General features: G+C 70.3%; 207 protein-coding genes, 2 tRNA genes and 1 other RNA gene (2 of these 210 cut by a window edge). 77 read left to right on the top strand and 133 right to left on the bottom strand.

Going from position 1 to position 228175, the window contains the following annotated elements; translation table 11 throughout:
- From ABIC47_RS08605 to ffs, 20 genes are all read right to left on the bottom strand, one after another.
- A protein-coding gene (locus ABIC47_RS08605) for a DUF4012 domain-containing protein (RefSeq protein WP_354479414.1) crosses the window boundary here: on the bottom strand, window positions 1–1416 show its 5' portion. 462 nt of this gene lie to the left of the window's left edge; 1416 of the gene's 1878 nt are visible here — the first part of the coding sequence; its start codon is at window positions 1414–1416; the stop codon falls past the left edge of the window.
- Between the two features lie 67 nt (window positions 1417–1483).
- On the bottom strand, window positions 1484–2791 hold the full coding sequence (locus tag ABIC47_RS08600; protein ID WP_354479411.1) for a UDP-glucose dehydrogenase family protein: 1308 nt from the start codon (window positions 2789–2791) through the stop codon (window positions 1484–1486).
- 46 nt (window positions 2792–2837) lie between these two features.
- Window positions 2838–3512 carry a thymidine kinase gene (locus ABIC47_RS08595; protein ID WP_018189930.1) on the bottom strand — a complete coding sequence of 225 codons (675 nt, stop codon included), beginning with the start codon at window positions 3510–3512 and terminating at the stop codon, window positions 2838–2840.
- A 44-nt stretch (window positions 3513–3556) separates the two neighbouring features.
- Complete coding sequence (locus tag ABIC47_RS08590) at window positions 3557–4261, bottom strand: response regulator transcription factor (RefSeq protein ID WP_354479408.1); 705 nt, start codon at window positions 4259–4261, stop codon at window positions 3557–3559.
- Window positions 4258–5502, bottom strand: coding sequence for a hypothetical protein (locus ABIC47_RS08585; protein WP_354479405.1), 1245 nt, complete (start codon window positions 5500–5502; stop codon window positions 4258–4260). The genes ABIC47_RS08590 and ABIC47_RS08585 overlap by 4 nt, the downstream gene beginning before the upstream one ends.
- On the bottom strand, window positions 5499–6773 hold the full coding sequence (locus ABIC47_RS08580; RefSeq protein WP_089881239.1) for a sensor histidine kinase: 1275 nt from the start codon (window positions 6771–6773) through the stop codon (window positions 5499–5501). Before ABIC47_RS08580 ends, ABIC47_RS08585 begins: the two co-directional genes overlap by 4 nt.
- A 125-nt stretch (window positions 6774–6898) precedes the next feature.
- A complete protein-coding gene (locus ABIC47_RS08575) occupies window positions 6899–8068 on the bottom strand; it encodes an Rv2578c family radical SAM protein (RefSeq protein WP_354479401.1) in 1170 nt (389 codons plus the stop codon).
- A 27-nt stretch (window positions 8069–8095) separates the two neighbouring features.
- Window positions 8096–9709 (bottom strand): ABC-F family ATP-binding cassette domain-containing protein, encoded by a 1614-nt coding sequence (locus ABIC47_RS08570; RefSeq protein ID WP_354479398.1) that lies wholly within the window; start codon window positions 9707–9709, stop codon window positions 8096–8098.
- Between the two features lie 242 nt (window positions 9710–9951).
- Window positions 9952–11427 (bottom strand): malate:quinone oxidoreductase, encoded by a 1476-nt coding sequence (locus ABIC47_RS08565; RefSeq protein WP_089881229.1) that lies wholly within the window; start codon window positions 11425–11427, stop codon window positions 9952–9954.
- 121 nt (window positions 11428–11548) lie between these two features.
- Window positions 11549–12634 (bottom strand): aspartate-semialdehyde dehydrogenase, encoded by a 1086-nt coding sequence (locus tag ABIC47_RS08560; RefSeq protein ID WP_018189923.1) that lies wholly within the window; start codon window positions 12632–12634, stop codon window positions 11549–11551.
- Between the two features lie 70 nt (window positions 12635–12704).
- The gene (locus ABIC47_RS08555; RefSeq protein ID WP_018189922.1) at window positions 12705–13991 is read right to left on the bottom strand and encodes an aspartate kinase; all 1287 of its coding nucleotides are present in this window, start codon (window positions 13989–13991) and stop codon (window positions 12705–12707) included.
- Between the two features lie 108 nt (window positions 13992–14099).
- Window positions 14100–14696, bottom strand: coding sequence for a recombination mediator RecR (gene recR, locus ABIC47_RS08550; RefSeq protein WP_018189921.1), 597 nt, complete (start codon window positions 14694–14696; stop codon window positions 14100–14102).
- Window positions 14697–14699: 3 nt separating this feature from the next.
- Window positions 14700–17228 (bottom strand): DNA polymerase III subunit gamma and tau, encoded by a 2529-nt coding sequence (locus ABIC47_RS08545; RefSeq protein WP_354479394.1) that lies wholly within the window; start codon window positions 17226–17228, stop codon window positions 14700–14702.
- A 48-nt stretch (window positions 17229–17276) separates the two neighbouring features.
- On the bottom strand, window positions 17277–18515 hold the full coding sequence (locus tag ABIC47_RS08540; RefSeq protein ID WP_354479391.1) for an acyl-CoA thioesterase/BAAT N-terminal domain-containing protein: 1239 nt from the start codon (window positions 18513–18515) through the stop codon (window positions 17277–17279).
- Window positions 18512–19813 (bottom strand): acyl-CoA thioesterase/bile acid-CoA:amino acid N-acyltransferase family protein, encoded by a 1302-nt coding sequence (locus ABIC47_RS08535; protein WP_354479389.1) that lies wholly within the window; start codon window positions 19811–19813, stop codon window positions 18512–18514. Before ABIC47_RS08535 ends, ABIC47_RS08540 begins: the two co-directional genes overlap by 4 nt.
- A 13-nt stretch (window positions 19814–19826) precedes the next feature.
- Window positions 19827–21188 (bottom strand): acyl-CoA thioesterase/bile acid-CoA:amino acid N-acyltransferase family protein, encoded by a 1362-nt coding sequence (locus tag ABIC47_RS08530; RefSeq protein WP_354479387.1) that lies wholly within the window; start codon window positions 21186–21188, stop codon window positions 19827–19829.
- Window positions 21189–21204: 16 nt separating this feature from the next.
- Window positions 21205–22407, bottom strand: coding sequence for an acetate/propionate family kinase (locus tag ABIC47_RS08525; RefSeq protein ID WP_354479384.1), 1203 nt, complete (start codon window positions 22405–22407; stop codon window positions 21205–21207).
- Window positions 22404–24539 carry a phosphate acetyltransferase gene (pta, locus tag ABIC47_RS08520; RefSeq protein WP_354479381.1) on the bottom strand — a complete coding sequence of 712 codons (2136 nt, stop codon included), beginning with the start codon at window positions 24537–24539 and terminating at the stop codon, window positions 22404–22406. The genes ABIC47_RS08525 and pta overlap by 4 nt, the downstream gene beginning before the upstream one ends.
- Before the next feature lies 1 nt (window position 24540).
- On the bottom strand, window positions 24541–25872 hold the full coding sequence (locus ABIC47_RS08515; protein WP_354479378.1) for a DUF1254 domain-containing protein: 1332 nt from the start codon (window positions 25870–25872) through the stop codon (window positions 24541–24543).
- A 114-nt stretch (window positions 25873–25986) separates the two neighbouring features.
- Window positions 25987–26083, bottom strand: an RNA gene (gene ffs, locus ABIC47_RS08510) — signal recognition particle sRNA small type.
- A 103-nt stretch (window positions 26084–26186) separates the two neighbouring features.
- Here ffs and ABIC47_RS08505 point away from each other — a divergent pair.
- Window positions 26187–26274: transfer RNA gene (locus ABIC47_RS08505), tRNA-Ser, on the top strand.
- Window positions 26275–26397: 123 nt separating this feature from the next.
- A complete protein-coding gene (locus ABIC47_RS08500) occupies window positions 26398–27201 on the top strand; it encodes a hypothetical protein (protein ID WP_354479375.1) in 804 nt (267 codons plus the stop codon).
- 21 nt (window positions 27202–27222) lie between these two features.
- On the opposite strand, the gene ABIC47_RS08495 is transcribed toward ABIC47_RS08500, so the two are convergent.
- Window positions 27223–27789, bottom strand: coding sequence for a TetR/AcrR family transcriptional regulator (locus ABIC47_RS08495; RefSeq protein ID WP_354479372.1), 567 nt, complete (start codon window positions 27787–27789; stop codon window positions 27223–27225).
- A 110-nt stretch (window positions 27790–27899) separates the two neighbouring features.
- On the opposite strand from ABIC47_RS08495, the gene ABIC47_RS08490 reads away from it, so the two are divergent.
- Complete coding sequence (locus ABIC47_RS08490; protein WP_354479369.1) at window positions 27900–29153, top strand: amidohydrolase family protein; 1254 nt, start codon at window positions 27900–27902, stop codon at window positions 29151–29153.
- Window positions 29154–29164: 11 nt separating this feature from the next.
- Here ABIC47_RS08490 and ABIC47_RS08485 read toward each other — a convergent pair whose 3' ends face one another.
- Window positions 29165–30538: a DUF445 domain-containing protein gene (locus ABIC47_RS08485; protein WP_502910226.1), complete on the bottom strand. Its 1374-nt coding sequence runs from the start codon at window positions 30536–30538 to the stop codon at window positions 29165–29167.
- Between ABIC47_RS08485 and ABIC47_RS08480 the strand changes: the two genes are divergently transcribed.
- Window positions 30537–31244: a hemerythrin domain-containing protein gene (locus ABIC47_RS08480; protein WP_354479363.1), complete on the top strand. Its 708-nt coding sequence runs from the start codon at window positions 30537–30539 to the stop codon at window positions 31242–31244. The genes ABIC47_RS08485 and ABIC47_RS08480 overlap by 2 nt on opposite strands.
- 25 nt (window positions 31245–31269) lie before the next feature.
- Here the strand turns inward: ABIC47_RS08480 and ABIC47_RS08475 are convergent, their stop codons facing one another.
- The 7 genes from ABIC47_RS08475 to ABIC47_RS08445 form a co-directional block, all read right to left on the bottom strand.
- Complete coding sequence (locus ABIC47_RS08475; RefSeq protein ID WP_354479360.1) at window positions 31270–35037, bottom strand: D-Ala-D-Ala carboxypeptidase family metallohydrolase; 3768 nt, start codon at window positions 35035–35037, stop codon at window positions 31270–31272.
- A gap of 13 nt (window positions 35038–35050) precedes the next feature.
- Window positions 35051–36196, bottom strand: coding sequence for a hypothetical protein (locus ABIC47_RS08470; protein WP_020075528.1), 1146 nt, complete (start codon window positions 36194–36196; stop codon window positions 35051–35053).
- Window positions 36193–36690, bottom strand: coding sequence for a hypothetical protein (locus ABIC47_RS08465; protein WP_354479357.1), 498 nt, complete (start codon window positions 36688–36690; stop codon window positions 36193–36195). The genes ABIC47_RS08470 and ABIC47_RS08465 overlap by 4 nt, the downstream gene beginning before the upstream one ends.
- Before the next feature lie 50 nt (window positions 36691–36740).
- Window positions 36741–37997, bottom strand: coding sequence for a hypothetical protein (locus ABIC47_RS08460; protein ID WP_089881182.1), 1257 nt, complete (start codon window positions 37995–37997; stop codon window positions 36741–36743).
- A complete protein-coding gene (locus tag ABIC47_RS08455) occupies window positions 37994–40450 on the bottom strand; it encodes a hypothetical protein (RefSeq protein ID WP_354479353.1) in 2457 nt (818 codons plus the stop codon). Before ABIC47_RS08455 ends, ABIC47_RS08460 begins: the two co-directional genes overlap by 4 nt.
- Window positions 40451–40678: 228 nt before the next feature.
- Window positions 40679–41362: an AfsR/SARP family transcriptional regulator gene (locus ABIC47_RS08450; protein WP_354479350.1), complete on the bottom strand. Its 684-nt coding sequence runs from the start codon at window positions 41360–41362 to the stop codon at window positions 40679–40681.
- A gap of 145 nt (window positions 41363–41507) precedes the next feature.
- A complete protein-coding gene (locus ABIC47_RS08445) occupies window positions 41508–42449 on the bottom strand; it encodes an NAD-dependent epimerase/dehydratase family protein (RefSeq protein ID WP_354479347.1) in 942 nt (313 codons plus the stop codon).
- 66 nt (window positions 42450–42515) lie between these two features.
- Between ABIC47_RS08445 and ABIC47_RS08440 the strand changes: the two genes are divergently transcribed.
- The 5 genes from ABIC47_RS08440 to ABIC47_RS08420 all read left to right on the top strand — a co-directional run bounded on the left by ABIC47_RS08440 (window position 42516) and on the right by ABIC47_RS08420 (window position 45743).
- Window positions 42516–42860: a metalloregulator ArsR/SmtB family transcription factor gene (locus ABIC47_RS08440; protein WP_354479344.1), complete on the top strand. Its 345-nt coding sequence runs from the start codon at window positions 42516–42518 to the stop codon at window positions 42858–42860.
- Between the two features lie 59 nt (window positions 42861–42919).
- Window positions 42920–43369: an iron chaperone gene (locus ABIC47_RS08435; RefSeq protein WP_354479341.1), complete on the top strand. Its 450-nt coding sequence runs from the start codon at window positions 42920–42922 to the stop codon at window positions 43367–43369.
- Between the two features lie 91 nt (window positions 43370–43460).
- Window positions 43461–44027 carry a hypothetical protein gene (locus ABIC47_RS08430; RefSeq protein ID WP_231371091.1) on the top strand — a complete coding sequence of 189 codons (567 nt, stop codon included), beginning with the start codon at window positions 43461–43463 and terminating at the stop codon, window positions 44025–44027.
- A 67-nt stretch (window positions 44028–44094) separates the two neighbouring features.
- Window positions 44095–44922 (top strand): helix-turn-helix domain-containing protein, encoded by an 828-nt coding sequence (locus ABIC47_RS08425; RefSeq protein WP_354479337.1) that lies wholly within the window; start codon window positions 44095–44097, stop codon window positions 44920–44922.
- On the top strand, window positions 44919–45743 hold the full coding sequence (locus tag ABIC47_RS08420) for an aminoglycoside phosphotransferase family protein (RefSeq protein WP_354479334.1): 825 nt from the start codon (window positions 44919–44921) through the stop codon (window positions 45741–45743). The genes ABIC47_RS08425 and ABIC47_RS08420 overlap by 4 nt, the downstream gene beginning before the upstream one ends.
- 28 nt (window positions 45744–45771) lie before the next feature.
- On the opposite strand, the gene ABIC47_RS08415 is transcribed toward ABIC47_RS08420, so the two are convergent.
- The 13 genes from ABIC47_RS08415 to ABIC47_RS08355 all read right to left on the bottom strand — a co-directional run bounded on the left by ABIC47_RS08415 (window position 45772) and on the right by ABIC47_RS08355 (window position 62453).
- Entirely contained in the window at window positions 45772–47673 is a 1902-nt protein-coding gene (locus ABIC47_RS08415; RefSeq protein WP_354479331.1) for a helicase HerA-like domain-containing protein, read from the bottom strand.
- 5 nt (window positions 47674–47678) lie between these two features.
- Complete coding sequence (locus ABIC47_RS08410) at window positions 47679–48404, bottom strand: phosphatase PAP2 family protein (RefSeq protein WP_354479328.1); 726 nt, start codon at window positions 48402–48404, stop codon at window positions 47679–47681.
- 122 nt (window positions 48405–48526) lie between these two features.
- Window positions 48527–49756 carry a multidrug effflux MFS transporter gene (locus ABIC47_RS08405; RefSeq protein WP_018189894.1) on the bottom strand — a complete coding sequence of 410 codons (1230 nt, stop codon included), beginning with the start codon at window positions 49754–49756 and terminating at the stop codon, window positions 48527–48529.
- Window positions 49757–50070: 314 nt separating this feature from the next.
- Window positions 50071–51249 carry an ROK family transcriptional regulator gene (locus tag ABIC47_RS08400; protein ID WP_354479324.1) on the bottom strand — a complete coding sequence of 393 codons (1179 nt, stop codon included), beginning with the start codon at window positions 51247–51249 and terminating at the stop codon, window positions 50071–50073.
- Between the two features lie 94 nt (window positions 51250–51343).
- Window positions 51344–53590 carry an alpha-xylosidase gene (yicI, locus tag ABIC47_RS08395; RefSeq protein WP_354479322.1) on the bottom strand — a complete coding sequence of 749 codons (2247 nt, stop codon included), beginning with the start codon at window positions 53588–53590 and terminating at the stop codon, window positions 51344–51346.
- A 16-nt stretch (window positions 53591–53606) separates the two neighbouring features.
- A complete protein-coding gene (locus ABIC47_RS08390) occupies window positions 53607–54503 on the bottom strand; it encodes a carbohydrate ABC transporter permease (RefSeq protein ID WP_018189891.1) in 897 nt (298 codons plus the stop codon).
- Window positions 54503–55468: a carbohydrate ABC transporter permease gene (locus ABIC47_RS08385; RefSeq protein ID WP_089881142.1), complete on the bottom strand. Its 966-nt coding sequence runs from the start codon at window positions 55466–55468 to the stop codon at window positions 54503–54505. Before ABIC47_RS08385 ends, ABIC47_RS08390 begins: the two co-directional genes overlap by 1 nt.
- A gap of 111 nt (window positions 55469–55579) precedes the next feature.
- Window positions 55580–56890: an ABC transporter substrate-binding protein gene (locus ABIC47_RS08380; RefSeq protein ID WP_018189889.1), complete on the bottom strand. Its 1311-nt coding sequence runs from the start codon at window positions 56888–56890 to the stop codon at window positions 55580–55582.
- A 214-nt stretch (window positions 56891–57104) separates the two neighbouring features.
- A complete protein-coding gene (locus ABIC47_RS08375) occupies window positions 57105–58307 on the bottom strand; it encodes an ROK family transcriptional regulator (protein ID WP_354479317.1) in 1203 nt (400 codons plus the stop codon).
- Window positions 58308–58359: 52 nt separating this feature from the next.
- Window positions 58360–59457 (bottom strand): Gfo/Idh/MocA family protein, encoded by a 1098-nt coding sequence (locus ABIC47_RS08370; RefSeq protein WP_354479314.1) that lies wholly within the window; start codon window positions 59455–59457, stop codon window positions 58360–58362.
- Window positions 59442–60134: a ThuA domain-containing protein gene (locus ABIC47_RS08365; RefSeq protein ID WP_026307058.1), complete on the bottom strand. Its 693-nt coding sequence runs from the start codon at window positions 60132–60134 to the stop codon at window positions 59442–59444. Before ABIC47_RS08365 ends, ABIC47_RS08370 begins: the two co-directional genes overlap by 16 nt.
- A gap of 89 nt (window positions 60135–60223) precedes the next feature.
- On the bottom strand, window positions 60224–61411 hold the full coding sequence (locus ABIC47_RS08360; RefSeq protein ID WP_354479310.1) for a Gfo/Idh/MocA family protein: 1188 nt from the start codon (window positions 61409–61411) through the stop codon (window positions 60224–60226).
- Between the two features lie 88 nt (window positions 61412–61499).
- Entirely contained in the window at window positions 61500–62453 is a 954-nt protein-coding gene (locus ABIC47_RS08355) for a LacI family DNA-binding transcriptional regulator (RefSeq protein WP_020075548.1), read from the bottom strand.
- Window positions 62454–62626: 173 nt separating this feature from the next.
- On the opposite strand from ABIC47_RS08355, the gene ABIC47_RS08350 reads away from it, so the two are divergent.
- The gene (locus tag ABIC47_RS08350) at window positions 62627–63598 is read left to right on the top strand and encodes an acetylxylan esterase (protein ID WP_354479307.1); all 972 of its coding nucleotides are present in this window, start codon (window positions 62627–62629) and stop codon (window positions 63596–63598) included.
- A 123-nt stretch (window positions 63599–63721) separates the two neighbouring features.
- On the opposite strand, the gene ABIC47_RS08345 is transcribed toward ABIC47_RS08350, so the two are convergent.
- Complete coding sequence (locus tag ABIC47_RS08345; protein WP_018189882.1) at window positions 63722–64720, bottom strand: LacI family DNA-binding transcriptional regulator; 999 nt, start codon at window positions 64718–64720, stop codon at window positions 63722–63724.
- A 110-nt stretch (window positions 64721–64830) separates the two neighbouring features.
- Here ABIC47_RS08345 and ABIC47_RS08340 point away from each other — a divergent pair, with 110 nt between their 5' ends.
- From ABIC47_RS08340 to xylB, 6 genes are all read left to right on the top strand, one after another.
- Window positions 64831–66117: an ABC transporter substrate-binding protein gene (locus ABIC47_RS08340; RefSeq protein ID WP_020075550.1), complete on the top strand. Its 1287-nt coding sequence runs from the start codon at window positions 64831–64833 to the stop codon at window positions 66115–66117.
- A gap of 11 nt (window positions 66118–66128) precedes the next feature.
- Complete coding sequence (locus ABIC47_RS08335) at window positions 66129–67166, top strand: carbohydrate ABC transporter permease (RefSeq protein WP_018189880.1); 1038 nt, start codon at window positions 66129–66131, stop codon at window positions 67164–67166.
- Complete coding sequence (locus ABIC47_RS08330; RefSeq protein WP_018189879.1) at window positions 67163–68059, top strand: carbohydrate ABC transporter permease; 897 nt, start codon at window positions 67163–67165, stop codon at window positions 68057–68059. Before ABIC47_RS08335 ends, ABIC47_RS08330 begins: the two co-directional genes overlap by 4 nt.
- Before the next feature lie 30 nt (window positions 68060–68089).
- Window positions 68090–70414, top strand: coding sequence for a beta-xylosidase/alpha-l-arabinosidase (locus ABIC47_RS08325; protein WP_354479301.1), 2325 nt, complete (start codon window positions 68090–68092; stop codon window positions 70412–70414).
- A gap of 98 nt (window positions 70415–70512) precedes the next feature.
- Window positions 70513–71703 carry a xylose isomerase gene (gene xylA, locus ABIC47_RS08320; RefSeq protein WP_018189877.1) on the top strand — a complete coding sequence of 397 codons (1191 nt, stop codon included), beginning with the start codon at window positions 70513–70515 and terminating at the stop codon, window positions 71701–71703.
- A 124-nt stretch (window positions 71704–71827) separates the two neighbouring features.
- Window positions 71828–73267 carry a xylulokinase gene (gene xylB / locus ABIC47_RS08315; RefSeq protein ID WP_354479297.1) on the top strand — a complete coding sequence of 480 codons (1440 nt, stop codon included), beginning with the start codon at window positions 71828–71830 and terminating at the stop codon, window positions 73265–73267.
- Between the two features lie 80 nt (window positions 73268–73347).
- Here xylB and ABIC47_RS08310 read toward each other — a convergent pair whose 3' ends face one another.
- Window positions 73348–73857, bottom strand: a complete 510-nt coding sequence (locus ABIC47_RS08310; protein WP_354479295.1) for a gluconokinase — start codon at window positions 73855–73857, stop codon at window positions 73348–73350.
- Window positions 73854–75284 (bottom strand): GntP family permease, encoded by a 1431-nt coding sequence (locus tag ABIC47_RS08305; protein ID WP_354479292.1) that lies wholly within the window; start codon window positions 75282–75284, stop codon window positions 73854–73856. The genes ABIC47_RS08310 and ABIC47_RS08305 overlap by 4 nt, the downstream gene beginning before the upstream one ends.
- A gap of 144 nt (window positions 75285–75428) precedes the next feature.
- On the opposite strand from ABIC47_RS08305, the gene ABIC47_RS08300 reads away from it, so the two are divergent.
- On the top strand, window positions 75429–76112 hold the full coding sequence (locus tag ABIC47_RS08300) for a FadR/GntR family transcriptional regulator (RefSeq protein WP_020075555.1): 684 nt from the start codon (window positions 75429–75431) through the stop codon (window positions 76110–76112).
- 137 nt (window positions 76113–76249) lie between these two features.
- Here the strand turns inward: ABIC47_RS08300 and ABIC47_RS08295 are convergent, their stop codons facing one another.
- The 5 genes from ABIC47_RS08295 to ABIC47_RS08275 all read right to left on the bottom strand — a co-directional run bounded on the left by ABIC47_RS08295 (window position 76250) and on the right by ABIC47_RS08275 (window position 82123).
- Entirely contained in the window at window positions 76250–77353 is a 1104-nt protein-coding gene (locus ABIC47_RS08295) for a glycerate kinase (protein WP_354479288.1), read from the bottom strand.
- Window positions 77354–77405: 52 nt separating this feature from the next.
- Window positions 77406–78278, bottom strand: a complete 873-nt coding sequence (locus ABIC47_RS08290; protein WP_354479285.1) for a sugar phosphate isomerase/epimerase family protein — start codon at window positions 78276–78278, stop codon at window positions 77406–77408.
- Complete coding sequence (locus ABIC47_RS08285; protein WP_354479282.1) at window positions 78275–79459, bottom strand: dihydrodipicolinate synthase family protein; 1185 nt, start codon at window positions 79457–79459, stop codon at window positions 78275–78277. The genes ABIC47_RS08290 and ABIC47_RS08285 overlap by 4 nt, the downstream gene beginning before the upstream one ends.
- Window positions 79456–80670, bottom strand: coding sequence for a Gfo/Idh/MocA family protein (locus tag ABIC47_RS08280; protein WP_354479279.1), 1215 nt, complete (start codon window positions 80668–80670; stop codon window positions 79456–79458). Before ABIC47_RS08280 ends, ABIC47_RS08285 begins: the two co-directional genes overlap by 4 nt.
- A 163-nt stretch (window positions 80671–80833) precedes the next feature.
- Complete coding sequence (locus tag ABIC47_RS08275; protein WP_018189868.1) at window positions 80834–82123, bottom strand: MFS transporter; 1290 nt, start codon at window positions 82121–82123, stop codon at window positions 80834–80836.
- A 109-nt stretch (window positions 82124–82232) separates the two neighbouring features.
- On the opposite strand from ABIC47_RS08275, the gene ABIC47_RS08270 reads away from it, so the two are divergent.
- From ABIC47_RS08270 to ABIC47_RS08245, 6 genes are all read left to right on the top strand, one after another.
- Window positions 82233–82895 (top strand): ThuA domain-containing protein, encoded by a 663-nt coding sequence (locus ABIC47_RS08270; protein ID WP_354479276.1) that lies wholly within the window; start codon window positions 82233–82235, stop codon window positions 82893–82895.
- Between the two features lie 118 nt (window positions 82896–83013).
- On the top strand, window positions 83014–84024 hold the full coding sequence (locus ABIC47_RS08265) for a hydroxyacid dehydrogenase (protein WP_354479273.1): 1011 nt from the start codon (window positions 83014–83016) through the stop codon (window positions 84022–84024).
- Window positions 84025–84070: 46 nt separating this feature from the next.
- Window positions 84071–85492: an aldehyde dehydrogenase family protein gene (locus ABIC47_RS08260; protein WP_354479270.1), complete on the top strand. Its 1422-nt coding sequence runs from the start codon at window positions 84071–84073 to the stop codon at window positions 85490–85492.
- Window positions 85493–85547: 55 nt separating this feature from the next.
- The gene (locus ABIC47_RS08255) at window positions 85548–86864 is read left to right on the top strand and encodes an extracellular solute-binding protein (protein ID WP_354479267.1); all 1317 of its coding nucleotides are present in this window, start codon (window positions 85548–85550) and stop codon (window positions 86862–86864) included.
- A gap of 96 nt (window positions 86865–86960) precedes the next feature.
- Complete coding sequence (locus ABIC47_RS08250; protein ID WP_018189863.1) at window positions 86961–87875, top strand: carbohydrate ABC transporter permease; 915 nt, start codon at window positions 86961–86963, stop codon at window positions 87873–87875.
- Window positions 87872–88792, top strand: a complete 921-nt coding sequence (locus tag ABIC47_RS08245; RefSeq protein WP_018189862.1) for a carbohydrate ABC transporter permease — start codon at window positions 87872–87874, stop codon at window positions 88790–88792. The genes ABIC47_RS08250 and ABIC47_RS08245 overlap by 4 nt, the downstream gene beginning before the upstream one ends.
- Window positions 88793–88804: 12 nt before the next feature.
- Here ABIC47_RS08245 and ABIC47_RS08240 read toward each other — a convergent pair whose 3' ends face one another.
- The 3 genes from ABIC47_RS08240 to ABIC47_RS08230 all read right to left on the bottom strand — a co-directional run bounded on the left by ABIC47_RS08240 (window position 88805) and on the right by ABIC47_RS08230 (window position 91467).
- Complete coding sequence (locus ABIC47_RS08240) at window positions 88805–89836, bottom strand: LacI family DNA-binding transcriptional regulator (protein ID WP_354479264.1); 1032 nt, start codon at window positions 89834–89836, stop codon at window positions 88805–88807.
- Between the two features lie 31 nt (window positions 89837–89867).
- Window positions 89868–90896, bottom strand: coding sequence for a LacI family DNA-binding transcriptional regulator (locus ABIC47_RS08235; protein WP_354479261.1), 1029 nt, complete (start codon window positions 90894–90896; stop codon window positions 89868–89870).
- Between the two features lie 70 nt (window positions 90897–90966).
- Window positions 90967–91467: a winged helix-turn-helix transcriptional regulator gene (locus ABIC47_RS08230; protein ID WP_354479258.1), complete on the bottom strand. Its 501-nt coding sequence runs from the start codon at window positions 91465–91467 to the stop codon at window positions 90967–90969.
- 96 nt (window positions 91468–91563) lie between these two features.
- Between ABIC47_RS08230 and ABIC47_RS08225 the strand changes: the two genes are divergently transcribed.
- Together ABIC47_RS08225 and ABIC47_RS08220 are read left to right on the top strand one after the other, a co-directional pair.
- Window positions 91564–92952, top strand: coding sequence for an MFS transporter (locus ABIC47_RS08225; RefSeq protein WP_354479256.1), 1389 nt, complete (start codon window positions 91564–91566; stop codon window positions 92950–92952).
- Window positions 92949–93860 carry a 2-dehydropantoate 2-reductase gene (locus ABIC47_RS08220; protein WP_354479253.1) on the top strand — a complete coding sequence of 304 codons (912 nt, stop codon included), beginning with the start codon at window positions 92949–92951 and terminating at the stop codon, window positions 93858–93860. Before ABIC47_RS08225 ends, ABIC47_RS08220 begins: the two co-directional genes overlap by 4 nt.
- A gap of 40 nt (window positions 93861–93900) precedes the next feature.
- Here the strand turns inward: ABIC47_RS08220 and ABIC47_RS08215 are convergent, their stop codons facing one another.
- From ABIC47_RS08215 to ABIC47_RS08175, 9 genes are all read right to left on the bottom strand, one after another.
- Entirely contained in the window at window positions 93901–94425 is a 525-nt protein-coding gene (locus ABIC47_RS08215) for a hypothetical protein (protein ID WP_354480122.1), read from the bottom strand.
- Between the two features lie 2 nt (window positions 94426–94427).
- Complete coding sequence (gene aldh / locus ABIC47_RS08210; protein ID WP_354479250.1) at window positions 94428–95804, bottom strand: aldehyde dehydrogenase AldH; 1377 nt, start codon at window positions 95802–95804, stop codon at window positions 94428–94430.
- A 43-nt stretch (window positions 95805–95847) separates the two neighbouring features.
- On the bottom strand, window positions 95848–96744 hold the full coding sequence (locus ABIC47_RS08205; RefSeq protein ID WP_354479247.1) for a BadF/BadG/BcrA/BcrD ATPase family protein: 897 nt from the start codon (window positions 96742–96744) through the stop codon (window positions 95848–95850).
- A gap of 73 nt (window positions 96745–96817) precedes the next feature.
- Window positions 96818–97837, bottom strand: coding sequence for an SIS domain-containing protein (locus ABIC47_RS08200; protein WP_354479244.1), 1020 nt, complete (start codon window positions 97835–97837; stop codon window positions 96818–96820).
- Complete coding sequence (locus ABIC47_RS08195; RefSeq protein WP_354479242.1) at window positions 97834–98994, bottom strand: Gfo/Idh/MocA family protein; 1161 nt, start codon at window positions 98992–98994, stop codon at window positions 97834–97836. The genes ABIC47_RS08200 and ABIC47_RS08195 overlap by 4 nt, the downstream gene beginning before the upstream one ends.
- The gene (locus ABIC47_RS08190; RefSeq protein WP_354479240.1) at window positions 98991–99707 is read right to left on the bottom strand and encodes a sugar phosphate isomerase/epimerase family protein; all 717 of its coding nucleotides are present in this window, start codon (window positions 99705–99707) and stop codon (window positions 98991–98993) included. The genes ABIC47_RS08195 and ABIC47_RS08190 overlap by 4 nt, the downstream gene beginning before the upstream one ends.
- A complete protein-coding gene (locus tag ABIC47_RS08185; RefSeq protein ID WP_354479237.1) occupies window positions 99704–101728 on the bottom strand; it encodes a primary-amine oxidase in 2025 nt (674 codons plus the stop codon). Before ABIC47_RS08185 ends, ABIC47_RS08190 begins: the two co-directional genes overlap by 4 nt.
- A 1-nt stretch (window position 101729) precedes the next feature.
- Window positions 101730–102503 carry a GntR family transcriptional regulator gene (locus ABIC47_RS08180; RefSeq protein ID WP_018189849.1) on the bottom strand — a complete coding sequence of 258 codons (774 nt, stop codon included), beginning with the start codon at window positions 102501–102503 and terminating at the stop codon, window positions 101730–101732.
- The gene (locus tag ABIC47_RS08175) at window positions 102500–103540 is read right to left on the bottom strand and encodes a Gfo/Idh/MocA family protein (protein WP_354479233.1); all 1041 of its coding nucleotides are present in this window, start codon (window positions 103538–103540) and stop codon (window positions 102500–102502) included. Before ABIC47_RS08175 ends, ABIC47_RS08180 begins: the two co-directional genes overlap by 4 nt.
- Before the next feature lie 166 nt (window positions 103541–103706).
- Between ABIC47_RS08175 and ABIC47_RS08170 the strand changes: the two genes are divergently transcribed.
- From ABIC47_RS08170 to ABIC47_RS08150, 5 genes are all read left to right on the top strand, one after another.
- Entirely contained in the window at window positions 103707–105383 is a 1677-nt protein-coding gene (locus ABIC47_RS08170) for an ABC transporter substrate-binding protein (protein WP_354479230.1), read from the top strand.
- A 61-nt stretch (window positions 105384–105444) separates the two neighbouring features.
- On the top strand, window positions 105445–106428 hold the full coding sequence (locus tag ABIC47_RS08165; RefSeq protein WP_018189846.1) for an ABC transporter permease: 984 nt from the start codon (window positions 105445–105447) through the stop codon (window positions 106426–106428).
- Window positions 106429–106436: 8 nt separating this feature from the next.
- The gene (locus tag ABIC47_RS08160; RefSeq protein WP_354479226.1) at window positions 106437–107429 is read left to right on the top strand and encodes an ABC transporter permease; all 993 of its coding nucleotides are present in this window, start codon (window positions 106437–106439) and stop codon (window positions 107427–107429) included.
- Window positions 107426–108289, top strand: coding sequence for an ABC transporter ATP-binding protein (locus ABIC47_RS08155; protein WP_018189844.1), 864 nt, complete (start codon window positions 107426–107428; stop codon window positions 108287–108289). Before ABIC47_RS08160 ends, ABIC47_RS08155 begins: the two co-directional genes overlap by 4 nt.
- Window positions 108286–109218, top strand: a complete 933-nt coding sequence (locus ABIC47_RS08150) for an ABC transporter ATP-binding protein (protein ID WP_354479223.1) — start codon at window positions 108286–108288, stop codon at window positions 109216–109218. Before ABIC47_RS08155 ends, ABIC47_RS08150 begins: the two co-directional genes overlap by 4 nt.
- 263 nt (window positions 109219–109481) lie before the next feature.
- On the opposite strand, the gene ABIC47_RS08145 is transcribed toward ABIC47_RS08150, so the two are convergent.
- The 10 genes from ABIC47_RS08145 to ABIC47_RS08100 all read right to left on the bottom strand — a co-directional run bounded on the left by ABIC47_RS08145 (window position 109482) and on the right by ABIC47_RS08100 (window position 120483).
- Window positions 109482–110255 (bottom strand): GntR family transcriptional regulator, encoded by a 774-nt coding sequence (locus ABIC47_RS08145; protein ID WP_018189842.1) that lies wholly within the window; start codon window positions 110253–110255, stop codon window positions 109482–109484.
- 48 nt (window positions 110256–110303) lie between these two features.
- Window positions 110304–111281, bottom strand: coding sequence for an NAD-dependent epimerase/dehydratase family protein (locus ABIC47_RS08140; protein WP_354479219.1), 978 nt, complete (start codon window positions 111279–111281; stop codon window positions 110304–110306).
- Window positions 111278–112069 carry a sugar phosphate isomerase/epimerase family protein gene (locus tag ABIC47_RS08135; protein WP_354479216.1) on the bottom strand — a complete coding sequence of 264 codons (792 nt, stop codon included), beginning with the start codon at window positions 112067–112069 and terminating at the stop codon, window positions 111278–111280. The genes ABIC47_RS08140 and ABIC47_RS08135 overlap by 4 nt, the downstream gene beginning before the upstream one ends.
- Entirely contained in the window at window positions 112066–112734 is a 669-nt protein-coding gene (locus ABIC47_RS08130; protein WP_354479213.1) for a ThuA domain-containing protein, read from the bottom strand. The genes ABIC47_RS08135 and ABIC47_RS08130 overlap by 4 nt, the downstream gene beginning before the upstream one ends.
- Before the next feature lie 70 nt (window positions 112735–112804).
- Window positions 112805–114463 (bottom strand): ABC transporter substrate-binding protein, encoded by a 1659-nt coding sequence (locus ABIC47_RS08125; RefSeq protein ID WP_231371095.1) that lies wholly within the window; start codon window positions 114461–114463, stop codon window positions 112805–112807.
- Window positions 114460–115647, bottom strand: coding sequence for an ABC transporter ATP-binding protein (locus tag ABIC47_RS08120; protein ID WP_354479210.1), 1188 nt, complete (start codon window positions 115645–115647; stop codon window positions 114460–114462). Before ABIC47_RS08120 ends, ABIC47_RS08125 begins: the two co-directional genes overlap by 4 nt.
- Window positions 115644–117725 (bottom strand): dipeptide/oligopeptide/nickel ABC transporter permease/ATP-binding protein, encoded by a 2082-nt coding sequence (locus ABIC47_RS08115; RefSeq protein WP_089881034.1) that lies wholly within the window; start codon window positions 117723–117725, stop codon window positions 115644–115646. The genes ABIC47_RS08120 and ABIC47_RS08115 overlap by 4 nt, the downstream gene beginning before the upstream one ends.
- Before the next feature lie 6 nt (window positions 117726–117731).
- Window positions 117732–118706 (bottom strand): ABC transporter permease, encoded by a 975-nt coding sequence (locus ABIC47_RS08110; RefSeq protein WP_018189835.1) that lies wholly within the window; start codon window positions 118704–118706, stop codon window positions 117732–117734.
- Window positions 118703–119398 carry a ThuA domain-containing protein gene (locus ABIC47_RS08105; protein ID WP_354479205.1) on the bottom strand — a complete coding sequence of 232 codons (696 nt, stop codon included), beginning with the start codon at window positions 119396–119398 and terminating at the stop codon, window positions 118703–118705. The genes ABIC47_RS08110 and ABIC47_RS08105 overlap by 4 nt, the downstream gene beginning before the upstream one ends.
- Before the next feature lie 5 nt (window positions 119399–119403).
- Entirely contained in the window at window positions 119404–120483 is a 1080-nt protein-coding gene (locus tag ABIC47_RS08100; RefSeq protein ID WP_354479203.1) for a Gfo/Idh/MocA family protein, read from the bottom strand.
- 220 nt (window positions 120484–120703) lie between these two features.
- Between ABIC47_RS08100 and ABIC47_RS08095 the strand changes: the two genes are divergently transcribed.
- Both ABIC47_RS08095 and ABIC47_RS08090 read left to right on the top strand, forming a co-directional pair.
- Window positions 120704–121654 carry a zinc-binding dehydrogenase gene (locus ABIC47_RS08095; protein ID WP_354479200.1) on the top strand — a complete coding sequence of 317 codons (951 nt, stop codon included), beginning with the start codon at window positions 120704–120706 and terminating at the stop codon, window positions 121652–121654.
- 108 nt (window positions 121655–121762) lie between these two features.
- Window positions 121763–123154, top strand: coding sequence for an APC family permease (locus ABIC47_RS08090; RefSeq protein WP_354479197.1), 1392 nt, complete (start codon window positions 121763–121765; stop codon window positions 123152–123154).
- 24 nt (window positions 123155–123178) lie between these two features.
- On the opposite strand, the gene ABIC47_RS08085 is transcribed toward ABIC47_RS08090, so the two are convergent.
- The 4 genes from ABIC47_RS08085 to ABIC47_RS08070 all read right to left on the bottom strand — a co-directional run bounded on the left by ABIC47_RS08085 (window position 123179) and on the right by ABIC47_RS08070 (window position 128910).
- Window positions 123179–124933 carry a cellulase N-terminal Ig-like domain-containing protein gene (locus ABIC47_RS08085; protein WP_354479194.1) on the bottom strand — a complete coding sequence of 585 codons (1755 nt, stop codon included), beginning with the start codon at window positions 124931–124933 and terminating at the stop codon, window positions 123179–123181.
- A gap of 73 nt (window positions 124934–125006) precedes the next feature.
- A complete protein-coding gene (locus ABIC47_RS08080; protein WP_354479191.1) occupies window positions 125007–126398 on the bottom strand; it encodes an MFS transporter in 1392 nt (463 codons plus the stop codon).
- 71 nt (window positions 126399–126469) lie between these two features.
- Window positions 126470–127489 carry a LacI family DNA-binding transcriptional regulator gene (locus tag ABIC47_RS08075; protein WP_354479188.1) on the bottom strand — a complete coding sequence of 340 codons (1020 nt, stop codon included), beginning with the start codon at window positions 127487–127489 and terminating at the stop codon, window positions 126470–126472.
- Between the two features lie 53 nt (window positions 127490–127542).
- Window positions 127543–128910 (bottom strand): APC family permease, encoded by a 1368-nt coding sequence (locus ABIC47_RS08070; protein ID WP_354479185.1) that lies wholly within the window; start codon window positions 128908–128910, stop codon window positions 127543–127545.
- A 105-nt stretch (window positions 128911–129015) separates the two neighbouring features.
- Between ABIC47_RS08070 and ABIC47_RS08065 the strand changes: the two genes are divergently transcribed.
- The 3 genes from ABIC47_RS08065 (at window position 129016) to ABIC47_RS08055 (ending at window position 131146) form a co-directional block, all read left to right on the top strand.
- Complete coding sequence (locus ABIC47_RS08065) at window positions 129016–130602, top strand: Na+/H+ antiporter (RefSeq protein WP_354479182.1); 1587 nt, start codon at window positions 129016–129018, stop codon at window positions 130600–130602.
- A 95-nt stretch (window positions 130603–130697) separates the two neighbouring features.
- The gene (locus ABIC47_RS08060; protein ID WP_018189823.1) at window positions 130698–130859 is read left to right on the top strand and encodes a hypothetical protein; all 162 of its coding nucleotides are present in this window, start codon (window positions 130698–130700) and stop codon (window positions 130857–130859) included.
- An 80-nt stretch (window positions 130860–130939) separates the two neighbouring features.
- On the top strand, window positions 130940–131146 hold the full coding sequence (locus ABIC47_RS08055; RefSeq protein ID WP_018189822.1) for a hypothetical protein: 207 nt from the start codon (window positions 130940–130942) through the stop codon (window positions 131144–131146).
- A gap of 34 nt (window positions 131147–131180) precedes the next feature.
- Here the strand turns inward: ABIC47_RS08055 and ABIC47_RS08050 are convergent, their stop codons facing one another.
- Together ABIC47_RS08050 and ABIC47_RS08045 are read right to left on the bottom strand one after the other, a co-directional pair.
- The gene (locus tag ABIC47_RS08050) at window positions 131181–131450 is read right to left on the bottom strand and encodes a hypothetical protein (RefSeq protein WP_018189821.1); all 270 of its coding nucleotides are present in this window, start codon (window positions 131448–131450) and stop codon (window positions 131181–131183) included.
- Between the two features lie 97 nt (window positions 131451–131547).
- Complete coding sequence (locus ABIC47_RS08045; RefSeq protein WP_354479178.1) at window positions 131548–132660, bottom strand: glutamate--cysteine ligase; 1113 nt, start codon at window positions 132658–132660, stop codon at window positions 131548–131550.
- A gap of 241 nt (window positions 132661–132901) precedes the next feature.
- Between ABIC47_RS08045 and ABIC47_RS08040 the strand changes: the two genes are divergently transcribed.
- Complete coding sequence (locus tag ABIC47_RS08040; RefSeq protein WP_354479175.1) at window positions 132902–133183, top strand: hypothetical protein; 282 nt, start codon at window positions 132902–132904, stop codon at window positions 133181–133183.
- A gap of 23 nt (window positions 133184–133206) precedes the next feature.
- Entirely contained in the window at window positions 133207–134037 is an 831-nt protein-coding gene (locus ABIC47_RS08035; RefSeq protein ID WP_354479172.1) for a hypothetical protein, read from the top strand.
- Here ABIC47_RS08035 and ABIC47_RS08030 read toward each other — a convergent pair.
- From ABIC47_RS08030 to ABIC47_RS08020, 3 genes are all read right to left on the bottom strand, one after another.
- Complete coding sequence (locus ABIC47_RS08030; protein WP_089880995.1) at window positions 134024–134443, bottom strand: VOC family protein; 420 nt, start codon at window positions 134441–134443, stop codon at window positions 134024–134026. The genes ABIC47_RS08035 and ABIC47_RS08030 overlap by 14 nt on opposite strands.
- A gap of 68 nt (window positions 134444–134511) precedes the next feature.
- On the bottom strand, window positions 134512–135657 hold the full coding sequence (locus tag ABIC47_RS08025; protein ID WP_354479169.1) for a cystathionine gamma-synthase: 1146 nt from the start codon (window positions 135655–135657) through the stop codon (window positions 134512–134514).
- A 35-nt stretch (window positions 135658–135692) separates the two neighbouring features.
- Complete coding sequence (locus tag ABIC47_RS08020) at window positions 135693–137057, bottom strand: cystathionine beta-synthase (RefSeq protein WP_354479167.1); 1365 nt, start codon at window positions 137055–137057, stop codon at window positions 135693–135695.
- Between the two features lie 65 nt (window positions 137058–137122).
- Here ABIC47_RS08020 and ABIC47_RS08015 point away from each other — a divergent pair, with 65 nt between their 5' ends.
- Complete coding sequence (locus ABIC47_RS08015; protein WP_020075602.1) at window positions 137123–137794, top strand: metal-dependent transcriptional regulator; 672 nt, start codon at window positions 137123–137125, stop codon at window positions 137792–137794.
- 16 nt (window positions 137795–137810) lie between these two features.
- On the opposite strand, the gene ABIC47_RS08010 is transcribed toward ABIC47_RS08015, so the two are convergent.
- The 3 genes from ABIC47_RS08010 to ABIC47_RS08000 all read right to left on the bottom strand — a co-directional run bounded on the left by ABIC47_RS08010 (window position 137811) and on the right by ABIC47_RS08000 (window position 141464).
- Window positions 137811–139055 (bottom strand): Nramp family divalent metal transporter, encoded by a 1245-nt coding sequence (locus tag ABIC47_RS08010; RefSeq protein ID WP_354479164.1) that lies wholly within the window; start codon window positions 139053–139055, stop codon window positions 137811–137813.
- Window positions 139056–139195: 140 nt separating this feature from the next.
- Window positions 139196–139546 (bottom strand): nuclear transport factor 2 family protein, encoded by a 351-nt coding sequence (locus ABIC47_RS08005; RefSeq protein WP_354479161.1) that lies wholly within the window; start codon window positions 139544–139546, stop codon window positions 139196–139198.
- A 31-nt stretch (window positions 139547–139577) separates the two neighbouring features.
- Window positions 139578–141464: an ABC transporter ATP-binding protein gene (locus tag ABIC47_RS08000; protein ID WP_354479158.1), complete on the bottom strand. Its 1887-nt coding sequence runs from the start codon at window positions 141462–141464 to the stop codon at window positions 139578–139580.
- Window positions 141465–141618: 154 nt separating this feature from the next.
- Here ABIC47_RS08000 and ABIC47_RS07995 point away from each other — a divergent pair, with 154 nt between their 5' ends.
- From ABIC47_RS07995 to ABIC47_RS07975, 5 genes are all read left to right on the top strand, one after another.
- Entirely contained in the window at window positions 141619–142902 is a 1284-nt protein-coding gene (locus ABIC47_RS07995; protein ID WP_018189810.1) for an ABC transporter substrate-binding protein, read from the top strand.
- 83 nt (window positions 142903–142985) lie between these two features.
- On the top strand, window positions 142986–144029 hold the full coding sequence (locus ABIC47_RS07990; protein ID WP_020075606.1) for a carbohydrate ABC transporter permease: 1044 nt from the start codon (window positions 142986–142988) through the stop codon (window positions 144027–144029).
- Window positions 144026–144940, top strand: a complete 915-nt coding sequence (locus ABIC47_RS07985) for a carbohydrate ABC transporter permease (RefSeq protein WP_018189808.1) — start codon at window positions 144026–144028, stop codon at window positions 144938–144940. Before ABIC47_RS07990 ends, ABIC47_RS07985 begins: the two co-directional genes overlap by 4 nt.
- A 4-nt stretch (window positions 144941–144944) precedes the next feature.
- The gene (locus ABIC47_RS07980) at window positions 144945–145184 is read left to right on the top strand and encodes a hypothetical protein (RefSeq protein ID WP_018189807.1); all 240 of its coding nucleotides are present in this window, start codon (window positions 144945–144947) and stop codon (window positions 145182–145184) included.
- Between the two features lie 14 nt (window positions 145185–145198).
- Complete coding sequence (locus ABIC47_RS07975) at window positions 145199–146206, top strand: LacI family DNA-binding transcriptional regulator (protein WP_354479154.1); 1008 nt, start codon at window positions 145199–145201, stop codon at window positions 146204–146206.
- A gap of 195 nt (window positions 146207–146401) precedes the next feature.
- Here ABIC47_RS07975 and ABIC47_RS07970 read toward each other — a convergent pair whose 3' ends face one another.
- The 4 genes from ABIC47_RS07970 to ABIC47_RS07955 all read right to left on the bottom strand — a co-directional run bounded on the left by ABIC47_RS07970 (window position 146402) and on the right by ABIC47_RS07955 (window position 149650).
- On the bottom strand, window positions 146402–147640 hold the full coding sequence (locus ABIC47_RS07970) for an MFS transporter (RefSeq protein ID WP_354479151.1): 1239 nt from the start codon (window positions 147638–147640) through the stop codon (window positions 146402–146404).
- 65 nt (window positions 147641–147705) lie between these two features.
- Window positions 147706–148170 carry a MarR family winged helix-turn-helix transcriptional regulator gene (locus tag ABIC47_RS07965; RefSeq protein ID WP_018189804.1) on the bottom strand — a complete coding sequence of 155 codons (465 nt, stop codon included), beginning with the start codon at window positions 148168–148170 and terminating at the stop codon, window positions 147706–147708.
- A gap of 32 nt (window positions 148171–148202) precedes the next feature.
- Window positions 148203–148859 carry a class I SAM-dependent DNA methyltransferase gene (locus ABIC47_RS07960; protein ID WP_354479148.1) on the bottom strand — a complete coding sequence of 219 codons (657 nt, stop codon included), beginning with the start codon at window positions 148857–148859 and terminating at the stop codon, window positions 148203–148205.
- Window positions 148856–149650: an SDR family oxidoreductase gene (locus tag ABIC47_RS07955; protein ID WP_354479145.1), complete on the bottom strand. Its 795-nt coding sequence runs from the start codon at window positions 149648–149650 to the stop codon at window positions 148856–148858. The genes ABIC47_RS07960 and ABIC47_RS07955 overlap by 4 nt, the downstream gene beginning before the upstream one ends.
- Before the next feature lie 79 nt (window positions 149651–149729).
- On the opposite strand from ABIC47_RS07955, the gene ABIC47_RS07950 reads away from it, so the two are divergent.
- The gene (locus tag ABIC47_RS07950) at window positions 149730–150605 is read left to right on the top strand and encodes a sigma-70 family RNA polymerase sigma factor (RefSeq protein WP_354479142.1); all 876 of its coding nucleotides are present in this window, start codon (window positions 149730–149732) and stop codon (window positions 150603–150605) included.
- Between the two features lie 436 nt (window positions 150606–151041).
- Here the strand turns inward: ABIC47_RS07950 and rplL are convergent, their stop codons facing one another.
- The 8 genes from rplL to ABIC47_RS07910 all read right to left on the bottom strand — a co-directional run bounded on the left by rplL (window position 151042) and on the right by ABIC47_RS07910 (window position 158785).
- Window positions 151042–151431 carry a 50S ribosomal protein L7/L12 gene (rplL, locus tag ABIC47_RS07945; protein ID WP_018189800.1) on the bottom strand — a complete coding sequence of 130 codons (390 nt, stop codon included), beginning with the start codon at window positions 151429–151431 and terminating at the stop codon, window positions 151042–151044.
- 53 nt (window positions 151432–151484) lie between these two features.
- Window positions 151485–152000, bottom strand: a complete 516-nt coding sequence (gene rplJ / locus ABIC47_RS07940; RefSeq protein WP_354479139.1) for a 50S ribosomal protein L10 — start codon at window positions 151998–152000, stop codon at window positions 151485–151487.
- A 258-nt stretch (window positions 152001–152258) separates the two neighbouring features.
- The gene (locus ABIC47_RS07935) at window positions 152259–153827 is read right to left on the bottom strand and encodes a sensor histidine kinase (protein WP_354479136.1); all 1569 of its coding nucleotides are present in this window, start codon (window positions 153825–153827) and stop codon (window positions 152259–152261) included.
- Window positions 153824–154594 carry a response regulator transcription factor gene (locus ABIC47_RS07930; RefSeq protein ID WP_269209383.1) on the bottom strand — a complete coding sequence of 257 codons (771 nt, stop codon included), beginning with the start codon at window positions 154592–154594 and terminating at the stop codon, window positions 153824–153826. The genes ABIC47_RS07935 and ABIC47_RS07930 overlap by 4 nt, the downstream gene beginning before the upstream one ends.
- A gap of 60 nt (window positions 154595–154654) precedes the next feature.
- Window positions 154655–155896, bottom strand: a complete 1242-nt coding sequence (locus ABIC47_RS07925; protein ID WP_354479133.1) for a CynX/NimT family MFS transporter — start codon at window positions 155894–155896, stop codon at window positions 154655–154657.
- Window positions 155896–156618, bottom strand: a complete 723-nt coding sequence (locus ABIC47_RS07920; RefSeq protein WP_354479130.1) for a FadR/GntR family transcriptional regulator — start codon at window positions 156616–156618, stop codon at window positions 155896–155898. The genes ABIC47_RS07925 and ABIC47_RS07920 overlap by 1 nt, the downstream gene beginning before the upstream one ends.
- A 56-nt stretch (window positions 156619–156674) precedes the next feature.
- Window positions 156675–157571, bottom strand: a complete 897-nt coding sequence (locus ABIC47_RS07915; protein WP_354479127.1) for an RNA polymerase sigma-70 factor — start codon at window positions 157569–157571, stop codon at window positions 156675–156677.
- Window positions 157568–158785, bottom strand: coding sequence for an NAD(P)/FAD-dependent oxidoreductase (locus ABIC47_RS07910; RefSeq protein ID WP_354479124.1), 1218 nt, complete (start codon window positions 158783–158785; stop codon window positions 157568–157570). The genes ABIC47_RS07915 and ABIC47_RS07910 overlap by 4 nt, the downstream gene beginning before the upstream one ends.
- 172 nt (window positions 158786–158957) lie before the next feature.
- Here ABIC47_RS07910 and ABIC47_RS07905 point away from each other — a divergent pair, with 172 nt between their 5' ends.
- Complete coding sequence (locus tag ABIC47_RS07905) at window positions 158958–160484, top strand: ABC transporter permease (protein WP_018189793.1); 1527 nt, start codon at window positions 158958–158960, stop codon at window positions 160482–160484.
- A 31-nt stretch (window positions 160485–160515) separates the two neighbouring features.
- Window positions 160516–161187: an ABC transporter ATP-binding protein gene (locus ABIC47_RS07900; protein ID WP_354479121.1), complete on the top strand. Its 672-nt coding sequence runs from the start codon at window positions 160516–160518 to the stop codon at window positions 161185–161187.
- A 6-nt stretch (window positions 161188–161193) separates the two neighbouring features.
- Here ABIC47_RS07900 and ABIC47_RS07895 read toward each other — a convergent pair whose 3' ends face one another.
- The 8 genes from ABIC47_RS07895 to ABIC47_RS07860 are packed head-to-tail and all read right to left on the bottom strand — an operon-like array spanning window position 161194 to window position 169713.
- A complete protein-coding gene (locus ABIC47_RS07895) occupies window positions 161194–162078 on the bottom strand; it encodes an alpha/beta hydrolase (protein ID WP_354479118.1) in 885 nt (294 codons plus the stop codon).
- Window positions 162079–162129: 51 nt separating this feature from the next.
- Entirely contained in the window at window positions 162130–162795 is a 666-nt protein-coding gene (locus ABIC47_RS07890; protein WP_354479115.1) for a TetR/AcrR family transcriptional regulator, read from the bottom strand.
- Window positions 162796–162847: 52 nt separating this feature from the next.
- Complete coding sequence (locus ABIC47_RS07885; protein ID WP_354479112.1) at window positions 162848–163813, bottom strand: sugar kinase; 966 nt, start codon at window positions 163811–163813, stop codon at window positions 162848–162850.
- A complete protein-coding gene (locus tag ABIC47_RS07880; protein ID WP_354479110.1) occupies window positions 163810–164463 on the bottom strand; it encodes a bifunctional 4-hydroxy-2-oxoglutarate aldolase/2-dehydro-3-deoxy-phosphogluconate aldolase in 654 nt (217 codons plus the stop codon). The genes ABIC47_RS07885 and ABIC47_RS07880 overlap by 4 nt, the downstream gene beginning before the upstream one ends.
- Window positions 164453–165682, bottom strand: a complete 1230-nt coding sequence (manD, locus tag ABIC47_RS07875; RefSeq protein ID WP_018189787.1) for a D-mannonate dehydratase ManD — start codon at window positions 165680–165682, stop codon at window positions 164453–164455. The genes ABIC47_RS07880 and manD overlap by 11 nt, the downstream gene beginning before the upstream one ends.
- A 16-nt stretch (window positions 165683–165698) precedes the next feature.
- Window positions 165699–167099 (bottom strand): MFS transporter, encoded by a 1401-nt coding sequence (locus ABIC47_RS07870; RefSeq protein WP_018189786.1) that lies wholly within the window; start codon window positions 167097–167099, stop codon window positions 165699–165701.
- 41 nt (window positions 167100–167140) lie between these two features.
- The gene (locus ABIC47_RS07865) at window positions 167141–168190 is read right to left on the bottom strand and encodes an L-idonate 5-dehydrogenase (protein WP_354479106.1); all 1050 of its coding nucleotides are present in this window, start codon (window positions 168188–168190) and stop codon (window positions 167141–167143) included.
- Window positions 168187–169713 (bottom strand): mannitol dehydrogenase family protein, encoded by a 1527-nt coding sequence (locus ABIC47_RS07860; protein ID WP_354479103.1) that lies wholly within the window; start codon window positions 169711–169713, stop codon window positions 168187–168189. The genes ABIC47_RS07865 and ABIC47_RS07860 overlap by 4 nt, the downstream gene beginning before the upstream one ends.
- Window positions 169714–169896: 183 nt before the next feature.
- On the opposite strand from ABIC47_RS07860, the gene ABIC47_RS07855 reads away from it, so the two are divergent.
- Genes ABIC47_RS07855 through ABIC47_RS07840 form a run of 4 tightly spaced genes read left to right on the top strand, consistent with a single transcriptional unit; the run spans window position 169897 to window position 172613 of the window.
- Window positions 169897–170835, top strand: coding sequence for a LacI family DNA-binding transcriptional regulator (locus tag ABIC47_RS07855; protein ID WP_354479100.1), 939 nt, complete (start codon window positions 169897–169899; stop codon window positions 170833–170835).
- Window positions 170836–170872: 37 nt separating this feature from the next.
- Window positions 170873–171742 (top strand): MBL fold metallo-hydrolase, encoded by an 870-nt coding sequence (locus ABIC47_RS07850; protein WP_354479097.1) that lies wholly within the window; start codon window positions 170873–170875, stop codon window positions 171740–171742.
- Window positions 171739–172239: a MarR family winged helix-turn-helix transcriptional regulator gene (locus tag ABIC47_RS07845; protein ID WP_354479094.1), complete on the top strand. Its 501-nt coding sequence runs from the start codon at window positions 171739–171741 to the stop codon at window positions 172237–172239. The genes ABIC47_RS07850 and ABIC47_RS07845 overlap by 4 nt, the downstream gene beginning before the upstream one ends.
- Window positions 172236–172613 carry a carboxymuconolactone decarboxylase family protein gene (locus ABIC47_RS07840; protein ID WP_020075627.1) on the top strand — a complete coding sequence of 126 codons (378 nt, stop codon included), beginning with the start codon at window positions 172236–172238 and terminating at the stop codon, window positions 172611–172613. Before ABIC47_RS07845 ends, ABIC47_RS07840 begins: the two co-directional genes overlap by 4 nt.
- Here the strand turns inward: ABIC47_RS07840 and ABIC47_RS07835 are convergent.
- Window positions 172610–173209 carry a pentapeptide repeat-containing protein gene (locus ABIC47_RS07835; protein ID WP_354479090.1) on the bottom strand — a complete coding sequence of 200 codons (600 nt, stop codon included), beginning with the start codon at window positions 173207–173209 and terminating at the stop codon, window positions 172610–172612. The two genes, ABIC47_RS07840 and ABIC47_RS07835, sit on opposite strands and share 4 nt — an antisense overlap.
- A 117-nt stretch (window positions 173210–173326) precedes the next feature.
- Here ABIC47_RS07835 and ABIC47_RS07830 point away from each other — a divergent pair, with 117 nt between their 5' ends.
- From ABIC47_RS07830 to ABIC47_RS07815, 4 genes are all read left to right on the top strand, one after another.
- Window positions 173327–174223: a UbiA family prenyltransferase gene (locus tag ABIC47_RS07830; protein WP_354479087.1), complete on the top strand. Its 897-nt coding sequence runs from the start codon at window positions 173327–173329 to the stop codon at window positions 174221–174223.
- A gap of 9 nt (window positions 174224–174232) precedes the next feature.
- Window positions 174233–175264, top strand: coding sequence for a sensor histidine kinase (locus ABIC47_RS07825; protein ID WP_354479085.1), 1032 nt, complete (start codon window positions 174233–174235; stop codon window positions 175262–175264).
- Complete coding sequence (locus ABIC47_RS07820; RefSeq protein WP_354479082.1) at window positions 175261–175869, top strand: response regulator; 609 nt, start codon at window positions 175261–175263, stop codon at window positions 175867–175869. The genes ABIC47_RS07825 and ABIC47_RS07820 overlap by 4 nt, the downstream gene beginning before the upstream one ends.
- Before the next feature lie 267 nt (window positions 175870–176136).
- On the top strand, window positions 176137–176763 hold the full coding sequence (locus tag ABIC47_RS07815) for a DedA family protein (protein WP_018189775.1): 627 nt from the start codon (window positions 176137–176139) through the stop codon (window positions 176761–176763).
- Between the two features lie 48 nt (window positions 176764–176811).
- Here ABIC47_RS07815 and ABIC47_RS07810 read toward each other — a convergent pair whose 3' ends face one another.
- The 6 genes from ABIC47_RS07810 to ABIC47_RS07785 all read right to left on the bottom strand — a co-directional run bounded on the left by ABIC47_RS07810 (window position 176812) and on the right by ABIC47_RS07785 (window position 185466).
- Entirely contained in the window at window positions 176812–179823 is a 3012-nt protein-coding gene (locus tag ABIC47_RS07810; protein ID WP_354479079.1) for an alpha-mannosidase, read from the bottom strand.
- Window positions 179824–179868: 45 nt separating this feature from the next.
- Window positions 179869–180705 (bottom strand): carbohydrate ABC transporter permease, encoded by an 837-nt coding sequence (locus ABIC47_RS07805; protein WP_354479076.1) that lies wholly within the window; start codon window positions 180703–180705, stop codon window positions 179869–179871.
- Entirely contained in the window at window positions 180705–181667 is a 963-nt protein-coding gene (locus ABIC47_RS07800) for a carbohydrate ABC transporter permease (protein WP_354479073.1), read from the bottom strand. The genes ABIC47_RS07805 and ABIC47_RS07800 overlap by 1 nt, the downstream gene beginning before the upstream one ends.
- Window positions 181667–183019 carry an extracellular solute-binding protein gene (locus ABIC47_RS07795; RefSeq protein ID WP_354479070.1) on the bottom strand — a complete coding sequence of 451 codons (1353 nt, stop codon included), beginning with the start codon at window positions 183017–183019 and terminating at the stop codon, window positions 181667–181669. The genes ABIC47_RS07800 and ABIC47_RS07795 overlap by 1 nt, the downstream gene beginning before the upstream one ends.
- Window positions 183020–183153: 134 nt before the next feature.
- The gene (locus ABIC47_RS07790) at window positions 183154–184401 is read right to left on the bottom strand and encodes an ROK family transcriptional regulator (RefSeq protein WP_354479067.1); all 1248 of its coding nucleotides are present in this window, start codon (window positions 184399–184401) and stop codon (window positions 183154–183156) included.
- An 81-nt stretch (window positions 184402–184482) separates the two neighbouring features.
- Entirely contained in the window at window positions 184483–185466 is a 984-nt protein-coding gene (locus ABIC47_RS07785) for a helix-turn-helix transcriptional regulator (protein ID WP_354479064.1), read from the bottom strand.
- A gap of 100 nt (window positions 185467–185566) precedes the next feature.
- On the opposite strand from ABIC47_RS07785, the gene ABIC47_RS07780 reads away from it, so the two are divergent.
- Entirely contained in the window at window positions 185567–186019 is a 453-nt protein-coding gene (locus tag ABIC47_RS07780) for a VOC family protein (RefSeq protein WP_354479061.1), read from the top strand.
- 3 nt (window positions 186020–186022) lie between these two features.
- On the opposite strand, the gene ABIC47_RS07775 is transcribed toward ABIC47_RS07780, so the two are convergent.
- Window positions 186023–186457 (bottom strand): MarR family winged helix-turn-helix transcriptional regulator, encoded by a 435-nt coding sequence (locus ABIC47_RS07775; RefSeq protein WP_354479058.1) that lies wholly within the window; start codon window positions 186455–186457, stop codon window positions 186023–186025.
- A 71-nt stretch (window positions 186458–186528) separates the two neighbouring features.
- On the opposite strand from ABIC47_RS07775, the gene ABIC47_RS07770 reads away from it, so the two are divergent.
- Window positions 186529–187464, top strand: a complete 936-nt coding sequence (locus tag ABIC47_RS07770; protein ID WP_354479055.1) for a zinc-binding alcohol dehydrogenase family protein — start codon at window positions 186529–186531, stop codon at window positions 187462–187464.
- Window positions 187465–187473: 9 nt separating this feature from the next.
- On the opposite strand, the gene ABIC47_RS07765 is transcribed toward ABIC47_RS07770, so the two are convergent.
- Genes ABIC47_RS07765 through ABIC47_RS07750 form a run of 4 tightly spaced genes read right to left on the bottom strand, consistent with a single transcriptional unit; the run spans window position 187474 to window position 191521 of the window.
- Window positions 187474–188529, bottom strand: a complete 1056-nt coding sequence (locus tag ABIC47_RS07765) for a sugar phosphate isomerase/epimerase family protein (protein ID WP_354479052.1) — start codon at window positions 188527–188529, stop codon at window positions 187474–187476.
- Window positions 188522–189691 carry a Gfo/Idh/MocA family protein gene (locus ABIC47_RS07760; RefSeq protein ID WP_354479050.1) on the bottom strand — a complete coding sequence of 390 codons (1170 nt, stop codon included), beginning with the start codon at window positions 189689–189691 and terminating at the stop codon, window positions 188522–188524. The genes ABIC47_RS07765 and ABIC47_RS07760 overlap by 8 nt, the downstream gene beginning before the upstream one ends.
- Window positions 189692–189704: 13 nt before the next feature.
- A complete protein-coding gene (locus ABIC47_RS07755) occupies window positions 189705–190802 on the bottom strand; it encodes a Gfo/Idh/MocA family protein (protein ID WP_354479047.1) in 1098 nt (365 codons plus the stop codon).
- A complete protein-coding gene (locus ABIC47_RS07750; protein ID WP_354480119.1) occupies window positions 190799–191521 on the bottom strand; it encodes a sugar phosphate isomerase/epimerase family protein in 723 nt (240 codons plus the stop codon). The genes ABIC47_RS07755 and ABIC47_RS07750 overlap by 4 nt, the downstream gene beginning before the upstream one ends.
- A gap of 167 nt (window positions 191522–191688) precedes the next feature.
- Here ABIC47_RS07750 and ABIC47_RS07745 point away from each other — a divergent pair, with 167 nt between their 5' ends.
- The 5 genes from ABIC47_RS07745 (at window position 191689) to ABIC47_RS07725 (ending at window position 196744) form a co-directional block, all read left to right on the top strand.
- Window positions 191689–192879 carry an ROK family transcriptional regulator gene (locus ABIC47_RS07745; protein WP_354479044.1) on the top strand — a complete coding sequence of 397 codons (1191 nt, stop codon included), beginning with the start codon at window positions 191689–191691 and terminating at the stop codon, window positions 192877–192879.
- Window positions 192880–192961: 82 nt separating this feature from the next.
- Window positions 192962–194104 (top strand): Gfo/Idh/MocA family protein, encoded by a 1143-nt coding sequence (locus tag ABIC47_RS07740; protein ID WP_354479041.1) that lies wholly within the window; start codon window positions 192962–192964, stop codon window positions 194102–194104.
- On the top strand, window positions 194101–194835 hold the full coding sequence (locus ABIC47_RS07735) for a ThuA domain-containing protein (protein WP_354479038.1): 735 nt from the start codon (window positions 194101–194103) through the stop codon (window positions 194833–194835). The genes ABIC47_RS07740 and ABIC47_RS07735 overlap by 4 nt, the downstream gene beginning before the upstream one ends.
- A gap of 41 nt (window positions 194836–194876) precedes the next feature.
- On the top strand, window positions 194877–195920 hold the full coding sequence (locus ABIC47_RS07730; RefSeq protein WP_354479037.1) for a Gfo/Idh/MocA family protein: 1044 nt from the start codon (window positions 194877–194879) through the stop codon (window positions 195918–195920).
- The gene (locus ABIC47_RS07725) at window positions 195917–196744 is read left to right on the top strand and encodes a YqaJ viral recombinase family protein (RefSeq protein WP_354479034.1); all 828 of its coding nucleotides are present in this window, start codon (window positions 195917–195919) and stop codon (window positions 196742–196744) included. Before ABIC47_RS07730 ends, ABIC47_RS07725 begins: the two co-directional genes overlap by 4 nt.
- On the opposite strand, the gene ABIC47_RS07720 is transcribed toward ABIC47_RS07725, so the two are convergent.
- Window positions 196630–197394 carry a DUF998 domain-containing protein gene (locus ABIC47_RS07720; protein ID WP_081630377.1) on the bottom strand — a complete coding sequence of 255 codons (765 nt, stop codon included), beginning with the start codon at window positions 197392–197394 and terminating at the stop codon, window positions 196630–196632. The genes ABIC47_RS07725 and ABIC47_RS07720 overlap by 115 nt on opposite strands.
- Before the next feature lie 220 nt (window positions 197395–197614).
- On the opposite strand from ABIC47_RS07720, the gene ABIC47_RS07715 reads away from it, so the two are divergent.
- Window positions 197615–198583 (top strand): NADP-dependent oxidoreductase, encoded by a 969-nt coding sequence (locus ABIC47_RS07715; protein WP_018189755.1) that lies wholly within the window; start codon window positions 197615–197617, stop codon window positions 198581–198583.
- Between the two features lies 1 nt (window position 198584).
- On the opposite strand, the gene ABIC47_RS07710 is transcribed toward ABIC47_RS07715, so the two are convergent.
- From ABIC47_RS07710 to ABIC47_RS07670, 9 genes are all read right to left on the bottom strand, one after another.
- A complete protein-coding gene (locus ABIC47_RS07710; RefSeq protein WP_354479030.1) occupies window positions 198585–199130 on the bottom strand; it encodes a GNAT family N-acetyltransferase in 546 nt (181 codons plus the stop codon).
- Between the two features lie 106 nt (window positions 199131–199236).
- A complete protein-coding gene (locus tag ABIC47_RS07705) occupies window positions 199237–201231 on the bottom strand; it encodes a S53 family peptidase (RefSeq protein WP_354479027.1) in 1995 nt (664 codons plus the stop codon).
- A 239-nt stretch (window positions 201232–201470) separates the two neighbouring features.
- Window positions 201471–202160 (bottom strand): 50S ribosomal protein L1, encoded by a 690-nt coding sequence (rplA, locus tag ABIC47_RS07700; RefSeq protein WP_354479024.1) that lies wholly within the window; start codon window positions 202158–202160, stop codon window positions 201471–201473.
- Window positions 202161–202233: 73 nt separating this feature from the next.
- On the bottom strand, window positions 202234–202665 hold the full coding sequence (rplK, locus tag ABIC47_RS07695) for a 50S ribosomal protein L11 (protein WP_018189751.1): 432 nt from the start codon (window positions 202663–202665) through the stop codon (window positions 202234–202236).
- A gap of 119 nt (window positions 202666–202784) precedes the next feature.
- Entirely contained in the window at window positions 202785–203708 is a 924-nt protein-coding gene (gene nusG / locus ABIC47_RS07690) for a transcription termination/antitermination protein NusG (RefSeq protein ID WP_020075653.1), read from the bottom strand.
- A 53-nt stretch (window positions 203709–203761) separates the two neighbouring features.
- Entirely contained in the window at window positions 203762–204034 is a 273-nt protein-coding gene (secE, locus tag ABIC47_RS07685; protein WP_018189749.1) for a preprotein translocase subunit SecE, read from the bottom strand.
- 42 nt (window positions 204035–204076) lie between these two features.
- A tRNA-Trp gene (locus ABIC47_RS07680) sits at window positions 204077–204149 on the bottom strand.
- Between the two features lie 200 nt (window positions 204150–204349).
- On the bottom strand, window positions 204350–205024 hold the full coding sequence (locus ABIC47_RS07675) for a LuxR C-terminal-related transcriptional regulator (RefSeq protein ID WP_018189748.1): 675 nt from the start codon (window positions 205022–205024) through the stop codon (window positions 204350–204352).
- The gene (locus ABIC47_RS07670; protein ID WP_354479018.1) at window positions 205021–206229 is read right to left on the bottom strand and encodes a sensor histidine kinase; all 1209 of its coding nucleotides are present in this window, start codon (window positions 206227–206229) and stop codon (window positions 205021–205023) included. The genes ABIC47_RS07675 and ABIC47_RS07670 overlap by 4 nt, the downstream gene beginning before the upstream one ends.
- 114 nt (window positions 206230–206343) lie before the next feature.
- Between ABIC47_RS07670 and ABIC47_RS07665 the strand changes: the two genes are divergently transcribed.
- From ABIC47_RS07665 to ABIC47_RS07655, 3 genes are all read left to right on the top strand, one after another.
- Window positions 206344–207630, top strand: coding sequence for a PspC domain-containing protein (locus ABIC47_RS07665; protein WP_354479015.1), 1287 nt, complete (start codon window positions 206344–206346; stop codon window positions 207628–207630).
- Between the two features lie 47 nt (window positions 207631–207677).
- The gene (locus ABIC47_RS07660) at window positions 207678–208055 is read left to right on the top strand and encodes a hypothetical protein (RefSeq protein WP_354479012.1); all 378 of its coding nucleotides are present in this window, start codon (window positions 207678–207680) and stop codon (window positions 208053–208055) included.
- Window positions 208056–208147: 92 nt separating this feature from the next.
- On the top strand, window positions 208148–210238 hold the full coding sequence (locus ABIC47_RS07655) for a RecQ family ATP-dependent DNA helicase (protein ID WP_354479009.1): 2091 nt from the start codon (window positions 208148–208150) through the stop codon (window positions 210236–210238).
- Between the two features lie 83 nt (window positions 210239–210321).
- On the opposite strand, the gene ABIC47_RS07650 is transcribed toward ABIC47_RS07655, so the two are convergent.
- The 5 genes from ABIC47_RS07650 to ABIC47_RS07630 all read right to left on the bottom strand — a co-directional run bounded on the left by ABIC47_RS07650 (window position 210322) and on the right by ABIC47_RS07630 (window position 214572).
- Window positions 210322–211155, bottom strand: a complete 834-nt coding sequence (locus ABIC47_RS07650) for a hypothetical protein (RefSeq protein ID WP_354479007.1) — start codon at window positions 211153–211155, stop codon at window positions 210322–210324.
- A 182-nt stretch (window positions 211156–211337) separates the two neighbouring features.
- Window positions 211338–212477 (bottom strand): UDP-N-acetylmuramate dehydrogenase, encoded by a 1140-nt coding sequence (locus tag ABIC47_RS07645; RefSeq protein WP_354479004.1) that lies wholly within the window; start codon window positions 212475–212477, stop codon window positions 211338–211340.
- Complete coding sequence (locus tag ABIC47_RS07640; RefSeq protein ID WP_354479001.1) at window positions 212474–212899, bottom strand: MaoC family dehydratase; 426 nt, start codon at window positions 212897–212899, stop codon at window positions 212474–212476. Before ABIC47_RS07640 ends, ABIC47_RS07645 begins: the two co-directional genes overlap by 4 nt.
- Window positions 212899–213345, bottom strand: coding sequence for a MaoC family dehydratase N-terminal domain-containing protein (locus tag ABIC47_RS07635; RefSeq protein ID WP_354478998.1), 447 nt, complete (start codon window positions 213343–213345; stop codon window positions 212899–212901). Before ABIC47_RS07635 ends, ABIC47_RS07640 begins: the two co-directional genes overlap by 1 nt.
- 852 nt (window positions 213346–214197) lie before the next feature.
- A complete protein-coding gene (locus ABIC47_RS07630; RefSeq protein WP_354478995.1) occupies window positions 214198–214572 on the bottom strand; it encodes a hypothetical protein in 375 nt (124 codons plus the stop codon).
- Window positions 214573–216092: 1520 nt separating this feature from the next.
- On the opposite strand from ABIC47_RS07630, the gene ABIC47_RS07625 reads away from it, so the two are divergent.
- From ABIC47_RS07625 to ABIC47_RS07575, 11 genes are all read left to right on the top strand, one after another.
- Window positions 216093–216518, top strand: a complete 426-nt coding sequence (locus tag ABIC47_RS07625) for a hypothetical protein (protein ID WP_354478992.1) — start codon at window positions 216093–216095, stop codon at window positions 216516–216518.
- Window positions 216519–216676: 158 nt separating this feature from the next.
- Entirely contained in the window at window positions 216677–217507 is an 831-nt protein-coding gene (locus tag ABIC47_RS07620) for an ABC transporter ATP-binding protein (RefSeq protein WP_020075664.1), read from the top strand.
- 11 nt (window positions 217508–217518) lie between these two features.
- A complete protein-coding gene (locus tag ABIC47_RS07615; RefSeq protein WP_354478989.1) occupies window positions 217519–218379 on the top strand; it encodes an ABC transporter permease in 861 nt (286 codons plus the stop codon).
- A 113-nt stretch (window positions 218380–218492) separates the two neighbouring features.
- A complete protein-coding gene (locus ABIC47_RS07610) occupies window positions 218493–219605 on the top strand; it encodes an ABC transporter substrate-binding protein (protein WP_354478986.1) in 1113 nt (370 codons plus the stop codon).
- Window positions 219606–219636: 31 nt separating this feature from the next.
- Entirely contained in the window at window positions 219637–220701 is a 1065-nt protein-coding gene (locus ABIC47_RS07605; RefSeq protein WP_018189734.1) for an LLM class flavin-dependent oxidoreductase, read from the top strand.
- Window positions 220698–221357, top strand: coding sequence for a cysteine hydrolase family protein (locus tag ABIC47_RS07600; protein ID WP_354478982.1), 660 nt, complete (start codon window positions 220698–220700; stop codon window positions 221355–221357). The genes ABIC47_RS07605 and ABIC47_RS07600 overlap by 4 nt, the downstream gene beginning before the upstream one ends.
- Window positions 221358–221362: 5 nt before the next feature.
- A complete protein-coding gene (locus ABIC47_RS07595) occupies window positions 221363–222688 on the top strand; it encodes an NtaA/DmoA family FMN-dependent monooxygenase (protein WP_231374417.1) in 1326 nt (441 codons plus the stop codon).
- 13 nt (window positions 222689–222701) lie between these two features.
- A complete protein-coding gene (locus ABIC47_RS07590; protein WP_354478979.1) occupies window positions 222702–224474 on the top strand; it encodes an MDR family MFS transporter in 1773 nt (590 codons plus the stop codon).
- Entirely contained in the window at window positions 224474–224977 is a 504-nt protein-coding gene (locus tag ABIC47_RS07585) for an NADPH-dependent FMN reductase (RefSeq protein ID WP_354478976.1), read from the top strand. Before ABIC47_RS07590 ends, ABIC47_RS07585 begins: the two co-directional genes overlap by 1 nt.
- Window positions 224974–225474, top strand: a complete 501-nt coding sequence (locus tag ABIC47_RS07580; RefSeq protein WP_231374334.1) for a flavin reductase family protein — start codon at window positions 224974–224976, stop codon at window positions 225472–225474. The genes ABIC47_RS07585 and ABIC47_RS07580 overlap by 4 nt, the downstream gene beginning before the upstream one ends.
- A 69-nt stretch (window positions 225475–225543) precedes the next feature.
- Window positions 225544–226140 carry a dihydrofolate reductase family protein gene (locus ABIC47_RS07575; protein ID WP_354478973.1) on the top strand — a complete coding sequence of 199 codons (597 nt, stop codon included), beginning with the start codon at window positions 225544–225546 and terminating at the stop codon, window positions 226138–226140.
- 18 nt (window positions 226141–226158) lie between these two features.
- Here ABIC47_RS07575 and ABIC47_RS07570 read toward each other — a convergent pair whose 3' ends face one another.
- Window positions 226159–226977, bottom strand: coding sequence for a hypothetical protein (locus ABIC47_RS07570; protein WP_354478970.1), 819 nt, complete (start codon window positions 226975–226977; stop codon window positions 226159–226161).
- Window positions 226978–227026: 49 nt separating this feature from the next.
- Entirely contained in the window at window positions 227027–227923 is an 897-nt protein-coding gene (locus ABIC47_RS07565) for a LysR family transcriptional regulator (protein ID WP_354478967.1), read from the bottom strand.
- Between the two features lie 100 nt (window positions 227924–228023).
- Between ABIC47_RS07565 and ABIC47_RS07560 the strand changes: the two genes are divergently transcribed.
- Window positions 228024–228175, top strand: the beginning of a protein-coding gene (locus ABIC47_RS07560) for an NAD-dependent epimerase/dehydratase family protein (RefSeq protein WP_354478964.1). Its footprint extends 766 nt past the window's final position; only the first 152 of its 918 coding nucleotides appear in the window; the start codon lies at window positions 228024–228026; its stop codon lies beyond the right edge, outside the window.

Below are 228175 nucleotides of genomic sequence, written 5' to 3'. Positions count from 1 at the left end.
GCGGAGGTAGTAGTCCATCTTGGCGCCGGTCGCGTCGTTGAAGTACACGCCGATGCCCGCGGTCGACAGATCTGACGCGGGAAGGCCTCCGGCGAGCGTCGTGCCCGCGAGCACCTTCTGGTCCTCGGCGTGCGTGGTCCAGATCAGCACACGGCGCGACTCACCGGCGTCCGCCAGCGCGGTCAGCAGCTTCTTCGCATCCACGTTCCCGGACGACATCCGGTCGAACACGGCACTCGCGGCGGACGCGAAGAACGCGTCCTGCTGCGCCGGATCCTCGTAGCGCTGATAGACGTCGCTCAAAAGCATCTTCACGGCGTTGGCGGAGGTGAGCCGATCGCCGGTCGGCAGCGTCACCGGGCCCGTCGCCTTGAGGAGGCCGCTGAGGACGACCGGGTCGACGGCGATCACGCCGTCGACGGTGCCACCGTAGGTCGTCGTCCACATCCGCGAGGCGGTCGCCGCCGCGAGCGGGAAGTCCGGAGTGAGATTGGCATCCTGAAGGTAGCGGCCGACGAGCGGTCCGTAGAGGCCCTCCGTATTGAGCGGCACGTCGGCGACCGGGGTCTTCCACGGACCGATGGAGGTGCCGGCCTCCTGGCGCTGCAGCGTGACAGCGCCGTTGTCGGCATGGACGAGGGCGACCGCGCCGATCAGACCGCCCGTCGCGCGGAGCTCGGCCGGGTTCTGGGCGGCCAGGAGGTAGTCGCGCGGACCGTCGGCGCCCAGCATCGAAGGAAGCAGGCGGACGGCGTTGCCGAGCGCATCCATCTCCGGAGCCGCCTTGTCGAGCACATCGTGCAGCCGATCGACTCCCGACGCGACCGGACTCACGAGAGCGCCGGTCTCGATGGTCGCGACGCTCGCGCGAGCGTCGGTGAAGGCCGCCCGGGCCTTCGCGACCGCGGGCTGCGCCGCCGTGATGGGTGCGAGGTCGATCCGGCCATCCGTGATGGCCAGAGCGCGGAGGTCCACGCCGGTGCCGGCGGCGACCAGCGGCCGCACCACCCGCGAGGCCACATCGTCGGACGCGGCCGCAGCAGTGCGGACCGCGGCGAGGTTCGGCCCCAGCCACGGGACGGCTTCGACGGTGACCCAGACCGGATCCGAGGTGAGCGCCGCGGCCTCGTGCGTCTTCCGGCTGAGCGAGTCGGCGGCGCGACCCGCGGCAGCGAGGTCCCCCGTCGCGATCGCGGTCTTCACCTGCTCGGCTGCCGGGATGGCGTCAGTGAGCGCGCGCTGGGCCAGGAAGCCGCGGACGCCGATCCACACGATGGTGAAAAGCAGGATGGCGCCCAGCCCGACGAGGATGCCGACGAGGACGGGATGCCGCAGCCTGCGACGTCTTCGCGGCGCGACCGACGGCCCAACCGCGGGACGCGGCGGCGCGTCCGGCTCCGTGAGACCTGTCGCCATGCGACAAATCTAACAAATCCTCACTTTTTTGGCGGCCCCCAAATGGGGCGAGTTCTGGGGAGGCTGCTCAGCGACCCAAACCGCGATACGTCCACCCTGCTCCGCGCCACGCCGCCGGGTCGAGCGCATTGCGTCCATCGATCACCGTGCGATGCGCCACGAGCTCGCCGACCGCTTCCGGATCCAGGCTCGTGAACTCCGGCCACTCCGTGATCAGGACGACGACGTCCGCATCCCGGACCGCATCCTCCGCCGTCTCGGCGAAGCGCAGCTGGGGCGCACGACGTCGCGCGTTCTCGACGGCCTGAGGGTCGGTCGCGGTGACGATCGCCCCCGCGTCGGCGAGTCGCATGGCGATATCCAGCGCCGGGGAGTCGCGGATGTCGTCCGAGTGCGGCTTGAAGGCGAGTCCCAGCACACCGACACGCACGCCGGCCAGTCCACCGGCCTCCTCGCGCACCAGTTCGACGACACGCGTCCGACGGCGCAGGTTGATCTGATCGACCTCGTCGAGGAACCGCACAGCGTCGCCCTTGCCGAGCTCGCGGGCCCTGGCACTGAATGCGCGGATGTCCTTCGGGAGGCAGCCGCCGCCGAATCCCACGCCGGCGTTGAGGAAGCGGCGCCCGATGCGCGCGTCGTGCCCGATCGCGTCCGCCAGCTTGGTCACATCCGCGCCGGTCACTTCGGCGATCTCGGCCATCGCGTTGATGAACGAGATCTTCGTGGCGAGGAAGGCGTTCGCCGAGACCTTGACGAGCTCGGAGGTCGCGTAGTCGGTCACGATGACCGGTGTGCCCGCGGCGACCGCGGACGCGTAGACCTCGTCGAGCAGGCGTGCGGCGCGCTCCCCCGGCTCGCCCTCGGGAACGCCGTACACGAGGCGGTCGGGGCTCACGGTGTCGCTCACCGCGAATCCCTCGCGGAGGAACTCGGGGTTCCAGGCGAGTGTGACCTGCGGCTGCGCCTGCGCGACCAGCTCCGCCAGACGCGCGGCGGTCCCGACCGGGACGGTGCTCTTGCCGACGATGAGATCGCCGGGCTTCACGTGCTCCAGAAGGGAAGCGAATGCGGCGTCGACGAAGCGCATATCCGCCGCATCCCCGTCGGCCACCTGCGGCGTGCCGACGGCGACGAAATGGATGTCGGCCTCGGACACGGCGGAGAAATCCGTGGTGAAGCGCAGGCGCCCGGACGGCGCGGCCGACTCGAGCACCTCCGGCAGCCCTGGTTCGAAGAACGGCGGACGACCGGCGGAGAGGAGGGCGATCTTCGCCTCGTCGACGTCGATACCGACGACGTCGTGGCCCAGGTGGGCCATCGAGGCGGCGTGGACCGCTCCGAGGTAGCCGCAGCCGATCACGGAGATTCTCATGGTGTGCAGTTCCTTCGGGTGAGGTCGCCTTCGGGCGCGGTGCGGATCAGGTGAAGTCGGGGTCGGGCTCGTCGACGTAGGCGGGAGCCGCCTCGACCGGCCAATGCCGCCGGCCGTTGTTGAGCACCCCTCGACTTTCCTGAAGGTAGCAGTTACCGCAGAGTGACTCGTACGACACCGATGCCCCGTCGATCGCGACCTGGTCGCCGTCGAAGACGAACACCCCGTCGATCTTGCGGGCGTTGAAGATCGCCTTGCGCCCGCAGCGGCAGATCGTCTTCAGCTCTTCCAGACTGTGCGCGACCTCGAGCAGCCGGCGGCTCCCCGGGAACGCCACGGTCTGGAAGTCGGTGCGGATGCCGTACGCGAGCACCGGGACGTTGTCGAGCAGCGCGATGCGCAGGAGGTCGTCGACCTGCGCCTCGGTCAGGAACTGCGCCTCATCCACCAGGAGCGCGCTGACGTCGGTGTCGAAGCGCTTGATGGTGCGTTCGCGGTGCCGCTGGAAGGCGCCGTACGCGTCGGTCTCGGGCGCGATGAGGAAGTCGACCTCCCGGGTGACGCCCAGGCGGGAGAGGATGCCCAGGTCGCCCTTCGTGTCGATCGATGGCTTCGTGAGCAGGACGCGGTGGCCGCGCTCCTCGTAGTTATACGCGGCCTGAAGCATGGCCGTGCTCTTGCCGCTGTTCATCGCTCCGTAGCGGAAATACAGTTTTGCCACGCACCGATCCTATGCGGCACGGATGACGGAAGCCCGATGGCGCGTCAGGTGAGGTATCCGTCCTCCGCCGCCCGACGGATCAGGTCCGCGCGGGAGCTCGTCGGACGTCCGGCCTTGCCGTACTTCTCGCGCACCCGCCGCAGGTAGGTCTTGGCCGTCTCGTACTGCACGTTCATGGCGCGCGCCACCTCGGAGGTCGTCCGCCCGTCGGCATAGAGGACGAGGGCCTGACGCTCGCCGTCGCTCAGCCGCGGCCGCGCGGACTCGGGGATGAGGGGCTTCGGGCGCCAGGCCGTCGGTGCGGCGGTCCAGCCGACACCGCGTCCGGACGCCGACAGCGCTGCGGCGACCAGCTCGGTCATCGGCTGCGACTTGGTGACGTAGGCGACGGCTCCGGCGGCGAGTGCCGCATCCCGGTCCTCCGGCGTGTCGACGGCGCTGAGGACGACGACCTTCGCGCCCGCAGCGCGGCAGGTGCGGACCCGGGCGCCGATGGATACCGACTCCTTCAGTTGCAGGTCCATGATGACGAGGTCGGTCGGGAAGGCGTCGCTGTGCACCAGCTCCAGCCAGCTTCCGGCGCGGACGACGAGGTCGAACTCGGGGGCGTTCTTCTCGATCCACGACGCCAGGCTGTCGAGCAGGATCTCGTGGTCGTCCAGGATCGCCAGACGGATCGGCGGCTCCGTGGATCGTCCGGCGGCCGAGGTCGCCGGCGCTCCGGGGTCGTCCGGACGCATGGTTCTCATCGTCTTCTGCCTTCGCTGTCGGGGAATCCGCCGTGGGGGTAGGCGAATCGGATGGTGACGTCGCCACCGCGCAGCCGCATCGTGGCGCGCATCGCGACGGAGTTGAGGGAGCTGACGAACGGCAGCAGCTCGCGGCGCAGCTCGGCGCGGGGCTCTGCGATCTTCGCATGCAGTGCGAACGACGGCTGTTCGGGGTCGTTTGCTTCGAGGAGGACGGAGCGAGGGTCGAGGCCGGGACGAGCGGCCACGGTGGCGATGAGGGCTCCGACGATGGCGCGCTGGTCGGCGGTCAGCACACGCTCGAGGAGGTCCGGGTCGTCGACCCGCGGGCCGGTCTCCTCGTCGACGGGCGCGATGGGCGCCTCCACCAGTCGAGGGGCGAGGGCGAGCTCGAGGGTGTCCTCCAGCCAGGTGCGCGAGATGGCGCGCACCGACATCCCTCGGAGGCGTTCGGCGATGGCGCGGGCGCGCAGGGTGTCCTCTTCGGTCACGGCGCCGCGATGCGCGACGGCCGTGAGGAATGGCACTGCCTCCGCGTTCAGCGCGGTCATGCGCTCCTGCGCGATCATGCGCTCGGCCGCCTGGCGGAGCTCGGACTCCAACCGGAGCTGACCCTCCCGGGCGACCTCCCGCCAGCGCAACGTCTCCCCCGTCAACGTCCAGGCGTACCCGGCACCTCCGGCGGCCAAGGCGAGGATCGGCGTCGCCGCCACCGTGGCGTACACCAGGGGGTCATTCGCGATGACGAGCGAGTGCTGGACCGCGGCCAATCCGCCGAGGACGATCGCGGCGACGAGCGCCGAGCCGGCGACCTCTCCGATCGGGCGATAGAGCGGCATCGCGACGAGCAGGAGGGCGACGGCGATCTGTCCCCAGTCGTCTTGGATGCGTTCGTTGCGGCCCCACACGGCCGAGTCGAACAGCGCTGCGGCGGTGACGGCGAACGCGACGACCGAGAAATGGGACCAGCGCCCGAACGGGGCGAACCCGGGATGGGTGCGGATGGCGGCGATCACGACGGCGAGGAGGAGGACGCCGATGGCGACGATCGCGAGGGAGGTGTTCCGCAGCTGGCCGGCGTGGATGATCGTCGAGTACACCGCGTACGCCAGCGCGACGGCCCCGAGCAGGGGCACGAGCGGCCACGCCGACTGGGCTCCGAGCGGGTCGAGCCGCTGAGGCGTCCGCTCGAGCGTCACCGATCGGGCCCCGACGATCGTGCGGGGGTTCAGTGCGGTCATCCGGCGCGCCCCTCGGAGACGGCTGCTTCCGGCCCGATCGGAACGGTCAGGATGACGGTCGTGCCCACATCGGCGCTCGAGTAGATGTCGACGGTGCCGCCCACCCGGGCGATCCGGTCGCCGACGGACTGGCGGAGCCCCAGGCGATCGGCTGCGGGGGCCGATGCCGGGAAGCCGCTGCCGCCATCCACCACCATGACGGAGAGGGACCCGCCGCCCGCAGACAGGGCCACTTCGGCGCTCGGGCTGCCGGAATGCCGGACGACGTTCACGAGGCATTGCCGGACCGCCAGCCCCAGGGCACGACGGGCCTCGTCACCGAGGGTGGTGTACGCCGTGCGGTCTCCCGAGATGTCGACCGTGAGCCCCTCGTCGCGAGCCGCCTCGATGGCGCGGTGGAGTTCGCTGTCGTACCAGGGATCCGCATCGGGAAGCCCGACCCCGGCGACCCGGGCGACCCCGGCCACCTCGGCCCCGCCGCCTTCCGCTGCCGGCACGCCAGCGGCGAGACCGCGGAGGTCGGCGTCGATACGACGCGCGAGACGCTCGTCCAGAGGCCCGGGCTGCGCACCGGCGACGGCCACCAGCTCGCTGAGAACCGTGTCGTGAAGGTCGGCGGTGGATGCGGCCAGCAGCTCCCGGCGGAGGTCGACAAGCCGGGCATCGCGCACGGCGCGATGCAGAGCCGCTTGCGCGCGCGAACGCGTTCCGCGGGTCAGCCCGTCGAACGTCAGCACGCCGACCAGCAGAAGGTACGCCCCGAGCGAGATGGCGTCGGGAATGTAGGCGCGCTCGGTCGTCGCAGCACCGAAGATCACGGCCGCCTCCGCGAGGGCGAAGCCGAGAGTCGCCCAGAGGATCCCGGCGAGCGCCCCCGTGCCCGTGCCGCCGACCAGCGTCATCGCGACCACCGGCAGAGCGACCACGAAGAGGTTGGTGTCGCGGTACGCCGGCGTGCTGGTGAACAGGGCGACGACGTAGAAGTACGTGCACACGGTGCCGACGAGCAGGTAGGCGATCGTCAGCCCAGCGGTGCGGCCGCGTGCCAGGGCCAGCAGCAGGGCGACCATCGGCACCAGCACGAGCAGCGTCACCCAGGAGGTCACGTTGCCGTCGGTCAGACTGGCGCTGCCGACGTTCACGACGGCGGCGGCGAGGCAGATCAGGCCGGCCCAGCGGGCAGCCGTGGCGAGGGCGCGCGAGTTTGCGGGTCGTGCCAGATGGCTGGGCAGACCGAGCGACACGTCGTCGTCCCTTCCGGATCCGAGCACTCATCGGTCCCTCCCGGATTATGGCATTCGACGCGGACTCTGTGTACCCCGGCCGCTCGTACCCCGGTCGCCCGAACATTGCTGCCCCGGATGTCTCTGTGGAGTTGCCTGCGAGAGGACCACTCTCAGAACAGGGTCGGTTGCACCCCCAATCCGGTCAGGGACGCGCTCACGATCGACGCCGCGTCCGGCGCCTCTCCGTGCGACGCAGCGGATCCCGCCGACCCCGCCGCGGACCCTCCCGCACGCACAGCGGACCCCACCAGCTGCCGCTCCCCCTCGTCGTCGCGCAGCATCCCGAGCGCACTGGAGCGGACCCCGCCGGTCACCGGATCTTCGCGGCCACGCTCCAGACCGCGCGCTCGGATCAGGGGCTTGATGCGCCCGGCCAGCCACCGGCGGTACTCCTGCGGCGCGTAGGTGCCGCGCCCGTACATGCGGCGATACTGCGGCAACAGCTCGGGATGCTCCTGCCCAAGCCAGAGGTAGAACCACTCCTTGACGCCCGGCTTCAGGTGCAGCGCCGAATAGAGCACGGAGGTGGCACCCGCCTCCTTCGCCTGCCGCAGCGCCTCGTCGAGATGGGCGCGGGTGTCTGTCAGGTACGGGATGATCGGCATCAGGAACACGGAGCAGTCGAGGCCGTGCTCGCGCACCGCGGTGACCGTGGCGAGGCGGGCCTTGGTCGTCGGAGTGCCGGGCTCGATCGACTGCTGCAGCTCGTCGTCGTAGACCGCGATCGACATGGCGAGATCGACGGGCACCCGCTTGCTCGCCTCGACCAGACGGTCGAGATCGCGCCGCAGCAGGGACCCCTTCGTGAGGATGCTGAACGGCGTGCCCGAGTCGGCGAGCGCGTCGATGATCCCGGGCATCAGTCCGTATCGCCCCTCCGCGCGCTGGTACGGATCGGTGTTGGTGCCGAGAGCCACCGGATGATGACCCCAGCTGGGCTTGGCGAGCTCTTTGCGCAGCACATCGGCCACGTTCACCTTGACGATGATCTCGTTGTCGAAGTCTTTGCCCGAGTCGAGGTCGAGGTAGGTGTGCGTCGGCCGGGCGAAGCAGTACACGCAGGCGTGCGAGCACCCGCGGTACGGATTGATCGTCCACCCGAACGGCATCGGCCCTCCACCACCCGGGATGCGGTTGAGCGCCGACTTCGCCAGCACCTCGTGGAACGTGATGCCGGCGAAGTCGGGAGTGCGCACCGAGCGCACCAGGTTGTTCAGCCGCGCAAGCCCGGGCAGGGCGGACGGCTCATCGACCGACAACTCCTGACCACTCCATCGCATGTCCCTATTCGAACATATGTTCGAATCTTAAGCAAGATGCACCGTCTCTCCTCTCCAGCCCGAGCGGAGCCAGCGGTCGTGGCTCGCCACCACGACCGCGCCCGGATAGGCGCCCAGTGCATCCTCCAACTCCGACGCGAGCGTCAGCGAGAGGTGGTTGGTCGGCTCGTCGAGCAGGAACACGTGCGGCGGACGGGCGAGGATCAGAGCCAGCGCGAGCCGGCGCTGCTGACCGACGGACAGCGTGCCCACCGCCCGATCGGCGTCGCGCGGGGCGATGAGCCCGAGCGAGGTGAGCGGCACCGCTTCCGACCGCCGCTCCCCAACCGCCGACTCGTAGATCCGGCGCGGTGAGAGCGCAGGATCGGCGAACCGCACATCCTGCTCCAGCAATCCGACGCGGAGACCGCGCCGTCGCTGCACGGCACCGCTCGCCGGCTCGAGGCGGCCGGCGAGCACCGACAGCAAGGTCGACTTGCCCGCTCCGTTCGCCCCCGTCACCAGGATGCGGCTCGCGGGCGCGACGACGAACTCCGCGACCCGGAGACGGCCCGGGATGTGCACCCCGCGCGCCTGGACGAGCAGCCCCGAACCGTCGCCGAGCACCTGGAACCCCGACGGGATCCCCGCGAAGGCCAAACGAGCGGGCGGCTTCCGCACCTGGCCGGCGCGCAGCTCCTGCAGCCGCCCGTCCGCGTTGCGGACACGTCGGCTGATCTGGCGATCGAGAGCGTTGCCCTTGAACGCCTTGGCGAACTTGTCGTTGTCGCGCACTTTCCCCGACCAGGCGATGGACCGGGCAGTAACGTCAACGGCATGCTCGAGCTCCTTGAGCTCGTGCTGCTCATCGGCGTACTGCTTCTCCCATCGCGCGCGTTCCGCCTCCTTCTCGGCCAGATACGCGCTGTACCCTCCGCCGAAGACCATGGTGCCCGAGCGCGCGGGGTCGAGGTCGAGCAGGCTGGTGGCCACCGCATCGAGGAACGCGCGGTCGTGGCTGGCGAATACGACGGGCCCCGCCCATCCCCGCAGCTGTCGCTCCAGGAAGGCCGCCGCCTCGTCGTCCAGGTGGTTCGTCGGCTCGTCGAGCAGCAGGGCCTCCGGGCGGGCGAGGAGCAGCGCGGCGAGAGCGAACCGGCTGCGTTGACCACCGGAGACCTCGCTCAGCCTCCGCGACAGCGGGATGTCACCGACGCCGAGTCCGTCGAGCAACTCGTCCCGGCGCGCCTCGACGCTCCAGATCTCGGCGCGTTCGGCCGCCGCGAGGGCAGCGTCGTAACGCGCATCGGAGACCGGGTCGCCGGAGCCGAGCGCGGAGGCCGCTTCCTCGAGTTCGCGCTCGATCGCACGGACATCGGTGAGCGCATCCTCGATCAGCGCTGCGAGCGTCTCGCCCGGCTCGAACCGCACCTCCTGCCAGAGGAAGCCGGTCCGTTCCGGCCGGGTCAGCGCGCCTGCGTCCGGTGTCTCGGCACCGGCCAGGACGCGCAGCAGAGTGGACTTGCCCGCACCGTTCTCGCCGATGAGGCCGAGCCGGGCGCCGGGGCCGACCGTGAGCGAGACGTCGGTGAGCACGCGACGCTCGCCGTAGGTGACAGAGACGCCGTCGGCGCGCAGCGGGGTGAGAGTGATCGTTGGCATGGGGAACCGCCTTTCCGGGCGCTCCACGAGGAGCGGTTTCCCGCCGGGCGATCTCCGTCGTGAGTGGCGCCGGAGCGCCCAGGTGCCTGACCGGGCAGCGCAGCGACCGAAGGGTCCTCACTCACATCGACGGCGCCTCAGGCGCGGGACGTCAGGAGGTTCTCACTTCATAGCGTGGACGACCATACCAGGCCGTCCACGCGGCTGTCCAGAGGACGTGTCCAGAGGACGTGTCCAGAGGACTACTGCTGCAGCTGCAGGGTCTCCGCCGTGGTGTCGAGCACGCGCTTGGCCTCGTCCGGTCGATCGTTCAGCGTCGTTCCGACCGTCGGGATCAGTTCCTTCAGCGTCGGCAGCCAGTCGCCGAAACGGTCGGGGAAGCAGTGCTTCAGCAGATCCACCATGATCGGGACGGCGGTGGATGCGCCCGGCGAGGCTCCGAGGAGACCGGCGATCGAGCCGTCCTCCGCCGCGACCACCTCGGTGCCGAACTGGAGGACGCCGCCCTTCTTGGCATCCTTCTTCATCACCTGCACGCGCTGGCCTGCGGTGATCAGCTCCCAGTCGTCCATCTTGGCGGTCGGCATGAACTCCTGCAGCGCCTTCAGCTTCTTCGCGCGGTTGGCGAGGAGCTCGCCGACGAGGTACTTGATGAGGTCGAAGTTGTCGCGGGCGACCGCCAGCATGGGGCCGATGTTGCCGGGGCGGACGGAGCCGGGCAGGTCGAACCAGGAGCCCGTCTTCAGGAACTTCGGGCTGAAACCGGCGTACGGGCCGAACAGCAGCGAGGCCTGGCCGTCGACGACGCGGGTGTCGAGGTGCGGCACCGACATCGGCGGGGCCCCGACGGCGGCCTTGCCGTAGACCTTCGCCTGGTGCTGAGCGACCAGCTTCGGGTTGGTGGTCCGCAGGAACTGACCCGAGATCGGGAAGCCGCCGAAGCCCTTGATCTCCGGGATGCCGGACTTCTGGAGCAGGTGCAGCGCGCCGCCGCCCGCGCCGACGAAGACGAACCGTGCGGTCGCGACGTGCGGGGTGTTGCCGACCTCGTGCTTGACGGAAAGCCGCCAGAGGCCGTCCTTGGTGCGCTTGATGCTGCGGACGGTGTGATTGAGCGCGAGCTCCGCGCCGTTCTCGATCAGGTTGTCGATGAGCGCACGCGTCAGAGCACCGAAGTCGACATCGGTGCCGGACGTCTGACGGGTCGCGGCGATGCGCTGCTTCGCGTTGCGCTTCTTGGTGAGCAGCGGCGTCCACTCTCCGATGACGGCAGGGTCTTCGGAGTACTCCATACCGGCGAACAGCGGCTGGTCCTTCAGCGCCTCGTAGCGCTTCCGGAGGTAGCGCACGTTGTCCCGGCCGCGCACGAAGGTCATGTGAGGCGTTGAGTTGATGAACGTGTGCGGCTCGGGCAGGTCGCCCGCGGCCACGAGGCTCGCCCAGAACTGCCGGCTGAGCTGGAACTGCTCGTTGATGCTGATCGCCTTGGCGGGGTCGACGGTGCCGTCGGAGGCCTCGGGCATGTAGTTGAGCTCGCACAGGGCGGCATGGCCGGTGCCGGCGTTGTTCCACGGGTTCGACGACTCCTGGGCCACTTCGCCCAGGCGCTCGTAGATGCGGATGCTCCAGTCGGGCTGGACACGCTGGATCATGGCCCCGAGCGTCGCACTCATGATGCCGCCGCCGATCAGGACGACGTCGATGGGAGAATTGCTCACCCGTCAATCCTATGATGCAGCGGCCATCCGACCGCCCGCAGGCGCGGACACGGCCGACGGCGAGGAAGTTGTCTCGATATCGAGACAACTCCGCTCGCCGCGACCGAACGGCCCGAGTGGATCAGGCGGTGACGGGATTCGTCAGGCGCTCGGCCACCAGCTCGGCGATCTGCACCGCGTTGAGTGCCGCGCCCTTCCGCAGGTTGTCGTTGCTGATGAACAGCGCGATACCGCGGCCCTCCGGTGCACCCTCGTCCGCCCGGATGCGGCCGACGAAGCTGGGGTCGCTTCCGGCGGCCTGCAGCGGGGTCGGGACGTCGGTCAGCTGCACGCCAGGGGCGTCGGCCAGCAGTTCGGCGACGCGCTCGGGGCTGATCGGCTTCTCGAACTCGGCGTTGATGGAGAGCGAGTGACCGGTGAACACGGGGACGCGGACGCAGGTGCCGCTCACGAGGAGACCCGGCAGGTCGAGGATCTTGCGCGACTCGTTGCGCAGCTTCTTCTCCTCGTCGGTCTCGTTGAACCCGTCGTCGACGATGGAGCCGGCCAGCGGGATGACGTCGAAAGCGATCGGACGGACGTACTTGACCGGCGCGGGCAGGGTCACCGCCGAGCCGTCGTGCACCAGGTCGAGCAGGTGCTCGTCCGCGATCGCGGCGCGCGCCTGCTCGGCGAGCTCTTCGGCGCCGGCGAGACCGGAGCCGGAGACCGCCTGGTAGGTGCTGACCACGAGGCGCGACAGGCCCGCCTCGTCGTGCAGCGGCTTCAGGACGGGCATGGCCGCCATGGTCGTGCAGTTCGGGTTCGCGATGATGCCCTTGCGCGCATCGGCGATGGCGTCGGGGTTGACCTCCGACACCACGAGCGGGACGTCCGGGTCCATGCGCCAGCCGCTCGAGTTGTCGATCACGATGGCGCCGGCCTCGGCGAACCGGGGGGCGTGCGCCTTCGACCCGGTGGCACCCGCCGAGAACAGCGCGATGTCGATGCCCGAGACGTCGGCGGTCGCCACATCCTCGACCGTGATCTCCTGGCCCTTGAACGGCAGGGTCGTTCCGGCCGAGCGGGAGGAGGCGAAGAAGCGGATGCTCTTCACCGGGAACGCGCGCTCCTCCAGCAGGCGGCGCATCACGCCGCCCACCTGGCCGGTCGCGCCGACGACGGCCAGACGGACGCCGTTGCTGTCGAAATCGGTGAACTCGGTCATGTCAGCCCCTTGGGTCGTTTCGTGTGGTCAACCGCGCCGGTCGCGCGGCCATTCCCGTTCGGCGAGCGAACTACCGGCCGGTGCCGGCGTAGACGACGGCCTTCTCGTCCCCGTCGAGCCCGAAGGCCGTGTGGACGACACGGGCGGCCTCGGCGACCGTGTCGGCGCGGGTGACGACCGAGATGCGGATCTCGCTGGTGGAGATCATCTCGATGTTGATGCCGGCGTCGTAGAGCGCTTCGAAGAGCTTCGCCGAGACGCCGGAGTTGGTGCGCATCCCGGCGCCGACCAGGGCCAGCTTGCCGATCTGGTCGTCGTACTGCAGTGACTGGTAGCCGACCTCGTCGCGCTCGGCGGTGAGGGCGGTCAGCACGCGCTGCCCCTCCGACTTGGGGAGGGTGAAGGAGATGTCGGTGAGGCTCGTCGCCGCAGCGGACACGTTCTGGACGATCATGTCGACGTTCGCGTTCGCCTTCGCGACGATCTTGAAGATCTGCGCGGCCTTGCCGGGCACGTCGGGCACGCCGACGACGGTGATCTTGGCCTCGCTCAGGTCGGTGGCCACGCCGGAGATGATGGGCTCTTCCACGGTTCCATCCTTCTTGGCGGCCTCCGCGGCCGCTGCTTCGTTGAGGACATACGTGCCCTCCTTGTTGGAGAACGACGAGCGCACGTGCAGGGTCACGTTGTGTCGCCGGGCGTACTCGACGGCGCGGATGTGCAGCACCTTCGCGCCGGCGGCCGCCAACTCCAGCATCTCCTCGCTGGTGATGCGGTCGATCTTGCGGGCGAGCGGCACCTGCCGGGGGTCGGAGGTGAAGACGCCGTCGACGTCGGTGTAGATCTCGCAGACTTCCGCGCCGAGGGCGGCGGCGAGGGCGACGGCCGTCGTGTCCGACCCGCCGCGGCCGAGCGTGGTGATGTCGCGCGACTCGCGGCTGAACCCCTGGAATCCGGCGACGATCGCTATGGCGCCCTCGGTCAGCGCATCCTGGATGCGGCCGGGCGTGACGTCGACGATGCGCGCGGAGCCGTGCTGCGCGTCGGTGATCATGCCGGCCTGGCTGCCCGTGAAGGAGCGCGCGTCGTATCCCATGCTCTTGATCGCCATCGCGAGCAGCGCCATGGAGATGCGCTCGCCCGCGGTGAGCAGCATGTCGAGCTCGCGAGGCGCGGGGATCGGGGTGACCTCGTGCGCCAGGTCGATGAGTTCGTCCGTCGTGTCGCCCATCGCGGAGACGGCGACGACGACCTCGTTGCCGGCCTTGCGCGTCTCGACGATGCGCTTCGCGACGCGCTTGATGCTCTCAGCTGTCGCGACGGACGAACCGCCGAACTTCTGGACGATGAGGGCCACAGACTCTCCTGAACTCACGGGCTTCCCATCCTACCGATCGGGATATGACCGTTCCTTCATGTGACGACACCTGTTGACACGGGTTCGTCGAATATGCGGTGCGCGAGGTCAGGAGACCTGGCGGCGGCCCTCGAACGCGCGACCGAGCGTGACCTCGTCGGCGTACTCGAGGTCGCCGCCGACCGGCAGGCCGGAGGCGAGCCGCGTCACGCGGATCTCGAGCGTGGTGAGCAGGCGGCTGAGGTAGGTGGCGGTGGCCTCGCCCTCGAGGTTCGGATCGGTGGCGATGATCACCTCCTGGACCGTGCCGTCGGCGAGTCGCTGCATCAGCTGGCGGATGCGCAGGTCGTCGGGCCCGACGCCGTCGATGGGGCTGATCGCTCCGCCGAGCACGTGGTACAGCCCGCGGAACTCGCGGGTGCGCTCGATCGCGACGACGTCCTTCGCCTCCTCCACCACGCAGATGAGGTTCGGTGTGCGCCTCGGGTCACGACAGATGGAGCAGGTGACCTCCTCCGACACGTTTCCGCAGATCTCGCAGAAGCGCACCTTGTCGCGCACCTCGAGCAGCACCTCCGCGAGGCGGGTGACGTCGAACGTCTCCGTTTGAAGGATGTGGAACGCGATGCGCTGAGCGGACTTCGGGCCGATGCCCGGCAGCCGCCCGAGCTCGTCGATCAGCTCCTGGACGATGCCTTCGTACACCGGCTACCTCATCCCCGGGGTCGGAGGTGCAGGCTGCTCCTCGATGAAGGTGGCTCCGAGGATCTCGCGCACCACAGCCTCGCCGTAGCGCTGCGGCTGCTGGAAGGTCGGCGTTCGGGAGCCTGCGGCCGGGGCGGAGGACGGGCGCGCGGCGCGCGCGGCATCGGCGGACGACGCGCTCTCGGCACTGCGCGTGGGCTGCGCCGACGGGGCTGCGGACGGAGCGGCGGCAGCCGTCGCGGACGGAGCGGCGGCCCAGTCGCCCACGGGCTCCTCCGGGACGGGCGGCTCGAACGGCGGCTCGATCTCGGGCGGAGGGACGTCGTCGTACGGCGGCTCCTCCGGCGCTGGGGCGCCCTGCGGGGCGGCGGCAGGCGCAGGTGTCTGAGGTGCTGCGGCCGGCGCGGCCGGACGCTCCATGGTCGCCACCGCGGACGTCACCGTTGCGGCCGCCTCGGCCGTCTCGCGCGACGAGGGGATGGTGACGGTCGCCCACTCAGTGACCACGGCCGCCGGGGCGGCGGCGTCCGAGGACGTGGTGCGAGTCGACGCCGCGTCGGTTGCCGTCGACCGCGGGGAGGCGGTGTCGCGCTGAACCGGAGTGCTCGGAGCGGATGCCGTGCGGGCAGGCGGCGTCGCCTCGCGAGCGTCGCCGGGCTCGGCGCCCGGCCAGGTCTCGGCCGCGGGCGCGGCGGGCGCACCGGCGGAGGGACGGGGCGACCCGCCCGACCCGGGAGCCGAGTCGGCCTTCGCGATGAACTTCACGCGGATGCCGAGGACGTCGACGATCGCCTGACGGAGGTACTCGCTGACGCCCGGAGCACCGCCCGCGTCGGGCTGCCGGAAGCTCTGGACGTCGTTGTCGCTCGGGAACGACAGCGACAGGACGTCGCCGTTCAGCGAGCGCACCTGCGCGGTGAACACGACCATCCAGGCGCTGCGCTTGGCCCGCTGCACGGCGTCGAGGATCTGCGGCCAGGCGTCCTTGACCTGCTGCGTGGTGACGGGGCCGACGGCGGCCGCCGCGGGAGCCGGAGACGCAGCGGGCGCGGAGGGCTGTTCCATGGGAGCCGACGCGGCGGCGGGCTTCTCCGCCGGCGGCGTGACCGTCGCGGCTTCTGCGGCGGGCTCTGCCTCAGCACCGGCATCTGCCGGGGCAGCATCCGGAGCCGGATCGGGAGTCGCAGTGGATGCGGAGACGGGCGCGGGAGCGGACTCCGGCGCGGGAGCAGCGGGGGCAGCAGCTGCGGCACGAACCGGCTCGCGTGGCGGAGCCGAGCTCGCCGTGGCCGGCGCACCGCGCTCGGCGGCCGAACGCTCCGTCCGACCGGACTCGGCACGACCGGGCTCGGAGCCGATGGCGTCGCTCACACCGACGCGGCGCTCGAGCCGCTCCACGCGGGCGAGCGCGCCGCGCTCGCTCTCGTCGCTCGACGGCACGAGCACGCGGGCGATCATGAGTTCGAGGTGGAGCCGCGGCGATGTCGCGCCGGTCATCTCGGTGAGCGCGGCGTTCACGATGTCGGCGGCACGGCTGAGCTCGGCCGCACCGAACTTCATGGCCTGGACGCCCATCCGGTCGAGCTCGTCCTGCGGGACGCCGCGGAGCACGGCCGCAGCCCCCTCGACACTCGTCGCGGCGACCACGATCAGGTCGCGCAGACGCTCCAGCAGGTCTTCGACGAACCGCCGGGGGTCCTGCCCCGTCTGGATCACGCGATCGACCGCGGCGAAGGCGCCCGCCGCATCCCGAGCCGAGATCGCGTCGATGACGTCGTCGAGCAGCGCGGCGTGCGTGTAGCCGAGGAGGGCGACCGCCCGCTCGTAGTCGATGGCGCTGCCCTCGGACCCGGCCATCAACTGGTCGAGCAGGGACAGCGTGTCGCGCGGCGAACCGCCGCCCGCGCGCACCACCAGCGGAAGGACGCCCGGTGCGACCGTCATGCCCTCGCTGTCGCACAGGCTCTGCACGTACTCCAGCATCTGCGCGGGAGGGACGAGGCGGAACGGGTAGTGGTGGGTGCGGGAGCGGATGGTCCCGATGACCTTCTCGGGCTCCGTCGTCGCGAAGATGAACTTCACGTGCTCCGGCGGCTCCTCCACGATCTTCAGCAGGGCGTTGAAGCCCTGGGGGGTGACCATGTGCGCCTCGTCGAGGATGAAGATCTTGTAGCGGTCGCGGGCCGGGGCGAAGATCGCACGCTCGCGGATGTCGCGCGCGTCGTCGACGCCGTTGTGGCTGGCCGCGTCGATCTCGACCACGTCGAGGGAGCCGCCGCCGTCGCGGCTCAGCTCGATGCAGCTGGCGCACTTCCCGCACGGGGTGTCGGTGGGCCCCTCTGCACAGTTCAGGCAGCGGGCCAGGATGCGGGCCGACGTGGTCTTGCCGCAGCCGCGGGGACCCGAGAACAGATAGGCGTGATTCACCCGGTTGGTGCGCAGCGCCGTCATCAGCGGCTCCGTCACCTGAGACTGGCCGATCATCTCGGCGAAGGTGTCGGGCCGGTAGCGGCGATACAGGGCGGTTACCACTCACACATGCTACTCACCGCCGCCGACATTCGGCTGGGTCGGCGACGATCACGGCCCCCGGACGTTGAGGGCACGGCCGATCGCCGACCACAGGGCGACCCGGGCGTCCTCCGTCGGCTGCGCCTGCGGCGCGGGAGGCAGGTCGAGCGGTGTGTAGGGCGGGAGGTAGAAGGTGTGCGTCGCCTTCGGCGCCCGGACGTACGCGTCTCCCCCGCGCGCCGGCCGCACCTCGGCCGCGACGTCGAGCCACCGGCAGCCGTTCCCGAGCTGCTCGTCCTCCCCCGCGCATCCCAGCACCACCGGACCGGGGATGCGGTCAAGGTCGAGCACGGCGGCCCGCGTCACCACGTGGGTGCCGCTGAGGCAGGGCACCCACGAGCCTCCGACGGTGATCGCCGGGCCGGGAACGGGCGATGGGCAGACCAGCCCGGTGGTTCCGGCGGGCGCGATGGCGCCGTAGACCAGCTCGGGATGCGCGACCGCGGTCCACAGGGCGAGCTGCGCGCCCCGCGAGGTCCCGAAGACGAAGACGCGCCGCGCATCCACCCCCGGCTGCGCGCGCAGCCAGTTCAGCGCCGCGACGACGCGCTCGGCGGGGAGCACGCGGACCGGCCCGAGCTGGCCCGCCGACCCGTAAGTCGACAGGGCGAGCGCCGGATACCCCATCGCGGAGAGGGTGGCCGCCGAGAGCACGCCGGTCTGCACATCGGGCTCGGTCCCGTCGAAGACGAGCACCGCCGGGCGCGGCGCCGCGGCGGCCGACGCGGGCTGGAAGTAGTCCCCCGCGATCCCGTCGTCGAACACCGCCCGTGACGGCGCCACCGAGGTCAGCCCGACCCGGTGCACGCGGCGGGCGGCGACCCGGCGACCGTCGATGACGGCCTCCAGGTCGACGGTCATGGTCGAGCCGCCCCACACCTGCGGGGAGTTCGCCTCGCGGCCCGAGTCGCTCTGCAGCGTCCAGAACAGGCCCATCCCGTCCGCTCCGGCGAACGGGGCCTCGGCGGGCACGTCGTGGTCCAGGTCGACCACGCCGGACGACGGGACGCTGTAGACGGCCTGCGAGCTCCACCGCTCACCCACCGCCGCGCCGGACCGCGCCGTCGCGCGCACCGTCACCCGTCCACCCGGCGGTAGCGAGACGACCCGGACATGGATGGGCTTCCACACCCCGCTCGGCTCCTCGCTGACCTCGACGCGCGGTCCCCCGGCGCCCGGAACGGCGACGCAGGCGGCGAGGGATGCGACCAGCAGCGCGAGGACCACGCCCGCCACCATCCGCCTCATGGCCGCATCGCCCCCGCCAGCTTCGCGATGACGACCTGCCAGAACTGCGCCCGCGCCCCTTCGGTCGCCTGCGCGGTCGCCGGAGCCAGGTCGCTCAGCCCGATCGGCAGCAGCGGCGGTGTGGTGATGTCGTGGCCGGCGCCGTCCAGGTAGAGGAAGGCGTCTCCCGGCTCGTCGCCCCGCACCTGCTCCCCCGCCCGCGTCCAGTCGCACGCGGTGGGCAGCAGCCGGTCGTCGGTGCCGCAGGCGAGCACGAGCGGCCCGCTGATGCGCTGCAGCGGCAGGATGTCCGTGCCCGCGATCGTGCGCTCCGGGTTGGCGCACGGCAGTGCCCGCCCGTGCTGGATGAGCAGCGGGCTGCCCGCGGACGACGTGCACTGCAGCGCCGTCGCGCCGCTGGCGGCGAACGCTCCGTGGACGCGATCCGGGTCGTTCGCGGCGAACCAGAGGGCCAGCGACGAGGCACGACCGGTGCCGTAGACGAAGATGCGTCCCTCATCCACGACGGGAAGAGAGGAGAACCAGGTCAGCACGGCGTCGAACGTCTCGACCGAGAGCGCGGCGGATCCGGGGATGCGCCCGGCCGGGACGAACGCCGGCAGCACGACGACGGGGAAGCCGGCCGATGCGATCCGCCGCGAGACGAACGCGCCGGACGCTCCGCCGTCGTCGCCGTCGATGACGATCACGCCGGGACGCAGGTCGACCGGCGTCGGCACCGAGTCGACCAGCGTCCCGACGGTGGCCGTCGGCGCGAGCCCGGACGCCGCGGGGTCGCCGGTGTCGATGAGATCGCTGCCCAGCACATCCCGGCTGATGGTCCCCGCCGAGAGCGGCGCGCGGTGGAGCTCGCCGGAGGCCACCTGGTGTCCCGCCTGCTCGGCCGAGAACCGGATGTCGAGCGGGCTGTACACCCACTGCGCCTCCAGCTGCTGCTGGCTGAGCGACGGTCCGGTCAGGCTCCACAACAGACCGGAACTGTCCGGCCGCGGGTAGGGCGCGGCCGTCGGCTCCTGCGACCACAGCCGGATGCTGCCGGTGGGCGGAACGGCGTAAACCGCCCGCGACGACCACGAGCCGGCGCTGGAGTGCGCGCGTGCGGTGAGCACGACGGGCTCGCCCGGCTCGAGGCCGACGACCTGGATGCCGACGGGCTCGGTGATCCCGTCACCGAACCGGCTGAACACGAACCGCGCGCCCCCTCCCGAACCCGTCGCGCAGGCCGAGAGGAGGAGTGCCGCCACCGCTCCGACGACCGCGACCCGCAGCAGCCGTCGCAGCGCCCACCGCCCGGTCACGCCCACCGCCTGGTCATCCGAGCACCGCCCGGAGCAGGTCGCGGCCGACCGCGTTCCAGAACGCGATACGGGCCTTCTCGGTCGGCTGGCCGCCGGTCGCCGGGAGGGCGATCGGCAGGCCGGGCGGCACGCTGACGGGATGCGTCGCGCCGTCGGCGTAGATCGTCCGGTCGCCGGGGCGCGGCTCCCGGGTGGCCGCCAGGGCGCGCTGCCAGGCGCACGACGACGGCAAGGTCGCGTCCTGCGTGCCGCAGGCCAGCACGACCGGGCCGTCGACGCCGTCGATGGACGGCACCGCGGAGGGGACGACGGTTTCCGCGTCGGTGAGGCAGGGAAGGCCGGACGAGTCCTCGAAGACCGGGGCCACCCTCGCCGCGGGCAGGCACAGCAGCGCCGGCGCGCCCCCGGCGACGAACAGCCCGTGGATGCGCGACGGGAACCGTGTCGCCGCCCAGACGGCCAACTGCTCGGCCGCCCCGGTGCCGTAGACGAAGACGCGGTCCTGCTCGATGTCGGGACGCTCCGACAGCCAGTCGAACACGGCCTGCACGGTCGTGTCCGCGACGATGCCGGTCGAACGCACGCCGTCCGCCGCCGCGGCGACCGGGATGCGCAGGACCGAGGCGCCGAACTGCGCGATCACCGGGGCGACGTAGTCGCCGGACGCCCCCGGCCGCGCGTCGTCGAACATCAGCACCACCGGCGTCTGCGGGTGCTCCAGGCTCGCCGCGCTGTAGAAGGTGGCGAGTGCGACGTCCTCGTGCGTCTGCCGCGGCAGGCGCGGGTCGATGGCCGGCCGGAGGTCGCGCGTGTAGATGGTGCGCACCGCGAGGGACGATGCCAGCCCGTCGAGTTCGAACGATCGGGAGGCGACGACGCGGCCGGAGTCGGAGGCGGCGACGGTGACGCGGATGGTGTCGCGCATCCACTGCCGGGCAGCCGCCTCACCCGACAGCTGCGGCCCGCGCAACGTCCAGAACAGCCCGGCCGAGTCGGGCTCGGTGAACGGGGCGAGCTGCGGCCGGGCGGACGCGAGGTCGAGCGTCCCCGAAGCCGGGACCGTGTAGGTCGCCGCCGACGTCCAGGTGCCGTGCGCCGTGGCGAGCCGCGCGGTCAGCCGCAAGCGCGCCCCGGGCTCGGCGCCCACCAGCTCCAATGGGAAGGGCCAGAGCACGGCGCTGTAGCGGACGAGCGGTGAGGTCACGAACCGGGCGCCGGCCGCCACGTCCCCGGTCGCACACCCGGCGAGCGCGGTGACCGCGAGGAGTGCGGAGGCGACGGCCGCCACGATCCGCGGCAGCAGGCCGGGGCGGCGCGCGGCGGACACGCGTCGCGGCATCCCGTGCCGTTCGCCGTCGCCGCGCCGTCGCCGCATGGCCTCTCTGCTCCCGTCAGCCCCCGGTCGCTGCCCGAACCGCCTCGAGCGACTGCCGGGATATTTCCAGCTCCTCGTTCGTCGGCACCACCAGCACCGTCACGGCGGAGTCGTCGGTCGAGATGACCCGCGCGTCGCGCGACGTGCTCGCGTTGCGCTCCGGGTCGAGCCGGATGCCGAGCACCTCCAGCCCGGAGAGCACCTCCGCGCGGAGCACTGCGTCGTTCTCGCCCACTCCGGCCGTGAAGGTCAGCACGTCGAGGCGCCCGAGCAGCGCCGTGTACGCACCGATGTAGTGCTTCAGCCGGTGAACCGTCACATCCAGAGCGAGGCGCGCAGCGTCATCCCCGCGACCCGCCGCCTGACGGACATCGCGCATGTCGCCCCGGCCGGAGAGGCCGAGCAGCCCGCTCCGGCGGTTCAGCAACTCGTCCAGGGCGTCCGTCGACAGCTGCGCGCGCCGCGCCAAGTGGATGAGCACCGCCGGGTCGAGGTCGCCCGACCGCGTCCCCATGACCAGGCCCTCCAGCGGCGTCATGCCCATCGACGTCTCCACCGAGCGTCCGCCGTCGATCGCGCACGCCGACGCGCCGTTGCCCAGGTGCAGGACGATCTGGCGCAGCTCGCCGAGCGGGCGGTCGACGAACTCCGCGGCCGTCTCGGAGACGTACTTGTGCGACGTGCCGTGGAAGCCGTACCGCCGCACACGATGGCGCTCGGCCAGGTCGGCGTCGATGGCGTACGTGTACGCCTCCGGCGCCAGTGTCTGGTGGAACGCGGTGTCGAACACCGCGACGTGCGGCACGTCCGGGAACGCCTTCTTGGCGGCACGGATGCCCTCGAGGTTCGCGGGGTTGTGCAGCGGCGCGAGGTCGGACAGGTCCTCGATGTTGATCTCGACGAGCGGCGTGACGATCGTCGGCTCGAAGAAGCGCTTGCCGCCGTGGACCACGCGATGGCCGACCGCATCCAGCGGGTTCTCGTCGAGGCTGGGGCCTTCCGCCGCGAACGCGTCGAGCATCGCGCGGAACCCGGCCGTGTGGTCCGGGATCTCGAGCGTGCGCTCCGTCGTGCCGTTCGGCCCGCGGTGCGTGGTGTGCCCGCTCGACTCGCCGATCCGCTCCACCAGCCCGGAGGCCAGCGACTCCTCGGTCTCGCTGTCGATCAGCTGGTACTTGAACGACGACGAACCGCTGTTGACGACCAGGACGGCGCTCATGACAGCGCCGCCTGGATCGCCGTGATCGCCACGGTGTTGACGATGTCGTCGACGGTCGCGCCGCGGGACAGGTCGTTGATCGGCTTCCGCAGGCCCTGCAGCACGGGGCCGATCGCGACGGCGCCCGCGCTCCGCTGCACCGCCTTGTAGGTGTTGTTGCCCGTGTTGAGGTCCGGGAAGATGAACACGGTCGCCCGCCCGGCCACCTCCGATCCGGGCATCTTGGCGGCACCGACCGCCGCATCCGCCGCCGCGTCGTATTGGATGGGGCCGGCCACCGCGAGCTGCGGCGCGCGCTCCCGCACCAGCTCCGTCGCCGTCCGCACCTTCTCCACGTCCGCCCCGGCGCCCGAGTCGCCGGTCGAGTAGGACAGCATGGCGACGCGTGGCTCGATCCCGAACTGTTCGGCGGTCCGAGCGGACGAGATCGCGATGTCGGCGAGCTGCTCGGAGGTCGGGTCCGGGATGACGGCGCAGTCCCCGTAGACGAGCACGCGGTCGGCGAGGGCCATCAGGAAGACACTGGACACGACCGAGACGCCCGGGGTCGTCTTGATGATCTCGAAAGCCGGCCGGATGGTGTGCGCCGTCGTGTGCGCGGCACCGGACACCATCCCGTCGGCGAGCCCCAGGTGCACCATCATCGTGCCGAAGTAGGACGTGTCGGTGATGGTGTCGGACGCCTGCTCGATCGTGATGCCCTTGTGCGCGCGCAACCGGGCGTACTCGGTCGCGAACCGCAGCCGCATCACATCGTCGAACGGGCTGAGCACTTCCGCGCCTGAGAGGTCGAGACCCAGCTCGATCGCCCGCGAACGCACCTCGAACGGCTCGCCGAGGATGGTCAGCTGCGCGACACCGCGCGCCAGCAGGGTATGGGCGGCGCGCAGGATGCGGTCGTCCTCCCCCTCGGGCAGGACGATGTGCTTCTTCGCCGCCCGCGCGCGCTCGATCAGGTCGTACTCGAACATGAGCGGGGTGACGACGTCGTGCCGGGAGACGTTGAGACGCGCGAGGAGCGCGCCCGCATCCACGTGCCGTTCGAACAGGGCGAGCGCGGTGTCGTACTTGCGCTGCGAGTCGGCGGCGAGCCGGCCGCGCGCGTGCGTGATCCGCACCACCGTGTCGTACGTGTCGAGCCCGGTCCGCACGATCGGCAGCGGCGACCGCAGGCCGGCGAGCAGCCGTTGGATGGGCTCCGGCAGGTCGAACCCGCCATTGAGGACGATGCCCGCGATCGACGGGAAGGTGCCGGACGCGTTCGCCATCAGCACGGCCAGCAGCACCTCGGTGCGGTCGCCCGGCACGACGACGACCGCGCCGTCGACCAGGCGCGGGAGGACGTTGTTCATCGACATCCCGGCGACGACCACGCCCAGCGCTTCGCGGGTGAGCAGCGCCTCCTCGCCGGCGATCAGGGTCGCACCGGTCTCCTCCATGATGGAGCGGATGCTCGGCGCCACCAGGAACGGGTCTTCCGGGATGGCCCACACCGGCGGGCGGTCCGCACTGCCGGCCGCGACCGCCGCCGCACCGACGACCGACCCGACCGCGGCGACGATCTCATCCAGCATCCCGTCGTCCGCCCGGTTCGCGATGACCGCGAGCAGTCCGGCGTGCTCCGTCCGCAGCTCGGCGACGGCGATCTCCGCCAGCTGGCGGAGCTCCTCCGGCGAGCGCGGGTCGGCCTGCCCGAGACGCTCCCCGAAACCCTGGCCGATGCGGCCCCCGAGCACCAGCAGCACCGGTGCGCCCAGGTTCGCGGCGATCCGGGCGTTGTACCCGAGCTCGGTCGGGCTGCCGACGTCCGTGTAGTCGGAGCCGAGGATCACCACGGTGTCGCACTGCGCCTCCACCGCGCGGAAGCGCTGGACGATCTCGGCGAGGGCCGCATCCGCGTCGGCATGGACGTCGTCGTAGGTCACGCCGAGCGCATCCTCGTACGAGATGTCGGCCGTGATCCGCTGGAGCAGAAGCTCGAGCACGTAGTCGCGTTCGTCGGTCGACCGCGCGATCGGTCGGAACACACCCACCCGCTCGACCGAGTGACGCAGGGACTCGAGCACGCCGAGGGCCACGGTGGACTTGCCGGTGTGCCCCTCGGCGGAGGTGATGTAGATGGAGCGCGCCACGTCAGCCGATCCGCTCGATCGCCGGGATGCCGTAACGGCCGTCCAGCACCTCGTCACCCGGCAGGTACAGGCGGAGGATCGGGCGGAAACGTCCGGTCGGTGCGGGCAGCCAGTTGGCGGCCGCCTTCTCGTCGGTCGGTCGGGTGGCGCTCATCGTGATGGTCAGTCCTCCGTCGTCGTCGTACACGAGCCCGCGGGTCCTGTCGCCGACCGAGTAGCGGTCGATCGGGTTGGCGACGAGGTAGTAGTGCGGGAGGTCGTACATGGTCAGCGACCAGAAGGCGCCCACCGGCGGCGTGGGGTTCAGCCGCAGGCGGTAGACGTGCTCGCCGCTGAGCGGCTCGCCGTCGGCGTCCTCGTAGGTCATGATGTAGGCCGCTTCGTAGGCGTGGTTTCCCCACAGCCCGCCGAGCGCCGCCGCAGCGCGGTGCGCGTACCGGGTGCGCGGGTCGTGCAGCTTCCACTCGGGTGCGTCGATGGCCCCCAGCTCGAAGAAGTCGAGGTTGTAGTCGAAGACGTGGAGGTTGACCGCCCAGTGGTCGGTCAGCGTCCCGGAAGTGCGCAGTGCCGACTCCAGTGCGTCCTTGCCGAGGGCGTACCCGGCGGCGAGCGCCTGGCGCACCCCCTCCGGCTGTTCGGCGATCGTGTACGGGCTCACCAGCCCGAGCGGCGCGTACGACTCGAGCGCGGGCCGATCGCGCAGCGCCGGCGGGAAGGCCTGCGACCATACCCGCAGCTTCTCGAAGAAGTCGAGCGCCTCGCCCTGGCCGCCGTCCACCGCGGGGACGCCCTGCGGCGGGACGAGGGTCTGGTGCAGCGGCGTCAACGTCAGTGCGTCCTGCAGCGCGTGGACGGCAGGGAGGTCATCGGCGCCGTCGACCGCCCACCGTCCGACGATCGTCGCAACGCGTGTGGGGAAGCGGATGGCCGGGAGTCCGGAGGTGTCGGGCGCGGCCTCGTCGTCGGGCGGCAGCAGCAGGAAATCGCCACCCTCTCCCCCGGTGGCCCGGGTGCCGATGTAGGCGAAGTTGTTGGTCCAGGCGTCCACGAACTGCAGGACGAAATAGCGGTCACCGGCTGCGGGGACGCTGAACCTCACCGGCCCGACCCCCAAATCGACCTGGGCGATCGAGTACACGGTGTCGTTGTTGATCGACACGAATGTGTCGTCGGGTCCGGCCAGCTCGCGCGCGTGCCCGAACGAGTTGTAGGGAGTTGGGGGAACCGACCCAATGCCCTCCTCCGTGAACCGGACGACCTGCTCCAGGTCGAACACGAGCGGGAAGCCCACCACGTACGCCTCGGTCGACAGCTCGGTCAGCTGATCGGTCACTGCGGCACCCGTCCCTCCATCGCTCCACGGAAGACACGGACCATTCTACAGGGCGTAGAAGGTCCGGCACTGGTGGCCACAATATACGCGGCGGCGGTGACACGCGGCTGGACATGAAAAGACTCCCCACGCACCCGCCAGAGCCCGGTTACCCTTGCTGCGTTTCCGCCCTGGGGGAGTTGGCCTGGATGGCGCCACGTGGGGAGCCATCAACGATTGTAGCGGCTACGGATGGGAGCCGTGTGCGCGAGGCCCTCCGGCATTCGGGTAAGATACTGGGAGCCGCCGGCCGCGACAGCGAAAGGCGACGACCAGGAGAATTCGCCTAGTGGCCTATGGCGCACGCTTGGAAAGCGTGTTGGGTGCAAGCCCTCGGGGGTTCGAATCCCCCATTCTCCGCCAAATGGGATGCGCGCACCGGGTGCGCGCGCAACTCCATCCGGGGTTCGAATTTCCCGTTCTCCGCCAATTGGGATGCCGCGCAGCGTCCATCCGGGTTCGGGAATTCTCGGGCATGATCGAGGCATGAACGGCGAACTGGCAGCTCTTGTTGCGATGTGTCTGTATGGCAACGACTGGCTGTCCAGGAGCGCCGAGCCCGCACCCGCGTTGGATGCATCGAATTCGGCCTTCCGATTTGTGAGCTCGTGGCGGTCGCAGTGCTCGGAGCGCGGCCTGTTCCGCCACCGTTCATGGGAGGGCGACGGCGTCGCCGCTTGGCTCCAGCACGTCAAGGAAGGCGGAAGCCAGCGACTCACACTGCTCATTGGAGACGGCGCCGCGTCCAGTGGGCTTCCAGGCCACATAGAGGCATCGTTCGCGAACGGCGGTCGCTGGGCGATATGCACCGACGGCCCTCGGCCGCGGATCTGGTTCTGCGCATGGTCTGTTCGAGACCGGGCAGACCCGAACAATCGAATCTGGGCCGTCGAGATGACCAGCCGGGGCCTGCCCGCAGCGATGGAACCGGTCGTTGATCTGGGCTCCGCGCGCACTGACCTCCGGACTGCACTGCAGGCCATCGAGCGTTTTGCACAATCGACAGATCTCCGCTCCTGGGCGGGATGGTTTGCTCAGGCACTCGGGCTCCTCGACACGAGCGAACCAGTGATCCCGTACAACCCCGACCTCGCCCCGTCGACTGCTCCCACAGAGAACCGGCAGCTTCTGGCCGCCGCAGTTCAAGCGTGGGTCTTCGGAGGCATGGGGTCCTGGAATGACCTGGTCTTCCAAGACGAGGCCCAGCAAAGCGCATATCTCGACGTGACGCGAAGGCTCTACGCCGCGGTCCTCACCGCCATCGCGACCGCGGCCAACACCGCAGCCTGAACCACGTCACCCAGGACGGCTCTATCTCCAGCCGCGGCGCAGTTTCGTGAAGATGAGACGTAGCGCGCCTTCGGGCGATGGCTCGCGCGCGGCGATGTCGGGGCTCTCGAGGATGAAGCGCGCGAGGGAGCGGAGGCTTGCGCCGTCGGGCTCATGCCACTCCGCGGCGAGCTCAGAGACCAGTGCATCTTCGCAGTCGGTCCATTTCTGCCGGACGTAGGCGCGGAGCTGCGGCGTCGAGAAGATCAGATCGAGGAGCTCCCGGGAACGCGAGTCACCGTCGTCGAACGGGACTCGGCTTTCCATGAACGCCTCGATAGCACTCAGCGGGTCCGTTCCGGCGGGGCGATCGCGTATGGCCTGTACCAGTGCGGCCGCGCGGTCCTCCTCCTGCTCGAAGACCAGGCCGACCTTGCCCGCCGGGTAATACGTGAAAAGCGTCGTCAACGCGACATTCGCCTCATCGGCGATCTCAGCGACGGTCACATCATCGAATCCGCGTTCCACGAACAACCGGACGGCGGCGCGGTGAAGGGCGCGACGGGTCTGCGCCCTCTTGCGCTCGCGAAGTCCTGTACCGGCTGCCACGAGACGAGCGTACTGCATCGAGGCAGCAGCTTCAATTATGGTATTACTAGTTTTTTGTAGTCACTACAGAAAATGACGTTCCGCATCGGACGAACACCAAAGGAGAAGCGATGAACACGACAGCGATCGTCGGCGCACGGATTTTCGACGGCGAGGAGGTGATCCCCGCTGCGTCGGTTGTGATCGAAGGAACCAGGATCCGGTCGATCGGCGACGACATCCCCGACGGGGCGCACGTCGTGGACGGCCGCGGCGGGACGGTGATCCCCGGCCTGATCGACTCACACGTCCACACGTCCCTGGAGGGGCTCGAGCTGGCCCTCGCCTTCGGGGTGACGACCGAACTGGAGATGCAGGGGATGTTCACCCGGGACAGACGGAGCCAGGTCACCGATGACGATCGGGTCGCAGATGTACGTTCTGCGGGCTTCGGGATCACCCCGCCTGGCGGACATCCCAGTGAGCTGATGGGCGGCGAGGGGCACGACGACGGCGACGAGGCTCCGTGGGACGCGGATGATGCCGACGCGGACCAGTGGGCCGACATCGTCATGCCGTTCGCCATGACACCCGAGGAGGCCGTGGCGTTCATCCCACGGCTCCAGGCCACCGGATCCGACTACATCAAGTTCATGATCGACGACGGGACTGTCGAAGGCGCCCCCGGCCTCCCCCTGCTCGATGACGCGACGATCGCGGCCGGCGTTGAAGAAGCCCACCGCCGCGGCCTCCTGACCGTCGCCCACACACTCACCGTGGACGCGACCGCCTCGGCGATCACGGGTGGCATCGACGGACTCGTCCACCTCTTCATGGACCGCCCCCACACGTCGCAGATCATCGACACCATCGCAGCATCCGGGGCATTCGTCGTACCCTGCGTCGTCCTGAACGCTTCCATGATGGGGATTTCCGCGGCCGAGTTCGCCGAGGATCCGCGCGTCCGCTCCAAGCTCGACGACGCCTGGATCTCCACCCTGCAGAGCAGCTACAACCGGTACCCGCAGGGCGACCTCGACGACGTTCTCGCGTCCGTTCGCGCGCTCCACGCAGCCGGCGTCGACATCCTCGTCGGCACGGACGTTTCGTTCCCGCTGCCCACACTCGGTGGAATGGCCCATGGCGCCAGCGTCCACCACGAACTCCAGCTCCTCGTCCGCGCAGGCCTCACGCCCGCGGAAGCGCTCCGCGCCGCCACAGCGCTCCCCGCGCGACGGTTCGGCCTCGACGACCGTGGACGGATCCGGGAGTCGCTGCGAGCCGACCTCGTGCTCGTGGACGGCGATCCGACGACGCGGATCGCCGACACCCTCAACATCCGCCAGGTCTGGCGGCGCGGAAGCGCTCTCTTCGCCGACGAGTAACCACGAGGACGCTAGAGCAGCGCCGAGATACCCGTCGCCACACTGTAGATCGCGAGGCCCGCGAGCGCGCCCACGACCGTGCCGTTGATGCGGATGAACTGCAGGTCGCGGCCGACCTGGGTCTCGATCTTGTCGGTGGTCTCGGCCGCATCCCAGGATTGCACCGTCTCGGTGATGACGTGCGAGATGTCGCTGCGGTAGTTCGTCACCAGGTGCAGGGCGGCATCGGTCAGCCGGGTGTTGAGGGATGCCCGCATGTCGTCGTCGGCCAGGACGCGGCGGGCGACGTCGGCGACGAAGGCCTCCGCGCGGCGGCGCAGGTCGCTGTCCTCCTCCGAGAGCGCATCCAGCGCGGCCGTGCGTGCGGCTGACCAGGTGGATGCGGCGAGCTCGCGGATCCGTGGGTCGTCGAACGCGCGGCTCTTCGCCGCCTCCAGGCGTTCGATCGTCGCCTCGTCGTGCTGCAGCCGGTCGGTCAGCTGGGCGAGGTAGTCGTCGAGCGAGCGACGGAGGCGGTGGTCCGGGTCGTCCCGCATCTCGCGGACGAACCGGCGCGCCTCCGCATGGAGACGCTCGTCGATCACACGATCCACGAACGACGGCAGCCACGACGGGAGACGCCGCGACACCACAGGTCCGAACGCTTCCGGATTCGCCGCGAGCCACTCATCCAGCCGGTCCAGCAGCAGGTCGACCGCCTCATGGTGGCCGCCCGAACTGAGCACACGCTCCCCGAGCCGTCCGAGCGGCGGACCCCACTCGGGCGCGACGACGTGCGTGCGCATGACACCCTCGATGGCTTCCCGCATCCGATCGTCGTCGAGCAGCGCGGCCAGCCCGGTCATGCCACGGAAGGACTCCGCCACCACGCGGCGCGAGTTCTGCGGCTCGGAGAGCCAGTCGGCGACCGCCCCGGCGAGGTCGATGCCCCGAAGCTTGCCGGCGACGACCTCGTCGGAGAGGAAGTTGGTCTCGACGAAGTCGCCGAGGGTCGCCCCGATCTCGTCCTTACGGGTCGGGATGATCGCCGTGTGCGGGATGCGGAGCCCGAGCGGATGCCGGAAAAGAGCGGTCACGGCGAACCAGTCCGCGAGCGCGCCCACCATCGCCCCCTCGGCGGCGGCGCGCACGAACCCGAGCCACGGGTAGCGGTCCTGCAGTGCGAAGGCGACGGCGAACACCACGGCGGCCACGGCGAGCAGGCTCGTCGCGAGGGCCTTCATCCGCCGCAGGGCGAGTCGGCGTTCGGCGTCGGTCGGGAGGGTTGCGGTCACGTTGTGGATGCTACTCACGCCCGGCGAGAGCGCACGGTGAGCGTCGGATGCCGCTCGTCGCGGGAAATTGGGGAGCGCGCATCCCGCCGCGGGGTCGTAGAGTTCCGCCATGTCGGCGACCTCCCTGCCCTCCTCCGGCGAACCACCCCTCACCGGCCCGAAGACCTGCGACGCGAGCGGGATGATCGAGATCCATCGGCTGTTCCGCCACTCCTTCGCCGAGGCCCCCGGCCTGGTCGAGGGTGTGGCCGACGGAGACACCGCGCACGCGGACGTCGTCGCCTCGCAGCTCGACCTCGTGTCCGTCTCGCTCCACGGCCATCACGAGGGAGAGGACGCCCGGCTGTGGCCGGTGATCGACGAGAGACGTCCCTCCTGCGCCCTGCATGTCGAGCGGATGAAAGAGCAGCACGCCGCGATGCTCGTCCACCTTCAGGAGCTGGATCGCGCGGTCCCCGCATGGAGGGCGGCGCCCAGCGCGACGACGGCCGCTCCGGTGCAGGCGGCGCTGACGGGCATCAACGCCGCCCTGGCGGAGCACCTCCCCGACGAGGAGGCGAACATCGTTCCGGTGATGGAGTACACGCTCACCAAGCCAGAAGTCGAGTGGTTCGCGAAGCACGGACGCGCCAGCACGCCCAAGGGTCAGACCTGGAACATGCTGGGTGCGATCCTCGCTGCGCAGCCGGACGGCGGCAAGGAATGGCTCGGGAAGAACCTCCCCGCACCGGTCGCCCTGGCCTGGCGGTGGGTCGGCTCGCGCAAGTACGCGCGGTACCGCGCCGCTCTCGAGGGGCGGGCGACGCCCGCGGCCTGACCGCCACCGCTCCGCGTCCGGCGTCTCAGCCGTCGTACGCCTCCTGGAACACCGAGATCAGGTGCTGCAGCTTGATCGCATTGATGCGGGACTGCCGGAACTGGCCCTCCTTCGGCGTTCGGTGGAAAGCCCACACCGGCAGCGTGGGGATAGTGCCGTCCGGATCGGCACTCGTGGACATGTCCCGGCGGCGGAACTTCCGGAACGACTCGGCGACCATGTTCCATCGCATGTAGGTGAGACCGTCGACGTCGAGCGGGGTCGGCGTGGCGGCGGCGATCTCCGGCGCCGCCACGACGTCGGCCTTGTTCTGCCGCCAGAACGCGTCCACCAGCATGAGCGACAGGACGAAGAACCGGGTGGTGGGGACCACGGTGAATCGGTCCGTGGTCCCCGGAACGCGGCTCACCGTCAGCTGGGAATCGATCTCCGCCGACACATCCCGTGGCAGCCTCCCCGCCGAGACGTGCTGTGCGACGGCGGCGCGCAGGATCGCGTCGTGCTGCGTACCGGTGCCCGGCCGGTCGTCGATCTCGTTGTCGCGGTTCGGCTGCTTGGGCTTGAGCAGGATGTAGTGGTCGATTCCCATGTTGACGAAGTAGCAGCGCGAGCGCCAGATCGATCGGGCATCCGCCGGGCTCGTCGCGACGACCTCGCCGGCGACCTGCGGCTGCCCGAGGCCCTCCTTCACCCAGAGGGCCATCAGCGTCCACGGCTCGACCGACTGCAGGGGGTTCTCCGCCCACGCCCGATACGCCTGCTCGAACCGGTCGTCGGTGGAGTTCGCGGCGTACGGATTGCGCTCCGCGTCCACACCGGTCTCGGCGGCGATCCTCCGCCGGGACGCCGAGGTCCGGCTGGTCGGTCTGCCGGCGTCACGACGGGCCTGCGCGGCGTGGGTGCGGGCAAACGCGATGCCGCGCTGCAGCACGGCGGCCCGCGCCGCGGGGTCGGTCGCCGCGATGAACGCAGGCTTGATGATCCGGAACCGGTCGTCGACGACCGGCGTCGGAGCGGGCTTCGGCTGCGGGTTCGGATTGGGCTGCGGCTTCTTCTTGCCCTTCTTCGCGACGTGGTGGGCGAGGACGACCTGCTTCGCCGCCAGGCCCGCTGCCCCCGGGAGGTACGTCCACAGCTTCCAGGTGCCGCGGACGTCCACATGGAGGTAGTTGCCGCCGATGCCGAGCGCGAGGTCGTCGTCGACGGCGTCGATCGCCGCCTGCGCCAGCTGGGTGCCCGTCAGTCCGATCACGCGGATGTCCGCGGCCTGGCCCGAGGCGTGCCGGGTGTTCTTCGGATGGCCGCCGCGCGCCTCCGCGACGGCCAGCGCCTGGGCCCACCGCCGGTAGCCGGAGTCGACGTACACCGGGCGCCCCAGGCGCGCGCGGATGGCCTGGAGCACGCGGACCAGTTCGGGCGAGATGCGCGAGTACGGCGACGCCGTTCCTCCGCTCGACGCCAGCTCGCGGACGACGAAGTTGGTCGCCAACTTCTGCCGGTGGGTCGACGGCGGCGTCGCCACCAGCGGGACGCCCGTGTTGTTCGGGTCGGCGTATCCCGGAGCCGCGGCGATGGATGCGGGGGCGGGCGCGAGCACCAGACCGGACGGATAGACGACGCCGGTCGTGACGAACCCCTCCTCCAGCCCCTCGAAGCCCTCCGACTCGCCGTCCTCGTCCTCCGACTCCTCCGCCACCATCGCCGCGGGCGTGAAGGCCTCGGAGCCGGACTGCCCGGTCTCCGACCACTCGTCGTGGCCGCGCTCGGAGTCGAACGACTCCGCCTCCCCGGCCTCGCTCTCGTCGAAGGCCTCGCCCTCGTCGAAGGCCTCGGCCTCATCCAAGCTCTCGCCCTCGTCGAAGGCCTCACCCTCGTCGAAGGCCTCACCCTCGTCGAAGGCCTCACCCTCGTCGAAGGCCTCACCCTCGTCGAAGGCCTCACCCTCGTCGAACCCCTCCGCCTCCTCGAAACCTTCAGACTCCGATTCCGCCTCGTCGTACCCTTCCCCCTCGGTGTCCAGATACTCTGCCTCGCCCTCGTCGAGCCCCTCCAGGGCGAACGACTCCGCGTAGTACTCGGGTTCGAAGAACTCGCCCTCGTCCAGGTTCTCGCCCGGATACGGGCTCTCGTACGCATCCCACGCCAGCGACTCCTGCTCGTCGAACGCCTCCTGCTGGACCCCGGGCACCGGGCTGGTCCCCGACAGGTCGGCGCCCGCGTCCCCGAGCAGTGTGCTCCCGTACCTCTTCGGGATCGTCCCGTGCTGCTCCGTGGTGCGCTCCACCCGGAACCGCGGTCGCAGCGGCGCAGCGGCGGGAACGGACAGCACGGCGGCGAGCTGCCGGGCGAGTTCCTCGCTCGACGGCTGCGTCGACTTCTTGCCGTCGGCGCGGTACAGCACACGCAGCGCCGGGGCTGGTGTGGAGGGCGACGCTATGTGCCTGGCGACGCGTCTCTCCATCCACGTGCCGAGCGCCGTCGCCCGCTGGTAGAGGGCATCGAACACGAAGACCTCGTCGGGATCGGTGTGGTTCAGGATCGCGAGGAGCGCCTTCCCGCCGCCGGAGTGCGCGGTGAGGATGAGACGGCCCCGCGGCGCTCCCACGCCCGTCCGTGCGGTGAACGCGGCGAACGCCGACGCGATCAAGGCGTCCAGCCGCCCGGCGGGGGTCAGCGCGGGGAAATCGTAGCCGCGCCCGGAGTCCCCGCCGAAGTAGTCGCCGCGCGGCAGGATCGTCAGCGTCGGGCGGGCGCGGCTCCCGAGCCCGAGACCGCTCACCGGCAGCTTCTCGGTGTCGAGGCGCATGGCGGCTCCGCTCGCCGAGAAGCCGTGCAAATGGACGACGACGTCGATCGCCGTCGGCGCGCTCATCGCGTTCCAGCCGAGGATCAGATCGGGATGCGTGCCGCGGTGCGACGCGAGCAGCGGCGATCTGCGGATCACCAGGCCGCCGGCTCCCGTTGCGCCAGGGACGATGGGGACGGGGTTGATCGGGACGGGCACGGGAGGGACGGGCACCGGTACCGGCTGCGGGAGCTTCCCCGCCTTCTTCGCCGCGCGATACGCGTCGATCTCGGCGATCGCACGCCGGTTCGCCTCCCCTTTCAGGTAGGTCCAGCGACTCCACCTCGGCCGCACGTCGACGTGGGCGTAATCGCCGCCGATCCCGACCCCGATCGTCGGTCCCCAGACGTCGATCGCGAGTTTCGCGATCTGCATCCCGCTGTAACCGGAGATCCGGATGTCTGCGGCCTGACCCGAGCAGTGGCGGCTCAGGGTCGGCGGCTTGCCGTAGCCCTTGTACACGACGCCGTTCCGCTTCCACGATCGGTAGCCGGAGGTGATCCGCACCGCCCTGCCTGCGCGGTCGCGGATGCGCTGCAGCAGGTCGACGAGCGCCGGAGCGATGCGGGCGGGATCGGCGTACACGCCGCCGCTGCGCACCAACTCGCCGACGGTGAAGTTGCGCGACACCTTCTGCGATCGCACAGCGGGGCCGGTCGAGAGCAGCGGGATCCCGGTGTCGTTCGGGTCCCAGTGCTCCTGCCCGGGGCCGGTCGCGCCGGTCGTCTCCGAGAGCACCAGCCCGGAGGGGAACGTCTCGCTCTCCGCGGAGGGACCCTCGAGCGTGAAGCCCTCGTATCCCTCGAACGCTTCGTATCCTTCGTACTCCTCGGACTCGTCCGCCGTGAATCCGCTCTCGTTCACGGTGAACCGCTCGCCGGGCGTCACCTCGAACGGCGATTCGAACCCGCCGGGCACCGGCTGCTCGTCGAAGGTCTGCGTCGGCATGATCGCCCCCGTCTCAGCGTGCCAGGGCCGCGGGCCGGCGCTGCTGGGTGTCCACCGGCGCTTTGCGGGCCTTCAGGTCGCGGCCGGCGGCCGAAGACCACTCGGTGATGACCCGGCGCGTGTAGGAGCCGAGCGGCTGCACCGGCGACGGACCGGGCGCGACCGTGTCGTAGAGCACCCACGCGAACTCCGGTCCGGTGACGATGTCGGCTTCGATGGTCCTCATGAGGATGGACAGGTCCTGCGCCATCGTGATGAGCGATGTCGACTTCGAGTGCGCCGCCAGGCCGACCCGTTCGCCGACCAGCCGCAGCCGGTCGCCCGCGCTCGTGGCCTGGGACTTGAGGTCGGTGATGACGGAGGTGTTCGAGTCCAGTGTGAGGTTCAGCCAGCCGACCACCGTGGCGGCCGCCAGCTCCTCGCGCGCGAGCACGGCGTTCTGCCGCCGCGATCGGAGGATGTACTTCAGCTCCTGGGCGATGGCGTAGATGCGGTCGTTGTCGGCGGAGTTGACGCCGGCGACGTTCCGCAGGTTCACCATCGCCTGCCAGACCTCGTACAGCAGCTCCTCGAACAGCCGAACGAACGTCGAGTTGGATGCGGTGGAGCGGGCGTAGGTCGCCGGGCGGTTGTCGTCCATCCCGAACGACAGGTCCATCCCGAACATCCGCCAGTACGCGTTCCGGCGCACCGCCTCGGGGTCCGTGCGCACAGAACTGGTGCTCAGCCAGAGCGGCAGCGGATTCCATGCGCCGAGGAGCAGCGCCTCCGTGGTGTCCAGCCAACGCTGGGTCGCGATGGACGGCACGCCGAGGCTCTCGCCCGTGCGGTACTCCTTCACGACGCGGGCGAAGATCTGCACCATGCGGGTGTTCTCGAGCACGTACGAGGACAGGAAGTGGTCCCAGGCCGGCCCCGCGACCGGGACGTAGCCCGCGAACTGACCGGTGGCGAAGAGGGCGCTGCGGGCAGGTCCGGCGCGGTAGCCATTCGGCGCCCAGACGTCGGCGCTGTCCCACACCTCCTCCAGGTACAGCACGAGGTCGAGCGGGTCGGCCTTCAGCACGGCGGCGGCCGCGTCTGCGGCGTTCCCGATCGGGAGGACGGGCCCGGGCGCCGACGGCGGCGAGAGCAGACGGTTGGTGAGCTGCGGGATCATGACGGCATTCCCTCCTGGGTGTAGCCGGCCGAGCCGGCGGCGCCGGTGTCCGGCCGGTCGCGCGGGTCGTTGAGGAAGCCGACGTCGTACTCGCCCAGCGGCACCTGGTACGAGTCGGCCTGGATGCGCTGCTGCGTCGCCTGCAGCGACGCCAAGCGGTACTGGGTCGGCAGAGGGAGCGGGGTCTCCCCGCTCGGCGGCCGGAACTCGGTCAGCGGCTCGAGCTGCCCGATCACCTGCTCGAAGCCGTTCTCGAGCACCGTGCTGATCGCATCCAGGCCGCTGACCAGGAACAGGTCGCGCTGGCGGTCCTCGTACTCGCGGCGGAGCTGGGACTGCTCGCTGCGCAGCTGCTCGTACTCCTGGCGGAGCGCCTCGCGCTCCTCGGCCAGCCGCGCCGTCTCGACGGCGATCAGCGCCTCCATCGCCTCGAGCCGCTGCGTCGTGTTCTGGCGCCCCGAGGAGCCTCCTCCCGGGGGAGCTGACTGGGCCATTTCGTCTCCGATCTCTCTGTCTGAAGTGCCGGCGGCCTCGCCGTCGGCGGTCACGCCGCGAGCGGCGTCGCGGTCATCCATTCGCGGGCCCGCGCGATCCACGCGGACGCTTTGTCGGGCTGTTCCGCCTCGCGCAGCCCGGCGAGGGCGACGATGCGGATGCCTTCGGTGCGCCGCCAATGCGGCGAGGTCCACAGGGCGGCCCCGGCGGTCCGTTCCAGTTCGGCCAGTGCGGCGGGCGAGACGCGCGCCGGGTCGACCGCAGCCCCGATCGGGCTGCCGCCGAGTCCGGGGACGGGAGCGGTGAGGCACGCGACCGCGATGCCCGGCATCCGGCTGCGCGAGCGTTCGAGGAGCGCGCGCACCGTCGGGTCGGCCCGGCGCAGCGGGAACCCCGTCACGACGGCGGCCTCGAGGTCGTCCCACGGCCCGGCTCCGAACGCCGCACGGCACATCGCGCAGCCCAGCAGGGTGCGCAGCCAGCCGACGGGATGCGGATCGCCGATCGGCCAGCGGAGGAGCGTGCGCGCATCCCCCACCACATCGAACAGGGCCGTGACCGACGCGTAGCCGGTGTGCGCGAACGCGAAGACGTCGGCCGCGATCTCCGAGGCCCACGGCAGCCACATCGCGCGCAACTCCGCATCCCCGGCGAGCGATCGCCCCAACGACTCCTGGAGGGACGGCACCCAGCCGGTCACGGCGGCGACCTGATGGCCGGCCTCGTGGAAGAGCGATGTCGGCCGGTAGAGGTTGTGCCGCACGATCTTGATCGCGGCGACCGGGTTGATGCTGCCCGGCGCCCACAGCCGGATGTCGGCGCGCAGGATGGAGGCCCCCATCCCCTTGTCGACATAGGTGAGCACCGGGATGGGTGCGAGCCCTGCGCGGGTGAGCACGGGCGCGATGCTGGCTCCGGCCAGGGCGTCGAGTGCCTGAAGCGCTGCGCGGAGCTGCGGGCTGGTGCGCGACGAGACGGCGTCGCCGAAGAAGTCAAGGGTGGTCTCCACCTGGGTGTACCGGCGGCGGAGCTTCTGCACGGCTGCCATCGCCTCGGGGAGGGCGAGCGCATCCCGCCGTGCGGCGCGGGTCAGCGCGATCGTCGCCCGGCCGATGTCGATCAGTTCCTCGACGATGACCTTCAGGTGCCTCCGCAGGGGCAGCCCGACGAACGTCTCGACGGATCGCCACGCGGCCTCGGAGGCGAACTCCTCCGCGTCGAGGAACGTCGTCGCGGCCGCGACCCAGTGCGCGCTCTGCCGTTCCAGGTCGGCGGCGACCGCTCGCGTCGCGGCGTCGGCGATCATGGCCGGCGCCGCCCGGGGTGCGCGGCGACGGCGATCGCGGGAGCGCCGCGGAAGGCCCTCCCCGACGCGAGAGCGGCGAGCGACGCGGCGCTCAACGCGCCGGAGGCCGCCTGCCGCACCAGGTCGAGGCCGGGTGCGGACCGGATGGTGGCGGTCACGGTCACGCCGTTCCGCGGGTCGGCCGATGCGCGGGCGAACTCGGCGCTGCCCTCGCGCGACCACGTCGCGAAGGCGGGCAGCAGCCAGCGCCGCAGGGCGACGGTGAGTCCGGCCACTGCCCCCGGAGGGATGCGGTCCAGCACCCGGGGTAGCCGCGAGACGGCCTCGGACTGCTCCAGCTCGGCGCGGATCCGCAGCCGGCCGGTGCGCTGCGCGAAGCGGCGCGCGAGGCCGTCGTAGGCCTTCGTCAGCGCCGGCAGCAGCACGGCCTCGGACCGTCCCTCCCGGATGGCGGCGGCGATCGTCTGGGTCTCCGCCTCGGAGAAGAACAGTCCCACCCGGATCACGGAGGCTCGCGTGTCGACCACGACCCAGCCCTGCGACGGCTCCCCGCCGCTCCGCCTGCCCGGGCCGCCGACGGTCGGCAGCAGGGTCTGGTCGAGCGGCTCCAGCCAGTAGAACCGTTGCCCTGCGGCGACGCGGGCGCGGCTGCGCAGGAACTCCGCGGGCACGGCGACGCTCATCCCCGGGTCTTTCAGCAGCAGCCCTGCGGCCCTCGGCGTCAGCGGGTGCAGCTGCGAGCTCGAGAGGCGGACACCGCTGCGCGTCCGCTCGATGGCCGCGATCCGCCGCAACGACGTGCCGATGGTCGCCTGGAAGAGGTGGATGCGCACCCGCGCCGGCAGAGTCAGACCGGCCGCGCGCAGGCTCGACCCGAGGCTGACACCGCCGAAGGTGTCGATCGCGTCGGCGATCCCCGCCGTGACCTCGACGTCGATCGAGCGGCTGTACCGCCGGTAGGGCCGGGGCGAACGCGCCTTGCGCGTGACGAACCGGCCGCCGAGCTGCGCTCCGCGCTGCACTCCCGAGCGTAGGAGCGACGGCGGGAAGGTCGCGGCGACCGAGCGGTCGAACGCCCGGGCCGTCGCCGCCCGCATGAGCGACTCGTCCTCCAGCTCGTACTCGGACGTCTCCGCCAGCTGCCGCACGGTGTCCTCGATCGTGCCTGCGAGCATCGCGGGGACGGCCTCCGACTCCAGTTCGGGTTCGAGCTGCTCGAGCGAGATGAGCCGCAGCCCGGTGTCGACGATGGCGTTGGAGAGCGGACCGGACAGCTGCGGGCCGACCCATTTGCCGATCAGCTTCCCCAGGAACTTCGCGAGGAAGCCGACGACACGGGGACGACCGACCAGGTTGATGCCGATCCGGAGCGCTCCGAGGAGCGCCGGGATGAACTGCTCGACCGCTGGCGCGACCTCATCGGCGCTGCGGGCCTCCGCGAGCGCATCGATGAGGCGTCCACGCGCTTCCGCGAGGAGTTCGAGCTCCGAGCTGCCCTGAGCGGCCTCGCTCTCGCCTTCGGCTTCCGCCTCCCCTTCTCCGGCGAAGCCCACCTCGCCCGTCTCTCCGGAAACGAGCGCTTCGGCGAGTGCCGCATCGAACGACTCGGTCAGCGCCTCGGTATCGCGCGACACGGCCGGGGAGATCGCGAAGGCCTCGCCCTCGCGCTCCGCCTCGAAGGCCTCGGTCTCTGCGGAGGTCTCGGCGAAGCCCTCGGATTCGCCGAAGAGCTTGGACGACAGCAGCCGGGCCGGTGCGCGCAGCGGCGCGGGCAGGCGTCCGATCGCGAAGCTCAGCACCCGCTTGAGGAGCGGCCGCACCAGCTTGGTGAGACCTTTCAGACCCGCGGTCAGCAGCCCTCCCGCGGCGGCGCCGACCTTCTTGGCGGCGTTGGCGACGAACCTGACGGCACTGCGGGCCTTCCGGATCAGACCGCCGATGAACTGCTCGCCCGCGGGCGAGACCTCGCTCAGCTCCGGCTGCACCCGATCCATCAGCTCGTCGAGCTGCTCATCGCTGAGCGACTCGACGTCCTGCCCGACGAGCGCCTCGCTCAGCCGCTCCAGGTACTGCTCCGCTGCGTACTGCGTCGGCGCCAGGTGCGCTGCGGCGAGCCGCTCGCGCTCCCCCGCCGTCGCTGGCGACTCATCCGAGAAACGCTGCCCGACGGCGTCCTCCGTCTCGGCGAGCAGCTCGGAGACGGCCTCGTCGAACGCCTCGTCGCGCACGGCCTCGAACGCGCTCTCGAGCAGCGCCTCCTGCTCCCCCGCCGGCGACCCCGCCTCTGAGAACGGCGTCAGCCCTTCCGCCCACGGCGAGAACGACGCCAGGCTCTCCGACGTCGCTCCCTCGGACGTCGGGGACTCGGTCTGCTCCGCTTCGCCCCCGGGAGCCGCCTCGGCGAACGGCTGGCTCTCCAGCGTGAACTGCTCCTCGTTCGTGATGATGGTCATCGCGCGAACTCCCTCCGGCGGCATCCGAACCCCGTGGTCCCACTGCACCAGACGACCCGTCCTCCGCCGTGGCCGCGAGCGACCGACTTCCGTGCGCCGGCCGTCGCGTCGGAGGGATGCGGGCGTCGGCGGCCGCTGCCTGCCGCGTCCGCGGTGCGTCCGGCCGGCGTGCCTCCGGCGTCGTCGGAGCGTCGCGCAAGCAGCCGCCTGCACGCAGCCGGGTCGGGCTCAGAGCGAGCGGACCGCCACGGCGGAGTTGACCGCACGCGCGAGCCGCGGATCGGGCGCGACGCCCAGCTCCTCCTCGAGGGTGCGGGCGAACGCCCGGAACCGCACGGCAGCCGCGTGACGGTTGCCCTCCTGCAGATGCGCCAGGATCAGCGCGTAGGCGGCGGACTCCCGCAGCGGATCGGCCGCGAGCGCCGCCGTGCCCGCCTGCGTGGCGAGTGCGTGCATCCGCTGCTGGGTCATGGTCACGCACGCCGCCTCGAGGGCCTGAACGCGCAGCAGGTGGAAGGCCTCCTGCGCGGGGATCGCCCACTCCTCATGCCACCCAGGAAGCAGGTCGCGCGACAGCAGGTCGATCTCGTCCATCGTCAGCGGGGCGCCCTCGATCGCGGCGCACGCCACCTCGTGCAGCCGGGTCAGGTCGACTTCGGCATCCAGACGCAGCTCGTCGCCGTCGGCGACCACCCATCCTCCCGGCGACTGCCAGATCGCGCGCCGGAGATTCGCCCGCGCCTGGGTCTCGGGGATGTCCGCCCACAACCGGCCGGCGACGACACCCCGGGAGGCCTCCGGGCCGGCGACCGCGAGGAAGGCGAGCAGGCGGCGCGACGGCAGCGACAGCCGGACGGAGGGCAACACTCCCAGTCCCCCGACCACAGCGAGTCTCCGCGTCGGCTCAGGCATGACGGCTTCCTGCAGACGCGTCGTGCCCCGGGCACGGCACGTGATCTCCCCGCGACGCGAGCCATTCCCCCGCCGCTCGCCTCAAGGGTGGACCCGGCCCTCCACCCGCGTCAATACACAATCCGGCCGGGCGCCGGCGGGTCGGTCAGCGACGGGAGGCGGCGGCCGGCCGGACGCGCCGGGCCGCTGCCTGCCCGCGCCCGACGCGACGCACGATCCGCAGGTCGTCGAGCGAGAAGCGACCCTCGGGCATCGCGGCGCGGATGCTGTCGTCGCTGAACGGACGCGACGGCCGCAGGTCGGCCGGCAGCTCGGGAGCATGCGGCGCGGACTCGGCGACGCCCTCCGCGAGCATCCGGGCCTGCGCCTTCGCCACCAGCGGGACCACCATCGTCCACTCGGTCAGCTGCGCCAGCGCGCGGATCGTCCAGACCGGCGCCGGGAAGAAGATCGGACGGCGGCCGGCCACCCGCGCGATGCGGCGCACCGCCTCACCCAGGGTGAACTCCTCTGCACCCATCACGGCGACAGTCGGCTCCGCGACCCGGCCCTCCAGCGCCGCCACCAGCACGTCGACGGCGTCATCGACCGGGACCGGGCGCACGGTCCGCTCGCGGAACCCGACCGTCGCGAAGGCCGGAAGAGTCCGCACCGCGCGGGTGACATGATCCACCATGTGATCGCCGGGGCCGTAGACCATGCTGAGCTTCAGGATGGTGTGGTCGATGCCCGAGGCCCGGATCAGCTCCTCCGCCGCCCATTTCGACTCGTGGTAGCCGGAACCGCAGTCGGGCCGTGCCCGCAGGAAGCTGACCATCACGATGCGGCGCACACGCGCTCGCCGCGCCGCCTCGATCACGGCCCGGGTGCCGTCGATGTGGATGCGCTGGAACGTCTGGTCGCCGATCTCACGGTTGATCCCGGCGCAGTGCGCGACCGTGTCGCAGCCCGCGAAGGCCGCCGCGAGCGCATCCACGTCGTCGATCTGGACCCCGGTGCGGCGCGAGACCACGATGGCCTCATCGCCGAGACGCTCGGCGAGATGGCGGCCGATGAAGCCGGTCCCTCCGGTGATGGCTGTGCGCATCCTTCACTCCTTCGCTTATTAGCAATGTAGCTAAACTGTATATAGCAATGGTGCTATAGTGCAAACATGACAGACTCAGCGAGCGACATCTTCGCCGCGCTGGCCCACCCGACCCGGCGGCAGATCCTGCAGGACCTGAAAGACGGGGAGCTCGCGGCCGGCGAGATCGCCGCCCGCTTCAACGCGACCGGGCCGACCATCTCCCGGCACCTCAGCGTGCTCCGCCAGGCGGGCCTCGTCACCGAACGACGGGACGCGAACCGCATCCTCTACTCGCTGGCCGGCGAACGGCTGGCGCTCTCGGTCGGCGACTTCCTGTCGACCGTCTGCCCCGAGCAGATCGTGCTGCGCGAGGTCCGCAAGCGGGGCACGGGGCGGGCCGATGGGCGGAAGGCCGCGGCGAGCGCGTAGCGGCCAGGTGAGCAGTTTCGGAGAAGCGCACAGCACCCCGCCCGATCTACGGTCGGACTATGACCAAGACAACCGAGACCTCATCCACGGCTCCCGCCTTCACCGACGAGGAGCGCGCCGCCATGAAGGAGCGGTCGAAAGAGGTGAAGACCGCGCGCAAGGGCAAGACCACGCGCGAGGACGACACCCGCGACCTGCGCGCCAAGATCGCCGAGCTCCCGGAGCACGACCGATCGCTCGCCGAGCGCATCCACGCGATCGTCACCGAGACGGTGCCGGACGTCTGGCCGAAGCTCTGGTACGGGCAGCCGGCCTACGCCATCGGGGGCAAGACGTTCTGCTTCTTCCAGCCGGCGTCGAAGTTCAAGACGCGCTACTCCACGCTCGGCTTCAACGACCCGGCGAAGCTGGACGACGGGCCCATGTGGGCGACGGCGTTCGCCATTCTGGACCTCGGACCGGAGGAGGAACAGCGCATCCGCGAGCTTGTGCGCACCGCCGCCGGCTGATCCGGGCGGCGACGGGAGCCGTCCGTCCCACGAATGGGTGTCCCCCAAAATGCCGCTACCGAGCCCTTGCAGTTTGGGCGAGGCTCGTCTGGTGAGTGAACCAGCCGAGGTGGGGACGGATGTGGCAGCGACCCGTGAGACCGTCCTCCGCCCGCACCGGCACCTGTTCACCCGGGGCATCGTCGCGGTGCTGGCGCTCACCACACCGGTGTTCGCCGTCCTCTACTGGCTGACCATCCCGTCCGGGGCCTGGGTCTTCGTGCTCATCGCGCACCTCGTCGTGATCGCGGCGACGGTCGTCGGGGTCGCGTCGTTCCTCAACACGACCATCACCTACGGTCCGGACGGCGTGCGCGAGCGCGGATTCTTCGGGCGGACCGTACGCGTCGGCCACGGCGAGGCGGGCGCGGTGATCCTGGTGCAGGTCTACGAGCGCAGCACCCTCGACGTCCTCCCCCAGCTCTTCGTGGCGTCCCCCGAGGGGCGGCTGCTCATCCGCATGCGCGGTCAGTTCTGGTCCGCGGACGACATGGAGCGCATCGCGGAGGAGCTGGATGTGCCCGTCACCCGGCCCGAGGAGCCCATGACGCACGGGCAGTTGCGCCGCGCGTGGCCACGCCTGCTCTACTGGTTCGAGCGCATCCCGGTCGGTCGCTGAGCCGCCGACGGCTCCCCGCCGGAGTCGACGCCCGCCCCGCACCCAGCGGGCGTGGCAGGATGACAGCGTGACGCCGCGCACCGAGGTCGAGCCGCGCAGCAAGGGTCTGCTCACGCCCAGCCGGATCGCCCCGGCCGCCCCGGTATCCATCGCGCGGCACGCGGCCGAGGGCCGGGCGGCCGCGTTCGTGCGGCACTACTGGCTCCCCCGCTGGCAGCTCCCGGACGGGACGAGCATTCGACAGGACGTGCTCGAGTACCCGACGGCGAACCTCGTTGTGGAGGAGTGGTCCGCCGCGCTGTACCGGGCGCACCGCGGGATGAGCTCCCGCACCTTGGAGGGCTCGGGATGGGCGCTCGGCGTGCTCCTTCATCCCGGTGTCTCGCGGGGATGGGCCGGCACCTCCCTGCGCGGCCTGCCGCCTTCCGTCCCGCTCGACCGGCTGCCGATCGGGCAGGGCGCGGCGGGGATGGTCGCCGCCGTCCGAGAGCGCATGGCCGACGGCGACGATGCGAGCGCGATCGCCGCGTTCGAGGCGTGGCTGGGCGGCATCCCCGAACCGGATGACGACGCCCGCCTGGTCGACCGCATCGTCGCGGCCGTGGAGCAGGACCGCACCCTCCTGCGGGTGGAGCAGCTCGCCGACCGCTTCGGGCTCGGCGTCCGGCACCTGCAGCGCCTGGTCGCCGGGCACATCGGTTTCGGACCCAAGTGGCTCATCCAGCGGTACCGGTTGCAGGAGGCGGCCGCCGCCCTGCGATCGAGCACCCCTCCCCCGCTCGCGGACCTCGCCGCGGAGCTGGGCTACGCCGACCAGGCGCACTTCAGCCGGGAGTTCAAGTCGGTCATCGGCTCGACGCCCGGCGCCTACACCGCAGCCGAGGGGCAGGAGTGACCGACCTCGACGCCGTGCTGGCGCCCTGGCGCGAGCGCTGGCGACTCCACCCCGACGGGGAGGCCTTCACCACACCGTCCAGTGTTCTGCAGCTCGTCCGGCGCCGTGGGGAGCCCCTCTTCCTCAAAGTCGCGACCGCTGAGGAGGAACGGGCGGGCGGAACCGTGATCGCCTGGTGGAGCGGCGAGGGCGCCGCGGCCGTCGTCGAGGCCGACGCGGATGCTGTGCTCCTCGAGCGTGCGACCGGGGCCCGCGACCTCGGGCAGCTCTCGCGCTCGGGCGCCGCGGGCGACGACGAGGCGACGCGCATCCTCTGCCGGGCCGGCCGTCGGCTGCATGCGGCGGGGACCGGGCCGCGCCCGGACGGCCTCTTCGACCTCCGTCGTTGGTTTCGCGATCTCCTGCAGAGAGGGGATGCGGCCGGCGACGATCTGTTCGTCGTCGCCGCGCGGGTCGCCGAGGGGCTGTTGCGGCATCCCGACGGGGACGTCGTGCTGCACGGCGACCTGCACCACGGCAACGTGCTCGACTTCGGGCCGCGCGGGTGGCTGGCCATCGATCCGAAGCCGCTGCACGGCGACCCCGGTTTCGACGTGGCCAACATCCTCTGCAACCCCGACGCCGCGACGGCACTCGCGCCGGGTCGCTTGGAGCGCGCGGTCGCGGTGATCGCCGCGGAGACCGGCCTGAGCGAGGACAGGGTGCTGCGCTGGGCGCTGGCCTGGGGTGCCTTATCCACGGTCTGGGCGGAGCAGGACGGCACCGCGAGCACTTCGGCGGCCGGCGTGGCGCAGCGGGCGCGGACGCTCCTCCGGCTCTGACCCGGGCGCAGCGATCCGGCCGCGCGCCTCAGCGGCGACGGCGGGTGCCGAAGATGCCCTCCACCACGCTGCCCAGGATGTCGCGGGTCGCCTTCGAACCGAGCACCTGCTCCAGCACGGTCTTCGACGAGCCGGATGAGGTGCGCCGCGTCGTCGTGCGCGGCGAAGTCTGGCGCAGGATGCGGTCGTACTCCTTCTGCGCTGCGCGCTCGGCGGTCTCCCTGGCCTTGGCGTCGGCCTTCGCCTGTGCCTCGGCCGCCTTCTGCGCCTCCGCAGCGGCCTTCGCGGCGGCGGCGTCGGCCTCCTCCTTCGCCGCGGCGGCCGCGGCGGCGTCCAGCTTCCGGCCGAGCATCTCGCGGGCGGAGTCGCGGTCGAGCGGGGTGCCGTATCTCGCCTGCAGCGGGGAGGCGGCGATCGTCGCATCCACCTGCTGCTCCGGTGCCGGCGACATGGAGCCCTGTGGTGCGCGGAGGCGGGTCCAGGCGACCGGCGTCGGCGCGCCTTTCTCGTTCATGACCGTGATGACGGCTTCACCGGTGCCGAGCGACTGCAGCACCTGGGCGAGGTCGTAGCCGGAGGTCGGATACGTCGACACCGTGGCCTTCAGCGCCTTGGCGTCGTCCGGTGTGAACGCCCGCAGCTGGTGCTGGACGCGCGAGCCCAGCTGCGTGAGCACCTCCGAGGGCACATCCTTCGGCGTCTGGGTGACGAAGAAGATGCCGACGCCCTTCGAGCGGATGAGGCGGACCGTCTGCGTGATCGCCGCCAGGAAATCCTTCGACGCATCCCGGAACAGCAGGTGCGCCTCGTCGAAGAAGAAGACCAGCTTCGGCTTGTCGAGGTCGCCGACCTCGGGCAGGTCGTTGAACAGGTCGGCGAGCAGCCACATCAGGAAGGTGGAGAAGACGGCCGGCTTGTCCTGGACGCCGGGCACCTCCAGCAGGCTCACGACGCCCGTACCGTCGGGAGCCGTGCGGAGGAACTCGGCCGTGTCGATCTCCGGCTCGCCGAAGAAGGCGTCGGCGCCCTGGTCGGCGAACGCGATCAGTTCGCGCAGGATGACGCCGACGGTCGAACCGGACAGACCGCCCAGCCCCGACAGCTCCTCCTTGCCGTCGTCGCTCGCAAGGTACGTCAGCACGGCACGCAGATCGGCGAGATCGAGAAGCGGCAGCCCCGCCTGCTCCGCGTAGTGGAAGACCAGCCCGAGGCTCGACTCCTGCGTCGCGTTGAGGCCGAGCACCTTCGACAGCAGCAGCGGTCCGAACCCGGCGACCGTCGCCCGGACCGGCACCCCGCGGCCGACGCCGCCGAGCGAGAAGAATTCGGTCGTCGCCGCGTGCGGCGCCCAGTCCTGGCCGATGCCGCCGGTGCGTTCGAGCAGTTTGTCGTTCGCCTCGCCTGGTGCCGCGATGCCGGAGAGGTCGCCCTTGATGTCGGCCGCGAACACCGGCACGCCCGCCGCCGAGAGCTGCTCGGCGAGCACCTGGAGCGTCTTGGTCTTGCCGGTGCCGGTCGCTCCGGCGACGAGGCCGTGACGGTTGGTCATGGCGATCGGGATGCGGATCGGCACGTCCGGCAGCGGATCGCCGTTGACGAGGGCGCCGAACTCCAGCACATCGCCTTCGAACGCGTAGCCGGCCCGGATGGTCTCGATTTCTGCGGCGTCCAGCGGGCCGGAGGTCAGGGGCGGCGGGGTGGTCGGCGGGGTGCCGGCTTCGGGAGCCGCGGGCGTTGCCGCTGCAGCGGTCGCCGCGGCCGCCGCGGTCGAAGCGGCCTCCCGCAGGGATGCGGCCTGGGCCTCCGCCGCGGCCGACGCCTCCTGCGCCCTCCGGACGGCCTCGGCCGCCTCCGCCTGCAGCCGCTCAGCCTCCTCGGCCGCCGCCAGTGCTTCCGCCTGCGCCTTCGCCAGCGCGTCCGCGTCGCTCATGCGGCTCACTCTACTGGCGCGTGACGGCGTACGAGCCAGAATGGATGCGGCTCCGCCGCCTCTCTCGCGAGGCGGTGTGCGAGCGGCGCCCACACGATCACGGCGACCCCGGCGCCGAGCAGCAGCCCGCCGATCGTGTCGCTGATCCAGTGCGCGCCGAGGTACGTGCGACTGACCGCCATGAGAACTGCCCACACCACGCCGAGGATCCACACCCACACCCTCGGGAACAGGATGCCGAGCACGACCACCATCGTTGCCGCGTTCGCCGTATGCCCGGACGGGAATGAACCGGTGTCGGCGTTCACGAGGATCTCCGTCGGGCGGGCTCGTCCGACCGTGTGCTTGATCAGCTGCACGCAGACGACCGACAGCACGCTGGCGATCGCGAAGAAGGTGGCGCCCCAGGGCCTCCGGAACGCGAGCAGCAGCAGGAAGATCAGGACAGGGATCACGACCGAACCGAGGATGCTGCCCCCGACGTAGTTGAAGAAGAGCGCCGGTCCGAGCCAGAGCGGGGAGCGATGCTCGACGATCTCACCCATCCACTCGGCGTCGATCGCGAACGGCTCCCGCGGACGGAGCGCGATGATGAGGCCGAGGCCGACGACGAGAACGACGGCCACCGACGCCGCCACGACCGGCCACCTCCGCGTGACCCGCGCCGCCTTGACGACGTCGTGGCCTTCAGCATCCTCGGGCAGCGGCGGAGCGGGATGCGGTTCTGTCATGCGCCCAAACGTACCCGCGCCCACAGTCCGCCCCACCGTCGAGTACGCGAAAACTGCACACGAATCGCCGCGCGCGCGTGCAGTTTTCGCGTACTCGACGGTGGGCGGTAGGGGCTTGGCGGCTAGTGCGCGAGTTGCGGGACGGTGCGCGGCCGCACGACGATCCACAGCGAGGCGATCGAGACGAGCGCGCAGATGGCCATGACAGCGCCCATCGGGGCGGCACTGCCGACGCCGAGGATGCCGACGACCGGCGACACGATGCCGGCGATGCCGAAGTTGAGCGCACCGAGCAGGCTCGCCGCGGTCCCCGCCTCGTGACCGTGGCCGTTGAGCGCGAGCACCTGGACGCACGGGAACCCGAAACCGCACGCCGCGATGAAGAACCACAGCGGGATGACCGTTCCCCACAGTCCGACGTGCGACTGGTCGAGCACCACGATGGTCACCGATGCCAGGAACATGACGATGGTGGAGCACGCCAGGATCCACTGCGGACCGACGTACTTGGTGAGGCGTGCGGCCGACTGCACGCCGATGATGATTCCGATCGAGTTGATCGCGAACAGCAGGCCGTACTCCTGCGCGTTGAACCGGTAGATCTCCTGGAAGATGAACGAGCTCGACGAGAGGTACGAGAACAGGCCGGTGAAGTTGGCGGCTCCGACGATGGCGATGCCGACGAACACCCGGTCGCTGAGGACGGCCTTGTACCGCTGGCCGACCGTCGAGTGCCCGGCGTCGTGACGGCGCGCCTTGGGCAGCGTCTCCACGATCCACAGGGCGACGCAGATGACGACGAACAGGCCGTAGCAGGCGAGCACGACGAAGATTCCGCGCCACGGCATCACGAGCAGCAGCCAGGAGCCGAGCACGGGCGCGAGCACCGGGGCGAGGCCGTTGACGAGGGCGAGTCGGCTCAGCATCCGCACCAGCGGACGTCCGCCGAAGAGGTCGCGGACCATGGCCATCGCGACGACACCACCGGCCGCGGCGCCGATGCCCTGCAGGGCACGCGCGACGCCGAGCAGCTCGACGTTCGGGGCGATCGCGGCCGCCAGACACGCGATGATGTGCACCCCGGTCGCGACCATGAGCGGTGTGCGCCGGCCGATCTTGTCCGACCACGGGCCCACCAGCAGCTGACCGACGCCGAAGCCGATGGTCGTGGCGGTGAGGGTCAGCTGGATGGCCGCGGTCGAGACGTTGAAGTCGTTCTGCAGCGTCGGCAACGCGGGCAGGTACGTGTCGATCGTGAACGGGCCCAGTGCGGTGAGCGCGCCGAGGATCAGGATGTAGGCGAGGCGCTGGCGGCCGGAGAGCGAGTCTCCGGGATGCACGACGGTGGTCACGAAAGGGTCCTTGGCAGGTCGAGGTGGATGAGGCCGCGCCCGCCGTCGGACGCAATGACAACAGCACCGCGCGGAAGCGGTGCTGTCGGGATTGTGGTTCGAATCGATTCGATTGATCGACTACAAGGAATCCTATACCGTACAGCCCCCGAATGTGAACGTGCACATCGGGTTCTCTTCGCCTTAGAGCGCCGCCGGGACATGGATTTGCGCCAAATCTCGGTTATCGCGGCGTCAGAACGTGGATTTGCGCCAAATCTCGAGCACCACGGAGGCGCACAGAGGCGACGCGACGGGATGCGGGCGGAATGCGGTCAGGATGCGGGCGCGGCCAGGAGCGGGCGGAAGGCTAGCTCCGCCGCACCGATCATGAGGATGTCCGAGCCCAGCCCCGCACGGACGATCGAGAGCCGCTCGGCGCTGGCGGCGAGCGCCTGCTCCCCCACGAGCCGTGGCAGCCGCTCGGGATCCAGCGCGTGGAGTGCACCGAGGAAGCCGCCCAGCACGATCAGCTGCGGGTCGAAGACGTTGGTGGCGTTGCGCAGCGCCGTCGCGAGGAAGCCGACCTGGCGGTCGACCTCCGCCGTCACGGCCGGATCGCCCGCCGCTATCGCCGCGGAGAGCGCCCGGTCGAGCTCCTCGGGGTCGGCCGCGTCCATCCCGAGCACGCGCAGCAGCGCACTCTGGCTCACCTCGGTCTCGAGGCAGCCGACGGCGCCGCAGTGGCAGCGGACGCCCGCCGAGTTGACCAGGGTGTGCCCGAGCTCGCCCGCATAGCCGCTGATACCGGTGAGGGGCGCGCCGCTGACGATCACTCCGGCGCCGATGCCCGACGCGCCGCCGTTGAGGTACACCAGGTCGCTCGCACCGCGTCCGGCGCCGAAGAGCCGCTCGGCGTCGGCGCCGAGGCTCGCGTCGTTGGCGGCGAGCACGGGGTACCCGGTGGCCGCGGCGAGTTCGGCGGCGAACGGCTCCTCGGCCCATTCGAGGTGGGGAGCGAGCCGCACGACGCCGTCCTCCTCCCGAACGAGCCCGGGGACGGCCACGCCGATCCCGACCACGCGCGAGGCCTTCGCGAGGTCCGCGCGCAGTCCGTCGACGACCGCTGCGGCGATGGCCACGGCCTCCGCGGCCGACGGGATGTGCCCGGTCGGGTACCGCACGCGCCGGTGCACGGTCGCGTCCAGACCGACGACGCCGACGGTCACCGCGTCGATCTCGGGGTTGATGGCCAGCGCGACGACGCGGCCGTCCGGCGCGACGACGGGAGACGGCCGCCCGACCCGGTTGCTGAGTTCGGGCTCGCGCTCCTGCACGAGGCCCAGCTCCGCTAGCTCGGCGACCAGGGCGCCGACGGTCGAGCGGTTGAGGCCGGTCGCCTGCGTGAGCGCCGAGCGGGCCAGCGGACCCTCGCGGTGGACGAGCCCGAGCACGGTCGCGAGATTGTGCCGCCGCACCGTGTCGAGGTTCGTCCCCGTCGCCCTGCCGTTCATACTCCGCGTAACTGTACCGTCGGGCGCGGCCTCCGGTGGCGTGGGCGCCAGGCGCGCGCCCACGCCACCGGTCCGCCGGGCTGGATGCGCCGGCTCAGCCGAGGGTCGCCGTCCCCGACTCCGAGGCCGCGGTGCGGCCGGTGACCGCATCCCGCAGCGTGAAAGGATGCCCGCTCGGCCCGGTCGCCGTCAGCACCTCACCGCGGCGGGTCACCTTGTACTCGGCGACCTCGCCATCGGGCGTCGTGACGGTCACCCTGCGCACTCCGTCCGGCCCGGGGTAGACGGCGAGCGTGAGGTCGGTGCGGTAGTCGTAGTCCGGGCGGTCGTCGCGGGCGCCGAGCGGCAGGACTGCCCCTTCACGCACGAACAGCGGGATGCTGTCGAAGCCGTGGGTCTCGCGCAGCCAGCGTCCGCCCTCCACCGTCCGGCCCGAGAAGTACTCGGTCCAGGTGCCGTCGGGCAGGTAGAACTCGACCTCGGACGGCGAGAACACGGGCGCGACCAGGAGGTCGGCTCCGAGCATGTACTGGCGGTCGAGGTAGTCGACGGCCGGGTCGCCCGGGAACTCGAGCTGCATCGGCCGCATGACCGGCGTCCCTGCGGCGTGCGCCTCCTGGCCCGCCGCGAACAGATACGGCATCAACCGCAGCTTCAGCTTCGTGAACAGGCGCGTGACCTCGACGGCTTCCTCGTCGAACGCCCAGGGCACCCGGTACGAGTCGCTGCCGTGCAGGCGCGAGTGGCTCGACAGCAGCCCGAACGCGGTCCAGCGCTTGAAGACGCCCGGGTCGGGGGTGCCCTCGAAGCCGCCGATGTCGTGGCTCCAGAAGCCGAAGCCGCTGAACGCCAGCGAGAGGCCGCCGCGCAGGGTCTCGGCCATGGACTCGTAGCTGGAGGTGTTGTCCCCGCCCCAGTGGACGGGCAGCTGCTGGCCCCCTGCGGTCGCCGACCGCGCGAACAGCACGGCCTCGCCGACGCCCTTCGCCTCCTGCAGCACCTCGAACACGGCCTCGTTGTAGAGCTGCGTGTAGAGGTTGTGCATGCGCTCCGGCGACGAGCCGTCGAAGTAGTCCACCTCGAGTGGGATGCGCTCCCCGAAGTCGGTCTTGAAGCAGTCGACGCCCTGGGCGACCAGGCCCCGCAGCTTGTCCTGGTACCAGCGGGTCGCATCCGGGTTCGTGAAGTCGACGAGGCCCATCCCGGCCTGCCACAGGTCCCACTGCCAGACGTCGCCGTTCGGACGCTTCACCAGGAAGCCCGCCTCGGCGGCCTCCGCGAACAGCGGCGAGCGCTGCCCGATGTAGGGATTGAGCCACACGCAGACCCGGAGATCTTTGTCGTGCAGGCGCGCGAGCATCCCCTCCGGGTCCGGGAACGTGCGCGGGTCCCACTCGAAGTCGCACCAGTTGAACTCGCGCATCCAGAAGCAGTCGAAGTGGAACACCGACAGCGGCAGGTCGCGCTCGGCCATGCCGTCGATGAAGGAGGTGACGGTCGCCTCGTCGTAGTCGGTCGTGAAGCTGGTCGACAGCCAGAGGCCGTACGACCAGGCAGGAACCGATGCCGGCCGACCCGTCAGTGCGGTGTACCGCTCCAGGATCTCCTTCGGAGTCGGGCCGTACACGAGGTAGTACTCCAGGCTCTCGCCGGGCACCGAGAACTGGACGCGCTCCACCGACTCCGACCCGATCTCGTACGAGACGTGGCCGGGGTGATTGACGAGCACGCCGTAGCCGCGGTTGGTCAGATAGAAGGGGATGTTCTTGTACGCCTGCTCGCTGGAGGTGCCGCCGTCGGCGTTCCAGATGTCGACCACCTGGCCGTTCTTCACCAGCGGTCCGAAGCGCTCCCCCAGGCCGTAGACCAGCTCGCCGACGCCGAGCGCCAGCTGCTCGTGGACGAACGTCCCCTCTCCGGCCACGGTCATGTAGCCGAGGGACTTGTGTCCGCTCGAGGTGAGCACGCGGTCGCCCGCCGAGAAGGTCAGCGACCACGGCGCCCCGCGCTTCACCGTCGCCGTCAGGCCGCCGGTGGTGAGCACGCCCGCCTCGTCGTCGACGGACACGTGCGCGTGCCCCTCCTCGACGTTGAGGTCGAAGCCGCGCTCCGGCTGCGTGCCCTGCCAGTGGTCGACGCGGACGCCGACCACGCCGGGCAGCGGCGAAGTGAGCGTGACGGTCAGCGTCGGGCGGTTGAGGGTGTCCCCCCGGCGCTCGATGACCTTGGCGGGCGCGGTGATCGTGATGCTGCCGTCGCCGGCGACCACGTCGTACGCCTCCTGGGCGTAGACGGGCGTGACGCCGTCGCGCAGCATCCAGAAACCATCGGTGAACTTCATGCGGTGACTGCTCCGGTTACTTGACCGCGCCGGCGGTGATGCCGCGGGTCAGGGTGCGCTGGAAGATGAGGAAGAAGACGAGCGTGGGGATGAGGCCGAGCAGTGCCGAGGCGGACGTGGTCGTCACATCCATCAGTCGGTCGCCCTGCAGGGCGCTGATCGCGACAGGGACCGTCTGGTTGTCGTTCGACACCAGGAAGGTCAGCGGGATCAGGAACTCGTTCCACGTCCAGATGAAGAAGAAGATGAGCAGGACGCTCAGCGTCGGGCGCGAGATCGGGACGACGACGCGCCACAGGATGCGCCAGCGGCCGGCGCCGTCGAGCGATGCGGCCTCCAGCACCTCCTTCGGGAAGGTGCCGTACACGCTCGACAGCAGATACGTGCCGAACGCGCTCTGGATCACCGTGAAGATGATGATGACCGCCCACGGATTGTCGTACAGGCCGACCTGCTTGAACATGAAGTACAGCGGGTAGAGCAGGGCCTCCTGCGGCAGCATGTTGGCCAGCAGGAACAGCACGATGATCCAGGTGCGCGCCTTCACCCGGCCGATGCCGAGCGCGTACGCGTTGAGGACCGACAGCACGACCGACAGCAGGGCGACCATTCCGGAGATGAAGATGGAGTTCCACAGCTTCTCGGGGAAGTTGACGCGGTTCCAGAAGTTGACGATGCCGTCCGTGTAGAACGACGTCGGCAGCTGCAGCGGACCACCCGAGTTGTAGTCGGCCGGGCTCTTGAACGAGTTGATGAGGATCAGCAGGAACGGGAAGGCGATGCCGATCCCGATGAGGATCGCGACGACGAGGATGACCCAGTCGGTCACGGTCTTGCGCGGCTTCTGCCGCTTCAGCCGGCGGGGCTGCGCCGTCGCCGCATCCGTGCGGGGGCGCTCGATGGTGGTCGACATCAGATCTGGTTCTCCCTGCGCTCCGCGCGGTTCTGGGCGATCATGAAGAGGACGGAGACGGCGATGATGACCACCGTCAGCGCGGTCGCGATGGTGGCGCCGTATCCGACCTGCTGGCTCTGGAAGAACTCGCTGTAGGAGTAGTAGCTGGGCACCATGGTCGCCGTGCCGGGCCCACCGCGGGTCAGTGTGTAGACCGGGCCGAAGACCTTGAGGGCCGCGATGGTGCAGGTCAGGGTGACGACGAAGATCTCGGGCCGGATGATGGACACGGTGATCGAGCGGAACCGCTGGAACCAGTTGGCTCCATCGAGCTCGGCCGCCTCGTACAGCTCGGGGTCGACCCGCTGGAGCGCCGCCATGAAGATGACGACCGGGTAGCCGATCTGCACCCAGACCATCACGGCCATGATCGATGCGAGTGCCGTGTCCGGGCTGCCCAGCCAGTTGTGGGCGAACTGCCCCAGACCGACGGCCTGCAGCATGGTGTTGAGCGCGCCGTTGTCGGGCCGCAGGATCCAGCCGATCACGATCGCCGCGATGACGACGGGCAGGATCTGCGGGAGGTAGTAGGTGGCCCGCAGGAAGCTGGCGAGCTTGCCGCCGAACTTCTTGCCGACCAGGTCGAACAGCATGGCCGCGAGGATGAGGCCGACGAGGGTCGGGATGACGACCATCGCGATGATCATCGCGATGGAGTTGCCGAACGATGTCCAGAACTTGTCGTCGCCCATCAGCCGGACCCAGTTGTTCAGCCCGATGAACTTCGGCGGGCGGATGCCGCGGTAGCTCGTGAAGCTGAGGTAGATGTTCCACACCAGCGGGACGAGGACGATCACCGTCAGCAGGACGAATCCCGGCAGCAGGTACAGCCAGAACCGGCCGTGCCCTCGGCCGGGCACCAGCGCTTCGCTCTGCGCCTTCCGCTTGCGCCCTTCCGGCGCGCGCACGCTCACGTCGACCATGCGTTCTCTCCTTTGCGTTCCCTCCCCCACCGTCGAGTCCGCGAACTTTGCACGCTGGAACGCCGTGGCGCGTGCAATTTGTGCGGACTCGACGGTGGGGGCTTGGGAGTTTTACTGGTTGACGATCTGGTCGACGCCGTCCTGGTACTCGGAGCCGAGCTCCTTGTTGACCGCGGACGGGTCCTTCGTGCCGTTGATGAGCTCCTGCAGACCGGCGTTCAGCTGGTCGTAGAAGGTCGGCGTGGGCCAGTCGGGGTAGTACGCGATGCCGTCCTCACCGGTGAGGGTGTTGAAGTTCGCGATGAGCTCCTTCGACTTCTCGTCGGTGATGTCGGCCGTGTCGGCCGCGACGGGGACGCCGCCGTTGTTGCCGATGAGCGCCTGGATCTTCGGGGTCATCGTGATGTCGATGAACTTCTCGGCGAGACCCTTGTTCTTCGCCTTCTCGGGGATCACCCACATGTTGCCCGCGGATCCGGGCGAGAGCTTGGTGCCCGGGAAGAGGAACGTGCCCCACTGGTAGTCCTTGATCTCTGTCTGGAAGCGGCCGTACCACCAGCTGCCCGAGAAGAAGATCGGGTACTTGCCCGAGATGAACGCGGTCCCGGCGTCCTCGGCCTTCAGGCCGGAGGCGTCCTTGGAGATGTAGCCCTTCTGCACCCAGTCGTCGACCGTCTTGGTGGCGGAGAGGAGCTCACTGCCCTGCCAGTTCACCTTGCCCTTGTAGAGCTGGTAGTCGTCGACGAACGAACGGTCGGCCTTGGTCAGCGCGAGCTGGTACCAGAGCTGGCCGAGCGGGTACTCGGCCGCCGACTCCGCGAGCGGGGTGACCCCGTTGTCCTTGAACTTCTGCAGCGCGGCGACGAACTCGTCCTGCGTCTTCGGCACCTCGATGCCGTACTTCGCGAACATGTCCTTGTTGTAGTAGACCTCGACGTACTCGCCGTAGTTCGGGATGCCGTACCACGAGCCGGAACCCATGATGCCCTTGTCGTCGTATCGCGACGTGGTCTGCAGGCTCGGCGCGAGCTTCTTGTCCCAGCCGTACTTCTTGACGGCGTCGTCGAGGTTGGTGAGCAGGCCCTGGCTGGCGAGGAGGCCGGCGGTCGCGTTGCCCTTGTTGTACTCGAGGATGTCGGGGGCCTGGTCCGAGTTCAGGACCTGGGACGCGGTGGAGCGGATCTGCTCGAAGGCCTTCGCCTCGAACTTGACCTTGGCGCCGGTCTCCGACTCGAACTCCTTGATGGCCTCGTTCCAGGCCTTGCCCATCGCCGAGTCTTCGCTCTCGAAGTGCCACAGGGTGAGGGTCTTGCCCTTCCCGTCGGTGCTGTCGGACGACGAACCGGACGTGCCGGAGCATCCGGCGAGCAGCAGGGCACCGGCGGCCAGAACGGCGCCGATTGCGAGGTGCCTCTTGCGCATCTGTTACCTCCTTGTAGTGGAGTGGACGCGCGTCTGCAGGCCTCGCAGCCACTCCGATGCATTTTGTTGGTGAACACAACATAAGCGACGAAGGTGGCGAAAGCAAGTCCGCATTTGGATGCTAGCCCGCACAATTGCTGGGTAGAACAGTTAGTTTTCGGCAACAACATACGGGCCGCTGCAGGCGCATTCTCGCCCGGCGGCGCCCGCAGGCTCAGGCGGCGGCGAGCGCTCGAGCGGGGTCCGCGATCAGGTCGGCCAGCACCAGCTCGGCCGCGCCGATGAGCAGCTGATCGGTTCCGAGCTCCGCCTCGACCACGGTGACGCCCTCCCTCGCCGAGTGCACGACATCGTCGAGCAGGTCGGGTGCGCCGTGCGCGCGGGCCCCCCGGTACAGGGCGGCGAGGAAGCCGCCGAGCACGAGCAGCGAGGGGTTGAACACGTTGACGGCATTACGCGCCGCGATCGACAGCAGCGCGTAATCGCGCTCGATGACGGCGAGCGCTACTGGATCCTCCGTGGCGACCAGCCGGTCGGCGAGGGATGCGGCCTCCGCCGACGCGAGGCCCACCGATGCCAGCAGCTCCGCCTGGGTGACCTCGGCCTCCAGGCACCCGCGCGATCCGCAGGAGCAGTGCCGGCCGTCCGATCGGACGAACGTGTGCCCGAACTCCCCCGCGTACCCGGCGGCACCCGTCAGCAGGCGGCCCCCGCCGATCGCGCCGCCGCCGATCCCTGACGCTCCGCCGATCATGTACACGAGGTCGTCGACGCCGCGCCCGGCGCCGAACGCGCTCTCGGCCCGCAGGCCGAGGACGGCAGCGTTGGCCGCCCAGACCCGGTACCCGGTCGCGGCGGAGAGCATCCCGGCCAGCGGTTCGTCCACCCAGCCGAAGTGCGTCGCCTCCCGGACCATGCCGTCCGACAGCCGCACCTGGCCGGGCACTGCGACGCCGATCCCGGCGATGCGGATGCCGGACTCCCCCGCCAGCATCCCGGCGATGCCGGCGGAGGCCAGCGTGACGGTCTCCGCGGCCGACCGGGCCGACGCGGTCTCGATGCGGACCCGCTTGAGCACACGGCCGCCGAGACCGACGAGGCCGACGATCACCGCATCCACTTCGGGGTTCACCGCGACGGCGGCGACACTGCCCGAGACGCGGACGACGGGGCTCGGACGACCGGCGCGACCGCCTCCTGGCGTTTCGTCCACCTCGACCAGGTCGAGGGCCGCGAGTTCCGCCACCAGGTCGCCGACCGTCGAGCGGTTCAGCCCGGTCAGGCGGGTCAGGTCGCTGCGCGACAGAGCTCCGTCGCGGTGCACGAAACCGAGCACGGTCGCCAGGTTGCTGCGGCGCAGCGCGTCCGTGGCGCCGCCCGACGACGGGCGCACGGTGCTCAGCTCGGATGCGGACATGGAATGACCATAACGCGCGGCGTGCAGCCGCTCGGTCACCGGGTTCGGTCGCTCACCAGCTCTCGGGACGCGCGCCCAGCGGCACAGGGGCCGGACGCTCGACGGTCGACGCGAGCTCCACCACCGTGTGGGTCGCCCCGGCCCGGATCACCGACTCCATGATCTCGAGCACATGGAAGGCGAGCTCGCCGGAGGCCCGGTGCGGGCGGTCCGTCTCGATCGCCCGCGCCATGTCGGCGAGGCCGTAGCCGCGACCGGCGTCCGCGTAGCCGGCGGCGACCGGCACCGCACGGAACTCGCGGTCGTCGGCCGTTGCCAGCTCCACCGGGTCGGAGAACATGTTGGGGTCGGGCACGGCGATCGTCCCCGCGGTCCCGTAGACCTCGAACTTCGGAGCGCGCGTCGCCCACACCTCGAACGAGACGGTCACGGTCGAGATGACGCCGGACGCATGCTCGAGGAGAGCGGTGACGTGGGTGTCCACATCCACCGGGATGGTCGAGCCGGCGAGCGGGCCGGTCGCGACTGTGCGCTCGCGCGTCGACCGGCCGGTCGCCCCCGACACCCGCACGACCGGACCGAAGAAGCTGACCAGGCTGGTCAGGTAATACGGCCCCATGTCGAACAGTGGGCCGCCGCCCGGCTGGTAGTAGAACGCCGGGGCCGGGTGCCACAGCTCGTGGCCCGGTGCGCTCCAGGCGACGGCGGCGGCGACCGGGTCGCCGATCCGGCCGTCGTCGAGCAGCGCGAGGGCGGTCTGGATGCCGGTGCCCAGCACGGTGTCCGGAGCGCTGCCGATCCGCAGGCCCTGCGCCGCAGCCCGCTCGAGGACCGGTGCCGCCTCCGCGGTCGAGAGAGCCAGCGGCTTCTCGCCGTAGACGTGCTTGCCCGCGGCGAGCGCGCGGAGGGCGATCTCGGCGTGCGCCTGCGGGATCGTGAGGTTGAGCACCGCATCCACCTCGGGATGCGCGAGCAGCTCGTCGACCGAGAGCCCTAGCACGCCCTGCTCGGCGGCGACCGCGGAGGCGCGCTCCACATCCAGGTCGGCGACGGCGGTCAGACGCAGGTTCGGCAGCTGCGGGAAGTGCTCGAAGTACTGCCGGCTGATGTTGCCGACGCCGATGACGCCGACGTTCAACGGGACGCCCACAGCATCCCCCTCTCGATGATGGTGCGGACGGGCTGGCTCTCGACGATCTCCAGCCGGTGGCCGGGTGCCGAGACGAAGATGCGTCCCTTCCCCCACTGCCGGGTCCAGATGGCCGGAGCGGTGACGGGGCGGTTCCACGCATCCCACGGGCGGACGCTCTGGGTGGTGGTGGCGAGGACGTCGTTGTACTCGTCGCTGAGCACCCAGTACTGCTCGGTGACCAGGTCGAAGTCGTCGATCCCCTGCGTGATGGGATGCGTCCGGCCGTAGTCGGTGATGTGCACGGTGTACGGGATGTAGTTGTCCGACTGCTCGCCGACGCGCTCGGCCGGATCCTTGCCCGCGTGATGGGCGAACTGTCCGCCGATCATGTGTAGGTAGTCGGCGTTGTTGCGGTACGAGTCGGCGATCCCGCCGTGCCAGCCGGCCATCCCCGTCCCGTTGAGCACGGCCCGCTGGAGGCCGCGGAACTCAGGCTCCTCGATCGTGTTCATGGTGTTGACCTGCACGACGAGGTCGACGGTGTCCATGAAGGCGTCGTCCGCGTAGACGGCCGTGCCCTCCTCGACCCGGGTGTCGAAGCCGTTCTCGCGCAGGAAGGGGAGGAACAGCTCCGTGGTCTCGACGGGCATGTGCCCATCCCATCCTCCACGGACGATCAGTGCCTGCTTGCTCATGCTTCCTTCCGGTGGTCGCCGCCGGCTCCTGAGTTTCTCTGCTTTTCGCACGCCATTCGGCCGAAAAACTCAGGAGCTGCGGGCGTGGTTCAGGGGATCGGGGTCCAGGCGCTGCCGTCGGCGGCGCTGCGCTCGACGGCGTCGAGGACGCGCTGGATGTGGAGGCCGTCGGCGAACGACGGCTCGGGGTCGGTTCCGGACGCGATGGCGGTCACCAGGTCGACGACCTCGTGGCTGAACGCGTGCTCGTAGCCGATGGCGTGACCGGTCGGCCACCAGTTGGCCATGTAGGGATGCTCGGGCTCGGTGACGATGATCCGCGTGAAGCCCTGCTCCCCGGCCGGGGCCGTCGCGTCGTAGAACTGCAGCTCGTTCATCTCCTCGAGGTCGAACGCGATGGCACCGCGCGATCCGCTGAGTTCGATGCGGAGCGCGTTCTTGCGGCCGGTCGCGTACCGGGTGGCCTCGAAGGCGCCGATCGCGCCGTCCGCCTCCCCGCCTTCGAGCCGGGCGGTGAACCAGGCGGCGTCATCGACGGTGACCTTCCCGCGTTCTGTGGATGCGGTGCCGGACAGGCCGACGCCCTCGCCGAGCAGCGGGCGCTCCTCGACGAAGGTGGTCAGCGTCCCGGAGACAGCAGCGAGCTGGGAGCCGGTGAGGTGTTCGATGAGGTCGACGGCGTGCGCCCCGATGTCGCCGAGCGAGCCGGAGCCGGCGAGCGCCTTGTCGAGGCGCCAGGTCATCGGGCCGTCCTCGTCGCGGAGCCAGTCCTGCAGGTAGAGCGCGCGCACCTGGCGGATGGCGCCGAGGCGCCCCTCCTGAACCAGCGAGCGGGCGTAGCCGATGGCGGGGACCCGGCGGTAGCTGAAGCCGACCATCGAGCGGATGCCGCGGGCGGCGGCGCGCTCGGCGGCGGCGGTCATCGCCTCCGCCTCCGCGACGGTGTTGGCGAGCGGCTTCTCGCAGAGCACGTGCTTGCCGGCGTCGAGGGCGGCGATCGCGATCTCCGCGTGGCTGTCGCCGGGTGTGCAGATGTCGACGACGTCGATCTCGGGGTCGTCGATCACGGCGCGCCAGTCGGTCTCGGCGCGCTGCCAGCCGAACCGGCGGCGTGCATCCTCGACGCGGGCGGCGTCGCGGCCGACGATCACGGACATGACCGGCTCGGCGGGGAGGTCGAAGAAGCGCGGGGCGGTGCGCCAGCCCTGCGAGTGCGCTGCGCCCATGAACCCGTACCCGATCATGGCGACCCGGAGCTGCGGCTTGTCGTCGGTCATCGTCGGCCCTTCGTCTGGCGGTACCCGTGCGACGGTAGTTCGCGGGCGGCGGGGGAGCAAGTTTCCTGCGGGGGTTGGAAAACTTTCGTCAAGCGGCGGGCGCTGCCGTCGACCCGCGCTCGACCAGAGCGGTCGCAAGCTCGAGCCGGGTGTTCTCCACCGCGCCGGCCCGGAGCCGCAGCGCGAGGCGCGTCGCCTCCTCCGCCATCTCCTGCAGCGGCTGCCGGATGGTCGTCAGCGGCGGTCGCGCCCACGCCGCGGACGGCGCGTCATCGAAGCCGACCACCGACACATCCCGGGGCACATCGAGGCCGAGCGCGAAGGCGGCGTCGTACACGCCGAGCGCCTGCATGTCGTTGCCGCAGACGATGGCGGTCGGGCGGTCCGGCGACGCGAGCAGCCTGCGCCCTTCCCGCTCGCCCTCCGCGCGCGAAAACCCTCCCCCGCCGATCTCCGACGGCACCGGGAGGCCCGCCTCCTGCAGGGCCGACTGGTATCCGGCGACCCGAGCGCGGGAGCACATCAGATCGGCCGGGCCGGCGATCGCCGCGATGCGCCGATGGCCGAGCGCCAGCAGGTGACGGGTGGCGGCGACGCCTCCCGCCCAGTTGGTGGCCCCGATGGCGGGCACGTCCGGCGGAGGGTCGCCGGCGGGATCGACGACGACGAACGGGATGTTGCGGGTGCGCAGCTGGCGGCGGTGGTCGGCCGTCAGGTTCGAGAACTGCAGCACGATCGCGATCGGCTTGCGGCGGAGCACCCCGGTGATCAGCTCGTCTCCGACCGCGTGGTAGTCGCCGATGGTCGAGAGGGTCATCGCCAGCCCGTTCTCGCGGGTGACGCGCTCCACGCCGCGGATGACCTCGACGGACCACTCGCTCGCCAGGTTCTCGATGACGAGTTCGACGGTCTCGCCGCGTTCCGCATCCACACCGCGGCGGGCGTACCCGGAGTCGTGCAGCAGCTCCTCGACGCGTCGGCGGGTGTCGGCGGACACGCCTGGGCGGCCGTTGAGCACCTTCGACACCGTCGACAGCGACACGGACGCCTCGCGCGCGATGGCCTCCAGGGTGGGGCGCGTTGGTGCGGGCATGGAGCCACTGTCGCACACACCGTCGCACGCCGGGCCGGTCCCACGCTCGGCGCCCGGCTGTGCCACAATGACGCCCAGCCTCTGCCGCCCGCGTTGCGAAAACCGTTCAGAAAGCGAGACCGATGCCGCTCACCGACCTGACCCACTCCGAACTGCTCGCCTTCCGTCCGGAGGTCCAGGAGTCCGCCGACTTCGACGCCTTCTGGGAGCGCACGATCGCCGAGGCGCGCGCCGCCGGTGGCGTGCCGGAGCTGACTCCCGCGGACTCGCCGGTGACGCAGCTGCGCATCGACGACCTGGTCTTCCCCGGGTTCGGAGGGGAGCCGGTGCGCGCCTGGGTGTCACGGCCGCTCCACGATGACGGGCCGCTCCCTGCGGTCGTGCAGTACCAGGGGTACGGCGGCGGCCGCGGGCTGCCGGGCGAGAACGTGGCGTGGGCACTGGCCGGCTACGTGCACGTCTTCGTCGACACCCGCGGGCAGGGCAGTGGATGGGGCAGCGGCGGAGACACGCCCGACCCGCACGGCTCGGGTCCGGCCACTCCGGGCGTGATGACCCGGGGCATCCACTCGCCGGAGACGTACTACTACCGCCGCGTCTTCACGGACGCCGTGCGCGCCGTCGACGCCACGCGGTCGCTGCCGTTCGTCGATCCCGACCGCATCGCTGTGACCGGCGGCAGTCAGGGCGGTGGGATCGCCCTCGCGGCCGGCGCACTCGCGGGCGACGTCACGGCCGTGATGCCGGATGTCGCGTTCCTCTGCGCGTTCCGCCGCGGCGCGGAGGTGGCGGCCGGCGGACCCTTCCTGGAGCTCGCGACCTACCTGTCGGTGCATCGCGACGAGGTCGCTGACGTGTTCCGGACCCTGTCGTACTTCGACGGGGTCAACTTCGCCCGCCGCATCCACGCGCCCTCGCTGTTCTCGGTGGCGCTGATGGACACGGTCGTGCCGCCGTCGACGACCTTCGCGGCGTACAACCATCTCGCGGCGTCCGACCGCGCGATCGAGGTGTACCCGTTCAACGACCACGAGGGCGGCGGCGGCGCCCACTGGCGCACGCAGGCGGCCTGGCTGGCCCCGCGCTTCCGCTGACCGCGGCCCGCACCCCTTGTCCCCTCCCCATCGGAAGATTTGCGCCAAATCGCGGTTCTCGCGCTCCGATAACCACGATTTGCGCCAAATCGCGGCCGGACCGGTGCCGGCAGGGACGGAAGGTCAGGCGGGCGGGGCGGTGGTCGCGCGGCGCACCAAGCGGGTGGGGAGGCGGACGTGGATGCGCTCCGGCGTCTCGCCGTTCATCAGCCGGATCAGGAGGTCGGCGGCCGTCGCGCCCAGGCCCTGCATCGGCTGCCGCACGGTGGTCAGGGGCGGGCTGAACTGCGACGCCTCGGGGATGTCGTCGAAGCCGACCACCGAGAGGTCGCGCGGCACGTCGAGGCCGAGCTCGGCCGCGACCTCGATGACCGCGATCGCGGAGATGTCGTTCGCCGCGAACACCGCCGTCGGGCGGTCCGCCCGCCGCAGGAGCGGCAGCGCCACCTCGCGCACGGTGTCGTGCTCGTAGCGGCCGACGGCCACCAGCGACGGATCGAACGGGATGCCGGCCTCGCCCAGCGCGCGGCGGTATCCCGCGTCGCGGAGGCTCGACGAGCGGAGGTCCGGACGACCGGCGACGAAGGCGATACGGCGGTGGCCCAGCCCGATCAGGAAGGCGGTCGCGTTGCGTGCGCCGCCGAAACTGTCCGACTCGACGGTGGGCAGGTCGGCCCGTCCTGCGTGCGGGTCGATGGCCACCATCGGGACGTCGGCGTTGGCGTTCACGACGGTCGGAGTGACCATGATCACGCCGTCGATGAGCGTGCCGCTGAGCCGGCTCAGCGAGCGCCGCTCCCATCCCTCGCTCGACGGCTGGCGTGAGCCGCTGTAGGCGAGCAGGTCGTAGCGCGAGTCGTGGAGCGCCGTCCCGACGCCTTTCAGGATCTCGGCGGAGAACGGTTCGAAGTCGGCGACGAGCACGCCGATGACGCCGGTACGTCGCGAGCGCATGCTGCTCGCCACGAGGCTCGACTCGTAGCCGAGCTCCTGCACCACCTGCAGCACGCGCTCCACCGTCGAGGTCGCGACACCGTACCGGCCGTTCACGGCCTTGGACACGGTGGCGACCGAGACGCCGGCAGCAGCAGCCACATCGCTGATCGTCGGACGCCGTCCCATGGCGACCGAGCATAGCGTAGAAAAGGTTTTCGAAAACGTTTGACACAATCCCCGTCGCTTGCGACACTTCCGACGTCCCCACCTCAACGAAGAGAACAGGTTGGAATCACATGAAAGGCACCAAGCTCCTCACCGGGGCCGCCGTCGTGATGGCCGGCGCACTCGCACTCACCGGGTGCAGTGGCGGCTCCGACAGCTCCGGCGACGGCAAGGTCAACATGACCCTCTGGCAGAACTCCACCACCGGCCCCGGCCAGGAGTTCTGGAAGAACGCCGTCGCAGCATTCGAGAAGGCGAACCCGAAGGTCACCATCAAGGTCCAGTCCATCCAGAACGAGGACCTCGACGGCAAACTGCAGACCGCTCTCAACAGCGGCGACGCACCCGACATCTTCCTGCAGCGAGGCGGCGGGAAGATGGCGGCGATGGTCAACGCGGGTCAGCTGATGGACATCACCGACAAGGTGTCGTCCGAGACCAAGAAGAACATCTCCGAAGGCTCGTTCAAGGCGGAGACCTACCAGGACAAGGTGTGGGCCATGCCCATCGCCGTGCTCCCGGGCGGTCTCTTCTACAGCCAGGATCTGTTCAAGGCGGCAGGCATCACCGAAGCGCCCAAGACGATCGACGACCTCAACGCCGACGTCACCAAGCTGAAGGCCACCGGGGTCTCCCCGATCGCCCTCGGCGCGAAGGACGCCTGGCCGGCCGCGCACTGGTTCTACTGGTTCGCTCTGCGCGAGTGCGCAGGATCGACCATGGAGAAGTCGGCCGACTCGAAGTCGTTCAACGACCCGTGCTGGCTGAAGGCCGCTGAGGACCTGAACGACTTCGCCAAGACCCAGCCGTTCAACGAGGGCTTCCTCACGACGACCGCACAGCAGGGCGCCGGAAGCTCGGCGGGCCTCGTCGCCAACCACAAGGCGGCGATGGAGCTCATGGGCGCGTGGGACCCGGGCGTGATCGCGTCCCTGACCCCCGACCAGAAGCCCCTCCCCGACCTCGGCTTCTACCCATTCCCGGAGGTTCCGGGCGGTAAGGGCGAGCCCGGCTCCATCATGGGCGGCGTCGACGGCTACTCGTGCTCGGTCAAGGCTCCGAAGGAGTGCGCCGACTTCCTCAACTTCGTCGCATCGACGGAGCAGCAGGAGGCCTACTACAAGGCCTTCAACGCCCCGCCGGTCAACTCGGAGGCGCAGAAGGTCGTCACCGAGCCCTACCTGAAGGATGTGCTGGCCGCCTACAACGCAGCCCCGTACGTCTCACAGTGGCTCGACACCGTTCTCGGACAGAACGTCGGCAACGCGCTCAACGTGGCGGTCGTCGACATGCTGGCCGGCAAGAGCGACCCGAAGCAGCTCATCCAGGCGGCCAATGACGCCGCCAAGAAGGGCTGAGGACTCTCCTCGTGACACACATCCGCGAGAACACGTCCCCCGGCCTCGTGCCGAACGCGGGTCTCGCGCAGCACGGCGGGGGCGGCGCAGTCGCGTCGCCCCCGTCGCAGCCGCGCCGCCGCAAGCGCACCGGTTGGGCCATGCGCCTGGAGATCGCTCTGCTGGCCGGACCCGCAGCCATCGTCTTCCTGGCCTTCGTGATCTTCCCGGTCGCGATCGCCGCCTACTACGGCTTCTTCCGCTGGCAGGGATACGGGCCGGCCACCGACTTCATCGGCCTGCAGAACTACATCACCATCCTCCAGGACTCCGCCTTCCAGCAGGCTCTGCTGCACAACGGGATCATCGTGATCGGCTCCCTGGTGCTCCAGGGGCCGGCGGCCATCCTGCTGGCGCTCCTGCTCAACCGCAAGATGCGCGGGCAGTCCCTGATCCGCGTCCTGATCTTCGTGCCGTACGTGATCGCCGAGGTCGTCGTCGGCACCGGGTGGAGCCTGATGCTCTCCACGAAGGGCGCCCTCAACGGGCTCCTGGAGAACCTCGGGCTCGGGTTCCTCACGCAGGACTGGCTGTCCAACCCGAGCCTGGCGATCTGGACGCTGCTGGCCATCCTGACCTGGAAGTACGTCGGCTTCGCCGTCATCCTCTTCCTCGCAGGCCTCCAGGGCATCCCGGAGGAGCTGTACGAAGCGGCCGCCCTCGACGGCGCGTCGTACTGGCAGATCCAGCGACGGATCTCCCTGCCGCTCCTCGGCCCGACGCTGCGCATCTGGGCGTTCCTCTCCATCATCGGAGCGCTCCAGCTGTTCGACCTCGTCTACATCATCTGGGGCCAGTACGTCGCCTCCACCGCCGGCACCTCGACCATGGCGACCTACATGGTCGCCAACGGCCGCAACGCCGGCAACTTCGGCTACGGAAACGCCGTCGCCGTCGTCATCTTCCTGATCTCCCTGATCGTCGCCCTGTTCTACCAGCGGTTCGTGCTGCGGCGCGACACCGAGGGCGCGCTCACGGGTGACAGGCGCACCGGAAGGAAGAAGCGATGAGCGCCTTCACCGTCATCCCCGACGCGCCGGACGCGCCGGGCGTCCTGGATGCGCCCGACCGCAAGAAGGCCAAGGGGCTGCCCTGGGGCTCCCCCACCGTCTACTTCGTCGCCCTCGTCGTCATCGCGCTGATGCTGGCGCCGATCGCGTACATCGTGATCGGCGGGTTCCGCACCAACTCCCAGATCACGGTCGACCCGGCCGGCTTCCCCAACCCGTGGAACGCCGCCAACTACATCGGCGTGCTCACGGGCGGGGTGTTCTGGCAGGAGGTGCTCAACTCGACCATCGTCGCCGTCGTGACGACGGTCGGCGTGATCATCCTCGGACTGATGGCCAGCTACGTGCTCGCCCGCTACCAGTTCCGCGGCCGCGGCGCCCTCTACGCGCTGTTCGCCGCCGGGCTGATGTTCCCGATCACCGTGGCGATCACCCCGCTGTACATCGTGGTCCGCAACCTGGGCCTGATGAACTCGCTCGGAGGCGTGATCCTCCCCCAGATCGCCTTCGCCCTGCCGACGACGATCATCATCCTGGTGCCGTTCCTCCGCGCCATCCCCGACGAGATCCAGGAGGCGGCCTTCATCGACGGCTGCAGCCGCCTGGGCTTCTTCTGGCGGATGGTGCTGCGGCTGTCGCTTCCGGGCGTCATCACCGTCGGCATCCTGGCCTTCATCGCGAGCTGGAACAGCTACCTGCTGCCCCTCTTCCTCCTCAACAACGAGGCGACGTTCACGCTGCCGCTCGGGGTGCAGGCGTTCTCGTCGCAGTACTCCGTCGACACCGCCAAGGTGCTCGCGTTCACGTCGCTGTCCATGATCCCGGCGCTGATCTTCTTCAGCCTGTTCGAGCGCCGCATCGTCGGCGGCCTGACCGGCGCCGTCAAGGGCTGACGCCCGCACGTCAAGAAGTGTGAGATCGACATGACCGAATCCCTCCCGCGCTCCACTGCGCCCTCCGAGCGCGTGAGCGCCCTCCTCGCCTCCATGACGCTGGAGGAGAAGCTCGCCCAGCTGGTCGGCTTCTGGGTCGACAAGGGCGACGAGCTCGTGGCGCCGATGGCCGGCGAGATGGGCAACCCGGGCGCGTACGCGGACGCCACCGTGCACGGCCTCGGGCAGCTCACCCGCGTCTACGGCACGCGACCGGTCGAGCCGGTCGAACGCGCGGCCTGGCTGTGGGCGGAGCAGCGCCGGCTGAAGGAGGAGACCCGGCTGGGCATCCCCGCGCTGGTGCACGAGGAGTGCCTGACCGGGCTCGCGGCCTGGAAGGCGGCCACGTTCCCGACGCCACTGGCGTGGGGCGCGTCCTTCGACCCGGAGCTGGTGGAGGAGATGGCCGGCCTGATCGGCATGTCGATGCGCGAGCTGGGCATCCACCAGGGGCTCGCTCCTGTGTTGGATGTCATCCGCGACCCGCGCTGGGGACGCGTCGACGAGTGCATCGCGGAAGACCCGTACGTCGTCGGCACGCTCGGCACCGCTTACGTGCGCGGGCTGCAGGGCGCCGGCGTCCACGCGACGCTGAAGCACTTCGTCGGCTACTCCGCGTCGCAGGCGGGCCGCAACCACGCGCCGGTGCACGCCGGACCCCGCGAGGTGCGCGACACCCTGCTGCCTCCGTTCGAGATGGCGCTGCGGGACGGCGGCGTCCGGTCGGTCATGAACTCGTACGCCGAGATCGACGGCATCCCCGTCGCGGCGAGCGCCGAGTACCTCACGGGCGTGCTGCGCGACGAGTGGGGCTTCGACGGGACGGTGGTCTCCGACTACTTCTCCGTCGCCTTCCTCCACACCATGCACGGCGTCGCCTCCGACCTGGGCGAGGCCGCGGCGCTCGCGCTCGCGGCCGGCATCGACGTCGAGCTGCCGACGGGCGACGCGTTCCTCGAGCCGCTGGCCTCCCGCATCCGATCGGGCGAGGTCGACGAGGCGCTGGTCGACCGCGCCGTCCTCCGCGTGCTCGCGCAGAAGGAGGAGCTCGGCCTGCTGGACGAGACCTTCGACGCGCCTCCCGCATCCATCGATCTCGATACTCCCGCCCACCGGGATGTCGCCCTGCGGCTGGCCGAGGAGTCGCTCGTGCTGCTGACCAACGACGGCACGCTGCCGCTCGCGTCGGCACCGGCGAGCATCGCGGTGCTCGGCCCGAACTCCGACGCCCCGGAAGCCCTGATGGGCTGCTACTCGTTCGCGAACCATGTACTCGCGCACCACCCGGAGGTGCCGCTCGGCTTCGAGCTGCCCTCCGTGCTGGAGGCGGTGCGCGCCGAGTTCCCGTCCGCCTCGGTCGCCTATGAGCGCGGCTGCGACGTGGAGGGCGACGACCGCTCCGGCATCCCCGCAGCGGTGGCCGCGGCGAGCGCAGCGGACGTCGCCGTGGTCGTCGTCGGCGATCGCGCCGGCCTGTTCGGCCGCGGGACCGTCGGCGAGGGCAACGATGTGGAGAGCCTCGAGCTGCCCGGCATCCAGCGCGAGCTGGTGGAGCGTGTCGTCGCGACCGGCACGCCGGTCGTGCTCGTCGTGCTCTCCGGCCGCCCGTACGCGATCGCCTGGGCGGTCGAGGGCGTCACCGCCCCAGCGGCGGTGCTGCAGGCGTTCTTCCCGGGCGAGGAGGGCGGCCGTGCGCTGGCCGCGGTGCTCTCGGGGCGGATCTCGCCCTCCGGGCACCTCCCCGTCTCGCTCCCCCGCTCGGCCGGCGCGCAGCCGTACTCGTACCTGCACCCGGTGCTCGGCGGCCCCAACGAGATCACGAGCGCGGACAGCACCCCGGTGCTGCCATTCGGTCACGGGCTCTCGTACACGACGTTCGAGCACAGCGATCTGGTGGTCGACGGAGAGGTGGCCGCTGGGGGGACGTTCGCCGCGAGCGTCCGCATCCGCAACACGGGTGAGCGCGCCGGAACCGATCTGGTGCAGCTGTATGCACGGGATGTGCAGGCGAGCGTCACCCGTCCGGTCGCGCAGCTGCTCGGCTACCGCCGGGTGGAGCTGCAGCCGGGCGAGGAGGCCGTCGTGCGGTTCGCCGTGCCGACGACCCGCCTCGCCTTCTCGGACCGGTCGCTGGCCCGCATCGTCGAGCCCGGCGCGGTGGACCTGTGGGTCGGGCCGTCGTGCGACCTGCGCGAGACAACGGCCGCGCTGACCATCACCGGTCCCGTTCACGAGGTCACCCCGGCGGACGCCCGCCTGGTGACGGCGGACGTCGAGACGGCTACCGTGGGTGCCGTCTTCACGGACGCCCGCTGACCGGCGCCGCGAGTTCACTCCCCGGACTCGCGCTCGCCCCGCCAGTGCTGTATAAGTTTATTGAAACAACAAATCACCGACGACGCTGAAGGAACATCATGAGCCTCACCCCCACCCGCGCCGACAAGTTCTCGTTCGGACTGTGGACCATCGGCTACAACGGCACCGACCCGTTCGGCGGCCCCACCCGCCCGCAGCTCGACGTGGTGGAGGCGGTGCACAAGCTCGACGAGCTCGGCGCCTACGGCCTCACCTTCCACGACGACGACCTGTTCGCGTTCGGCTCCACCGACGCCGAGCGCCAGAAGCAGATCGACCGCCTCAAGCAGGCCCTCGCCGACACCGGCATCATCGTGCCGATGGTGACCACCAACCTGTTCAGCGCTCCGGTCTTCAAGGACGGCGGATTCACCTCCAACGACCGTGCCGTCCGCCGCTTCGCCCTCCGCAAGGTTCTCCGCAACATCGACCTCGCCGCCGAGCTCGGCGCCAAGACGTTCGTGATGTGGGGCGGCCGCGAGGGCGCCGAGTACGACGCCGCGAAGGACATCCGCGCCGCGCTCGAGCGCTACCGCGAGGCCGTCAACCTCCTCGGCGACTACGTCACCGACAAGGGCTACGACATCCGCTTCGCCATCGAGCCGAAGCCGAACGAGCCGCGCGGCGACATCCTGCTTCCGACCGTGGGCCACGCGCTCGCGTTCATCAACTCGCTGGAGCGCCCGGAGCTCGTCGGCCTCAACCCCGAGGTCGGCCACGAGCAGATGGCGGGCCTCAACTTCGCCGCCGGCATCGCCCAGGCGCTGTACCACGGCAAGCTGTACCACATCGACCTCAACGGCCAGCGCGGCATCAAGTACGACCAGGACCTCGTCTTCGGTCACGGCGACCTGCAGAACGCCTTCGCCCTCGTCGACCTGCTCGAGAACGGCGGCCCCGACGGCGGCCCGGCCTACGAGGGTCCGCGCCACTTCGACTACAAGCCGTCCCGCACCGAGGACATCACCGGCGTCTGGGACTCGGCCGCAGCGAACATGCGCACCTACCTCCTGCTCAAGGAGCGGGCGCAGGCGTTCCGCGCCGACCCGGAGGTGCAGGAGCAGCTGGAGGCGTCCCGCGTCATCGAGCTGTCCCGCCCGACCCTCGGCGAGGGCGAGTCGTACGACGACCTGCTCGCCGACCGCAGCGCCTACGAGGACTTCGACCCGAGCGCGTACTTCGGCGCGAAGGGCTTCGGGTTCGTCCGCCTGCAGCAGCTCGCCCTCGAGCACCTGCTCGGCGCGCGCTGATCCGCATCCACCCCATCCCGCTCCCACCCTCCGTCGAGTCCGCACTTTTTGCACGTTCTCGCTCCGAAAACGTGCAAAGTTCGCGGACTCGACGGCGGGTGGGATCGCCCGTGAAAGGACACCCGTGACTCTCGTCGCCGGCGTCGACTCCTCGACGCAGAGCTGCAAGGTGGTCGTGCGCGACCTCGAGACCGGCGCGCTGGTGCGGTCCGGCCGCGCCGCGCATCCCGACGGCACCGAGGTGGACCCCGCGGCCTGGTGGAGCGCGCTGCGGGAGGCCATCGCGTCCTCAGGCGGGCTCGATGACGTCGACGCGATCTCCGTCGCCGGGCAGCAGCACGGGATGGTGGTGCTGGATGCGCAGGGCCGGGTCATCCGCGACGCCCTGCTCTGGAACGACACCCGCTCGGCGCAGGCCGCCCGCGACCTGATCGACGAGGTCGGGGCCGAGGAGTACGCGAACCGCGTCGGCGTGGTTCCCGTCGCCTCCTTCACCGCGACCAAGCTGCGCTGGCTGCGGGATGCCGAACCCGAGAACGCCGCGCGGGTCGCCGCGGTCGCGCTCCCCCACGACTGGCTGACCTGGCGCCTCCGCGGCTACGGGCCGGAGGGCGAGAGCGAGCTCGGACCGGACCTCGAGGCGCTGACCACCGACCGCTCCGACGCCAGCGGCACCGCCTACTGGGGCGCGGCCTCCGGCGCATACGATCTCGACCTGTTCGAGCGGGCGCTCGGCCGGCCGGGCCGTGAGGCGGGCTCGTCGGCCGGTGCGGGGAGCGACGCGGTCGTCCTCCCGCGCGTGCTCGGCCCGTCGGAGTCGGCCGGCCGGACGCCGTCCGGTGTGCTCGTCGGACCGGGCGCGGGCGATAACGCCGGTGCGGCCCTCGGACTCGGCGCCGCGGAAGGCGACGTCGTCGTCTCGATCGGCACCTCCGGAACGGTCTTCGCCGTGACCGATGCGCCGATCGCGGACGCGTCGGGCACCGTCGCGGGCTTCGCAGACGCCTCCGGCCTCTCCCTGCCGCTCATCGCGACTCTCAACGCCGCTCGCGTGCTCGGCTCCGTCGCCGGCCTGCTGTCGGTCGACCACGACGGCCTGTCCGCCCTGGCGCTCTCGGCTGAACCCGGATCCGGCGGCGTGGTGCTCGTCCCGTACTTCGAGGGCGAGCGCACCCCCAACCTGCCCGACGCGAAGGCCAGCATCCACGGACTCACCCTCGCCTCGACGACCCCGGCGAACCTCGCGCGTGCCGCCATCGAGGGGATGCTGTGCGGGCTGGCCGACGGCCTCGACGCCGTGCGGGCGGCCGGCGTGCGCGAGCGCCGCATCCTGCTCATCGGCGGAGCGGCGCAGAACCCGGCCGTGGCGCAGGTCGCCGCGCAGGTGTTCGACGCGCCGGTCGAGGTGCCGGCGCCCGGCGAGTACGTCGCGGACGGCGGCGCGGTGCAGGCCGCATGGGCGCTGACCGGCACCCGTCCGTCCTGGACCGTCGAGACGTCCGCCGCGCTCCCCGTCGACACGCGCTCCGTCATCCGCACCCAGTACGCCGCCGCCCGCGCCTGACCCTCCACCGTCGAGTACGCACAAATTGCACGCTCGCGCGGCGATTCGCGTGCAAAGTTTGCGTACTCGACGGTGGGGGCTCAGGTGGTGAGGGCGGAGGCGGCGAGAGCGGCTCGGGCTGCGAGAGCGGACGGCGGCTCGGCGATGTCGAGGGTGAGGTGGCGTTCGTCGCCCGCGGGCGGCTCGAGCGTCGCCAGCTGACTCTGCAGCATGCCCGACTTCATGAAGTGATGCTCGCGCGACGCCAGGCGCGCCTCGAGGAGCTCCGGCGAACCGCTCAGGTGCAGGAACAGCACGTCGTCCCGGCGGAGCACATCGCGGTACCTCCGCGCGAGCGCGGAGCAGGCGACGACGACCGGACGTCCGACGTCGAGCCGCTCCCGCATCCACTCGGCGATGGCGGCGAGCCAGGGCGCGCGGTCGTCATCGGTGAGCGGGACCCCCGCGCTCATCCGCTCGACGTTCGTCGCAGGATGCAGTCCGTCGCCCTCCAGCCGCTCCCAGCCCAGACGCTCGGCGAGGAGCGCCGCGACGGTCGACTTGCCGCATCCGGCGACGCCCATGACGACGACCGCGCGCACCGGCGTCACCCGAGGCCGCCGACGAACAGGCTCAGGACCAGGACACCCGCCAGCCCGACGATCGAGACCAGGCACTCCAGCACGGTCCAGCTCTTCAGCGTCTGCGGGATGCTCAGGCCCAGGTACTCCTTCACCAGCCAGAAGCCGGCGTCGTTGACGTGGGACAGGAACACCGATCCCGCGCCGATCGCCAGCACCATCAGCGACACCATCGGGGTCGACAGGTGCTCGGTGAGCGGGAGCAGGATGCCCGCGGCTGTCACGGTCGCGACCGTCGCCGAGCCCGTGGCGATGCGGATCAGCGCCGCGACAGTCCAGGCGAGGAGGAGCACGAGGATCCCGCTCGCACCGGTCGCCCAGTCCGCGATCACCTGACCGATGCCGGTGTCGACGAGGACCTGCTTGAACCCGCCGCCGGCGCCGACGATGAGGAGGATGCCCGCGATCGGGGGCAGGGAGGCGCCGAGGCTGGTCTGCATGGCCTTGCGGTCCATCCCGCCGCCGACGCCGAGCAGCAGCAGTCCGGCGAGCACGGCGACCGTCAGGGCGATGACCGGCGTGCCAAGGAAGTCGAGCACGACCTTCCACACGGGGGCCGCGTCGGGGGCGGCGATGTCGGCGACGGCCTTGCCGAGCATGAGGACGACGGGCAGCAGGATGCTGATCAGCGCGGCCCCGAACGACGGCCGGCGGCGTGCGGGGCCGTCGCCCTCCTCCGGGACGAACAGGTCGGGGACGCCCACAGGAACCCAGCGCGCGGCCAGCCGGCTGAACAGCGGGCCCGCGACGGCGATCGTCGGAATGGCGACGAGCACACCGAAGGCCAGCGTGAGGCCGAGGTTGGCGCCGAGCGCGCTGATCGCGACCAGGGGTCCGGGGTGCGGCGGCACCAGCCCGTGCATGGCGGAGAGGCCCGCGATGGTCGGCAGGGCGATGCGCATCAGCGGGAGGCCCGACCGGCGGGTCACCAGGATGATCACCGGCATCAGGAGCACGAGGCCGACCTCGAAGAACATCGGCAGGCCGATGATCGCGCCGACGGCGCCCATCGTCCACGGCAGCAGGCGCGCGCTGGTGCGCGAGACGAGGGTGTCGACGATACGGTCGGCGCCGCCGGAATCGGCGAGCAGCTTGCCGTACATCGCACCGAGGCCGATGAGCACGCCGACGCTGCCCATCGTGTTTCCGAAGCCGGTGATGAAGCTGGCGATCGCCGCATCCGCCGCCAGTCCCGCGGCGAGGCCCGCGACGAGCGAGCCGAGCAGGAGCGAGAGGAACGGGTGCAGCTTGAGCCAGGTGATCAGCACGACGATGACCGCGATGCCGGCCAGGGCGGCGAAGATGAGCTGGCCTTCGGGGCCGCTGGGAGTTGGAGCGGGGGCGGGGGCCGCAGTGCGGGCGGCAGCCGCCAGGTGAGCGAGCAGGGTGGGGGTCATGAACGTCCTTGGTCGTGAATCCGGATAGGGCACGAACACTCTAGGAATAAACCTGATTTGTGTCTAATCGAGGTAGATAATGACGGGTTTATGGGCAATGCGTGTCGCTTTGACCCGATCACTTCCGTACGCAGATAATGAAGCGTGACTCAGGCAACGCAGGCCTCCCAGCACGAGCAGGCGATCGCCTCCCTCGGCGCCCGCATCGTCGCGGGCGACATCCCGGTCGGAGCGGTGCTCACGCCCGAAGGGCTCGGGATCTCGCGGACGGTCCTGCGGGAATGCATCCGCGTGCTCGAGTCGCTGGGGCTCGTGCAGGCCAGGCGCCGTCGAGGGACGGTCGTGCTGCCGGAGTCGTCGTGGCAGGCGCTCGATCCGCGCATCCTCAGCTGGCGTCTCGCCGGTCCCGACCGGCTGACCGCGCTCGCGGAGCTCGGCGAGCTGCGGATGGCGATCGAACCGGTCGCCGCGCGGCTGGCGAGCGCCCGGGCGACGCCGGCTCAGTGCGGCGAGCTCACCGCCGCGATCGTCGGGATGTCGGCGACCCAGCGGTCGGCGGACCGCGAGGAGTATCTGGCGCACGATCGCGACTTCCACCGCGTGCTGCTGGAGGCATCCGGCAACCCGGTGTTCTCGGCGCTCAGCGACGCCGTCGCGGAGGCGCTGAACGGGCGGACCGTGCACGCGCTGATGCCCGATACGGCGAATCCGGAGGCAATCCGGCTGCACGAGGAGGTCGCCGCGGCGGTCCGTCGGGGCGACGCCGCAGCCGCCGAGGCCGCGATGCGCGCGATCGTGGAAGAGGCGAGCGCGGCCCTCACCCGCTGACGCGCCCTATCCCTCCGCTCCGCCGCCTCCCGCCCACCGTCGAGTACGCACAAATTGCACGCCCACACGGCGATTCGTGTGCAAAGTTTGCGGACTCGACGGTGGGCGGAAGGGCGAGAGGGGGGAGGGGGCGAGGGTCAGGGGCGGAAGCGGCGGGCCAGGGCGGCGCCGGCGGCTCGCGCCCAGCGCACGGGGTCGGCGATCGCGGCGGCGGACGAGCCGGCGAGGTCGGCCAGGGCGACGGCGTCGGCGAAGCCGGCGGTGGGCGCCTGGATGCTGCCGGCGGCCAGCAGGACGCGCGCGCCCGCGTCGCGCGCCAGCCCGGCGACGTACGTCGGCACCTTGCCCGACGCCGACTGACTGTCGAAGCGCCCCTCCCCCGTGATGACCGCATCCGCCGCCGCGATCGTCGACGGCAGCCCCAGCGCCTCACCGACCGCGGCCGCGCCCGGCGCCATCCGCGCGCCCCAGACCAGGAGGCCGAAGCCGGTTCCACCCGCGGCTCCGGCGCCGGGCTCGTCCGGGTCGGTCGCAGCGCCGGCCGCCCGCAGCGTCCCGGCGAGGCGGCGCAGTCCCGCCTCCAGCACCGGCACATCCTGCTCGTCGGCGCCCTTCTGCGGCCCGAACACGGCGGCGGCGCCGAGCCGCCCGAGCAGGGGACTCGTGACATCGCTGAGGATGCGCGCGCCACCGACCGGGAGCGCCGCGAGGCCCGAGAGGTCGGCTCGCGCGAGCGACGCCAGGCCCCGGTTGCCGCGCGGGATGTCGCGCCCGGCCGCATCCACGAACCGCGCGCCGAGCGCCGCGAGCGCTCCCGCCCCTCCGTCCGTCGACGCGCTGCCCCCGATCGCCAGGAGCAATGAGCGGGCCCCCGCGTGCAGGGCATCCGCGATCGCCTGCCCGAACCCCATCGTGTGCGCGGCGAACGGCGCCAGCCGCGGCACCCTCCCCAGCCCACTCGTCTCGGCGAGCTCGACGACCGCCGTGCCGCCCGGAAGCATCAGCCACGAGGCGTCGACCTCCGTGTCGTCGGGGCCGACGACACGCACGGGATGCCGGACGGCGCCGGGCACCGCCGCCTCGAACGCGTCCAGGGTCCCCTCGCCGCCGTCCGCCATGGGCGCGAGCACGACGCGGTCACCCGGGCGCTCGGAGGCCCAGCCCTCCGCGAGAGCAGCTGCGACCTCGGCGGCGGACGCCGAGCCCTTGAAGGAGTCCGGCGCGACGACGATGACGCTCATGCCCCCACCTTCGCATGGATGCGGTGGCCGCGCCCCGACACCGGCTCGCGGATCACGCCCGCTCGGCCGACCGCAGTCCGACCGCGCGATCGAACGCGTCCACGGTGCGCGCGACGACAGCTGCGGGGTCCGCCGCCCAGATCGCCTCGTTGAAGATCTCGACCTCGACATCGCCGGTGTAGCCCGCCTCGGCGACCGCCGCGCTGATGGGCGCGAAGTCGATGTGGCCGTCGCCCATCATCCCGCGCGCCAGGAGCACGTCGGCGGGGAGCGGCGTCACCCAGTCGCACACCTGGTAGCTGGCGATGCGACCGTCACGACCGGCGCGGGCGATCTGGGCGAACAGGTCGGGGTCCCACCACAGGTGGAAGGTGTCGACGACGACACCGACGGACTCGGCCGGGAAGGGTTCCGCGATGTCGAGCGCCTGCCCGAGCGTCGACACCACTGCGCGGTCGGCCGCGTACATCGGGTGCAGCGCCTCGATGGCGAGGGTGACTCCGGCGGCGCGGGCCTCCGGTTCCAGCTCCGCGATCGCGTCCGCGACCCGGGCACGGGAGCCGGCGAGGTCGCGCGACCCGTCGGGCAGCCCGCCGGCGACCAGGACCAGGACGGCCGCCGAGCCGGGGGCGCCGGCCGCGGCGAGCGCCGCCGTCTCCTCGATGGCGCGCCGGTTCTCGTCCAGGGCCGCGCGCCGCTTGGCGCCCTCCGGCGCGGTGAAGAAGCCGCCACGGCACAGGCTCGAAACGCGCAGACCGGAGTCGGCGAGCATCCGCGCCGCCGCATCCAGCCCGACCTCGGCCACGGGTTCGCGCCAGAGGCCGATCGCCTCGACTCCGGCCGAGCCGACGACGCGCAGCGCCTCGGCGAGGTTCGCGTACTTGATGGTCGCCTGGTTGATCGACAGGCGCGGATCGGCCGTCATGCGTCGACCCCGTTCAGCCGGAGCAGCGACGTCCAGCGCTCGGCGGCGAGGTCCGGTCGCTCCAGCGCACCGCACTCCCCCGCGAGCCGGACGATCTCCGACAGGTGGGCCAGGCTGCGCGCGGAGTGCAGTCCACCGACCATGGAGAACGACTGCTGGTGCCCGTTCAGCCAGGAGAGGAAGGCGACGCCGGTCTTGTAGTAGAAGGTCGGCGCCGCGAAAACCTGACGCGAGAGCTGCTGCGTCGGCTCGAGGACGCTCCGGTACTGTGCGGAGTCGCCGCGGTCGAGCGCCTGGATCGCCGCGGATGCCGCCGGCGCGAGCGCCGCGAACGCGCCGAGGAGGGCGTCCGAGTGGCCGGAATCGTCGTCCTCGATCAGTTCGACATAGTTGAAGTCGTCGCCGGTGAACATGCGCACGCCCTCGGGCAGGCGCGCCCGCAGCGAGCGCTCCGCCGCAGCATCCAGCAGGCTCATCTTGATCCCGGAGACCCGGCCGTCGGCGGCCTCGATGATCCGAAGCACCGTCTCGCCGGCCGTCGCGACATCGGCGGAGCCGAAGTACCCGTCGAGCGCGGGGTCGAACGCCGGGCCGAGCCAGTGCAGCACGACCGGGGTGGAGGCCGCGGCGAGCACCTCGCCGTAGACGCGCTCGTAGTCGGCCGGCGACTCCGCCGCGCGGGCCAGGTGCCGGCTGGCCATGAGGACGACCCCCGCACCGGCGTCCTCGGTGAAGTGCAGCTGTGTCTTGTACGCGTCGATGACGGCATCCAGCGGGATGACCGGCTCGTCGACGTGGTCCGTGTTGACGCCGGCGACGACCGAGCCGCCCACCTCCCGGGCGTCGGCGGCGCTCCGCGAGATCAGCTCACGCGTCGCTGCCGCGTCCAGACCCATGTTGCGCTGGGCCGTGTCCATCGCGTCGGCGACACCGAGCCCCCAGGAGTACACGTGCCGGCGGAACGCGAGCGTCGACTCCCAGTCGATGTCGGCGGGGGCGCCTGGCACGTTCTCCGCCCAGGGCTTCGGGATGACGTGGGCCGCCGCGAAGGCGACCCGCGACCGCAGCGGGGCGGCCGGGCGCGTGAACGCCGGAGCGGAGCCGAGATCGGCGGACGAGGTGGCGCCGTCGGCACCGATCAGGGTGACGGCGGTCGCGGTGGAAAGCGCGGCGGTCGTCATCGTGCCGCCGCCTCCAGGTCCGCCGCCTCCAGATCAGCGGCGCCCGCGGTCGGCGCCGGCGTGGTGTCGAGCGTCACCTCGGGCAGCTCGATCCGCCGCCCCTCCCGCGACGAGCGCAGCCCGAGCTCGGCCAGCTGGACGCCTCGGGCACCCGCGAGGAAGTCGAACCGGTTGGGGCCGTCCTCGAGCACGTGCCGCAGGAACTCCTCCCACTGCGTCTTGAACCCGTTCTCGAACACCTCGTTGGCCGGCGACTCGATCCAGTCGGCCGCGTAGTCGTGCGCGTCGGCGAGGTCCGGGTTCCACACCGGCTTCGGCGTCGCGTTGCGTGGCTGGATCTTGCAGCCGAACAGACCGACGACCGCGCTCCCGAGCGTGCCGTCGACCTGGAACTCGACCAGCTCGTCACGGTTGACGCGGGTGGTCCAGCTGGAGTTGAGCTGCGCGGTGATGCCGCCCGCCAGCTGGAAGATCGCGTAGGCCGCGTCGTCTGCGGTGGCCGCGTACGCCTCCCCCCGCTCGTCGACGCGCTGCGGGATCTCGGTGACCGCCTGCGCGTACACCGACTCCACACGGCCGAAGAGGTTGTCGAGCACGTAGCTCCAGTGCGGGAACATGTCGACGACGATGCCGCCGCCGTCCTCCGCGCGGTAGTTCCAGCTCGGCCGCTGCGCCGCCTGCCAGTCGCCCTCGAACACCCAGTACCCGAACTCGCCGCGGACCGACAGGATGCGGCCGAAGAAGCCGGAGTCGATCAGCCGCTTGAGCTTGCGCATGCCGGGCAGGTAGAGCTTGTCGTGGACGACGCCGTTCTTGATGCCCGCGTCGTCGGCGAGGCGCGCGAGCTCCAGCGCCTCCTCGAAGCTCTCGGCCGTCGGCTTCTCGGTGTAGATCGCCTTGCCCGCGGCGATGGCCTTGCGGATGGCGGCCGAGCGCGCCTTCGTGACGAGGAAGTCGGCGTAGATCTGCCAGCGGTCGTCGGCGAGGGCCGCGTCGAGGTCGGTCGTGTAGTCGGCGATGTCGTGGCGCTTCGCGAGCTCGGCCAGCTTCTCCTCGTTGCGTCCGACCAGCAGGGGCACCACCTGCACGCGGCGGCCGTCGGACAGCTCGACGCCGCCCTGGTCGCGGATGGCGAGGATCGAGCGGACCAGGTGCTGGCGGTACCCCATGCGCCCGGAGACGCCGTTCATGATGATGCCGATCGACGACACGTGTACTCCTTCGTATGTGCTGCACTCTGTTGGAAAGCGCTTACCGAGCCTAACGCCCGCCGCCCCGCCCGGTCAAGCCGCCCGCCCCCGCGCCGATTTGGCGCAAATCGCGGTTATCAGTGAGCGATTCCCGCGATTTGCGCCAAATCGCGAAGGGGCGGGGTCAGGCGGCTCGACGCGCCGCGGGCATCGAGGCGGACACCGGGTCGTCCCGCGTGAAGTCGATGGCGTGCGCCTGCTTGCCGAAGGCGGTCAGCAGGATGACGGCGATCGCCGCGATGCCGACCGTCGACGCCATCGCCCAGCCGTAGCCGAGCTGCGGAGCGAGCGCCTGCTGGATGGGCAGGTTGAACGCCGCGATCACGTTGCCCAGCTGGTAGGTCACGCCCGGGTAGAACCCGCGGATCGCGTTCGGCGACATCTCGTTCAGGTGCGCCGGGATGGCACCCCAGGCCCCCTGCGTCGTGAACTGGATGAGCGCGGAGCCGAGGCACAGCAGCCCTGCCGTCTGCGAGAACGCGAAGATCGGGATGATCGGGATGGTCAGAGCCGCCCCGAGGATGATCGTCGCCTTCCGGCCCCAGCGGTCCGACAGAGAGCCGAGCACGACGCAGCCGACGATCGCGCCGATGTTGTAGACGACGGCGATCCAGCCGGCCGTCGCCGCATCCAGTCCGGCTCCCCCGTTCTCGGTCGACTTCAGGAACGTCGGGTAGATGTCCTGCGTGCCGTGGCTCATCCAGTTGAACGCAGCCATCAGCAGCACCAGGTACACGAACCGGCGCAGCACCTTGCCGTCGAAGAACACGCGGCGGATGGACGTGTCGGCCTTCCGCATCTTCTCGCGGGTGTTCTCCCACACCTCCGACTCCTTGACGCGGGAGCGGATGATGAGCGTGATCAGCGCGGGCAGGATGCTCAGCGCGAACATCCACCGCCAGTTCAGTCCGAGGACCGAGTGCACCAGCAGGAAGGCGAGCGACGCCAGCAGGTAGCCGGCGGAGTAGCCGGCCTGCAGGATGCCGGAGTAGAAGCCGCGACGGGTGCGCGGCACCTTCTCCATCGTGAGCGCGGCGCCGAGGCCCCACTCCCCGCCCATCCCGATGCCGTAGAGCAGCCGCAGGATGAAGAGCACGGTGAAGTTGGGAGCGAAGGCGCAGAGGAATCCCACCACCGAGTAGAAGCACACGTCGACCATGAGCGGGATGCGCCGGCCGATCCGGTCGGCCCATAGACCGAACAGGTACGCACCGACGGGGCGCATGATCAGCGTGATGGTCGTGAGGTACGCCATCTGTTCGAGCGGGACGTGGAACTCGGCCCCGATCTCGGCGTAGACGAGCACGATGATGAAGTAATCGAAGGCGTCCATCATCCAGCCGAGGAGCGACGCGATGAACGCGTTGCGCTGGTCGGGGTTCAGGCGAGTGGAGGCGATAGCAGTGTCGGACACAGGTTCCCTTCCGATCGACGGTGATCGGCACGCGCGCGAGAAAGCGCTTACCATCGCGTTACGATAGACCCCGTTTCGCGGGTGTCAACCCGAACCGACGGAGGTTGTGATGCGAGCACTGATCCTGAGCGGCGCCGGACGGTACGCCGATCCCTGGCACCCGTTCGCCGAGACGTCGGAGAGACTCGCGGGCATCCTTCGCGACGAGGGGCTCGAGGTCGAGATCTCCGAAGAGGTGGATGCGCGCATGGCCGCGCTGACCACCGACGCGCCCGACCTGCTGGTGCTCAACATCGGCGACCCGGCGCTCACCGGCACCCCGGACCCGGAGGCCGAACGCCGCGGCCGGGACGGCCTGCTCGCGTATCTCGCCTCCGGGCGGCCGCTGTTCGCATCGCACGTGACGTCGACCTCGCTGCGCGGCATCCCCGAGTGGGAGAGCATCCTCGGCGGCGTCTGGGTGCGCGGCACGACGTTCCACCCCGACTACGGGCCGGCCCGCATCCATGTTCACGCCGATCGCAGCCCCATCGTGGCGGGGCTCGACGACTTCTCGGTGACGGACGAGCGGTACACCGACCTGCGCGTGCAGCCGGACGTGCTGGCGCTCGCCTCGCACGAGCACGACGGCGCCGAGCAGCCGCTGATGTGGGAGCGCGAGTACGGCCCGGCGACGATCTTCTACGATGCGCTCGGCCATGACGCCGCTTCCTACGACGCCGAGACCCACCGCGAGATCCTCCGCCGGGCGGTGCGTCGCCTCGTCTCCTGAGCCGCTTCCGGGCTCTCCGAAATTCGTGCTTGACGTGGCGACCCGGGATGCGCATTATTGGGAATGCGCATTCTGGGAATGCGCAATCCGGACCACCGCCCCACCCGAGGAGTCGACGATGACCGCAGCGAGCACGCCCGTCGCCGCCTTCGCCATGCGACCGGATCTGCCGGCTCTGCTGTTCTCGTCCGACGACCTCGCCGCCCTCCGGTCGATCGTCGTGCTGGACGCCACCGTCACCATCACCGACTTCGCCACCGCGCTCGCCGGGCTGCTCGACAGCGTGGAGATCCTCGTCACCGGATGGGGCGCCCCGCACATCGGGCCGGCGGAGCTCGACCGCATGCCCCGGCTGCGGGCCATCGTCCACGCCGCCGGCACGGTCAAGGGCCACATCGACGACGCCGCGTGGGATCGCGGAGTGCTCGTCACCAGCGCGGCCAACGCCAACGCCTATCCCGTCGCCGAGTACACGCTCGCCATGATCCTGCTGGCCGGGAAGGGCGTGCCGGACTACATCCGCGGATACGCGACCGACCCGGCCCTCTACGAGCGCGAGGCCGACCCGGCGATCGGCAACTTCCGCCGGACGGTCGGCATCATCGGCGCCTCCCGCGTCGGCCGCCGGGTGATCGAGCTGCTCGAGCCGTTCGACATCGACGTGCTGCTGTACGACCCGCAAGTGCGCCAGGGCGACCCCGTCCTCGAGCGAGCACGCGCTGTGCCCCTCGACGACCTCTTCGCCGGATCGAGCATCGTCAGCGTGCACGCGCCGCTGCTGCCCGAGACGGTCGGGATGGTCGGGGCCGCGCAGCTCGCCCTGCTGCCCGACGGCGCCACCCTGATCAACACCGCCCGCGCCCCGATCGTCGACCAGGAGGCGCTCACCGCCGCGGTCCGCGACCGCGGCCTGCGCGCCGTCCTCGACGTGACCGAGCCCGAACCCCTCCCCGCGGAGCACCCGCTGCGGTCTCTGCCGGGAGTGGTGCTCACACCCCACGTCGCGGGTGCGCTCGGCACCGAGGTCCGTCGCCTGGGAGAGTGCGCCCGCCACGAGATCGAACGATTCGTCGCCGGGGAGCCGGCCGAACATCCCGTCACGAAGGAAGCTCTGATCGCCGTTGCCTGAGACTGTCACCGTACCCACCACCCCTTCGATCCAGGAGGCATCCCCCATGCGCGAGCTCCGCGACTACGACGTCCAGGTGTTCATCGACGGCCGGTTCGAGCGACCGGAGGCCGGCGACGGCATCCCCGTGCTCGACAAAGCGGCCGGCGTGCCGTTCGGCAGCTACGGCAACGCCTCCCCCGCACAGGTCGACCGCGCGGTGGCCGCGGCCCGCCACGCGCAGCCCGCCTGGGCGCAGGTGGATGCCAACACGCGTTCCGCGATCATCCGCCGGTTCGCCGCGGAGCTCGAGAACCGGCGCGACGAGCTCCTGACCCTGCTCATCCGCGAGACCGGCGGAACGCTCGAGAAGGCGGAGGAGGAGCTCGGGCAGGCGATCACGCAGCTCGAGAACTCCGCGACCCAGCTCACCGAGAACGCGGGGAGCATCCTCCCTCCGTACAAGTCGGGAAAGCTCTCGCTCTCGCGCGCCGTCCCCCTCGGCGTCATCGGCCTGATCGTCCCCTGGAACTACCCGATGAGCCTCGCCATGCGTGCGCTCGCCCCCGGGCTCGCCTACGGGAACGCCGTCGTGCTCAAGCCCGCCGAGCTGACTCCGATCGCCGGAGGCCAGATCCTCGCGGAGGCCGCGCTCGCGGCCGGCGTCCCGGCCGGCGTGTTCGCGGTCGTCCCGGGCGACGGGCCGACCACGGGCCGCACGCTCAGCGAGCACCCGGACCTCGACCTCATCCACTTCACCGGATCGTTCGAGGTCGGCCACCAGATCGCCAACTTCGCGGCGCGATCCTTCCGGCCCGTCGCCACCGAGCTCGGCGGCGACAACGCCTTCGTCGTGCTCGACGACGCCGACATCGACCAGGCCGCCAGCTGCGCCGTGTGGTCGTCGCTCTGGTACCAGGGTCAGACCTGCATCACCGCCGGGCGCCACATCGTCCACCGGGATGTCGCGGCGGCATACACCGACGCCGTCGTCGAGCGCGTGCGCGCCCTCCGCGTGGGCGACCCGCTGCGCGACGACGTCGACCTCGGGCCGATCATCAGCGAGACCCAGCTGCGCCGCTTCGCCGATGGCCTTGTCCGGCCGTCCATCGCGGCCGGCGCCACCGTGGCCGTCGGCGGCGATCACGACGGCCTCTTCTACCAGCCCACCGTCCTCACCGGCGTCACCCCCGACATGCCGGTGTTCACGGAGGAGATCTTCGGCCCGGTGATGCCGATCACCGTCGTCGACAGTGAGGCGGAGGCACTCGCCCTCGTCAACAGGCACCGCACGCTCATGAACTCCGTCTTCACCGGCGACCCGATGCGCGGACTCGCGTTCGCAGAACAGGTGAAGAGCAACGAGGTCCATGTCAACGACGGGTACGCCCGCCACGGCGGCGAGGGACAGCTCGCCGGCTTCACCCATCGGCAGTGGATCGGCATCCAGACCACCCCCGTGCGCTACCCCGCATGGGCCGAGGGCTGAACCCACCCGACGCACCACGAGAACGCACCACGAATCATCGAAGGAGATGCACACAGTGAGGAAGTCAACGCTGAGGACCATCGGCGCGGTGGTCGGCGTGGCCGCCGCTGCGGCCACGGTCCTGACCGGCTGCTCGAGCTCCGGCGGAGGGACCTCGTCGTCCTCCGGCGGCAAGGTCACCCTGTCCTACGTCAACTGGGACGGCGGCATGCAGGCCGTCGTCGACGAGTGGAACAAGGCCAACCCGGACATCCAGGTCAAGCTGACCAAGCCGTCCGGCACCGGGTACACCCTGTACAACAAGCTGATCACCAACAACAAGGCCGGCACGAACCCCGACGTCACCGAGGTCGAGTACCAGGCGCTCCCGGCCCTGATCGCCAACAAGGTCGTCGTCCCGATCGACAAGTACGTCGGGGACCTCTCCGGCGACTTCTCGAAGTCGACGCTGGCGCAGGTGCAGTTCGAGGGCAAGACGTACGGCGTCCCGCAGAACGTCTGCCCGATGGTGTTCTTCTACCGCAAGGACATCTGGGACTCGCTCGGCCTGACGGCACCGAAGACCTGGGACGAGTACGCCGCCGACGCGGCGAAGATCCACGCGGCCGATCCGTCCAAGTTCATCGGCAACTTCACCGCCGCCGACCCCGGCTGGTTCGCCGGACTCGCCCAGCAGGCGGGCGCCAACTGGTGGAAGGCCTCCGGTGACGAGTGGACGGTCGCCATCAACGACGCCGCCTCCAAGAAGGTCGCCGACTACTGGAGCGGGCTCGTCAACCAGGGCGTCGTCAGCCCGGAGCCGAACTGGTCCGCCCAGTGGAACACCGACATGAACAACGGCACCCTCGTGGGCTGGGTCAGCGCGCAGTGGGCGCCCAACCAGCTGCCGTCGATCGCCAAGGACACCGCGGGCAAGTGGGTCGCGGCTCCCCTCCCCGCCTGGACGGCCGGAGACGACACCGTCGGCATCTGGGGCGGCGAGACCGAGGCCGTGACGGCCAACTCGAAGCACCCGGCCGAGGCCGCGAAGTTCGTGAAGTGGATGAACTCCTCCAAGGAGGGCGTCGCCTCGCTGATCAAGAACGTGCAGGTCTTCCCCGCGAGCCTGTCGAACCAGACGGCTCCGGAGCTTCAGACGCCGCCGCCGTTCATGTCGAACCAGCCGGACTACTACACCCTCATGGGCACGCTGGCGAAGGGCGTCCGCACCTTCGACATCTGGGGACCGAACGCGAACGTCACGTTCGACTCCTACTCGAACGCCTTCGGCGACGCACTGCAGAACAAGACGCCGCTCGCCGCGGCTCTCGACAAGATGCAGTCGAGCACAGTGTCCGACATGAAGAAGATCGGGTTCAAGGTCACGGGCTGACCTTGCTTCCCCCGGCGGGGACGGCGACCCCCACGTCGTCCCCGCCGAAACCCCACCGCATCCACCGCCCGCACCCACCGAACTGGAGACCCGCCCATGGCCGTCATCGGAGCCGGCACCGCACGGAGACCGCGCCGCAGGCGCACGCTTCTGCCCGTGTTCCTCGTCGCGCCCGCCGTCATCCTGCTGCTGTTGTTCACCGTCGCACCCGGCGTGTACGCGGTGATCCTCAGCTTCCTGCAGCTGAAGGTGGGCGGCGGACTCCTCGGCGGCGGCGATCCGACCGAGGTCTTCGCGGGCTTCGCCAACTACGTGACGACCCTCACCGACCCGGAGTTCTGGGCCAGCCTCGGACGGATGCTGCTGATCGCCCTGATCGGCGTGCCGCTCACCATCGTGCTGGCCACCCTCTTCGCTCTCTGCCTCGATGCCAAGCGCGCCCGGCTGGTCGGCGTCACCCGACTGGCGATCTTCCTCCCCTACGCGGTTCCCGGCGTCGTCGCGTCGCTGCTCTGGGGCTTCATGTACCTCCCGGCGACCAGCCCCATCGGCGGCCGCTTCATCGACTACTTCGGCAGCACCGGGATCTTCTTCTCGGTCGCGAACGTCGCGGTATGGGGCGTCGTCGGCTTCAACATGGTGATCATCTACACCGCCGTGCGCAGCCTCCCCAAGGAGCTGTTCGAGGCGGCGGAGCTCGACGGCGCCAGCGAGCTGCAGGTCGCCCTGCGCATCAAGCTGCCGCTGATCGCCCCGGCCATCACCATGGTCGCCCTGTTCTCCGTCATCGGCGCCCTGCAGCTGTTCAACGAGCCGACGACCCTGAAGCCGCTGGCGAACGCCATCTCGTCCACCTGGGTGCCGCTGATGCGCGTGTACACGGACGCGTTCGTCAACAACAGCATCTACGAGGGCGCTGCCACCTCGTTCATCCTCATCCTCATGACCGTCGCCGCAACGGTGATCGTCAACGTGATCGGCCGGCGCTTCGCCCGGAGGGAGACCCGATGACCACCGCGACCGTACGCACCCCCGACGGACCGCCGACGACGGCGGCGCGGCGATCCGACCCGCGACCGCCGCTGCGGACGCGCTCCGGTCTGCGGATCGTCCCCACCCTCATCCTCATCGTCGGCGCGCTGTACTGCGTCCTGCCGGTGCTGTGGATCCTCATCGCCTCCACGAAGACCAACGACGAGCTGTTCTCGACCCCGTCGTTCGTGCCGTCCTTCACCGGCGGCTTCTGGACCAACATGCAGGCGCTGTTCACCTACAACAACGGCATCTTCGGCCGCTGGGCGCTCAACTCGGTGATCTACGCGATCGGCGGCGGCGTGCTGTCCACCGTCATCGCGGGGGCGGCCGGGTACGCCCTCGGCAAGTACACGTTCACCGGGTCGAAGTGGATCTTCCGGCTCATCGTCGCGGCCGTGCTGCTCCCCCAGATCATGCTCGCCATCCCGCAGTTCCTGCTGCTGGCGAAGTTCGGGATGACGAACACCTACGCGTCCGTCATCCTCCCCCAGCTGGTGTCGCCGTTCGCGATCTACCTGTGCAAGATCTACGCCGAGGCGTCGGTTCCCGACGAGATCATGGAGGCCGCCAGGATCGACGGCGGCAGCGAGTGGCGCATCTTCTGGTCGGTCGGATCGCGGCTGATGATGCCGGCACTGGTGACGGTCTTCCTGCTGCAGTTCATCGGGATCTGGAACAACTTCCTCCTGCCCTTCGTGATGATCAACAACGACCAGCTCTACCCGCTGACTCTTGGGCTGTACGGCCTCATGATCATCACCGGCGGCCAGGCGGCGCAGTACTCGATCGTGATCGCGGGCGTGCTCGTGTCGATCGTGCCGCTGGCCATCCTGTTCCTGTCGCTGCAGCGCTACTGGAAGATCGATCTCATCTCGGGCGGCGTCAAGCTCTGAGGCCCGTCCTCGTCAGCGCCGAGGAGTGGATGCGCGCACGCGCACCTCGGCGGAGACCGGCGTACGCTCTCCGCCGGGTTCGCCCTGCTCGTCCGACTCGTCCGCGAGCGCGAGCTCGAGCGCACGGGCTCCGATCTCGGCCAGCGGAAGCGACACCGAGGTGAGGGCGGGAGTGACGTCGGCGACGAGCGGGATGTCGTCGAATCCCGCCACCGCCACCTCCTCGCCGGGTGCGATGCCTGCTTCGCGCAGAGCCGCCATCACCCCGATCGCCATGACATCGCTCACCGCGAAGACGCATTCGGGGCGCGCACCCGAGCGAAGCAGTTCGGCCATGGCATCCCGTCCTCCCGCGCGCGAGAACTCGGCGTGGGCGATGGAGGCCGACGGCACGACCGACCGGAAACCGTCGACGCGGTCGCGCACCGTGACGAGTTCCTCGGGGCCGGCGATGATGGCGAAGTCGCTGTAGCCGAGCGCCAGCAGCTCGCGGGCGAGCGCCGCCGCCCCGCCGTGGTTGTCGACGGCGACCGTGCGATGCTCCGGCGCTCCCCCGCCGACCACGGCCACGTTCGCACGGGCGCCCGCGAGCGGGTCGTCCGGCGCTGCGGCGGCGCTCTGGGCGTCCGGCCGCACGACGCGGCTTCCGGCGAGGACGACCGCGCGCGGGCGCTGCCCGCGGAGAGCCGCCAGTGCGGCCTGCTCGCGCGCGACCGACGCCTGGCCCGCGTAGGGTCCCGTCGCGGTGATCGTGACGATGAGGCCGCGCTCGTCCGCCACGCGCACGACACCGGAGGCGATGGAAGCGAAGTAGGGGTCGGCGATGTCGCCCACCACGAGCGCGACCACGTTGCTGGTGCCCCGGGCGACCGCCTGCGCCTGGACGTTGGGGCTGTAGCCGAGCTCGCGGGCCGAAGCGAGCACCCGCTCCTGCAGCGCCGCGTTGACCTTGCGCGTGCTGCCGTTCAGCGCGCGGGACGCGGTCGCCAGCGAGACGCCGGCATGCGCGGCGACGTCGGACAGGGTGGGGGCGTTCTCGCTCACAGCCCCAACCTACCGGCCGTCACCTGCGAGCCTACCGCCGCACCGGCGGGGTCGATGCCCGGATCACGGGGTGCGCCGGGACCGTGCGGCCCCCCGCATCCCCGTCGAGGGCACGGCGGACCGTCTCGTCGGCGACCTGGTCGAGCGGCACGTGGACGGTGGTGAGGGCGGGCACGACGTCACGGAGCGTGGTGATGTCGTCGAACCCGGCGACCGCGACGTCCTGGGGGATGCGCCGCCCGCGGTCGCGGAGCCCGCCGATCGCCCCGAGCGCCATGTCGTCGGTGATCGCGAAGACGAGCTGGATGTTCGCGAGCTCGTCGTCGGGCAGCGAGCGGATGTGCTCGCGGGCTCCCTCCCACGAGAACTCGGGATACGCGACGGCCGCCTCCCCTCCGAACCCTTCGACGAATCCGTCGACGCGCTGCTGCATGGAGAGAAGCGGGGTGGCGCTTCCGAGCACGAGCGCGCGCCGGTAGCCGAGCGTCGTGAGCTCCGCGGCGAGCTCGCGTGCGCCCTCGCGGTTGTCGAAGGTGACGGTCTCGAAGGGAAGGTCGGTCCGGCTGATCAGCACGACCCGGCCGCCGGTTTCCTCGAAGCGGCGCAACTCGGCCACCAGCTCGTCCCCGTTGGGCGGATCGACGTACCCGGTGCCCGCCAGCACGATCGCCTGCGGCTGCTGTCCGCGCAGTTCGCGCACCAGCTCCAGCTCGCGGTCCACCCGGCGGTCGGTCACGGCGATCGAGACGCGCATCCCGTACTCCGCCGCCTGCTTCATGAGCTCGGAGGCCATGGCCGAGAAGTACGGGTCCGAGATCCCGCTGATCACCAGGGCGATGGTCCGGGAGGTGCCGCGCGCGATCACCTGTGCGGCCAGGTTGGGCGTGTAACCCAGCTCGCGGGCGGCATCGAGCACCCGGCGCCGGTAGCTGTCTGCGACGGTCCGCGCGCTTCCGTTGAGCACCCGGGACGCGGTCGGCTGTGAGACGCCGGCCCGCCGCGCGACGTCGGTCAGAGTGACGGGACGTCGGGGCGCCGCCTCGCTCTTCGCCTCACCCACACGGCAACAGTACCGGCTCCGCCACCGCCTGGGAATGCGCATACCGGGCGCGGCGGGATGTCTGCTCGGCTCAGTTGGCCGGTATCGCGGCGCCGACGAGCTCGACCTGGGCGCCATCCCATTCGCCGGGTCGCGTCCACCGCACATTGTCCGGCGTCAGCCGCCGGCCGCACGAGACGCAGACATCGGCCGCCTCGGCGCGCGCTCCGCACGCGACGCAGTTGATACCGAGGCGACCGGGTCGGGGTTCCGGCCCGTGCTCGTCGGCCCACAGGGCGAATGCGTGCAGGATGGGCAAGGTTGCGGCGCCGGACTCCGTCAGCCGGTACTCCGCCCGCGGGCGCGCCCCGTCGCCCGCGGTGGACCGCTCGAGCAGACCGCTCTCGACCATCGTGCGCAGCCGGGCGCTCAGCGCCTTGTCGGTGATGCCGGTCCGGGAGGCGAACTCCTCGAAGCGGCTGGCACCGGCGAACGCCTCGCGCAGGATGAGCAGCACCCAGGGGTCGCCGACGACATCGATGCCCCGGGCGATGGTGCACGGGCGGGTCGACCAATCGGATCTCAGCGGCATGTCGTCCTCCTGCAGCTAGCTTAGCGCTAGCACTCCTGAATGCTCGATCAGGATCCGAGCTTGCGCTCCAGCGTCAGCCTGTGGCCTACTTGATCCGTGGCCGACTTGCTTGAAGCTAGTAAAAACGAGACGCGAGGTTCCCGACTGGGACTGACGTTCTTCGTGGTCGCCACCGGGAGTGTGCTCGCCTCCCTCGACCTCTTCATCGTCAACATCGCGTTCGGCTCGATCAGCGCCAGCTTTCCCGGCGTGCAGCCTCAGCAGCTCGCCTGGGTGCTCAACGCCTATGGCATCGCCTTCGCAGCGCTCCTGATCCCGTTCGGCCGACTGGCCGACGTCGTGGGCAGGAAGCGGACCTTCGTGACCGGTCTGGTCGTGTTCGTCGTCGCCAGCGCGGTCTGCTCGATCGCGCCCGGGATCGGGGTGCTGATCGCGGCACGCGCCGTGCAGGGAGCGGCCGCTGCCGCGATCATCCCGACCAGCCTCGGACTCCTCCTCACCACGGCACCGCGAGAGCGGCACACCCGGCTCGTCAGCGTCTGGGCGGCCACCGGCTCCATCGCCGCCGCCCTGGGGCCGACGGTCGGCGGCCTGCTCGTGCAGGTCGACTGGCGCTTCATCTTCCTCATCAACGTCGTTCTCGCGCTACCGGCACTGATCGTCCTCCCCCGCGTGCCCTCCGTGCCCGGCTCGGGCGGTCGGCGACCCGATCTCCTCGGTTCGCTCGCTCTCGCCGCCGCGGCCGCGCTGGTGGTCTGGACCGTCTCGTACAGCTCCGACCCCGACGTGAGCCTCTGGCAACTCGGCGTCGGCGCGCTGCTCGCCGCGCTCTTCGCGGTGCTGTTCGTGTGGAGGAGCCGGCGGGCGGCGGTCCCCGCCGTGAATCTGCAGGTGTTCGGCGATCACGGCTTCCGCGCCGCCTCGGCCGGCATGTTCTTCTTCTACGCGGGCTTCGGCATCATGCTCGTCGGCGCGCCGCTGGTGCTCACCGGCCCGCTCGGGCTGTCTCCGGCCGTCGCCGGCATCGCCTTCGGTGCCGGACCCGCCGCCGCCGTGGTCTCCACCATCGTCGCGGGGCGCCTCCCGTCCACCCCGCGCACCCTCGGCCTCCTCGGCGGTGCACTGTTCGCGCTGGGCGGGCTGTGGTGGACCATCCTGCTCACCGCCGGCGGCTCGTTCTGGTGGGGTTACCTCCCCGGCATCGTGCTGACGGGTCTCGGAGCCGGTCTCGCGCAGACGGCGTTCATCGCCGGCGGGACGGCGGGCCTCCCCCAGCACGAATACTCGGCCGGCGCGGGCGTGCTCAACACCGCGCGCCAGATCGGCTCGGCCATCGGAGTCGCGGTCTTCGTGGCGCTCACGCTCGGAGCGACGAGCTCCCTCACCGGGTACACCGGCGCCTGGGCGGTACTGACCGCGGGCGGCGTTCTGGCCGTCCTGGCAGCGTGGGCGATCCGCGATCGGTCGGCGGAGGGCGGTCGATGAGATACCTGATCGTGGGGGCAGGGGCCGTCGGCGGCTATCTCGCTGCGCTGCTCCAGGAGTCCGACCACAGGGTGACGCTGCTGGTCCGGCCGGAGCGGGCACGCATCCTCGCGCGGGACGGGCTGGTGCTGGCCGAACCGGACGGCTCGACCTCCGCCTTCCCGATGGAGACCGTCACGGCGGACACCGTGCGCCCCGAGTACGACGTCGTGCTCCTGTCGGTGAAGGCGTACGCCCTGCCAGGGGCCATCGCCGACCTGCGCGGCGCGATCGGACCGGGCACGGTCGTCATCCCGTCCCTCAACGGCATCGCCCACATCGAGGCGCTCGACGCCGCGTTCCCCGGGCAGGTCCTCGGCGGCGTCTGCCTCACGGCGACCGAGCTGCGGGACGACGGCGCGATCCGGATCCTCCGGCCCGGGGCCACCCTCGGCTTCGGCGAGCTCGACGGGCGGGACACCGAGCGCGTGCGCCGGATCGCGGACGACCTGAGCGATTCGCCCATCGAGAGCTCCGCGTCGACCACCATCGTCGCGGACATGTGGGAGAAGTGGCTGCTGCTCGCGTCCGGCGGTGCGACCAACACCCTCCTGGGGGCGGATGTGGGCCGCATCGTCGCGGCGGACGGCGGCGCACGGACGGCGGAAGCCGTGGTCGACGAGGTCGTCGACGTGATGACGCGCGCCGGTCATGCGCCGCGGACGGATGCCGTCCAGCGTGCGCGCGGCGTCCTCACCGAGGCGGGGTCGCACTTCACGACCTCGATGTACCGCGATCATCGCGCGGGCCGTCCGGTCGAGGTGGAAGCGGTGCTGGGCGACCTCGTGCGCCGCGCCGACCGCCTCGACACCCCGGCGCCCCTGCTCGCGGCCGCCGCGGCCGCGCTCCGCATCGTCCCCGAGTCGTGACGAACGCGTCGGGACTCACACGTACCGGCCGACGCGTCGCTCACATGGCGAGCATCGCGACGAGCATCCCGCCGCACACAGCGGCCGATACGACGGTATGCAGGCGGCGCACCCGGCGAGCCAGCACCAGGCGGCCGATCAGCCAGCCAGCCACCGCGATGGCGACGAGCGCCGGGCCGACCGGGCCGCCGACGGACGGGTCCAGGTGTCGGTGCGGGGACGCGACAGCCGAGCCCACGACACCAGCCGGAACGGGAGCAGCCGAGAAGGCCATCCCCACCATGACGAGGAGCATGGCCCAGAGGTCGACCACATGCTCGCGCGCGAACGGGGATCGGCGGGCGATCCGCCCGTAGCCGCAGGCGAGCAGGGCGAGTGCGACAGCGCCCGCGCAGAGCGCCGCCGCGTTCCCGGCGGCGCAGGCGAGCGCCATCACCCCGACCGCGGGCAGCTCGTGCACGAGGGTGCCCGCCGTCCGGTGCGCGCGCCGGCGACGGCGCACCGCGGCGCCGGCGGTGGATGCGGTCGCGACCGCCCCCGCCGCCGGCGCCACAGCCGCCCCCATGGTCACGCGCGCCAGACGGTCTTCACGTTGGTGAACTCGCGGATGCCGAACGCCGACAGCTCGCGCCCGTACCCGGAGTCCTTGATGCCGCCGAAGGGCAGCTGCGGGAAGGATGCGGTGAGCCCGTTGACGAAGACGCCGCCGGCCTCGATGCGGTCCTGGAAGAAGGCGGCCTCGTCATCATCCTGCGTCCACACGCTGGAGCTCAGGCCGAAGTCCGAGTCGTTCGAGCGCTCGACGGCCTCCTCGGCCGACTCGACCCGGTACAGGCACGCGACCGGCCCGAAGCACTCCTCGCGGAAGATGCGCATCTCGGGGGTGACATCGCGCAGCACCGTCGCCGGGTAGAACCAGCCGGGGCCGTCCGGTAGCTCGCCTCCGGCCAAGAGGGTCGCACCCTTGGCGACGGCGTCTTCGACCAGCTGGTGGGTGTCGCGACGCACCTGCTCGGTGGCCAGCAGGCCGAACGACGTTCCCTCGTCGAACGGGTCGCCGACGACCTGCGCGCGCATCCCCGCGACGAAGGCCTCCTCGAACGCGTCGTAGACGTCCGCGTGGACGTAGTACCGCTTGGCGGCGATGCAGCTCTGACCCGAGTTCTGCACGCGCGCGTTCACCCCGGCTGCGGCCGCCGCTGCGATGTCGGCCGACGGCATCACGACGAAAACGTCCGTGCCGCCGAGCTCCAGCACCGACTTCTTGATGTTGCGTCCCGCCGCCTCCGCCACAGACGATCCCGCCCCGACCGAACCGGTGAGCGTGACCGCGCGGATGCGGCGGTCGTCGATCAGAGGCGCCACCGCGCCGCCCTCCACGAGGACGGTCTGGAACGCTCCGGCCGGGAACCCGGCCCGCTCGAACAGCGAACCGAGGTAGAGCGCGCTCTGCGGAACGCTGGAGGCGTGCTTCAGGATGCCGGTGTTGCCGGCCATGAGCGCGGGGGCCGCGAACCGGATCACCTGCCAGAACGGGTAGTTCCACGGCATGACCGCCAGCACCGTCCCGATCGGCTGGTAGCGGACGCTCACCGCCGAGGCGCCGACGTCGCCCGCCGCGACCGGACGCTCTTCGGCGAGGTACTCCGCGGCGTGGTCCGCGTACCAGCGCATGCCGCGCGCCGACTTCGACACCTCGTACTTCGCCGTCCCGATGGTCTTGCCCATCTCGGTCGTGACGAGCGCGGCGACCTCGTCGAGCTCGGCGTCGAGGAGGTCGGCGGCGGCGCGCATCCACGCGCCCCGCTGCTCGAACGTCGTGTCCGCGAGCCCGCGGTAGGCGGCCTCGGCCGCGGCGAGGATCTCCTCCAGCTGCTCGGCCGTGTGCGGCTCGAACGTCTTGAGCGTCTCGCCGGTGGTGGGGTTGATGGTGGCGATGGCCATGGTTACTCCTTTGTTGTGACGGCCGATGGGATGCGCGCGCGGCTCACACCGCGATGCGCCTGGCCAGCTCGACGGCGCCGGCGACCGGTGCGTCCGTGAGCGGCACGACGGTGAGTCCGGGATGCGCGGCCGCGACCGCCCCGGAGAAGGCCGCAAGCAGCCGCGGCTGGTGGGCGAACACACTGCCGCCCACCACGATGTGCGACCCGGCGGCGCCCCGGGCGATCAGGCGGCCGATCAGCGCAGCGAGCTCGGAGGCGGCCCGGTCGATGACGGAGACGGCGAGGGCGGAGCCGCCGTCCGCCGCCGCGAAGACGGCGACGGCGCGCGGGCCCCAGTTCTCCGGTGTCGGGTCGTCGTTGACGGCGCGGGCGAGTGCCGGCGCGGACGACACCCCGAACGCGCGCTCCAGAGCGGCGAGGAGGCCGTCGTCCGGTGCGCCGTCGTCGTCGGCGCGGAGAGCGGCGATGGTGGCGTCACGGACGATGGCGGGTGCACCGCCCTCGTCGCCGATGACCCATCCCCAGCCGCCGGCGAACAGGGTACGGCCGGACGCATCCGCGCCCACGGCGATGGATCCGGTCCCGGCGATCACGCCGATGCCCTCCCGCAGGCCCGCGGCCGGGACGAGCAGTTCGGCGTCGTTGACGACGGCCGCGCGGTAGCCCAGCTCGCCGAGGGCGGCGCGGAGCTCACGGGCGTGCTCGACGGTGTCGAGGCCCTGGGCGCCGACGCCGAGAGCGGAGACGGTCGCGCCCTCGGGCAGCACGTGCCGGATGCGGGCGTGCAGCCACCGAGCGGCGCCGCCTGCCGGGGATGCGCTCCATTCATCCGCCGGCAGGGCGACGTCGGCGACGCGTGAGCCGTCGAGGGTCTCAGCACGCACGCCGAGCTTGGTGCCACCGGCATCCAAGCCCACGATCAAAGGGGAGGCGGTCATCCGACGCACCCCGCTTGGAGGCAGCGCCCACCCGGGGCATCCAAGCCCACGATCAAAGGAAGCGCGGACGCGGTCACGCGGCGCCCCCCGCATCCACCGACACCTTGGTGTCCGCGTTGTGGAACACGAACTCCTCGATGTCCACCCCGCGCACCTCGGCCACGGCGCCGACCAGGATCTGCATCACCAGCGCCTCGAGCACCGCGCGCTGGGCGGCGGGGAGTTTGGGCAGGCGCACCGGGTGCAGAGTGCTCGTGGCAGCGACGGACTCGGCCGAGATGAGCACGACGTGGTGGCCGGCATCCGCCAGCGTCGTCGCCAGATCGAGTTCCCGGCTGTCGCCGAAGACCACATGCACCCCGTCGCCCGCCGACTCCATCGAGCCGTGCAGGTACTGCCGCGTGCTCATCCCGGTCGCCGGGATGCGGGCCACCTCACGGAACAGCAGCGCACCCGCCTCGGCCGATCCGACCGCCGGTCCCGCGCCGACGAAATCGCTCGACGAGACCGTCGCGAACAGTTCGGCGAGCGCCGAGACCGGAGCAGTCAGCCGATCCTCCACCTCGGCGAACGTCTCGGCCAGCCGCGCCCATCCGGCATCGGGCGTCCCGCCGTCCCAGACGTCGGCGAGCAGCCCGAGCGCCGCGACGGTCGCCGTGTACCCCAGGGTCGAGGCGTAGCTGTCGGCCAGGTTGCCGAGCGACAACGTCGAGGCGATGCGCCCGATCGGAGACGGCTCGCTGTTCACGACCGCGAAGCGCAGCTCCTCCGGCACCGACTCGAGCACCGCCAAGGTCTCGGCGCTGCGGCCGCTCTGCGAGATCCCGACGATGGGATGCACGCTCGGCGGGAACGGCACGGGGTAGTCCCCGGCGCCGAGGCGCAACGAGTGGATGCCGCGCGAGCGCAGCTCCCAGACCGGCGCGCACGCCGCGGCGAGGCTCGCGCCGATCCCGACGAAGATCGGGCCGGGTCCCGCGAGCTGGCCGAGCGCCGAGCGTGCTTCGACCTGATCGGCGATCAGCGGGATCGCCCGGCCGAGCTCCTCCGCCTGCGTCGCCCGCGCGGACGCGTACGTGATGTACCCCTTCATCGGAGTCCCCCTGACTGTGCTGGGCTGGTTGCTCGCGAGCCGGTTGCTGCCGAGCTGGATGGTGTGGTCGCTGCGCTCGGGTCCCAGTCGGACGGGAGCGGCTCGACGGGCGGCGCCGTACTGTCGATGGCGACGGGCACGCCGGAGCGCGCCGACTCCTCGACCGCGAGCATGACCTCGAGCGTGTGGAACGCGAGCGGGCCGGACGCACGCGGGGGCCGGCCGTCGCGCAGGGCGCGGGCAAACTCCAGCACTCCGACACCGCGTTCGCGGTGGGCTCCCGGCGGGGGGACCTCGCTCCAGGCGTGGTCGCGGTCGTCGCCGGCGAGCACCCGCGTCGGTCCGTCGAAGCCGCTGACCGGCACCTCGAGCACGCCCTCCGATCCGGTGATCTCGAACGCCTGCCGCCGCCGTGGCGAGTCGAAGCTGTACACGGAGGTGCCGACCACACCGGAGGCGAACCGCGTCAGCACGCTGAGATGTGTGTCGACCTCGACGGGGAACCGCAGACCCGCGTCCGGTCCCGACCCGACGACGCGGTCGGCGCGCGGACGCTGGCCCATCGCCTCCACTTGGACGATCGGGCCGAGCAGCTGGATCATCGTGCTGACGTAGTACGGGCCGATGTCGAACAGCGGACCGGCGCCCCGGGCGAACAGGAACTGCGGCCGCGGGTGCCAGGCATCCGGTCCAGGGCCCTGCATGAGGGTGAGCAGCGTCCTGGGCTCTCCGACCGCACCGTCGAGCAGCAGCCGCTGCGCGTTCTGAATGCCCTCGCCGAGGATCGTGTCTGGCGCGTTGGCCACGACGACGCCGGCCTCCTCCGCTGCGTCGAGCACCGCGCGGGCCGACGCCAGGTCGAGCGTGAGGGGCTTCTCGCCCCAGACGTGCTTGCCCGCAGCGATGGCGGCGAGCGCGACGTCGGCGTGGGCGGCCGGAATGGTCAGGTTGACGACGATCTCGATGTCGTCGCGTGCCAGGAGGTCGGCGACGGTGGGTGCGGCCTCCACGCCGTACCGGTCGGCCTGCGCCGCGGCGCGCTCGACGTCGAGGTCGGCGATCGCGACCACCCGCACATCCGGGTACGTCGCGAGCGAGCGCAGGTACTCGTCCGAGATGTTTCCTGCGCCGACGATCCCGACGACGGTGGCGGTCATGCGTCCACCGCCCGCGGGAGGCGCTCGGCGAAGAACGCGGCGTTGCGCTCGACGAGCGGGAACACATCCCCCTCGTGCACGACCACCTCGACCACCGGAAGCTCCAGCGATCGGGCGGCGGCGATGGCCGCCGTGACGTCGAACGGGTTGGTGCCGTCCTCCTTGACGTGCAGGAAGCGCACCCGGTCGCCGAGTCTCGGGATGAGGCCGAGCACGTCCTCGCCGCCGACCGCCGCCCAGTAGGTGTCGAGCTCCAGCACGACAGCGGGGTCGAGCGCATCGACCAGCACGTCGTAGGCCGTCCGGCCGTCGACCGACTGCGAGAACTCGAAGTCGTGGTTGTGGTACCCGATCCGGATGCCGCGGTCGGCCGCCACCGGAACCACCGCGTTGATCGCGTCGGCGAGGGCCAGCACGCCGTCGCGATCGGCGATGCTCACCGGCGGCACGAAGGGGACAATGACGGTCTCGATGCCGAGGCTCTCCGCCGCATCGAGCACGGCGTCGCGGTCGAGCTCCGTGATCTTGGCGTGCGCGGTCGACGCGATGAGACCCGTGGCGGCGAGCGCGGCGCGCAGGCCCGCGGTGTCGCTCAGGATGTCGTACGGCTCCACATGGGTGAATCCGTAACCCGCCAGGCGTTCGAGAGTGCCCTCGAGCCGGTCCGGGCCGATGTCCTCGCGGACGCTGTACAGCTGGATTCCGAGACTCACGCGCCGTGCCCTCCGTGATCGTGCGTGTGCGCATCCGCGTGGCCGTCGCCGTGCCCGTGATGACCGGGCGCGCAGTGGTCGCCGACCGACTCCGGGATGTCGAGGGTCGGGTTGGCACCGAAGAACCCGTGCGGCTTGAGCACGAACCCCGCCGAGTCGACCGGCATCACCGGCCAATCCTCGATGCGCGGGAAGTGCGTCAGCCCGAAGGTGTGCCAGAGCACGATGTCGGCGTTGTCGACGTCGCGGTCCGCCGCCGTCCACTTCGGGAGGCCGGCGCCGCCCGGGTGCATATTGACGAAGTCGCCCGCCGGGTACAGCTCGGCGGGTTCGTAGGGCGTGACCCACAGGTGCTTGGCCGAGTAGGTGGCGCGCTGGTGAATGTCGGAGAGCTCGTCGGCCAGCAGGGCGGGTTTCCCCTCCGGGTAGAGCACGTACCCGACGGCGCCGCCGAGCCGGTTCCTCCTGCCCGGGTTCGAGACGAGCCAGACCCGGTTCTTCGCGTTGTCCGCCATCCGCTGCGCCTCCTTCTCCGTGCGCAGCCGGGTGACCGTCTGGGTGATGCCGGTGCCGGTCGGGTTCTCCGGCCCGCGCGGGACGAGCACCGCCTCCAGCTCGTCGACCGCGTTCTCCACGCCGTCGACCATCATGTCGAGGCGCGCCGAGAAGAGGTGCTGGTGATACGGCGCCCCGAGGCCGGGAGCGAGCTCCGACGCGTAGGCGTAGCCCGGGCCCGGGTACGCGGAGGTGAACACGACGCCGGTGGCCTTCACCTCCAGCTCGATGTTGCCGTCGAGCGAGAAGTACCAGTAGAAGCCGTAGTCGTAGTTGCCCACGGTCACGAAGAAGCTGACCACCAGCCGGCGGTTGCGGCGGGAGTCGCTCGAGCCGTTCCAGTTGTCGAAGTGCTTCCAGAGGATCCCGGCGTCCTCCTCGTGGATGCAGATCGCCTGGGGGATGACGCGCACGTTCCCGGCGTTGTCGGCGAGGGTCGCATCCAGATACGTGATGTCTCCGACGCAGTCGCAGCCGAGCTCCAGCGAGTTCGCGAAGCCGCCCAGCAGGTACTCGCCGCAGTCGAAGAAGTTCTGGAACCAGCGCTGCGGGCTGGGGTCGCCGTAGGGCACCATCATCTCGGCGATGGATGCGCGGTAGAGCACCGGGCGCTGCACCCCGTCGTCCGCGATGGACACGTTGTGGAAGACCAGCCCCTCGCGCTGGTCGAACGACACCTGCAGCTTCCAGCCCAGCCACGACAGGACGCCGTTCTCGTCGATGGTGAAGCTCGGACCGTCCGGCTGGCTGATCTCGATCGGCTTGAGGCCTGCGCGCTCGGGCTTCCCCACCCACTCCGGGAGGTGGAAGTTGCCGTCCTCCTGCGGCACGGGCAGCTCGACGTAGTCGATCACGTCGAGCACCTCGCGGGTCACGACGTCCACCATCACCGTCACGCCGTCGACGGGATGCGCCCAGCCGAGGTCGTCCGGCGTCTTCTGCACGAAGGTGAAGCAGCGCTGGATGCGTCGACCGGCCTCGTCGGTCGCCGGAGCGCCGGCCGAGAGCGGGTTCACGCGCAGTGTCGAAATGTCGGTGAGGCCGCGCTTCGCCATGGCCGCGAGCCAGCGCTCGTCCTGGTGGACGATCTCCTCGACGAGCCCGAACTCGGCCAGCACCACCGGAACCTGGCCGTCTGCCGGGTCGAGCTCCACCACCGACACCAGGCGGTCCTCCGCCGGGCAGACGACGACGTCGTGGGACGCCCCCGTGGCGAAGTCCACCAGCATCGCGCGGAACCGGCGGGCCTCCGGCCGGGACCCCGGGGCGAGCAGAGTGCGCTTGTCCTGCTCGAGCAGGCCGAAATAGGACACATGTCCGTCGGGCCCGAGCAGCCCCTCCCGCTCGAGGATCGCCCGCGAGGCGGCGACCTCCTCCGGCCGGAGGCTCGCCAGGGCGGCCGCGATGGCGGCGTCGGCCTCCGGGTCCGCGTACGGTGCGGTAGGCGCTTGGGCGGTTTCGGTCACGTCAGGACTCCGTTCGGTTGTGGCGGGAGAAGTAGGTGCGCAGGCGATAGCGGTCGCCGGCGTACTGGACGGTCGAGGCGAGCACCGCCCGCTCCGACCGGTTGCGCACCACCTGGTGCATCACGAGGGTCGGTGTTCCCGGCTGGACGCCGAGCTGGCCGGCGACGTCGGCGCTCGCCTCGCGCGCCTCGATGGTCGTCTCCGCGTTGGCGAGCTCGTTGCCGGTCTCGGTGAGCGCCTCGTACAGCGAGGAGGTCTCGAAGTCGTAGCTCTCGGCGTCCGGAAGCAGGGCGGCCGGGATGAGCGCCCAGTCGAGGGCGATCGGAACGCCGCCGAGCATCCGCACGCGGCCCAGCCGGAAGATCGGGAGGCCCGGGGCGATGCCGAGCAATTCGGCGTCGTCGATGGTGGAGGGGGCGACGCTCGCCTGCAGCACGCGCGAGCTCGCCGCCAGCCCCATCCGCTCGGCCGTCTCGCTGAACGACTCGAGGCTGTTCGGCCACTCGTTGCGCTGATCGCTCTCGCCGGACACGTACCAGCCCCGGCCGTGCGACGGCGCGAGCGCGCCGTCCTCGACGAGGGCCTGCAGTGCTTTGCGGAGAGTGACGCGGCTGATCCCGAGCGTCAGGCAGAGCTCCCGCTCGGGTGGAAGGCGCGCGCCAGCGGGCAGTGAGCCGGAGGCGATCCGCTCGCGCAGGGAGTCGGCCGCCTGCATCCAGAGCGGGTCCGGGTAGTCGGTCCGGACGACGCCCGTCGTGGTCGGTGTCGTCGTCATCGCTCGAGGCTCACCGTCTCCCAGACGCCCGAGCGCATCGAGGCGTAGCAGGCGTCGAGGATGCAGTTGACGACGAAGCCGTCGTCGAACGTCTCGTCCGGCTCCCGCCCCTCGGCGAAGCGCTCGACGAAATGCCGCATCTCCTGGCTGAACCCGTAGGCGCGCGCCTCCTCCGGGACCGGGTAGACCCATCCCGTCTCGGCGTCCGCCTTCTCGACCAGGTAACCGGCGGGATTCTCGATAAAGCCCCAGACCGGAGTGTGCGACGTGTCGGTGACGAGGCGCCCGGCGGTGCCGACGAGCTCGTGGCGCAGCTGCATCCCGCCCTTCTCGATCCACGACGACTCGATCTGCGCCAGCTGACCGCCCGCGAACTTCAGGAGGGCGATGGCGGTGTCCTCTCCGGTGGTCTTGTCCGCGTGGGCCATCGTCGCGCCCCACGCGAAGACCTCGGTGACCGGGTTTTCCTTCCCGAAGAAGTGGCGTGCGGACTCGACGGTGTGGCAGCCCATGTCGAGCAGGGCTCCACCGCCGGCCGTCTCGGCGTCCCAGAAGTGCGGGGCGTGCGGGCCGGAGTGCGCCTCCCGCGCCCGCATGGTGAGCGGGTCGCCGATGGCGCCGGCGACGACCATCTGGTGGGCCTTCGCGATGTTCGGCGAGAAGACCGAGCTCTCCGCATAGCCGTGCCAGACACCGGCGTCGCGCACGATGCGGAGGATCTCCGCCGCCTCTGCTCCGGTGCGGGCGAGCGGCTTGGTGCACACGATGCCCTTGCCCGCGGCCGCGGCGATGCGGACCGCCTCGACGTGCACCTCGTTGGGGAGGGCGATGACGACGAGGTCGATCTCCGGGTCGGCGCACAGGGCAGCCATGTCGTCGTACTGACGCGGGATGGGGCCCCACTTCTCGGCGAAGGCCTGAGCGCGGGCGAGGTCGCGCGAGTAGGTGGCGACGAGCTCGGCCCCGCGGACGTCTTGGAGGGCGTCCGCGTACGTGTCGGCGATGAAGCCGGAACCGAGGAGTCCTACTCGAATCACATTTCCTCCTGCTGGAACGGGTGTGATCGCCATAGTAGCCATGTGGTACGCCATTGGTCTATACCGAAACCCGTAATAGACCAGAAACAAAATACCTCTTGCTACCTCTATGGACCGCTATGTATGCTCGCGGTCAATCCATCACCCCGAACCCGAGGAGAATGCAGTGCGACCACGCAAGTCGATGAAGATGCGAGTGGCTGCGGCTCTCGCGACGGTGGCGGCGGCCACGCTGATCATCACGGGATGCGCCGGCAGCGGCGCGTCCAGCAGCTCCCGCTACCTGAACGTGTACTCCGGCAACCCCGGCAACCTGACCGACAACTTCAACCCGTTCGTCGCCGACGTCGCCTACGGCGCGAACGGCGCCGTGCTCGGCGCGGTCTACGAGCCGCTCTTCTACTTCAACTCCGCCAAGAACGAGAAGCCGCAGCCGTGGCTCGGCACCGAGTACACCGTCTCGCCGGACGGCCTCACCTACACCGTGACCCTGCGCGACGGCGTGAAGTGGCAGGACGGCAAGCCGTTCACCGCGGCCGACGTCGCCTACACGTACAACCTGCTCGAGAAGAAGCCGGAGCTGAACCTCTACGGCCTCAAGATCGCCGAGGCGAAGGCCGTCGACGACACCCACGTCACCATCACGCTCAGCCAGCCGGACTACCCCAACGAGTACCGCCTGCTCGGCCTCACCTTCATCGTGCCGGAGCACATCTGGTCGTCCATCTCCGACCCGGCGAAGACCACCAACCAGAAGCCGATCGGCACCGGAGCCTTCGACTTCGGGCAGTTCACCCCGCAGTCGGTGACCCTCACGGCCAACAAGGACTACTACCAGAAGGGACAGCCGGCGATCCCCGGCATCCGGCTGGTCACGTCCACCGGCAACGCCGCGGCGCTCAACTCGCTCAACGCGGGCCAGATCGACTGGGCCGGCATCGCGCTGCAGGATGTGCAGAAGTCGTTCGTCGACAAGGACAAGAAGTACAACAAGTACACGTCCATCCCGGCCGACATCAAGGTGCTGATGCCGAACCTCAGCAAGGCGCCCTTCGACGACCTCGCCTTCCGTCAGGCGCTCAGCCTCTCGATCGACCGCGACGCGATCATCAAGCAGGCCTTCGGCGGGACCGACACCCCGGCCAACCCGACGAGCCTCCTGCAGCCCCGGGACGAGGCCTACATCCCGGCCGACTACAAGGGCAAGACGCTCGACCAGGATGTGGACAAGGCCAAGAAGATCCTCACAGACGCCGGCTACTCGTACGACGGCTCCGGCAACCTGATCGGCAAGGACGGCCAGCCGGTGAAATTCAAGATCACCACTGTCACGGGCTACACCGACACGATCACCGCCAACCAGCTGCTGGTGCAGGACTTCCAGAAGATCGGCGTGCAGGCGACCCCGGAGGAGCTGTCGCTCGGCGCCTACTCCACCGCTCGACAGAACGGCTCGTTCGACCTCCTGGACGACCGCATCCCGACCGGCCCGAACCCCTTCCAGCAGTTCAGCGACAGCCTGGACTCGGCCAAGACGGCACCGGTCGGCAAGCCGGCCAACGCCAACTTCGTGCGCTTCCAGGACCCGAAGGTCGACCAGCTGATCGCGCAGGCGGGCGGCACCAACGACCCGGCGCAGCTGACCAGCGCCTACCAGGCACTCGGCACCTACTTCGCCGAGAACCAGCCGTACATCATCCTCAGCCAGAACGGCGCGGTGACCACCTACCGCGACCAGTACTTCACCGGAATGCCAACGCCCGACAACCTGTGGGCGACCCCGTCCAACTGGCTGTCCGGCAACATCGGCTACATCGCCAAGTCGCTGAAGCCCGTCAAGTGACCCCTCGGCGCGGGACGGCGGTCACCCGTCGTCCCGCGCCCCGACCCGGCGGGACCACCTCATGCGCTACTACCTCAACAAGCTCGGCTTCTACCTGATCGCAGGCTGGATCGCGATCACCCTCAATTTCCTGCTCCCCCGGCTGGTCAAAGGCAGCCCGGTTGACGTCATCCTCGCCAAGACGCAGGGTGTCGCCCCGATGCCCCCGGAGGCCCGGCATGCCCTCGAACTGCAGTTCGGTGTCTCGCACGAGCCGCTCATCGTCCAGTACGGGCAGTACCTGCACAACATCTTCACCGGCCAGTTCGGCCTCTCGGTCAGCTACTATCCGACCCCGGCGATCGACGTCGTCATGCAGGCGCTCCCGTGGACGCTCGCGCTCGTCGGCCTCGCGACCGTCATCAGCTACGTGATCGGCGTCGTCTTCGGCTCGTGGCTCGGCTGGCGTCGCGGGAGCTGGACCGACGCGATCCTCCCCGCCTCCACCTTCTTCTCGGCGATCCCCTACTTCTGGCTCGCCCTCGTGCTCGTCTACGTGTTCGGCTCGATCCTGCACTGGTTCCCGGTCAGCGGCGGCTACGACCTCAACATCGTGCCCGGGTTCACACCGGAATTCATCGGCTCCGTCATCGTCTACGGCGCCCTCCCGGCGATCACGATCATCCTCGCGTCCGTCTCGGGCCAGCTGCTGGGCACCCGCAACATGATGGTGTCGACGATGGCGGAGGACTACGTGGTCACCGCGCGGGCGAAAGGGCTGCGACCGGGACGGGTCTTCGGCTCGTACGCCATGCGGAACGCCCTGCTCCCCAGCGTCGCCGGGTTCGCGATGTCCCTCGGCTTCATCGTCAACGGATCGGTGGTCACCGAGAGCGTGTTCGGGTACCCGGGCGTCGGCTTCACCCTGCTGACCGCCGTGCAGAACAACGACTACCCGCTGATGCAGGCGCTGTTCCTCATCATCACCCTGGCGGTCCTCGGCGCGAACCTGGTCGTCGACCTCGTCTACGGCTTCATCGATCCGCGCACGCGGCTGGCGAACTAGGAGTCCTCATGAGCTTCACGCAGCAAGAACTCGCCGACCCGGAGCTGTCCGGGTCCGAGCCCGACGCCGACGACGCCGCGGCCGTCCGCACCGGGTTCCTCCGGGCCACCGGCCGATCGCGCCGCACCGACCGGCGCCGCACCTCCCGCGGGTGGAAGTTCTGGGTCGGGATCGCGATCTGCGTCTTCTTCGCACTGGTCGCCCTGACCGCTCCCCTCCTCGTCCCGAACCCGAACCAGTCCAGCCCCGTCGGACTCCAGCCGCCGAGCGCGGAGCACTGGTTCGGCACGACGAACATCGGGCAGGACGTCTTCGCGCAGGTCTACGCAGGAACCACGGGCTCCGTCGTGATCGGCGTGGTCGCCGGCGCGATCACCGTGGTGCTCTCGATGCTATTCGGCATCGGCGGCGCCTTCCTCGGCGGGTACTGGGACAACCTCTCGTCCCTCATCAGCAACGTGTTCCTCGTCATCCCGGGCCTCCCGCTGCTCATCATCGTGACCGACTACGTCGAGTCGCGCGACATCGTGGTGATCGCCGTCGTCATCGCCCTGGTGTCGTGGGCGGGTGCGGCCCGCGTCCTCCGCGCGCAGACCCTCTCGGTGCGCTCCCGGGACTACGTGGATGCTGCGCGCGTCGCCAGCGAGTCGAACTGGCGCATCATGCTGCGCGAGATCCTCCCCAACCTCATGCCGATCATCGCCAGTCAGTTCGTCTTCGGCGCCCTCGGCGCGATCCTCGCGGAGGCCGGGCTGTCCTTCCTCGGGCTCGGCGCGCCCGGCGGCAAGAGCTGGGGCAGCATCCTGTTCTTCGCCCAGAACGCCCAGGCGATCACCCTCGGCGCGTGGTGGTGGTTCGTCCCACCGGGGCTCTGCATCGCCATCCTCGGGGCCGCCCTCGGCCTGATCAACTTCTCGATCGATGAGCGCATCAACCCGCGGCTGCGGACGGCGGCCATCGCCAAGCGCTCCCGTACCGCCCCGAAGGGAGCAGCCGCATGAGCGAACCGCTGCTGCGCATCAGCGACCTGACCGTCGATTACGCCACCGACCGCCCGGTGCGGGCCGTCGACGGCGTGTCGCTCGAGATCCATCCGGGCGAGATCGTCGGGCTGGCAGGCGAGTCGGGATGCGGGAAGTCGACCCTGGCGTACACCGTGACCCGGCTCCTGCAGCCTCCCGCCCAGATCAGCGGCGGCTCCATCGAGTGGCGCCGCGAAGACGGAGGGACGACCGACATCCTCGGTCTCGACGGCCGCGAGCTGCGCGCCTTCCGCTGGCAGGAGATCTCGATGGTATTCCAGGGCGCCATGAACGCCCTCAACCCCGTCCACCGGATCGGGGCGCAGATCGAGGACGTCTTCGTCGACCACCGCGCGGGACTCAGCCGCGCGGAGCGCCGGGAGCGCGCCGCCGAACTGCTCCGCACTGTCGGCATCCCGGTCGACCGGCTGAAGAGCTACCCGCACGAGCTGAGCGGCGGGATGCGGCAGCGCGTCATGATCGCCATGGCCCTCGCCCTGCGGCCCCGCCTGATCATCATGGACGAGCCGACGACCGCGCTCGACGTGGTCGTGCAGCGCAACATCCTGGAGGAGATCGACCGGCTGCGCAGCGAGTTCGGCTTCGCCGTGCTGTTCATCACCCACGACCTCGGTCTGCTGCTCGAGATCAGCGACCGGGTCGGCGTCATGCTGTCGGGGCGTCTGGTGGAGGAGAACACCCCGCAGGCGCTGCTCGACGGCGCCGGCCACGAATACACCCGGCACCTGCTGCGGTCGTTCCCCAGCCTCCGCGGCGACGTCCCGCTCACGGGCACACGCTATGTCGACATCGAACGAGGAGAGGAGGCGCTGGCATGACGACGCTCGAAGCGCTCCACCTGGCCAAGGACTACCAGATCCGCGGGAGCGGCCTGCGCCCGCACATCCTGAAGGCCGTCGACGACGTCTCGCTGATCGTGCGTCCGGGCGAATCCGTCGCCCTGGTCGGCGAGTCGGGCAGCGGCAAGTCGACGATCGCCAAGATGCTCATCCGGCTGGTCGATCCGACGGCGGGCGACATCACGCTCGACGGGGAGCGCATCGGCTCCGGACGCCGCGCCACCAAGCGCTACCGCAAACGCGTCCAGATGGTGTTCCAGGACCCGTTCTCCTCCCTCAACCCGTCGCTCCCGATCCGCCACCAGCTGGTGCGGCCGCTGCGCATCCACGGCATCGTGCACAGCCGCGCGGAGGAGGAGAGGGAGCTGCACCGGCTGCTCGACTCGGTGAACCTGGGGCCGGCGGCCGAGATCCTGGCGAAGTATCCGCACGAGCTTTCGGGCGGGCAGCGTCAGCGCATCGCCATCGCGCGGGCGCTCGCCCCGCAGCCGGAGGTGCTGATCGCCGACGAGCCGGTGTCGATGCTGGATGTGTCCATCCGGCTCGAGATCCTGCAGCTCCTCGACGACCTGAAGAAGCAGCGGAACCTCGCCGTGCTCTACATCACGCACGACCTCGCGACCGCGCGGCACTTCTCGACGCAGATCGTGGTCATGCGCCACGGCCGGGTGGTCGAGCGCGGTCCGTCGAGCGAGGTCATCCTCAACCCCATCCACCCGTACACGCAGCTGCTGGTGCGGGCGGCGCCGGACCCGCACTCCGAGGCCTTCGACCTCGACCCCGAGCGCTTCCGCCTCTCCCCCGACGTGCTGGTGACGCCCGACGATCCGGGCCCCGCGCAGCCGGGTCACTGGGCGCGTGCGTGGGCGGACGACGCCGCCGTCGCGGAGCTGCTCGCCACCGCCTGACCCCGGCGCCCCGCCTGATGCGGGAAACGGAGGTGCTCGGAACCCTTCCGGCCCCGAACCGCCTCCGTTTCCCGCATGCCGCGGCGCGCCGCCCTGGGAACTCCTCCGTTTTCGTCGCCGTTCGAAAGGGAGGAGATCCCAGCGACCGGCGCGGCGATTCGCCACGAACGGAGGCGCGCGCGGCCGCACGGTCCGGGATGTCCTCCGTTTGCGCAGCGGGCGGACGGTGACGCCGTAACGGGCGGAGAGGGCGGAGGATGCGGCTAGCGCGTGCGGGCGAAGTGGGTGCGCAGGCGGTAGCGCTCGCCCGCATACGTGATCGTCGACACGAACAGCGGACGCTCGGACTGGTCGACGGCGACCTGGCGCATGACCAGCACCGGCTTCCCGAGCTCCAGCCCCAGGTGCTCGGCGACCGTTCCGGTGGCCTCGCGCGCCTCGATCGTCGCGTCGGCGCGGAACGGCTCGACGCCGGCGTCCGCCAGGGCCTCGTAGAAGGATGCCGTGGCGAAGTCGACCGATTCGAGCGACGGGGCGATGGTCGCCGGCAGCCGCGTGACGTCGACGGCGATCGGCACCTCGTCGAGCAGGCGGACCCGCTCCAGGTGGAACAGCGGAGTGCCCGGCGCCACGCCCAGCTCCTCCGCCTCGTCCAGCGTCGCCGCCTTCGTCTCCGCGCGCAGCACGGTGGACGACGCGGCCAGTCCCATCCGGTTCGCGGTCTCGGTGAACGACTCGAGGTTGTTCGGGAAGTCCTTGCCCGGCGCCGGCGCCTGGGCGACGTACCAGCCACGGCCGTGCGACGCGCTGAGCACGCCGTCCTCGACCAGCTGACTGAGCGCCTTGCGCAGCGTCACACGCGAGATCGACAGCTGCTGGCACAGCTCGCGCTCCGGTGGCAGACGTGAGCCCGGCTTCAGCACGCCGGTGGCGATCTCGTGGGTGATCAGGTTGATCACCTGGATCCACAGGGGCTCGGGGTAGTCAGGCCGGATGGCGGCGACCGCGTCTCGACCGAGAGTCTCCGGCTGCGTCAACGTCGATACCCTCTCCCTGCCGATAGCACGCCTCATTCATACCACTCGTTACCGCGCCGCGAGACGATCGAATGCCGCGGCGAGTTCCGCGCTGACTCCGCGCGCATCCGCGTGCTCGTCGTGGTGACGCACCACCCGACGCGCCCCCTCGGCGAACGACACCTGCGGCGCGAAGCCGGGCACCAGCCGCTGCAGCTTCGTCGTGTCGAACAGCATCGTGTGCCGGAAGTCGTGCTCCAGCACCTCGTCCCAGCCGGGGATCTCCTCGCCGATGGTCTGGCTCGAGCGGTGCACCAGCAGCGGCGAGCGAACCCCGGCGGCGCGGGCCAGCTCCAGGTGGATCTGATCCCAGGTGAGGATGTCGCCGCTGACGACGTTCACGCCCTCGCCGATCGCGTGGCCCTCGCCGAGCAGCGGCACGAACGCGCGGGCGAAGTCGCTCGAGTGCATCAGCGTCCAGAGCGATGTGCCGTCACCGTGGACGACGACCGGTTCGCCCGCGCGCATCCGCTCGATCGCCGTCCAGCCGGCGAGCACCGGGACCGTCGTCTCGTCGTACGTGTGGAACGGGCGGACGATCGTGAGCGGGAATCCCTGCTCGCGGTACGCCTCTTCGAGCAGCAGCTCGCAGGCGATCTTGTCGCGGGCGTACCCGAAGACGGGCTGCCGGCGCGGGGTGGATTCGGTGATCGGCAGCAGCGGAACCGGGCGCGCGAACACGGAGCACGTCGAGATGAAGACGTACTGGCCGGTGCGTTCGCCGAAGTAGTCGACGTGGCCGTCCAGGTCCTTCGGCGTGAACGCGACCCAGTTCACGACGGCGTCCCACCGTTCGTCGCCGAGCAGGGCCGCCAGCGCTGCAGGGTCGCGCACATCGCCGGTCAGGAGGCGGACACCCTCCGGTACCGGACGCCGGGGCGCCGACCGCGTCACGATGGTGAGGTCGATCCCCCGCTCAGCGGCCTCGCGCGCGGCGGCCGAGCCGATCATCCCGTTGCCGCCGAGGAAGAGCACTCGCGCGCTCATGCGTCCACCCTCCCGCGGGACACGCCCAGGCCGACCAGGTGACGGTACGACTGCTCCAGCGCGTCGAAGGTGTCGACGCTGAGCCGCTCCAGCTCGACGATGTGCCAGCGCAGACCGGAGGGAGCCGTCAGGATGCGCTCCCAGTCCATCGCGCCCTCGCCGATCGGCACCATGACGTCGTCCTCATAGCTGACCGCGGGCCCGTCCTTGATGTGGATCAGGCGCGCGCGGTCGCCCAGCCGGGTCAGCACCTCGGCGGGATCGGCGCCGCCCATGCGCGCCCAGTAGGCGTCGAGTTCGACCACGACCCGCGGGTCGAGGAGGTCGAGCAGCAGGTCGTACGCCTGGCGGCCGTCGAAGTTCTGCGAGAACTCGGCGAAGTGATTGTGGTACCCGATCGCGAGGCCCCGGGCGGCCGCGTTCTCCGCGGCCTCGTTCACCCGCTGGACGCCGGCGCGGATGCTCGCCGGAGAGTCGAACTCCTCGCGCTCCATCGACCATACCAGGGTCGGCGCGCCGAGAGCCTGGGCCGCATCCAGCAGCCGCTCCGCGGGCTCGCCCGCCGGGAACGGGGTGTGGGCGCTCGTGATGGCGAGGCCCGAGGACGCGGCGGCGATGCGCACCCGCTCCGCTCCGTACGCCTCGACCAGCCCGTACGTCTCGACGCCGAGATAGCCGATGGCGGCGACGCGGTCGAAGGTGCCCTCCAGGTCGGCGAGCGCCTGCTCCAGGATCGTGTACCCCATCACGGCGAGCGGTCGTGCGCCGCCGCCGTCCTCCGCGCTCACAGCGCGCCCGCCGTCCACTGCAGGGCGCGCCGGACGAGCTCGCGCACGGGCGGTTCGCCCCACGAGCGCAGGTCGTGTCCGAGTGCCAGGTAGACCACACGACCGTCGCCGACCTGGCGCGCGTACATCACGGGGATCTCCGCGCCGTCCGCCCTGTGCCGCCGCGCGAGCACCTGCACGTCGTCGTCCGCGAGTTCGAACTCGTAATACTCGTCGAACAGCTCGAAGTCGTCGATGCCCTCGGTGATGGGGTGGTCACCCACGATCTCGATCGTGTGCCTCCCCTCGTGATGACCCGGCCCGTGCGAGAGGTACCGGTTTCCGACCAGCTCGAACATGGGCCGGTCCGCCGGGTCGAGCCCGTCGCCCTGCCAGCCCAGGATGTTGGCGCCGTGGATGCCGACGAGCCCCTTCCCTCCGCGGACGGCCGCGGCGAGCGCCTCCTGCTGCGCCGTCGGGAACAGCCCACCGGAGGTGTACAGCAGGTAGGTGTCGGCGTCGGCCGTCTCCGGGCGGGCGTCGACGAAGCGGTTCATGCCCATCCCGCGCCGGGTCACCAGGCCCGCCTCGATGCCGAGCTGCTGGTACACCAGGGAGGCGGTGAGCAGGTCGTGGTGGATGTCGTCGCCGTTCACGACGACCAGTGCGTTCTTGTTGCGCGTCATCTCTCTCGTTCTCTCGCGAGACCGCGGGCGGACCGGCTGACCGGCCCGCCCGCGGACGGTGCACGTCCGGTCAGGAGACCGGCTTCAGCTTCAGCGCCACCACCGGGTTGGGGTACGGCGCGAAGTAGGGGTTGTCCTCGCTCGGCCAGCCGGTGACCTTCGCGCTGCTCCAGTCGCCGTAGTTGCCCCAGTAGAACATCACGATCATCGGGAGCTGGTCGATCCAGATGCCCTCGAGCTGCTCCAGGATCTTCGCCCGCTCCTCGTCCGTGGTCGCGAGCGGGTACTTGTTGAACAGCTCCTTCGCGACCGGGTCGTTGAACCGCTCGATGTTCTCGAACGTCGGCGTCGCCTGCCCCAGCGGGTAGTACTTGTTCGGGTTCATCATCGAGTCGTAGATGTTGAACGCGCGGGGTGCGGGGCCCACCGGGTATCCGATCGTCGACTGGAAGGTGCCGTCGGCGGTGATCTTGTTGATGTCGTTCACCGAGGTGGTGTCGATGTCGAGCTTGATGCCGAGGTCCTTCAGCTGCGATACGAGCACCTGGGCGCGGGCCGCGATGTCGGTGTACGACGCGGGGAAGCTGACCGAGAACTCGACCTTCTTGCCGTCCTTCTCGTAGTAGCCGTCCGATCCCTTCGTGTAACCGGCATCGGTCAGCTGCTTCTCGGCGGCCGGCTTGTCCTGCTTGAAGTCGAGGTTCTTGTACTTGGATGCGACCTCGCTCTCGAAGGCCGGCATCGGGAGCCCGGTCTGGCTCGTCGCGGGCGGCGAGTCCGTCGCTGCGCCGATCTGCGCCCGGTCGACGCCGAGGCTGATCGCGCGTCGCACGGCGATGTCGCTCAGCGGCCACTTCTCCAGGTTCGGGATGAGGCCGTCCGATCCGACGACCGGTGCCCAGTAGTGGTTGTCCTTGCTCTTGGAGAGGTAGGTCTTCTCGGCGTCGGCGATGTAGGTGCCCGACCAGTCGGCCTGGCCCTGCACGAGCGCGTTCGTCTGGCCCTGGTTGTCCTTGTAGGGGATGAACCGGATGCCGCCGATCTTGGCGGGCGTCTGCCAGTAGTCCTTGTTCGTCTTGAGCACGAAGCTCTGCGGCGAGAAGGTGTCGAGGATGAACGGCCCGGTGCCGACCGGGTTCTTGTCGACATACTTGGTGGGGTCGCCCACCTTCGACCAGATGTGCTTGGAGACGATCGCGGCCGAGACCAGCGAGGTGAACTTCGTCTCCGACGGTGCCGCGAAGGTCATCACGACGGTGTCGGGGTCCTTGGCCGTGATGGTGTCGAAGTCGACGCCGCCCACGTTGAGGGCCGGGTACTTCTTCAGCAGGTCGTAGGTGAACACGACGTCATCGGCCGAGAACTTCTGGCCGTCCGTCCACTTGACGCCCGACTGGAGGTGGAGGGTGAGCGTCTTGTTCTCGTCGCTCCACTCCCACGACTTCGCCAGCCACGGGATGTCGTGCCCGATGTCGACGTTGTTGATCTGCACGAGCGGCTCGTAGATGAAGCCGCCGGCGCCCTGGTTCGTGTAGGTGGCCCCCTGCGCGGTGTTGGGCAGGTACGGGTTGAAGGACTGCGTGAGGCTGTCGGACTGACTCGCCACGTTGAGGATCAGTCCGTCGCCCGAGCCCGAACCGTTCGACGAGCAGGCGGCGAGCGGCACGACGAGCGAGGCGGCCAAAGCCGCGCCGATGGCGGCGCGACGTATGGACCTTCTGCGATTCATTGCTGGTCTCCCTTGGTATCGGTTGTTTCTGGAGCGTCTGTGCTCGTTGGAGCGTCTGTGGGGGCCTGCGGCCCGGTGTGGATGCGGCGGCCGGCCGGTCGCACGGCACCGAGCCCGTAGGCGACGGCGTTCTCGGAGCGCCGTTCGGTCGCCTCGGCGTCGTCCGCGTACAGCCAGCACTTCGCCCACTGGCCCTCCTCGAGGGCGAAGGCGGGCGGCGCGTCCGTGCGGCACCGCTCCATCGCGAACGGGCAGCGCGGGTGGAACCGGCACCCGGTGGGCGGGTCGATCAGGCTCGGCGGCTGGCCGATGTCGCGTGGCCGTGCCTCGTCGGGACGCGACGGATCCGGTGCCGAGGCGATGAGCAGCTGCGTGTACGGATGCGCCGCCTTCTGGGTGACCGTCTCGCTCGGGCCGGCCTCGACGAGCTGTCCCGCGTACATGACGCTGGTGTCCTCGGCGAAGTAGCGGGCGGACGCGATGTCGTGGGTGACGTACAGCAGCGCGACGCCGCGCTCCTCCACCAGCCGGCGCAGCAGGTTGAGCACGCCGAGGCGGATGGACACGTCGAGGCTCGACACCGGCTCGTCGGCGAGGAAGACATCGGGGTCGGCGGCGAGCGCCCGCGCGATCGAGATGCGCTGCAGCTGACCGCCCGACAGCTCGTGCGGGTACTTCTCCGTGAACTGGCGCGCCGGCCGCAGGCTCACCTGCGCCAGCAGGTCGTCGATGATGCGCCGCTGGGCGGCGCCGTCGGCCTTCGGGTGATGGATGCGCACGGCGCGCGTCAGGGTGCGCGCGATCGTCGCGACCGGGTTGAACGACCCGAACGGGTCCTGCAGGATCAGCTGCACCTTGCTGACGTGCGCCCGGAACGACGCCCCGCCCTTCACCCGGACCGGCTTGCCGCGGTACAGGATCTCTCCCGACGACACCGGGTGCAGCTGCGCCAGCAGCCGGGCGAAGGTCGACTTGCCCGATCCGGACTCGCCGACGAGCGCCATGATCCGTCCGGCGTAGAGGGCGAGCGACACGTCGTCGGCGGCGTGGACGACGCGGCGCGGACCGCGACGGAACGGCGAGCTGTGCACCGTGAAGTGCTTGGTGACGTGGCGCGCCTCCAGCAGGGGCGCATCCTCACCGGAGGGTGCGACCTCCTGCGGCGCGGTCTCGATGGTGGTCATCGGGCATCCTCCATTCGGGCGTGCGGAAGTTCGGCGACGGCGTCCGGCGTCCGGTTCGGCGCAGAACCGTCGCCCTCGTAGAGCAGGCAGGCGGCTTCCGCCTGTCGCCACTCGGCCGGTCCTGCCAGCGGGATGAGTGGGGGAACGACCTCGACGCACCGGTCGAATGCGAGCGGGCAGCGGGGCGCGAAGGCGCATCCCGTCGGCAGCTTGCGGAGGTCCGGCGGCGACCCGGGGATGCCGGCGAGCTCGCGCTTCGGGCCGGACAGGGTCGGGAACGACGCCAGCAGCCCCTGACTGTAGGGGTGCCGCGGGTTCCGGTAGAACTCGTCCGCGTCCGCGAGCTCCACCACGCGTCCGGCGTACATGACCGCGATGGTGTCCGAGAGCTCGATGAGCAGCGAGAGGTCGTGGGTGATGAACACCACGGCGAAGCCCAGCCGGTCCTTCAGCTCGATGATCTTCTCGATGATCTGGCGCTGGATGACGACGTCGAGCGCCGTGGTCGGCTCGTCCATCACGATGATCTCGGGGTCGAGGGCGAGCCCCACCGCGATCATGGCGCGCTGCCGCATCCCACCGGAGAGCTCGTGCGGGTAGGCGTTCACCCGGTCGGTCTGGATGCCGACGAGCCCGAGCAGTTCGACCACGCGTGCGGCGCGATCCGCGGCCGACAGGTCGGGGCGGTGCGCGCGGAGCACGTCGTCGAGCTGCGCACCGACCGTCAGCACGGGGTTGAGCGCGTGCATGGCCGACTGGAACACGATGGACAGCTCGTCCCACCGGAAGTCGCGCAGCTCGCTCTCGCTCATCCGCAGGATGTCGATGGTCGAGCCGTCGGAGTTCGTGTAGAGGATCCCGCCGCCGGTGATCTGCGCGGGCGGCTTGTGCAGCCGCGTGATGGCGTAGGCCAGCGTCGACTTGCCCGATCCGGACTCCCCCGCGATGCCGAGGACCTCGCCGCGGCGGAGCGTCAGCGACACGTCGTTGACGGCCGGCGTCACCGAGTTCTCGCCGACGTAGTCGACGTGCAGGTTCTCGATCTTCAGGATGACGTCGCTGGTCACCGGGTCGTACGGCTGGTGCGGCGGACGCTGGCCGCGCACCCGCGCCGGCCCGCGCACGATCTTCGCCCGCTGCGCACGCACCTGCGCCCGCTGCGCCTTCCTGGTGCCGATGCCCGCCTGGCGCAGCCGCGGGTTGATGAACTCGTCGATCCCGAAGTTCACCAGCGACAGCCCGGTGCCGAGCAGCGCGATCGCGAGCCCGGCGGGGACGAACCACCACCAGGAGCCGGTCAGCATCGCGCTCGAGACCTGCGCCCAGTAGAGGATGGTGCCCCACGACCACTCGGTCACGTTCGTCAGCCCGAGGAACGCGAGACTCGCCTGCGTGAGGATCGCGCCGGTGACCGTTCCGAGGAAGCTCGCGGCGATGACGGCGATCTGGTTCGGGAAGATGTCGCGGAAGATGATGCTGGACGTGCGCTCGCCGGTCGCCCTGGCCGCTTCGACGAAGTCGCGTTTGCGCAACGACAGGGTCTGCGCCCGCAGCACGCGAGCGCCCCACGCCCATCCCGTGATCGAGATCACCAGGATGATGCCGAGCGATCCCGACTTCGGCAGGTAGGAGGCGAGGATGACCGTGAGCGGCAGGGCGGGGATGACCAGGAACACGTTGGCGAGCAGCGACAGGAGTTCGTCCGAGAGCCCTCCGAGATAGCCGGCGGCCAGACCGACCAGCACCGAGAGCACGGTCGCGACGATCGCCGCACCGACGCCGACGAGCAGCGAGATCTGCGTGCCGTACAGCATCTGCGACAGCACGTCCTGGCCGGTCTGCGTCGTGCCCAGCCAGTGCTCCGGGCTCGGCGGCTGCAGGGTCGCCTTGCTGACCGCCGACGGGTCGTACGGCGCCACCCAGGGGCCGATGATCCCGAAGATGCAGAAGACGGCGGTGATGACGATGCCGGTGAGGGTCCAGGGACGGCGGAAGGCGCGCATCCACGCGAAGCGGGATGTCGGGGTGTCCGTCTCGGCGTTCTCCGCTTCGACGGCGGTGGCGGCGGCGATGGCCATGTCAGCTCAGCTCTCTCGTGTGCGGGGGTCGAGGAAGACGTACATGAGGTCGGCGAGGAGGTTCGCGACCAGGACGGTGATCGTGATCACCAGGAAGATGCCCTGCATGAGCGGGTAGTCCTGGGCCTGCGCCGCCTTGAACAGCACCGTGCCGATCCCGGGGTAGTTGAAGACGACCTCGGTCACGATCGAGCCGCCCACCACGAAGCCGAGCGACATCGCGAAGCTCGAGAACGACGGGAGGATGGCGTTGCGCGCCGCATAGCTGAACATCACGCGCCGCTTCGGGAGGCCCTTCGCCTCCGCCAGCCGGACGTAGTCCTCGCTGAGGGTGGTGACCATCATGTTGCGCATCCCGATCAGCCAGCCGCCGATCGAGGCGACGACGATGGTGAGCGCCGGGAGGACCGCGTAGTACGTGGCGCTGCCGATGAAGCCCAGGTTCCAGCCGATCGTCTCGGTCACCGAATAGCCGCCGGAGAGCGGGAACCAGTGCAGGACGATCGAGAAGATCAGCACGACGCAGATCGCGAACCAGAAGTACGGGATGCTCGACAGCAGCGTCGTGAACGGGATGAGGCCGTCCAGCCACGAGCCCCGCTTCCAGCCCACGATCATTCCGAGGCCGGTTCCGATGAGGAAGCCGAGCACCGTGCACACCGTGATGAGCACGAGCGTCCAGCCGATGCTGCTCGCCAGCACGTCCGACACCGGGGTCGGATAGTACGCGTACGACGTGCCGAAATTGCCCGTGAACAGGTTCTTCCAGTAGTCGAGGTACTGCTGCCACAGGCTCGCGTCGCTCTGGCCGAACAGCACACGGAGCGCTTGGATGGCGTCCGGCGACAGCTTGCCGTGGAACTTGGCGATCAGCGCGTCGGCCGGGCTGCCCGGCATGATGCGCGGGAGCAGGAAGTTGAGGCTGATCGCCGCCCAGGCGGTGATCAGATAGAAGACGGCTCGTCTCAGGAGCACTCTCATGGGCGGTCGGTGTCCTCCGCGTCGATCGGGCGGGTGGTGGGTGCGGCCTCTGCGGCCGTCCGTGCGGGCTGGGCGAGCCAGCGCGCCGCGTTCGTGACGAGCCGGCGGACCTCCGTCGACCCCCAGGCCCGCAGGTCGTGGCCGAACTGCAGGTAGCAGACGCGTCCGCGTCCGTAGGCGTGCGCGGTCACCAGCGGCTCGCGTCCGTACGGGGCATCGCGCCAGGCCAGCACATCCACCCCCGGCTCGACGGCGAGGCGGTAGTGCTCGTGCTCCAGCTCGAACGGTTCGACGCCCTCCGTCACCGGATGCGGCGCCAGGCCGACGGCGAACCGGGACTCGTGGGGGCGCGGACCGTGGTCGAGGTACCGCGCGCCGATCACCGGCACGAGCGCGTCGTCCTCGAGGTACGCCGTGGAGTGGACGGCGAGCAGTCCTGCGCCGCCGGCCACCGCGCGCTCGAGGCCCCGGCGGGCGTCGTCGTCGAGCTCGCCGGCGGCGCGATAGAGGGCGATGACGTCGTCCGGCGCGTGCGGGCCGGATGCGGAAGCCGGTTCGCGCAGCGACCCCGCGCCGATGCGTACGCGGGTGGCGAGACCTTCGTCGGCCAGCATCGCCTGGAGCTCGACGCCCGCGCCGAAGAGGTCCTCGTAGACGTCGTCGCCCACGAGCATGACCGTCGCCGTTCCCATCCGCGTCACCACGTCGACCGCAGTTCGCCCACCGGCGACCACAGTCCCTCGTCGAGCCCGCTGAGCAGGGCATTGTCGTTCACCTGGAGCGGCAGCCCGACGCGGCCCCGCGACCGGCTGCTCTCGTAGGTCGCGAACACGATGGCCGCGCCGGCGAGAGCGTGGCGCGCGGCCAGAACAGGCTCCTCGCCGGTCTGCAGGCCGTCGACCAGATCGGCGACGGCCTCGCGGGTGCAGGCGAAGATGGCCGGATCGATCCCGTGGTCCCAGGTCGACGGATCGCTCGCGTACGGGGACGCGAAGCGCATGCCGTCGACCCCGAACCGCTGGACGATGCACTCCTGGCCGTTCACGACGATCCTGCCGCGGCTGCCCTGCAGGATCAGCCCGAGGTTGTTCTCGCGGTTCAGGATGGGCGTGGCCGGCTCACGACCGGTCGCGATGGTCGCGCGGACGCCGTCGGACCAGGCGACCTGCGTCAGCGACGACGTCTCCACGAACGCGCCGTAGACGTAGCGGTTGGTGCTGACATCGATCTGCCCGAGCACCCACTCGGCCGGCTCGTCGTGCCGGTAGAACAGCGCGAGGTCGACGATGTGGCTGCCCCAGTCGAAGAGGTTCGGGCAGTAGCCCTCGATGCTGACCAGCTCGCCGATGGCGCTGTCGTCGAGCTGGGCCCGGGCGAAGCGGTGCACCGGCTCGAACCGGCGCTGCAGATTGACGGTCAGCTGGACGCCTGCATCGGCCGCACGCTCGGTCATCGCGACGGCATCGCCATAGCTGAGCGCGAAGGGCTTCTCGCAGTGGATGGCGCGGACACCCGCGTCGATCGCCGCGTCGACCACGGCGCGGCGGAAGGCGGGAGGCGTGCACACGCTCACGATGTCTGGTCGCTCCTCGCGCAGCATCGCCGAGACGTCGGAGTAGCTCCGCGGAATTCCGAGTTCGGTCGCGAGCCGGTCGGCCGCGGCGCTGTCGACATCGGCGACCCCGACGAGTCGCACCCGCTCGTCGGCCTGGTAGGCGGCGGCGTGGACCCGGCCCTGCCCACCGGCGGCGACGACGACCGCAGAGTACGTCTGCATGTGCTTCTCCATTGAACTTCTCGGGTGCCGAATCGGCTGCGGGGTGGACCCGACTGTATCCCAGATCGATACCACCCAATGCCAGACTAAGACAGAATGTGAGCGGTAACAAGAGATGGTTTCTTCGTTTACGCGGTCGAAACAATGTGTGACCGGTTTTCATCGACCCGAGCGCGCATCCACATAAGACCACAACGGACCACCGCGCTACACTGCTCGCATGCTGATCAGCCGTGTCGTCGCCGCCCGCACCTCCCGCATCGAGGAGGTCCCCACCCCGGAGCCGCACCCCGGCCAGGTGCTCGTCGAGATCGTCGCCAGCGGCGTGTGCACCTCGGACCTCTCCCCGTGGCTGCGGGGACCGGGAGACGGCGGCGAGCCCATCGAGCTGGGGCACGAGATCTCCGGCCGCGTCGTCGCCGTGGGATCCTCCGCGTCGCGCTGGAAGGAGGGCGAGTTCGTGACCGGCCTCGGCGGCCCCGGCTTCGCGACCCACGCCCTCCTGGAGGAGGACCTGCTCCTTCCCGTCCCCGCCGGGATCGAGCCGGCTCACGCCATCGGAGAGCCGATCGCGACACTCGAGGAGGCGATCTCCCGCACCCCGCTCAGCCCCGGCGCCCGCGTGGCGATCGTCGGACTGGGATTCATGGGTCTCGGGCTGCTGCAGCTCGCGCTCGCCCGGGCACCGCGCACCGTCATCGCCGTCGACCCCAACCCGGAGGCGCGGGAGCGCGCACTCGCCCTCGGCGCCGCGGTCGCCCTGCACCCGGACGAGGTCGCCGCCTTCGTGGATGCCGCCGAGGGTGCCGGGACCGCCGACCCCCGCGCCGACGTCGTGCTGGAGGCGACCGGAGTGACGCCGGGACTCGCCACCGCATCCCTGCTGGTCCGGCCCTTCGGCACCCTGTGCGTCGTCGGATACCACCACGCGGGCACCGCCCCCTTCGACATGGAGCTCTGGTACAAGGGCGCGACGGTGGTCAACGGCTTCTGCCCGGACCATCCGCGCGTCATGCGGGCGATGCGGGACGCCCTGGCGCAGGTCGCTTCGCGCGGGTTCACCTTCGCGCCGCTGATCACGCATCGCTTCGCGCTCGACGGGGTGGATGCGGCCTACGAGCTGATGGCTCAGCGCGCCTCCGGATTCGTCAAGGCCGTCATCGAGCCGTGAGCCGGCGCGGCGCCCGCCGCCGCTTCCGAAAATTTCTCTTTACCAATCGCGCACCAAAGCTATACATTCCCGGGTAACCGCTTTCCGGCTTCGACGAAGGGCACACCCGTGACCACCACCTCCCGACCCTCGAGCACCGCCGCTCCCGCCGGTCCGCGACTGAAGCGCAGCCTGGGCACGCCGTCCCTCCTGCTCTTCGGCCTGGCCTACATGCTGCCGCTCGCCGTCTTCACCACCTACGGTCTCGTCACCGAGACCACCGGCGGCCACCTCGCCGGCGCCTACTTCGTCACGACGATCGCGATGCTGTTCACCGCCGGCAGCTACGCCAGCATGGTGCGGGCCTACCCCGTCGCCGGCTCCGCGTACACATACACGCAGCGCACCTTCGGCCGCCACCTCGGCTTCCTGACCGGGTGGACGCTGCTCCTCGACTACCTCGCCCTCCCCCTGCTCAACTACCTCGTCATCGGCATCTACCTCAATGCGGCCTTCCCCGCGGTTCCGGCGTGGGTGTGGGTGGTCGGATCGGTGGTCGTCGTCACCCTGCTGAACGTGATCGGCATCACCCTGGTGTCGAGCGCCAACCTGGCGCTCGTCGGAGTCCAGATCGTCTTCATCGTCGTCTTCGTGGCCACCGGGATCGCGTACCTCTCGGGCGGGGCGACCGTCCCGAACCTGCTCGACCCGTTCTTCTCCGGCAACACGACGCTGGGCGGGATCGCCGCAGGCGCCGCCATCCTGGCGCTCGCGTTCCTCGGCTTCGACGCCGTCTCGACCCTCAGCGAGGAGGCGAAGGACGCCAGGAAGAGCATCCCGCGCGCGATCATCCTGTGCACCCTGGTCGGCGGCCTGCTCTTCATCGCCACCGCCTATGTCGCCGGGCTGGTCTTCCCCGACTTCACGAACTTCACCGACACCGACTCCGCTCCGCTCGACGTGATGACGCGGATCGGCGGCGGCGCACTTTTCACGTTCTTCACCGCCGCCTACATCGCGGGCAGCTTCGCCTCTGCGATGACATCTCAGGCCAGTGTCGCGCGCATCCTGTTCGCCATGGGCCGCGACGGCCAGCTGCCCCGCCGCGTGTTCGCCGCCATCCACCCGCGTTTCAAGACGCCGTGGCTGTCGGTGCTCATCGTCGGCGTTGTCGGTCTCATCGGCGCACTGCTCCTGCCGCTGGACGTCGCCGCATCGGTGATCTCCTTCGGCGCGCTCGTCGCCTTCAGTTTCGTGAACCTCGCCGTGATCAAGCACTACCTGATCGACCAGCACGAGCGGGGAACGCGTGCCGTGCTGGCGCACCTGGTGGCGCCGCTGATCGGTTTCGCCCTCACCGTCTGGCTCTGGACCAGCCTCTCCCTCACGACATTCATCGCCGGCGGGATCTGGGTGCTGATCGGCGTCGTCCTACTCGCGATCCTCACCTCCGGCTTCCGGCGCAAGCCGCCCGCGATGGACTTCTCGGAGGAGGACCCTGCACCTCTCCCGGAGGCCTGAGGGCCACGTCTTCCGGTCGGCTGCTCAGCCCGCGCAGACGGCGAGGAGGAACCAGCCGGAGTGCGGGATCCACTGCTCGGCCCACCGCCACTCCTCCCCGTCCGGCGCGTCGACCGGGAGGAAGGCGACGCCTTCCTCGTCCGTCCAGCCGGAGGTGATGCCGTTGACGATGCCTCCCAGGGTGTTCTGATACACCGCGGAGTACTCCACTCCGTTCCTCCCGCGGCCCTGGAGCATGCACGAGTCGAACGGGTTGAGGCCGCCGACCCAGGCGATCACGTCGGCGTTCAGCCGGCGGAGGCGGGCCCGGAGCCGCTCGTCGATCTGCGGCAGACGCGCCGCCACGGCCGCGGCATAGGCGAAGGACGCGAGCCCGGCGTTCTCGCCCTGCCACCAGTACCCGGTCTCGTTCTCGTGCGGGAAGAAGAACGCGTCGCGCGGTTCCGCTCCGATGGGCTGGACGCGCTGCCGCGGGTAGCCGAACGGGTTGGGCGCGGCATCCGTGCGCTGCAGCACTCCCGTGAGGATGGCGAGCGCAGTGCGCTCCGCGGCGTCGGCGGCATCCGCGTCCGCGTCCGTGTTCGTGTCCGTGCCCGCTGCCGAGCCCTGCCTCAGCACCTCGGCCCAGCGCAGCAGTGCCACAACGGGCAGGCCGGCCTCGGCCGCATGGAAGTAGGGCCGCCCCTCCACGTCGCCCACCAGCCATGCCCCGGTCTCGCCGTCGCGAAGTCGCTGTGCGATGGACTCCGCGCGGCGCGCCCCCGCCGCAGCGAATGCCTGTCGTTCCACCCCGGTACCGCCGGTGGCTGCCAGCAGTTCCGCGGCGGCGAGCAGCGCGCAATAGTCGTCGATGATCGACTCCTCGCCGTCGAAGAGATAGTCGCGGTTGTGCTGCTCCAGATGCTCGAAGCCGCGCACCGCCGCGGCGAAGTACTCCTCGCGACGGAAATCGCCCTCGTCGTCGGCGCACGAGGCGAGAGCAAGCGCGGCGATCGCGAGGCCCCCTCCCTGGCGGTACGCCGCCTGCCACCGCTGGGTGCGGACGCTGTCCTGGAGCGGCGCCGTGATCACGCGCTCCTCCAGCCGCTTCGTCAGCGCGTCGAAGATGGCCGTGTAGAAGAAGCCGCTCGGATCCCGGAAGCGCACCAGGAAGTCGGCGCCGAACAGGCCTTCGTCACGGAGCCGCGGATACTGACTCGTCCGGAAGCCCGGATGCGCCGTGCGCAGCTCCCGGCCCGCGGTCAGCAGTGCCCAGGCACAGAGCGGGATCTGCTGCGGACTCATCATCCGGGTGTAGGTGAGATGGCTGAGGAACTTGCTGTGGTCGCCGGATGCGTCGAGCCAGCCACCGCGTGCATCCACCGTGCGGCCGGAGTCGTCGTCGTAGAAGCGCGCTGCGGCATCCTTGCGATCGATCTCCCCGCTCGACCGCTGCGCGCGGAACATCGCCGTGATGTCGGACACGACGAGGCTCGGGATGCGGTCCTCCGCGATGACGAACGGCGCCGACGCGACGCCGCCCTCGCCGGTGTCGGCGACGAGCCGATAGCGACCGGGCGTCGTGATCGACGAGAAGTCCGCGCGGGCGTAGGGCCGTGCCGACCACCGGGAGACGCGCTGCGGTGAGTCGACGGCGACGGACACGATGCCGCTGTCGTCGAGTCGCTCGATCCGAAGGCGCGGAGCGACATCGAACCCGACGAGGACGGCGGCCTTCGGCGCTTCCGTGTCGTAGCCGAGATGGCTCACGAGGATCGCGGGTTCGTCGACCGTCTGCATGCTGCCTCCATGTGCATACCAAGGAGTACCACACGATACCAGGGCGATCCCCCAGCGCTGGTATGCGGGCGCGTCAGCGACGCACGAGTCGCGAGCCGACGACCCACGCGAGGCCGCAGAGCACCGCTGTCACTGCGAACGCCCCGACGAACGGAACGCCGCCGGCGAGGCCGCGAAGGGCTGCGAAGACGACCGCCGTCGCGGCCAGCGCGACCGCGGAGCCGGTGGAGTCGGCGATCGTCAGGGCGGAACTGTTGAAACCCTGGTCGGCGGTCGTCGAGTAGTGCAGCGTGAGGACGCCGAGGCGCGGGTACACGAAACCCATGCCGGCGCCGGCGAACGCCCAGCCGACGACCACGACCCACGGATCGAGGTGCCAGGCCGCCGTGGCGATGAGCGACGCGAGGGCGATGGTCAGCCCGGTGGCGCCGAGGCGTGCGGCCAGACGGTTGCCGATGCCGGGGAAGCGGCCCTGCGCCCACGAGGCCGCCGACCAGCTGAGGCCGGCCGCGGTGAGAGCGAGGCCGGCGATGGCGGCGGAGAGCCCGTACTCGGTCACCATCATGAGCGGTACGTAGACCTCGGAAGCGAAGAAGGTTGCGGCGACGATGGCACGCATCAGGATGACGCTCGGCAGACCGCGACGCGCGACCAGCGTCCCCCGCGGCACCAGCGGACGGATCGCGACAGCCGCGACCGCCACGGCGAGCACCGGCACGATCCACTGGATCGGGCCGGACGCCTCGGCGCCGAGAGTGAGGGCGAGCACCGCCACGGCGAGCAGCAGGGACCACAGGATGCGCCCGACCGGGAAGGACCCCGGCTCATCGGGAGCCCGGCGCACGCCGCGCATCACCGGAACCACCATCAGCATGGCGAGGGCGGTCAGCGCGACGACGCCCAGGAACACCCAGCGCCAGCCGACGGTCTCGCTCAGCACGCCCGCGATGAACGGACCGATCAGCGACGGGATGACCCACGCCGCGGCGAAGCCGGCGAAGATCCGGGGATGCAGTCGCGGCGGATACACCCGGGCCACGATGACGTACAGCACGACGGTGAGCGCTCCGCCGCCGAGACCGTGCACGAGGCGCCCGGTGACGAACACCCCCATCGTCGGGGCCAGTCCCGCGGTGAGGAGACCGGCCGCGAAGAGGACGACGGAGGCGATCAACGCCGACCGGGGATTGCCGCGGTCGGTCCACGCGCCGGCGGTCACCATCCCGACGACGCCGACCGCGAGGGGACCGGCGAAGGCGAACGCATAGAGCGAGGCGCCGTCGAGCTCGCGGCTGACGGTGGGCATGATCGTGGTCACGGCGAGGGCCTCGAAGGCCGCGAGCGTGATCAGGAGGCACATCCCGATGCTCGTCCAGCGGAACGGTGCGCTCAGCACGCCGCCGGCCGGCGCGACATCGGGGGTGGCGGGGGCCGCGGTCTCCGAATCCAGGTCGCGCGAGCTCATGGGCTCCAGCCTAGGCCGAGCCGCCGACGCCGGTCGGGGCCGGTCCCGGGCGCCCGGGTCGGCCGGTGGCGTCAGCTGACGGAGACCGGAGGAGCGGTGGAGGCGCGGACCACGAGGTCGGGCCGCAGCGTCACCGGCGTCGGCTCCGTCCCGCCCTCGATCTCGGTCACCAGGCTCTCGACACTTCGCCGGCCGAGCTGGGTGAAGTCCTGCAGCACGGTCGTGAGCGGCGGCCAGTAGTGAGCGGCTTCGGCGATGTCGTCGAAGCCGACGACACTCACGTCTTCGGGGATCCGCCGCCCGAGTTCGTGCGCCGCGTGATAGACGCCGAGCGCCATCTGGTCGTTGGAGGTGAACACGGCCGTCACCTCCGGATCGCCGAGCACCTGGCGGCCGAGTCGGTAGCCGGATTCCGCGGTCCAGTCGCCTTCCGGCGACGGCATCGGAGTGAGGCCGGCGGCGGCGAGCTCCGACCGGTAGCCGTGGACGCGGGCCTGCGCCTCGAACCATTCGAGCGGCCCCGACAGGTGGACGATCCGCCGGTGGCCGAGGTCGATCAGATGCCGGGTCGCGGCCCGGGCGCCGGCCACCTGGTCGACGGTGAGCTCGCGCTGGACCGACGCCGGGCCGCCCAGCAGGGTGACATACGGGACGTCGAGGCGTGCCGTCTCGAGCTGCTGCAGCACGACCTCCTGCGGCGCGATGACGATGAGCCCTTCGACCGATTGCGCGAGCAGGTGGTCGAGGCCGGCGGCGATCGACTCCGGCTCGAGGTCGGCGAGTTGGGCGACGGCGATGAAGTAGCCGGCCGCGCGGCCCGCATCCTGGATGGCGTTGATGCTCGACACCGGCCCGTAGAGGGCCGCGGCGGACGTCGAGAGGATGCCGATGGTGCGCGATCGGGCGGTGACCAGCGCCCGGGCGGCGCGATTGGGCCGGTAGTGCAGCTGGTCCATGGCGACCAGCACTCGCTGCCGCGTCGACTCCCGGATGCTCGGATGACCGTTGATCACGCGCGAGACCGTCTGGTGCGAGACGCCGGCGAGGGCGGCGACATCCCGCATGCTGGAGGCCCGCTGATGCTCGGTCACCGCGCCCCCTCCCGTGCGTCGCGACGCGCGCGGCGGCGCCGCGGCTGCCCCTATTATGCGGGATCGGCTCCAGCAGGCCGCCCGGAACGCCGACGGCGCGAGCGCGAGAGGGCGCCGACCCCCAGCGCGACGACGGCCGCGACCGCGGGGAAGACCAGATGCCATCCGGCGAGCACGAGCAGCCCGGCCGCGAGCACGCACGAGATCAGCGCCATCCACCAGCCGAGCGAGCGCGCCGGGAGCAGCCGCAGCGCCGACGCCACTCCCAGGCCGTAGACCGCGGCCGCGATGCTGGTGTGGACGAGGATGAACGGCTGGAGGTCGCCGCTCGCCAGCACGACGACCGAGTACAGAGCCATGACGACCGCCGACAGCAGCAGCCCGCGCCGGGCGACCGCGCCGTTCTCGACGCCCCGGCCGAACCAGGCGGGGAGATCGCCGTCGCGTCCCATGGCCGCGCCGAGCTTGCTGAAGGCCGCCAGGTAGGCGTTGAAGACGCCGGTCACCACGATGGCGGCGATCACGGCGACCACCACGCCTCCTCCGTCACCGGTCGCCACCCGGACGAGGTCGAGCAGCGGGACATCGCTCGTCGCCGCCTTCTCGCCGAGCACCACGACCGTGACAGCCTGGATGGCGAGGTACGCGACCGAGACGATGACCAGCGCGAGCGCGGTCGCCCGGGGGATGTCGCGCCGGGGGTTCCGGAACTCGCCGCCGATCCCGGCGACGGCCTCCCACCCGGCGAAGGCCCAGATGTAGAGACTCATCGCCAGGCCGACGCCCGCCCAGCCGTGCGGGAGCAGCGGCACGAGGTTCTCTGGGCGCGCGTGCGGCGCCGCCGCCGCCAGCACGAAGATCAGCACCGCGACGAGCGCGCCCGACAGGACGAGTTGCACCGAAGCGGCGAACCGCACGCCGAAGGCCGTCACGATGACCGGGATCACCATCAGCCCGATGGCGATCAGGGTCGTGCTGAGCGCGTCGCCGCCGATCACCGCGACCACGTACCGGGCGGTCATCAGCGCCGCGATCGGCGCGCCGATGGGTGTGCCGAAGAAGAACCAGTACCCGATCACGCGGGCGGCGTCCGGACCGAACGCACGCCGCGCGAACGTGGCGACGCCACCGGCGTCGGGGTGCCGTCGCGCGAGAGCGGCGAAGGTGCTCGCCAGCGGCACCGAGATCAGGGCGAGCGCCGCGACGGCCAGGATCGCGCCGGGACCGGCGGCGGCCGCGGCGAGCGCCGGGAGCACGAGGATGCCCGTGCCGAGCACCGCCGCGATGTACAGCGCGGTGCCGCCGGCCACTCCCAGCCGCCCGTGCGGGGTCGCGGACACCCGCGGATCGCTGAGGTCTGGCTCCGGGGCGCCGCTGCGCGTCGTGCTGCGGTTCGTCGTCGAGGGCCCGCGTTCCGTCATCTGCTCATGATGGCGCGGACCTCCGACATGCGGGCTGCACATCCACCCGCCGAGGGTTACGGCGCACCCGACACCGCGGGAGGATGTGCGGCAGAAGGAGGTCCAGTGCTCGGACTCGAACTGGTCGTCGTCATCGGCGTCACCACCCTGCTCACCAAGGTGATCGCGCGGAAGACGGGGATCGCCCAGCCGCTCCTCCTCGTCGGCATCGGCGTGCTGATCGGGTTCATCCCCCTGTTCCGCGACATCGAACTGGCGCCGGAAGTGGTGCTGTTCCTGTTCCTCCCGGCGATCCTCTACTGGGAGAGCCTGACCACCTCGCTGCGGGAGATCCGCTCCAACCTGCGCGGCATCATCCTGATGAGCACGGGCCTCGTCGTCGTCACCGCGGCTGCTGTCGCCGTGCTGGCGCACGCCATGGGCCTGCCGTGGGGTGCGGCGTGGACGCTCGGCGCCGCGATCGCGCCCACCGACGCGACGGCGATGACCTCGTTCACGCGCTCGCTCCCCCGCCGCAACGTCACGATCCTGCGCGCGGAAAGCCTGGTGAACGACGGGACGGCCCTCGTGCTCTGGTCCCTCGCGGTCGGGTTCACTGTCGGCGACACCGATGTCAGCGTCGGCGCCGTCACGCTGACCCTCCTCATCGCGTACGTCGGCGCAGCCGTCATCGGCGCCCTGGTCGCCTGGATCGCCATCCTCGCCCGCCGCCGGCTCCGGGATGCGATCACCCAGAACATCGCCATGCTGCTGACCCCGTTCGTGGCATACCTGCTGGCCGAGCTGGTGCATGCCTCCGGTGTGCTCGCCGTGGTGGTCGCCGGGCTGATCATCAGCCAGGCCGGTCCCCGCATCGGCGTGGCCGAGGGGCGGAGGCAGTCGGACGCCTTCTGGACCTTCACGACCTTCCTGCTCAACGCCAGCCTGTTCGTCCTCGTCGGCATCGAGCTACCGCGCTCGACCATGGAACTGGCGGCGGTCGACGTCGGGATGGGTCTGGTCGCGATCGCCGCCGTGACCGCCGTCATCGTCGCCGTCCGCTTCGCCTACCTCTTCGGCACGGTGTACCTGATCCGGCTCCTCGATCGGCGCCCGCAGCAGAAGAAGCGCCGGATGAGCGACCGCGCCCGCGTCGTGAGCGGGCTCTCCGGCTTCCGCGGCGCGGTCTCCCTCGCCGCCGCTCTCGCCGTGCCGACGACCTTGGAGAACGGCTCCCCGTTCCCCGGCCGCGACTTCATCGTGTTCGTCACCACCGGCGTGATCGTCGTGACACTGGTCGGGCAGGGGCTCGTCCTCCCGGCCGTCGTCCGCTGGGCGCGCCTTCCCTCCGACGAGTCGGTCGGGCACGAGCTGCGGCTCGCCGAGACGAGCGCGACCCGCGCTGCCCTCGACGAGCTGCCGCAGCTCGCCCAGCGGCTCGGCGTCGACCCCGAGATCAGCGAGCGCATCCAGGGCGAGTTCGAGGAGCACCTCGAACTGCTGGAGGTGGAGGACGAGTCGCGCGACGGCGAGGCGGCGGCGGAGCGGAGCCGGCAGGACACCGAGCTCCGGCTGGCGCTGCTGCACTGCAAACGCGAAGAGGTGGTGCGGCTGCGGGACGAGGGCGAGATCGACGACATCGTGCTGCGCGACATCCAGCGGCGGCTCGACGTTGAGGAGGTCCGGCTCACCGGCCGCGAACCCGGCGAGTGAGCAGCGTCCCTGCCCGGCGGCCCTACCCGGGAGCCCGAGAGCCGTCTACCATCGCGCTCAGAGCATCCACGCGACAGCGATCCGGGAGGGACGCCATGAGCGACGCCAAGGAGAACTGGCCGGAGACGCCGTCGGGCGAACCGGTCGACACCGACGCCATCGCCGAAGGCGGCGGGGAAGGACCGTACGACGCCGACGGTTTCGTCGAGCCGGAGCACGACGAGTTCGATCCGCTCGAGGACGACAGCGGCAACTGATCGCCCGCACCTCTTGTCCCCCGGTCGTGTACCCCGCTAGGGTCGTGGTCAGACAGGCCGCCCGAGGGGAGGGGTGCAGCGTGACGACATTCGAATCACCGATCGGGAACGTTCCGAAGCCCGGTCAAGATGTGCATCTGGTGCGGTGGGTGCGCTCGGCGGACGGGTGGTCCAGCGAGACCCTGCTCTGCACATACCTGGGATGCACATCCGACTCCTGGATCGTCGACTCGCGCGGTGAGCAGGTCTCCCTCGCGCGCGACGAGTGGTCGCAGTTCGCGTTCTGACGCAGCGAACCGGAGCGCACTGCGCGGGACGGCGCTAGAGCCCCGCCTGCCCCGCGAGCACCTCGACGGCCACCCGCCAGTCGCGGGCGGGGATGCCCTCGCCGTCCTCCTCTTCGCCGGGAAGCCGCGCGACGAACGCCGGCCACAGCTCGCCGGTGTCGTGGACCTCCTCGATCAGGCCGAGGTACTCGCCGCCGTAGTAGACCTCCCATGCCGCGGTCGCGGTGGGGCTGTACATGAGCGTCAGCGGCAGCGAGCCGTAGGTGTAGACGGCGTGCTGGTGAGCGAGCTCCTTCTCCGTCATGACCGCAGAATAGGCGCGATCCCCCGCGGGCGGAAGGCCGCGTGACAGCGCGTGAACACGCGCGCCATCACAGAGAGCGCCACCGGGCTCGGACGGGTCAGGCGACGACCAGGTCGTCGTCCTCCGACTGCTCGTGCGTGGCCGAGACGGCGAGCGCGACCACATCGCGCATCCGCCCTCGACGCTCGAACGCCGCGCGCTGACGACCAGCCCCTCCACCGGTGGCGAGGATGCGCGCGAGTCCGCGCCGCACGAGCACCAGATCCCCGTTCGCCTCGAGGGCGGCCGCCGTGTGCGACAGCAGCGCGTCGATGGCCTCGACCGCCGGCACCTCGCGCCAGGTGACGGGATGCGGCAGCGAGCCGCGGACGCCGGTCAGCGCCGCCTGCCACTCGGCGAGGCGCAGTGCCGCCGAGGGCACGGGCGCCGGAGGAACGCCCGCCTGCCAGTCCGCCGCCGCCGTGTCGACGAGGGCGCGGACGAGTGCCGCGATGACCGCGGCGTCGCGGGCGTCGAGGCAGACGTCGGCGACCCGGACCTCGACCGTCGGCTGCTTGTGCGAGACGCGCGCGTCGAGGTACAGCATCCCCGTGTCGAGGATGACGCCGGTGTCGACCAGGAAGCGCTCGAACCGGTCGTACGCCTCCACCGAGCCGAACACATCGGTCGGTCCAGCGCTCTGCCACTGGTGCCATGCCGCGAAGCGGTAACTGGCGTGCCCGGTGTCCGCTCCGCCGAAGAACGGCGAATTCGCGCTCAGGGCGAGCAGGGTCGGAAGCCAGGTGCGGATGCGGTCCAGCACCGCGACGCCCTCCTCGCGCGACTCGATGCCCACATGCACGTGGAAGCCGCAGACGAGGGTGCCCCGAGCCGTGAGCCCGTAGCGCTCGATCATCTTCGCGTAGCGGGGGTCGTCGGTCACGTGCGGGCGGAGCCGCATCGGCGACATTCCGACGGCGATGGCCCGGGCGCCGTGACGTTGAGCGAGTCCGTCGGCGAGTTCGCGGCCGCCGATGATATCGAGCAGCAGCTCGCTGGTCTGCAGCTGCGGACGCGTCTGCGTCTCGATCATCTCCTGCTGGAACTCCGCGCTCACCGACGGCCCGTCGACGACCGGCGGAGCGTCCGCAAGGACGGACGGAGCCACCGGCGTGGCCATCCCGCGCGCGTCTACCAGGAGGAGTTCCTCCTCCACCCCGAAAGTCCTCACGAGACCACTATCGGCGAGGGCGGGCAGCCGGACAATACCCGATCAGCCGTGAATGTGCCGTGCGTCGGTTTGTGTCGGCGGCCGGGCCATCGATCGCGGCTGCCGCACATCCGTTGCGGTGTATTTGCTCTATTCGGCGAATCGTGGCGTGCATGGATTGCGGGAATGCCGACCTTGCCCTATAACTGACCCTGCGGCGCAAGGCATCGTCGGCGCAGTGATGCGAGATCGAGGAGCCTCCATGTGGGACACGGCGACACGGATCCCCTTCGATCCGGCCCTGCTGACCGAGCGCAGCGACGCCGCCGCACGGATGCGACTGATGGCCCTCCTGCTCGAACGTCCGGGCATCAGCATGGACGAGCTGCACGGGATGCGCCTGCCGGGCCTGTTCGCCGACCTGCGGTCCTTCCACCGGGCCGGCCTCATCCGCACGTCGACGACGCCCCCGCGGTTCTTCGAACGGGAGACCCGCGTGTACCCGGTGTGCGACGGGACCGGCGACGGGACCGCCCCCGCCTGAGGCCGCCCCTCTAGACTCCGGGCATGCCCCGGACCCCTGACGTGACCGCTTCTGCGGATTCCGAACCGGCCGCCTCCTGGCAGCGCGCGCTCGACCGCGATGCGGATGCGCTGGAGCGCCATCTGGCGGAGGGCAGCCGCCTACCCGGACCGCGTGCCAACCTCGAGCTCGCCCACCGCGTCGCGGACCTGGCGCAGGCGACGCCGCCCGAGCGCCGGGCGGACGCCCTCCGCGTGCTCCGCCGGTGGCTGAGCGACGACCCCGGCGCCGCCCCCGACCTTCCCGAGGCGCATCACGAATACCTCGCCGCGGTGGCCGCTCTCTCGGCCGGCGCGATCCTCGCCACCGGTCCGGATCCGGATGCGCTGGCGCTCCTCGACGCCGCGACCGCCGATCCCCGCTGGCGCGTGCGCGAACTCGCCGCCACGGGACTGCAACGGGTGCTCGCCGCCGACTGGGATCGCGGCATCGCGCACGCGCACGCCTGGCTGCCGGCCGGCCCGCTTCCCGTGCGAGCGGCCGTCGCCGCGGTCGCCGAGCCGTCCCTCCTGCGGGATCCCCGCCACGCCGCGGAAGCCGCCTCCATCATCGAGCGTGCGGTCGACGCGCTGCTCGCCGTCCCGCCCTCCGGGCGCCGCGATCCAGACGTTCGGGTGCTCCGGAAGGCCCTCGGCTATGCGGTCAGCGTGGTCGCGGCGGCCGACCCCGATGCCGGGGTGGCCCTCCTGGAACGCCTCGCCACCTCCACGGACGGCGACGCCCGCTGGATCGCCCGCGAGAACCTCACGAAAGCGCGGCTGGCGCCCCTGTCCGATCGGCTGGCGGTCGCACGCGAGGCCCTCAGCCGACCGTGAGCGTGCCGTCCTCCGCCAGCGTCCATCCCGGGTTGTACGCGACCTCCCAGACGTGGCCGTCCGGATCGGCGAAGTACCCCGAGTACCCGCCCCAGAACACACGCTCGGCGGGTTTCAGGATGCGGGCACCGGCAGCCTCGGCCTGCGCGAAGACGCGGTCCACGTCCTCCTCCGACCGCTGGTTGCACGCGAGCGTGATGCCGCTGAACGACCCGTCGACCGGATGCCGGGCGTCCTCGGCCAGCTCCTCCCGCCCGAACAGCGCGAACGCCATGCCGGGCAGCTGGTAGAAGACGACGCCCTCCGGCGCGTCGGCCGGCCTCCAGCCGAGTCCGTCCTCGTAGAAGGCGCGGCTCCTCGCCAGGTCGGCCACTCCGAGCGTCACGAGACTGATGCGTTGATCCATGCGCCCGAGGCTAGCCCCGGCCACCGACTCCCTGGTGAACGATCGAACGCCGCGTGCGACCGGCCCCGCTAGCGACCGAGCGCCTGCTCCACATCCGCGAGCAGGTCGTCCACATCCTCGATGCCCACAGACAGGCGCACGATGTTGTCCGGCACCTCGAGTGCGGTCCCGCGCACCGACGCGTGCGTCATCTCGGTCGGGTAGCCGATCAGCGACTCCACACCGCCGAGCGACTCCGCGAGCTGGAACACCTGCGTCGACTCCGCGAACCGCCGGGCGGCCGCCGCACCGCCGGAGAGCGCGACGGACAGCATGCCGCCGAATCCGCTCATCTGGCGCGCCGCGAGCTCATGGCCGGGATGCGTCGGCAAGCCCGGGTAGTAGACGGTCTCGATGCCCGCGTGGCCGACCAGCGCCTCCGCGATCGCCTGCGCGTTCGCACTGTGCTGGCGGACGCGCACCTGCAGCGTCTTGATGCCGCGCGTGGTGAGCCACGCATCCATCGGCGACGACACGGCACCTGCGGCGAACTGGATGAACTGCGCCTTCTCGGCGAGCTCCTCGTCGGCGAAGATCAGCGCGCCGCCGATGACGTCCGAGTGTCCGCCCAGGTACTTCGTGGTCGAGTGGACGACGACATCGGCGCCGAACGACAGCGGCTGCTGCAGCGCAGGCGACGCGAACGTGTTATCGACGACGACGATCGCGCCGACGGCGTGGCCGAGCTCCACCAGCGCCGCGATGTCGCTGATCTTCATCAGCGGGTTGCTCGGCGTCTCGATCCACAGCATGCGGGTGCCGTCCGTCCCGAGCGCGGTGCGCACGGCGTCCAGGTCGGCGAGGTCGACGGTCGTGTTGCGGATCCCCCACTCGCTGTGGATGCGGTCGATCAGCCGGTGGGTGCCGCCGTACGCGTCGTTGCCGAGCACGATGTGGTCGCCCGGGCGGAGCGCCGCGCGCAGCAGGGCGTCCTCCGCCGCCAGTCCCGACGCGAACGACAGGGCGCGTACGCCGCCCTCCAGCGAGGCGAGCAGCGTCTCGAGGGACGTGCGCGTCGGGTTGCCGGCGCGACCGTACTCGTAGCCGTTGCGCAGCCCGCCGATGCCGTCCTGCACGAACGTCGAGGTCTGGTAGATGGGCGGGATGATCGCGCCGGTCGTCGGGTCGAACTCCTGACCCTCGTGGATGGCGCGCGTGGCGAAGCCGTGTGTCATTGTCTCTGTTCCTGTGTGGGTCGGCCCGGTGCGGGTCAGTCGCTGAAGTAGTTGAGGAGGTCCTGGCGGGTGAGCACCGCGACGGGCTTGCCGCCGTCGGTCACCAGAAGGGCGTTCGTCGTGGCGAGCGCGGCACGGGCGGCCGTGACCGGCTCGTTGACGCCGATGAGCTCGAGCGGCTCCCCGAGGTGGGTGCCGACGGAGTCGCTCATCTCGGCGTGCCCGCTGAAGACCGCGTCCACCAACGACCGCTCGTCGAGCGCGCCGGCGACCTCGCCCATGACGACGGGCGGCTCGGCGGTGAGGACCACGAGCTGCGAGACGCCGTAGGTGTTCATCGTCTGGATGGCGTCGCGCACCGTCTCAGACGGGTGCGTGTGCACCAGGTCCGGCAGGGCGCCGCTCTTCGTCTTGATGATGTCGTGCACCGTGGACTCGTCGGGCACCTCGCTGAAGCCGTAGGACTGCATCCACCGGTCGTTGAAGATCTTGGCGAGGTAGCCGCGGCCGCCGTCGGGCAGGATGACCACGACCACGTCGTCCGGGCCGAGGTCCTTCGCCGCCTGCAGGGCCGCCGCGACGGCCATGCCACTCGACCCGCCGACGAGGATGCCCTCCTCGCGGGCGAGCCGCCGGGTCATCCGGAACGCCTCGGCGTCGCTGATCGCGATCACCTCGTCGACGACGCTGGGGTCGTAGGCGCCCGGCCAGAAGTCCTCGCCGACGCCCTCGACGAGGTAGGGCCGACCGGTGCCGCCGGAGTAGACGGACCCTTCCGGGTCGGCGCCGACGATGCGGACGCGCCCCCCGGAGACCTTCTTGAGGTACCGCCCGGTGCCGCTGATCGTGCCACCGGTGCCCACACCGGCGACGAGGTGCGTGATGCGGCCGTCGGTGTCGCGCCAGATCTCGGGACCGGTGGTCTCGTAGTGGCTGCGCGGACCGTTCGGGTTGAAGTACTGGTTGGGCTTGAACGCGCCGGGGATCTCGGCCGTCAGGCGGTCGGAGACGGAGTAATAGGAGTCGGGATGGTCCGGCGGCACCGACGTCGGCGTCACCACCACCTCCGCTCCGTAGGCGGTGAGGACGTTGATCTTGTCCTCACCCACCTTGTCGGGGAGGACGAACACGCACCGGTAGCCGCGCTGCTGCGCGACCAGGGCGAGCCCGACTCCGGTGTTGCCGCTCGTCGGTTCCACGATGGTGCCGCCGGGCTTCAACAGCCCGTCGCGCTCCGCAGCGTCGATGATGCGGGAGGCGATGCGGTCCTTCGACGAACCTCCGGGGTTCAGGTACTCGAGTTTGACGAGCACCGTCGCCGCGATCCCCTCGGTCAGCCTGTTGAGCTTCACGAGCGGGGTGTCGCCGACCAAGTCGATGATGGTCTCTGCGTACTTCACCCGACCCACCTTAACAGCGCGGATGCACCGCTGGCAGAGTGTGACGCCCGCCTTAGAATCGGCTCATGCCCGTGTCCGACCTGTCGTCCGTCGCACAGGACTACCTGAAGATCATCTGGTCGGCGACCGAATGGTCGGACGACCCGGTGACGGTCAAGCAGCTGTCCGAGCGGATGGGCGTGCGCGCAGCGACCGTGTCGGACGGCATCCGGCGGCTCGCCGAGCAGGGGCTCGTCGCCCACGAGCGGTACGGCGGCGTCGAGCTGACGGACGCCGGACGCCGGCACGCGGTCGCCATGGTGCGGAGGCACCGGCTGATCGAGACGTTCCTCGTGGAGGAGCTCGGCTACGGCTGGGACGAGGTGCACGACGAGGCCGAGGTGCTGGAGCACGCCGTCTCGGACGACCTGGTCGAGCGTCTGGATCGGCGCCTCGGCTTCCCGGCCCGCGATCCGCACGGAGACCCGATCCCGACCGCGGACGGCACACCGCGCCGCCCGGACGCCGTCCCCCTGCTGGACGCGGAGACCGGAACGCCCCTGAGCGTCGCGCGCATCTCGGACGCCGACCCTGCGGTGCTCCGCTACCTCGGAGAGCGGGGCATCGGACTCGACACCGTGCTCAGCGTGGAGGAGCACCGCGCCTTCGCGGGCGATGTCACGGTGACGGTCGACGAGCAGCACATCGTGCTCGGGGCGACGGCCGCGGCGGCCGTCTGGGTGGCCGCGCGGGGCTGAGCGGCGGACCCGCCGCCTACGCTCCCGCGATGGTCAGACCGACCAGGGCGAGGTTCAGGAGCACGACGAGGCCCGCGACGACGCCGCCCAGGATGCGCACCCACAGCCGGTCGGCCGATGCGCCCATCACGGCCCGCGAGCCGGTGAGCCGCAGCAACGGGATCATGGCGAACGGGATGCCGAGGCTGAGGAACACCTGCGACAGCACCAGGGCCCAGGTGGGGTCGACGCCGGCGGCGAGGATGATCACGGCCGGGATCAGCGTCACGATCCGGCGGACGAGGAGCGGCACGCGCAGCTTCAGCAGTCCGCCCATGATCGTCGCGCCCGCATAGCTGCCGACCGACGTGGAGGCCAGGCCGGAGGCGAGCAGGCCGATCGCGAAGACGATCCCGATCGCCGGGCCGAGGGCGGAGGAGATCGCATGGTACGCGCCCTCGATGGTGTCCGTCCCGTCGACGCCGCGCAGGGCGGACGCCGCGACGAGCAGCATGGCGATGTTGACGGCGCCGGCGAGCACGAGCGCGAGCACCACATCCACACGGGTGGCGTGCAGCAGCCGGCGGATGCGGCCGGGGTCCGCGGTGGTCCCGTGCCGGTCGCGGGCCAGGGCCGAGTGCAGGTAGATGGCATGCGGCATGACCGTCGCGCCCAGCATGCTGGCCGCGAGCAGCACGGTCTGGGCGCCGTCGAATCGCGGCACCAGGCCGCCGACCGCCTGGCCCCAGTCGACCGGGCTGACGAACAGCCCGGCGAGGAACCCGACCGCGATCACGGCGAGCAGCCCCAGGATGACAGCCTCGAACGGGCGCTGGCCGCGGCGCGACTGGATGGCGAGGATGCCGATGGCGACGATGCCCACGATCAGCCCGCCGATGGGCAGGGGCAGCCCGAACAGCAGGTTCAGCGCGATGGCGCCGCCGATCACCTCGGCGATGTCGGTGGCCGCTGCGACGAGCTCGGCCTGCACCCAGTAGGCCCGGCGGGCACCGGTGCCGAGCCGCTCCCCGAGGAGTTCGGGAAGGCTGCGACCGGTGACGATGCCGAGTTTGGCCGACTGGTACTGCACGAAGACCGCGATCGCATTGGCGGCGACCAGGACCCAGACGAGCAAGTATCCGTACCGCGCGCCGGCCGTCAGGTTGGCGGCGACGTTGCCCGGATCGACGTACGCGATGGCCGCGACGAACGCCGGTCCGAGCAGCAGCAGGAGCCGCGCGGGAGCGGCCCGCGGCACCCGCTCCTCGACCTCGACGCTCATCCGCAACCTCGTCTACCTCAAAAGTTAGCCCAGTCTAACTCTCCCCCTCCCCCACCGTCGAGTCCGCATATTTTGCACGCCGAACACCCCCGGAGCGTGCAAAGTTTGCGGACTCGACGGTGGGGGGATGGGCGGAGGCGTCAGGCGAGGAGGGTGCGGAGCGCGGCGATGCGGCCGTCGCGCACCTCGATGACGTCGATGCCGCGGGCGACGGGCGCGCCCTCGGGGCCGAACGTCCAGGCGAGGGCTCCGGTGTCGCGCCCGAGGTAGACGGGGCCGGCGTCCGCGAACGCGAATGCGGCCGGCGCGTCGTCGATGAGGCCGGCGGCCTTCGCCTCGAGCGCATCCCATCCGGTCACCTCGCCCTCGGGGTCGGCGAAGACGACGTCCTCGGTGTAGGTGCGCTCGATGGCGGCGCGGCGCGAGCCCGCGTCGCGGTTGCCGAAGACCTCGAGCAGGTTGGCGGACAGCAGTTCGGTGATCGTCGGCACGGGAAGCCCTTTCGTCGGATGGATGAGGACGCTACTCCTCGAGGACTGCGCTCTCGGTCTGCTCGCGGTACAGGCGCGAGTAAATTCCGCCGAGCTCCAGCAGTTCGCGGTGCGTCCCGCGCTCGACGACCTGCCCGTGGTCGATCACGAAGATCACGTCCGCCGAGACGATGGTCGACAGCCGGTGCGCGATGGCGATGGTGGTGCGGCCGCTGGATGCGGTGTCGAGCGCCTGCTGCACGACCCGTTCCGAGATGGTGTCGAGGGCGCTCGTCGCCTCGTCGAGGATGAGCACCTCCGGGTCCTTCAGCAGTACGCGGGCGATGGCGATCCGCTGCTTCTCGCCGCCGGAGAGCCGGTAGCCGCGCTCCCCCACGATCGTCGCGTAGCCGTCCGGGAAGCGCGCGATCGTGTCGTGGATGTTGGCGCGCTTGGCCGCATCCTCCAACTGTTCCTGCGTCGCGTCCGGCCGGGCGTAGCGCAGGTTCTCGGCGATGGTCGCGTGGAACAGGTAGGTCTCCTGGCTGACCACCCCGATGTGCGAGACCAGCGAGTCCTGCTGGAGGTCGCGCACGTCCGTCTCGCCGAAGAGGATCGACCCGCTCGTCGCGTCGTAGAACCGTGGGATGAGGTAGGAGACGGTGGTCTTGCCCGCGCCGCTCGGCCCGACGAACGCCGCGAACTCCCCGGGCTCGATGACGAACGACACGTCGTCGAGAGTGTTGCGCTCCCCGTCGCGGGCATCCGGGTAGCGGAACACGACGTGGTCGAACTCGATCCTCCCGAGGTCGTCGGACGGATCCACCGGAACGGCTTCCGGACGGTCGGCGATCGCCGGTTTCAGGTCGAGGTACTCGAAGATGCGGGCGAACAGCGCACCCGAGGTCTGCAGGTCGAGCGCCACCCGCATCAGCGCGAGCAGCGGGAACAGCAGTCGCGCCTGCACGGTGGTGAACGCGACGATCGTTCCGGCCGAGATGTCCGTCGCACCGCCCACGATCAGCCACCCGGACACCAGGTACACGATGGCGGGGATCGACGACAGGAAGATGTTGACCATCGCGAAGAACCACTGGCCGCTCATCGCCTGCGACACCTGGAGGCGGATCTGGTTCTCGTTCTCGGCGGAGTAGCGACCGACCTCGGTGGTCTGGCGGTTGAAGCTCTTCGACAGCAGGATGCCGCTGACGCTCAGCGTCTCCTGCGTGATCGCCGTCATGTCCGACAGCGACTCCTGCGTCTTGGTCGCGATGCGTGCACGCACCTGGCCGACCCGGCGCTGCGCGATCACGAGGATCGGCATGAGCACCACGGCGACGATGGTCAGCTGCCAGTTGAGCAGCAGCATCGCGACGAGCGCGGCGATGACCGTCACGGTGTTGCCGAGGATGCTCGAGATCGTGTTGGTGAGGACGCTGGCGACCCCGCCGACATCGTTCTGGAGCCGCGACTGGATGATGCCCGTCTTCGTATGCGTGAAGAAGCTGAGCTCCATCGACTGCAGGTGGGAGAACAGCCGGACGCGCAGGGCCCCCATCACCTTGTTGCCGACCGACGCCGTCAGGTACGTCTGCCAGACGCCCAGCAGCGCCGACGCGATGTACACGATGAGCATGAACACGACGATCTCGACGAGCACCGGGATGTTCGGGCCGCCGGGCGGGAACAGCCCGTGGTCGAACGCCCGCTCGGTGAGCAGCGGCGGCACCACCGACAGCGCGGCGCCGATCAGCACGAGCACCATCGTGAACACGATCGCCATGCGGTGCGCCGAGAAGAGCGAGACGATCCGGCGGAACAGGTGCGGGATCTTCGGGGCCTCGGCGTTGATCGCCCGCTGAGCCTCCGCGTCGCCACCGCTGACGCGTCCGCGACCGCCGCCGCCTCCGGCCGCAGCCATGCCGCGCATCCCGCTCATGGTCTCAGCGTAACCCCCGCCGGCGACCCCTCCGACGTGACGCAACCGTGATGCAAGCGCTTGACGTAAACGCTTGCATCACGCGAGAGCGTGGGGGTACGGTGATCGGCGGGCGCACACCTGTGCCCGCACCAAGAGCTCAACGAGGAGTGAAATGAAAGCAGCACGTCTCTCCGTTATCGCCGGGGTGGCCCTCGCAGGCCTCGCGCTGGCAGGATGCACCGGTGGCGGCGGTTCGGGAAGCGGTGGCGGCGACGCCAACTCGAATCTCGACAGCAAGGGTCCCATCACCTACGTGCAGGGCAAGGACAACTCCAATGTGGTCCGCCCGCTGATCGAGAAGTGGAACAAGGCCCACCCGGACGAGAAGGTCACCTTCAAGGAGCAGACCGACCAGGCGGACCAGCAGCACGACGACCTCGTGCAGCACTTCCAGGCCAAGGACACCAACTACGACGTCGTCGATGTGGACGTGGTGTGGACGGGTGAGTTCGCCGCGAAGGGCTGGCTCCAGCCGCTGACCGGCAAGTTCAAGATGGACAACTCGGCCCTCCTGGAGCCGACGGTGAAGTCGGGAACGTACAACGGCACCCAGTACGCGGCGCCGCAGACCTCTGACGGCGGCATCCTGTACTACCGCAAGGACCTGGTCCCGGAGCCCCCGAAGACGTGGGACGACATGCTCAAGGACTGTGACATCGCCAAGGCGAAGGGCATCGGCTGCTACGCCGGTCAGTTCGCCCAGTACGAGGGCCTCACGGTGAACGTCGCCGAGGCGATCAACACCAACGGCGGCACGATCGTCGGTGAGGACGGCAAGAAGGTCACCGTCGACAGCGACGAGGCGAAGGCGGGTCTGACCCGACTGGTGGACGGCTTCAAGAACGGGCAGATCCCGGCCGAGGCCATCACCTACCAGGAGGAGCAGGGCCGGCAGGCGTTCGAGGCCGGAAAGCTGATGTTCCTGCGCAACTGGCCGTACGTGTACAACCTGGCCAAGACCGACGGCTCCTCGACGGTGAAGGACACCTTCGGCATCGCGCCGCTCCCGGGCATCAGCGCGGACAAGCCGGGCGTCTCCAGCCTCGGTGGCCACAACGCCGCGATCAGCGTGTACTCCAAGCACAAGGCGACCGCCTTCGAGTTCCTGAAGTTCCTGCAGAGCGAAGAGACGCAGAAGTTCTTCGTGACCCAGGGCTCTCTGGCACCGGTCGTGTCCTCGCTGTACGACGACGCGGCGCTGAACAGCCAGCTGCCGTACCTGTCGACGCTGAAGACCTCGATCGAGAACGCGGTCCCGCGTCCGGTGTCGCCGTTCTACCCGGCCATCACCAAGGCCGTGCAGGACAACGCGTACGCCGCCCTCAAGGGCGACAAGACGGTCGACGAAGCCCTGAAGGACATGGCATCGGCGATCAACACCGCCAGCGCCGGCTGATCCCGGCCTGAAACGGTTGCCGGGCGGCGGGACCTCTCCCGCCGCCCGGCCCCTCTCCTTCCGACAAGCATCCGGAGGCACACATGTCAACGTCGAACGTCGTCGCCCCCTCATCCACCAGTACCGGTAAGAACGGCAGGCCGCCGATCCGCGCCGGCGCGAAGCGGCAGCGTGCCCAGCAGAGTCGCTGGGCCTTCTACCTGATCATCCCCACCCTGGTCCTGCTCGCGGTCGTGATCGGCTACCCGGTCGTCTCGGCGATCGTGATGTCCTTCCAGAAGGACGCGGGTCTCGACCCGGCGACCGGCCTGTTCGTCCAGGGCGGGTTCGCCGGTTTCCAGAACTACGCGCACTGGCTGCTCCAGCAGTGCCAGGGCCCCAACGGCACCACCATCTCCTGTCCGCCCGGCAACCTCGGCTCCAGCTTCTGGAGCGCCGTGTTCGTCACCTTCTTCTTCACGGTGACGACCGTCATCCTCGAGACCGGCCTGGGCCTCTGGTTCGCGCTGATCATGAACCGCGCGTTCCGCGGCCGCGGCCTCGTCCGCGCGGCGATCCTGATCCCGTGGGCGATCCCCACCGCGGTCACCGCGAAGCTGTGGTTCTTCATCTTCTCGGTCGCCGGTGTCGCCAACGCGGTCCTCGGCGCCCACATCCTGTGGACGTCGGATGAGTGGGCGTCCCGGTTCGCGGTCATCATCGCCGACACCTGGAAGACCACGCCGTTCATGGCGCTGCTGATCCTGGCCGGTCTGCAGATCATCCCGGAGGAGGTCTACGAGGCCGCGAAGGTCGACGGCGCGACCACCTGGCAGCGCTTCTGGCGCGTGACCATGCCGCTGCTGAAGCCGGCGCTCATGGTCGCGATCCTGTTCCGTGTGCTCGACGCCCTCCGCATCTACGACCTGCCGCAGATCCTCACCGGCGGTGGAGGTGGTACAGGCCATGCCACGACCACGTTGTCCATCCTCGTGGTCGATCAGATCAGGCAGGGCTTCAACAGCGCGGCCGCCCTGTCCACCATCACGTTCATCATCATCTTCCTGATCGCCTTCATCTTCGTCCGGCTCCTCGGGACGAACGTCGTGCGAACGCAGGAGGACCAGCAGAAGGGGGCGAAGCGATGACCGCCGTCGCCGGCCAGGCAGCAGCGACCGCCGAGGCGGGAGCTCTCCCTCGTACCCAGACCAAGAACCGTGGCAGGCAGCGCCGCCGCAACGCCGGTCTCCGCACCGGCATCCAGGCGATCGTGATCGTGCTGTGGTGCTTGCTGCCCTTCTACTGGATGGTCGTGACCTCGTTCCGCGATGTCGGCTTCACCAACGACAACACCCCGTGGATCACGCACTTCACCTGGGACAACTACGTCACCGCCCTCTCGACCAACCTGGGCAACCACCTCGGCCAGGCGCTGCTGAACTCGCTGTTCATCGGCATCTGCGTCACGGTGATCTCCCTGGTCGTCGGCATCTTCGCCTCGTACGCCCTCGCCCGCCTGGACTTCAAGTTCAAGGGCATCGTGCTGGGGATCATCCTCGCCGCCTCGATGTTCCCGGGCGTCGCGCTGATCACCCCGCTGTTCCAGCTGTTCACCAACATCGGCTGGATGGGCACCTACCAGGCGCTGATCATCCCGGAGATCTCGTTCGCCCTCCCCCTGACCGTCTACACGCTCAACTCGTTCTTCCGCGAGATGCCGTGGGACCTGGAGGAGGCCGCGCGGATCGACGGGTGCACCCAGGCGCAGGCATTCAGGAAGATCATCCTCCCGCTGGCGGCTCCCGCCGTGTTCACGACGGCGATCCTGGCGTTCATCTCGTCGTGGAACGAGTTCCTGATCTCCAGCCAGCTGTCGAGCGACGCGACCCAGCCGGTCACCGTGGCCATCGCCTCCTTCACCGGCAGCCAGCCGCACCAGGAGCCGTACACCGCGGTCATGGCAGCCGGTACGATCGTGACCGTGCCGCTGATCATCCTGGTGCTGATCTTCCAGCGGCGCATCGTGGCCGGACTCACGGCCGGTGGCGTGAAGGGCTGATCGTATGCGCTGGAGCGACTCCCGCGAGGTCGTCGACGTCGGCCTCGGCTTCGTCGGGTTCTTCGCGGTGGCGTTCCTCGGGATCACCGTCTTCTGCGAACTGACCGGCGAACCGGCCCTCGGCTGGGCGCTCACCCTCCTCGTACTCGTCCTCGCCTTCATCGGCCTCCTGCAGCTGCGCCGCCGCATCATCGCGCGGCGGCAGGAGGCCGAGGAGGCGCGGCTCGAGCACCAGGACTCCTGAAGCGGAGCCGGGCGATGGCAGGGATCGAGGAGGTCGCGCGCGCGACCGGGGTCTCCACCGCCACTGTCTCCCGGGCGTTGCGCGGTCTGCCGAACGTCTCGGACAAGACGCGCGCGGCGGTCCGCCGAGCGGCGGACGAGCTCGGCTACGTCGCTTCGTCGAGCGCGTCGGGTCTCGCCAGCGGCCGCACCCTGGCCATGGGCGTCGTCGTCCCGTCGGTGAGCCGGTGGTTCTACACCCAGGTGCTGGAGGGGGTGGATGCGGAGCTGCGGTCGGCGAGCTACGACATGATCCTCTTCAACCTCGGGGGGCACCGCGGCGACCGGGAGCGCGTCTTCCACCGCAGCATCCTGCGCAAGCGCACCGACGCCCTGCTCGCGCTGTGCCTCGACTTCACGACGGAGGAGCGGGAGCAGCTGGCGACGCTCGGACATCCGACGATCGTCGTCGGCGGACCGGTCAAGGGTCTCCGCAGCGTGGGCATCGACGAGACCTCGACCGCCTACACCGCGACCTCCCACCTCATCTCGCTCGGTCACACCGCGATCGCGCACCTGGGCGGCGAGGACGAGGAGGGTCTCAACAGCCAGGTGCCGATCGGGCGCCTGCACGGGTTCAAGGATGCGATGCGCGACGCGGGTCTCCCGGTGCGTCCCGAGTGGGTCATCCCCGGCGGGTTCTCGCTGCCCGAGAGCCGCGCGGCGATGAACCGGCTGCTGGATGTGACCGGTCCCCGGCCGACCGCGGTGTTCGCGGGCTCGGACGAGATGGCGTTCGGCGCCATCCTCGCGGCGGGCGACCACGGCCTGCGGGTGCCGGACGACCTGTCCGTGATCGGCATCGACGACCACGACTACGCCGCCGGATTCGGGCTCACGACGATGGCGCAGGACCCGTTCGAGCAGGGGGCGACCGCCGCGCGCATCCTGCTGGACGAGCTCGCCGGTGCGGAACCGCGCACCGGATCGGTGGGGTCGCCGGTCAGCCTGGTGGTCCGCTCGTCCACCGCACCGCCGCGCTGATGTCCCGTTGCGCGCCCGCTGTCTGAAAGAATGGTGAGGCGGCCATCCGGCTGAGCGCGCCTTTCGGGTAGGCACGGTCAGCTGACGGGGTCGCCCGTCGGGCTATCGGGGCCCACATGACGGGAAGAGCCGCCCTGACTAGGACAGGGCGGCTCTTCGAATTCGGTGGGAACGTTTCCGCACCGGCGGTTCTCGTCAGTCGGCGTCGGCGAGCGACAGCACCTCGGCCTCCTGCTGCGGAGTCTCTGTAGGTGCATCCACCCGCTTCAGGTGCTTGTGGCCGATCATGATCAGCGCCACCGCGATCAGCACCGAGATGGCTCCGGCGTAGAACGGCATGGCCGGACCGACGGTGGCGGCGAGGAGCGTCGCGGCCGGCGGGGCGACGGCGCCGCCGAGGAAGCGGACGCCCGAGTAGGCGCTCGACGCCACGGATCGCGGCAGATCGGTCGCCTCCATCACGCACTCGGTGAGCACGGTGTTCAGGATGCCCAGCAGCAGCCCGCCGACGATCACGCACACGATGAGAGCGATCAGCGAGCGGACCAACAGCCCCGCGGCCAGCAGGTCGAGCGCGAGCAGGGGCATGACGAGCCACAGCACACGCGTGCGCGGGAGGCGGGCCGTGAGGAGCGGCGCGACCCAGACCGAGGTGACGGCGAGGGCGACGCCCCAGCCGAAGAAGATCAGGCCGAGCGTGATGGCGTCCTCGACCCCGAGCGGCACGAGCGCGAACGGCGTGTAGGCGAGCAGCACGAAGAAGCCGATGTTGTAGAACAGGGCGGCGCCGGCGAGGAAGCCGAGCGCGGGCCGGCCGAGAGCGCGGAACGGCGCGGACAGCTTCGTGGGCTGCGGCTTCTCCGGGTTCTTCTTGAGGAGGGCGACGATCGCGACGAACCCGATCGCCATCAGGGTCGCGGTGCCGAAGAACGGCCCGCGCCAGCTCCAGCTGCCGAGCAGGCCGCCGAGGAGCGGTCCGATCGCGATGCCGAGTCCCAGGGCGGCCTCGTAGAGGATGATCGCCGCCGACGTCCCACCCGACGCCGCTCCGACGATGGTCGCGAGCGCGGTGGAGATGAACAGCGCGTTGCCGAGCCCCCAGCCGGCACGGAACCCGATGATCGACTCGACGTTCTGCGACAGGCCCGCGGCGAGCGCGAACACGACGATCAGGGCGAGGCCGATGAGCAGCGTCCTCTTCGCCCCGATGCGGCTCGAGATCCAGCTGGTGAAGAACATGGCGGCGCCGGTGATGAGCAGATAGCTGGTGAACAGCATCTCCGTCTCGGTCGGCGTCGCCTCCAGGCTCTTCGCGATCGCGGGCAGGATCGGGTCGACGAGGCCGATGCCCATGAAGGCGATGACGGAGGCGAAGGCGACCGCCCAGACGGCGGTCGGCTGCTTCAGGATGCTGGTGGGGCGTTCGTGGGACATGAAGGGGAGACGGCTCCTTGCCGGTCGGTGGTGCGGAGAGAGGGGATGTGGCGACGGGACGCGACTCAGCCGCGGCCGGCCAGGGCGGCCGAGGCGGCCGTGGAGAGGTCGACGCGTGATCCGATGATCTCGACGGTGGCGCGCATGGCGGCGAGTTCGTCGTCGCTGAGGTCGGCGAACATCGGGACGAGCGCGGCGGACAGTTCATCACGCCACGTCTGGAGCGCGTCGGCGCCCTTCCCCGTGATCGCGATCTGCCAGGCGCGCGCGTCGGAGGTGTCGGCGATGCGCTTGACCCACTCGGCGTCGACGAGGTTGCGGACGATCTTGGTCATCGTGGGCTGCGATACCCGGCTGTGCTCGGCGAGCTCGCCGAGGCGCATGGGGCCGACCGTCTGCAGCACGCTGAGGGTGCGCCAGGTGGCGGGCGACTCGGTGCTGCCGGTCACCCGGGCCGCGAGCCGGGTGAGACGGTGGGCGGCGACCACGAGGTCGCCGAGGATCTGGTGGAGTTCGGGGGTCTCGGGCATGAGACCAATTATATATAGCTTGCCTATGTTTATCAAACGTCGCGGCGTGCGAGCACGTAACCCTGGGGCGACTTCTCCGGCGGCACCGCCTGCCGGATGAGCTCAGCGGTCACCGTGAACCCGGCCTCGACGAGCCGCTCCCTGACCCGGTCGGGATGCTGTCGCCGGGTGTGGAGGTCGAGGTCGTGCCCGTAGGCGTGCGTGAGGTGCACGACGTCCTCCCCCACCTGGAAGGCGAGGAGGAGGATCCCGCCCGGCCGGACGACACGGGCGAACTCCGCGTAGAGCTCCCCCTGGCGATCCTCCGGCGTGTGGATGACGGAGTACCACGCGAGCGCTCCGGCGAGCGCGCCGTCCGCGAACGGAAGCGCCGCCATCGTCCCGACCTCGAACCGAACAGCAGGATGCTCGCGCCGGGCCACCTCGATCATCCCGGGCGACAGGTCGACGCCGACGACCTCCAGTCCGAGTCCCGCCAGGTACCCGGCGATGCGGCCGGGACCGCATCCCAGGTCCCCCACCGGGCCGCCCCCGCGGCGCGCCACTTGCTCCGCGAAGACGCCGAGCATGGCGCGGTCGAACTCGCTCCCCGCGAGGTGGTCGCGGAGCAGGTCGGCGTAGTCCTGGGCGACGGTGTCGTAGGCGAGACGGGTGGCGGTCACATCGGCGGGCTCGGTCACGCGACTCATCGTAGGGCGGAGGACCGACGCGGCACGTTCTCAGACGCCGCGAGCTCGCGGACGAACTCCGCCCAGGTGCGCGTGCCCCGGGTCGCCGCCGGGCCGGCGAGATTCTCTCCCGCTCGATAGGCACGGCCGACCGCTCCCGGCAGCGGCAGCGCGATCGTGGGCCGGCGACGCCCGGTGTAGGCGCGCACCAGGTCGGGGATGTCCAGCACCTCCGGCCCCGCCAGGTCGGGCACCCGCCCTGCGGGATCCGCCAGCGCCAGCGACGCGAGTCGTTCTGCGACCTCCTCCCGGTGCACGGGCTCGAACCGCAGCCCGCGCGGTGCCGGGGTGAACGGCAGACGCGCCATCCCCCGGACCAGCGGCAGCATGAACTCGTGGAGCTGCGACACCGCCAGGATGCTCCAGGGCACCCCCGACGCGGCGATCGCTTTCTCGGCCCCGGCCTTCGCGCGGAAGTAGCCGATCGGCATCCGCCCGGCCCCGACCACGGAGATGAGGATCAGATGGCCGACTCCCGCACTCCGTGCCGCCTCTGCGACGTTGGCGGCCGCCCGGTCGTCCCCGGTCGCGCCGCCCGCGAGGTGGAGCACCGTCCCCGCTCCGGCGAACGCATCCTCCAGCCCGTCGCCCGCGACGGTGTCGCCGCCGACATGGGTGACGCCGGGGTCCGTCCCAGCCTGCTGCGGGTGACGGCTGAGCACCCGCACCTCACGCCCTCCGGCGCGCAGCAGCGGGACCACGCTGCGCCCGATCCTGCCGGTACCTCCTGTCACCACGATGGTGTCGTTCATGGCCGTCCTCCTGTCTCGTGTCACATGTGCCGTCTCCGGCTCGTCGATAGGGTGACGATCGAGAGACGGAGAACGTGACATGACGGATGCACGACCCCTCGCCGAGCACTTCGAGGCGGCACGACCACGGCTCACCGCCATCGCCGGACGGCTGCTGTCGTCGCACGCCGACGCGGAGGACGCCGTGCAGGAGACCTGGCTGCGGTTGAGCCGCACCGACCCCGCCGGCATCGACAACATCGACGCCTGGCTGACCACGGTCGTGTCCCGGGTCTGCCTCGACCAGCTGCGGTCGCCGCGCCGCACGCGGGAACGATCGTGGGAGGTCACCCCGTGGATGGACGAGCCGGTCTCGACCCTCGGCGACCCCGCCGCGGAGGCGGAGCAGGGAGACCGCATCGCCACCGCCCTCCTCGTCGTGCTCGATGCGTTGAGCCCCGCCGAGCGCATCGCGTTCGTCCTGCACGACGTCTTCGGCCGGCCGTTCGAGGAGGTGGCGGAGGCGCTCGACCGCTCTCCGCAGGCCGCTCGTCAGCTGGCCTCGCGCGCTCGACGTCGCCTCCACGGGTCTCCGGACGCGGCACAGCCGGATCGGCGCCGGGCGCGACCGCTCGTCGACGCGTGGCTGGCGGCAGCGCAGCAGGGAGACGTGCGCCGCCTGCTGAGCCTCCTCGATGACGGCGTCGTGCTCGATGCCGACTACGGGACGAGTGAGCAGCATCTGGTCGGAGCCGGGGAGATCGCGGCACAGGCCGTCCTCTCCGCCCGACTCGCCGCCCACTCGACTCCGGTGCTGCTGGGTGGCCGGCCGGGCGTCGCGGCGGTGCTCTCGGGCCGCGTCGTCTCCGTCATGGCGTTCGAGATCGAGGACGACCGCATCGTCCGGCTCGACGTGCTCGCCGATCCCGCTCGCCTCGCGGACCTCGGCGTCGCCCGGGTGCTGGGCCTCGCGTGACGGCGAAGCGCCCCCGGCCGGGTGGTCGGGGGCGCTTCGTGGTGGGTGTTACCGCAGGTACCTGTCGTAGAGGAGGGTCCTGCGGCACAGATCCGGTGGGTGGCAACCGCTGTCGCGGTCCTCACCGTGGAGCATCGCGTGACCGAAGTCTTGCAGTCGCGAGGCGTAGGCACGCCAAGAACTGGTATTCATCGTGGTTCTTCTTCCGGTTGTGCGTCCTTGCACACCGATGCCCGCTGGCGGGCGCGATCGGACGCGTGGGATGGGTGAGCATCCGCGCCCGTGCGTCACTTAACGCACGGAGGGCGTCGCCCCGTTACGGGGGCGACGCCCTCCGCAACGCGGACACTCTCTAGTGGAGGAGTCCGCGTCGCGCCTGTGTCTACGACACAGCGGCAGTCAGCCGTCGGTAAGAAGAGCCCCGATGGGGCCCTGATTACTTCAGGGTGACGGTGGCGCCAGCCTCTTCGAGCTGGGCCTTCGCCTTGTCAGCGGTCTCCTTGTTGGCACCCTCGAGCACGGTGCTCGGAGCGCCGTCAACGAGGGCCTTCGCCTCACCGAGGCCGAGGCTGGTGAGGGCGCGCACCTCCTTGATGACCTGGATCTTCTTGTCACCGGCGGCCTCGAGGACGACGTCGAAGGAGTCCTTCTCCTCGACCTCTTCGGCAGCGGCGCCCGCACCACCGGCGGCCGGAGCGGCCACGGCGACGGGGGCGGCGGCGGTGACCTCGAAGGTCTCCTCGAACTTCTTCACGAACTCGCTGAGCTCAATGAGCGTGAGCTCCTTGAACGCGTCGAGCAGCTCCTCAGTCGAAAGCTTTGCCATTGTTCTCTCCTTAGTGTGTGTGGTTACTCACCGCTGGCCTGGTCCGTGAGGACTCAGGAAGCGGACTCCTGCTTCTCACGCAGCGCGTCGACCGTGCGAACGGCCTGCGACAGCGGTGCGTTGAACAGATATGCGGCTCCGAACAGCGAGGCCTTGAAGGCGCCGGCCAGCTTGGCCAGCAGAACCTCACGGGACTCGAGGTCGGCGAGCTTGCCTACCTCTTCTGCGGTCAGCGGGTTACCGTCGAAGTAACCGCCCTTGACCACAAGCAGAGGGTTTGCCTTGGCGAAGTCACGCAGCGACTTCGCGACGGCGACAGGGTCACCGTGCACGAAGGCGATCGCGGACGGCCCAGCGAGCTCCTCGTCGAACGACGAGATGCCCGTGTTGTTGGCCGCGATCTTGGTCAGCGTGTTCTTCACCACGGCGTAGGTCGCGTGCTCACTGATCGACGTGCGCAGCTGCTTGAGCTGAGCGACAGTGAGACCGCGGTACTCGGTCAGCAGAACGGCGGTCGAGCTCTCGAACAGGTTCGTGAGCTCGGCGACCGTGGCTTCCTTGTTCGCCATGGCCTACTCCTCAATCTTCTTCGTCGCACACCGCGGAAGCGGTGTGCCCGCCAAAGTCGCTGGACGACACCGTCACCGGACAAAGAAAAAAGCTCCGGCGCAGAGGCACGGAGCTGGCGACGCAGAAAATGCGAAACTTGCTTCATACACCTGCGCGGGCCCCCACCTGAGTGGATCTTCGGTCGTGCGAGCACGACAACCAGCGGTCTTTGGCTTCGTACAGGGTACGGGATGCGCACCCCGGTCTGCAAATCGGGTTCAGACGGCGGCCCGCACGAGCGGCAGCGTCACCGTGAACACGGTCCGGCCCGGCTCGCTCGTGACCGTCACGTCTCCCTCATGCGCCTGCACGACCGCCTGGACGATGGCGAGGCCCAGGCCGGTGGATCCGGTGGCGCGGTTGCGGGAGCTGTCGCCTCGGGCGAAGCGCTCGAACAGCGTCGCCTGCATGTCCTCCGGGATGCCCGGTCCGTCGTCCGCGACCGTGATGACGGCACGGTGCGCGTCCTCATCCACTCGCAGGCCGGCCGTCACCTTCGTGCCCTCCGGCGTGTGCACGCGTGCGTTCGCGAGCAGGTTCATGAGCACCTGGTGCAGTCGCGGGGCGTCGCCGACGACCTCGACGGGCTCGTCGGGCAGGTCGAGCGCCCACTCGTGGTCGGGCCCGGCCGCGTGGGCGTCGCTCAGCGCATCCACCAGCAGCAGGGAGAGGTCCACGGGATCGCGGTCGAGCTCGCGGCCCTCGTCGAGCCGGGCGAGCAGCAGCAGGTCCTCCACGAGGGAGGTCATCCGGGTCGCCTCCGACTCGATGCGACCGAGCGAGTGCGTGACGTCCGGCGGGAGTTCGTGCGGGGCTCGCCGGGTCAGTTCGGCGTAGCCGCGGATGGAGGCGAGCGGTGTGCGCAGCTCGTGGCTGGCGTCGGCGACGAACTGGCGCACCTTCTGCTCGCTCGCCTGGCGTGCGGTCAGGGCGGAGGCGACGTGGCCGAGCATCCGGTTGAGGGCGGAGCCGACCTTTCCGACCTCGGTGTGCTGGTCGGTGTCGGCCTCCGGGACCCGGACGGAGAGCGCGACGTCTCCTCGATCGAGCGGCAGGGAGGAGACCTGTTCCGCGGTATCCGCGACCCGCTCCAGCGGACGCATCGCCAGCCGGACGACGACGCTCGCGAGAAGGAACGCGAACACCAGCCCGGCGAGGGTGACCAGCCCGATGACGAGCGTCAGCCGGGCGACGGTCGCGTTCACATCGCTGAGCGGGAGGCCGATGATGACGCTGTCGCCGTTGGTCAGCTCGACCGCGGCGACGCGGTACTCCCCCAGGGACGCGCCGAGGTCGATCGTTCGCGGGTGCCCGTCCGACGGCAGGCTGAGCAGGGCGGTGGTGGAGATGAGCACCCGCTTCGGAGCCACCGGCTGATCTGGCGTGCTGCCGGCCGGCCTCTCGGAGAGGATGACCGGGTACAGCAGCATGTCGCCGCTGCGGATGACGCCGAACGTGCCGGTCTGCTGACCCGGCGTCTGGACGATGCCGATCACGTCCGGTCCTGTCGGCTGATCGCCGTAGATGCGATCGGCGGCCCGCTGGCCGCGGTCGAGCGCGGAGGTGAGCTGCCCGTCCAGCCGCTGCATCAGGTAGTTCTGCAGCGCGAACACGCTGACCGTCCCGATCACGGCGCCGAGCACCGCCAGCATCGCCACGACGACGAGCACGACGCGGCTCCGGAGGGTCCACGAGCGGAACGGGCGGATACGCCAGGACCGGCCGCTCGCGCGACCGGTCCTGCCTGGCCCGGTGACCGGGGCGCCCGCGTCGCGGGCGGAGGTCATTGCGCGGCCTTCACCATGTAACCGGCGCCGCGGACGGTGTGGATCATCGGGGCGCGGCCGGCGTCGATCTTCTTGCGCAGGTAGGAGATGTAGAGCTCGACCACACTGGACGATCCGCCGAAGTCGTAGCTCCAGACCCGGTCGAGGATCTGGGCCTTGCTGAGCACGCGGCGCGGGTTGCGCATCAGGAAGCGCAGCAGTTCGAACTCGGTGGCGGTCAGCTGGATGGGCTCGCCGTCGCGGTGGACCTCGTAGCTGTCCTCATCGAGGACGAGGTCGCCCACGATCAGCACGGGGTCGTCGTGGTCGGCGACCGCCGCGCGCGACCGGCGCAGCAGACCGCGCAGGCGCGCGACGAGCTCCTCGAGGCTGAACGGCTTGGTCACGTAGTCGTCGCCGCCGGCGGTGAGACCGGCGATGCGGTCGTCGAGGGAGTCCTTCGCGGTGAGGAAGAGGACGGGCGCCTCATTGCCGTCGGCGCGCATCCGCGACAGCACCTGGAGGCCGTCGATGTCGGGGAGCATGATGTCGAGCACCACGACGTCCGGCTTGAACTCGCGCGACAGCTGCAGCGCCTGCTGACCGTTCGACGCGGTCTTGACCTCCCAGTCCTCGTAGTGGAGGGCCATCGCGAGGAGGTCCGTCAGCGTCGCCTCATCGTCGACGACGAGCACGCGGATGGCGCTGCCGTCCGCGCGGCGCAGGAGGGTACGGGGCTGGCTGGAGGGGCCGGAGGCGGCGCGCGCGTTGATGGTCACCTTTCTCATTATGAGGAGGGTGATGGATGCCGTCTTTGCACAACCTATGAACTCTCTGAGCGCCCAGGGTCACTCCAGGATGCGGTTCCGTCCGGCCAGCAGACCGAACACCAGGAGCACGGCCTGCACACCGATGACCACCAGGAGAGGACCCGTCCACGACCCGGTCGCGTCGTGAAGCGCGCCGACGCCGATCGGGCCGGCGGCGGCGACAAGGTAGCCGACGGACTGCGCCATGCCCGACAGTGCGGCCGCCTGCGCGTGGTGTCGGGTGCGCAGGCCGAAGAACGAGAGCGCCAGCACGATCGTGATACCGCCCGCCACCCCGGCGATGCTGTCCCAGATGGCCGAGAGCGCCGGAGCGAACAGCACACCGAGCATCGCGATCACCGTGAAGGCGGGTGCCGCGGCGGCCAGCAGCCGCTGGTCCCGGAACCGCGGGATGAGGAAGGAGCACGTGACGCTGCCGACGATGCCGCAGCCATTGAGGAGGAGCTGGTGCCACCCGGCCGCCTCCGGGCTGATCCCCGCCGACCTCTCGATCGAGGGCAGCCAGGTGATGAAGATGTAAAAGCCCACCGACTGCAGCCCCATGAACGCGGTCACCTGCCACGCGAGGGCCGACCGCCACGGCGAGCGTCCGCCGCTGCGATGGCCCTCTCCACCGAGGGTCAGGTCTTCCTGCCCGTCGGGCACGACGGTTCTGCGGCGCAGCTGCGGTGCGAGGACGGCGATCGCGATGACCGCCAGCACCGCCCACATCCCGAGCGGGAGCCTCCAGCCGACCGCCGTCAGCCCGGCGACCGGGACGGCGACACCGGCCGCGATTGCGGCGAAGACGGCCTGCACGACCGAATATGCGCCGGTGATCTGCCCGATGCGCGTGGGGAAGTCGCGTTTCACCAACGCGGGCAGCACCACGTTGAGGACGGCGATCGCGACGCCGATGAGGGCCGTGCCGGTCCAGAGCGAGCCGAGGCCGGGGAGGGAGCGGAGCAGGAGGCCGCCGGCGAGGAGGAGGAGCGCGAGCGCCAGGGACCGTTCGAGCCCGAGCGCGCGCGCAACACGCGGCGCGAACGGCGACACGACGGCGAACGCGACGAGCGGGAGGCTGACCAGCACGGACGCTGCGACGGAGGTGAGGCCGAGCGCACTGGTGATGTCGCTGAGGACTGGGCCGACGGTGGTGAGCCCCGCTCGCAGGTTTCCGGCGACGAGCAGCAGACCGGTGAGGACGAGCGCGGGACTCAGGGTCCGGACGATGCGAGCGCCCCCGCTCCCGCCGCCGCGCAGCGCCGTCCTTTCCGACATCATCGGCCCGTGCCCGTCGCGTCGTATCCGGGCAGGCGGATGCCCTGTCTCTCGTTGATCAGGCGGACCGCCGCCTCCGCCGCCGCGGCTGCGGCCACCGGATCGCCCGCGGCGACCGCCTCGACGATGGGCGCGTGCGCTTCGTCGATGTCGGTGGGTCGCGCCTCGCCGTCGGCGGACACGGCGGCCTCGTCGCGAAGGGCGTGCAGAGCCCGTTCGTTGCCGCCGACGCCGCGGTACAGCTCGGCCAGCAGGGAATTGCCGGTGGCGTCGAGGAGGGCCTGGTGGAAGGCGATGTCCGCGTCGTCGTATCCGGGGAGGCCGATCAGCGCGGTCCGTTCGGCGAGGGCCTCGTTCAACCGCGCGAGCTGCTCGGGCGTGCGCCGGAGGGCCGCGAGCCGGGCGGCCTCCCGCTCGAGGAGGGCACGCACCTCTGCGACATCGACGTCGCGCTCCTGGTCGAGGCGTCGCGCCAGGGTCGGAGCGACGTCGTTCGTGGCGCGCACGAAAGTGCCGTATCCCGCCCGCGCGCCCAGCATCCCGGCGTGGACCAGCGACCGGAGGGCTTCACGGATGCTGTTGCGGCTGACGCCGAGTTCTTCGGCCAGCTCCGTCTCCGGCGGCAGGAGCGCGCCGACGGGGAACTCCCCCGCGAAGATCCGCCGACGAAGCTGATCGGTGACCTGTTCGGCGAGCGTGGGACTGGGGGCGATGCGTGGCATTCCTCCACGCTAGGGCAGGCTCCCCTAAATGTCCAACATTTGGCTATTTGGATCGATCAGTGCAGTGACAGGGTCAGCTCCTCCCCCAGCCACGACAGTTTCTGCGGGTTGCGGACGATGTACAGCCCCGTGATCCGGCCGTCCTGGACGCGGGCGGCCAGCACCCCGTCGAACTCGCCCGCCACATGCAGCGCCAGTGCCGGGTTGCCGTTGACGACGGCCGGTTCGATGGCGAAATCGACGGCGGTCTTCCGGATGCCGCCGGAGATGAAACGTGCCACCTTGTCGGCGCCGAGGATCGGCCGGAGTGCGGCCTGCTTCACTCCGCCGCCGTCGCTGATGAGGACGACGTCGGGGGCGAGCACGTTCAGCATCGCCTGCACGTCCCCGGTCTCCACCGCGATACGAAACGCGTCCAGCGCGGCCCGCGCCTCATCGGCGGTGACACTGACCCGCGGGCGCCGCGCCTCCACGTGCTGCCGGGCGCGGTGGGCGATCTGACGCACGGTCGCCGGCGTCTTCTCCACCGCCGCTGCGATCTCGTCGAACTCGAAGCCGAAGATCTCGCGCAGCACGAACACCGCGCGCTCGGTCGGCCCGAGGGTCTCCAGCACCACCATCAGGGCCATGGAGATGCTCTCCGCGAGCTCGGCGTCGTCCGCGACATCGGGCGAGGTCAGCAGGGGCTCGGGCAGCCAGGGTCCGACGTATGCTTCGCGACGATGCTGCGCACTGCGGAGGCGGTTGAGCGCCAGCCGGGTCGCGATCCGCACCAGGTAGGCGCGGGGCTCCCGCACCTCCGCCTGGTCGACGGTGCTCCAGCGCAGCCAGGTCTCCTGCAGCACGTCCTCGGCGTCCGCCGCCGAGCCGAGCATCTCGTACGCCACCGTGAAGAGGAGGTTGCGGTGCGCCACGAAGAGCGACGTCGCCGCATCCGTCCGGTGCGAGCTCATGCGCCCTCCCGTCCCGGGGTCGCGCCCGCGACTTCAGGGGCCGACCCGTTCACTGCGAGCATACGGCGACGCTCGCGGTCGCCGAAGGCCGCAGGCAGTCGAGTGACGCCGGGATGCCGCGCCTCGAGGGTCAGCTGCTGCACGGTGCCCCGACAGACCAGCTCCTTCACGACCGCACCCGCACGGCCGCCGATGTGCGCCCGCGTCGCCGTGTCATTCCTGTGCTCGAACTGGAAGATCCCGTGACGGCGGCCCAGGCTGATGCAGAGACCGACGAATCCCATCACCAACGGCTCCGGGTCGCGGCCGTCGATCCGGCGGAGGACGGTGTCGGCGGCGTGACCGCCGAGCGGCCCGGCGGCCTGGCAGCTCATCCGGAGCGGGAGCCCGGACGGCGCGGCCGAGTCGCCCGCCGCGACGATGCGGTCGTCGTCGACGCTCGTCAGGGTCTCGTCGGTCAGGAGCCGGCCGGCGGCATCCACGGTGAGTCCGCTGCGGCGCGCGAGGTCGGCTGCGACGAACCCGGCCGCCCAGATGGTGAGCGCGCTGGGGCGCGTGCTCCCGTCGGCCAGCACCACCGCATCCTGCTCGACCGCCATCACCCGTGAGCCGGGGCCGTCCTCGACCGTGACGCCGAGCGCGGCGAGCCGCCGGGCGATGGAGCGGCGTCCGCGGGGATGCAGCGACGGGCCGAGGGGTCCACCGCAGTAGAGCGTGACGGAACGGCCCTGCTCGGCGAGCTCCGAGGCGACCTCGATGCCGAGCGGACCGCCGCCGACCACCGCGATCGGAGCCGTCGACCCGAGTGCCGCCAGCTCCTCCCGCAGACGGTCCGCGTCGCCGAGCTGCGCGATCGGGAGGGCGTGCGCGGTAGCGCCCGGGACATCGGCCAGCGCGCGGACGCTGCCCGCTGCGTAGACGAGGTAGTCGTAGTCGAGGTGGCCGCCGGACGACAGCTCCAGCCGTCGGGCGGGCGCGTCGATGCGCTCGACGGCGTCGACGACCAGGTGGACCGACGGCGCCAGCACCTTCCCGAACTCCACGATCGCGTCGTCCGTGCCCGCCGCCAGCTGGTGGAGACGGATGCGCTCGACGAAGACCGGCCGCGCGTTCACCAGGGTCACGGAGACGTCGTCCCGACCGCTGAGCCGGTTGGCCGCCGCGACTCCGGCATACCCGCCTCCGATCACCACGACCTGGGCCTGCTGCTGCATGGGATTCCTCCTTCTCGTTGCCTTCACCCGTACGACACGGCAGGGGCGCCGGATGTGACAATCCGCAGGAAACCGGGCACTCGGCAGATGCATAGCTTCGCCACAGCGACCCGAAAACGGCCGTTCCTAACCTCACGCCAGACGTTCATCCGACAGCACAGTTTGGGAGCCCATGTTCGGAACCTATCTGCGGCGCGAGTTGCTCAACCGCCGCAAGCAGACGATCATCATCGCCATCGGGATGGCCCTGGCGATCGCGCTGGTCATCATCGTGGACGCGGTCTCGGCGGGGGTGCGCCAGGCGCAGGAGAGCGTGCTGCAGTCGGTGTACGGGGTGGGCACAGACATCACGGTGAGCCAGCCCGCGACCGCGCAGAACGCGACCGGGCTGCAGGGCGCGGGAGGCGGTCCACGCTTCGACTTCGGCGCCAACGCCGGGACCGACACCGGCGGCGCACGGCAGGTCAACACCTCCCGTCTCGAACCGACCCGCGGCGCCACGGTCATGGACGCATCCACCCTCACCACGGTGAAGAAGGTGCAGAACGTCGAGTCGGCCGCCGCCGTGCTCTCGCTCACGAACACCAGCTTCAGCGGGACGCTGCCGAACTTCCAGCAGCTGCGCCAGGAGCGCGAGAACGGTCAGGCGGCACAGCCGACCGCGCCCCCGACGGGCGGCTCCGACGGCGCAGGCGGCAGCTCCTTCACCGTCGACTCGTTCTCGGTGCTCGGCCTCGATCCCGCCGGCAAGTCCGTCGGCCCGCTCGCCTCTGTCACCCTCACCGGCGGCCGGAGCTTCACGGCGGCGGACGCGGGCAAGGATGTGGTGGTGCTCGACGCGAGCTACGCCAAGACGGCGAGCAAAGCCGTCGGCGACACCATCACGATCGGCGGCACGGACTTCTCGGTCATCGGGATCGTCGCGGCGACCGGCTCCGACGCGACCACCGCGGCGAACGCGTACATCCCGCTGGATGTCGCCCAAACGCTCTCCGGGCAGAGCGGCAAGATCTCGTCGGTGTACGTGAAGGCGGCCTCGTCCGGCGACATCGACCAGATCAAGACCGATCTGACGAAGGCCGTGTCCGGGGCGACGGTCAGCACGCAGGCCGACCTCGCCTCGACGGTCTCCGGCTCCCTCGGCAGCGCCGGCCAGCTCATCGCGAACCTCGGCACCTGGCTGTCGGTGATCGTGCTCGCGGCCGCGTTCCTCATCGCCATCCTGTTCACCATCTCCGGCGTCACCCGGCGCACCCGCGAGTTCGGCACCCTCAAGGCGATCGGCTGGTCCAACCGGCGCATCGTCGGGCAGGTCGCCGGCGAGTCCGTGGTGCAGGGCGTCATCGGCGGCGTGATCGGCGTCGCGGTCGGCCTCCTCGGGGTGCTGGTCGTCAACCTGATCTCGCCGACGCTGACCGGCAGCATCAGCCACGGCACCACCAGCGGCGCCGCCGGGCGTTCCGGTGCGGCGACGGGTGCGACCGGCGAGGGCGCGGCCCGCGGCTTCGGCGGCGCCTTCGGAGCGGCCAGGGAGGCCGCGACGACCTCCGCGAACATCGCCCTGCACGCCCCGGTGACCCTGTGGATCATCGTCGGCGCGGTCGGCCTCGCCGTCCTCGGCGGTCTGATCGCCGGGGCCATCGGCGGATGGCGTGCCTCGCGACTCCGCCCGGCCGCGGCCCTCCGCTCGGTCGCCTGAACCCGGTCATCCCGCCCTCGAAGGAGCACACATGTACACCCTGACCGACGTCACCAAGACCTACAGCCAGTCCAAGCGCCAGGTCGTCGCCCTCAACGACGTGACCCTGGACATCCCGGACGGCCAGCTGGTCGCCATCCAGGGGCCGACCGGAGGAGGCAAGTCGACCCTGCTGCAGATGCTCGGGGCGCTCGACCGGCCGACCTCCGGCTCGGTCGAGCTGGGCGCCGACAGCCTCTCGAAGCAGCACGACGGACGGCTCACGAAGATCCGGGCGAAGGAGATCGGGTTCGTCTTCCAGGGGTTCAATCTCATCCCGACCCTCACGGCGCAGGAGAACGTCGAGACGGCTCTCGCGCCGCTCAAGGTCAGCGCCGCCGACCGCAAGCGCCGCGCCGCCGAAGCCCTGGCTTCGGTCGGGCTCGCCGACCGAGGCAACCACCTGCCGTCGGAGCTCTCCGGCGGCCAGCAGCAGCGCGTCGCGATCGCGCGGGCGCTGGTCAAGGATCCGGAGGTGCTGCTGGCGGACGAGCCGACGGGCAACCTGGACGAGGAGACGCGGGACGAGATCATGGACCTGCTCGAGGGACTGTGGCGCGACCGCGGTCTCACCGTCGTGATCGTGACGCATGACACCGCGGTCGCGAAGCGCGCCCAGCGCCGCCTGCACATCAAGCACGGGCAGGTGCGCGAGGTCGACTGACCCGGTCTAGGAGCGGGCGCGCGCGGCGAGCGAGCGGATGAAGCCGGCCACGTCATCCGGCTTCTCCTCGGCCATGAAGTGGCCGGCGTCGATCGGCTCGTAGACCAGGTCGTCCGACCAGGCGCCCCAGATCGCGCGCGGGTCGAAGCCGAGCTGCGACCCCCAGTCCTGCGACAGGACGCCGACCGGCATGGCCAGCCCTCGGCCCGCGGCGCGATCGGCGCGATCCAGCTCCAGGTCGATCCCGGCACTCGCCCGGTAGTCGGCGACGATCGACGGCACCGCCGCCGCCGAGCTGTCGATGTAGTGCCTGCGCACGTCCGGCGTGAACGTGGTGCCGTCGGTGTCCCACGCGTCGAGGAACGAGGCGAAGAAGTCGTCGGCGACCGCGGAGATCATGCGCTCGGGCAGCCCCACCGGCTGGGCCATCAGGTAGAGGTGCCAGGCGATCTTCGCATCCACCCCGTGCAGCACGTCCCAGGTGTCGAGGGTGGGCAGCACGTCGAGGATGCCGAGGTACTGCACGCGCTCCGGGTGGTCGAGCGCGGCGCGGACCCCGACGAGCGCCCCGCGGTCATGGCCGATGAGCCCGAACCGGTCGTGTCCGAGAGCGGACGCGACCGCCACGACGTCGTCGCCCATCGTGCGCTTGGAGTAGGTGTCCGGTCCGTCCTCCGCCGGCTTGCCGCTCTCGCCGTAGCCGCGGAGGTCGGGGACGATCACGGTGTGGTCGTCGGCGAGCCGCCGGGCGACCTCGCGCCACATGTAGTGGGTCTGCGGAAAGCCGTGGAGCAGCACCACCGCCGGGCCGGTCCCGCCGACCGCGACGTGCAGCGGAATGCCGCCGCTGCCGGGGATGGTCTGGTAGCTGAAGCCGTCGATCGTGGCCATGGTGGATGTGCCTCCTGGGTCGTGGGGGTGGTCGGGTGGTGGAGTGGGCGGTCAGGCGTCGGCGGTCGCCGGGTGTCCGGAGAAGATGCCGGCGGGAAGGGGTCGGGTGCCGGATGCCGTCGCCCGGAGCGCGGGGATCAGGATGGTGTCGACCAGTGCCTCGAGGTAGTCGTCGGTGACGGCGAGGCCGTTGAGGCGGCGGAGCAGGAGCACGGAGCCGGTGACCTCTTCGAACGGGAAGGGGTCGACCCCCTCGGGCAGCTCGCCCCGGCGGACCGCCGCCGCGACGACGTCCACCGGAAGGCGCGCACCGGTCGGGCCGACCGTCTGCTCGATCGTCTCGCCGAGCTCCGGGTCCTCGAACCCGGCCTGCAGGAGCGCGAGCGCGGTCTGGCCGTCGGCCGAGCGGAGGGTCGTGAGCAGGCGCCGGCACAGCGCCAGCAGGTCGCCACGCAGAGACCCCGTGTCGATCGCGTCGGCGTCGTCCCGGCGGGCCGGGCCGACTTTCAGTGCGGCGACGACCATCTCGCGCTTGTTCGCCCAGCGGCGGTACAGCGTCGGCTTGGAGGCGCCGGCTCGGCGGGCGACCTCCTCGAACGAGACGCCGTCGTAGCCGCGCTCGGCGAGGAGCGCGTTGACGACGGCGAGGATGTGCGACTCGCGGCTGTCGTCGCGCGGGCGCCCCGCACGGCGTGGGTTGGTTTCGGAATACGACACGTACCGTATCGTAACGCGATCCGCCTCGATCGCCAAACGGCGGGGAGACGCGTCAGCGGAGCACGGGGTCGCCGACGCCTGCGGTGAACTGCCGGACCTCCCGAAGCGTGGGACTCGACTCCCAGTCGCCGGGCGTCATGCAGAGCATCGCTCCGCAGACGTTGGCGCGGTGCAAGCGCGCCCTGACGTCCGATCCATCCAGGACGCCGCTCAGGTACCCCGCGACGAAGGCGTCGCCGGCTCCGACCGTGTCGACGACATCGACGACGAACCCCGGGGCGTCGACCACCTGCGTCGGCAGGATGGTCGTCGCGCCGTCGGCGCCGCGCTTGAGCACGACCTCCGTGGGGCGATGCGCGAGAAGGCGCTCGCACGCGGCCGCGGCATCCGTGCCCGGGGAGAGCAGTTCGAACTCCTCCGCGCCGCCGAACACGATGTCGGCGCGTTCGGCCACCTCCCGGAGCCACGGCCCCGCGACGGCCGGAGCAGCGAGAGAGGATCGGTAGTTGATGTCGAAGGTCACCACGACGCCGGCCGCTCGGGCGCGGTCGATCGCGACCGAGAGGGTCTCGCGGGCCGATTCGGAGATGAGGGCCGTGATCCCCGTGAGATGGAGCAGGTCGGCCTGTTCGATCCAGCCGTCGGGCAGGTCGGAGGGCGACAGTCTCGATCCGGCCGAGCCGGATCGGTAGTACAGCGCGCGGGTCGAGGTCGGGTTGGGACGCTCCTTGAGCATGAGGCCCGTCGGGGCGCCCGCGTCCACGACGGCGCGCGCGTCGACCCCCTCCGCGCGGATCTCGCGCACGACGCGCTCCCCCAGCGAATCGTCACCGACCCGACCGAGCCATGTGACGTCGACGCCGAGCCTGCGCAGGGCGATCGCGACGTTGCTCTCGGCGCCGCCGACGCCGAGAGCGAGGTCGGACGCGTGCCGGAGGCTGCCGATGTCGCGGCTGCGCACGAGGGCCATCGTCTCGCCGAGCGTCGCGACCCGTCGACGGTCGGACACGGCCGTCATGCGCTGCCGCCGGCGGCGACAGCGACGAACGCGCGGGCCCGCTCACCGAGGGCGACCAGGTCGCCGCCCCGGAACGCGTCGCCCAGCAGCGGGCCGCCGACGCTCACGGCCGCGGCACCGGCCGCAAGCCACTGCGCGGCGCTCTCGAGGTCGATGCCTCCGGACGGCACCACCTCGATATCGGGGAACGGTCCCCGCAGATCCTTGACGTATCCCGCGCCGAGCCGTCCGGCAGGGAACACCTTGACGGCGGACGCACCGGCCGACCACGAGGCGAACAACTCGGTCGGCGTGAACCCGCCGGGAACGAGCGGCACGCCGGCCTCCGCAGCCGCGGCGAGGAGCGCGGGAACCGTGATCGGGGTGACGAGGTAGCGGGCGCCCGCATCCACCGCGCGCCGGAGCTGGTCGGTGTCCGTCACGGTCCCGATCCCGAGGTCGACGTCATCGCCGAAGCGCTCGATCAGCCCCGGGAGGTGCTCGATCGTCCCCGGTGTCGTGAGGGTCAGCTCGACACTGCGGATGCCGGCATCGATGAGCACCTCCAGCACGGGGTCGTAGTCCTCGGCGCTCCTGGCTCGCGCCACGACGATGAGCCGCGACTGCGCCGTCTTCTGCGGGAGCGGAAGCCGCGCGACGTCACCAGTCATGGACGGTCCCGTCCGTGAGCCGGTTCACGGGGAGGTAGGCCTTGGTGTACTCGAAGGCGGCCGCTGCGTCCTCGTCGAGCTCGACACCGAGCCCGGGCTCCTCCCCCGGGTGAAGGAAGCCGCGGTCGAACGTGAATGACGTCTGGAACACCTCCAGCGTCTGCTCGTTGTGCGGCATGTACTCCTGGATGCCGAAGTTGTGGATCGCGAGGTCCAGGTGGAGCGCTGCCGCCATCCCGACGGGCGAGATGTCGGTCGGACCGTGGATGCCGGACTTGATCCCGTAGATCGCGGCGAAGTCGAGCAGCTTCTTCATCGCGGTGATGCCGCCGGTGTGGGTGACGGCGGAGCGGACGTAGTCGATGAGGCGCTCGGTGATGAGCGTCTGGTAGTCGAAGACGGTGTTGAAGACCTCGCCGATCGCGAGCGGCGTCGTCGAGTGCTGGCGCACGAGGCGGAGCGCCGTCTGGTCCTCGCCCGGGGTGCAGTCCTCGAGCCAGAACAGGTCGTACGGCTCGATGTCCTTCGCGAAGCGCGCGGCCTCGATCGGCGTCATCCGATGGTGGCCGTCGTGGAGGATCCGCAGGTCGGTGCCGAAGTCCTCGCGGATCTTGGCGAAGATCCCCGGCATGTGGTTGAGGTAGTTGCGGGTGTCCCACGTCTCTTCGCTCGGGCGGCCGTTCTCGGCGCGCTTGGCCGGCTCGTAGTCGTAGCGCACGCCCGGTCCGGCCGCCGAGACGCCGTAGATCTGACCGAGCCCCGGCACACCGGTCTGCACGCGCACGGCGGTGAAACCGAGCTCCTGGTAGCCGGTGATCGCGTTCGCGAGCGCGTCGTAGTCGGTGCCGGAGGCGTGGGCGTAGACGCGGACACCCGACCGGCTTGCACCGCCGAGGAGCTGGTAGAGCGGCATCCCGGCCTTCTTGGCCTTGATGTCCCACAGGGCCATGTCGACCGCGGCGATGGCCGCCATCGTGACCGGTCCGCGCCGCCAGTAGGGGCCGCGGTAGAGGTACTGCCAGGTGTCCTCGATGCGGTCCTCGTCACGGCCGATGAGGGTCGAGGCGACGTGGTCCTCCAGGTAGGAGGCGACCGAGAGCTCGCGCCCGTTCAGTGTGGCGTCCCCCCAGCCGACGATGCCGTCCGAGGTCGTGATCTTGAGGGTGACGAAGTTGCGTCCGGGGCTGGTGATGATGGTATCGACGCGGTCGATGGTCATTGATCGTCCTTCCTTGTCACATCGCGGCGCGCGGGTCGGTGAGGTCGCGCCCCGTCCACTCGGGCGCAACGATCGCGGCGACCAGTGCGCACACGGTGTAGATGCCGAGCAGCACCATCACCGGGATGATGCTGCCGGTCGTCGCGGCGACCCAGGCCGCAGCGATGATCGGGCCGATGCCGGTGGCGATGATGGCGGCGATCTCGCGCACGATGGCCGTCAGCGTGTAGCGGTTCCGCGCTCCGAAGATCTCGGGGAGCGAGATGTTCTCCATGGACGCGAGGCCGAGGACCGAGACGTTGTGGATCACGGCGTAGCCGACGAAGATCCAGCCGACCTCCTTGGTGTTGATCGCGAGCATCGTCGGGATGATCAGCACGAGCGAGAGCGACGTCATGATGATGTACATCCGTCGGCGGCCGAACAGGTCGCCGAGCCAGCCGACCAGCGGGATGGTGCCGAAGCCGATGAGCGAGGAGACGATCACGATCTCGGGGCCGACGCCCTTCTGGACGGCGAGCGTGATCGTGATGAAGGAGATCATGTAGGTCTGGATCAGACCCGAGTTGCCGGCCTGGCCGAAGCGGAGGAAGAACGACACGAGCGTCGCCTTGACCGGCTTCTTCCGCAGGGCCTCGAGCGCGCGGAGGTCGTTGCTCTTGGTCGCCAGGTCGACCATCTCATCGCGCGAGAGCGCCTTGCCGTCGACGACGTCGGTGCGTTCCTCGAAGACGGGGCTCTCCTTGAGGCGGAAGCGCACCCAGACGGCGAACACCATCACGATGGAGCTCGCGATGAAGGGGATCCGCCAGCCCCAGGCGATGACGTCGTCCTCCATCATGACGGCGAGGAGGAGTGCCCAGATCGCGGAGGCGAAGAGCGTTCCGCAGTTCGTGCCGAGCGCGACGAGGGAGGCGATGATGCCGCGCCGACGCGCGGGAGCGTACTCGGCGAGCATGACGCCGGCACCCGAGATCTCCGCGCCGGCGCCGAAGCCCTGCGCGAGACGCAGCACGACGAGCATGATCGGCGCGAGGATGCCGGCCTGCGCGTACGTCGGAAGGAAGCCGATGAGCGTCGTCGCGAGGCCCATGAGCAGGATCGTGTAGAAGAGGACCTTGCGGCGGCCGACCTTGTCGCCCATACGGCCGAAGTACCAGGCGCCGAGCGGGCGGGCTATGTAGCCGACGCCGTAGGTCGCCATGGCGAGCACGACGGCCATGCCGGGCTCCTCCCCGGCGAAGAAGAGCTGGCTGAAGACGAGGGCGGCGGCCAGGGAGTAGAGCTGGAAGTCCATGAACTCCAGTGCCGTGCCCAGCCAGCCCGAGACCGCGGCCCGGACGAGGTCGCCGGTCGATCTCTCGACCGTCTGCGGGGGCGCGGAGGCGTCCACACCGGGGACGTTGGAAGTGCTCATCGTTACTCCTTCGTAAATGAGTGGGGGAGGGTGGTGGAGGGTCAGAGACGCAGAAGGACCTTGGCCGACGCGGACGAGTCGCGCGCGACCCGGAACGCGTCGACGGCGTCTGCGGCGTCGATGGTGTGCGAGATGACGGAGTCGAGGGCGTCCGACTCGGCGAGCATCGCGACGGCGTCGTCGATCTCGGTCGAGAAGCGGAATGCGCCACGGAGGGTCAGCTCCTTGGCGAGCATCGGCGCGAGGTTGACGCCGATCTCGGCGTCGGCGAGCATCCCGACCTGCACGACGGTTCCCGCCCGGCGCGCCGCGCGGACGGCCTGAGTGACGGAGACGGGGACTCCGGAGCATTCGAAGACGACGTCGTACGACTCGTCCGCGATGGAGTCGCGGCCGACGAGCACGGGCTCGCTCGCGCCCAGGGCCGCGGCGCGATCGAGGGGCTCGGCGCGCACGTCGCTCGCGCCGACGGTGGCGGCCCCCGCGTGCACGGCCGCCGCGACGACGAGCAGTCCGATGGGGCCTGCGCCGATGACGAGCACACGCTTTCGGCTGATGTCGCCCGCGAGGCTCACGGCGTGCAGGGCGACGGCGAGCGGCTCGGCGAGGGCCGCACGTTCCAGCGGAAGGCCCTCGGGGAGAACACGGATCATGTGCTCCTCGACGAGGAGATACTCCGCAGCGCCGCCCTGGCGATGCGGCATCGTCGCGGCGCTGCCGAAGTAGTCGCCGCCGGGGCGCAGGTGCGGCCTGTCCTCGAGGCCGGGCACATCTGCGCCGTAGCGGGCCGGGTGCACCGTCACGGGGGTCCCGGCGGCGAGGCGCCCCGACGGGTCGAGGTCGACGACGGCCGAGAGCTCATGGCCCGGCGTCAGCGGCTCCCGGATGGTGTACTCGCCGTTCGCGCCGTGGAAGTAGTAGTGCAGATCGGAGCCGCAGATACCGACGTACCGGACCCGGAGCCGCACCTCGCCCGACGCGGGCTGAGGCACCTCGCGGTCCTCCCAGCGGATGTCTTCCTTGCCGTGGATGGCGAGCGCCTTCATCGTCGCGCCTTCCTCGTGATCGTGGGTCGGGTTCACCGTGCTCATGCCGGGACCTCCGATGCTCGTGACCTGATGTCGGTCTCCGCCGCCGTGACGCTCTCCGTGATCGCCGCCGAGACGCCGTCGCGTTCGATCGTGTCGACCAGCTCGCCGACCCGCTCGATGAACGCCGGACGGTCGGCGAGGTCGGCGCCGAAGAGCCGGAGGTCCGTGATCGAGGCCGCGGCGAGATCGGCCCCGGTACGGGCCGATTCGGCGAGCGGGATCAGTCGCTCGCGGGCGGCATCCTTCATCGCGGCGGCGAAGGGGCCGGGATCGAATCCGGGCCGGGGCGCGATGCAGGAGAGGTAGGCGGCCACGGTGAGGGCGATCATGTGCGGCATCTCGCCGCGGTCGAGCAGCCGGAGCGCCGGCTCGGGGATGCGCTGACGCAGTTTGACCGAGCCGTCCGTGCCGACCTGGCTCGTCTTGTGCCCGAGTGCGGTGTTGCCCCAGCGGAGGAACAGCTGACGCTCGTACTCCGCGATGTCGACGCCCGACGGGACCTGGATCGACGGCGTGTACTCGTGGGCGAGCACCGCGCGCGCTGCACGCTCGATCGCCGACCGGCCCACGGCATCCGGGATCGTCTCGGCGTTCTGCAGCGCGCCCAGGTAGGCGATCAGCGAATGCGTTCCGTTGAGGAGCCGCACCTTCATGTCCTCGTAGCGGCCGACCTCCGTGCTGAAGACCGCTCCTCCGGCCTCCCAGGCGGGCCGTCCTGCGGCGAAGTCGTCCTCGATCGCCCACATCGTGAAGGGTTCGGCGGGGACGGGGATCTCGTCCCACGCGCCGAGGAGCGACGACACTTCGCTGCGGAGCGCGGGCGTCGTCGACGGGACGATGCGGTCGACCATGCTCGAGGGGAACGAGACCGAGGACTCGAGGAAGGCCAGCGCCTCGCCGCCCTCGGTGGCGGGCAGCGCGTCCAGGAACTCGCGGACGAGAGCCTTCGTGCGGGCGCCGTTGGCTGCGAGATTGTCGCAGCTGAGGATCGTCAGAGGGGCTCCGGATGCCGCGGCCCGCCGCTGGACGCCGCGCGCGAGCTGTCCGATGGTCGAGCGAGGGTGGCCTCCGCGCAGGTCGGAGACGATGGTCGGGTCTGCAGTGTCGAGGTGACCCGTCGCGGGCGAGGAGCTGTAGCCGTTCTCCGTGACCGTGAGCGTGACGATGCGGATGCCGGGGTCGGCGATGCTCTCGACGACGCGCTGGGGCTCGTCCGCCGCGACGAAGGCGTCGGTGTGCACGCCCGGGATGCTCAGCGACATTCCCTCGGGCGAGATCGTTGCGACCGAGGAGAGCAGGTCCTGTGCACGCATCGCGTCGACGACGGTCCGCGATCGCGAGGCGACGCCCACGATGCCCCAGTCGCCGCCGTCGGCCGCGATGGCCGCAGCCGTGTAGACCGCCTGGTGTGCGCGGTGGAAGCTGCCGAGGCCCAGGTGGAGGATTCCGGCACGGGCGGGAGTCTCGGGGAGCGGGACAGCACCGTGGTGCGAGCGCGACAGGCGCTGCGGAGTGCCGCTCACGAGTGCACCCCGGTTCGAGGTGCCCGTCGGCGGGTCCTGGGATCTTCGATGATCGGCATGGAAAAGAGTGTGAATGGTTTGTACAAAATTGTCAAGACGCATTCCATGTTGCAGGATGAGCCATGATGGAACAACTGTTCCCGCAACACCGGAGAGGCGGCAATGGGTGCGACGCTGACTGACGTGGCGCGACGCGCGGGCGTCTCGATCGCCACGGCATCCCGCGCCTTCGGAGAACCCGACCGCCTCGCGACCGCCACACGGGACCGAGTGCTTCAGGCCGCCAACGACCTCGGTTACGACAGCCCGCAGGTGGCGACCGCCACCCGTTCGTTCGGCGTCGTCGTGCCGGACGTCGCCAACCCCGTCTATGCGACTCTCCTCAAGGCCATCCACTCGCAGGCGTGGCACGGTCGTCACCGCACCGTGCTGTTCGACACCGACGAGGATCGCTGGCGGGAGCGCGAGCAGATCGAACAGGCGCGCAAGCTCGACGGCATGCTGCTGTGCTCACCCCGCCTGCCGGACGACGAGGTGCTCACGCTCGCCGGAGACACCCCCTTCGTCATCGTCAACCGCTTCATCGAGGGCGCCCCCTGCGTGCTCATGGACATGGAGAACGGGCCGCGGCAGGCGGTCGAGCATCTCGCCGCACTCGGCCACACGCACATCGCCTACGCGGCCGGGCCGACAGGATCCTGGGCCGACGGCCAGCGCGCCGCCACGATCACGAAGGCGTGCGAGCGATACGGCATCCGCCTCACGCACTTGAGCCACCAAGCGGCGTCGATCGAAGGTGGGCGGGCCGCGGCCGCGCCCGTGATCGCGAGCGGGGCGACGGCCGTCATCGCCTACAACGACCTCGTCGCGCTCGGCCTCGAAGCCGGAATGTCGGAGATGGGACGGTCCTGCCCGGCCGACATCAGCATCATCGGAATCGACGACATCGACATGGCCAGCGCCGTGAACCCCGGACTGACGACGGTCAAGATGCCGATCGAGCGATGCGGAGCGCTCGCCGTCGAGCTCCTGCTGCAGGTGATGGCCGGCGCGACGCTCACGGAAGCCGCAACACTCGGCTCGCAGCTCATCGTCCGGGGAACGACGGCGGCTCCAAAGTAGTTCATTTCAAGATAGTCCGAAATGGTACTATCTACTCATGACCAATCATCTCGCTGTCGCACCATGGTCGCTGGGCCTGCCGGACGCATCCCCGCCGGCGGGCATGTCGCTGTATCGGCTCCCGACCGGCTTCTACGAGACCCGGGCGGCTTTCGCCGTGAAAGGCGGGGCCTTCAGTGACAAGCGCCGCTTCGCGGCCTCAGCGGTGCTCATCACCCACCCCGCCGGGGACCTGTTGATCGACGCCGGTTTCGGGGCGGGCCTGGCCGACCATGTCGCCCTGCTCCCCCGCGTCGAACGCGCTCCGTATTCGCGCGAGAAGACGGTGAAGGAGCAGCTCGACGCCGCGGGCTACGACTGCGCGAACCTGCGCGGAGTGCTGGTCACCCACGTCCACTGGGACCACGTGAGCGGTCTCGACAGCCTGCACGTCCCCATCTGGATCAACGCGGATGAAATGCGATACGGCGCAGAAGACACGCACGGCGCCGTGTTCCGGACGGTGTCGGCCGGCCTGCCCGTCCACGAGTACGCCTTCGACGGGCCCGCCTACCTCGGCTTCCCAGCCAGCCATGACGTATACGGCGACGGCTCGGTGGTGATCGCTCAAGCGGGTGGGCACACCTTCGGCTCCGTCGTGGTCTTCGTGACCGTGCCCGACGGGGATCGCTACGCGTTCATCGGAGACATCGCCTGGCAGTCCGATGCGATCACCGACGGGCTCGAACGTCCGTGGCTGATGCGGAAGATGGCGGACACGGATGCGGCGAAAGTGCGGGAGAACCTGCAACGGGTGATCGCGCTCAGAGACCTCATGCGGATCGTGCCCGCCCACGACGGCGGCGCATATGAGAGCATCGCAGCACTGCCCGCCCGATTCCCGACCGTGGATGGGAGCCAACGATGACCGCGGAATCTCCAGCCCCTGCCGAGGCGTCCGCAGCCGGACCCGGACCAGAGTCCGAGATCACCTGGCTCCTGCACCGGGCGGCGCAGCGCATGCACGCGGTCACCGAACGGGAGGCCGTCGCGCACGGGCTCCAGCTGCGCGACTACATCATCCTGAGCGCCCTCGACAAGACGACGGGGCTGACCCAGATCGAGCTCGGCAGGGTGCTCGGGCTGGACAAGACCACCCTCACCAGCCAGCTCGACCGGCTGGAGCGGAACGGCCTCATCGAGCGACGCCCCGACCCGCGCGATCGGCGTGCCCGCATCCCGGTCATCACCGAGGAGGGCGAAGCCCTGCGGTCCGCGGCGGCGCGGTCGGCAGACGAAGCCGAACGCCACGCGTTGCGCGACTTCGACGACGACGACATCGTCCGACTTCGTCGCATCCTCTTCGCCATCGTCGGCGAAACCGACACCGACACCGACACCGACACCGATGGATCGCGGCCATGACCGAGAACGATCGGATCGCTGCCGGACGGGCGACCTACGCCCGTAACGTCGGCGTCGACGAGACGCAGGTCGAGGCGATCATGACCGAACGCGCCGGCGCCGCATACACGCGGGAGGCGTTCCTGGCCGCCGGCGGCCCCGGCTGGCAGGGCGATCAGCTCACCGATCGCGACCGGTCGATCGCGGTCATCGCCGCCCTCGTCGGCCAACACGTCGTCGACGACCGGCTGGCGACCTATCTCTCGGCCGCCCGCGCCAACGGGGTCACCGAAGACGGGCTGGCTTCGCTGATGATCCTGCTGACCGCCTACCTCGGTCAGCCGGCGACATCGGCCGCCATGGCCGCCGTGCGCCGGACTCGACCTCTGGCCTAACGAGGGGTCGGCACGACGACCATCCCCAGCGCCTCGGCCAGCACGACCGCCTGTCGCTCGTCGATGACCGTGCCGCGGACGACGACCTCCGACGGGTCGACGCCCGTCAGGTCACTTCCCGCGATGCTCGCCGCGGTGAGGTCTGCGCCGGTCAGCGTCGCGGCGCTGAGGTCGCATCCCTCGAACCGGGCCTCCTGACACCGCGCCTCGGAGAGGTCGGCCTCGCGCAGGCGGACTCCCTCGAACGACGCACCCCGCAGCTCCGCGCGCCGCAGACCGACGAACGACCAGTTGCCGCCCGTGACCTTCAGCAGGGAGAACTCGCATCCATGGAACGAGCTGCCGGTGACCTTACAGCGCCGGAAGCTCGCGTCGAAGAAGTTGCAGAACTCGAACCGGCAGTTCACGAACGCCGAGTCGTCGTGCTCGCTCACGTTGAAACGCACCTTGCGGAACACGCACTCGGTGAAGGTCGCGCCCCTGCTGCGCAGCTCGGTGAAGTCGACGTCGTCGAACACGACCCCGGTGTACTCGACCGAGTCGAGCTCGCGCCCGTACCAGTCCTCGCCCTTGATGGTCTCTCCGCCGTCCGTCACGAGGCGAGCCTAGCCCGGCGCGGAGCGGCGGGCGGCGGCCACCTGCCGCGCGGAATGTGACTTTCGTTGTAGTCGATCGGGCCCCCGAAATGGTGAGGACCACTCGACAATGAGCGGATGAGCACCGCGGCCCACCCGAACCGGGGCGCCTTCGCGTCGTGCGCGTCCAGGGTAGGTCTGGCCTTCCTCGAGGGCCGTCCGGTGGTGATGGGCGTCTTCGCGTTCCGCTTCCTCGTCGGCAGGCTGCTGGCCGCCGGCGAGGACGGGGCGTCGGCGTCGCTGTGGCTCGGCGCGTCCTCGTGGATGCTCGCGGTATGGGCCGTCTACCTGATCAACGGGATCAGCGACGTCGAGGGCGACCGACTCAACGGCTCACCCCGCCCCCTGGCGACCGGCAGGCTAGATCTCCCGTCGGCGTCCGTGATCGCGGCGACTCTGCTCGCGCTATCGCTCCTCATGGCCTCCCTGCTCCCCCGCCCGTTCCTGCTCGCCGTGGTGGGGTTCGTGGGCCTCGGACTCGTCTACTCGGTCGGGCCGTGGGCGGCCAAGAAGGCGGCGATCGCGGCGCTCACGATCGCAGCCGCGGGGGTGTTCCTGACGTATCTCGCTGCGGCGCTCGTCGTTGCCGAAACGGTGCCGACATCCGCGCTGGTCTTTGCAACGGTGGCGTCCTGCTGGATCGCGGTCGCCGGGCACACCAAGGACTTCGGAGACGTCGCGGGTGACGCGGCGGAAGGGCGCCGGACCCTTCCGGTGATGCTGGGAATCCAGCGCGCCCGCGTCGTGGTGGCGATCGGAACGGGTGTCGTGTCGGCCACGTCGATGGCCCTCGGTGCACTCGTCCACCAGCTGCGGGCCCTGATCGCCCTCGGCGTCGCCGGTCCCGTCGTGATCGCCTTCACCCTGCTGGTCGAGGGCGGAGACCGCCGACGCGACAAGCGGCCGTACCGCTCCTTCATGGCGGGTCAGTACGCTCTGAACGTCGCAGCGCTTCTAGGCGCGCTCGAGAGCTGAGGGTCGGACGTGGTGATCGGTAACGACGGAGTCGCATTGCGCGACCGCATCGTGGAGGCGCTGTTCGAGCGGCTCCGGGGCGCGGAGAGCACCCTGGTTGCAGACCCCGACGTGAGCGAGCAGCTCGTGGCGCAGGTCGACTGGATCCTCGACCGCACCTTCGACCGGCTCGGCCGCCCAGCCGGTGCGGGACGGCTCGCGACTCCGGCCCGGCACGGGTCCGGCGTGGGCGAGACGCGGGCGCGCCAGAACATCCACCCGGTCGACAGTCTCAGCGCGGCGACCGAGCTCTTCGATGTCGTGTTCTCGATCATCAGCGCCGATCAGGACTCAGCCGTCAGCCTCGCCGATCTGGCGCGGGCCCTGAACGCCTCCATCATGGATGCCGTCGTCCCGGCCTCGATCGGGTACGTCGATGTGCTGCTGGAACGCCTGGCCGTCGCCCACAGCGAGGAGCGCCTCAGCATCTCGCGCGAACTGCACGACCGCGTGGCGCACAGCATCGCCGCCGGTCTCCAGCGGTTCCAGCTCGGGGGCGTCGACGACGCGTCGGATCCCCGCCTTCTGGAAGGCTTGCAGCTGTTCGGCGCCGCACTCGACGAGACCCGCGCGATCGCCCTCGACCTCCGTCACGCCGTGGGCGACAAGCGGCTCGACGAGGCGCTGCGCGACTACGTCGGCGACCTCGACGACTCGGGCCCGCCGGTCGAGACCACGGTCGACGGGGAGCCGTACCGCCTCTCCACCGCAGTTCAGGAGGAGGCGTTCATCATCGTCCGCGAGGCGGTGCACAACGCGCGGCGCCACTCCGGCGCCGGGCTCATCCGTGTCCACTCGCGCTGGGACCGCCGCAGTCTCACCATCGTGGTGAGCGACAACGGGCACGGATTCGCCCACGAAGCGGTCCGGTCGGGCGCACTCGGCCTGATCGCGGCGCAGGAGCGTGCAGAACTGATCGGCGCCGAACTCCACATCGCTCCGGGTCTCGGCACCGGGACCGTGCTCACACTGACCATTCCGAGAGGGCGGGAAGCCGCATGAACGACGAAACGCGAACCGTGGTCCTGATCGACGACCACGGCATGTTCCGCCAGGGCATCCGGGCGCTCATCGAGGACCGGTTCAGGATCGTCGGGGAGGGCGGATCCAGCGAGGAGGCGTGGGCGCTCGTCACCGAGCATTCCCCCGACGTGCTGCTCCTCGACGTCGAGATCCCGGGGGTGCCGGCGGAGCAGACGATCGCGCGCATCCGGCGGCATCGCCCGGAGACAGCGGTCGTCATCCTCACGATGCACAGCGACGCCGTGCTCGAACGGCAGCTGTTGCGCGCCGGAGCGGCGGCCTTCGTCACCAAGACCGTGGGGAGCGAGCAGCTGATCGCGGTGATCGCGCGCGCGACCCCGCCCGTCGGAGAAGCGGCGGAGGCCGGCGCCGATGCGGAGGCGGCCGGCGCCATCCTCACGGTGCGTGAGCAGGAGGTGCTCCGCATGATCGCCCAGGCGTACTCGAACCGCGACATCGCGATGTCGCTGTCGATCGCCGAGGGCACGGTCAAGCGGCACACGACGAACATGTACGAGAAGCTGGGAGCCACGTCCCGGATCGACGCCGTCCGGAAGGCCGCGCGCCTGGGGCTGCTCGACTGACGCTGCTTGCTGAAGAGTTTGGGGCGGTGGCAGGCCCCCGCTCCCGCCACCACCAGCGCCGTTCCCCCGAAGGCGCACATTGAAAGTAATCGCTTCCCTCGCCCAACTGAATACACCTTTCGTCACATTCCCCCTCCGCCCCTTCCCACCCACCGTCGAGTCCGCAAACTTTGCACGCCGCCGCGGCGCTTCGTGTGCAAAGTTTGCGGACTCGACGGTGGGGCGGAGGGACGACAGGGGCGGAGGGGGGTCCGATACGCTCGGGGTATGGCCCACGATCTCGCTGACTTCCTGGGCGACGTCGGGCCGCTCGTGTTCTACCTGGCGGTGTGGGGACTCGTCTTCGCCGGCACCGCACTCTTCATCGGCGTCTTCATCCCGTTCATCACCGGCGACTCTCTGCTGTTCGGCGCCGGCATCCTCACCGGCACCAACCCGGAGCTGAACATCTGGGTCCTCGCCATCGGCGTCGGGATCGCCGCCGTGCTGGGCGACCAGGTCGGATTCTGGCTCGGCCGTCGGCTCGGCCGGCCGTATCTGACCCGCCGCGGCGGTCGCTGGGTGCAGGCCGGGGTGAAACGGGCTGAGCGCTTCTACGAACTCTTCGGCTGGTGGTCCGTGGTGATCAGCCGGTACATCCCGTGGGGTCGCGTCTTCATCCCGCCGATCGCCGGGATCAGCGCGATGAGCTACTGGCGGTTCCTCACCGCCAACATCGTCGGAGCGCTCAGCTGGGGCGTGCTCATCACCGTGATCGGCTACTTCGCCGCCGTCAATCCGAGCGTGCGGCCGGTCGCCTACGTCGTGGCGGGCGTCGTCATCCTCGCCTCCCTCATCGCGGGTGTCCGCGCCTGGGTCCTCGACCGGCGCGCGCGGCGGACCCTCGCGGAATGACCTGTACCCGCCCCGGGGTTCGCGCGGCCCGGGGCGGGCGATCGTGCGTCACCCGCGGACGAACCGCAGCGTGACGAGCTCGAAGGGGCGCAGTTGAAGGTCGAGCGTACCGTCGCCGATCTCGCGCTCGAGCAGATCCGTCCTCTGAATGCGCCGGTAGGGGAACGACGCGACCAACGTCGTCGCGGCGCGCGACCCGAGCGATTCGTACAGTCGGACGACGACGTCGCCCGAGCCGTCCTCGGCGAGCTTGACGGTCTCCACGACGACGGCCGGATCGCTCGAGACGATCAGCGGATCGACCGCGGCGGCAGCGGCACGCAGGGGCAGGTTGAGCCGGTAGCCGGCCTCGATCGCCGCGTCCACTCCGCCCACCACAAGGGAGGTGCGTAGCGTGTGCCGGCCCTGGTCTGCCTCCGGGTCCGGGAAGAGCGGGGCGCGCAGCAGCGTCTGGCGCACCAGGGAGTAGGTGCCGCCGCCATCCCGCGGGTGGCGCGTCACATCGTGGCCGTAGGTGGAGTCGTTGGCGACCCCGACGCCGAACCCCGGCTCGCCGACGTGGACCCAGCGGTGAGCGCTCGTCTCGAACCGGGCGACATCCCAGCTCGTGTTGGTGTGCGTCGGGCGTTCGATGTGGCCGAACTGGATCTCGGACCGCGCGGAGGCGGTGTGCACATCCACGGGGAAGGCGAGCTTCAGCATGCGCTGGCGCTCGTGCCAGTCGACGTTCGTCTCGATGTCGAGGGCCGGGGAGCCGGCGGCGAGCGCGAGCGTCTGCGTGACGGTGGACGCCCCGAACCGGCGGACGACCCGCAGCGCGACCAGCTCCGGCGACTCGGAGACCACCTCCAGGGAGTCGAGACCGCTCAGGTCCTCGCCGGAGAGCCGGTACTCGATGTCGACGTCCCAGGCGTCCCACTGGGCGGGGGTGTCGCGGAACAGCTGGAGCACATTGGCGCGCGTGCCCGGCGGCACCGCCTCGCGACCAGTCGTCGCATCCAGCAGGGACGCGACCAGACCGTCGGCATCGACGAGGACGCTGACGCGGTCGTTCGACAGCCGGATGCCGTCGCCGTCGCGTTCGATGCGCGCGTCGCCGGTCCGCTGCGGGACCGCCACTCCGCCGGCCGGTACGCCGTCGACAGCGAACGGGGAGGAGTTTGCGACGAGCCCGGCGCTCGTCGCATCCGCAACTCCATCCGCAACTCCGTCACCCAGAGCCGCCAGCGAGCGCGCGATGACCGCCTCCAGCGACTCCGCCACCCTCGCGTAGTTCTCGACCGCCTGGTCGTGCACCCAGCCGATCGACGAACCGGGCAGGATGTCGTGGAATTGCTGCAGCAGCACGGTCCGCCACGCCTCGCGCAGCTCGCGCTCCGGGTAGTCGGCCCCGGCACGGACGGCGGCGGTGGCCGCCCAGAGCTCGGCTTCGTGCAGCAGCGCCTCGCTGCGGCGGTTGCCGCGCTTGGTCCGCGCCTGGGAGGTGTACGTGCCGCGGTGGAACTCCAGGTAGAGCTCCCCCACCCACACCGGCGCCGGATCGAACTCCGCGCGCGCCGCCTCGAAGAAGGCGGCGGGCGATGCGACGCGCACCGTCGGCGACCCCTCGAGGTCGGCAGTGCGCTCGGCCGCCGCGAGCATCTCGCGGGTCGGGCCGCCGCCGCCGTCGCCGAAGCCGAAGGGCACCAGTGAGGTGTTCGCCCGCCCCTTGTCGGCGAAGTTCCGTTCGGCGCGTGCCAGCTCCTGCCCAGAGAGGAGGGAGTTGTACGTGTCCACGGGCGGGAAGTGCGTGAAGATGCGCGACCCGTCGATGCCCTCCCACTCGAACGTGTGGTGCGGGAACAGGTTCACCTCGTTCCACGAGATCTTCTGGGTGAGGAAGTTGTCCATCCCCGCCTCCCGTGCGATCTGCGGCAGTGCACCCGAGTAGCCGAAGGAGTCGGGAAGCCACACCTCGCGCGGCTCGTACCCGAACTCCTCGAGGAAGAACCGCTTGCCCTCGACGAACTGCCGGGCCATCGCCTCGGATCCCGGCATGTTGGTGTCCGACTCGACCCACATGCCGCCCACCGGGACGAACCGGCCCTCGGCGACGCGCGCCCGGATGCGCTCGAACAGCTCCGGATAGAACTGCTTCATCCAGGCGAACTGCTGGGCGGACGAGCACGCGAACACGAAGTCCGGGTCCTGATCCATCAGGTCGAGCACGTTGGAGAAGGTGCGGGCGCACTTGCGGATGGTCTCGCGCACCGGCCACAGCCAGGCCGAGTCGATGTGCGCGTGCCCGACCGCGAAGACCCGGTGCGCCGTCGCGGACGCAGGCGAGGCGAGCACCCCGGCGAGCGCCTCCCGCCCCCGCGACACCGTCCCGGCGACGTCGAAGGGATCGACCGAGGTGACGGCGGCCTCCAGCGCGGCGAACAGGGCGGCCCTGCGGGGCGACGTCTCGGGCAGCACGAGCGCGAGCCCCTTCGCGGTGAAGATGTCCTGCACCAGCTCCCACACCTCGCGGTCGCGATGAACGATGTCCACGCGGCGCAGCGTGTAGATCGGGGTCTGCGGCGCGGTCGACACCCGGCCCATCCCGGTCGGCGCGAAGGTCCAGTTCGAGCCGACATCCGGGTTGGCCGCGGCCTCGACGTACAGTTCGAACGACTCCCCCGGCCGAGCCTGGAGGCGCACGTAGGCGTTGTACGGCTCCAGCGCCTTCAGGATTGTGCCCTCGGGAGTCCACACCAGCCCCTCCGCCTGGAACCCCACCTGGCTCAGCGTGAACCCGAGGTCCACGAGGAGCTCGACATCCTCGGCCGCCGCATCCCACTCCGTCGGGACCGTGCCGGTCACGCGGAACCAGACGGTCCCCCACGGACGACCCCACGCCTCCCCCGCCGCGAACGGCCGGAAGTCGTTCGCGACGGCCTCGGCGAAGGGAACCGGCTCGCCGGGCGCCTCCCACGCCTCGATCGACGCGGGCACGGCCGCACGCTCGAGGGCGGGCGTGAGGCGTTCGCGGACGAAGCGGTCGATGCGCATCTCGGCGAGCTGGTTCTGCTGGTACAACGGTTCTCCTTGGGTGAGGGGATGGGACGGGGCGAAGGGACGGGCTCATCCCTTGACGGCACCGGCGAGCGCGGACGAACCGCCGAGCGCGCGCGACACGATGACGTAGAGGGCGATCACGGGAACGGAGTAGATGAGCGAGTACGCCGCCAGCTGCCCGTAGGCGACCGCACCGTACTGGCCGAAGAACGTGAAGATGCTCACGGCCGCCGGCTGGTTCTCCGGGCTCAGCAGCAGCACGAAGGGGACGAAGAAGTTGCCCCAGGCTGCCACGAACACGTAGATGAACACCACCGCGATCCCCGGGCGGACGAGGGGGACGACGACCGTCCACAGCGTCTTCATGCTGGATGCGCCATCCACCCAGGCCGCCTCCTCCAGCTGAACGGGCACCGAGTCGACGAAGTTCTTCGTCATCCAGATCGCCATCGGGAGGGACGAAGCGGCGAGGAACAGGATGGTCCCCCCGAGCGAGTCGATCAGGTTCAGCGAGACGAACAGGCTGTACACCGGCACCATCATCGCGGTAATCGGCAGGCAGGTGCCGAACAGGATCGCGTACAGGAACGGCCGGTTGAACCGGTTGCGGTAACGCGACAGCGGGTACGCCGCGAGGATGGCGACCACCACCGTGACGATCGCGCATCCCGCCGACAGCAGCAGGCTGTTCCACAGCGGCAGGAACGACAGCTCGGGCGTGAGCACCTTGCGGAAGTTCTCCAGGGACCACTGCTTCGGCCACGCGACCGAGAGCGTGGCGCCGCCGTCGAACGACGCGAGCACCACCCACACCAGAGGGAGCACGAAGACCGCGCCGATGAGGAGCAGGATGACGTTCGACGTCCAGCGCAGGGCGGCCCCGTTGGGTGACGACAGCTTCATCAGTCCACCTCCGTCTTGAGGGCTCGGACATAGATCACGGCGAATACCGCTCCCACGAGCAGGAGGATCGTCGCGATCGCGGTGCCGTAGCCGAGCTCGGAGAACTTGAACGCCTCCTGGTACGCCAGCACGGGGAGCGTCATGCTCTTGTTGCCCGGGCCGCCTCCGGTCATCACGTAGATGAGGGTGAAGACGGACAACGTCTGAAGCGTGATGAGCATCAGATTGGTGGAGATGCTCCGCCGGATCATCGGCAGCGTCACGAGGAAGAACCGCTTGACGCCGTTGGCGCCGTCGACCTCCGCCGCCTCGGTGATCTCCGGCGGCACCTCCTGCAGCGCCGCCGAGTAGACGAGCATCGAGAAGGCCGTGCCTCGCCACGTGTTGGCCAGGATGATCGACAGCATCGGGAAGGCGAACAGCCAGGACGGACCCGTCACGCCGAACATCGCGAGGATGGCGTTCAGCGTCCCGTGCTGACTGAAGAACGCGTACGACGCGAACGCCGCGACGATCTCCGGGAGCACCCACGCGCCGACGACGAAGGTCGAGACGATCGCGCCGACCCAGCGGCTCCCGCTCCGCATCAGCAGAGCCAGCACCATCCCGGCGACATTCTGGCCGATGACCGCGGACCCGAGCAGGAAGACCAGGGTCAGCCAGACCGAGACCGGGAAGTCCGGGCTCTTGAAGAGGTCGATGTAGTTCTGCAACCCCACCCACTGGCTGGATGCGGCAGCGGAACCCGTCAGCGACATGTCGGTGAACGAGCCGTAGAACGACGACAGGATCGGCCCGAGCAGGAACACGACGAGCAGACCGATGGCGGGGAGGAGGGGGACCGAGCGGGCGAGCGACCGCCGGGTGTGTGCGCGCGAACGTGCCGTGTTCCGCTGGCGCGGCGGCCGGGCCGACGAGGCCCGGCCGCGCGCGTCCGAGACGGCGGGGACGGTGGAGGTCACTACTTCGACTCCGTCTTGCCCTCACCGACGATCCCCACGACGGTGTCGTCGTAGGTCTTGGCGGCCTCTGCGGGCGTGGCCTGCCCGGTCATCACCGACTCCATCGCGACCTGGATGCCGTTCGAGATCTTCGGATAGTCGGGTGTGGCCGGCCGGAACTTGGTCACGGCGACGAGCGATGAGAAGAACTCCGAGGTCGGGTTCGACGTCTTGTACTTCTCGTCGTCGGCGACATCCTTGCGGACCGGGATGCCGGCGGTGTTGATGTTGTACTCGAGCGAGCGCTGCTTGTCGGTCAGGAAGGTGATGAACTTCCACGCCAGGTCCTTGGCCTTGCTCTTGGCGCCCATCGAGAACGTCCAGCCGCCGGAGAGGCTGATCTTCCCGGCGTCCTGCCCCTCTTTCGTCGGCATGGCCGCGGTGCCCATGACTTTCGACCAGTCCGCCCACGGCGTCGCGCCGGTCGGCAGCCAGGCGTTCGAGGCCCACGAACCGTCGAGGTTGATCGCGAGCTTGCCCTGCGGCATGAGCTGGTTGTTGATCGTGTTCTGGTAGTTCGTGTCGCTGGTGACCTCCTGGCTCGGGCCGAGGCCGCCCTGGTAGACCTCCTTGATCACGTCGAGCGCGTCCGTGAACGCCTTCGAGCCGACGATCCACTTGGCCTTCGAGTCGTCGTAGAGGCCCTTCTCGCTGGCTCCGTACAGCAGCATCTCGAAGCCCTGCATCGAGCTCGCCTCACCTGCGGCCTTTCCCGAGAAGATGTTGAGCGGGATGACGCCCGGCACGGCCGCCTTGATCTTCTTCGCGGCGCCGATCACGTCATCCCAGGTCTTCGGCTGCCACGGGGTCGGGATGCCGGCCTTCGCGAAGATGTCCTTGTTGTACCAGAGGCCCCGGGTGTCGGTGCCGGTCGGGATGCCGTAGACCTTGCCGTCGTCTCCCTTGCCCGCGTCCTTGGCGTTGTCGAAGAAGTTCGACCAGTCCGACCATTTGTCGACGTACGAGTCGAGCGGGGCCAGATAGCCGGCCTGCGCGTCGGCGCGGATGAGGAAGGTGTCCTCCGACATCACGTCGGGCGCCGTGGTGGCCGCACGGTTCATGAGGGAGAGCTTCGTGTAGTAGTCGTTCTCGGCCGCCTTGATCGGGACGAGCGTGATCTTCTTCCCCGGGTTGGCCTTCTCGAAGTCGGCCTTGGCCTTGGTCATGAAGTTGGCCATGATGTCGGACCCGAAGTCCTGGAAGGCGACCTTGATGGTCGTGCCGTCGCTGCCGCCGGACGAGGACGAACATCCCGCCAGTGCGACGAGGGCCGCAGTGGCCACGGTGGCGGCCAGGATCCTGCTTCGCTTCATCGATGCTCCTTTGCATTGACGTCCGTGGCGTGACGCCGCCGGACCTGCGTAATTTATAAATCAATTTGATTTACAAGCGCAAGGGAAACGGCGAGATTGTCCCCCGCCGTGTCGCCAGAGCAGCGCGGCAGCGGTCAGCGGACCACAGCGCGCGGCGAGAACGTCTCGTCCAGGACGAGCGCGGCAGCACCGACGGCGGCGACGTCCTCACCGATCGCACTGGAGGCGATCGCGATGCCGTGCGTCAGGATGCCCGTGTCGAGCTCGGCCAGCCGCGCCGGCAGCTGGTCCAGATAGCGGCGCTCCACCCGCGACCATGACGGGCCGCCGTAGACGATGCGGTCGAGATCGAGGAGGGACGTCAGATTGGACAGGTAGAAGGCCGAGTTGCGGATGCTCCGGTCGATGATCTCCCGCGCCCCCGCGTCACCGCCCTCCGCCGCGGATGCCAGTTCGGTGAAGAGCTCGTCGACGGTCTCCACATCCAGCTGCAGGTCCTCCTCCGGCGCGACGGTCGTGCCCACAGGCGGCGTCAGCACCCCCGCCCACAGGCCCTGCATGACCAGCCGGTACGGCCGGACGGACTCCCCGTAACAGCCGCGCCGGCCGCAGGCGCACAGCGTTCCGCCGGGGTCGACGAGCACATGGCCGACATCGCCGGCGTTGTCGGTGGATCCCGTGTAGACCTCTCCGCCCAGCACCAGGCCGACGCCGACGCCCGTTCCGTAGTAGACGAACGCGTAGTCCCGGGATGCTCCGGCCGGATCGCTCCACCGCTCGGCGACGGCCGCGCACGTCACATCCTTCGCGACCAGGGAGGGCAGGCCGGTCGCAGCCGTCAGCTCGTCGCGGAGGTGGAAGTCGTTCCAGCTGGGGATCAACGGCGGCCGGACCACCACACCCCGCTCAGCGTCGATGGGGCCCGGCGCGGCGACGCCGACGCCGATCACGCGCTCCGGATCGACGCCCGGCGTCGCGAGCACCTCGCGGATGGCGCCGACGGCGGCTGCGAGCGTCGAGACGGCGTCGCCGTCCGGCGGGGACGGACGGTGTACGTGGGCGACCACGGACCCCTCGAGATCGAGCAGGACGCAGGCGATCACGGTGGGGTCGAGGTGGACACCCACGGCGTAGGCGCCTGCCGGGTTCAGGCGCAGGATGGTGCGCGGCTTGCCCGGGCTGCCCTCGCTCTGCTTCCCGGCCTCGCGGATGAGCCCCTGCTGCAGGAGGCGGCGCGTCACGTTGGTGACGGTCTGCGCCGAGAGGCCCGTTCGCGCTGCCAGCTCCACCCGGCTGAGCCCGTCCGGCGACCGTCGGACGGCATCCAGCACGACCGTCTCGTTGAACGCCGCGATGGCGGGGAGGTTGGCTCCTCTGGCCACAGGTCCTCCGTTCGCCGCCAGGTGTCCCCAGTGAGTACTGAGGATACCTACTGACTGCGGGCTGGACGCCTGCGGGGGCGGCTAGGCGACCCTCCCCCGTTCGGGCGGTCCCGGCGGTCCGAGCGATCGGGCCGCGGCGATCAGACGGTCGGTGAGCGTCGCCGCTGCCTCAGCTAGTGCGGGCGGCCCGACGATCTCGAACGCGACGTCGAACCGCGTGAGAGACGCCAGCACGCCGATCCACGACCACGAGCCGAGGGTGAGACGACTCCGGGACTCGCCCACGGGCTCCACGTGGCCGTCGGTCACCCACGGGATCACGTCGCGCGGCGGCAGGTCGATGACGACCTCGCCCACGCATGGCCAGCGGTCCTCGTCGTCGCTGCCCTTGAAGCGCGCCGCTACAAACGACGTCGCGTCTCCGGTGGGGATCTGCCGCGGACGGAACCCCGGACCGGCCGGGAACCTCGGCGCCAGCCGATCGAGCCGGAACACCCGCCAGTCGTCCCGGTCGAGGTCCCACGCCACCAGATACCAGCGCGCATCCCGAGCCACGAGACCGTGCGGCTCGGTGCGACGCGGCGGTCCGTCCGCTCCGGCATAGTCGAACCGGAGCACCTTCCTCTCCCGGACGGCGGTGCTCACCGCGCCGAGCACCGCCGGCTCGACCGCCGGTCCCGCGCTGGGCCGGTCGAAGCTGATGCCGTCGATGCGATGCCGCAGGCGAGATGGCATGACCTGGCGGACGGTCGCGAGCGCGCGGGCAGCGGCCTCCTCGATCTCGGCTCCAGACGCCCCGGCGTTCTGTAGTGCGATGGAGAGGGCGACGGCCTGCTCTTCGTCGAACAGGAGGGGCGGCAACTCGGAGCCCGCGGCGAGACGGTACCCGCCGTCGGGACCCTTCAGCGCGTCGATGCGGTAGCCGAACTCGCGGAGGCGGTCCACATCCCGCCGGACCGTCCGGGTGCTCACGTCGAGCCGATCCGCGAGCGCCTGCCCGGGCCAGTCCCGTCGCGCCTGCAACAGCGAGAGCATCGTGAGCATGCGCGAGGAGGGTGCGTTCATGCCTCGATTCTCGCGGGAGTAGCGGACCGAAACTGTCCGCTACCGCTGCGATTCTGGCGTCGCCGGGAGAAGCCGGCGATCTCACCGAGAGGAAGCAGTCATGAGTATCACCGTCACCACGCACCTGAACTTCCGCGCCGGAGAGGCGCGAGCAGCCCTCGACTTCTACGCCGGCGCGTTCGGCGGAGAGGTGACCGCGGCGACGTATGCCGATTTCGGCATGCCCCCCGAACTCCCTGACGCGCAGCGCATCGTCTTCGGCCAGGTCGTCTCACCCGAGGGGTTCCGGGTGATGGCGTACGACGTTCCGGGCACTGCAGATCAGGGCGCGGCTCAGTCCGCATCGACGCGGCGGGAGAACGGGATGACCATCACCGATCAGCCCTTCTTCGTCTCCGTCCGGGCGGGCTCCCTCGACGAGCTGGCCGGCTACTGGGAGCGCCTCGCGGAGGGCGCCACGGTCGTCGAACCGCTGGCGGCCTCCGCCTGGTCGGCGGGGTTCGGGATGCTGACGGACCGCTTCGGCGTCACCTGGGTGCTCGACGTGGCGTGACCGTCAGCGACGTCCGCCGAGCAGAGCTTCCAGCAATTCCGTGAGTCGCGCTCCGTCGTCCGGCCCCAGGCTGCCGAGCAGGGGCGCGACTCCGGTATGGATGGCCGCGGCTCCGGCCCGCGCCAGCTCGTGGCCGGCCGGCGTGAGTCCCACCCGGGCGGAGCGGCGGTCGACGGTGTCCCGGACGCGGGTCACGAGCCCCCGTTGCGTCGCCCGATCGACCAGTCCGGAGACGGACGAACGGTCCACGCCCAAGTGCTCTGCGAGCTCGGACATGGTGGGCTCCCGATCGCGCAGGATGGCCAGCACGCGCAGCTGAGTGAGGGACAGCTCGTTGTCGGCTGCGACACGACTGACCACGCCGATGACCTCGAACGAGGTCTGCACGAGGGCGTCGAGAAGGCGCTCCGAGTCGTGCGGGTGTGCCGAGGTCGTCATGCCGCTAGCGTAGCGCATTAGTTGGGGTTACCATCTATTTAGTTCGTAATCCCAACCATTTGGAGAAGGTCATGAAAGCAGCCGTCGTCACCGAGTTCGGCGCCCACCCGCGCTACCTGGATGTCGAGGAGCCCGCGCCACGGCGAGCTCACGAGGTCGTGGCCGAGGTTCTGGGCGCCGCGATCTCCCCGCGGGTGCGGTCGCAGGCAGCGGGCAGCCACTACACGAGCACGGACGAGCTGCCGCTCATCCCAGGGTTGGATGGGGTGGGACGAACTCCTGACGGTACGCTCCGGTACTTCATCCTCCCCGACACCACGAAGGGCGCGATGGCCGAGCGGACCGTCGTGGATCTGCGACGTAGCGTCGCACTGCCGCCGGACGCCGATCCCGTCCCGTTGGCCGCAGCGATGAATCCGGCCATGTCGTCCTGGGTCGCGTTGCGTCGCCGCGCACGGATGCAGCCGGGCCAGAGCGTGATGGTGCTCGGTGCGTCGGGTAACGCCGGCGGGCTGGCGGTGCAGGTCGCGCGGCGTTTGGGCGCCGGCCGCGTGGTCGCGGTCTCGAGGGACGCGCACCGGCTGGACGATTCGGGGGCTGACGTCGTCGTCGAGCTGGGCGACGTGGATGCGCTGGCACGGGCCGCGAGCGACGTGGATGTGGTGCTCGACTACCTGTGGGGGCGGCCGACCGCGGATGCACTCCGCGCCGTCATCCCCGGTCGGGTGCGAGACGATCAGCCGCTCACGTGGGTGCAGATCGGGTCCGTTGCCGGAGCGGAGTCGCCGATCCCGTCCGCTGCTTTGCGCGCTGTCGATCTGCGGCTGATCGGTAGCGGTCAGGGTTCGGTGAGCACGGAGGCGATCGTCGATGAGCTCTCCGAGTTGGCCGTCGAGGTGGCGGGCGGCGCGTTCGTCACCGACGCACGTGCCGTGCCGCTTTCCGACGTCGAGCGGGCATGGGACGAGGCGGCCACGACCCATGACCGCCTCGTCCTCGTCCCGTGATCGGCGTGCTCAGTCCTGGTTGCTGAACGCCGCGTCGAAGGAGGCGGTCGGCTGCTTCCAGAGCAGGGAGCGGATGTAGCCCACGGCCTCTTTGGCGCCGTGGAGGCGGTCCATCCGTGCGTCTTCCCACTCGATCGAAATCGGGCCCGTGTAGCCGATGGACTCGAGGGCTCGGAAGGCGTCCTCCCACGGCACGTCGCCGTGGCCGGTGGAGACGAAGTCCCAGCCGCGACGCGGGTCACCCCACGACAGGTGCGAACCGAGCACGCCGGCGCGGCCGTTCTTCGGCCGGAGACGCGTGTCTTTGCAGTCCACGTGGTAGATACGGTCCTGGAAGTCGATGATGAACCCGACGGGGTCGATGTCCTGCCACATCATGTGGGACGGGTCCCAGTTGAAGCCGAAGGCCTCGCGGTGGTCGATCGCCTCGAGGGACCGCACGCTCGTCCAGTAGTCGTACGCGATCTCGGACGGGTGCACCTCGTGAGCGAACCGGACGCCCTCGCCGTCGAAGACGTCGAGGATGGGGTTCCAGCGGTCGGCGAAGTCCTGGTAGCCACGGTCGAACACCTCGGCGGGCACCGGCGGGAACTGCGCGACGTACGGCCAGATGCTCGACCCCGTGAACCCGACGACCGTGTCGACGCCCAGCTTGCGGGCGACCTTCGCCGTGAGCTTGAGCTCTTCGGCGGCGCGCTGGCGCACGCCCTCCGGATCGCCGTCGCCCCAGACCTTCGACCCGACGATCGCCTGGTGGCGGAAGTCGATCGGGTCGTCGCAAACGGCCTGGCCCTTGAGGTGGTTGGAGATGGCCCAGACCTTGAGGCCGTACCGGTCGAGGATGTCGAGGCGGCCCTGCAAGTACGCGTCGTCTTCGGCGGCGCGCCAGACGTCGAGGTGCTCGCCGGAGCACGCGATCTCGAGGCCGTCGTAGCCCCACTCGCTCGCGTACTTCGCGACCTCTTCGAGCGTGAGGTCGGCCCACTGACCGGTGAAGAGGGTGACCGGGTGCGTCCGGCCCGACTCGGTGGTCTCCGAGCCGCCTGCACTGGTGGCGTCAGTCATTGTTCGTTCCCATCTCGATCCAGGTGCCCGACTCGGCCGAGTCGATCACCGCATCCGTGATCCGCACCGCACGAAGGCCGTCGGTGAAGCGCGGGAGGCCGTCGGGGTTCTCCCCCGCGACCGCCGCGTAGCTGTCGGCGACGAACGCGTTGAACGCGTCCTGGTAGCCCTGCGGGTGCCCGGAGGGCACGACGCACAGCCGGGCGGCGTCTTCGCTGAGCTGGTCGGCGTCGCGAGGGATGATCAGGCTTCCCTTTCGACGGCCCACCCACAGCGTCTCCGGCTGCTCCTGATCGAAGGCGACGCTCTCGGCGCTGCCGGAGATCTCGAGCCAGAGGCGGTTCTTCCGGCCAGGAGCGACCTGCGACACCAGCAGTGTTCCGAGAGCGCCGGACCGCGTCTCGATCACCACGGCGACGGCGTCCTCCGTCGTGATCGCCGCATGGGAGGCGCGCTCGGCGAACACCGTGCGTTTGGTGGCGGAGACGCGGCTGACGCGGTCGCCGCTGACGAACTCGACGAGGTCGACGAGGTGCGACCCGATGTCGGCGAAGGCGCGCGAGCGGCCGCCCTGCGCCGCATCCACCCGCCAGTTGTCGTCGTCGGACCCCAGGAGCCAGTCCTGCAGGTAGGAGGCGTTGATGCTCAGCACGCGTCCGGCCTCGCCGGAGGCGAAGCGGGCGCGGGCCTCCCGCACCAGCGGGTGGAAGCGGTAGACGAAGGGAACGGTCGCCGTCCGTCCCTCCGCCGCGGCCACCAGGCTCTCGGCGTCGGCGACGGACGTGGCGAGCGGCTTCTCGCAGACCACGTCCTTGCCGGCGGCCAGTACGGCCGCCGCCTGCTCTGCGTGGAGGGCGTTGGGCGTCGTGACGTGCACGACGTCGACCGTGTCATCGGCGAGCAGCTCGTCGAGCGATCCGTACGAGCGGCCGATGCCGAGCCGTTCGGCGGCCGCCGCCGAACGCTCCGGCGTCGAGGAGACGATTCCGGCGATGTCGGCGCGTGCCGCACGAGCCGCTCGCGAGTGAACCTCCGCCATGAAGCCGCCGCCGACGATCGCGACACGGAGCCGGGCTCCGGCCGAACCGCCGTCGCGGCGGGTGAGCCCGCCGTTGGTCGCGGCACTGCCGGCCGAAGCTCCGGCCTGATTCCCGTCCGTCATCGCTCGGCTCCCGTCACGCCAGTGTCGCCGCTCGCGGGTCCCAGTCCTCAGGGAGGGCCGGCGCGACATCCACCGTGCTCTCGACCTCGACCGGAGTACGGGACTCCCCCGCCTCGATGGTCGAGACCATGATGTCGAGCACGTGGTAGGCCTGCTCGCCCGATGCGCGCTCGGGGACGCCGGCGCGGATGGCCCGTGCGAGCTCCACCACACCGATGCCACGAGAATCGGTCGTTCCGGTCGACGGGACCGTCTCGATGCCGTCGCCGCCGTGGACCAGCAGTTCGCCCTCGAAGGTATTGGGGTCGGGAACGACCAGCGTGCCGTCGACACCCGCGACCTCGAACTGGGTGCGGCCGAGCTTGGAGTCGAAGCTGAACACGGCCTGCGCCGTCTGCCCGCTCTCGAACTCGTAGAGGGCACTGACGTGCGTCGGCACGGTCACGGCGAACTCCTCGCCGGCGCGCGGCCCGGAGCCGATGACGCGGGTCTCGCGAGCGCGGGATGCGCTCGCGCTCACCCGGGCGACCGGTCCGAAGATCTGCACGAGGGCCGTCAGGTAGTACGGACCGATGTCGAACAGCGGACCCGCGCCCTCCTGGAAGAGGAAGTCGGGGTTGGGGTGCCACGACTCCGGGCCGGGGCTCTGCATCAGCGTGAGCGCGGTCAGCGGAGCACCGATGTCGCCGTTCTCGATCAGGCGTCGGGCCGACTGGATGCCCGAGCCGAGGAACGTGTCGGGCGCCGTGGCGACCCGGAGCCCGGCCGCGTGCGCGGCTTCGAGCAGCTCGCGACCGCTCGCGCGGTCGAGGGCGAACGGCTTCTCGCTCCAGACGTTCTTGCCGGCGGCGAGCGCCTGCAGGGCCACCTCGACGTGCACCTTGGGGATGGTCAGGTTGACGACGATCTCGATGTCATCGTCAGCCAGCAGCTCCTCCACCGTGCCGGACCCCGGCACGCCGTACTTGTCGGCCTGCGCCTTGGCCCGCTCCAGGTCGATGTCGGCGACGAAGCGCACATCGAGGTCGGGGAACGCGGTGAGGTTCTCGAGGTACTGGTTGCTGATCACACCGGCGCCGATGACGCCGACTCCCACGCGCCCGCCGCTCATGCGAGACCCTTCGAGGCCAGGAAGGCGAAGCTGTCGGCGACAGCCTGGAAGCGGTCACCGCGCGAGTCGTCGAGCTCGATGACACGGAGGGCGTCGGGTGCTGCTGCGATGATCTGCTCGATCGGGAGCGAGCCCTGGCCGACCGCGACCTGGTCCTTCGTCTCGGTGGTGCCGGGGCCGTCCTTGATGTGGAGGGCGACCACGCGGTCGCCGAGCTTGGGGAGCAGTGCGACCGGGTCGACGCCGCCGACGGCCACCCAGTAGGTGTCGACCTCGAGCACGACCTCCGGGGCGAGCTTGCCGGCGAAGAACTCGAGCGCTGTCGTACCCTCGATCGTGCTCTCGAGCTCGTGAGCGTGGTTGTGGTAGCCGACTCGCACACCGTGACGGGCCGCGACCTCGGCGGCGGCGTTGAGCTGCTCGGCGATCTGCGCGACGTCCTCCGCGGTCTGCCAGCGCTCGGGCGCGACGAACGGGTCGATGACCGTCTGGACGCCCAGCTCCTTCGCGGCGCCGAACACCTCGTCCAGGTCGCCGCCGATGAAGCCCTGGTGAGTGGTGGGCGCGGACAGGCCGGCCTCGGCGAGGCCCTGGCGGAGCGCGTCACCGAAGGTGAGGAAGGCGAAGGGCTCGACCTGGGTGAACCCGATCTCGGCGATCCGCTTGAGGGTACCGACCGTGTCCTCGGTCAGGAGTTCCCGGACCGTGTACAGCTGCACGGAGACTTTTGACGTCGACACTGTTCTCCTCGTCGAGTTCATGGAGTGGAAAGGCGCCGGATGGCGTGCCTCCATTCAAGTGCCACTTCTGCCGGATGTCAATCAAAAGTCGACCGAATGCAGACGATCTTTGAGCAGTCCGCCGGCACTGTGGTTCAATACCCTCTATGACCGACAGCGCGCGAGACTCGGTGCTCGTCGCCGCAGACGCCGCGGAGCTGCTGGCGATCCTGCGCGACGGCATCCCGCGCACCCGCGCGCAGCTCGCCGAGCTGACCGGCATGGCGCGCTCCACCATCGCGTCCCGGATCGACACGCTCACCGCGGCGGGACTCGTCGCGCCCGCGGGCGACGACGTGTCGTCCGGAGGGCGGCCTCCCTCGCGCATCCGCTTCAACCCGGAGTCGCGCGTGGTCGTGGCGATCGATCTCGGCGCGACGCACGGGGTGGTCGCCCTCGCCGATCTCGCCGGCAACATCACGGCGAGCGAGTCACGCCGGCTCGACATCGCCGACGGCCCGCAGCCGGTGCTCGACTGGGCGATGGAGACGGCGTCAGAGCTCTACGTGGCCAGCGGCCGGGAGCCGGAAGAGCTGATCGGCGTCGGCGTCGGGGTGCCCGGCCCGGTCGAGCACTCCACCGGGCTGCCGGTGAACCCGCCGATCATGCCCGGCTGGGACCGCTTCGACATCCCCGCCTACATCCGTCGCGTCTTCGACGTGCCCGTCCTCGTCGACAACGACGTCAACCTCCTCGCCCTGGGAGAGCAGGCGCTGATGTGGCCGGAGGAGACAGACCTCCTCTTCATCAAGGTCGCGACGGGCGTCGGCGCCGGGATCATCAGCGGGGGCCGCCTGCAGCGTGGGGCGCTCGGCTCGGCCGGAGACCTGGGTCACGTCCGCGTCCCCTTCGGCAGCGACACCCCGAGCCACGGCGAGCAGGATGCGGACCTCGAGTCGCTGGTGAGCGGGCCCGCCATCGCGCGGGCACTCTCCGAAGCCGGTCTCGCCGCCGAGACCAGCGACGACGTCGTCGCCCTGGCGCGCACGGGCAACCCGGCCGTCCAGAACGCGATCCGGCAGGCCGGACGCGACCTCGGCGCGGTCGTCGCCACCTGCGTCAACCTCCTGAACCCGTCGATGATCGTCGTCGGCGGCAGTCTCTCCCGCGTCGGCGAGCAGCTCCTCGCCGGGATGCGCGAGGTCGTCTACCAGCGGTCCACGCCGTTGGCGACGCAGCATCTGACCATCACGCAGTCGCGCTCCGGCGAGACCGGCGGCGCGATCGGGGCGGCCATCATGGTCATCCAGCGCGCGCTCGATCCCGACGCGGGCACACCGCGTTCCCTCTTCCGCTGACGCCGCCGGCGGAACATCCACCACGATCCCCACAACCTCGAATCGATTCGAATCCCCCAAGGATCACACTGAAAGGAGTGCCGTGAGCACCCAGAGCGAACCCCTCGACCGCCCCCTCCGCGCCGGAGTGGTCGGCCTCGGCTGGGCCGGACAGCAGCACATGGCGGCCTACTCGGCCCTCCCCGGAGTCGAACTCGTCGCCATCGCCGGCATGGAGGACGGCCCCCGCGCCGAGCTCGGCGAGACCTACGGCGTCAAGCGCCTGCACCGCGACTGGAAGGACCTCGTCGCCGAGGGCGATCTCGACGTCGTCAGCGTCGCCGTCCCCACCTTCCTGCACGCGCCGATCGCCGTCGGAGCACTCGACGCGGGCATCCACGTGCTCAGCGAGAAGCCGATCGCCCGCACCGCGACGGAGGCCCAGACCATGGTGGATGCGGCCCACCGCGCCGGCCGCGTGCTCGAGGTCGCCTTCAACCACCGCCGCCGCGGAGACATCGAGGCACTGAAGGCCGCGATCGACGACGGGCAGATCGGCCGGCCGTATCACGCGCGCGCCGTCTGGCTCCGGCGGGCCGGCATCCCCGCGCTCGGCAGCTGGTTCACCAACCGCGAGATGGCCGGCGGCGGCCCGCTGATCGACATCGGCGTGCACGTCCTCGACTACGCCCTCCACCTGTTCGGCGAGCCCCGCGTCGAGGCCGTCTCGGCCGTCACCCACTCCGAGCTCGGGGTCCGCGGCCGCGGCGGGGCCGCCGCCTCCAAGCAGCACGTCGGGTCGGACTACGAGGTCGAAGACCTCGCCAGCCTCCTGCTCCGGCTCGAGGGCGGCGGCTCCATCGTCATCGAGACCAGCTGGGCCGCCTACCGCCCGGCCGGCGACGAGTTCGGCATCACCCTCTACGGCACCGAGGGCGGCGCCGACCTGCGCGTCGTCGACTACGCCCCGTCGGGCGAGCTCACCATCTTCACCGGCGACGGCGAGCAGAGCGAGGACATCACGGTCACGGCCGACCCCGGCCGCGGGCACCTCGCTGTGGTCGAGACCTTCCTGGAGCACGTCGCCGACCGGGCGAACTGGTCGAACTGGGACGGCTCGCTCGCCCTCGACCGGGCTCGCGTCATCGACGCCGCCTACGAGTCCGCCCGCATCGGCGCCGAAGTCCGGCTGACCCCGGCGACCAACGCGGCCAGCACCACCGACACCGCCCTGAAGGGAGCATGACCATGACACTGCGCGTCACCGTCTGGAACGAGGGCGTCCACGAGGCGACCCAGCCCGAGATCGCCGCCATCTACCCGCATGGCATCCACGGAGCCATCGCCGAGGGGCTGTCCGAACTGCTCGGCGACGAGATCGCCGTCCGCACGGCGACCCTCGACGACCCCGAGCACGGGCTCAGCGAGCAGGCGCTCGACGAGACCGATGTGCTGCTCTGGTGGGGCCACATCGCGCACGACCGCGTCTCGGACGAGGTGGTGGAGCGCGTCCGCCGTCACGTCCTCGGCGGGATGGGCCTGATCGTCCTCCACTCCGGCCACTTCTCGAAGATCTTCATCCGGATGCTCGGCACGACCTGCTCGCTGCGCTGGCGCAACCCGGAGGGAGGCGAGCGCGAGTTGGTGTGGAACGTCAACCCGACGCATCCCATCGCCGCGGGCGTCGAGCAGCCGATCGTCATCGAGGCGCAGGAGATGTACGGGGAGTTCTTCGACATCCCGACGCCGGACGATCTGGTCTTCATCAGCTCGTTCACCGGCGGCGAGGTGTTCCGCTCCGGCGTCACCTTCACCCGCGGGCGTGGCAAGATCTTCTACTTCAGCGCCGGCGATCAGGAGTACCCGGTCTACTTCCACCCGCAGGTGCGCCGCGTGCTCGCCAACGGCGTGAAGTGGGCCGCCCCGGTGGAGGGCGCGCGTCAGGCGCCCGAGGTGTCGAACCCGCAGCCGGTCTAGGCCGAGCAGCATAGAACCGACGGAGACGAGGAGACCTGCCCATGACCGACGTGCTGTCCACGCTCCCGCAGCCGCGCCATCCCGACCCCACCGACGCCCCGCCGCTGCGGTGGGGCGTGCTCGGTCCCGGCGTGATCGCCGCCGACTTCACCGACGCACTCCATCGGCACACCCGTCAGCGGGTGGTGGCGGCGGGGTCGCGCTCGGCGGAGCGGGCGCAGGCGTTCGCCGACGCACACGGGGTGGAGCGCGCGTACGGCTCCTACGAGCAGCTCGTCGGCGACCCGGAGGTCGACGTCGTGTACGTCGCGACCCCGCACAGCGAACACCTCGAGCACTCCCTGCTCGCGATCGCGGCGGGCAAGAACGTCCTCATCGAGAAGCCGATGGCGGTCTCCGCCGACCAGGCCAGGCGGATCGTCACGGCCGCACGCGAGGCGGGCGTCTTCGCGATGGAGGCGATGTGGACGCGCTACCTGCCGCAGACGGACATCGTGCGTCAGCTGCTGGAAGACGGGGCGCTCGGAGACATCCGTGTCGTCACGGCGGACTTCGGAGGTCGGGCGCCGTTCGATCCGTCGAGTCGGCTGTGGAATCCCGCCCTCGCGGGCGGAGCGCTGCTCGACCTCGGTGTCTACACGGTGTCGTGGGCCTCGTTCGCGCTCGGCGCGCCCGCCGGGATCATCGCGGCCGGGACCCTCGCCGAGACGGGCGTGGACGAGCAGGCAGCACTGGTGCTGTCGTCCGCGAGCGGCGGGCAGGCTCTCCTGAGCACCACCCTGCTGGCGGGAACGCCCTCGCTCGCGACGATCAGCGGGAGCGACGGCCGCGTGGAGACGGACAGCCCGTTCTGGGGGCCGAGCGGCCTGCGCGTGTTCCGCGGTGACGGGACACTCGCCGCGCACTGGCGCGACCCGTACGGCCGGCCGCACCGCGACGGCATGTCCTACGAGGCCGCGGCCCTCGCCCGTTTCGTCGCCGAGGGGCGGACGGAGTCGCCGCTCCACCCGCTCGCGGAGGCGGTCGACACGCTGGCGACGATCGACGAAGCACGCAGGCAACTCGGGGCGACGCGCGTGGAGTGACGGCGAGCGTCGGCGCGACGCGGCACAATGGAGAGGTGCTCGACTCCGCTCCGTACCGCACCGCCGACCTCTACCGGCCGGGCGTCCTCGCGGATCTGAGCCCGGCGCGGCCCGCTCCCGTCCCGGTGGTGCCGGCCGTACCCGGTCAGACCGGGCACCTGGCGCGCGTCGTGGCGCGGTCGAGCGACCGCGTGAGCTGGCTGCGGGCGCGCAGCCGCGGCATCACCGCCACCGATGTCGCCAAGCTGTCGAGCCAGCGCTCCATCCGCGCGGCCGCCTACGACAAGCTGCACGGCACAGGGTTCAGCGGCAACGTCTTCACGCAGCACGGCCGCTCGCGTGAACCGGAGATCGCCGCCTGGGTGGCGGCGACGCACGGCATCGAGCCGTCCGACCTGCTCTTCCACGCCGAGCGCGACCGCCGGCATCTGGCGACTCCCGACGGCCTGATCGCCCGAACCGGCGGCAAGCTCGAACTCGCTGAGATCAAGACGACGAACAAGCCGTTCCGCAGCATCCCCCGCCCGTATCTCCGTCAGATCTGGTGGCAGCAGTACGTGCTCGGCGCCGAGCGCACCCTCTTCGTCTGGGAGCAGCACGACGGCTTCGTCCCGCTCCGCGACGAGCCGGAGTGCCGTTGGGTCGACCGTGATGATGCCGAGATCGCGAAGCTGGTCGCGCTGGCGGCCGATCTGATCGAGCTGCTGCGTCAGGCGACGTCGGCTGGAGCCCCGGCGACGGTGTCGGTCACCGAGGCCGGCGCCGCCTCGGGCCCGGCCGCATCCACGACTCCGACCGGGATGCGGGTCAGCGCCACCGCGTAGACGGCGATCCACCCGACGGCGACCGTCGTCCCGATCAGTTCGAGCCACGCGCCGACATCGGCGCCGACGCGCACGATGGCGAGCAGCCCTCCGATGATCGTGATCACGGCGACCGCCCCGCAGCTCAGCCGCGACAGGCGGGACAGGCGCGGGAGCTTCCGGCTGAAGCCCACCTGCAGCATGGCGAAGCACGCCGCCGCGAAGCCGATGACGGCGGACACCGTGTGCACCAGATCCTGCACGGTCGACTTCGGGTCGACGATCGGCACCGGGCAGTACGCCGTGCAGGTGACCTGCGACGCGAGGACGAAGCACACAGCGGCGAACCCGAGCGTGACCGCAGGAGCCCAGCGGTCGAGCATTCGTGCGGACGAGCGGATGTGGCCGCTCGCGACGGCGATCGCGAAGCCGCCGCCCGCGATGAGGAGCAGTGCGACAGCGAAGGCGCCGGACGTCGCCGCGCCCTTCGCGCCGAGCTCGCTCACGTACACCGGGTACGGCACGGTCAGCCGTGCGGCCCAGATGATGACGAGGCCGCCGAGGACGCAGAGGGTGCCGATGCCGAGCAGGATGGGGACGGCGCGCTGCCATCCGCGGGCAAGGACCGGGACGGCGAAGGGCTCGCGAGCGATCCGCAGCAGTTGTCGCACCTGTCGCTCCTCGGGTCTGGCCGTCGTGGTCCGCTCCCGCAGGCGTCGTACGCCCCGGGTCGCAGCATCCTAACCGGCGCGACGCTGGGAAACGGCCTGGGGGTATCCGAAACAGACTGTTCACATCTGGTGACCCGACCGTAACACCGGTGAAGCACGCGCAGGATTGACTGAGGGGACGCCGCGCCGACGCAGCGGCAGACCGACGAGGGGATGACGAATGCCGAAGACCATGCGGGCCGCACTTCTGGACGCCGCGGGAGCCCCGGAGGCACTCCGCATCGGGGAGACCGCCTATCCGGATCGTGTGAACGCCGAGTTCCTGGTCAAGGTGGTCGCCTCGAGCGTGAACCCGATCGACGCGAAGACGCGGGCCGGACGCGGGATCTACGACGCCATCCACTCGTTCCCCGCCGTGCTCGGCCACGACTTCAGTGGCGTCGTCGTGGAGTCCCCCTACAGCGCGCACCCCATCCGTCCGGGCGACGAGGTGTTCGGCATGGTCATGGTGCCGCGCCTGGGCGGCAGCTTCGCCGAGTACATCTCCGTGCCGTCGCTGAGCGTCGTGCGCAAGCCGGCGACCCTGAGCCACATCGAGGCGGCCGGCGCCCCTCTGGCCGCTCTGACGGCGTGGGGTCTGGTCGTCGAGGTCGCCAAGGCACACGAGGGCCAGCGGATGCTCATCCACGCGGGCAGCGGAGGCGTCGGTCATTTCGCCGTGCAGTTCGCCTCGTATTTCGGCGCGCACGTCATCGCCACCGCCTCCGGGTCGAACGCGTCGTGGATGCGCTCCCTCGGCGCGGCCGAAGTGATCGACTACACGACCACGCGCTTCGAGGACGTGGTGCACGACGCCGACGTGGTGATCGACCTGGTCGGCAACGTGCACGACGACACCGGCACCCGCTCCCTCTCCGTTCTGCGCCCCGGCGGCCTCATCGTCAACGTGCCGACCGGGAGCTGGCCCACCTTCGCGGAGGACGCCGCCGCCGCCGGAGTGCGCGGCACCGACTACAAGGTCGCGCCGGACGGCAGCACGCTCGCGGTCATCGCCCGCCTGCTGGAGTCGGGGAACGTGCGCGTGCACGTCGACCAGATCTTCGCCCTCGAGCAGATCGCCGAGGCGCATCGTGCCGTCGAGAGCGGCCACACGCGCGGCAAGGTCGTGCTGAAAGTCGCGGAGGGCTGACCTAGCCGACCGGGGTGAGCGGCCTCTCCATCACCCAGTCGTCCTCGTACCGGTCGCCGACCAGGAACCGCTTCGCACCGACGCGCTCGAAGCCGTGCTTGCCGTAGAAGCGCTGGGCGCGGGCGTTCTCCTCGTTGACGCCCAGCCACATCCCCTCGGCTCCCGCTTCGCCGCCGGCCCGCAGGCTCTCGGCCATGAGCCGGCTCGCGACGCCCTCGCCGTGGTGGCCGGGGAGGACGTAGCACTTGCTCAGCTCGGCGGTGGGGTGGATGCGCAGGGAGCCGCGCACGTCGGCGTCGGCCGGTTCGCCCAGGTTGATCATCGTGTAACCGACCGCATTGCCGTCGTCGTCTTCCGCGATGAGCAGGCGACGGGATGCGTCGGCGAGGTACTCCGCGAACCGCTCCTCTGAGAGCACGGTCCGGATGAACGCCGCCTTCGCCTCCTCGGTCGTGTGCGGCGGGCAGGCGAGCGGGAAGGTCGCGGCGGCGACCGCGGCGAGGGCGGCGGCATCTCCGGCGACGGCAGGGCGGATGGTGACAGTCACTCCGTCAGCCTAGCCAGCGGTCGGGCCGGTTTCACACAGCGGACCGGCCGCCTCCGATCGGGCGACGGCCGGTCCGTGGTGCGGTGCGGCCGGAGCCGCAGGGTCGCTAGTGCCGCCCCTGCGCCACCCAGCTGAGCAGGTCGAAGGAGACACCGCCGAGGCCGGTCACCGGGTCGTAGCCCTTGGCCGTCTTCAGCGAGGTGTCCTGATCCATCGACACCAGGTAGGTGTTGCCGCTGATCGCACTCGTGTAGACCAGCGCCTGCGTCGGGTTCTGCGGCAGCACGTCGCGGAACGCGTTCGGCAGGATGCGCTTCACTCCGTACAGCGTCGGGTTCGCGAACCCGATCGTGGACCGCGTCGCCTGCTGCACGATCGCGATCTGCGCCGCGACGATCGGCGAGGCCAGCGACGTTCCGCCGTAGGTCTCGTTGACGTAGTCGCCGGTCTCCAGCGTCGTGTCGTCGATGATCGGACGGATGCCGATCAGGAACCCGGTGTACGGGTCGGCGAGGGCCGCGACGTCCGGCGAGACGCGCTTGCCGTTCGCGAGAGCCGCCGGCACGATCCCGCGCTGGTAGTCCGGCTGCGCGAACACCGCGCTCGTGCCGCCGCCGGCGCCGCCGACGAACCGCGTGCCCGGGAGGGGCTGAGCGTAGCTGAGCGTGCCGTCGGTGTTCTTGACGATCTGGTCGAACTGGTCGCCCCAGCCCGTCTCCCACGCGATCTTGCCGTTCTTATCGATTCCGGTGCTGGTTCCACCGACCGAGGTCACCCACGGGGAGGACGCCGGGAAGTCCGGCGACGGGTAGCCGAGGTTCGCGACCTCGTCGCCGTTGTCACCGCTCGAGAAGTACAGGCCGATGCCCTCGCCCGCCGCCTGGAGCTGCAGGTTGACCTCGCCCTGGATCACGTCAGCCGGAACGGCCTCGCCCACGTTGCCGTAGCTGTTGCTGACGATGTTCGCGAGCTTGTTGTCGAGGATCTTCGACATGGCCACATCGAGGCCGCCGCCGCAGTTGAAGCCGCCGACGTAGAGGATGCGGGCTCCCGGTGCGATCGCGTGCACGGACTCGACGTCGAGCGTCTGCTCGCCCTGCCATCCACTCGGGTACTGGCACAGCTCCTGGTCGACGAACTCGCTCGGGCTCGGCACCAGCTGCTGGTAGCTGCTGTTGGTCAGGCCGGGCTCGCCGTTCTGCTGCGAGTAGCTGTTGACGTCCTTGACGATCGTCGGGCTGGCGTAGGCGTCGATGATCGCGACCGTCTGGCCGGAGCCGTTGATGCCGCGCTTGCCCAGGTCGTTCAGGCCGTACGCACTGCGCAGCTGCTGCGGCGTGTAGCCGCAGTTGTAGGTGCTGTACTGCGTGTTGCCGTTGTACGCGGGCGGGACCGTCCCCGTGTGCTCACCGTAGTAGTGCGAGCACGGCGTCTGGATGACGGGCGCTGCGGCCGCCTTGCGCGCGACCTGCGGTGCGCCGGACGGACCGAGGTCGCCCTGCTTGATCGAGTCGGGACGCGTCAACGTGCGCGACTGCTCGATGCTCACACCCGAGACCTTGCCGCCGATCGAGGTCGGAAGCGACGGCGCCGAAGCCGGGGCCACGAGCTGGCGCCCCGCGTAGTTGAACGCGTGGAGCGACGTGCCGAAGATCGAGCCGAGCTGGTCCGGAGTGCCGCGGAAGACGACGTACTGGCGGCTGGCGGGAACAGCCGAGATGGTGAGGCCCGCCGCCTTCAGGAAGCTGACCACCGCGTCGGAGTCCGCCTGGCTCGGCGCGAAGCGGTCGATCCACTGCTTCGGGCTGAGTGCTTTGCGGTATCCGCGATCGAGGGGGTTCGAGACGGCTTTGGCGAGAGCCTCCGCGCCCGCCTGATCGCGGAGCGGAAGGTAGATCTCACCCTCCACCGTCTCGTCGGCCGGTGCGGCGCCGGCGTCGTTCGCCGCGGTCGCCCAGGAGGGGACGGAACCGGCGTAGGTCACCCGGTCGGCTGCGTTCGCCGCCGATGCCCCCGCCAACGACAAAGCCACCACGGCAGACGTGGTGGCAATGATTCCGAGCGCCCTCTTGTGGAGGGATCCCGTGGTGCGATGTGCCATGAATGTCATCCTTAGCTCGGACGGACTCGACTTCGAGCCGCCGCGCACGGCGCGCGACAGGAGCGACACTAGACCTCATCGTTCTACCACCGCAACGAGGGGTAGACAGTTCTGTCGTGATCGTTGCTGTAGGTGAAGCATCCTCACCCGGGAACAGCATCCCCTCTCCCGGGAAACGACGAAGGGGCCGGGACCGGCAAGCGGTCCCGACCCCGTCGGAGTGTGTTCGCGGAACGACCTCAGATGGCGTTGACGTCCAGCGGGATGCCCGGGCCGAACGTGGTCGACACGGCGCCCTTCTGGATGTAACGGCCCTTCGCGGCGGACGGCTTGAGACGCACGACCTCCTCGAGAGCGGTCGTGATGTTGTCGTTCAGCTGCTCGGCGGTGAAGCCCGCCTTGCCCACGACGAAGTGCACGTTGGCGTGCTTGTCGACGCGGAACTCGATCTTTCCGCCCTTGATGTCGGAGACGGCCTTCGCCACGTCCGGCGTGACCGTTCCGGTCTTCGGGTTCGGCATGAGACCACGCGGGCCGAGCACCTTACCGAGGCGACCGACCTGGCCCATGAGCTCCGGGGTGGAGACGGCCGCGTCGAAGTCGGTGTAGCCGCCGGCCACCTTCTCGATCAGCTCCGCGCCGCCGACCTCGTCCGCACCGGCGGCGATGGCCGCCTCGGCGGCCGGGCCGGTCGCGAACACGATGACGCGGGCGGTCTTGCCCGTACCGTGAGGAAGAATGACGGTACCGCGGACCATCTGGTCCGCCTTGCGCGGGTCGACGCCCAGCTTCAGCGCGACCTCGACGGTCGAGTTGAACTTGGCGGAGGCGGTCTCCTTCGCCAGGGCGACGGCCTCAGCGGGGGTGTAGAACTTTCCGGCCTCGATCTTCTCGGCCGCGGCCCGGTAGGCCTTGGACTTCTGTGCCATGTGATTTCTCCTTACGAGAATGTGGTGCGAGCCTGGCCGGCTCTTCCACGAGATGTCTTGAGTGGGTTGGGGCTTACGCCTCGACCGTGATGCCCATCGAGCGGGCGGTGCCTGCGATGATCTTCGACGCCGCGTCGATGTCGTTGGCGTTGAGGTCGACCATCTTCTGCTCGGCGATCTGGCGCACCTGCTCCTGGGTCAGCTTGCCGACCTTGTTGGTGTGCGGGACGCCCGAGCCCTTGGCGACGCCGGCCGCCTTCTTGATGAGCTCTGCCGCCGGCGGGGTCTTCAGGACGAACGTGAACGAACGGTCCTCATAGACGGTGATCTCGACGGGGATGACGTTGCCGCGCTGCGACTCGGTCGCCGCGTTGTACGCCTTGCAGAACTCCATGATGTTCACGCCGTGCTGACCGAGCGCCGGGCCGATAGGCGGGGCGGGGTTGGCGGCGCCGGCGTTGATCTGAAGCTTGATCAGACCGGTGACCTTCTTCTTCGGTGCCATGTCTCTTCCTTCTTTGTGTATTCGAGCGAGCCGGACCGCGGTCCGCATCGCTCTCCCGGTTTCTCGGCCCTTCCGAGACCCGGTGTTCTGAAAAACAGTGGGGAGGCTCTGAATGTTCCCTAGAGCTTCGTGACCTGGTCGAAGCTGAGCTCGACCGGGGTCTCGCGCTCGAACAGGGAGACGAGGACGGTGAGCTTGCCGCTCTCCGGCTTGATCTCGCTGATGGAGCCGGGGAGGCCCGCGAACGAGCCCTCCTTGATGGTGATGGTCTCGCCGATCTCGAAGTCGACCTCGGCGGGGATGACGCGCGCAGCGGCCTTCTGGCCCTTGGCGGCGCCCTTGGCCGGGGCGGCCTCGACCTGCACGAGGCTCTTCAGCATCGAGAAGGCCTCTTCGAAGCGCAGCGGCGTCGGGTTGTGGGCGTTGCCGACGAACCCGGTGACGCCCGGCGTGTGCCGGACGACCGACCAGCTGTCCTCGTTCAGGTCCATGCGCACCAGCACGTAGCCGGGGATGCGCACGCGGTTGACCATCTTGCGCTGGCCGTTCTTGATCTCGACCACGTCCTCCATGGGGACCTGCACCTCGTAGATGTAGTCCTCCATGTTCATCGAGACCATGCGGTTCTCGATGTTGGACTTCACGCGACGCTCGAAGCCGGCGTACGAGTGGATGACGTACCACTTGCCGAGCTTGGAGCGGAGCTCTGCGCGGAACTCCTCGTACGGGTCGACGGAGGTCTCCTCCTCCTCGTCCTCGACGGCCTCGAGAGCCGCCTCGGCCTCGTCCTCGCTGTCGACCTCCAGCGCCTCGTCGACGGCGCGGTCGGCCTCGGGGTCCACGGCCTCCGCCATGGCGTCGAGCACGGCGTCGAGGTCGATCTCGGTGCCGTCGTCGGCGACGACGTGCAGCGCCTCGTGCTCGGCGGAGTCGGACGCCTCGTCCTCGCTGGCGAGAACGTTGCCGGTCTGCGCCTCGTCGTCCTCGGAGGACTGCTCCGCAGCGGGCGCCCAGTCCACGTCGTCGCGATTCGTCTCAGACACTGAATTCATTCCATTTCTTGTCGGGAGGGCCGGTGCGGCCCGATCGACGTCGTCTACTTCGGGTTTCCGAAGACCCAGACGACACCCATGCCGAACACCCAGTCAAGGAGTGACACGAGAGCCATCATGATCACCACGAACACGAGCACGACGCCGGTGTAGCTGAAGAGCTCCTTGCGGGTCGGCGTGACGACCTTCTTCAGCTCGCCGATGACCTGCCGGATGAACAGGGCGATCCGCGCGAAGGGGTTGCGCCGTGCGGCGCGATCCTTCTTCGCGTTGGCGACGATCTCCTCGCTCGGCTCGTCGATTACCTTTCGGGCCACCTCGTTACACCTTTCGTGGATCGGCACCAGAGTGCCGACTTGCAGGGCGGACAGGAATCGAACCTGCAACCTGCGGTTTTGGAGACCGCTGCTCTGCCAATTGAGCTACCGCCCTAGGGAACCGAATCGCCGACTTCCTGCGCTGGCTGTTCCAGGCTAACCGATCGAACATCCGAACGTGCTGCGGATGCCCGGCCGGAGCGGGGCAGTACTGCCGTCGCTACACCAGAAAAAGGGCGCAAAAAAGCTTGGCAGATTCAACCACCGCGTCAAGTGTACGGGACGCGACAGGTCGGCCGCAAAGCGGTCACCGGACTACAGGAGTTTGCGCTCCAGAGCCCACGCGGTGAGCTCGTGCCGGGAGGAGAGCTGAAGCTTCCGCAGCACCGCGGAGACGTGCGTCTCGACCGTCTTGATCGAGATGAACAGCTCGGCCGCGACCTCTTTGTAGGCGTATCCGCGGGCGATCAAACGCATCACCTCGCGCTCCCGCGCGGACAGCCGGTCCAGCTCGTCGGTCGACTCCGCCTGCTCACCGGAGGCGGCGCCGAAGGCGTCGAGCACGAAGCCGGCGAGGCGGGGCGAGAAGACCGCGTCGCCGCCGGCCACCGCGACGACCGCGTCGCTGACCTGGCCGCCCGAGCTGCCCTTCGTGAGGTAGCCGCGGGCTCCGGCGCGGATGACGCCCACCACATCCTCCGCCGCATCCGACACGCTGAGCGCCAGGAAGCGCGTGGACGGGGTCTCGGCCGCCGTCCTGCGAACGACCTCCGCTCCCCCGCCGCCGGCGCCGCCGGGCAGGTGCACGTCGAGCAGCACGACGTCGGGCCGGGTCTCCAGGACCACCGCGACCGCCGCATCCACATCGGCGGCCTCTCCGACGACGTGCAGGCGGTCGTCGAGGTCTGCGCGGAGCCCGGAACGGAAGATGGAGTGGTCGTCCACGATCACCACGGTGACGGGTCGGCCGGTGGCGGTGCTCTCGGTCATGCGGCCTCGTTCGCGATATCGATGGTCAGCTGGATCTCGGTGCCGGTCTCGCGCGCCGTCACGGTCGCCTGACCGCCGGCACGGCGCATACGGCCGATGATCGATTCTCTGACACCGAGACGCCCTTCGGGAAGCGCCCCGAGGTCGAAGCCCGGTCCGCGGTCGCGGATGAACACATCCACTCGTCCGGACGCGTGCTCGACGTAGACGGAGACGGCGCCTCCCGCGTGACGCGCGGCGTTCAGCATCGCCTCGCGCGCGGCCGCCCCCAGCTCGGAGGGCGCGTTCCTCACCGGCTCGCCGACGGAGACGACGTCGAAGGTGACGGGATGCTCCACCTCCAGGGCGGCCGCGACCTCCCGGAGTTCGGCGGCGAGGTCCCGCTCCTCCGCTCCCGAGGCCGCCGCCCCCTCGGTGAACAGCCACTCGCGCAGCTCGCGCTCCTGGGCGCGGGCGATGCGCCCGACCTCGCTCGACGCTCCTGCACGGTTCTGGATGAGAGCGAGCGTCTGCAGCACGGAGTCGTGCAGGTGCGCCGCCATCTCCGCCCGCTGCTCCTCCTTGATGCGCGCAGTCCGCTCGGTGATCAGCTCCCGCCACAGCCGCAGCCCCCACGGAGCCACCAGCACTGCCGCGCCGGCGAAGGTGGCGATCAGGATGCCGAGCCACAGCACCCCCGAGCCGGAGACGTTCTGCGTGAGGGCGATCGCCAGCGCGACCAGCACGAGGAAGGCGCCGCAGACGATGCGGAAGGCCGCGGGAGAGAGAGGTGCGAAGGCGACCGGCTCCTCGTCCGCCAGCTGCTCCCAGGCGACGGCGAGCACCAGCAGGGCGGCGCAGGCGACCAGCGCCCCGAAACCGGGGCCGAGCGCCCCGCCCGCAGCGAGGACCACGGCCGTGATCCCCGCCGCCGCACCGGCGCCGGCGAGCAGCCAGGGCAGGTTCACCCGGCGGCGCACGCCGTCCGCGGGGTCGAGGCCCGACGGGGCGCGCAACGGCGTGAATGCCCACAGCCAGAGGTACAGCAGGAGCCCGGCTCCGCCCAGGAAGGTGGCGCCCACGAACGCCCAGCGCACGGCAGCGATGGGCCAGCCGAGGTGGTCGGCGAGCGCGACGCTCACCCCGCTCACGGCGCACGTGCGCGGCCGGGCCAACGGGGGCCGCGGCAGGCCGGCGCGCGAGCCGGCGGGCGCTGTGGACGACATAGTCAGATCCAAGCAGACCCCGAGGGGACCCGCACCCGATGGCCGCCCTAATCAGGGTCCGCTCAGGGGTTCACCCGATACCCAGGCGAGAAGCCCGACGCCAGGATGGGGAACATGTCACAGAACGACTCGACTCCCCCGGTGGGGACGCCCGCGAACCCCTACGGCGGTCCGCAGACCGGATTCTCCGGCCGCGGAACACGCTTCTTCGATTGGATGCGCGGCCTCGGCATCGTCCGCGCCGACGGCTGGCTCGGCGGAGTGAGCGCCGGGGTGGCGTACCGCCTGGGCATCGACCCTCTCATCGTGCGCGGCATCATCGTGGTGGCCGGCATCCTCGGCGCACCCGTGCTGCTGCTGTACGCGGCGGCGTGGGCGCTCCTGCCGGACCGCGAAGGCCGCATCCACCTCCAGCAGCTCTTCGAGGGCGACTTCCAGCCGCCGATCGTCGCAATCGGCGTGATGGCGCTGCTCTCGCTGCTGCCGTGGACGAGCGGCGTCTGGTGGGCTGACGGGCCGTTCTGGAACGTTCCGGCCTGGGGCGATGTGATCGGCCGCGTCATCTGGACGCTGGTGGTCATCGGCGCGGTGGTCGCGCTCATCGTCATCGCCGTGCGGAACTCGGACGCCCGGGCGGCGACGCAGGCGACACCGCCGACGCCGGCTGCGGGGTCGAGTGGGTTCGGGACGACGGCCGCGGCCGGTGCCGACACGACGGCGAGCACTTTCACGGCGGACGCGGGCTCCGCGGCCTCGACGGACGCGGCGACGGACGCGGGCACCGCTTCCGCCGGAACCCCGTCCTCGAACGTGCCGGCGGCGAGCGCCGCATCCATTCCGGCACCGCAGCTGGACACCGCCGCCGAGCCGACGGCGCCGCCTGCACCGCGCCTCGGCGCGTCCGCCGACGAGGTCGCCGACTGGCAGCAGCGCCAGGCGCAGTGGCGGGCGGAGCACGCGGCGTGGAAGCAGCGACTGGCCGCGGACATGCGGGCGGTCAAGGCGCAGCGATCGGCCGAGCTCCGGACGCAGGTCGCCACCGCGACGGCCGAGGCGGCTGCGCGCCGGGAGGCCTACCGGGCCGCGAATCCGCGCGTCGGCGCCGCGGTCGGCTGGCTGACCATCGGACTGGCTCTCGTCGCCGGATCGCTGGTGGCCATCGTGTGGCCTCAACTGGCCGACGTCACTCGCTTCACGACGGCCGCCGGACTCGCCGCCGCCACGCTCGTCGTCGGCGTCGTCGTGCTCATCGCCGGGCTGGCGCGGCGTCGCAGCGGATTCCTCATCTTCCTCGGGATCCTGCTGGCCGTGCTCACGACGGCCGCACTGTTCCTCGCGGGTGACAACGTCGCCGGCATCCACCTGACGAGCGTCGGGCTGCCCGCGCTCCTCCAGCACTGATCCAGCGCCGACCCGTGCTGGCCGAGAATCGACCGGGAGAGACGACAATGACCGACCAGAACCCGCAGAACGCATCGCAGGAGGCCTCGACCTCCGAGACGACGCCCCTCACGGGAGCACCGTTCACCGCGCCGACGCCGCCTCCGCCCAGCCCTGTGTACACGGCGCCGATCACCCCAGGCGAAGCACCGGTGCGCTGGGGCGGCGTGGTCTGGGGACTCCTGCTGACGCTCTTCGCCGCTGCCACCCTCTACGTGCTGGCGTCATGGGAACGCGTCCGCGACGTCGCCGACTGGCTCGCGTCGCTCACGCCGGGTTCGGCCTGGGCGCTCGGAGCCGCCGTCATCGGCCTCGTCATCGTCGTCTCCGCCCTGCTCGGCGGCATCCGAGCCTCCCAGCGCAGGCGCGTGCGCGCGCGGATCTGACCGGTTCCGTCCACAGGACGGCTTCGACGCCCGTTCTCCACCGATGTCCTCGGCGGGGAGCGGGCGTCAGGCGTCCCTGACACGATGGCTCCATGACCACTGCAACAGATGCCCTCTCCAGCCTCCGGGCCCTCGTCGGGCGACCGGAAGCCGAGTTCCACGACGGGCAGTTCGAGGCCATCAGCGCTCTGGTCGACGATCATCGACGGGCGCTTGTCGTTCAACGCACGGGCTGGGGCAAATCCGCGGTGTACTTCGTGGCCACTATGCTGCTGCGAGCGCGGGGCGCCGGTCCGACCATCCTGGTCTCGCCCCTGCTGGCGCTCATGCGCGACCAGGTGGCCGCAGCCGAGCGCGCGGGCGTGCGCGCCGTCACCATCAACTCGTCCAACCGTCACGAGTGGGAGGACGTGGCGGCACGGCTCCGCGAAGACTCGGTCGATGTCCTGCTCGTGTCGCCGGAGCGTCTCAACAACCCGGATTTCCGAGACACGCAGCTGCCTGCCCTCGTCGATCGCAGCGGACTGCTGGTCGTGGATGAGGCCCACTGCATCTCGGACTGGGGCCACGACTTCCGGCCCGACTACCGCCGGCTCCGCGACCTGATCGGTCAGCTTCCCGAGGGCGTACCGGTGCTCGCGACCACGGCGACGGCCAACGAGCGCGTCGTGGCTGACGTGGTGGAGCAGCTCGGCGTCGGCCGCGAAGCCGAGGTCGTGACGATCCGCGGGCCACTCGCCCGGCGATCGCTGCGGTTGGGAGTCCTCCCGCTGCCCGACGCCACCGCCCGGCTCGCCTGGCTCGCCGGTCACCTCGGCGACCTGCCCGGCAGCGGCATCGTGTACACCCTGACGGTGTCGGCCGCGGAGGACACCGCGCGGGTGCTCCGCCGCGCCGGCCACGAAGCGCACGCGTACACCGGACAGACGGACACCGCCGAGCGGGAAGACCTGGAGGGCCGGCTCAAGCGCAACGAGGTCAAGGTGCTCGTGGCGACGAGTGCTCTCGGGATGGGCTTCGACAAGCCGGACCTCGGCTTCGTCGTCCACCTGGGGGCGCCGTCGTCTCCCGTCGCCTACTACCAGCAGGTGGGTCGCGCCGGCCGGGCGACCGAGAACGCCGATGTGCTGCTGCTCCCCGGCCCGGAGGACCGCGCCATCTGGCAGTACTTCGCGACCGCTTCCATGCCGTCGCGCGAGAAGGCCGCCGCTGTGCTCGAGGCGCTCGGGTCGGAGCCCCTGTCGACGCGCGTGCTGGAGAGCCGCGTCGATCTCCGGGCGTCCACGCTGGAACTGCTGCTGAAGGTGCTGGATGTCGACGGCGCCGTGAGGCGGGTGAGCGGCGGCTGGGTCTCGACCGGCGCACCCTGGGAGTACGACGAAGAGCGGTACGCCCGCATCGCCGCCGCCCGCGAGGCGGAGCAGCAATCGATGCTCGACTACGAGTCCACGTCCGGGTGCCGGATGGAGTTCCTGCAGCGCGCGCTCGACGACCCGGGTGCCGGCCCCTGCGGCCGCTGCGACAACTGCGCGGGCGTCTGGTACCCGACGGAGGTGGACGGCAGTGCTGCCGGAGAGGTCGGCACCATCCTCGACCGGGTCGGTGTCGAGCTCGAGCCGCGCAAGCTGTGGCCGACGGGCGCTGATCGCCTCGGGGTTGCGGTGAAGGGCAAGATCGGGGTGGACCAGCAGCTCCGGCCCGGTAGGGCGCTCGCCCGGTTGACAGACCTCGGCTGGGGCGGTCGCCTGCGTGAGCTGCTGGCCGACGACGCGGCCGACCAGCCGGTGCCGCCCGCTGTCCTCGACGCGTGCGTGCGGGTACTCGCCGACTGGGACTGGGATGCGCGCCCGGGAGCCGTCGTCGCGATGCCCTCACGCCGGCGACCGGTGCTCATCGAGTCCCTCGCTCGCGGGCTCGCGGGTATCGGCCGCCTTCCGTTCGCCGGGACGCTCGACTGGCGCGGTGGACCGCCGATCGGAGCACCCGGCGGCAACAGCGCTTTCCGGCTGGCGTCCGTGTGGAACCGGTTCTCGGCCGACGGGCTCGATCTGCCCCCCGGCGTCCCCGTCCTCCTCGTGGACGACCTCGTCGACAGTCGCTGGACGATCACGGTCGCCGGTCAAGAGCTCCTGCGTGCGGGAGCAGGGGCAGTTCTCCCGTTCGCGGCCGCAGTGCGTAGCTGAGCTCCGTCATGTCGCACTCCGTGCAAGTGGCAGCGCGGCTGAGGGAGGCGAGCGCCGATCCGGTGCTCGCCTCCCTCAGCCGGTCACATGAAGTCGCCGCCCCCGCCGAAGTCGCCGCCCCCGAAGTCGCCTCCGCCGAAGCCACCCCAGTCGCCGCCACCGCCCCAGTCGCCACCGCCACCGAAGTCGCTGCCACCGGAGGCGTCGCCGCCCCCGTCCCAGCCGGCCGCGTCGACCGAGCCGGCGTCACCGGTGCCTCCGTCGCCGCCCTGGTCGCCGCCGTTCTGGTCGCCGCCCTGGTCGTTCCCGTCCTGGTTGTCGCCGTTCTGGTTGTCGCCGTTCTGGTTGTCGCCGTTCTGGTCGCCTGCGCCGCCGTCGGCCTGGTCGGCGCCGGGCGCCGGAAGGAACGCGCTGACCAGGGCGGAGCCGATCACGTAACCGGCCACGCTTCCGAGCAGGGAGCTGGCGAACATGCTGCCGAAGCCCGCTCCCCCGAAACCGGGACGGCCGGCGCCGCCTGCGCCACCGCCGCCGAGGGCACGCTCGAGGGTGCCCGGCTGACGGAGCTCGGAGCGGGTCGCCGCCTGAGCGAGCGATCGGGGGTCGTCGCCGCGCGGCTGCTCCCCTGCGGGAGCGTTCTCGCTGAGCTGCTGGAACAGCAGCCGCCGCTGGTCGGGCGTCAGCTTCGCGAACGCCTCCTCGTGCACCTGCTCGATCGTCTCGGGCGGGGCGGTGCGGAGCAGGTACCGGTAGCGCTCGACCGCGATCTCATCCTCACTGCGGCCCTGCGGCTGGGCGGGAGCTTGTCCCGGCGCTTGGCCCTGGCCTCCGCCGTACGGCTGGTTGGCGGTGTTCTGCGTCTGCGTGCCGTTCGGGCGCGGTTCCTCGCGTCCGAGCAGGCGGTCCAGGAATCCCATGTCGTCCCCTCCGGTCCTTCCCGGCGCGAACGCGCCGTGTGGGGTTCAGCCTACGGAGCACGGCGTGAGAAAACTCTCAGAGTTGGGTGGGTGTCAGCACAGCGCTGGGTGCGAGACCGCCGGACGCCAGACAGCCGGACGCCACACGACCGGGCGCCAGACCACACGACGCAAGGCCGCCGTCAGAGGCTGAGGCCGACCATGACGGGTTCCGGCTGCAGCACCACACCGAACTCGGATTGCACCCTCGACTGGATGAATGACGCCAGCTGGGCGACGTCGGCCGCCGTCGCGCCACCGCGATTGATGATCGCGAGCGTGTGCTTGGACGAGATGGCGGCGCCCGAGCCGGGCAGGGCGAACCCGCGACGGATGCCGGCGTTCTCGATCAACCACGCGGCACTGAGCTTCACGGTGTACTCGGCTGTCGCGAGGGGCGGAACATCGAGCGGGTGCACGCCGCCGAGCGGGATGTCCATCACCGTGTCGGCCTCCAGCGGCGCCTGCGGCCAGCGCGGGGCGTTGGCGGGAAGGGTGCGGGCGAAGCCCTCTGACACGATCGGGTTGGTGAAGAACGAGCCGGAGCTGACCGAGTCGGGGTCGGCCGGGTCGAGCACCATGCCCTTCGACGACCGCAGGGCGAGCACCGCGCGACGCAGTTCGGCTACGGGCACCCGGGAACCGAGAGGCACGCCCAGGGCGTCCGCGAGCTGGGCATACGCCACCGGCGCGCTCAGCGGCGCACCGATCGCGCCGGGCACTGCGCCGTCTGCGAGCTCCAGGTCGACCGAGAGCACGACGCCGATGCGTCCGCGCTTGAGCACCGAGGTGCGGTATCCCAGGCCCAGCTCCTGTCGAGTGAGGTACACGATCTCGTCCGAGGCATCGTCGAGGAATTCCACCCCGACCAGCGCGGACTCGAGCTCCTGGCCGTACGCACCGATGTTCTGCACGGGCGCGGCGCCTGTTGAGCCAGGGATGCCGCTCAGCGCCTCGATCCCGGACCAGCCGTTGCGCACGGTGAGGGTGACGAGCTCGTCCCACGGCTCGCCGGCCTGCACGCGGAGCCGGATCCGGCCCTCGGGCGCGGCCAGACGCTCGACACCACGGCTGCGGATGTGGATGACGGTCCCATCGAAGCCGTCGTCGCTCGCGACCGTGTTCGAGCCGCCGCCGAGCAGCAGCCAGTCCTCGGCAGTGTCGCGCGCTTCCCGCACCGCATCCACCACGCCGTCGCGGTCGTTGGCGACGACGAGCCGGTGCGGCACGCCGCCGACGCGGATGGTGGTGAGCTCGGCGAGTGCCGGCGTCGAGTCGGTCATGCCAGCCGGACGCGGACCTGCGCCTTGCCGAGCACGGTCTCGCCGCCGAACGTCGTGGTCAGGTCGATGCGGGCGATTCGCGCTTCCGCATCTAGCTGGCCGACCTTGGCGGTCACGGTCACCGTGGCGCCCTCCGCCGGGTCGACCACCACCGGGCGGGTGAACCGGACCTGGTAGTCCGCCACCAGGGCAGGGTCACCGGCCCAGTCGACCACAGGCTGCACGGAGAGGCCCATGGTGAGCATCCCGTGCGCGATGACGCCGGGCAGGCCCACCGAGGTCGCGATGTCGTCCCGGTAGTGGATGGGGTTGAAGTCGCCGGAGGCGCCCGCGTATCGAACGAGCGAGTCACGGGTCAGTTCGACCGTGCGCTCGGCGACCACGTCGCCGACGGTCAGGCTGTCGAAGTCGGGGGTGGCCATTACTCGTCTCCTCGCACGACCAGGGTGGATGTCGCGGTCACCACGTGGGCGCCGTCGGCGTCGACGATGGTCGACTCGGCTGTCACCATCGAGTGCGCGCCGAGCGACTTCACGGAGGTCACCCGGAGGGTCGCGGTCAGCTCGTCGCCCGCGAACACCGGGCGCGAGAACGAGAAGCGCTGGTCGCCGTGGACCACACGGCTGAAGTCGATCCCCGCGTCGGGCTCGGAGAGCAGCTGCGCGAGGGTCGCCTCCTGAACCACGACCGGGAACGTCGGCGGGGCCACGAGGTCGCGGTGTCCCTGCGCGCGCGCAGCGTCGACATCGAAACAGACCGGCGAGGTCGCGAAGACCGCACGAGCGAACTCGCGCACTCTCTCTCGCCCGACGAGGTATGGCCGGGTGGGCGGGAACTCACGCCCCTGAAGCTCTGGGTTCACTGGCACCCGACGATTCTACTGGCGCGTTCCTCGCCGGGTCCCTGGCACCCGCGAACGACAGAAGACCCCGGAGGCGGTGGGGCCTCCGGGGTCTTCGTGCTCGGTGCTAGCGCCTTACTGGCAGCTGTCGCACTGCAGCAGGTCCATGGGGTCGACGGGAACCGAGTAGCCGCCAACGCTGTCGTTTTCGTAGTCCATGATGGCCTCCCCTAGAAGTCTTGGTGATCCGCGTTCCCGCGGTGTTCACCCACTATATAACCCGAATGACACGATTGTCATTCCACTACATGTTGTGTTTTGGGGATTTTTTCTCGCTGCCCCCAGAGTAGGGGCGACCACCGACATTTTCAGTTCGCATCGACCCGGACGCCTAACGCGCCATTGATGACATTTCTCGCGCATGACCTGCAGGAAAACGCTGCTCGCATGCTGGTTGGCACCACTTCGACGCCGATGGGATTGCCTGGTGCCCACACTTGCCTAGGCGTGAGAGTCCTTGAGCGTGTCGGCGTGTCGGCGTGTCGGCCTTTCGGCGCGGTCAATCGGGACGGTGGGCTGTGCTGTCTCCCGGTCGCCAGCCTCGACAACTCGGCACAACGCCCAGAGAAGTCGTCCGACAGGTGACGCGCTCGCTCAGAGGCGCCCGGTTGGGGCGGACCAGACCGAACCTGGCGTCCCACGAGCGCTGACACTCGAACGGGTTGCTTCGCCGATTCCAGCCGAGCATGCGTGTACATATCAAACGGGTCGGAGAACTCCTGATAGCACTCGCCTCACGGATCATTCGGCGCTGCGGGGTTATTGGCACAGTATTTGCGGCCATTCTCCCGTTGCGGCGTGAACGCGGACGAGAGCTGGTCAGCGGCCCACGTAAGCTTCGACGGCTGCCCGATACTTGTCGTCATCCAATACATAGGGGGCCTGGGTTTGAAGGTGATTCGCGAACTCGCCCATCAGGACTGACGGGCGCGCTCTGGGTCTCAATCTCCTCAACTGGCGATCATCCAACAATCGCTTTCCCGCGCGGGTGACGCGGAACCGCCCTTCGTCATCTGCTTCGATCAGCTTGGATCCAAGGAGAATCGCGATTGATTGCTCAAGCTGAACCCGACTCGGGACACCTGCGTTGAGCATGTCCCAGTCGGCAATCACCTCACGCAACACTCGCCAGGGCCCACGACCAGCTGCTAGAAGAAGAATCTCGGGATGCGCCGGTGATTCGCTACTCACCACGGCGTACTAGCTCCCTTGCCAGCTCTCTGTTTCTGGTTGGCATGCTCGTCCACCGTTCTTTTTGGCCGTTGCCAGTCGGGCTGTTCGCCTCGCACAACGACAACCTCCGCGCTGTCGATCCGTCAGCTCGCCGACGGCGAGCCGTTCGGAGTGAGTCCCGAGGCCGCCTCAAGGCCGTCTAGCCGAGGTAGTCCGGCGTCGTGCGTCCACGATGCGGGACAGCGACGGCACGCTGTCGATTCGGGCCCAAGGATCTCCATCCCTGGTGTTCTCGCTGAGTGAGCCAACATCAGCGGTCGGATCGATACTCAGGGCTACCAAGAATAGTCCTCAAGAAGTAGTCGCATGCTGCTTCTTCACTGTCGAAGTGTCTTTCGCCCGTTCGCTGGCCGCGCTCGGAGTAGTACACGTTCCAAGACCGACGCGCGTCCTCAAGAACCAACCGTTCGGACAGGTCGCCTCCATCGAGTGAGTACGCATCAGCTCGGATCCCTTCCGCCACGAGCCGTTGGCTTAGCTCAACTCGATTCATCGGCAAACCGCCTTCAGCAAGCGTCATCGCAACCAACCGTTCTCTATCTGAATGGAAGCGTAGTCATCTGCCGGCGCGCTCCTCCGAACGAAGCCCCCCGATTGGATGAGTCGACGAGGCTCTCCTCAGGTTGCTGCTTCGTCAGATAGAACTCCGACTCCAGCTCCACCACCCAAAGCAAGAGCCCCTGGGTCCTGCCGTTTGGAAGTGGTCAGTTGTGCTGCTTCGACAAGTGGGAGTGTCTCGATGTAGGTCAGCTCGTCGGTGTGCCGAGGGCGTCGCGCAGCCGACGGCCGATGCCCTGCTAGGGCCGGGAACCCAACAGGTGTTCCTTATAGCCGGAAGGGATGCGCCTCCGTCGTCGTGAGTTACGGATCGATTGTCGCCCGCGGCCAAATGGCCGCTAAAAGCTCGGACCGGTCCTCGGAAATTAAAAGGGCTAGCGGATCGGTGGCATCTTCAACCGATACAAGCCGAACTGTCTCCCGTCCTCGCAGCGCTTCGAGCCAGGCGTCTATCTGGCGAGCAAGGACAGTGTCAGCCGACAAACGACGCCGACGGCGCTCGTAGATATTGATCAGTCGGTGAGTGTCAACCGATGGGCAACGGTACGCCGGCAACTCCAGACTTCTTAGTTCGGCTGCCAGGCGCGGAGCGACACGCAAGTCGGAGCGTTCAGCACGCGAAATCAGTTCCTGTCGATCCAGTAGATCTTGTGGTGTCATGGCAGGACACGCGCTCCCGTTACAGTTCCTCTCAGCAACACTTCATACTCCTCGAATGCGTCCGACGATTCAAGAACACGTCAACGAGTCCCGCGCATCGTCGGGATCGTTCGTCACGGCTCGGCTGAGGTATCAACAGCTCCGCACCGGTCTGAGAAGCCTTCGTGCTCAGAGACCACCCCGGCGCCCTGACACGTCGGCACGCGACGGCGTGCGGCACAGCGAGTAACACGCAGGAAATCAACCGCAACTACCCTTGCGCCATGTCCTCGCCGAAACCGAGCGCACCGCGGGAGTGGGGGCGGTTCGCCGACGGCTCCGTCGAGCAGCGGATGCTCCTCGCACTGGGCGCTCACTTCGGGGTCCCCCTGCGGCCCCGGTCGCTCTCCCTCGCCCACGGCGCACGGGTGGAGGTCGAGGGCATGGATCACGATGGCACGATCGTCGTGCAGCTGGTGGCGAATCAGGGTGCCTACAAGCCGTCGTACCGGAACAAGGTGATGGCCGACATGTTCAAGCTCCTCTGGTTGCGCGCGGCCGTGCCCGGGGTCACGCGTGCCGCCGTTGTCGTGAGCGCCCGCACGACCCAGGCTCTCAACGGCTGGGTCGCCGTGGCCGCGGCCGAGCTGGGTGTCGAGGTGTACGTCTTCGACGGGGACGGCGTCGCCCCGCTGGACGGCCAGAGTTAACATCCGCGCAATCTTCGGAGGCCGATTCACGAAACATTGGCTCGGTAGCGTTGTGGAACAACAAGCGGACTCCGCGTGGCAGACATCAACCTCGCTACGCACGCTCTCCGCCATCTGGGAACGGGCCTATGGGTCCGTACACGGCATGGAGGGTGTGGATGGTGACGCCAGCGGTACAGCTGACCTCGGTCGGCAAGGTCTACGGGTACGGATCCTCGGCGATGATCGCGCTGAACGACGTCGATCTGGCCATCGAGCCGGGGCGGTTCGTCAGCCTGATCGGCCCGAGTGGATGCGGCAAGTCGACGCTCCTGCGCATCGTCGCGGGTCTCGAATCCGCTGATCGCGGCGAGGTGCGCGTCCACGATGTGACGCCCAGCGAGGCGGGTGCGGCGAAGCTGATCGGGCTGGTGCCGCAGACCCCGGCACTGCTGCCGTGGCTGTCCGTGCTGAAGAACGTGACGCTGCCGCAGAAGATCAACCCAGGGGCGGCGCGGCGACGGCAGCGCATCGGCGACCTCGCCGACCGCGGCGACCGCACGCAGGCCCCCGACATGCTCGAACTCCTCGATCGTGCCGGGCTGGCGGACGCCGCGCACAAGCTCCCCGCCCAGCTCTCCGGCGGGATGCAGCAGCGTGCGGCGATCGTGCGGGCCTTCGGCCTCCAACCGGATGTGCTCCTCATGGACGAGCCGTTCTCGGCTCTCGACGAGTTCACGCGCGAGAGCCTCCAGGACCAGCTCCTCGACCTCTGGGACGAGCTGAAGACGACGGTCCTGTTCGTGACGCACTCGGTGTCCGAGGCCGTGCGGATGTCGGACACGGTCGTCGTGATGGCGCCCCGCCCTGGCCGGATCGTCGACGTGATCGACATCGATCTGCCGCGGCCCCGCAACCAGAAGCTGTTCGAGGAGCGCCGCTTCCACGAATACGAAGACCTGATCAGAGACCGCCTGCACTCCGCCTGGCGATCCACGGACGCAGCATAGGAGGCCACCGGATGAGCGTCGCAACAGAACGAGCAACCGTACGGCCGCCGCTGCCGGACGGCGTCCCTGCCGAGCCGTCGCGGTTCAGCCTGAAGCATCCCAAGTCCCGGCTGGCGTGGATCCGTCCCGCAGTGTGGCTGCCGCTGGTCGTCATGCTCGCCCTGCTCGCCGGGCTCTGGCAGTGGGGCGCCGCATCCATGCCGTACCTCCTCCCGCCGTTGCAGGCGATCGGGGACTCGCTCGTCGGCAACATCGGCTATTACCTCGGCAACGCCCTGATCACGCTCGGGGAGGCGACGGCCGGCCTGGCGATCGGCTTCGGCGCCGCCTTCGTCGTCGCCGTGCTCATCAGCGAACTCCCGGTGGCGCGGAGAGCCATCATGCCGATCGCGGTCGTGCTCAACGTGACACCGCTCGTCGCGATCGCCCCCGCACTCGTCGTCGCCTTCGGATTCGGCCCGCTGCCCAAGCTGATCATCACGGCCCTGATCTGCTTCTTCCCCATCCTCATCAATACCGCCGTCGGCCTCCGCTCGGTGCCCCAGCAGGTGATGCAGGTCTACAAGACCATGGACGCGTCGCGGCTGGAGATGCTCATCCACCTGCGCATCCCCAACGCGCTCCCGTACATCTTCGCGGCCCTGCGCATCGTCTTCCCGCTCTCGATCATCGGCGCCGTCGTCGCAGAACTCTCCGCGTCCGGGTCGACAGGCGGCCTGGGGACGGCCATCAGTGTCGCGTCGTCGATGAACCAACTCGCTGTGGTCTATGCGGCGATCTTCGTCCTCGCCGTGATGGGCGTCCTCCTGCTCGCCTTCATCACCCTGATCGAGCGCCGCGTCCTGCACTGGCACGAGAGCTCCACCGACTGAGCGAGGGCCACCAGCCCCACCTCGCGTTCCCCCCACCTGTCGCCGACCGGCGACCAGGCCCACCCCTGCCTCAGCGCACCCCTGCACCACCCCATCCGAAGAAGGAGTGACCCATGCAGCACCGTCTCATCAAGGCCGGTCTCGCGTCCCTCACCGCCGTCGTCCTGACGTTCGGTGTCGCCGCGTGCAGTTCCGGCTCCCCCGCGGACTCCGCGTCGTCCGGCACCGCCATCTCGGCCAAGCGTTGCGAAGAGAACAAGGCGGCCGGCCCGATCACGTACCTGTCCGGCTACCAGTTCCAGTCCTCCGCCTCGATCCTGGAGTACGTCGCCGCCAGCAAGCTCGGGTACTTCTCGGACCTCTGCCTGAATGTGCAGCTGAAGCCGGGAACCGGCGACACCGCCCAGAACACCAAGCTGCTCGCGAGCGGGCAGGCGACGGTCTCCGCCATCGCTCAGCAGGACCTCATCCAGGCACGCGCCAACGGCATCGACATCGAAGGCATCTCGTCGTACTCGAACGCCGGCCTCGACATCCTGATGACCAACCCCGACATCACCGACCTCACCCAGCTCGACGGAAAGGTCGTCGGCCACAAGGGCTACGTCCCGGCCTCCGTCGAGGCGATGATGGTGAAGGCCGGCGTCGACTGGAAGTCCCTCACCCTGGTCAAGGAGGGCTACGACCCGTCGGTGCTTCCGCGCAAGCAGGACGGCCTCGCCGCGCTGACCGGATTCATCTCCAACGAGCCGAACCAGCTCAAGGCGGCCGGTGACAAGGTCACGGTCTGGCAGCCGGTCAAGTACGGCATCCCCAGCTCGCTCGGCGCCATGGCGGTCAACCCGGCCTTCGCGAAGGCCCACCCCACCGCGGTGCAGGACGTCCTCCGCGCCGTCCTGCACGCCTACGACTACTGCAGCGCCAGCGACGCGAACACGGAGAAGTGCGTCGGCTTCGCGGCCGACCTGTCCGGTGGCGCCACGTACGACAAGAAGCTGAACGCCACGATCTGGAAGACAGAGACCCAGGTGGTGGCCGACAACCCGACCCCCGGCCAGCCGCTCGGCGGGATGGACCCGGCCAACGTGACGAAGCTCGTCGACATGCTGCACCAGTTCGAGATCGTCCCGGACAGCGTGACCGGCGACGAGGCGGCGAAGTGGTTCGACAACTCCTACATCGAGGCCATCTACAAGGGCGACACCCTGATCTGGCCCGCCCCGTAACCACACCACCGAGCGCAGCGAAAGGCGAGCAATGCCCGCGAAAGACTATGGGATCTTCCTCCCGATCGGGAACGGCGGCTGGATGCTGTCCACCACCGCCCCCCATCCCGAAGCCACGTACGCCTGGAACAAGCGTGCCGCCCTGCACGCCGAGGAGATCGGTCTCGACTTCATCATGTCGATGGCGAAGTGGCGCGGCTTCGGCGGCACGACGGACCACTGGGGCCGTTCGCTGGAGTCGATGACCATGATGTCGGCGCTCGCCGAGGCCACCGAGCGGGTCAAGATCTGGGCCACCATGCACGCCAACGTGCACAACCCGGCGATCGCCGCGAAGATGTACGCCACGCTGCAGGACGTGTCCGGAGGCCGGGCGGGCATGAACATCGTCAACGGCGCCTACGCCGGCGAGTTCGAGCAGTTCGGGATCTGGGACCCCACCCTCAGCCACGCCGACCGCTACGCGATGACCGAGCTCTGGACGGAGGCCGTCACCCGGCTCTGGTCGGAGGACTCCGTCACCATGCACACCCCGTACTTCGACCTGGTCGACTGCGAGTCGCGCCCGCACCCGTCCTCGACGCCGACCATCATCAGCGCGGGGAAGTCGGAGGCCGCACGCGCCTTCCAGGCGCGGTTCGCCGACGGGGCCTTCCTCGCCGGCGACAGCCTGGAGGAGATGAAGGAGCTCTCCGCCGACGTCCACGCCAGGGCCGAGGCGAACGGCCGCACCTGCAAGACGTACTCCATGCTCACCGTCGTCCAGGATGAGACGGACGCGCTCGCCGAGGCCAAGGTGAAGGAGTGGGGCGCCGGCGTCGACCGGGAGGCTCTGGCGAACATGCGGGCGTCGTGGGGCGTCCCGGAGGACCAGGCTCGCGCGTGGGCATCGGGAGCCGTCGGCGAGGCGGCGTTCCAGACGGCGTACGTGGCGGGGTCCGCGGAGACCGTCACCGAGCACATCCAGTACATCGTGGGCGAGGCGGATCTGGACGGCCTCATGCTGATCTTCCCCGAGTACGACCAGGACATGGTCCTGTTCGGCGAGACGGTCCTCCCGGCGCTGCGCGCCCACGACGCGGGCGGCGACCGGTGAGCGCCGTCCGCGAGGCGCAGTTCGCGCAGCTGACCCGGCCCGGGAGCGCACCCGCTCTCGTCGTCGTCGACGTCCAGCGCGACTTCGGCGACCCGGCCGCACTGGGCGCCTACGGCCTGAGCGAGGAGGTCGTCGCCGAGCTCGACGCGACGGTGACCCGCATCGGCGCCCTGGTGGACGCCGCCCGGGAGCTGGGCGTGCCGGTGGTCTGGGTGGAGCTCGGCAGCGACCCGGCCCGTCCGTGGCGCTCGAGCAACTGGCTGCGCGAGGGCGACTACGACGCCCCGATGGGCGAGTCGGAGCCGTGCATCGTCGGAACGCCCGGCGCGGAGTGGTACCGGATGCAGCCGGCAGACGGCGAGCTCCGCGTCGTGAAGCGCGGGTACAGCGGCTTCCTCGGGACCGACCTCGACCAGCGGATGCGCACCGCCGGCTACGACTGGCTCACCATCGTCGGCCTCACCAGCGAGTGCTGCGTCGACGCGACGGCCCAGGACGCGATGCAGCTCGACTGGCCGGTCGTCGTGCCCCGGGACGCGACCGCCGCGTACGACCTCGCCGTGAACGAGGCGGCGCTCGTCCAGCTAGAACTCAACGTCGCCGTGCTCTCGGACACCGACGAGGTCGTGTCCCTCTGGAAGCAGGTGACCGCGTGAGCGGCATGCACATCGCCTACGATCTGTCGTTCACGCACACCGAGGGCCGCTGGGCTCAGCCCGGGTCGTGGGTCGGGCAGCAGTTCCCCGACGTGCGCATGTACCTGGAGGTGGCTCGCACCGCCGAGCGCGCCGGCGTGGACATGCTGTTCTTCGGCGACGGCTCCGGCATCCCGAGCACCTGGCGGGGAAGCATCGACCCGGCGGTGGAGTGGGGCATCCAGTGGCCGCGTCAGGACATGTCGCCGATCATCGCCGCGATGTCGACGGTCACGGAGAGCATCGGCTTCGGGCTCACCTACTCCTCCACCTTCATGCACCCCTTCTACGTCGCGCGCCTTCTCAACTCGCTCGACCACGTCACCGGCGGCCGGATCGCCTTCAACGTCGTCGCCTCCAGTCGGGGGGCCGACGCCGCGAACTACGGGTACGCGCAGCTGATCGACCACGACCTGCGCTACGAGCGGATGGAGGAGTTCATCCAGGTCTGCCGGGCGCTGTGGGACTCGGTGGCCCCCGACGCGATCGTCCGCGACCCGGCGACCGGCCGGTTCGCCGACCCCTCGAAGGTGCGCCCGATCGACCACGACGGGCGGTTCTTCACCGTCAAGGGTCCGCTCGCCTCGGTGCCGAGCCCGCAGGTGCACCCCGTCATCGTGCAGGCCGGCAACTCGCCACGCGGAATCGCGGGTTCTGCGGCGTTCGCGGATCTCGTCTTCGGCTTCGGCGGAAGCCTCGCGGGTCAGCAGCGTCACCGGCGCCTGCTCGACGAGGCGCTCACCGCCGAGGGGCGCGATGCGGAGCACGTGGGCATCCTGTGGGCGACGCAGGCGATCGTGGGCCGCACGGCCGCGGAGGCGTCTGCGCGGCGGGATGCGGTGCTCGACTTCTGGACGGACGAGGCCGTCGGCACCATGCTGTCGCACAACGCCGGGTACGACTTCTCCACGCTGCCCGCATCGTTCCGGCTGGGCGAGCTCCGGGATGAGATCGTCGCGGCCCAGGCGAGCCCGGCCGGCTTCGTCGGCGCGCTCGTCGCCGAGTTCGGCGAGGACCACACCATCAGCAGGGCCGAGTTCTTCGAGCACGGCTTCGAGGCGGCCAGCGGGCTCGACCACACCGTCGTCGGCGACGCCGCAACGGTCGCCGACGCCCTGGAGGAGAACTTCGCCCAGACCGGCTCGCGCGGCGGGTACATGCTGTCGAGCCCGCTCTCGATGCCGTCGGGGCTCGCCGACCTGAGCGAGCTGCTCGTCCCGGAGCTCCGCCGGCGCGGTGCCCTCGCGCCGCGCTACCCCGGCTCGACCCTGCGCGAGAACCTGGCGGTCTGAGATGGGTGGCGCTGTGCGGCGTACGACGCGGGACTGGCTCGCCCTGAGCAGCCTGTGTCTCGGCTTCTTCATGCTGCTGCTGGACAGCACCATCACCTCGGTCGCGCTGCCGGCCCTGATCGCGGGGCTCGGAACGACGTCGACCCTCGCCATCTGGGTCAACAGCGGGTACCTGGTCGCTTACGCGGTCCCCCTGCTGATCGCCGGGAGGCTGGGCGACCGGTTCGGCCGGCGCCGGGTCTACCTGATCGGGCTCGCCGCGTTCACGATCGGGTCCGTCCTCTGCGCGGTCTCGCAGGACATCGGCTCGCTCATCGGCTGGCGCGTCGCGCAGGGCGTCGGAGCCGCGCTGATGACGCCGCAGTGCCTCACGATCATCCGGACGCTGTTCGCCCCGCCGCGACTCGCGATCGCACTGGGAATCTGGGGTGCTGTCGGCGGAGCCGCCACGGTCGCCGGTCCCATCCTGGGAGGCCTTCTCGTCGGTGCGGCGGGCTGGCCGTCGATCTTCGCGGTCAACCTGCCCATCGGCGTGATCACGGCGGTCGCCGTGCTGCTGTGGGTGCCGGCGTCCGAGCGCCTGCCCGCGCGCATCCCGCTCTGGGCGATGGCGGGCAACGCCCTCGGGGTCGCCGCGCTCGTCATCGGCATCCAGGGAACCGACGCGGCCTCCTCCTCCGTGGCCAATATCCCTCGGTGGCTCCTGGTGGTGATGGGCGCTGCGCTCGTCACGAGCGTGGTGTGGCTGCAACGCCGGTCCCTCGACCGCGCGCTGCTGCCGGTGTCGCTGTTCCGCAGCCACGGCTTCGTCACCGCCTCCTGGGGCGCGGCGGCGGCCGCGTTCTGTGTCGGCTCCGCGCCCATCCCGCTGATGCTGGCGCTGCAGGAGGATCGGGGGCTGGATGTGGTGACGGCCTCGATCGTCCTGGTCCCGATGGGCGTCGTCTGCCTCCTTGCCGCTCCGGTGTCCGCCCGGCTGAACAACACCGTCGGGCTGCGGGTGGTCGCGGTGATCGGCGGCGTCGCGCTCGTGCTCTCGATCGGCGGCACGGCGGCGCTCGTCTGGGCGGAGGCGCCGATCTGGGCGATCGCCGGGGTGTTCGCTCTGTTCGGGATCGCGAACTCGTTCCTGTGGTCGCCCTTCTCCATCGCCACGGTCACTTCGGTCGAGCGGTCGTCGATCGGAGCGGCCTCTGGCGCTTTCAACTCCGTGAAGCAGCTGGGCGCCGTGCTCGGGAGCGCCGCGACGGCGGTCGTGCTGGCGTGGACGGGCAACGCCGTCGCGCTGGCGGTGCTCGCGCTCGTGGGCGTGCTGAGCATCGTCGCCGCCTCCCTCCTCCGCGTCACCCCGACGGACGCCGGCGACGCGAGCGACCAGGACCGCGGCGGCATCCTCATCGGCACCGTCGTGGGGGGCGCGGGCGCGGGACTCGGCCTGGGCTTCCCCACCGCGAACCTCGACCTGGAGGAGCGGGCCGGCCTGCCGGCCGACGGCGTCTACATCGGCGGGTTCCGCGCCGAGACATGGAGCGAGCCGATGCCTGCGCTGATCTCGATCGGGACGAACGACACCTTTCCCGGCCGGGCACACACGATCGAGGTCCACGTGCTCGACTTCGCGGGCGACCTCTACGGACGCCGCGCCGAGGTGACGACGGATCGGCTCATCCGCACGCAGAGGGCCTTCGCGAGCCCCGAGGAACTGGTCGAGGCCATGCGGCAGGACGAGCGGGAGGCCCGCTCGCTGCTCATCGCCCGGCAATCACACGAAAGGAAGGTCTCCTGATGTTCACAGCCGCCGTCATCGTGGGCAACCCCAAGCCGCAGTCGCGCACCCGCGACGCCGCCGAGCGCCTCGCGTCCGCCCTCGGGGCGACCGCGACGACGATCGAGGTGTCCGAGCTGGGCGCCGGTGTCCTCGGCTTCGGCGACCCGGTCGTCGCGGACGCCGTGGCCCGGGTACAGGATGCGGACCTCGTGATCGCCGCGTCCCCCACCTTCAAGGGCACCTACTCCGGGGTGCTCAAGCTCTTCCTCGACCAGTTCGCGACGGCCACCGGCCTCGCCGGTCAGGTCGGCATCCCGCTGATGCTGGGCGGGGGTCCGGCGCACGCTCTCGCCCCCGAGCTGACGCTCAAGCCCGTGCTGGTCGAGCTCGGCGCGGTCTGTCCCGCCCAGGGTCTCTACCAACTGGACTCGCGCTATGCCGAGGAGGGGGCACTCGACACCTGGGTGACCGCGTGGGCCCCCGCGATCCACGCTTCTCTGCGGGAGGACCGATCACGATGACGATGACCTACGACTTCACCTCCGACCCGGAGGAGATGAGAGCGGCCTTCGCCGGGTTCCCGTCGGGGGTCGCCGCGCTGGCCGCGACCATCGGCGGCGAGCCGGTCGTGATGATCGCGTCCTCCTTCTCGGTCGGCGTCTCCTACGATCCGCCGATGGTGTCCTTCGCGGCGCAGCGGAGCTCGACGACCTGGCCGGAACTGGCGAGCGCCCCTGTGATCGGGGTGTCCATCCTCGGCGAAGACCACGCGGGCAAGACCAGTCAGCTCGCCTCGCGGGACAAGCAGAACCGGCTGCGCGGTGTCCGCAAAGCCGAGCTTCCGTCCGGCGCGGTGTTCCTCGAAGGATCGCCCACCTGGCTGGAATGCGTCGTCGAGCACCGCTATCCCGCGGGCGATCACGACATCATCGTGCTGCGCGTACTCGCGATGATGAGCGACGAGCTCCCGGCGCCGATCGTCTGGCATCAGCGCAAGGTGAAGATATTGCTCGAGTGATCGCACGTGGACGCTGTCGAAATGGAGGAGAGTCGTTCGTTGCAGGGGTGAGAGAGAGGAAATCACACCATGAAGCTCACGATCAGTCTCCAGGTCACCCTCGACGGCGTCGCCCAGGCGAACGGCGGCAACAACGAGGAGATGGACCCCGGATTCACCCGCGGCGGCTGGGCGCTTCCGCTGAACGACGGCGAGGCCGTGCAGTACATCCTCGACACCTGGCGGCGTCCCGACGCCTTCCTGCTCGGGCGGAAGACCTACGGGCTGTTCGAGACCTACTGGGGCGCCCGCAGCGACGACGACGGTTTCGGTGAGGCGATCAGTTCCCGGCCGAAGTACGTGGTCTCCCGCACCCTGACCGCGCCGACCTGGCAGGGCACGACGGTCATCTCCGGGGATGTCGCGGACCGGGTCCGCGAGCTGAAGGCCCACGCGGATGGCGAACTGCTGGTGGTGGGAAGCGCGGCGCTCGCACGATGGCTGCTGGAGAACGAGCTGGTCGACGAGCTGAACCTCGTCCAGTTCCCGGTGATCGTCGGCGAGGGCGAGCGCTGGTTGCCCGAACGGGGACTCGACTTCGCCCTCGACCTCACCGACACGCGCGTGTTCCCCACGGGCATCGTCGCCCTCACATACCGCGTCGGCGGCCGGCCCGAGTACGCCTGATCGACAGCGGCGGGGCTGTCAGGAAGACGGCATCGTCCGCCGGTCGCGCTTCTTCGCGACCGGCGGCTTGTTGGGCCAGGACCAGCGGTACGGACTGTTCTCGAGCGATCCCGGCATGACCGTGGGGAACACCGACCGGCGCTGCCAGATCATCCACAGCAGGACGCCCGCGAGGGCCGCGCTGACGACGCCGCACACGACGAGACCGACGCCGGTCGCGGGCCACAGCACCCATCCGACCGTGAAGACGTACAGGGCTCCCCACACCGATCCGATGCTGAACATCGGGCCGTTGATGACCCACCCGTTGAACTGCACGATCATCACGAACTTGGTCCAGCGGGTAAGGCGCATAGGGAGCAGGGAGAGCGAGACGCCCGTCAAAGCGGTGGTCGCAGGTCCGACGGTCTCACCGCCGGCCGCGCGGATGCTGGCCGAGAGCCGCTCGTGCCGGAACGACGGCCGCAGGCTCCGGGCGAACAGGGTGAGGGCGGCCAGCATGTTCCCGAGCGACGCCAGGATCAGGAGGTACCCGACGCAGCCCAGGACCGCCATGACGAGCGGGATCACGATGAACGCCATCCACGTGTCGGAGCGATGGAAGGCGGGCGAGGCCGCCAACCCGGCGTCGCCCACGGTGCCCGACAGTGCGGCCGGCAGGGCGACGACGGCGGTGGCGACGCACGCGAGGAACAGCACCACCCAGACGACGGATACCAGCAGATAGCCGAACGGGCGAAGCAGCACCGCCGCGACGCGCGGCTCGATGTCGCGGCCGAGCATGATCGGGCGGGTCAGCGGGTCGATCGTTCTCCGGGCCGTCGCGCTTCTCGCCATCCTCGCCTCCCCCTCAGCCAGTCGAGCGAGAGCACGCTATCACGGCGCGTCAGCCGGGGATGCGTCGCTGGGCAGGCGAAACGGCCAACCGGTCGCGGATGTCCGCGACGAGGTGCGCGACGAGACCGTCCGGAGCGGTGCGGGTCGTTGCGACGAGCTCGCGGGTCCACGTCGGAGAGAAGGAGAGCACCGCACCGGGAAGGCCCGCCGGCACCGCGCTCGCCGGGCACACCGAGACACCCAGACCGGCGGCAGCGAGCTGCGGGGCGGCGGCGGTCACGGCCGTGCGCATGATGACCGTCGGCCGTACCCCGGATCGCGCGAACGCCTGATCCAGCCACCCGCTCAAACTGTTCTCGGGGGCGTAGTGCACCAGCGAGACGCCGTCGAGCGCCTGCCGTTCCACCCGGTCGGATGCGGCGAGGGGATGATCGGCGGAGGTGACCAGGACGATCTCCTCGTCTCCGAGCGCTGTGCCCACGAAACGAGCCGGCGCCGGTCCGGCCATCACGACGACGTCGATCTCGTCGCCGTCCAGTTGCGCGGTGACCTCCTCCACCGTGGTGAACTCGCGCAGCGTGAGGAGCACGTCGGCCCGTCGCCGATGCCACTCCACCAGGACCGACGCGAGCACGGTCACGAGGCTCTGAGCGCATCCGATCCGGATGGTGCCGCCCGTCGCCCGGCCCGCGGCTGCCGCGGCCGGCAGCGCTGCGCCGGCCGCATCGACAGCGCGTCGGGCCTCCACGAGCGCGGCGCGGCCGGCCGGGGTGAGCCGCACGCCCCGCGTCTCCCTCACGATGAGCGCGACACCAGCCTCCTGCTCCAGTTGAAGCAGGTGATGCGAGACGGCCGGCTGCGACAGGTAGAGCGAGCGCGCCGCCTCCGTGATGGATCCGGCATCGGCGACGGCGACGAGGCAAGCGAGGGCGCGGAGCGACGGCATAGAAGAAGTTTATGAGTACCGTCCAATACCTCGATGCTTTCGAGGGAACACATCCCGGTCCCGGACTGCTGGACCCCTCGACAGGTAAGGAGAGTTCCCCATGAACGTGTTCGTGACAGGTGGATCGGGCTTCATCGGACGGCGGCTGATCAGCCGCCTCATCGAGGAGGGCCATGAGGTGACGGCGCTGGTGCGCAGCGAGCGCTCGGCCGAGGTGGTGACACGGGCCGGCGCGAAGGCCGTGCTGGCCGA

It is taken from the genome of Leifsonia sp. 563 (assembly GCF_040545055.1).
Taxonomy (GTDB): domain Bacteria; phylum Actinomycetota; class Actinomycetes; order Actinomycetales; family Microbacteriaceae; genus Leifsonia.
Note: the sequence above shows the minus strand (reverse complement) of the source record. Positions and strands in the feature narration are given on the sequence as shown.

Bases quoted from the DNA above. Each gene is read 5' to 3' on its own strand.
- ABIC47_RS07770 (WP_354479055.1), top strand. From the start codon at position 186,529: ATGAAAGCAGCCGTCGTCACCGAGTTCGGCGCCCACCCGCGCTACCTG.
- ABIC47_RS07730 (WP_354479037.1), top strand. From the start codon at position 194,877: ATGACCGACGTGCTGTCCACGCTCCCGCAGCCGCGCCATCCCGACCCC.
- ABIC47_RS07595 (WP_231374417.1), top strand. From the start codon at position 221,363: ATGCACATCGCCTACGATCTGTCGTTCACGCACACCGAGGGCCGCTGG.
- ABIC47_RS07580 (WP_231374334.1), top strand. From the start codon at position 224,974: ATGACGATGACCTACGACTTCACCTCCGACCCGGAGGAGATGAGAGCG.
- ABIC47_RS08470 (WP_020075528.1), bottom strand. From the start codon at position 36,196: ATGATCCCGCAGCTCACCAACCGTCTGCTCTCGCCGCCGTCGGCGCCC.
- ABIC47_RS08600 (WP_354479411.1), bottom strand. From the start codon at position 2,791: ATGAGAATCTCCGTGATCGGCTGCGGCTACCTCGGAGCGGTCCACGCC.
- ABIC47_RS08485 (WP_502910226.1), bottom strand. From the start codon at position 30,538: ATGGCGGAACTCTACGACCCCGCGGCGGGATGCGCGCTCCCCAATTTC.
- ABIC47_RS08460 (WP_089881182.1), bottom strand. From the start codon at position 37,997: ATGATCGCCGACGCCGCGACGCGAGCGGTCGCCGCCGACCTGGAACGG.
- rplA (WP_354479024.1), bottom strand. From the start codon at position 202,160: ATGGCACAGAAGTCCAAGGCCTACCGGGCCGCGGCCGAGAAGATCGAG.
- ABIC47_RS08000 (WP_354479158.1), bottom strand. From the start codon at position 141,464: ATGAGCGGGATGCGCGGCATGGCTGCGGCCGGAGGCGGCGGCGGTCGC.
- ABIC47_RS08120 (WP_354479210.1), bottom strand. From the start codon at position 115,647: ATGACCACCATCGAGACCGCGCCGCAGGAGGTCGCACCCTCCGGTGAG.
- ABIC47_RS07845 (WP_354479094.1), top strand. From the start codon at position 171,739: ATGACCGCGGAATCTCCAGCCCCTGCCGAGGCGTCCGCAGCCGGACCC.
- ABIC47_RS08475 (WP_354479360.1), bottom strand. From the start codon at position 35,037: ATGCCGACGCAGACCTTCGACGAGCAGCCGGTGCCCGGCGGGTTCGAA.
- ABIC47_RS08010 (WP_354479164.1), bottom strand. From the start codon at position 139,055: ATGAGCGTCGAGGTCGAGGAGCGGGTGCCGCGGGCCGCTCCCGCGCGG.
- ABIC47_RS08070 (WP_354479185.1), bottom strand. From the start codon at position 128,910: ATGACGGAACGCGGGCCCTCGACGACGAACCGCAGCACGACGCGCAGC.
- ABIC47_RS07650 (WP_354479007.1), bottom strand. From the start codon at position 211,155: ATGGGATTCCTGGACCGCCTGCTCGGACGCGAGGAACCGCGCCCGAAC.
- xylA (WP_018189877.1), top strand. From the start codon at position 70,513: ATGAGCCTCACCCCCACCCGCGCCGACAAGTTCTCGTTCGGACTGTGG.
- ABIC47_RS08400 (WP_354479324.1), bottom strand. From the start codon at position 51,249: ATGAACGGCAGGGCGACGGGGACGAACCTCGACACGGTGCGGCGGCAC.
- ABIC47_RS08375 (WP_354479317.1), bottom strand. From the start codon at position 58,307: ATGTCCGCATCCGAGCTGAGCACCGTGCGCCCGTCGTCGGGCGGCGCC.
- ABIC47_RS07980 (WP_018189807.1), top strand. From the start codon at position 144,945: ATGCGCTGGAGCGACTCCCGCGAGGTCGTCGACGTCGGCCTCGGCTTC.
- ABIC47_RS08410 (WP_354479328.1), bottom strand. From the start codon at position 48,404: ATGACAGAACCGCATCCCGCTCCGCCGCTGCCCGAGGATGCTGAAGGC.
- ABIC47_RS07715 (WP_018189755.1), top strand. From the start codon at position 197,615: ATGCCGAAGACCATGCGGGCCGCACTTCTGGACGCCGCGGGAGCCCCG.
- ABIC47_RS07950 (WP_354479142.1), top strand. From the start codon at position 149,730: ATGACGGATGCACGACCCCTCGCCGAGCACTTCGAGGCGGCACGACCA.
- ABIC47_RS07570 (WP_354478970.1), bottom strand. From the start codon at position 226,977: ATGGCGAGAAGCGCGACGGCCCGGAGAACGATCGACCCGCTGACCCGC.
- rplL (WP_018189800.1), bottom strand. From the start codon at position 151,431: ATGGCAAAGCTTTCGACTGAGGAGCTGCTCGACGCGTTCAAGGAGCTC.
- ABIC47_RS07765 (WP_354479052.1), bottom strand. From the start codon at position 188,529: ATGACTGACGCCACCAGTGCAGGCGGCTCGGAGACCACCGAGTCGGGC.
- ABIC47_RS07925 (WP_354479133.1), bottom strand. From the start codon at position 155,896: ATGTCGGAAAGGACGGCGCTGCGCGGCGGCGGGAGCGGGGGCGCTCGC.
- ABIC47_RS07910 (WP_354479124.1), bottom strand. From the start codon at position 158,785: ATGCAGCAGCAGGCCCAGGTCGTGGTGATCGGAGGCGGGTATGCCGGA.
- ABIC47_RS08110 (WP_018189835.1), bottom strand. From the start codon at position 118,706: ATGAGAGTGCTCCTGAGACGAGCCGTCTTCTATCTGATCACCGCCTGG.
- ABIC47_RS08035 (WP_354479172.1), top strand. From the start codon at position 133,207: ATGCCCCGGACCCCTGACGTGACCGCTTCTGCGGATTCCGAACCGGCC.
- ABIC47_RS07610 (WP_354478986.1), top strand. From the start codon at position 218,493: ATGCAGCACCGTCTCATCAAGGCCGGTCTCGCGTCCCTCACCGCCGTC.
- ABIC47_RS07645 (WP_354479004.1), bottom strand. From the start codon at position 212,477: ATGACCGACTCGACGCCGGCACTCGCCGAGCTCACCACCATCCGCGTC.
- ABIC47_RS08290 (WP_354479285.1), bottom strand. From the start codon at position 78,278: ATGACGGCCGATCCGCGCCTGTCGATCAACCAGGCGACCATCAAGTAC.
- ABIC47_RS08250 (WP_018189863.1), top strand. From the start codon at position 86,961: ATGGCCGTCATCGGAGCCGGCACCGCACGGAGACCGCGCCGCAGGCGC.
- ABIC47_RS08125 (WP_231371095.1), bottom strand. From the start codon at position 114,463: ATGAATCGCAGAAGGTCCATACGTCGCGCCGCCATCGGCGCGGCTTTG.
- ABIC47_RS07805 (WP_354479076.1), bottom strand. From the start codon at position 180,705: ATGAAGCTGTCGTCACCCAACGGGGCCGCCCTGCGCTGGACGTCGAAC.
- ABIC47_RS07970 (WP_354479151.1), bottom strand. From the start codon at position 147,640: ATGTCCCACGAACGCCCCACCAGCATCCTGAAGCAGCCGACCGCCGTC.
- ABIC47_RS07905 (WP_018189793.1), top strand. From the start codon at position 158,958: ATGTTCGGAACCTATCTGCGGCGCGAGTTGCTCAACCGCCGCAAGCAG.
- ABIC47_RS07735 (WP_354479038.1), top strand. From the start codon at position 194,101: ATGACCATGACACTGCGCGTCACCGTCTGGAACGAGGGCGTCCACGAG.
- ABIC47_RS08490 (WP_354479369.1), top strand. From the start codon at position 27,900: ATGAACACGACAGCGATCGTCGGCGCACGGATTTTCGACGGCGAGGAG.
- manD (WP_018189787.1), bottom strand. From the start codon at position 165,682: ATGACCATCGACCGCGTCGATACCATCATCACCAGCCCCGGACGCAAC.
- ABIC47_RS07605 (WP_018189734.1), top strand. From the start codon at position 219,637: ATGCCCGCGAAAGACTATGGGATCTTCCTCCCGATCGGGAACGGCGGC.
- ABIC47_RS08195 (WP_354479242.1), bottom strand. From the start codon at position 98,994: ATGACCGCCACCGTCGTCGGGATCGTCGGCGCAGGAAACATCTCGGAC.
- ABIC47_RS08350 (WP_354479307.1), top strand. From the start codon at position 62,627: ATGCCGCTCACCGACCTGACCCACTCCGAACTGCTCGCCTTCCGTCCG.
- ABIC47_RS08155 (WP_018189844.1), top strand. From the start codon at position 107,426: ATGAGCGAACCGCTGCTGCGCATCAGCGACCTGACCGTCGATTACGCC.
- ABIC47_RS07895 (WP_354479118.1), bottom strand. From the start codon at position 162,078: ATGGCCACGATCGACGGCTTCAGCTACCAGACCATCCCCGGCAGCGGC.
- ABIC47_RS08095 (WP_354479200.1), top strand. From the start codon at position 120,704: ATGCTGATCAGCCGTGTCGTCGCCGCCCGCACCTCCCGCATCGAGGAG.
- ABIC47_RS07990 (WP_020075606.1), top strand. From the start codon at position 142,986: ATGTCAACGTCGAACGTCGTCGCCCCCTCATCCACCAGTACCGGTAAG.
- ABIC47_RS07820 (WP_354479082.1), top strand. From the start codon at position 175,261: ATGAACGACGAAACGCGAACCGTGGTCCTGATCGACGACCACGGCATG.
- ABIC47_RS07915 (WP_354479127.1), bottom strand. From the start codon at position 157,571: ATGAGCTCGCACCGGACGGATGCGGCGACGTCGCTCTTCGTGGCGCAC.
- aldh (WP_354479250.1), bottom strand. From the start codon at position 95,804: ATGGCCATCGCCACCATCAACCCCACCACCGGCGAGACGCTCAAGACG.
- ABIC47_RS07660 (WP_354479012.1), top strand. From the start codon at position 207,678: ATGACCGACCAGAACCCGCAGAACGCATCGCAGGAGGCCTCGACCTCC.
- ABIC47_RS08305 (WP_354479292.1), bottom strand. From the start codon at position 75,284: ATGACCCCCACCCTGCTCGCTCACCTGGCGGCTGCCGCCCGCACTGCG.
- ABIC47_RS07640 (WP_354479001.1), bottom strand. From the start codon at position 212,899: ATGGCCACCCCCGACTTCGACAGCCTGACCGTCGGCGACGTGGTCGCC.
- ABIC47_RS07885 (WP_354479112.1), bottom strand. From the start codon at position 163,813: ATGACGGCCGTGTCCGACCGTCGACGGGTCGCGACGCTCGGCGAGACG.
- ABIC47_RS08220 (WP_354479253.1), top strand. From the start codon at position 92,949: ATGAGATACCTGATCGTGGGGGCAGGGGCCGTCGGCGGCTATCTCGCT.
- ABIC47_RS08465 (WP_354479357.1), bottom strand. From the start codon at position 36,690: ATGGCCCAGTCAGCTCCCCCGGGAGGAGGCTCCTCGGGGCGCCAGAAC.
- ABIC47_RS08265 (WP_354479273.1), top strand. From the start codon at position 83,014: ATGACCGCAGCGAGCACGCCCGTCGCCGCCTTCGCCATGCGACCGGAT.
- ABIC47_RS08560 (WP_018189923.1), bottom strand. From the start codon at position 12,634: ATGACCGAGTTCACCGATTTCGACAGCAACGGCGTCCGTCTGGCCGTC.
- ABIC47_RS08390 (WP_018189891.1), bottom strand. From the start codon at position 54,503: ATGTCGACCACCATCGAGCGCCCCCGCACGGATGCGGCGACGGCGCAG.
- rplK (WP_018189751.1), bottom strand. From the start codon at position 202,665: ATGGCACCGAAGAAGAAGGTCACCGGTCTGATCAAGCTTCAGATCAAC.
- ABIC47_RS07815 (WP_018189775.1), top strand. From the start codon at position 176,137: ATGGCCCACGATCTCGCTGACTTCCTGGGCGACGTCGGGCCGCTCGTG.
- ABIC47_RS07745 (WP_354479044.1), top strand. From the start codon at position 191,689: ATGACCGACAGCGCGCGAGACTCGGTGCTCGTCGCCGCAGACGCCGCG.
- ABIC47_RS07615 (WP_354478989.1), top strand. From the start codon at position 217,519: ATGAGCGTCGCAACAGAACGAGCAACCGTACGGCCGCCGCTGCCGGAC.
- ABIC47_RS08415 (WP_354479331.1), bottom strand. From the start codon at position 47,673: ATGAGCGACGCGGACGCGCTGGCGAAGGCGCAGGCGGAAGCACTGGCG.
- ABIC47_RS07565 (WP_354478967.1), bottom strand. From the start codon at position 227,923: ATGCCGTCGCTCCGCGCCCTCGCTTGCCTCGTCGCCGTCGCCGATGCC.
- yicI (WP_354479322.1), bottom strand. From the start codon at position 53,590: ATGAAGTTCACCGATGGTTTCTGGATGCTGCGCGACGGCGTCACGCCC.
- ABIC47_RS08530 (WP_354479387.1), bottom strand. From the start codon at position 21,188: ATGCGGCGACGGCGCGGCGACGGCGAACGGCACGGGATGCCGCGACGC.
- ABIC47_RS08295 (WP_354479288.1), bottom strand. From the start codon at position 77,353: ATGAGCGTCATCGTCGTCGCGCCGGACTCCTTCAAGGGCTCGGCGTCC.
- ABIC47_RS08015 (WP_020075602.1), top strand. From the start codon at position 137,123: ATGCCCGTGTCCGACCTGTCGTCCGTCGCACAGGACTACCTGAAGATC.
- ABIC47_RS08115 (WP_089881034.1), bottom strand. From the start codon at position 117,725: ATGGCCATCGCCGCCGCCACCGCCGTCGAAGCGGAGAACGCCGAGACG.
- ABIC47_RS07880 (WP_354479110.1), bottom strand. From the start codon at position 164,463: ATGACTGGTGACGTCGCGCGGCTTCCGCTCCCGCAGAAGACGGCGCAG.
- ABIC47_RS08140 (WP_354479219.1), bottom strand. From the start codon at position 111,281: ATGAGCGCGCGAGTGCTCTTCCTCGGCGGCAACGGGATGATCGGCTCG.
- ABIC47_RS07930 (WP_269209383.1), bottom strand. From the start codon at position 154,594: ATGAGAAAGGTGACCATCAACGCGCGCGCCGCCTCCGGCCCCTCCAGC.
- ABIC47_RS07935 (WP_354479136.1), bottom strand. From the start codon at position 153,827: ATGACCTCCGCCCGCGACGCGGGCGCCCCGGTCACCGGGCCAGGCAGG.
- ABIC47_RS08540 (WP_354479391.1), bottom strand. From the start codon at position 18,515: ATGAGGCGGATGGTGGCGGGCGTGGTCCTCGCGCTGCTGGTCGCATCC.
- ABIC47_RS07625 (WP_354478992.1), top strand. From the start codon at position 216,093: ATGTCCTCGCCGAAACCGAGCGCACCGCGGGAGTGGGGGCGGTTCGCC.
- ABIC47_RS08445 (WP_354479347.1), bottom strand. From the start codon at position 42,449: ATGCGCACAGCCATCACCGGAGGGACCGGCTTCATCGGCCGCCATCTC.
- ABIC47_RS07705 (WP_354479027.1), bottom strand. From the start codon at position 201,231: ATGGCACATCGCACCACGGGATCCCTCCACAAGAGGGCGCTCGGAATC.
- ABIC47_RS08050 (WP_018189821.1), bottom strand. From the start codon at position 131,450: ATGACGGAGAAGGAGCTCGCTCACCAGCACGCCGTCTACACCTACGGC.
- ABIC47_RS07995 (WP_018189810.1), top strand. From the start codon at position 141,619: ATGAAAGCAGCACGTCTCTCCGTTATCGCCGGGGTGGCCCTCGCAGGC.
- ABIC47_RS07665 (WP_354479015.1), top strand. From the start codon at position 206,344: ATGTCACAGAACGACTCGACTCCCCCGGTGGGGACGCCCGCGAACCCC.
- ABIC47_RS07865 (WP_354479106.1), bottom strand. From the start codon at position 168,190: ATGAGCACGGTGAACCCGACCCACGATCACGAGGAAGGCGCGACGATG.
- ABIC47_RS07985 (WP_018189808.1), top strand. From the start codon at position 144,026: ATGACCGCCGTCGCCGGCCAGGCAGCAGCGACCGCCGAGGCGGGAGCT.
- ABIC47_RS08230 (WP_354479258.1), bottom strand. From the start codon at position 91,467: ATGCCGCTGAGATCCGATTGGTCGACCCGCCCGTGCACCATCGCCCGG.
- ABIC47_RS08080 (WP_354479191.1), bottom strand. From the start codon at position 126,398: ATGAGCTCGCGCGACCTGGATTCGGAGACCGCGGCCCCCGCCACCCCC.
- rplJ (WP_354479139.1), bottom strand. From the start codon at position 152,000: ATGGCGAACAAGGAAGCCACGGTCGCCGAGCTCACGAACCTGTTCGAG.
- ABIC47_RS07830 (WP_354479087.1), top strand. From the start codon at position 173,327: ATGAGCACCGCGGCCCACCCGAACCGGGGCGCCTTCGCGTCGTGCGCG.
- ABIC47_RS07655 (WP_354479009.1), top strand. From the start codon at position 208,148: ATGACCACTGCAACAGATGCCCTCTCCAGCCTCCGGGCCCTCGTCGGG.
- ABIC47_RS08380 (WP_018189889.1), bottom strand. From the start codon at position 56,890: ATGCGCAAGAGGCACCTCGCAATCGGCGCCGTTCTGGCCGCCGGTGCC.
- ABIC47_RS07575 (WP_354478973.1), top strand. From the start codon at position 225,544: ATGAAGCTCACGATCAGTCTCCAGGTCACCCTCGACGGCGTCGCCCAG.
- ABIC47_RS08025 (WP_354479169.1), bottom strand. From the start codon at position 135,657: ATGACACACGGCTTCGCCACGCGCGCCATCCACGAGGGTCAGGAGTTC.
- ABIC47_RS07760 (WP_354479050.1), bottom strand. From the start codon at position 189,691: ATGACGGACGGGAATCAGGCCGGAGCTTCGGCCGGCAGTGCCGCGACC.
- ABIC47_RS07780 (WP_354479061.1), top strand. From the start codon at position 185,567: ATGAGTATCACCGTCACCACGCACCTGAACTTCCGCGCCGGAGAGGCG.
- ABIC47_RS07585 (WP_354478976.1), top strand. From the start codon at position 224,474: ATGTTCACAGCCGCCGTCATCGTGGGCAACCCCAAGCCGCAGTCGCGC.
- ABIC47_RS08435 (WP_354479341.1), top strand. From the start codon at position 42,920: ATGACCAAGACAACCGAGACCTCATCCACGGCTCCCGCCTTCACCGAC.
- ABIC47_RS08570 (WP_354479398.1), bottom strand. From the start codon at position 9,709: ATGCCAACGATCACTCTCACCCCGCTGCGCGCCGACGGCGTCTCTGTC.
- ABIC47_RS08525 (WP_354479384.1), bottom strand. From the start codon at position 22,407: ATGAGCGCCGTCCTGGTCGTCAACAGCGGTTCGTCGTCGTTCAAGTAC.
- ABIC47_RS08325 (WP_354479301.1), top strand. From the start codon at position 68,090: ATGACCGAATCCCTCCCGCGCTCCACTGCGCCCTCCGAGCGCGTGAGC.
- ABIC47_RS08440 (WP_354479344.1), top strand. From the start codon at position 42,516: ATGACAGACTCAGCGAGCGACATCTTCGCCGCGCTGGCCCACCCGACC.
- ABIC47_RS07670 (WP_354479018.1), bottom strand. From the start codon at position 206,229: ATGTCGTCCACAGCGCCCGCCGGCTCGCGCGCCGGCCTGCCGCGGCCC.
- ABIC47_RS08575 (WP_354479401.1), bottom strand. From the start codon at position 8,068: ATGCGATGGAGTGGTCAGGAGTTGTCGGTCGATGAGCCGTCCGCCCTG.
- ABIC47_RS07900 (WP_354479121.1), top strand. From the start codon at position 160,516: ATGTACACCCTGACCGACGTCACCAAGACCTACAGCCAGTCCAAGCGC.
- ABIC47_RS08040 (WP_354479175.1), top strand. From the start codon at position 132,902: ATGTGGGACACGGCGACACGGATCCCCTTCGATCCGGCCCTGCTGACC.
- ABIC47_RS08360 (WP_354479310.1), bottom strand. From the start codon at position 61,411: ATGACCGACGACAAGCCGCAGCTCCGGGTCGCCATGATCGGGTACGGG.
- ABIC47_RS07840 (WP_020075627.1), top strand. From the start codon at position 172,236: ATGACCGAGAACGATCGGATCGCTGCCGGACGGGCGACCTACGCCCGT.
- ABIC47_RS07775 (WP_354479058.1), bottom strand. From the start codon at position 186,457: ATGACGACCTCGGCACACCCGCACGACTCGGAGCGCCTTCTCGACGCC.
- ABIC47_RS08480 (WP_354479363.1), top strand. From the start codon at position 30,537: ATGTCGGCGACCTCCCTGCCCTCCTCCGGCGAACCACCCCTCACCGGC.
- ABIC47_RS08285 (WP_354479282.1), bottom strand. From the start codon at position 79,459: ATGACGACCGCCGCGCTTTCCACCGCGACCGCCGTCACCCTGATCGGT.
- ABIC47_RS07755 (WP_354479047.1), bottom strand. From the start codon at position 190,802: ATGAGCGGCGGGCGCGTGGGAGTCGGCGTCATCGGCGCCGGTGTGATC.
- ABIC47_RS07870 (WP_018189786.1), bottom strand. From the start codon at position 167,099: ATGAGCACTTCCAACGTCCCCGGTGTGGACGCCTCCGCGCCCCCGCAG.
- ABIC47_RS08130 (WP_354479213.1), bottom strand. From the start codon at position 112,734: ATGACGCGCAACAAGAACGCACTGGTCGTCGTGAACGGCGACGACATC.
- ABIC47_RS08160 (WP_354479226.1), top strand. From the start codon at position 106,437: ATGAGCTTCACGCAGCAAGAACTCGCCGACCCGGAGCTGTCCGGGTCC.
- ABIC47_RS08205 (WP_354479247.1), bottom strand. From the start codon at position 96,744: ATGACCGCCTCCCCTTTGATCGTGGGCTTGGATGCCGGTGGCACCAAG.
- ABIC47_RS08385 (WP_089881142.1), bottom strand. From the start codon at position 55,468: ATGGTCGACGTGAGCGTGCGCGCGCCGGAAGGGCGCAAGCGGAAGGCG.
- ABIC47_RS07785 (WP_354479064.1), bottom strand. From the start codon at position 185,466: ATGAACGCACCCTCCTCGCGCATGCTCACGATGCTCTCGCTGTTGCAG.
- ABIC47_RS08030 (WP_089880995.1), bottom strand. From the start codon at position 134,443: ATGGATCAACGCATCAGTCTCGTGACGCTCGGAGTGGCCGACCTGGCG.
- ABIC47_RS07965 (WP_018189804.1), bottom strand. From the start codon at position 148,170: ATGCCCGAGACCCCCGAACTCCACCAGATCCTCGGCGACCTCGTGGTC.
- ABIC47_RS07795 (WP_354479070.1), bottom strand. From the start codon at position 183,019: ATGAAGCGAAGCAGGATCCTGGCCGCCACCGTGGCCACTGCGGCCCTC.
- ABIC47_RS08260 (WP_354479270.1), top strand. From the start codon at position 84,071: ATGCGCGAGCTCCGCGACTACGACGTCCAGGTGTTCATCGACGGCCGG.
- ABIC47_RS08180 (WP_018189849.1), bottom strand. From the start codon at position 102,503: ATGACGACGACACCGACCACGACGGGCGTCGTCCGGACCGACTACCCG.
- ABIC47_RS08165 (WP_018189846.1), top strand. From the start codon at position 105,445: ATGCGCTACTACCTCAACAAGCTCGGCTTCTACCTGATCGCAGGCTGG.
- ABIC47_RS08270 (WP_354479276.1), top strand. From the start codon at position 82,233: ATGCGAGCACTGATCCTGAGCGGCGCCGGACGGTACGCCGATCCCTGG.
- ABIC47_RS07960 (WP_354479148.1), bottom strand. From the start codon at position 148,859: ATGAGTCGCGTGACCGAGCCCGCCGATGTGACCGCCACCCGTCTCGCC.
- ABIC47_RS08245 (WP_018189862.1), top strand. From the start codon at position 87,872: ATGACCACCGCGACCGTACGCACCCCCGACGGACCGCCGACGACGGCG.
- ABIC47_RS07955 (WP_354479145.1), bottom strand. From the start codon at position 149,650: ATGAACGACACCATCGTGGTGACAGGAGGTACCGGCAGGATCGGGCGC.
- ABIC47_RS08590 (WP_354479408.1), bottom strand. From the start codon at position 4,261: ATGAGAACCATGCGTCCGGACGACCCCGGAGCGCCGGCGACCTCGGCC.
- ABIC47_RS07620 (WP_020075664.1), top strand. From the start codon at position 216,677: ATGGTGACGCCAGCGGTACAGCTGACCTCGGTCGGCAAGGTCTACGGG.
- ABIC47_RS07920 (WP_354479130.1), bottom strand. From the start codon at position 156,618: ATGCCACGCATCGCCCCCAGTCCCACGCTCGCCGAACAGGTCACCGAT.
- ABIC47_RS08150 (WP_354479223.1), top strand. From the start codon at position 108,286: ATGACGACGCTCGAAGCGCTCCACCTGGCCAAGGACTACCAGATCCGC.
- ABIC47_RS08450 (WP_354479350.1), bottom strand. From the start codon at position 41,362: ATGCCTGAGCCGACGCGGAGACTCGCTGTGGTCGGGGGACTGGGAGTG.
- ABIC47_RS08585 (WP_354479405.1), bottom strand. From the start codon at position 5,502: ATGACCGCACTGAACCCCCGCACGATCGTCGGGGCCCGATCGGTGACG.
- ABIC47_RS08340 (WP_020075550.1), top strand. From the start codon at position 64,831: ATGAAAGGCACCAAGCTCCTCACCGGGGCCGCCGTCGTGATGGCCGGC.
- ABIC47_RS07675 (WP_018189748.1), bottom strand. From the start codon at position 205,024: ATGACCGAGAGCACCGCCACCGGCCGACCCGTCACCGTGGTGATCGTG.
- ABIC47_RS08330 (WP_018189879.1), top strand. From the start codon at position 67,163: ATGAGCGCCTTCACCGTCATCCCCGACGCGCCGGACGCGCCGGGCGTC.
- ABIC47_RS07850 (WP_354479097.1), top strand. From the start codon at position 170,873: ATGACCAATCATCTCGCTGTCGCACCATGGTCGCTGGGCCTGCCGGAC.
- ABIC47_RS08060 (WP_018189823.1), top strand. From the start codon at position 130,698: ATGAGCGACGCCAAGGAGAACTGGCCGGAGACGCCGTCGGGCGAACCG.
- ABIC47_RS08105 (WP_354479205.1), bottom strand. From the start codon at position 119,398: ATGGGAACGGCGACGGTCATGCTCGTGGGCGACGACGTCTACGAGGAC.
- ABIC47_RS08200 (WP_354479244.1), bottom strand. From the start codon at position 97,837: ATGAAGGGGTACATCACGTACGCGTCCGCGCGGGCGACGCAGGCGGAG.
- ABIC47_RS08345 (WP_018189882.1), bottom strand. From the start codon at position 64,720: ATGGGACGGCGTCCGACGATCAGCGATGTGGCTGCTGCTGCCGGCGTC.
- ABIC47_RS08365 (WP_026307058.1), bottom strand. From the start codon at position 60,134: ATGAGCAAGCAGGCACTGATCGTCCGTGGAGGATGGGATGGGCACATG.
- ABIC47_RS07975 (WP_354479154.1), top strand. From the start codon at position 145,199: ATGGCAGGGATCGAGGAGGTCGCGCGCGCGACCGGGGTCTCCACCGCC.
- ABIC47_RS08100 (WP_354479203.1), bottom strand. From the start codon at position 120,483: ATGCAGACGTACTCTGCGGTCGTCGTCGCCGCCGGTGGGCAGGGCCGG.
- ABIC47_RS08455 (WP_354479353.1), bottom strand. From the start codon at position 40,450: ATGACCATCATCACGAACGAGGAGCAGTTCACGCTGGAGAGCCAGCCG.
- ABIC47_RS08215 (WP_354480122.1), bottom strand. From the start codon at position 94,425: ATGGGGGCGGCTGTGGCGCCGGCGGCGGGGGCGGTCGCGACCGCATCC.
- ABIC47_RS08500 (WP_354479375.1), top strand. From the start codon at position 26,398: ATGAACGGCGAACTGGCAGCTCTTGTTGCGATGTGTCTGTATGGCAAC.
- ABIC47_RS08085 (WP_354479194.1), bottom strand. From the start codon at position 124,933: ATGCAGACGGTCGACGAACCCGCGATCCTCGTGAGCCATCTCGGCTAC.